Source organism: Butyrivibrio sp. INlla18, assembly GCF_900103635.1.
In the GTDB taxonomy this organism is placed as follows: domain Bacteria; phylum Bacillota; class Clostridia; order Lachnospirales; family Lachnospiraceae; genus Butyrivibrio.
Map to the genome: position 1 here is coordinate 1 of NZ_FMXK01000009.1, position 170,994 is coordinate 170,994.

The window sequence follows — 170,994 nt, forward strand, 5'->3', positions numbered from 1 at the left end:
TCATCTGTGGTAGTACTTAACACTCCTCCACCATCTCCATAAAATGTAGTATCCAAGTAGAGTTCTGATGTCATCGGAGTCTTGGGAATAGCATTTTCCATTCCTCCTAGTCCTCCGCTAAAAAGAGCGGCACCTGCACCAGCACAATAATCTCCCATATATTCACTTTCGCCTTGAAGTATTTCATAGAAATTCTCACATCTAAGTAAGAGTCTATGAGCTCTAAACGACGTCAGATTCATAGTATTAAGAGCCACATCCGTTTTTGTCAGTAGCTCGGTAAAATCCTCATCCAGATATGCGCCACCTTGTTTTGCGATGGCATAACTTGCTTCTCCACTTGAAGCATCCTGAACCTTTTCAATATTAGCACCTATTTGATCTGCCCAATCAAGAAGAGTTCCTTTTAATGTTTCATATTCCTCGATTGTTAAATCCAGCACAGTCTTATCCAAATAAAGCTCAACTGTTGAATCCGCCATAGATACTTCTTCGTTTCTACTTACTTCTACCTCAGAACTGTTCCCCATTTTCTTCTCTCCTTTTTTAGCGTTTATCGATAGTTTACTTGAAGTCCATCACTTTTTTCGACCAAGTGACTGCCAACGTCACTGCTAATGAAATAGCCAATGCTGCTATTAGCAAAATTTTAATTTTCGTTTTTATTTTCATATCTATCCACACTTTGTCCTTCTCGCAACCATACAATCGCATATCCATTTTGGTATGAATAGGCACGTTGAAACTGTGGCTTAAGGAACCAGGTATTATCTGTACGAATATAGCCCCATAAATCTCCAACCATTACTGGTGCTACTCCATCTACTGAAAAATTAGATATGCAGTCATATTGGCATGGAACCACTATTTTGTTCTCTTCATCTATGAAGCCATACTTTCCATTCTCATCTTCAATATAAGCATATCCATTGGCAAATAATCCCATATCCTTATAGCTTGGTGGAATAACCTCTTTTCCTTCTTCATCAATAGCCCCATACAATCCAGTATTGTAATCTTGTACTCTAGCTAATCTTTCCTCAAACATATTAGTCATTTCATAGGAACCATCATATCTATATAAGTTCTCTGAAACTATATTTCCTTTTAAATCGATAATTCTAGCTTCTCCATTCTCTTGTTCCTGTGCCAGTGCTAATCCATGACTAAAGTTTCCTATGCTATAAAATCGAGGTTCTATAATATATTTCCCGCTTTTATCTATAACTCCGTACTTTATGTTTTCATCCATCACAACCGCTACATCATCACTAGAAAAAGCTTGAACCTGCAAAAATCTAGGTTCAATTACTATTTCGCCATCAATACTCATAAAGCCATATTTTTCATTTTCTATATCGCGTATTGCAATAAGTCCTTCACAATCCCCAAATATGGGATTTGCTGTTATTTCATAGCTACTATTAAAATTCTCAACAGTTGCTACTTCAGTCATATTTGAATCTAGAATCTGAAGATTGTTTCCTTCAATGCATATAAAGTAATCCTTTCCCTCAAATACCCACTTTTTGACATCGCCCCTTCTAAAAACGCGATTACCTAGTACTCTAAATTTTTGATCAAGAAAAAAAACTTCATTATCTTCAAATGTCGCGCCATTATAATATTCAACCATGGCTATACCATTAGCATCAAAGCCATGCAGAAATGCCCCATCTCCATATGACTCATTGGCTATTTTTTTATTCATGTCGATATAGTAGTAGCCACTAATCTTTGCCCATTGAGAAACCATTTTTCCTTTAATAAAATTGGCTATCAAAACTATAAATAATATCCCAACTAATAATATTATTACTTTATTTTTTTTCATCTTATTTACTCTGAGCCCCCCACAATGCTGCAATTTCATTTTTTTCATCTGTTTTTATCTCAGGAATATGTCCAGATAAATTTTTATTATTAGATAGTCTTGTATATGCATCCTGTATCATATCTAACCGCCTAGACAAATCCTTGGCACCAACTATTCCAGGATCTTCGACATCATAACCTCCAATTATCAATTTCTTGCATATTGCCTTATCAACTTTATCCATTTCTTTTTCTTCCGGAAGTTTTTTAATTTCATTTAGCATCGCATTTGTAAACGTATCATCCCATTCTCCAACACGATAAAGTCCATGTTTTTCAACGTTTGCTTCATCTGCGTTTTCAACTAATACATTTTTTACTGCATCATAATTTGAAGATACCTTTTTTAAATCCTCAAAAGCATCCAAATACTCCGGTGCCACAAATCCTGTATGCAATGTGGCATATTTAGTAGTTTCACCATCCGAAGTTTCTATTACACAGCCGCCTCCTGATCCAGTATACTTTACCCAGTAATAGATCTTCTCATCATTATGCGCCTTTTCAACTCCGTTATATGATAAATACTTATAGACGTCATAGACCACATTTGACGCAGACTGATAATATGCTTTGACATCTGCTCCAGTCATTTTTTCTGTTCCATCTGAAGCATATGTATAGTTCATATCTGTCATCTTTTTTACACCAAGATCTATGTATTTTTTGTACATGCTGTCCGAAAAATCATCATTATTTATCACATTAGCAGCATCATAATAATAATCCACTATTTTGCCACCTATAGACGTATTTCCCATAAAATATCCCGTAAAGATATTAAAAAATAATCCCTGTGATGATCTAAGCATTTGATCCGCAAATTCACGCTGTTTTCTCTCTGCTCTCATTACTTCTGCTGACATATCTGAGTCTAATCCATATTCAGATATATTATTGGGTCCGGTATAATAAGATGCCTCCATGGAAAAGGTAAAAGTATCTCCAACCTGATCCCAGCAATAACCATTCCTAGTCATCGCCTTATATCCTTCAAGATCCAGCTTCAATCCTTCACCTTCAGAATATGATAAATCATCAATGCTATATAAATATCTAAAATGATCCTCAGAACCTGAAAGGTATGATGGTATCGTATCCTCAACATAACAGGATAAATGATTAAACATATCATATACAATCATGTCCTTTTTATAGTTTCTGTAAACCATACCATAGCCAGCACTTTTCCTATCCTCTACACATGCCTTATGATTACTATCCACAACATATTGAAAAGCTCCAAATCTAAGTGCGTCCATCACTCTTACTGGTCTTCTGCTTGAAAGAGCTGCATTCATCTGAAGTTTATATTCTTCAGGATGTCCACATAGCACAGAATGCCCATCTTTATCAACATCCACATACATAGTTTTCATAAGGTAATTGGAGATTGCATTCCAACATTTTATTTCCCCACCCTTTGATTCCATAATGAAAGTCGAATAATAATCTGTGGCTTCTCCTCTAAGAACTGAGCGAAATAATGCCATTCCAATCCCACCATTTTTATATATCTTATCTTCAGTTATGATAGCTTCAGACATTTCCACTATCTCTTTCAGCGTAACATCACTATTAGCCAATGCTCTATTTAGTTCTTCATCTGTTATTCCCATCTCATGGAGTTCAGCTACTAAAACTCTGTGCAATAAAGTATTTGTTCCAACTGCCTTGTATTCAGGATATTCATATGTTCTCGTATAATCATAAATGCTGTTATAGCTTATTAAGCAATCAAATCCTTCACAGGCATACACATTTAGAAGATTCACCCCATTTACATATTTGACAAAAGACTCGTAAAGAGTATCCAATCTTCCTTTTTTATCACAATCATCCTGTATATCGCTACATTCAGATGATATATCTATTTCACCAATTTCAAGTTCAGATAATATTTCCTGAACAGTATCTTTTTCGCCTTCTATATCATTGAAACAGCTAACTGCATCTTCAGTTGCAGAACACAGCTCTCCTCCGCCATTTCCATAATATGTATTGATCAGTACTAGTTCACTACATAGTGGTGCTTGAGAGACAGCATTTAAAGAACCCATCTCAGCCGCCGAATAGATAGTTTCATCGCCACAATACTCACTACATCCTTCAAGTATCTCATAAAAATTCTCACATCTAAGCAAAAGTCTGTGAGCCTTGTATGAAGCTAAGCTCATCGTTTTGATCATACCATCAGTCTTTGTAAGAAGTTGTTCTAGTCGTTCTTCACAGAAAACGTTATTTCCTTTCTGTATAGCGTAGCTTGCTTCTCCACCAGTTGAATCATAAATTACTTGTACATTTAGCCCTACTTTCTCTAACCAAGTAAATAATGTATCTTTTAATTTTTCATATTCCTCAATTGTTAGATCCAGAACTGTTTTATCTAAATAAATCTCAAGCTCATCTCCCGAATCTAGAGCTTTTTCATTTCTGCTAATATCTATATCCGTGCTTGTCCCCATCTATATACTCTTTCCTTAACTAGATTTATCCTACCTCAACCGAATTAGATGAAATAGAATTAAGCTCATCATCAATATTTTTGAATGTTAATTGATATGAACTCAACAGTCCGCTATTAGTATCATAGAAAGCCAGCGCTGATCTTAAATATGCTGCAATTGTATTTGCTGCAAACAAAAAGCTGTCTCCTGATACACCAATCCAGTTATTAGCCATAGTAATATTGTTACTGACAAAAAGGTCATGCTGCGCTGTAGCATCTTTAGAAAGCTCAACGTATTCACGCTCTACCATACCAACCTTATCAGTATATATAAATGTTGCTTCAACATTAGATTTATCCATACCTTTTCTCCTTTCGCCTCAATCAGCCTTCTTGCTCTGCTTCCCAGGCTGCCTGCTCTTCTTCATATTGTGCTAGTAATTCTTGAAGTTCTTCTAAAACCTGCACTATCTTGTCATTTATAGATCTTATCGATGGTTCTATATGTTCATTAAGCGCTTTCATCTTCGCACCAAAATCCGGCTGTGGAATTTTTACTGAAAATGAGTAATCCACATTTAAGGTGTCTAGATCATCTGTAAGCGTCATATTATTCATTGCCATTTTTCCCAATGTCTCTGCTGCACGAGCCAGCCTGTTTATATCTCTGTTAATTTTTGCTATATCAGCACTTCTATCTTGCGCCATTCTCTTCTCCTTATTTCAGCGGCGGCCAAGCCGCCGCCTAAACCTTTTACATAATATTGATACTGATATCAACATCCCCAACAAGTGAGTTATCGATTGCTTTACCTGTTCTAGAAGCTTCGATCAGAGCATCTCCAACGTTTCTGATCTTAGCTGGATACATTCCCATAAGTTCTCTTGCAGTTTGATAACTTGCCATGAGTGCAGGGTTTGCAGATCCAGCAAGTGAGATCTTTACCTGATTTGTCATGATGTCATCAAGTTCTCCAAGCAAAGTTTCAAGGTTTGCTGAAAGATCTATGTATTCATTTCCCTGTGATTCCAGGTTACCAGTGTCATAACTAATAGTTCTTAATTCTGTCATGTCTTATTCTCCTTTTTCTTACTGTCAAATCTTAAGCGCAGTGTATACGTCTTCAGCTACGCCATTGTCTCCTGCCCCGTATAGTTCTACTGATTCCTGTGAAATATCACGAAGCTGCATTGCGTAATTGATCATCTGATACATAGTATCTGCAAGAGCCTGATATGATCCTTCGAACTGTTCAGAAGCTCCACCGAGCCAGTCAGCAACTACAAGATCTTTTAGTTCTACTAAGTTGTTATTCCAAATAGTAAACTGTTCCTTTGCCTGATCCAGATTATCAATAGCTACCATCATTACTGGGCTATCAACACCCTTTGCGTTTTCGTTTGTTGCGTCAAAACCTACCATACGTTTCTTCTCCTTTTATATTATTTATTGAAAAGGCTTATTGCCTGTTTCAAACACTTTTTTCATGGAAGACAGTTCTTATCTTGTAAAGGGTACTATTTTCCATAAGATAAGCTTCTCCCACTTCAAGTTTTTTCTTAAATGCTCTTAAAATAGGCGCTGATACATCAAATACATGCTGTTCAGTTATGTTTTCAAACGCCATTGAGCATTTCTCATCTCTTACTAATCTCAAGAACTCACTTATTCCTGGAGTACCCACGGTAACCTCACAATCAAGTATGAGAATAAATATCTTTTCATTCTTGTACTTACTAAAGAGCTTCTTGTAGATAGCAAGTGCTTCTCTCTGCATTGAAAGATTCTGGTAATAATCGGAAGAATTAAGAATAATAAACTTAAATGCTTCTTTATCCTTTTCTTCGCCTTTCTTTCCATAGCTGTTTTCAACATCTTCATAAATATGTACCAGAGTCTCATTGAATTCTGTCTCGTCTGTGGTATATAGCTTCACAGAGCCAAACTCAGAAAGAGCCTTACACTCTTCTTTGAATCCATCGAGAATATAGATATCTACTGGAGCTTTTTCTTTATGAGCATCTACATAGTTCACCAGATAATTTACAAACGATTTCTTTCCTGAATGTCTTCTTCCAGCAATAACCATTGAGATATGTTCCATAAGATCAACACAAACCGGTTTGATGGTCTTGAAGCTGATTCCAAATGGAACCTGATATTTCTCAGTTCCATCTACTAACATGGAGTTCATGATCTCTTCAGTAACAATTTCTGGAACCTCAGGAATTGCCATATCACCAAAGTTCTTATATTTCTCGTTGATATCAGCGATCATCTTCCTTATGAGTTCAATTCGTTCTATTTCTTTTTCTGCATCAAAGGCAAGATATGTCTGAGCTTCAAAATATTCTCTATCAACCTTATAGACCATACGGCCAGGTAGATCATCAGGACGAAGTTTACAATGATCGAATATGTAACCAAACTCAGACTGATCGTTTACTGGAAATGCAAATCTATTCTGGAAGTAAGAAAGGAGTCTAAGTCCAAAGGATGATGCCTGCGGACTAGTGAGAATAAATACCACTCCCATAGCTGCGCCCTCTCTAAGGCATTCAGTAAGCTGATCAATATACTCAGTGCACATTCCTTTAAATGAGCTATAGTTATCAATGATGATCACTTCCTGTGGGAACTCTCTATATCCTGCTTCCCTATATGATGCAAAAGAACTAAGTCCCAGCTCTGAGAGTTTTTCTTTTCTCTTATCAATGTCTTCTTTTATTAACTTGAAAAGATTCTTTAACTTCTCATCATCGCTTGGCTTAACCACACCTGCCACGTGCTTCAATCCGCCATAATTTGAAAGGAATCCTGCGCCGTAATCCATGATGTATATTCTGGCTTCTTCAGGTGTATACCTCTCCGCAAGGCCTCTTATGATCACCTGTAACAGATTGGTCTTTCCATTTTGTGAGGCACCAATGATCAGTACGTTTCCTTCAGTTATATTAAGTGACAATACTCCCTGCGCCTGTCTTGAAGGATCATCATAAACTCCAAGTGGAACAGTCACATCACTTACTTCATCTACAACAGCCTCAGTATCATATGGAATAACTTCTTCAAGAGCAGGTAAGCAGATAGGGCTTATCTTCTCAATATTTTCTTCCTTGCAGTAATCTCCAATATACTGAATAAGAGCTTCTAACTGAGTTTCGCCGCCTTCCTCTTTCTCAGGCTTTTGCTGATAGATGATCTCTCTTTTACCAGAAAGATCTACCTTGCATATGTCAAAAGATTTGGACTGGTCAACATTTTTGATAGTAGCTGTTTCACCACTATACGCCGACTGGAATAGTTCAAATAGCTCATTGTTGCCAACCTGAAGATATGCTCTACCAGGCTCTTTTATCTCAGATGCAAGTGGAGATTTGAGCACTTCATTACTATCTGTCTTGTCCTGAACCTTCAAACAGATCTTGAATTTAGAGTTACTCCATATCTGATCATTTACTACACCTGCAGGCTTCTGTGTCGCCAAGATCAAATGAACGCCAAGGCTTCGACCTATTCTCGCGGTACTTATGAGCTCTTTCATAAATTCCGGCTGGTCTGTCTTGAGCTCAGCAAACTCATCCACAATAAGTATCAAATGAGGTAATGGCGTTTTGGCCACTCCATCTCTAAATAGCTTGATATAGTCATCAATTCTGTTAACTTCATACTGAGCAAATAGGAGCTGTCTTTTTACAAGTTCTGCATGTATTGAAGCTAAAGACCTGTCAATCTGCTTGCCGTCTATGTTTGTGATCGCACCATTTAAATGAGGCAGATTCTTGAACTGATTTGCCATTCCACCACCCTTAAAGTCAATAAGCACAAAGCCAAGTTCATAAGGATGGAAAAGAGTTGCTAACGTAATGATAAAAGTCTGAAGAAGTTCACTCTTACCAGAACCTGTAGTACCAGCAACCAGTCCATGAGGTCCGTGGAACTTTTCATGAATATCAAGAGACATTGTCTTGCCACTTGCAAGAACGCCAATAGGCGCCGCCATACTCTCCCAGATCTTACTTTCCTTCCAGCGCTTTCCAAGGTCCAGATCATATGCACTCATGATATTCATAAGTTCATACAGTGAAATGTGCTTGGTAAGTGAGCTTTCAAGACTAACCTCATCTATAAATACTGGAGCTAGCTTAAGCGCTGCATTAGCTACTCTTGCTTGTGGTTCATGGATATAATCAAAATGCTGTTCATTCATTCCATCATGAATATCCTGAACTGTTCCAACATTTTCGTTGTTATCAAGATAGATTCGCTGATCTACCGCATAGTGAAGCATTTCCTCATATTCTTCAAAAAACACAAAGGTAAATCCTAAGCTTCTTGCTCTCTCAACGTACTTAAGTATTGGATGACCTTTTATATCATCAGATCTATAAACAAAAACCACATAGTCAGGAGTAAAAGGAGACGCTCCATTTAACTCTCTAGCAGAAAGCTCCGAGTACAAGAATTGTAGTGCATGCTTTTTGGATTCTTCATCGTACATGAAGTATCTTAAGTTTCCATCATCGCTTTCCATGTTTGGAATCCATCTTGCCCACGAAAAGAGCTCTCTATCTTCTTCTGACATGATCATGTACATCTTTACATCCTGATAAAAATGCTGCCCTGCTATACTGATCATCAGATTCTTGGCAAATTGATAAAGCTTATTTCTTGATCCCAATACGCCAATAGCATTAACCTTTGAAAGAGCTAGCTGAATTGGCATATTGTCCAGATACATGTACTTCTTTTGCATCTCTTCAGGATATTCCTGAAGATTGTCACCTGGATCTATTGTGTCCTGCTCTCTATACTGAATCTGGTTGTATGCTTTCCTTCTGCCAGTTCCAATCCACACATTTAAGTAGTCCGCATGTTCTCTTTTCTTTTCAAAAAGCCTTGCATCAAAGTTTTCTATGAACTGTAGGATAATTTCCAATGATGGCATCATCTTCCCGCAGATATTCACTTCTTCTTTTTGAAGCTTTTGTATTTCCTCTTCTTTTCTATCAATATAGGCGTTGTAGTTATTTATTCTGTCTATCTTCTGCTGCCGTAAGTTCTTTTTACCAGAAAAATAGGAAACTATGGACATGATGATGCTCATTCCCATGCTGGCTCCAAAGTAGATCATGTACATTCCATTAGAGCCCATCATGCTTCTAACGCCCACCATGATCACAAGCATTACAACCATTGGAATAATACTGGTGATCAGATTTGTATTTGCATCCACAGGCACTTGCTGAGGAGGAATAACGTTTACCTGCGTATCTGGAACAACATATATCTGTCTTGGATTTCTAATAAACTGAGGATACTCAAAGTGATTGCAAGGAATATCCGTTACTTTAGCCTCCAATGATGTCCTTATTCCTGCATTGGTAGAAGTATAAAAACATTTATCTTTTATATAGAAAATTGCACCATGGATCTCTATGAAATCTCCCTGGTTTGCTATAGCCTGTTCCTGCCTGACAGCGTGTCCATTGATTTCTATCCCATTAACAAAATCCCTCAGGTTTATCCTGTAGGACTCTCCATCACTAGTAACTACTACTCTGCCATTTTGAGAGCCATTACCTGGTGTAAAAATGTGACAATCTTCCGTATTACCTATAACTACAGACCTGTCATCCGGAATACTGATGCAATAATTGTAATTGTCCTGAGCTGTCTCATAGTCTACAGAAAAGTCTATGTAAAGAAGCTCAATTCCTGTATCTACGAACTTAATTACAATTCTCTCGCCAACATTCAAGTAGCACAGTTTGTCATCAACAGACTTTCCTGTTGTTATATTTACTTCATCGCTACAAAAAGCTACATACTGATCATCACGTTTTTCTATGTCCACTCTAAATTCATGAGCAAATGCTTTCTTTGAAAATCTCACGTGACAATTCTTGTCAGTACCAATACTAAGGGCTGAAATGTTCTCTTTTAGCTTTATTTCCTTATAGATGTTATTTCCGTAAATTGTGATCTTATAATTCATTCTGCATCATCCTCTGGAATATATGATCTTTGATCCCTGATGGAGCTTGTACTCTTCAAGTGTTGTATCACCCCTTAGTAGAGCTACCGGATTTTCACTTCTTAAATAGCAATCAGATGGATCATTCAATCTAATTCCCAAGTTCAAGCCTCTATTTAAGCCATATATCAGCTCATTTGCGGATATACCCAAAGGTATCTCTATATCAAATTCTTCATTTAATTTGGGAATCGAAAAAACTACTATTATTTTTTCCTTCATTTTTCTGCTCCAATGATCGTATACTTGCTTAACCCTGCACTTTTATGGAAGGTACTTTTCTAATTGACCGCTTTTAACAAAGTAAACTTCTAACTTATCGTTATAGGAATAAATAGCGTCTCCAATATCTTCTAAACTGTAAGCCAAATCCGTATCAGCAATAATTACTTGTTCAAGATCACTAAATTTACTGAGTAACATTCCAATATCCGAAGGATTTAAACAAGATTGCGTGTAATCCATTATCAGTACCTTATTAGTCACGTACCCATCCATACTTAAAAAGCCACTAATATCCGCATCCATCAATATATATGCATACTGAAGTTCACAGGAATCTTCTCGTTTTAATTGGTGCAAATAATTATCTATGTTGTAATACCTACATTCCTTATTAAGAAACATCATCCCAAATTCACCACTGGGTTCATATGTTGCAAAACATATATCCTCGATATTAGAAAAGTAATCAGGATTTTCTAAAACATACGCATTATGTTTATTTACGATGTCACATACAGCTTTATAACCTTTCTCAGAAGTATCACAATTAATATCAATCTCTATTGATTTATCTGTTTCTCTGTAACTCTGTATTTTTATTTCTCGGTGACTCAGTAACCCTATTTGTTCAACCCACTCTTTGTGTGATGATTTAATGTTAAATTTATTTACATACATTATCTGTGAACATCCCATAATGCAGATAAGCGATGAAATGATCATAAGGTTAAATATTTTTATTATTTTTTTCATATACACTAATTTACATATTCTTTAAGTTCATTAAGAGACTTTTGATATACTTTCACTGACGGAACATTACTCGTAATAACTTTATAAATATCTGCAATTTCTCCGTGATCGTGTTTATAATCTATAATCACTTTTTTTAATCCATGTATTCTGCCAACAAAAGAATATGCTTCTGAACTAATTTGTCCACTATTTGAATCTGTCAAAACTAATGCTGGTACATTTAACTCTAAATCTGAATTATTCATTGCTTTTATAATTTCATATATGTCAACGTAGCAATATTCTAACTTAGGAGTATCTAAATTCACATCAACTGAGAATAATGGATCCGCATTGCTATAACACATAAGTGTCAAACCACTTGGATGAATTGCCTCGAATGAAATCTTATAGCCTGAAGGGAAATAATCAGGATTCTGCTCTACAAATCTGTTATGAATATCCACTATTTCAGACAATGATTCGTACCCTCCTTTATAAGAGTCGCACTCAATATAGAGCTTTATCTCATTATCAGAAATATAAGACGAATCTAAATGAAGTCCATCTTTTCCATTGATATTTAGTTCTTTATTCCATTGTCTATAATCCATAGATAAATCCACATATATAGCACGGCATAAACATATAAAAGCAACCACAACCAACACGCTTACTACTAGCTTTTTCATATGCAATATTTTTCTCTATCCTCAATTTAATTTGGCATTTTCACATACTCATATCCTGACTTTAAATAAACTTCTACCCCCGGAGCATATTCCTGAATCGCTTCATATGCCTCGGAATATTCACCATGATAATAACTATAATCAAGGACCACTTTTTCTAAGCCTTTCATTTGTTGTACGACTGAATATGATTGTTTTACCAACGTCCCAGCATTACCATCAGTCAATACAAGTACCGGCACTTCAAACATTGCATCAGAATAGCTGAAATCATCTAGAATTTCATATATATTTGCGGAGCAATATCCCATTTTCAAACCATCTATCTTTGTTACATCATTCTCCAAAGGCGGAACATTACTAAATATCATATAAGACTTTCCGCTTGGCCTTTGTACCACAAAACTAATCTCGTAATTATCTGGAAAATAGTCTGGTTTTTGTTCCACAAACTTATTATGTGTATTAACTATTTCATTTAAGGATTCATATCCATCATGAGTGTTCTCTAAAGTAATATACACATCTATCCCATCATCAGATAACTTCATCCAATCAAAATCAAGCCCATCACGCTTTTTAATATTTAATTCTTTTTGCCACTCTCTATAAACTCTGTGCAAATCCACATATACGATTCGGCTAATGCAAATTATTGCAAATACCAATAGTATTACTACTCTAATAATGATTTTCTTTTTTTTCATTTTTTCCCTTTCTTAATGAACAGTTGTATTAGTAATACTAGAAAAAGGCCTATTTCCTGGATGCTTAGAGACATATTCGACATACTCATCATAATCGACATATGCTTTTTCTCCCCATGTAGAGATTTCAACCATCCTTTTCAATTCACCATTGTTATCATAGTTTTCATAGATGGCAGTAACTGTAACGTAATGACTATCCGCAGTATAAGTATCAATATATGTTCCAGTAGCAGCATCGTATTTTTTTATACTCAGTTTTTCTATATCCTTTTCATCCACAAACCCCAAGTCTTTTCCTGTTTCTAAAACAATACCATTTAAATTATCATGAAACGCCCATATAACTGGTATATCATTAGATAATTGCTTTTTTATATTTACATAATCCTTTTCATAATCTTGCGTAAGATCCCAATGGCTACTTACTTCCACGCTGTTTTCCGCTTTTATGCACATTCCCTCAACATAATTACACATCTGTACAGGCAATGCTCCTGTTGGACCTATAACAGCAAATGACCTTAGCGCTGAAGCACATCCTTCCGAATACGAATCAAGGTCCATATCTTCACATAAAAAGAATCCATTCGCTAATTTTTTATAATCTTCTTCTGATATATTGTATTGACCTGTCAGGTATAAATACTGATTGACTGCCGCTACAACACCACAACCATTTTCATTTAGCCTATTATCAAGAACATGCAATAAACCATCGCCTGTTGGGAATTTCCCCTGATCACCACCATAACGAATTGTCTGAACGCCATTACTATCCGTTTCAATGACTTTAACGAAATAATTATTGTTTATTCCGATACGTTCTCCACGTGCAGATTTATTAATTGATACCATTTCTGCTAACGTCACAGTTCCCTTAGAAAGAGTTGCATCTATGTCCTCATCAGTAATTCCAAGCCCATGTAGTTCTGCTCTATGTGCTCTCTCAAGAGATACACTCTGTATATTAGCTTTATATCCTGAATAATCGTAGTTTCTGGTATAGCTTGCCATAAATGGAGATTCACATATGCTTCCAAACTTCTCAGATGCCATTGTATTAAGTTTGTTTACTCCATTAACATATTTAACAAAAGAGCTAAAAAGAATTTCTAACCTTTCCTTCTTATCACAATCATCTTGTATTGCAGCGCACTCTCCTGATACATCTATCTCTCCAATTTCCAAAGATGATAAATAATCGAGAACTGTATTGTTCTCTTCTGAAATTATCGAAAAAAGCCCAATTGCACTTTCTGTAGTTGAGCCGATTGCTCCTCCATCCTGACCATAATAGGTATCTTCAAGGTAGAGTTCTGTAGTCAATGGTGCTTGTGCAGTTCCCTGCATTGCAGAATAGAACCCAACTGTTGCAAACACATCTCCGCAATATTCTTCCAAGCCTTCTAATATCTCATAGAAATTCTCACAACGAAGTAATAAGTTATTTGCGCAATACGATACCTGTTCCATAGTTTCTATAGCGATAATTGTTTTATCCAATAAATCTGCATAGATGTTATTAAGGTAAAAATGATCACAACTTGAAAATGCTTTTGTTGTAAGTCCGTTTGATGCATCTTCTACCTTTGTTATATTGGTTTGAATTATATCCTTCCAAGCTAGCAAAGTATCTTTTAACGTAATATACTCATCAATAGTTAGATTCAATACCCTTTTGTCCAAGTAAATGACACATTCTGAATTGCCTGTTGTTATCCCCGTTCTTTGGATGTTGTCTGAAACATTTGTCCCCATATATACTAATAATCCTTACTCAAAAATAATTCTGAATGTAATATCAGCTATCTTTAACTCATCCCCTGCATGAATCTGATGCATATTGTTAGGTTCAAGCTTTTCTCCATTGAGCCATGTGCCATTTGTACTGCCAAGGTCAGAAATCTGGATGCATTCTGGAGTCTTTTGGATCACGCAGTGTCTTCTACTAATAGCGCCGCTGATGTTTACTATACCGTTGCATTCATCGCTCTTACCGATCACAAATTCATCTGCTGCATCAACAAATTTAAAATGACCAAGGCCGCCTTCATATTCCAAGATAATCTTGTTTACCTCTTGTTCATCCCTGCTTTCTTCTTCATTAAAAAATAAAGGTTCAATGAGAATATCAATTAGCTTCTCTATTTCACTTTTTCTTTCTATGCCAGCATTTGAATCAAGTGCCACATCAAGGCATTCTTTAATCTGGGACAATTCAGGGCATTCTCCCAGAGCCAGAACAACGTCATTTACAAATTTAAGAAGCTCTTCTTCCCAATATGCCAATGCAGCTCTTTGGTCTTCAAAGACTCTTGGAATCAAGATGAATTTAACGGTCTTTTTTTCTAAATCCAAATAGATATGTTCTTTTCTTAGGTCTATAAATGTCAGTTCCCAAAATGGACTGTCTTTTACAAGTTTTATAACCCTTCCCAAATCTTGCAAAAGAGACATCAACATATATGTTGGTACTTCACCTTCCAACGTCTTATAACTACTTAAGCTATTAGTATTAAAAACGATTCTTTCTTTTCCATTCTTAGAGATCATTCTGGCTTCAAGCAAAAGCTCATCTCTAGCCTCTATCAGTGTTTTTACAGCTAGCCCAAGATATTTCTCATCACCATCAAACGTATATGCAATATGGGTTTGAAACTGTTCCGTTACCATGCCATTTCCTCAATACTTATTTCCTGTACTCAAATTCTTCGTCAGCAAGCTTAATCATATCTCCATCATTTAGAAGTCTGGTCTCATTTTTAGACAACTTGCTGTTATTAACGAATGTGCCATTAGTTGAACCAAGGTCTTCGATATATGTTCCATCTGGCATGACATTTATAGCCGCATGTTGTCTGCTAATAGCTCCATTTTTCTTGATGCTGTAATCAACATGAACAGAATCCTTTCCTATAACAAAACGCTTCTTGTTGATGATCACATTTTCACCAAACTGTTTTCTGTATAAAGAGCCATATACACCAGCCACATCACTTCCTACTCCAGGTGCAAGAACAGATGTCTCATCTGACGCACCAGCATTTAATACACTAGTTTCATCGTTATTTGAAATCATAGAGCCAGTATTTGCTACATTTACCTGAGTTCTTCTATTTTCAAAGGTTTCAGGCGTAATAAGCTTTTCTTTTTCTTCCTTTTGCTGTTTCTTTCTTTCCTTAAAGGATGGTTTTTTAGGTCCTTTATCAGAGCTTTTTTTCATGATCAGTATCATCATCACAAGTACAACAGCCACAATGCATACCAATAAGATCACCACTACAGTCAGCCATGCTGGTACCTTTTCCACTACTACTGGAAGCTGTTCCTCGGTTGATACCGCTACTGTACTTGCCATAGCCGCAGCATTTCTTGCCTTCTCTTCAATTGAAATCTTGTCATATTCGATTCCAAGACCATCTAACACTCTGACAATAGAATTGGCGCTAACTGAGTAATAATATGTTCCTTCCGTTCTGAGATTATTTATACCGATCATCTCTCCATCAGGATTTACAAGTGGCCCTCCATTATTGTTTGCTGAAATTGCAGCGTTATGCTCGATCCACTCAGCTTTTTCTGTCTTTACAATATTAGAGATCTTTCCTGAAGTTCTATTTACTCTTTCATTTGCATAGTAAACATCATTAGTTCCGTAAACTATTGCATCTGGAAAGCCAAAAGCATACACATCTTCAATACCTGATAGTCCTTTACCATTTTCAGAGTAAAGAATTGTCATGGGCTCTCTTTTATTTAATGGCTGAGAAATCGTAAATACGCCTAAATCAAGTTCCTCACTACTATTTAGCAAGGTGGCGCTAAATACCATGTCATTCTCAACTACTACTTCATAACTTAGGTCAACGTCTTCCCTCTTATCCTTGGCTACTCCCAAAGCTTTAAGCGCAGAATTTTTAAGGTCTTTATCCGGAGTAATTGCTTCCATACTGGTCAGTACATACTCTGTTCCGTCTTTTTTACCGATCAGAGTACCTGCTGCCCCCTTTATAATGTGATGTTTCTTTTCATCATCAATATAGACTGCGTTGATCTGTACTACGCTGCTCTTTACATCTTCAAGTCTTTCCTCTAAGCTCTTTGGTTCTTCTATGATCTCCACACTACTTTCATATGCAGATGACGCTTCTATACCGGAATCTGTCGCATGAACTATGCTTGAATTAAAAACAACCCCTAAACAGAATGTCAGCAAAGCCATTATTACTGGCGCTTTTGATTTCTTCATAGCTTAAAATCTCCCCAATCAGATTAGTATTAACAAACATTAAAAATTATAAGATAATATTACGTTTTCTGCAATATATTTAACACTTATAAACGCACTTTTGTTGCGCTTTGCAGCTTTTTATAACAAAAAAGAACTCCCATTTGTTAAGGGAGTTCTTAAGAATTTTAAATAAATTTGTATTATTTGATTTAAGCTGTCTCAGCCTTCATTCCTGTATAAAGCTGATAATATCGCTGTTTCTTGGCAATGAGCTCGTCGTGAGTGCCCTGTTCTACGATGCGGCCCTGCTCAAGAACGATGATGCAGTCACTATTGCGAACAGTTGAAAGTCTGTGAGCAATTACGAAGGTTGTTCTGCCTTTCATGAGTTTGTCCATACCATCCTGAACAATCTTCTCAGTACGTGTATCAATTGAGGATGTAGCTTCGTCGAGGATCAGTACTGGAGGATCTGCAATAGCTGCTCTTGCAATGGCAAGGAGCTGTCTCTGGCCCTGTGAAAGGTTTGCTCCATCTCCTGTGAGCATTGTGTCGTATCCATCAGGAAGACGCTTGATAAAGCTATGTGCATTAGCAAGCTTTGCTGCTGCAATTACTTCTTCATCTGTAGCATCAAGCTTTCCGTATCTGATATTCTCTTTTACTGTACCAGTAAAGAGATGTGTATCCTGAAGTACTATACCAAGAGAGCGACGAAGGTCTGCCTTCTTGATCTTGTTGATATTGATGTTATCGTATCTGATCTTACCATCCTGAATATCATAGAATCTGTTGATAAGGTTTGTGATGGTAGTCTTGCCGGCACCTGTAGATCCTACAAAAGCAATCTTCTGACCTGGCTCAGCGTGAAGAACGATATCATGAAGTACCATCTTTTCATCTGTATAGCCAAAGTCTACGCCGTTAAATGTAACATCACCTTCCATTGGCTGGTATGTTGTAGTATCTGTAGCCTTGTGATAATGCTTCCAAGCCCAGTGCCCTGTATGATGGTCTGCTTCTACTATCTGGCCATCTTTTTCCTCTGCATCTACAAGGAGTACATAACCTTCATCTGTCTCTGGCTTCTCATCAAGGAGTCTAAAGATTCTCTCAGCACCAGCAAGAGCCATGATGATGGAGTTGAACTGCATGCTGACCTGGTTGATAGGCATACTGAAGTTCTTGTTAAATGTAAGAAAACTTGCTAAAGCTCCAACAGTTAAACCATTTTCCACATCCTGAACCTGATTTATCTCTTTATTAAGATAATTGTTAAGTATCATGAATGTAGCAAATGCACCTACTGACACGCCAACTGCTGAACTATCAAAGATAGCAATGGCGCCGCCGATCATAGCGCATAATACGTAGCTTGTATTACCAAGCTGAGCATTGATAGGTCCAAGAGCTCCTGAAAATCCATTAGCTTTAAATGCACTCTCATAGAGCTGCTGATTAAGTTCATCAAATTTTTCAATGGCTTCCTGCTCGTGATTAAATACTTTGATGACCTTCTGCCCAGACATCATCTCTTCTATATAACCGTTGAGGGAGCCTAAGTTCTTTTGCTGTGCTACGAAGTTCTTACCAGAAGCTTTTGTAGCCTTGGCTGAGCAAAACAGCATAACAGCAACCATGATAAGAGTTACGATAGTAAGCGGAATACTAAGGACAAACATTGAGATCAGTACGCTGACTATGGTGATAGCACTACTCAAAAGCTGAGGAATACTCTGGCTGATCATCTGTCTCAAGGTATCGATATCGTTGGTATAAACTGACATGATGTCGCCGTGGGCGTTTGTGTCAAAGTACTTGATAGGAAGGCTCTCCATGTGCTCAAAGAGCTCTTCACGAAGTCTTCTAAGTGTACCCTGGTTGATATACACCATGACCTTAGCCTGGACAAATGCAGCAATTACGCCAAGTGCATAGAAACATGCAACCCTTTTGATAGCTCCAAGTAGTGGTCCAAAGTCCTTGCTGCCATTGTCGATCATTGGCTGAATATATGAATCGATAAGTTCTCTTGTGAAAAGAGTTCCCTGCACGCTTGAAAATACTGTAACAAGGATACACACGAGAATAGTTATCATATGGATAGGATAGAACTTAAACACATATCCCATTATTCTTTTGAAAAGTGCACCAGGATTATTGATCTTTGGTCTTGGCATGCCTCGACCTGGTCTTGCGCCTGGTCCTTTGATCTGTTTATTATCTGCCATATTCTTCACCTCATCCTACTGAATCAAAGTCTGCGTCACCACTTACACCTGTCTGTGACTCATAAACTTCTCTGTAAATATCGTTAGTCTTAAGGAGCTCATCATGAGATCCAAATCCATTGACCTTACCATCATCCATGACGATTATCCTATCGCAGCTCTGAACTGAGCTGATTCTCTGAGCAATGATGAGTTTGGTAGTACCAGGAATCTCCTCTGCAAAGGCTTTTCTGATCTTGGCATCTGTTGCTGTATCTACAGCGCTTGTGGAGTCATCAAGGATCAAGATCTTTGGCTTTTTCAAAAGAGCTCTGGCAATACAAAGTCTCTGTCTCTGTCCGCCAGATACATTAGCTCCGCCCTGCTCGATCTCTGTATTATAGCCAAGAGGCATTCTGTCGATGAACTCATCTGCGCACGCCATCTGGCAAGCTCTCTTGCACTCTTCATCAGTAGCATCCTTGTTGCCCCATCTGAGGTTATCAAAGATAGTTCCGGAGAAAAGGACATTCTTTTGAAGAACAACTGAAACCTGATCTCTTAAGGTCTCAAGGTCGTAGTCTCGTACATCTATTCCGCCAACCTTTACGCTACCTTCTGTGACATCATAGAGTCTGCTGATAAGGTTAACCAGGGATGACTTAGCAGAACCTGTTCCGCCGATGATACCTATAGTCTCGCCAGCATGTATATCAAGATTTATGTCTTTTAACACAGGCTCCTCAGAAGTCTTGTTATAAGCAAAGCTTACATGGTCAAAAGAAATGCTTCCGTTTGGAACCTCTGTGATAGCATTTTCCTTATTGGTGATATCTGCCTTTTCTTCAATAACTTCTGCAATACGCTTAGCACTAGCTGATGCCATTGTGATCATTACAAAGATCATACCCAGCATCATGAGGTTCATGAGGATTGTCATGCAGTATGTCAGAAGTCCCATGAGATTACCAGTAGTAAGTGTATTCTGGACGATCATGCGTGCTCCAAGGTAACTGATAAGGAGAATGCAGGTATAGATAGTTCCTGACATTACAGGACTTATATATACAAGGTTCATCTCTGCCTTTACGAACATGTTGTAAATATTTAGAGCAGCTTTTTTGAACTTGTCATTCTCATAGTCCTCACGAACATATGCCTTTACTACTCTAATGGCTGATACGTTTTCCTGAACACTCTCATTGAGGGCATCATACTTCTCAAATACCTGCTTGAAGTACTTGGTAGCCTTGTTCATGATATACATCATAAACATAAAGAGAATAAGCACTGCCACAAGGTATATAGAAGCAAGCTGCGCATTTATGATAAAGGCTGCGATCATGGCAATGATGAGTGATGATGGAGCTCTCATAGCCATTCTAAGGATCATCATATATGCATTCTGAATGTTGGTAACATCTGTTGTAAGTCTTGTTACAAGTCCAGATGTTGAAAACTTATCTATATTTGAAAATGAGAAAGTCTGAATGTTATCAAACATTGCCTTTCTCAAATTTCTGGCAAATCCGGTAGATGCCTTGGAACCAAAATATGCTCCTCCAAGTCCTGCTAAAAGACCTAAGATAGCAATTCCAAGCATCAAAAGGCCGTTCTGAACAATAACAGCCATATTTCCCTTATTGATACCAAGGTCCACTATTCTAGCCATGAGGATAGGTATTACCATTTCACAGATAACCTCTCCTACCATGCACAGTGGAGTCAGTATCGAAGGAAGCTTAAATTCCTTTAATTCTTTTAGTAATGTTTTAACCATAAAAACTTCAACTCCTGTTTATTTATTTAAAGCATCCATATTATCAATGACTTTATCTAGTAGCTCGCGAAGCTTTTTTACCTCTTCTTCTGTCATACCGTTTACCAGGTAGGAATCCGTATTTTTCCTTCTCTCCCTACTCATTGCAACATATTCAGCGCCCTTATTGGTAAGGGTAATATTGCGGTATTTCCTGTTGTCAGGATCCACAACTACTTTGATCATCTCTTTTTCTTCGAGCCTTTTTATCAGACCAATAGTTGTGGGATGCTTGATATGAAGTGCCTCTGAAATGTCCTTCTGAGTCACTTTCTTGTCCATATTTTCTCCAAGATATGTCACAACCATAAGCTGAGAGAATGTCATGTCGTCATCTTTTAACTGTCTGTTAAAAATAGCTACAAAAGATTCATGGATCAGTTTGAACTTAAAGCCAACTGGCTCATGATCTCTGTCTCTAAAAAAATGTCTATTATCTTCTGTGCACATCACCTAGCCTCACCTTCTTTCTATGCCCAAGCTATCAAAAGATAAAATCGCCATAAACATGTAGCAAGCTACGTATAATATCATACGTAGCTTGCTACATGTTGTCAATATGAAGAAAAAATTATTTACAATCTTTTTATAAAAGCGGTTTTACATGGCTTTTTTCATGGAATTTACGTATTCTCCAATATATTTTGGAGCGTCTTTTCCATGCTTTTCAAGTATCTTGATGATGGCTGAACCAACGATAGCGCCATCTGAAATTGAAGACATCTTGGCAGCCTGCTCAGGAGTTGAGATACCAAATCCAATAGCACATGGAACGTCGGTATTCTCTCGGATCACCTTTACGATACTAGAAAGGTCTGTTGTGATCTCTGATCTTGTTCCTGTTACCCCAAGGCTTGATACAAGGTAGATAAAGCCCTTTGCCTCTTTTGCTATCATTGCTATTCTACCTGCTGATGTAGGTGCAATGAGAGAAATAAGGTCTACTCCGTACTTATCACAGATTCCGTCGAATTCCTCTTTTTCCTCAAAAGGAAGGTCAGGTAAAATGATGCCGTCTATCTGTGCTTCTTTGCAGTTTGTCATGAAGCGCTCAGCACCATATGAAAATACTACGTTTGCGTAGGTCATAAATACTAATGGAATAGTAACTTCTTTTCTCAGCTCTTTTACCATGTCAAAGATCTTGTCTGTGGTAACGCCGCCCTTAAGGGCACGTAGATTTGCTCCCTGAATAACTGGGCCCTCTGCTGTTGGATCAGAAAAAGGAATTCCAAGCTCCACAAGGTCTGCGCCGTTATCTGCTGCTGCCTTAACAGCCTTCACAGTAGTCTCAAGGTCAGGATCACCACAAGTTATAAAAGCAACAAATGCCTTACCATTTTCAAAAGCCTTAGAAATATTACTCATTGATATCCTCCCCTCTGTAACGCGCGATCGCTGCGCAGTCCTTGTCTCCTCTTCCGGAAACAGTCACAACTATTATCTTGTCCTTGTCCATGGTCTTTGCAAGCTTCATAGCATAAGCAATTGCATGGGATGACTCGATCGCAGGGATGATTCCCTCTGTTCTAGACAGGTATTCAAAAGCATCTACTGCTTCATCATCAGTTACAGGCACGTACTCTGCTCTTCCAATATCATGAAGATAAGCATGCTCTGGTCCAACACCTGGATAATCAAGTCCAGCAGAAATTGAGTAAACTGGGGCAATCTGTCCGTACTCATCCTGGCAAAAATATGACTTCATTCCGTGGAAGATACCAATCTTACCAGTGTTTACTGTAGCTGCTGTCTCAAAGGTATCGATTCCTCTACCTGCTGCCTCGCAGCCAATGAGCTTAACATCTTTGTCATCAATGAAATGATAGAAGGTTCCGATTGCATTTGAGCCACCGCCAACACAGGCAAGTACAGCATCTGGAAGTCTTCCTTCTTTTTCAAGGATCTGCTCTTTGATCTCCTTAGAGATAACAGCCTGAAAATCTCTAACTATTGTAGGGAAAGGATGTGGTCCCATTACAGAGCCTAGGCAGTAGTGAGTATCGTCAATTCTTGAAGTCCACTCTCTCATTGCCTCTGATACAGCATCCTTAAGAGTTGCTGTTCCGCTTGTCACAGGAACAACCTCTGCTCCTAGAAGTCTCATCTTGTAAACGTTAAGTGCCTGTCTCTTGGTATCCTCTTCTCCCATGAAGACCACGCACTCCATACCCATAAGAGCTGCTGCCGTAGCAGTTGCTACGCCGTGCTGACCTGCGCCTGTCTCAGCAATGAGCCTTGTCTTACCCATTTTCTTGGCAAGAAGCGCCTGACCCAGCACGTTATTTATCTTGTGAGCTCCTGTGTGGTTTAAGTCTTCTCTTTTAAGATAGATCTTGGCGCCGCCAAGGTCCTTTGTCATCTTCTCTGCATAATAAAGGCGTGAAGGTCTGCCTGCATACTCATTTAGTAGATCCGCAAGTTCCATGTTGAATTCCGGATCATTCTTGTAGTGATCATAAGCTTTCTCAAGCTCAATAACAGCATTCATCAGTGTCTCTGGTATGTACTGTCCACCGTGAACACCAAATCTTCCCTTAGTGTTAGTCATAATCTTCACTCCTCATACTTTTTTATCAGTACTCAGGTCCCTGACTTGCGATCTGTGCATCGATAAGTCTTACGTTTGCCACAAAACTTCCCATTTTAGAGGCATCCTTGTGACCATCTGTCTCGATTCCTGAGCTTATATCTACTGCAAATGGCTTTACTTCTGCGATTGCGTCTTTTACGTTCTCAGGTGAAAGACCTCCTGCTAAAAAGAATGGTCTTGTCATACCTTCTAAAAGTTCCCAGTTAAAGCCTTCTCCCTCCCCCATTCCTGCATCTAGTAAAATGTGATCTGCAGGACTTAGGTTTGCTTCGTCGATATCCTCCTGACCTTTCACTATAAAGGCCTTCATAATAGGCTTATCTGTCATTTCCCTAAGGTGAGAGATGTATTTATCATTTTCACTTCCGTGGAGCTGAGCCATGTCGATGATTCCTTCATTTAAAAGCTCAGCCACGAAATCAATATCTGCATCTACAAACACTCCTACTGTCTGAATATCCGTTGATAACTCTGCACGGAGCCTCATGGCAGTGTCCTTTCCTACGTAGCGGCTGCTCTTTTTCCAAAAAACAAATCCCACGTAGTCTGGCTTAAAAATGTTTGCTGCGGAAATATCTGATGATGTTGATAATCCGCAAAGTTTAATCTTTGTCATAACTTAAATCTTAATTCCTTTTAATTCCTTTAATTTTTGCTCCTTGTCCCTGGCTCTCATAAGTGTCTCTCCAACAAGCACAGCGTTTACTCCCGCTTCTCTAAGGCTCTTTACATCAGATGCCTCTTTGATCCCGCTCTCTGAAACATAGATCACATTGTCCGGGATGAGGCTTCTAAGTCTCTTGCTATTTTCTGTATCCACAGAAAAATCCTTTAAGTTTCTGTTGTTAACACCGATTATCCTTGCTCCAGCATCTAGCGCCATCTGAATCTCTTTTTCATCATGAGCTTCTACAAGAGCTGACAGGCCAAGTCCATCGCAGATACTTATATACCTTTTTATCTCTTCTTTTGTCAATATGGAGCAGATCAAAAGAACTGCGGATGCCCCGAGAATACTGGCTTCGTAGATCATGTACTCATCCACCACGAAATCTTTTCTAAGGCAGGGTATATTAACAAGAGAACTTATCTCGGAGAGGTATTCATCTTTTCCAAGAAACCACTTAGGTTCTGTAAGAACTGAGATAGCATCTGCTCCAGCCTTCTCATACTCAAGGGCTATATCAAGCCATGGGAAGTCTTCTGCAATTATGCCCTTTGAGGGAGAGGCCTTTTTGCATTCGCAGATAAAAGAGCTATCCTCTCCCTTAAGTGCTTCTTCAAAAGGAAAGCCTTCTTTTTGAAACATTGCAGCTTCAAATCTAAGGGCTTCAATGCTCTTTATCTCTTTATTCTTTTGAACTCTTATCCTAGCGTAATCTGCAATTTCATCAAGAATCGTCATACTGCCTTTTCCTCTTGCATACCTCTGTTACTAACTTCAATGACCTTATTTAATGTCTCAAGAGCTTTGCCTGAATCGATGAGCTCTGCTGCAAGCTTGACACCATCTGCAAAGGTATCAGCCTTACCGCCTATATAAAGAGATGCACCTGCATTAAGGAGAACTGCCTCTCTCTTTGGTCCTTTTTCGCCCTTAAGGATTGAAAGTGTGATCTGAGCGTTCTCTTCTGGAGTTCCACCCTTAAGCTCGTCCTTTGAGCATGTCTTAAAGCCAAAGTCCTCAGGAGTGATCTCGTAGGTCTTGTACCATCCGTCTCTGATCTCACAGATAGTAGTTGGGCAGCTCATTGAGATCTCATCAAGCTTGTCCTGACCAAATACCACCATTCCTCTCTGAACACCAAGGCTTACAAGAACCTGTGCAAGGGGCTCAACAAGATAACCATCGTATACCCCCAGAAGTTGCATCTTTGGTGAACCAGGATTTGTAAGAGGTCCTAAGATGTTGAACACTGTTCTAAAGCCAAGCTCTCTTCTGATGGCACCTACGTACTTCATTGAAGTGTGATACTTCTGAGCAAAGAAGAAGCACATTCCAGCCTCTTTTAACAGTTCAACGCACTTGTCCGGGGACTGATCAATGTTAACCCCAAGAGCTTCAAGACAATCAGCTGTTCCGCACTTGGATGAAGCTGCTCTGTTTCCGTGCTTGGCAACCTTCATGCCACCAGCTGCAGCCACAAGAGCTGATGTTGTTGAGATATTAAAGCTTCCTGCGTTATCTCCGCCTGTTCCTACGATCTCAAAGATATCCATTCCAGTGTCTACCTTAGTTGCATGATCTCTCATAGCTGCGGCGCAGCCAGCGATCTCTTCAGTAGTCTCAGCTCTTGCACTCTTAGTAGAAAGAGCTGACAAAAACGCAGCATTCTGAGTTGGAGTTGTCTCGCCGCTCATGATCTCATTCATTACTGCATAGGCCTCATCATAAGTAAGGTCTTCCTTGTTTACGATTTTTACGATTGCTTCTTTGATCATTGTTCCATTCTCCTTTTCCCAAAATTAAGTTGGTAAAAAAATAAAGCATCTCGACAATTCTCTGTCTGGATGCTTCACATAAAAAGTCCTCGACAGATATTGTCTCTGTCAAGGACGAATGAGTTTTAAACTTAATCCGCGGTGCCACCTTGAATTCACGTAGTACGTGCGCTTTACAGGATACCAACATATCCCTGACTACTAACGGGAGTCTGCCGTCATGGAATACTCACTAAATATGTTAAGATCAGCTTTGACCATGCCCTCCGCGGTCCATTTGATAGTTTGTTTCACGTCTGGTTCTCAGCATCCCAAACTCTCTGTGGTGGCATTGCTACCGTTATCTCCGCTTCATCGGTTTAAACTATTAACTTGTTAGATTGAATTCTACGCCCCCACTAAAAAATTGTCAATAAAAAATATTTTTTCACTTCTAGTTTCCATAGCCGATATGATAAAATTTAGATAGCAAAAAAACTATATCTTATATGGGAAAAAAGGGGATTTTTTTATGGCAACAAATGTCAAAGAGTGGAAACTCGGGGATCCTATGATCAACGAGAACGACTACTGGCAGGACCCTAATTATGTGGCAGAGGATCCTGAAAAAGAAAAGCTGGTCCTTAAGTTGGCAACCATGATAACGGACCGCTACGTCAAAAAACTTACTGGTAAGATCAATAACAGAGATCCAGAATATTGGATGCTTGATATGATCCTTACCAAAGAGCAGGTCAAGTTCTTGATAAATTTCAAGAAGACCCGCGTTCCTTATTCTATTCCAGAGCTTGCACAGATGAATAACATGTCCGAAGAAGAAACAACCAAGATGGTTGAGCGTCTTCGCTGGATCGGTATTATTGAGCAAAATAGGGCAAAGACTGAGGATAAGCATCTTCAGTATGAGCTTCCTATCTTCGTTCCTGGCTCAGCAGAGTTTATGATGATGCAGGAAAAGCTTACTGAGGAGTTCCCTCAGCTTGCTACATTCTTTAACCTCATGACTCAGCTCCCACTTGCAGGTATCACTCAGATGGTTCCTCCAGGAGGCGCCGGAGTCGGAATGCACGTTATTCCTGTAGAAAAAGCTATCGAACTTGAGAATCAGTCTGTTCCAGTTGAGCATCTCTCAAGATGGATCGACATGTATGATAAATTTGGAATTTCAGAATGTTCATGCCGTAAACAGCAGGCAATGCGCGGTGAAGGAAGTGGTGAGATCCGCGGCGAGTACTGTATCGGTATGGGCGATATGGCTGAATACATGGATGATCGTGGAATCGGTCATTATGTTTCCAAAGAAGAAGTATATGAAATATTAAAGAGAGCTGAGCGTCACGGCTACGTTCACCAGATCACAAACATTGACGGCGAGGGCAAGATCGTTGCTATCTGTAACTGCGCTCCTGGCGTTTGTAACGCTCTTCGTACATCACAGCTTTATAACACTCCTAACCTCTCTGCATCAGCATATCGTGCTCATGTAGAAAAAGATAAGTGTGTTGCCTGTGGTAAGTGCGTTGAGGTCTGTCCTGTTGGCGCAGCTAAACTTGGCCAAAAGCTCTGTAAAAAAGACGGAAGCGAAGTTAAATATCCAAAGACTCAGCTTCCTGACAATAAAAAGTGGGGACCAGATAAGTGGAACTACAACTACAGAGATGACGCCAAGATCAACTGTTACGAAACAGGTACTGCTCCATGTAAAACAGCCTGCCCTGTACACCTTTCAGTTCAGGGTTATATCAAGATGGCTGCAGAAGGCAGATATGAAGATGCATTAAAGCTCATTAAACAAGACAATCCATTCCCAATGATCTGCGGCGCTGTATGTAACAGACGTTGTGAGGATGCCTGTACAAGAGGAACAATCGATCAGCCTCTTGCTATCGATGAGATCAAGAAGTTCATTGCATCTTTGGACCTTAAGAAAAGCGAAAGATACATTCCTCTTTGTGAAAAGCACGACGGCGGTTTCTGGAGCGATGACTATAAAGTTGCTGTTATCGGCGGAGGTCCTGCTGGTCTTTCTGCTGCCTTTTTCCTTAGAGAGAACGGCTATCCAGTAACTGTTTTTGAAAAAGAAAAAAGACCTGGCGGAATGCTGATGAATGGTATTCCAAGCTATCGTCTTGAAAAAGATATAATCGAAGCCGAGATCGATGTCATCAAGCAGATGGGCGTTGAGATCAAGTGCGGCATAGACGTAGGAAAAGACGTTACTATTGAGCAGCTTAGAAATGAAGGTTACAAGGCATTCTTTGTTGCTATCGGAATGCAGGGCGGACGTCTTGCAGGTGTTCCTGGCGAAGATGCAGCCGGCGTTCAGACAGGTGTAGATTTCCTTCGTACTATTAACCAAGATCACTCAGTTAAGCTAAATGGCGATACTGTTGTTGTTGGCGGCGGTAACGTTGCAATCGACGTAGCAAGAACTGCTGTAAGAGCCGGTGCTTCTAAGGTCACAATGCTGTGTCTTGAAAGTGAAAAAGAAATGCCTGCTGCAAGAGATGAAGTTGAAGAAGCTTTAGAAGAAGGCATTGAAGTTAAGAATGGCTGGGGACCAAAGGAAGTCGTTACAGAAAATGGTCACGTAAAGAGCGTTATCTTCAAAAGATGCACAAGCGTATTTGACAGCGAGCACAGATTTGCTCCAGTTTATGACGAAAACGATACTATAGAGATTCCTTGTGAGAATCTCCTTCTCTCAATCGGTCAGTCAGTTCAGTGGGGAGACATTCTTAAAGGAACCAAGGTTGAGCTTAATAGAAACGGCACAGCCAAGGCTGATCCACTTACAAGACAGACTGCAGAGCCTGATATCTTTGTAGGCGGCGATGTATTTACCGGTGCAAAATTTGCAATCGATGCCATCGCTGGTGGCCGAGAAGGCTTCGTTTCTATCAACCGCTTCGTGCACAAAGGAAACAGACTAGATCTCGCCAGAGACAGACGTGAATTTATTGAGCTTGATAAGGATGACATCCAGGTTGAGAGCTTTGATAATGCCAAGAGACAGATTCCTGGCAAAAAAGCCGGTATTGCCAAAGATACCTTTGTAGACCTTAGACTTACCCTTACAGAAGAACAGGTTAAGGCAGAAGCTTCAAGATGTCTTGGCTGCGGTGCTACAACTGTTGATGAAAACAGATGTATCGGATGTGGTCTTTGCACTACCAAGTGTGAATTTGACGCTATCCACTTATCTCGTGACATTCCAGAAGCAAGCACAATGTATAGAGCTGAAGATAAGATGAAGGCCGTCGGTCCATATGCAGTTAAACGTGCTGGAAAGATACTTATCAACAAGATCACTGGCGACAAGAAATAATTCTTTTTGTGAATACTAATAAAGGCTTGATCCCTTAAAACAGGATCAAGCCTTTTTCTTTATAAGATTACTTATTCATAAATGTTCTTACATTGATTCCATTAACTTCGATGTGATCATCAACCTCGATCACAAGGCACTGTCTGCCATCAATGATCTTGGATTCTACAAGATCAGTTCTGTCTGGCTTAACCTTGATGACTACGTCAGGAGTCTCGATGTCGAACTTCTTGGTGTTTGCAATGTTGCTAGCAAGAAGTGGGAAGTCCTCATCTCCTGCGCACTTTGTATAATTCTCTTCAAAATAGCCAAGTCGTTCTTCTGAAACGCCACTATCATGAAGGAGCTGCTTAACATCATCTTTTTTAAGCTCAAGTGGCTCTGAATCTCCTTCGTGATTTTCGATCATCTCATTAAGATTATCATGGATATTTCTCATGATATCGTAGTCAGCATCCTCACCGATAGTATTCTGAACTACCGCATCAAAAAGATCTCTTTGCTCTGGAGCAGAGATAGGTGCTCTTCCGCCAAACATAGCCTCAACAAACTCAGGCTGAAGGTCATCAGGCTTCTTGGTAAAATAGAGCATGTTGTGGATGTCTGTATCTCTTTCTATAAATGCTGGGAAAAGAAATCCCTTAGTAGGTCCGTCTACTATCCAGTCACGATATCTGTCTTCAATTACATTCTTGGTCTCATTGTAACCAAGACCTGCCTTGGAGAGCTTAACAGGACAGATACTACAAAGAATATAGTCGTAGATCTTGTCTGAAGCATCTTCCATCTCGATACCATCACTTGTAACGCCAGGGATATCATAGACTGCGTGAACTAAGATAATATAGTAGTTCTCGCCATTTACATAATTGGCTATGATCTTGTCGTAGCACTCATCCACAAGCTCGTCATCCTCAAGCTTGGAATTACGCAAGGTCAAAAGAAAGTCCTGAGTCCCTCCTGGCTGTTCCTGTTCAAGAGGAAACTCAAGACTGATCAGATTCTTGCCAAATGTTCCGGCTAAAGTATGCTGAAATATATCCAGATATTTGTACATCTCCTCATCTGGGAGCTGTCCGAAAGCCTTTCTAAATGTTAGTTTCTTGTTCTTTTCATGATCCACGTAGCAACCACAGATGTGATCGATAGTGCATCTGTCTGGTGTAAACTGTTTCTTGATCTCTAATGTTTCTGCCTTATTCATAATCTAGTATTATTTTCCTTTTTCAATAAATTTTTGGCACATATCCTCAGCGAACTGCACTGGATATAGCTGTACCATTACGGAATCAATAAGATCTCCTATTGTCATCCTAAAAGCTATTTTAACAAATTTATCGTAAGTAGTATCAAACATTTTTTCAAAAACTTTAATACTTTCTACGTCGATCTGATTAACTATAGGAGTACTGATATCTGTAGCAATTCCAAGCATGGAAGAAAGAGATGTGGCACTGGTTCCCATCATCTGATTCATAGCTTCAGAAGCAGCAGAAAGATGCAGCTCAGTGATCTCTCCAGCTGTATTTGTTCCATCTCCGCCCATCATCAGATCTGTCATAACCTTCACATCATGTTCCTTGAGCACAAGTACGTTATTGCCCTCAAGTCCTTTTACATAATGTATCTGCACGAAAATACAGGTCTTTTCATAATCATCAAGAGCTTCACTTCTCTTAATGATCTTGACGTTAGGAGTTGTTATATCAACCTTACGATTAACCATCATGCTAAGTGTGGTTGCGGAATTACCCATACTGATATTAGCTATTTCACCAAGGATATCAACCTGATCATTTGTTAAGATAATCTCTTCCAAGTTACGCACCTCCACCAAATTTAGTGATAAACCATATATATATTGTAATTTATTATAGATTACATTGTAAAGATGATTTACGTTATTACCGCAAGGTTTATTCTTTTTTAAGAATATAATGATGTCATTAATCGTTAGAATTAGTATAATAAAAGAGAGCATTTTTGAACGCTTATGAATTTCTATGATTATTATTCTTTTTGCAATTTGATTATTTTTGATTTTTTGTGATTGCCTTTGATTGAGTTTGATGTTATCATCTATAAGCTAATAAAAAAATATAAAAGAGGCAAGTATGCTTACAAAAGAACGACGTGATCTGATAGTTTCATATATTAATGAAAATAATGCAGTTACTGTTGCGCAGCTTATGGAGCAATTTGATGCTTCCGCAGCCACTATACGCAGAGATCTTTCAGTCCTCCACGATGAAAAAAGAATTCTTAAGGTTTTTGGCGGCGCAACTTCTTTAAGTTCTACTGATGTCAACACTATTGAGCCCACAGTATCAGCCAAGGCTTCTCTTAATATTGAGGAAAAAGAAGCAATCAGCAGATATGCTGCTTCTCTCATAAACGATGACGACTTTGTATATATTGACTCTGGTACTACAACTTTGGAGATGATCAAATACATCGACAATGCCAAAGCCAAGTACATCACTAACGGTATCGTTCATGCCAAGAAGCTTCTTGAAAAGAACTTAAATACCATGATCATTGGTGGCAGATGCAAATTTGCTACTGAGGCTATCATTGGTCCTGACTGTATCGAGGGAATCAGTAAATATCATTTCACCAAAGCTTTTATGGGAACTAACGGCATCTCTTTAACCGCAGGCTTTACTACTCCCGATGTAGATGAAGCCCTTGTTAAAGCAGAAGCCGTCAAGCATGCTTACATCTCTTATATTCTTGCAGACCACAGCAAATTTGGACTGGTTAGTTCTGTAACTTTTGCTGATATTACTAAATGCTGCATCATAACTGACAAAGAGCCCAAGGCAAGTTATGGCAGCAAGACAATAATTAAGGTCGTATAAAAAGGAGGAAAGCAATGATTTACACCGTTACCTTTAATCCTGCAATCGATTATGTGGTACGAATGAGCGATGAGCTGCTCCCAGGAATGACCAACCGCTCCGATTCCGAAGAATGCTACTTTGGTGGCAAAGGAATAAATGTTTCTACCATCTTAAAGAACCTTGGACTTGATAATACAGCCCTTGGATTTGTTGCAGGCTTTACAGGCGATGCCATCGAGAAAAGCGTAAGTGAAAGAGGCATCAAAGCTGATTTCATCAAGTTAAAAGATGGTATTTCAAGAATCAATGTCAAGATCAAAGGTCAGGCAGAGACTGAGATAAATGCTCAGGGTCCTATGATTCCAGAAGAGGATCAAAAAAAGCTCTTTGACAAGATAAACACATTAAAAGATGGCGACATCCTTATCCTCGCAGGAAGTATTCCTAATTCTCTTCCAAGCGATGTATATGAAAAGATCATCGCCCTCGTAAATGACAGAAAGATCGAGGTTGTTGTGGATGCTACAAAGGATCTTTTGAAAAACGTCCTTAAATATCATCCATTCTTGATAAAGCCAAACAATCACGAACTTGGTGAGATGTTTGGAACCGTCTTAAAGACAGACGAAGAGATTGAGACACACGCCAAGAAGCTTCAGGAGCTTGGTGCTAGAAACGTCCTCATCTCAATGGCTGGAGACGGAGCAATGCTTATTACTGAAACAGGCGAGAAATACAGAGTAGGTGTACCAAAGGGTAAAGTTAAAAACTCAGTAGGCGCAGGCGATTCAATGGTTGCCGGATTCGTAGCTGGATACCTCCAGACAGGTAGCTATGAAGAGGCACTCAAGATGGGTACTGCCGCAGGAAGCGCAACAGCTTTCTCAGATGACCTGGCAACAGGTGAAGCAATCAACGAACTGTACAAGAACCTATAAGGTAAAGGAGGGTCTATGAAAATCACAGATTTACTAAAAAAAGAAGGCATAAGCCTTAACTGCAACGCAAATGATCAGATTTCAGCTATTGATGCTCTCGTAGAGCTTCACTCAAAGGTAGGCAATCTTTCAGACGCAGCAGAATACAAAAAAGCTATCCTTGAACGTGAAAGTAAGGGCTCAACAGCTATCGGAATGGGAATTGCAGTTCCTCATGCCAAGTCAGCATCAGTTGCTAAGGCTGGTCTTACTGCTATCACTATTCCAGGTGGTATTGATTACAAGTCACTTGATGGCAACCCAAGTAATCTTTTCTTCATGATTGCAGCTCCTGATACAGCAGCTGACACACATCTTGAAGTTTTATCCAAGCTCATGACTCTTCTTATGGATTCTACTTTTGCTAAGAAGCTTGTAGAAGCTAAGACAGCAGATGAATTCCTTAAGATCATCGATGATAAGGAAGCAGAAAAAGATAAAGAAAACGCAACAAAGAATGCTGCTTCTGCTCCAGCAAAAGCAAATACTGCTAAAAAGCTTGTTGGCGTAACAGCTTGTCCTACAGGTATCGCTCATACATTTATGGCAGCTGAAGCTCTTGAACTTAAGGCAAAAGAGCTCGGCATCGATATCAAGGTCGAAAAAGACGGATCAGGCGGAGCAAAGGATGTTCTTACAGCTTCTGAGATTGCTGATGCTGATGCTGTTATCGTAGCTTGCGACAAGAACATCGACATGAGCAGATTTGATGGTAAGCCAGTTATCATCACATCTACCAAAGAAGCTATCCACACTCCTGAAAAGCTCCTTGAGAGAGCTTCAGCAGGAAATGTTACAGTATATCATCACACAGGAACTGTTACAAAGAAATATGAATCATCAGGAAATGAGAGCCTTGGCAGAAAGTTCTACAAACACCTTATGAACGGTGTATCACATATGCTTCCATTCGTTATCGGTGGCGGTATCATGATTGCTCTTGCATTCCTTATTGATACTATCTGCGGATACGGTGCAGACGGTGGGTATGACTTTGGTAACATGCTTCCACTTTCATCCTTCTTTAAGTATGTGGGAGGACTTGCAATGGGACTTATGGTTCCAGTTCTTGCAGGATATATCGCTGAGTCAATAGCTGACAGACCTGGCCTTGCAGTAGGTTTTACAGGTGGTCTCCTTGCTTCTAGCGGTAATGCAGCCCTTTTTGTAAATGACAAGCCTGCATTCACATGGGTTCCAAGATTCTTGGGCGAAGGCGCTCCTCTTGATGGCTTTAACAATTTCATCGGAACATTTGCATTCACCAATGGTGGTGCTACTGTTTCTGGATTCCTTGGTGGTATCGCAGCTGGTTTCCTTGCAGGTGCAATTGTCCTTTTCCTCAAGAAGATCACAGCCGGTTTCCCTAAGAGCTTAGAAGGAATCAAGCCTACACTCATCTATCCATTATGTGGTGTATTTATCATGGGCGTAGCAATGTGCTTCATCCTTAACCCAGTCATCGGACTTATCAACACAGGTCTTTCGATCATGCTTACAGCACTTAGTAACGCTGGCCTTCTTGCACTCCTTGGACTTATCCTTGGTGCTATGATGGCTATCGATATGGGTGGCCCAATCAACAAGGCTGCTTACGTATTTGGTACTGGTATGCTTGATACAGCTGCTGTCCTTGTTGCTCAGGGCGCACAGATTACAGATCCAGAAGTACAGGCTTGCTACATTGCAATGGCAGCTATCATGGTAGGTGGTATGGTTCCTCCAGTAGGTATCGCTATCGCTTGTAAGGTATTCCCTAATAAGTTTACTGAGTCAGAGCGTGCTTCATGGCTTTCCAACATCGTAATGGGAAGCTCATTCATCACAGAAGGTGCTATTCCATTTGCTGCTGCAGATCCTCTCCATGTAATTCCTTGTACCCTCGTTGGTTCAGGTGTTGCTGGTCTTCTCTCAGCACTCTTTAGTTGCACACTTATGGCTCCTCACGGTGGAATCTTCGTATTCGCTACAGTAGGTCATCCACTTCTTTACATCGTGGCTTGGCTTGTTGGTTCCATCATTACAGCAGTTATGCTCGGCTTCATCAAAAAGCCTGCAAATAAATAATTAACATAATCTCCCCGAGGGACAAATATCCCTCGGGAATTCCAAAAAGAAAGAGGTATTAAAAATGGTTTCACAGGTAGTTAAAGTAACAAACGAACAGGGAATGCACATGCGCCCAGCTAGTCTTTTTTCACAGACAGTAACTCCATTCACAAGTGATGTTAAGATCGTATTCAACGGAACATCTTTTGACGCAAAGAGCGTTATGATGCTCATGAGTGCTTGCATCAAGTGTGGTGCTGAGATTGAGATCCAGTGTGATGGACCAGATGAGCAGGAAGCTCTTAAAAAGGCTGTTGAGCTTGTTGAAAGTGGACTTGGTGACTAATTGGAGGTACACATGTTTAAAGGCATTGCAGCTTCTCGCGGAATCGGTATCGGAAGTGTCTGCGTGATCAAAGAACACGATCTATCTTACGAGGCCAAAAAAATAGAAGATACCGCCGCTGAAAAAGATCGCTTTAATAATGCAATTGAAAAGTTCAAAAAAGAAACTTCAGAGATGGCTGAAGATATCAGAAAGAGAATTGGTCCCAAGGAAGCTGAAATCCTTGAGGGCCACCTTGTTATGATATCTGATCCTACAATGTCTGGTGAGATGAGCAAGATGATAGATGCTGGTCAGTGCGCAGAATCAGCTGTTGAAGCTGTATGCGACATGTTTATCGGCATGTTCTCCAAGATGGATGATGACATGATGCGCCAGAGAGCTTCAGATATCAGCGATGTCAAGGTTAGCATCTTAAAGATTCTCCTTGGAATCGAAGATGTTGATATCAGCAAGGTTGCACCTGGTACTATCCTTGTAGCTAGAGATCTCACTCCTTCTATGACATCTCAGATCAACAAAGAAAACGTAGTTGGAATTATCACAGAGGTTGGAGGCAAGACTTCACACTCTGCTATCTTGGCAAGAGCACTTGAGATTCCTGCTGTTTTATCTGTTCCAGATGCAACTGAGATCGTCAAAGATAAAGAAACAGCTATCGTTGATGGTACAGAAGGAATCGTATTTGTTAATCCAGATGGTGATGTTCTTTCTCAGTACATTAGAAAGCGCGAAGAATTTATCCGCAAACAGTCTGAGCTAAAAGGATTCTATGGTCAGGAAACAAAGACCAAGGACGGCAAGAGTCTTGAACTCTTCTGCAACATTGGTACTCCAAAGGATGCCAAGAAAGCCATTGAATGTGATGGCGAAGGTATTGGTCTTTTCCGTTCAGAATTTCTTTTCATGGATAATAATCATCTTCCTACTGAAGATGAACAGTTTGCAGCTTACAAAGAAGTAGCTGAGACAATGGGCGGTAAGGCTGTCATCATCAGAACACTCGATATCGGCGGTGACAAGGATATTCCTTATCTCAACATGAAAAAGGAAGAAAACCCATTCCTTGGATACAGAGCTGTCAGATATTGCCTTGGTAACAAGGACAGTTATATGATCCAGCTCCGTGCTATTGTTAGAGCAAGCGCTTTTGGTAAGATCAAGATCATGATTCCTCTTGTAACCTGCGTAGATGAGCTTAGAGCAGTCAAAGAGCTTGTTGAAGAGATCAAAAAAGATTTCGATGCTAATAATATCGCCTATGACAAGGACATCGAAGTTGGATGTATGATAGAGACTCCTGCAGCATCTCTTATCGCTGATATTTTGGCGAAAGAGGCTGATTTCTTCTCTATTGGTACAAATGACCTCACCCAGTATACAATGAGCGTAGATAGAGGAAATTCTGATGTTGCTTACTTATATTCTACTTTCCAGCCTTCAGTTCTTAGATCTATCAAGAATATCATTGAATGTGGTAATAAGGCAGGAATACCTGTAGGAATGTGCGGAGAGGCAGCTGCGGATCCACTTATGATCCCACTTCTCATCTCCTTTGGTCTTACAGAATTTAGCGTTAACCCAGTTCTTGTTCTTACAGCAAGATGTATCATCTCAAAGTGGAGTCAAGAAGAAGCTGATGAGCTTACAAATAAGATCATGGCTCTTGATAACGAAAAGGACATCGTAAAGGCTTTAAAAGAAGCTTCAAAGGACTGATAAATAAAGATATTAAAATACCCCGGTATGATGATCATACCGGGGTCATTTGTTGTATGTGAAATTAGTGCATATTCTGAAGTAATTCTATTGCTGTCTTGGGACGTTCCTGAGCTGTGTAGCCGTAGCTATTATATTTATCAAGAAGTCTTGCACGCATTTCTTCAGGATGATTATATAATTGATCCATTATCCTATCAAAGGCTTGTTTCCACTCGCCCATATGGCCTACCTCCATACTAACTCAACTACAGTAGCGGGATTAATCTTATCGTTTATTCCCTATTATTTCAACAACAAATTGCACAAAAAACTGTGAAAAAACTGTGTCTTTGAAAGTAAAAATCAAACCTTTAAAGGTATTTTGAATCAAATTACTGGATCTTTTTTGCAGTAGCTCTGATAACACCAAATACGCCTACAGCAGTGAAAATATAAAGAAGAACCAGTGATCCGATGAACTGTCCTGTAGCATCACTATATTTGATAACCTCTGGTGTATAAAGGAAAGCTTCAAAGAATGAAATGTGTTCATCTGAATATACCTTGAACACTTCTATAGCCCACTCAATTCTCTCTGCAACATATACCATAAGTATCATGATAATAGATGAAATAATAAGTCCCTTGTTGCTCATATTCTTGGCAAGAAGCTCATATCCCTTAAGTGTTGTAAATCCCATTACAAGTCCGCCTGCAACAGCAACGTAGCCAAGCTGACCGATGAGAACAATAACAAGAACACCAAGAAGTGAACCAAGAAGTGCACCTACAATACCAAGTCCAACATTCTCGTTTGCCTTGCGTTGCTCGATCTGAGCGTTAACAGTTGTTGTAGCTGCCTGAAGACAGTCAGGACATGTCTGGTAGATCTTGCCTCCGATATTATAAGGCGCGATATCCTGTCTTGCTACTCCGCAGTACTCACAAACATCTTCGTAACCATACTGCTTGAGCTTCTCTGTAACTGAGTTGATAGCATCTACGATATTCTTGGTCAAAGCGTTCTTCATAGCGCCCTTAACTGACACTACAAGTCTATTTCCTTCCATTACAGCATTCTTAACTGCATCTGAGCCATCTGTAAGCTCTTTTAACACTTCTGCTGTAGGAAGCATTCCGTTAGCACGAACTGAAAAGCTAAGCTGATATGTAATAGTGTTGATAGCAAGTGTAACGTGATAACCGTTTGCTACTCCTGTAAGTGATTCAGCCTCTTCACTATAAAATAACCCTGTTACCTGTGAAAGCTCCTGGAAATAAGCTATTGTATTAGCATCCATCATAATAAATCTTTCTCCTTTTTACTTCTCTTTTGAAAAAACTCCTATGGAAGAATATCGTAATACTGTTTTATAGTCAATACTGTTTTCTTACAAAAAAACGCAAAAAAAGGTTCGGTAATTTTCCATTACCGAACCTTAGATATTATAGCCTATGTATTAAACAATACCCTGAGCCTTCATAGCCTCTGCAACCTTGAGGAAGCCTGCGATGTTAGCACCAGCAACATAGTTGCCTTCGCAGCCATACTTCTTGGCAGCATCATCAATGTTGTGATAGATGTTAACCATGATCTGCTTGAGCTTAGCGTCAACTTCTTCGAATGTCCATGAAAGTCTCTCGCTGTTCTGGCTCATCTCAAGAGCTGATGTTGCAACACCACCTGCATTTGAAGCCTTACCACAAACGAAGAGTACGTTGTTCTTCTGGAAGTATTCTGTAGCTTCGATAGATGTAGGCATGTTAGCACCTTCACATACAGCCTGAACACCGTTAGCAACGAGCTGCTTAGCATCGTCAAGAAGAAGTTCATTCTGAGTTGCGCATGGAAGAGCTACATCACACTTGATGCTCCATACGCCCTTACCTTCGTGGTACTCAGCAGACTTTCTGTTTGCTGCATACTCTGTAAGACGAGCTCTCTTAACTTCCTTAACTTCTTTAAGAAGTGCAACATCGATTCCTTCTGGATCATAAATCCAACCTGTAGAATCAGAACATGTAACAACCTTAGCACCGAGCTGCTGAGCCTTCTCTATAGCGTAGATAGCAACGTTACCAGCACCAGAAACAACTACTGTCTTGCCCTTGATGTCAGAACCGTTACACTTTAAAAGCTCCTCTGTAAGGTATAAAAGTCCATATCCTGTAGCCTGTGTACGAGCAAGTGAACCGCCGTATGTAAGACCCTTACCTGTAAGTACGCCTTCATATACGTCTTTGATTCTCTTGTACTGTCCGTACATATATCCGATCTCACGTCCGCCAACACCGATATCACCGGCTGGAACGTCTGTGTCTGCACCAATGTGTCTGTAAAGCTCTGTCATGAAGCTCTGGCAGAATGCCATTACTTCTCTGTCTGACTTGCCCTTAGGATCAAAGTCAGAACCACCCTTACCACCACCGATTGGAAGGCTTGTAAGTGAATTCTTGAAGATCTGCTCGAAACCAAGGAACTTGATAATACCAAGGTTTACTGAAGGATGGAAACGAAGTCCTCCCTTGTAAGGTCCGATAGCTGAGTTGAACTGTACACGGAAACCATTGTTAACCTGTACCTGTCCCTTGTCATCTACCCAAGGTACTCTGAAAAGAATCTGTCTTTCAGGAGTTACAAGTCTCTCTAAAAGAGCATCCTTACGGTACTCTTCTTCATTTGCCTCAATAACAACACGAAGTGACTCAAGCACCTCTTTTACTGCCTGATGGAACTCAGGCTGAGCTGGGTTTTTCTCTACAACATAGTTGTAGATCTCATCAACGTATGACATTTTTCATTCTCCTTCCTGTGCATAGCACATAGCAAATATATATATTTGCATAATAAACATCTTGATATACAAAAAGAGCGTAGAAAACCAAAGGTCTCCACGCCCCATTGCGCAAACACTGTCTGAAAAGCATTATACACTTTACTATTTTAAAGCGCAAGAGTATTTTTTGATAATTACTATTTTATGTATCAATCAGAGTTTTCTTCTGAATCATCGTGATTTTCTTCATTATCACCATTATCAGTGTTTTCTTCCTGATTCTCCTCTGCAGGTGGAGCCTCTTCTGTCTGATTGTTGTCAGTATTCTCTTCAGGTGCAGGCTGCTGCTCCTGTGGAGCTTCCTCCTTTGGCTTGGTAACCCATCTATAGAAGAACGCATGATGACCTATCATGTAATACTCACTGATTCCATAGTAATCTGCCCAGTACTGAGTCATAAAGAACAGATAATCACCAACTCTGGCTCCATCCAAAACTTCCTGTGCTGCCCTTATACAAGTTGAATTAGGACCATTAGAAATAATAAGTTCAACCTTACCTGAACGATAAGAAGCAAACTGCATATTCTGAGTAATAACGCCAATAATGGTATTAGGGAAAGCTGAACTCTTAACTCTGTTCATGATAACAGATCCAACACCGAGCTTACCTGTATATGACTCTCCATCAGCTTCTGCCTGTATAGTTGCAGCAAGCCATGTAAGCTCATCTGCAGATGCTGAATATGATCCAGAAGTATCTTCCTTGGTAAGTGCAAGTCTCTCTGCAATCTGCTGAGCGAGAGCTGCGTTTGCTGCAGCTGTCTGAGATTCCAATGATTTCATCTTGGCATCTAACTGCTGTAGCTGCTGATCATAGTTTGCAAGTTTATTCTTTTCAGAAGAAAGATTACTATTGGTAGTATTAAGCTGTCCCTTGACCTGATCAGTAAGGCCTGCAAGTTCATCATGCTTTTCATCGAGCTCTTCCTGATACTTATCAAGTTCTGCTTCTTTTTCTTCTACAACTGCCTTCTTGGACTCGATCTCCTTTTGAAGAGCCTGATACTCCCCAATCTTTTTTTGATCATAATCGACAACAGCATTCAAATATTCAAATACGGTTAGGAATTCCTGAATAGATCCCGATTCCAAGAGAATGCGGATAAGCCCTTGGGTTCCGCCTTTTTCATAGGTAGTCTGAATACGCTTTTTTAAAGCTTCGTACCTTTCCTTCTCTTGCTTTTGGGCTTCCTGAAGCTCGGAATTGAGCTTGACAATCTCTGATGAGACTTCAGCCATAGCAGCTTCTGCTTCTGAAATCTCACCATTGAGTGTATTTAACTTACTATTGTATCCATTGATAGTAGTCTGAAGAGCATTACTCTGACTTTGAAGATTAGAAACATTGCTCTGAGTCTGCGCCTTCTCACCTTCCAAGTTCTTTATTGCTTCCTGAGTTTCTTTGGTCTGTTTCTCAAGATTTGAAATGGTCTGCTGAGTTTCTTCTTCCTTTTGCCTCATGTTAGCAATGGTCTCATCAAGTTCGTCAGCGTAGCTGTCAAAAGAAAAAATATTCACAAATAAAAGAGAGAATAATAAAATCCCCGCGATTACTTTTCTTCGCATATTTCAGTAGTCTCTGTTCCTTCCGGTGTATCACTGGTATCTGTTTCTTCCTGAATAGGCGCCTCTGATGCTACAACCTCTTCCTGCATAGGAGCTTCAGGTATGGCAGATACTATCTCAAGATCATTTTCCCCTGGGAAAACTATATTATTGGTCTGTCTGATGAAATCCATCATATTGAGCATTTTAAGTGACTCAGAATGAGGCATTTCAGGACATTCGATCCATTTTTCAGCAATTGCTCTAACACAAGCCTCTACTTCGTACTCGTAACCAGTCTTCTGCTTTGGCCTCTTGTAATATGCAATCTTCTTGTGCTCGGAATCATATACTGTGATTCCTTCGAAATTGTTGATATTATCTACTACAATGTAGCCTTTGCTACCGTAGATAACTCCGCTTCTATCACTAACGGATAACGCTGAAGCATTCAAAACAGCCATCTTGCCGTTTCTATATCTAAGTGTGATACTGTCGTGAAGATCCATTCCAAGGTCATTAAAAGAGCACATAGATACAATATCTGTTACATCATTTCCAAATACCATGGATGCAAAGTTAAGAACATATACTCCAAGATCAAGTAATGCTCCACCACCAAGCTCTGGCTTGTTGATCCTGTCTTTGGCTGAAATATTGTAGCCCAGATTAGCTGTAAGCATTGTAGGCTCGCCGATGACGTTGCTAGCTAAAACCTCCATGAGCTTGTTTCTCATTGGCATATATCTGGTCCACATAGCTTCTGTAACCAAAAGATTTTGCTGCTCAGCATAATCAAATACTGCCTTAGCCTGCTTCTCATTGAGCATGAAGGCTTTCTCACACAGAACATGCTTACCAGCAGAAAGAGCCAGCATAACATTCCTATAGTGCTCTGAATGAGGTGTTGCAACATATATAAGATCAATCTTAGGATCACCTACAAGCTCTTCATATGAGCCGTAAGCTTTCTTGATTCCAAATTTTGAAGCAAATTTATCAGCACTTTCCTTGGTCCTGGATCCTACTGCATAGCAGGCAACTCCGCGTGTATTCTTGAGAGTAAGAGCCATAACCTCAGCAATCTTACCAGTTCCCATAATTGCTACTCTGAATTTTCCAAACATGAAAGTTACCTCCCTATAAACTAATATCAGTCTCCTAGGAATTCTGACTTAATGTATCCTGTACTTCCATTATACTCTACTTTTGCCCAACCATTTGAATACTGTTCAACAACGTTTACTGTTGAACCTGAGTAGATCATAGCAAGAACATCAGAATCTGTGCTCTGTTCCTTACGAAGTCTAACTGAGTCATTGACCTTCATCTTGCCAGTCTTGGCTGATGTATCCTTAGTAGCATTGCTGTCTGTAGTTGTCTTATCATCCTTAGTAGCTTCTGAATCTGTTCCAGCCTCTACTACCTGTTCATCAATAACTTCGAAGTACTCTGTCTTAACGTAAGCAACTCCGCCCTTGTACTCGATCTTGCTCCAACCATTTGCAAGAGCCTCAAGCTGCTTGAATTCCTGTCCCTTTGTAGTCTTATCAAGGATATCTGCAGTTTCAGAATCTGAGCTTCTGATATTAACTACATCTGTAGCTCTGATAGTATGAACTGTTACAGTCTCTTTCTGTTCCTCTGTTGTAGCCTCTGCAGCAACTACTTCCTCTTCACTTGAAGCTTCTGAGCTAGCTTCTGAACTAGCGAGCGCTTCACCAACAGAAACCTGCAGTCCTGCTCTCATCTTAGTAAGGAACTCTGCAAGCTCCTCATCTGCATTTACCATCTCATTGTAGCTAGTAGCTACTCTGTTATTTAAGTCAATGACATCTTCCTGAACGCTGATAGTCTTGATGTACTCTAGTTCATTCTCATCAGCGATATCACCATTGATGTAAAGGCCTTCATCATTAGTACAGATATAAAGAGTCTCAAGTCCAGGTACTGGCTTACTGTAATCATAGAACTTAACTTCGTTGTACACATATGCAATGTAGCTTCCTGCTACAGGACCTGGCTTGGTATATACTACGATATTCTCATAATCCTCAATGTACTCAGCAGTTGCAACAGCCTTTAATACTTCTGTCTCTTCAAGACCAACATAGATTCTGGAAAGAGTATCTGAATCTCCATTAGCCATTGCTGTGTAATATGTCTCTATGATTGCATTAACATCAGGATATGCATTCTCTTCTAATGCCACATCTGGGATCTCATAGGTTGCTGCTGCATCTGCATCACTAGGAGTCTGAGCCATCTCTGCAGCTCTGTGATTAGCACTGAGTGCGATCACAATTGTAAGACCAACAGCAATGATAAGCATTGCCGGCATTAAAAGTCTTTTATTATCACCAAGTATGGCAAATATATCTTTCTTTTCATTTCTCCAAGAAATTGGATTCTTCTTTTTTTTCATTATTCAAACCTCGAAATACAAAGTGTAGTAATCATATAAATATGCACAAGTAAATATAGTGCAACATTTAGATTTTAAGCCATATAGTCCATATAGTCAAATTTGTGAACATCCTATGAAGCCAGTCCCTTATTGAACTCACCGTCTTCGTTATGCTATTATAGACAAGGTATTTCGCACCCGTAGTCTAATGGATAGAACGGAGGCCTCCGACGCCTTTAATGCAGGTTCGATTCCTGTCGGGTGCATTTTTACACTATTGACATATCAGATTGCATCTGATATGTTGAAATCAGAAAAAAACATCTTGAGAACGAACAGATGTGGGATCTTAGATTAACTGATCTCCTGTTGAATCCAAGATGTTTTTTCTATTTTCCACATAGATTTCAATGAAAGAGCTCCATCCCCTTTTGAAACCACCTGAACAGTTACGTAGTTCCCATCAGGTGCTTCAATGTTTATAATCGCTCTTTTTCCACCACCTTTTGTTTTTTCAATCTTTTCTACAACGCCTTCATTTAAATGCGAAAGTGCAAATGCGATATCATTTTCATTCATTGGTAAATCGCCTTCTCTTTTAGGCTTCAAATGTTCGTTATAAGCATGTCTCAGATCATTTGGTTCAATCTGAAAAAAATAAGAACTCGTATCAATACTATTATCAATAGCTCTTATTTGATTTGATATATTACTACCAACTCTCATAACTCCAACCGATTGCATTTTGGAGACATCTGCATCTTGGGCATATATGATACTATTTATCTTGATCACCAATTCATCAAAAGAACGGATTATTACGTTTTCACCATTACTGGCAGCTTCTGCCCTCTTCTTATGAAAGCTTTTCCCAGAATGAAGATAATCATCAAGATCACTATCCTTCAAAAATACATTTTCAGCACCATCATCACTTCCGTTAATAACTTCCACCCATTCCTCGTTCATTACATGTGTTTCCATTATCAAAGTATTCTAACAGTGTTATTTTCAGCTTCATACAGATACACACTATCACTTAGCACATCTCCTCCACCTACGACCATTGAGTTTACTTCCTTGACCATTGAATAAAGAAAATCCCTCTTTCCTTCCTCTTCAAAATAAGGCATAACTATTGCTTCATGTATGGAGGCAGGAAGTACAATGAAGTCTCCTCCAAGTTTCTCAGAAATCATCTCAGAAACACCTGGATAAAGAAATACACCAGCGCCGTTTGTCCTGGCTTCATTAGAGATAACGTACATATCAAGCTGACTTAAAAAAGGCGCAAGTTCCTTGCCTTTATCACCAAGGGTCTCTAGGATATGTTCGATTGTAAATGGCTGTGCATTAGGGGCATTCTCATAGATATTTTCCCAAAGCTCTTCCTCAGAAACTTCCCAATTTTTCAGGTGTTCTTTTTTGACAACAATGACTCCAGGTCCAAGGAATTCATCATCAACATTAACAAGGGGCACAAGCGCTAGGTCCTCAAACATGACAAAAGGTACATCTTCAAGATATTTTCTGTTTTTATCAAAGTTGACCACTTTGAAGAATAGTTTTCCACAAATCTTGGAAAAATCCTCATAAAAATTCACGTCAACTGAGCCCTCTGGTGCATGTTTGCGATAAAACTCCAAGATATTTCTGATTATCTTCATAAGAACTATTCCATTCTTGTAGTCCTTATAATACTGATCAAGATAGATCGTTGGTGCTATATTCTCGCCCTTTTTCTTGATATGAATAGCGTGGCAAATAATGCCGTTATTCTTAAGAACTTCCTTATAACTAACCTCCACATTATCTCCTAGTACATCAGCAATTTCTGCCACGATAATATTTCCAAATTCTTTAATATCCATTTACTAAATAAACCTTTCATTTCCATTTGTATTTCTTATTTTTGAGCACAAAAAAGACAATAGGAAAACGCATTTCGCGTTTAACTATTGTCTTACGTTTAGTTTCTATATTCAGTATTACTGATTAAACTCTTGAGAGATACTCACCTGTTCTAGTATCGATCTTGATAACATCACCTTCGTTAACGAAGAGAGGCACTGATACGCTAGCACCTGTCTCAACAGTAGCAGGCTTTGTAGCACCTGTAGCTGTATCGCCCTTGAAACCAGGCTCTGTCTCTGTGATTGTAAGTTCTACGAACATTGGAGGCTCAACTGCGAATACGCTTCCGTTGTAAGACATAACCTTACAAACCTCGTTCTCCTTAACGAACTTAAGAGAATCACCGATCTGATCTGATGTAAGTCCGATCTGCTCATAAGTCTCTGAATCCATGAAGTTGAAGATGTCACCATCCTGATAGAGATACTGCATATCCTTCTTGTCGATTCTTGCTGCAGGGAACTTCTCAGTAGGACGGAAAGTTGTCTCTTTAACACCGCCGTTGATGATATCCTTGAGCTTTGTTCTTACGAAAGCAGCGCCCTTACCAGGCTTAACATGCTGGAATTCAATAATCTGACATACGTTGCCATCGATTTCGATGGTTACACCATTTCTGAAATCACTTGCAGAAATCATAAAAATCCTCCTAAAATAACGGCAACGGCATTCAGACGTCCGTTCGCCAAATATTATCACATCAAACAACTAACTTAGTTTAAACTATCGCTTAATTTTTTTCAACTATTTTTTGTAATAATCTTAATAATCTAGTGGCACTTTCCCAAAATCCATATCTGATGCGTAGTAATAGCTAGTATAGCCTGTCTGATTGTAGCAGGTGTTCTGCCAAGCAACACTTACGCGGTACATGATGTCGTCCATTGGTGTGTAGAGCTTGTGCTCAGTGATATCTGTGTTGGTATATATACGAAGAGCTGAACTATCCTCAAGACGCAGTACTATCTCTTCTCTGAAATCTCCAAAGAGGTCTGCCACAAGGCAAGGATTACCCTTGGTTCCGTTATTGGTGAGAGTATTCTCTGGAGCGAGCATTACTCCGTGAGTAATGTCATTGATAACGCCTCTGTGCTCGCCGCCAAGGTAGTCTGCTCCGTCTATGAGCTGAGTTGTAAGGTCTGCTGCCCATCGAATAGCCTGATTGGTAGAAGGAGCCTTAAGCTCTAGCTTTTGCCCCTTGCAGGAATAAACATCATTTACCCAGCACTGAAGACCTCTAACATAAGGATCTATATCTCCTATCATGCATCTACCAAGGTCTGATTCAGCATAAACTCCAAATTTACCAGTATCTTTACCAGTCTTATCGATTCCTCTTATAACTACGCCAGTTCTAGCATCTCTAAGGGCATAGCCATAAGGAGCTGCCTTAGCGCCTTCAAATACGTTAAATATCTGGAAGCCTTCTCTATCTGGGTCAATATGAGCCACGTGCATTGAATCACCGTGTCCCATCTTGGCATAGGTTCCATCAGGAAGATAATCATAGCTTGAATACAGAACGCTGCCATCGTGGTCGATGCAGGCTGCACCATAGATGATCTCCTGTTTGCCATCTTCGTCAACATCAGCTACAGCAAGGGAATGATTGCCCTGGCCAGCCAAAATGCCATAAACAGGGTCACTTCCAACGCCGCCATGTGGATTATCATCAAAAGGATTGCTCATTGGCACGTGTCCGCTATCCACAAGCCACAGTGGAATAAACCTTGTACCATCGAAATTGTAGGCAGCAAGAGTAGTTCTGGTATAGTAACCTCTGCACATGATAAGGCTAGGGTGCTGGCCATCAAGGTAAGCAACACCAGCAAGAAATCTGTCGACTCTGTTGCAGGGCTCTATCCTCTTCATGGCGTAGTCACCCCACATAAGGCCATCATCGCCTCTTGGTACAGGATAATCTATTGTGCAGAGCTCTCTTCCGCCACCTGAGAACATGGTAAGGTACTCAGGTCCTTCATATATGAAGCCCTCAAACTTATCAAGCTCGTTTCTAGGGCTCTTTTCCTTGGCAAATACATTGATGAAGTACTCTACAAGCTCTTCTGCGTTCTTACGACTTAGAGGATAGCTGTATTTAACAGGGATTCCAAAGCACTCTTCCAGGGTAGCAGGCCAGTGACCAGTCTTAACCTCCGGATGCTCTGTCCAATACATGAAAAGAGCTATCATATGCTTTCTGTAATCCTCAGCTGAGCATACATAGTTATTGGTATGGGCAATCCCCTTTGATACATCTTTTTTAGGAAGAGTGATAAATTTAGTAGATATCTCTTTTCCTGATTCATCGTATCTTGTGATCTTGGTGCCAGGAGCTGTCTTGACTGCCATCTCAGCCTTGCCATCCCCATCAAAATCATAGACCATGAACTGAGTGTAGTGCGCACCAGCTCTGATGTTAGGCCCCATATCAAGTCTCCAGAGGATCTGACCGGATAGTCTGTAGCAATCAATTATGCATCTGCCGGTATAGCCCTTAATTGACACGTCCTGTGAATTTGTAGGGTCCCATTTAACGATGTATTCATACTCTCCATCGCCGTCCACATCGCCAACACTCATATCATTTAGAGTATATTCGAAGCTCTCACCAGCAGGTGTCACGCCGCCCTCAGGCTTTTTTACAGGAATATCGATATAGTTCTTGCCGCTTGTAAAGGCAGTAACCTCAGCGCTCTTTCCTTCTGCAAAAAGAGCCTTCATGCACTGACAGTTACTTTTGTAATGCTCTTTTAAGATTTCTGGAATCACCACTTCTACGCAGTATTTAGAGGTTTCTGCTCCCTCTTTATCCAGATAATTTGTTGAGTCATTTACGTTCGCTATAAGGTCCCCATCCCTGTATACGTTAAAAGAAACACCAGTTAAGCCTGTATCATTATGTCCAAAGGCCTCTCGTTTAAATAGTCTCCAGGATAAAAAGATTCCTGTGTTAGTCTTTACTGCTATAAGTCCTCTGCTTAGGTTTTCTCTCTGTTCCATACATCTCCCTTTTGGTGCCTTAGTCACCAATTATTTCCTTTAATCTCTTCGCAACAAAACCTGCATACACAAAAGCGCCCTCAAATTTAAGATGTGCATTATCTTCTTTCCCCAAAAGGGCACTTTCAAACATATCCTTATCAAGGTTCATGTATATTCCCTTGCAGGCTTCTTCCCCAATCTTCGTGTTGTACTCAGCGGTCTCTTTGCCCAGGTCAATGAGATCAAGATTCATCTCTTTTGCAAGCTCTATCATCATGTCCCTATATTCAGGAAAAGAGATCCTGCATACCTTATTGTCATCAAAATCTTTCATTGCTATGGCTGTCACAAGGACTGGCACAGCTCCTTTAGAAAGAATGTCCCCAACATATTCTTTCTTTAGCTTTTCCTTGTACTCAGAAGGAGAAAGATATCGTTCTTCCTTTTCCTTGTAGGCATCATTGTGAGCTGACTGAATAAGAACGTAGTCGCCATTTGAAACGTCTTTTATCAGGTCTTTCCATCTGCCCTCATCTGAAAAGCTCTTTAAACTCCTGCCTGCCATGGCTCTGTTATCAATAATGACCCTAGAAGTCTCATAAGAAACAGCGTTGTCAAAGGTAGAACCTTCTGAATGCCTGATACATACATCTAATGCATCAAAGTATTTGTAAAGCTCTGCTCCCCAGCCGCACTGCGGAGCATCACTTAATTTGTAGGTCTGAACCGTGGAATCTCCGGCCAAGAAAATCTTTGTCTTTTTCATCTTCATCCTCCTAGTTAAAGCTCTCTGGAAGGTCATCTCTTACAAATTCAAGTGCCACAATGGTGTTCAGGCACCACTGGGCAAAGACATTTGTAGATACCCATGGAATCTCTTTTAGCACCTCCTGATTACCAGCAAGAGGCACATCTACTGCCTTGATAGCACCATCTTTAAGTTCAGTCTTAAGGCTATCCTTAAGAATCTCCCAGACCTTTTTGCCAAGGTCTTGGTCCTTGTTGTAGTAAGCACCGTAAGCTATGACACCTGCTGCCATAAACGGATATGCAAAGCTTCTATCACCTATACGTCCGCCTGAGAGCTTATTTTGTGTCTCATTATCAAGTGGATAGAATGTTCCATAGTAAGCAAGCATCTCGTTCCACTTAGGATCATCCATAAGATCTGTCATCTCAAGCCAGGTCTGCTCTGATCCCTGACAGATAGAAAGATGACTTCCTCCTGTTGCTCTATCTCCAATATACCTCAAATGGCTTGTCTTTGGGTCATACTCAAAGTCTGTTCCTGAAAGAAGGCGTAGTGGAGTCTCTTTCAAGTCTTCAATACCAGTCTTAATCTTCTCAAGATATCTGTTATCTTTGTTTATCTCCCACTGTGTGAGCCAGTTGGAAACGTAACTACTCCAGTCTGGGCCAGTTCTAGCATGTGTAGGATAGACCATTTCTTTTTTATCAAAGAAAAATCTAAGGGGATCAGTCTCAATCGTAGAAAAATCCGCATCCTTTACTTCATCAAATATGTCCCTAAGTCTAAAGTCACCAGTTAAGAAATACATCATCCTGTTGTGGCCAGCCATGGCGATCCTAGGCTCTTTGCATGGGCATCCCCAGTGACGGACATTGTGTCTTGAGCCAAGGCCCTGGTACTTACCAAAGTGATAGATATCAACCTCAGAGCAGTGCCTTGTCATAGCTTCGCATATGTTAAAGACATCTTCTCTCTGGGTCCTGAGGAAATAAAACCAAAGCCAGAAGGTTGGCACAAGCTCAGTGTTCTGCCAAGCGTATCCCCCCATATCATAACGCCAGGAGTGTCTTTCCTTATCGTAAGTATGCATGAAATCGCCATAGTCAAACATTCCATACCATTTTCTTACTTCTACTTCGCTCTTATAGAATTCAAATGCGCTCTCAAGCTGGTCTTCAAGCCAGTTCTCGGCTTCACTATCTCTTTTAACAAGGCTCCAATAGCCAAATGCACGCAGGTCATGATAATACTCTGGTGAAGCTATATAAAGAGCTTTCTTCTGAATGCTCTCACAGAAATCCGAAAGCTCAGTATCAGCTGGGATCACCTTCTCGTTAAAGCGAACCGCAAATTCAGAGGTATTGGCAATTCCGTAGGCACTAGCGCCAAATACGTCAAAGCCCTCGTAGTAAGTCTGTGAATAACCTGTATTTTCGTAGTGTCTAAAGTCCATGGCATCTGCATCTGGAGTCACAAGCCAAATGGTTCCTGTAGCCATGTTCTTAGACAGGTTCTTTACTGATAATGTTGAAGGGTATTTCTGCCAGAAGTCCTTGAGACCTAGCATTACGCTTCCTTCATCAGAGCCAAAAGAAATAACGCCAGGAGCTCTGTGTCCATGAAGTCCGTCGATAAGACATACATTTTCTTTGGCAGTTCTTTTCCTGATAGCAAAGTGTTCTGAGCTGTCCTGATAGAGTCTATATTCATCCCACACAGGCATCATCTTGGAAGCATCGATAGCGTTCCTGCCCTCTTCGCTCTCTGGATCAAGTACTATCTTCTCCCCCATTATCTGTTTGTGATAAATCTCATCAGATACCCTAGGATGCCAGCAAAGGAGCATTGCTCCAGCTTCTGAAAAGGTTCCATTATCTGAAAGTGCCTTAAAATGCCTGTTGTACTGCTCTCCACTTACAGGTACGTCAAAAGAAATTCCGACTCCCTTTATATAATCTTTTGATTCATCTATATCCAAGAAGAATGTGTGTGTAAATCTAAATTCTGGGCAGTCTTTGTAGATTTCCATATAGATTGTAAATGGAAGCCTCTTTTCATCTTTGACTTCAGTGCTCATATGGATTCCAGTGAACTTAACGACAACTCTAACTTCTCCTTCTTCCACTATCTCTGCACTATTAACGATTCCCTTATACGAGTGAACTTCTTTGTTATATTCACCCTTCCGATTCTCAATTAGAGCATCACATCTGGCAGACTCTATATATTTCTTTCCCTTAAAAAGAGCCTCTTTAAAGAGCTTATCTCCACCTCTACACACGAGCACAGAGACAGATCCCGCTTCTATACGGAATCCGTCCTGCCCCATGTCAGAAACCTCGATCTTACCTTTGCCATAATTGATTTCCTGATTCAAAACCGGATCAATAACAGCTTTTTTGCCCATAGCTTCCGCATCTGCAGTATGAGCAGCCCACTTGATACTTCCGTCAGGCCAATAAGCTGTAACCCTTGACTGAACTGGAACCTGTCCATTTTCACCCCTCAGGGTAAAAGAGATCTTATCTCCATGAAGTTTTCCTTTTTCCCACATACTTCCAAATGTTGTATAGCCCTTTGAAGATCTGTTTTCTAATCTTTTTACTTCCATCTCTTTTTCCCTTCATTAAACACCCAAGCCGCCGCAGACTTGCGACGGCTCAGTGTCTAAATTATTTAAGTTTCTATTATTTTACCTGTGCATTTACTTCATCAATGATCTGCTGATATCCACGATCAAGAACATCCTGCCAAGCTGCCTTGAGCTCGTCCTCATTGATCTCGCCGCAGATGTACTGTGTACGAGCCTGTGAGATCTTGTCATCAAGGTCCTTACCCTGTGAAGCATATGTAGCTGAGTTGATAAGGTATGGAAGAGCTGGGTTAAGAACTGCGTACTTCTCAGCATCTTCCTTTACATCAGCCTCTTTGATCTGACGCTCTGTCTTTTCCTCTGTAAGGTCTGACTCTGTTCCAGGAATGTAAGCAACAAGCTGGTTAAGTCCGTTGTAGTTAGCCTTAAGAGCATCATCAGATGCATCAAGACGAACTACGTTGCCGTTCTCGTTGATCTCGTATGTAACACCCTCAAGACCATAGTTTGTAAGGATAAGCATCTCCTCATCACACATCTTGTCGAGAAGTGTAAGAGCTGCTTCGATCTTCTCTGGTGTGTCGCAAGTTGAAGCTGAAAGTGTGAAGTATCCGTTGTAACCTGATGTTGCCATTGTCTTGCCATTGATGTTGCTAAGAAGGTTCATTGAAGCAAACTGTGAAGGATCTGTAACTGAAGGAATCTCGTTGTTTACGAAGTAATCCCAGATACGTCTTCCGCCATCAAGAACGTCTACATATACACCGTTCTCACCGTTCTTGCATCCATCTGACCATGTATCTGTTGTGCGTGAAGCCCAGTCTGAAGGCATAAGTCCTTCTTCGTAGCACTTCTTGAACCAGTTAAGAGCCTCAAGGTACTCATCCTGCTGCCATACTGGAATAAGCTTTCCGTCTTTCTCTGCCCATCCGTTTCCGCATCCAAACCATGTCTGCATGATATCGAAAGGACCTGTGTAAGATGTCATCTCAAGACCGATTGTATCATTCTTGCCGTTTCCATCTGGATCACCATATGTGAACTGGTAAAGCATGTTATAAACATCATCGATTGTCTTAGGCTCTGCAAGACCAAGTGCATCAGCCCAGTCCTGACGATATGAAAGACCATAACGACCAAGTACACGTGCTCTGTAGATACCGATCTGCTTGCCATCTACTGTAAGAGACTCTGCTACTCCTGGGTTCTGCTGTGAAAGGTTAGGATACTTTGTAGAATCCTTAAGGTACTCTGTAAGGTCAACGAAAGCGCCCTGCTTAGCAGCTGTTACAACTGTACCTGTTACAGCGCCGTTCCATGTCATGATCATTGGCATAGACTTAGGATCCTGCATAGCAAGTGTTGCTTTCTCTTCAAGTACATCACTCTGTACCCACTGGATCTCAACGTCAACGCCTGTATGTTCCTCAAGCTGCTGCATAACCTGCTCAGCGTAGTCACCTGTGTTAGATGCGCCTGAGTTAAAGTCGATTGCCATAAATGTTACAGGTGGTAACTCTACAGGTGCATCAGAAGCTGTGTCTGCCCCCGCATTGTCAGCTGTCTGTGTTGATGCTGTAGAATCTGTTCCTGTTGTCTGTGTGTTTGAACCACACGCTACTACCCCAAGTACCATAGAAGCACTTAGTAATGTTGCTAATAACTTCTTTTTCATAGAAATCCTCCTTCATTGGATGAAAAATATATACAAATCTTCCTTCTTTTCTTGTTTAAAAAGGAAGTTCTGCTCTCGCTTCGCTCGCCAGAACGAACATCGCTTCTAGGCTCGAAAGGACCTCGCCAAGAGCTCAGTTCAGCCTTTAACAGCGCCCACCATAACACCCTTCGTAAAGAACTTCTGCACGAATGGGTATACTACAAGGATAGGTACAGTCGCAATAAGTGTTGTTGCCATCTTAACTGCCTTATCTGGTGGCGCACCATTCTGGTCGTAATAGTCCATCATGATGTCACTAATAGCACTTGCCTTAAGAACGATATTTCTCAGCATGATCTGTACTGTGTATTTGCTAGGAGTCTGAAGATAGATCATAGCGTTGAAATAATCGTTCCAATAGCCTACTGCATAGAAAAGAGAAATTGAAGCAAGTACTGGTTTGGAAAGTGGAAGTATGATAGTAAGGAATGTTCTAAACTCACTTGCTCCATCCATATATGCTGCTTCCTCAAGTTCCATAGGAAGCTCCTGGAAAAAGTTCTTTATGATGATCATATTGAATGGGCTGATGGCTCCGATAAGGATCAGTGCCCAGTATGAATCATAAAGGCCATAGGCTCTAAGTACCATGAATGTTGGAATCATACCACCTGAGAAAAGCATTGTTACGATTACCATGTTAAGGAAAAAGTTTCTTCCCTTAAAATGTCTTTTGGAAAGTGGATAAGCGAATGTAGTTGAAAGAACCATGTTCACTATTGTTCCACAAAGTGTAAGAATAAATGAGTTCTTAAGTCCCAATAATATGTTTCCGTTGTTAATAGAATATTTGTATGCGTTAAGAGACCATACTCTTGGAATGATGAAGAATGCTCTCTCCGTCAACTCTCTGTCTGTAGCAAATGAACCTGCTGCAATGTAGAGGAATGGAAGAAGTGTGATAATTCCAACGCATCCCATAAGTGTATAGATGATAACGTCTGTAATTCTATATCCAAGGCTCATCTTTACGCCGCGGGAATCTCTTTTAATGATCTTTGTTTTAGCCACGTTTTCTTCCTCCTTCCTTAATAGATTCCTGACTCACCAGCTTTTTTAGCTGTCCAGTTAGCGCCAAGTACCATGATCATTCCGACGATGGACTTAAACATACCAGCTGCTGTTGAGAATGAATACTGTGCGTTTTGAATACCTCTTGTGTAGATGAAGGTATCAAATACTTCTGCGTAAGCTACGTTAAGGTCGTTTCTCATTAGGAAGATCTGCTCATAGCCTGTATTAAGAATTGAACCAACTCTAAGGATCAACATGATGATCACTGTACTCTTGATCGCAGGAAGTGTGATATGCCACATCATCTGCCATCTTCCAGCACCGTCTACTCTAGCTGCCTCATACATTTCCTGGTCAACACCAGCAAGGGCTGCCAGATAAATGATGGTTCCATAACCAGTTTCTTTCCAAATGTCCTGACCAACGATCAATCCCCAGAAGTGCTTGGCACTTGAAAGAATAGGGATTGCTGATCCGCCCATCATCTTAATGAGCATATTTATAAGACCGTCATTTGTATTAAAGAGCTGATATGAAAGTGAAGCTACGATAACCCATGATACAAAGTGAGGGATATAAATAAATGTCTGAACAAGTCTCTTGTACCAGCTGTGTCTGATCTCATTAAGTAAAAGAGATAAGATAATTGGAGCTGGGAAATACAAAACCAACTGTGTTAATGAAATACCAAGTGTATTTCTAAGTAATATCAGGAAATCCTGATTTGAAAAGAACTGTTTAAAGTTATCAAATCCTACCCATGGACTTCCCCATATTCCCTGGAATGGGGAATAGTTTTTAAAAGCGATTACGAGACCTGCCATTGGCACATATCGGAACATGATGAAATACAAAAGTCCCGGAAGTAGCATCAGATATAATCCCTTGTGACGCCACACGTATGCCAGTAGCTTTCGATCTTTACTACTATTCATACCTACCTCCTAAAAGCGTTTTTAGTAATTGTGTCTTTAAATTTATCAAGCTGTTCGCTTTGTATGTGCAAATTATATGAATGCTCATCTCATAACGTCTATAATCAATTTCTTGCATAATAAAAAACACCCGATTTCTCGGATGTTTTTAGAAGTAATCAACAAAATGATTATACCTGTTCTGCCCTGGATACCTGTCTGAATTTACCAGGAGTAGTTCCTACCATCTTGTTAAAGAATCTGATAAAGTTCTGTGCGTTTGTATAACTAAGTTTCTCTGCTATTGCTCCAACTGTCATATCCGAATTTGTCAAAAGATCTTTTGCAATCTTTAACTTATACTGCTCCACATACTCTGTGAAGGTCATGTTCTTTTCTTCCTTTAAGACTCGCCAGATATAGCTTGTATGATAGCTAAGTATCTCTGAACATTCATTAAGAGTAATGTTTCCAGCCTTTGATTCAACCAGCTGTTCAATAGCAGCCATTATTGTTCCTGACTGATTCTCAATGAGCTGATTCTGCTTGTAGATCACAGGATCTATCATATTGAACTTAATATACTTTCTGACTCTGTTAAGATCATGGTAATCAATGATAACAGGATAGATATCTTTAACTTCTTCTCTAAATACATCCATTCCCAGACCAGAGTTCTGAGCTTCCATAACTATGGAATTAACCAGCTGAAGTAGTATTGGTATTGTGTTATCACGTGTTATTTTTTGACCTATGAGATTAGCAAAGATCTCATCTATTATGCTATAAGCTGATTCTTTATCACCAAGTCTTAAGGCTCTTTGAAGGTCCTGTTCCTTTTCTTCATCGTATTTAACTAAAGCAAGTCCTGAATCTTCACTGTAGTAGCTTACAAAGCTTCCTGTGTCTATCTTGCCATGTTGTATAGCCTGAGCACTTTCTGTGTAAGCTTCATTTATCTGATAGATGTCAGTGTAGGGCCTACTGATACCTATTCCAATGTTCATACCATATTTGTTGTAGATATACTGCCTTATGTAATTGTAGTTCTTTAGCATGATCTCTTTGAACTCATCAGTATCCCTGGTTTCCACAAAGGCGACAACAGATCTTGAGTAATACACCATTGGAAGAAAGTACTTCTTGGTATTAACACTCTTTTTGAGCTCTTCTATTATCTCTGTACAAATCCTCTTTTCCTCATCAGCAGAGATAACATTGTCTTCATTTATCATCTTTAGAACAAGTGTTATTATCAGGAAGTTCTCTGGAATCTTGTCTGTTAATGATAGCCTGTAAATATATTGATCTATCTCCTCTTTGGTAAGCTCATTTCTGTAAAGTCTCATAGCAAAAAGGTTTGTGGTGTGTTCAATAAGTGCTTCATTTTTGTTATCAAGTCTCTTAACGCTATTTGTCAAATACTTTAGCTCATCCTCTCCAGGAAGGAGCTGCTCTGCATTCTCCTTGGCAATCTCTGATGCCGCAGCGTGGATTGGCTTGTATATGCTATAGAAAACAATGATCGATATCAGTAAAAGAAGAAGCACTACGATCACAAAACCAAGCACCTGATATGTATTAGTAAATATCTCAAGGCCCTCATTGTAATAGGAAACATAGAGCTGAAGTCCCGCCACAGAATAGGTACTTCTGCTGACATAAACTTTTTTGCCTTTTCCTAAATTAAGAATGTGGCTGGTCTCATCTGATTCGTCTAGTTTGTACCGGTCAATAAGCTTAACTAGTTCATCATCTGTTGAAAAGATAACCTCTCCATCAGCAGAGTAAAGAACTGCATTCTGGTTCTTTTGAAGCTGCTTTTTGAGATCAGTTGTTATCTGATTCATATTCACATTTATGACAAATAGTGCATAGGGTGTAACCTCTGAGTAAGGCACAAACAGTATCAGATCAAGACCACTAATAGGAACTGTCATCCTGTAGTTTCTTGAATTCTTGTCAGGAGCTTCGCTATCTATATATATCCATAAGTTCTTGGTGTAAGTCTCTATATATGTGTCATAGATATTCATGATCTCGTCAAGGTTAAGTACCTCATCTGTCGAATATCTTCCCCTACTACCAAGAACTGTTCCAGTCTTAAAGTTTATAAGCGTATAAGCAGAAACATAATCGGAAACTATATTATTACCAGAAAGGGTGTCCGCAGCATCAGTTATGGCGCTGACCTGATCATAATCTACATCGTTTTCAACGATATATTTGACCTCATCATTTGTCTGAGTAGCCAGATAATACTTATAAAGCGTAACAAAAGTATTTTCCAAACTAGTCATGATATTATCAGTATCCTTAGAAAGTTCCGAAGCCCTAAGTTCCATATTTCTTTCTATATAACTGCGCACAAAAATAGTGCCAAAGGACACCACTGTCACAATAAGAAACAGTGTTATCGCAATTAGCACTCTATACTTATACCTCATATTCTTAATAATTTTCAACACCATAATCCCCCAAAAATGATATTTGCTAGGATTATAGCATTATTTGTTTTACATTTTTATTAAAATATTGACCTAAATCTGTACATAATTGTACAAATTTTATGTCACCCACTCCGTTTCCATTTTTCACTTTATTAACGGGAAGCCTTGATGAAGTCCATGGCTTCGAGGTAGCCCTCAAGACCGTGTCCGTAGATCTGTTTGTCACAGGCTGGTGCTGTTACTGAGATCTTGCGGAAGTCTTCGCGGGACTGGATGTCTGAGATGTGGACTTCTACTTTGGTGATGTTCTCGATGCTCTTAAGGGCGTCGTGGATTGCGTAGCTGTAGTGTGTATAAGCTCCAGGATTGATGACTATGCCTTCTGTACCATCACTGTAGGCCTCTTGGATCCTGTCGATTATGGCTCCTTCGTGGTTGGACTGGAAAAGAACTACTTCATCGCCGTCTTTTTTGGCTTTTTCGCTAATAAGATTGCAAAGGTAGTTATAATCCTGATTGCCGTATACTGCCTTTTCCCTTATTCCAAGAAAGTTTAAGTTTGGTCCGTTAATTACAAGTATCTTCATCTCTTATCCTCTTTTTAGATCCAGGTTACTGTAAGGTTTCTGTACTCAGCAATCATAGGAGCAAGCTGGCGAAATCCTACATTTCCACCTGTCAAAAGATTTCCATAGGTCATACCATCATCGACAAATTCAAATATCTGAAGGTCATTTACAAAAAATAATACTTTGTTTTTGGTCTTGAGAACAGTTATCTTGTACCACTGTGCATCTTCTGATGCATCAGGAATAGGATCTGCTCCCTGACATACCAGGTGAAAACCGTAGCTCTTCCTTAAGTTACAAGTATGAAAGGCTCTCTCATCTGGCTCTTTTCTTCTAAAATATGAAACATGGAAAGCATTGATGTCGCCTGAATGGTACTGTCTGTACTCACCAGTACGTTTCTCAAGTCCCTCATCAAAGATATTTCCTGCTCCATTTCTTGCCTTAGCTGCAAAAAACATCATGGCAAGTCCAGGCTCTTTTACCGGCCTGAACTCCCACTCAATCTTAACATCTGAAGGAAAAGACACTGGACACCACAAAACAAAGTTGGCTTTCTGACCTTCCTTAGCTGAAAGCTCATTTTCAAGTCGCATGGCTCCGTTCTCAAAAGAGATCTTGGCTTTTCCTTCCAAAATGAAATCTTTTATATCTTCCTGTGAAGAAAGCCTATTTTCATAGATTATTTTTGACATTGTAATCCCCCAATAACACTATCAAAGTTTAGCAATATCTACGAGTTCAAGACCTTCTTCTGTTCCTTCTGTTTCCAAGCTTGTTACAAGAGCTCTTGCTGTATCAAGGGCTGTGATAACGTTAACACCTGTCTCAATTGCAGTTCTGCGGATAAGGAATCCATCACGGCTCTTATCTCTTCCCTGAGTAGGTGTATCGATAACAAGGTCAATCTTGTGACCAAGAATAAGGTCGATAACTGTAGGTGACTCCTGGCTGATACGGTTGATCTTTCTAGCTTTCACGCCGTTCTCATTGAGTGTATCAGCTGTAGAACGAGTTGCATAGATGATATATCCAAGCTTTTCGTATCTGCGTGCGATATCGATGATCTCGCCCTTATCAGAGTCTTTTACTGTAATGATCATCTGTTTATATTTAGGGAGCTTCACTCCTGCTCCAACGAAAGCCTTATAAAGAGCTTCATTGAAGTTCTTGCTGATACCAAGACACTCACCTGTACTCTTCATCTCAGGTCCAAGGCTGATCTCAGCTCCTCTGATCTTCTCAAATGAGAATACTGGCATCTTGATAGCCACATATCCAGCTTCTGGCTGAAGTCCAGGCTTGTAACCAAGGTCTTTGAGCTTCTTGCCCATCATAACCTCTGCAGCAAGGTCAACGATCGGAATACCTGTTACCTTACTGATATAAGGTACTGTACGGGATGATCTTGGGTTTGCCTCGATGATGTAAACCTCATCTCCTACAGCGATGAACTGTACATTGATAAGTCCGATTACATGAAGCGCCTTAGCAAGTCTTCTTGTATACTCAGCAATTGTCTCTTTTACCTTATCAGAAAGAGACTGTGCAGGATATACGGAGATTGAATCTCCTGAGTGGATACCTGATCTCTCGATATGCTCCATGATACCTGGGATCACGATGTCCTCGCCATCACATACGGCATCAACTTCTGTCTCAATACCCTGAAGATACTTATCTACAAGGATTGGGTGATCCTGGGCATATCTGTTGATGATATTCATGAACTCTTCGATCTCAGCATCTGAAAGAGCTATCTGCATTCCCTGTCCGCCAAGTACGTATGAAGGACGAACAAGTACAGGATAACCAAGTCTGTTGGCAACTTCCTTGGCTTCTTCTGCTGTATAAACTGTAGCACCCTGAGCACGCTTGATCTGTGTCTCTTCAAGGATCTGGTCAAAGATCTCTCTATCTTCGGCAGCATCTACATCCTTTGCATCTGTACCGTAGATCTTGACGCCCATCTTCATAAGGTCCTGAGTGAGCTTGATAGCAGTCTGTCCACCAAACTGAACTACTGCTCCGTCTGGCTTCTCAAGACGAACGATGTTCTCAACATCCTCTGGTGTAAGTGGCTCAAAGTAGAGCTTATCTGCAATATCAAAGTCTGTTGATACAGTCTCTGGGTTGTTGTTAATGATGATAGTCTCAAATCCGGCCTTCTTGAATGCCCATGTTGCATGAACTGAGCAGTAGTCGAACTCGATACCCTGTCCGATCCTGATAGGACCTGAACCAAGTACAAGGATCTTTTTCTTGCCGCTGTTTGCACTAAGTGCGGCTTCATCCTCTGAGTCTTTGCCGTTATATACTGAGTAGTAATATGGTGTTGCAGCCTCAAACTCAGCAGCACAGGTATCTACGATCTTGAAAGTAGCATGAATATTGTATTCATCCCTGAGCTCTTTTAACACATCCTGTGTGAATCTTGTGAGTCTTGAGATAACTGCATCTGGATACTCTAATCTCTTAGCCTCAAGAAGTGTCTCGTAAGAGATGATCTTCTTGGCATCCTCTAATGTACCAGCCTTGCCTTCGCTGTTCTTTTCACCGATCCTAAGGAGTTTGAGCTCCATCTTTACAAGTGTATGAAGCTTGTCGATGAACCAGTGATCGATCATTGTGATGTCATGGATCTGATCATGGCTGATTCCTCTTCTAAGTGCTTCAGCGATAACCCAGATTCTCTGGTCATCAACAATCTTAAGTCTCTCTAAAAGATCTTCATCATCAAGTTCAGAGAAGTCGTAGCTTGTAAGGCAGTCAACGTGCTGCTCAAGAGAGCGGATTGCCTTCATCATTGCGCCTTCGAAGTTAGTGCAGATACTCATAACTTCACCGGTTGCCTTCATCTGAGTTGTAAGAGTTCTCTTAGCTGTGATGAACTTATCGAAAGGAAGTCTTGGGAACTTAACTACGCAGTAATCAAGTGTTGGCTCGAAGCTTGCGTAGGTCTTTCCTGTAATTGCATTCTTGATCTCATCAAGTGTATAACCAAGTGCGATCTTGGCTGCAACCTTGGCGATAGGATAACCTGTTGCCTTAGAAGCAAGAGCTGATGAGCGGCTAACTCTAGGGTTAACCTCGATTACGCAGTACTCAAAGCTTGTTGGGTGAAGAGCGAACTGTACGTTACATCCACCTGTGATCTGAAGCTCATCAATGATGTTAAGAGCTGCGCTTCTGAGCATCTGGTATTCCTTGTCAGAAAGAGTCTGAGAAGGAGCAACTACTATTGAATCACCTGTATGAACACCTACAGGATCGATATTTTCCATGTTGCAGACTGTGATGCAGTTTCCTGCACTGTCTCGCATTACTTCGTACTCGATTTCCTTCCAACCAGAGATACAACGCTCTACCAGTACCTCGTTGGCACGTGAAAGTCTAAGACCATTCTCAAGGATTTCTTCACATTCAGTCTGGTTATAAGCGATACCACCACCTGATCCACCGAGTGTGAAAGCTGGTCTAAGTACTACAGGGTAGCCGATCTTGTTTGCAAAAGCTACACCGTCATCTACATTATGTACTACCAATGAAGCTGCGCAAGGCTCACCAATCTTTTCCATGGTGTCCTTGAATTCCTGTCTATCCTCAGCCTTTCTGATAGTCTCAGCTGTTGTTCCAAGGAGTTTAACTCCGTGAGATTTAAGGAAGCCTGACTCATCAAGCTCCATACCAAGGTTAAGTCCAGCCTGTCCTCCAAGAGTTGGAAGGATTGAATCTGGCTTTTCCTTTTCGATTATCTGCTCAAGAACTTTTACTGTAAGAGGCTCGATATAAACCTCATCAGCAATGTCCTTATCAGTCATGATAGTAGCTGGGTTTGAGTTTACAAGTACTACTTCTATTCCTTCTTCTTTGAGGGAACGGCAGGCCTGTGTTCCAGCGTAGTCAAATTCTGCGGCCTGTCCAATTACTATAGGACCGGAACCGATGACCAGTACCTTTTTTACATCCTTATTCTTTGGCATCAGTTCTTTCCTCCTTCTTTGATCATCTCTATAAATCTATCAAACAGATAGCTTGAATCCTGTGGTCCAGGGCATGCTTCTGGATGGAACTGCACTGTGAAGATGTTCTTGCCTACATATGCAAGACCTTCGTTTGTTCCGTCGTTTACATTTATGAATGCTGGCTCAGCAACATTCTTATCAAGCTTATCCATGTCTACTACGTATCCGTGGTTCTGGGATGAGATATACACTCTGCCAGTAGCAAGGTCTTTTACTGGATGATTACCACCTCTGTGGCCGTACTTCATCTTGAAGGTATCAGCACCAGTTGCAAGTGCCATGAGCTGATGTCCAAGGCAGATTGCAAAGATTGGCTTGTTTGAATCGTAGAGCTTCTTGATCTCAACTATGATATCCTTGCACTCCTTGGGATCTCCAGGGCCGTTTGAAAGCATGATTCCATCTGGATTATCCTTAAGGATCTCTTCTGCTGATGTATTTGAAGGATATACTGTTACGTCGCATCCTCTAGCAGCAAGGGAATCTGCAATGTTTTTCTTTGCACCGAAGTCTAAAAGAGCTACCTTAAAGCCTTTACCGTTAAGCTCCTTAACGATTGCTGGCTTTTTCTCTTTCTTGGAGCTGTCGCCCTTTCTTGATGCTTCGTAGTCTTCTTTATTAAAGACTGCGCTTCCTGAAAGAGGTCCATTCTCGCTAAGGTCTGCAACACCTTTTACAAGATACTTTTCTTTGCAGGAAACCTTTGAAACTACATCTCCAGTTGTATAAGCTTCAAGCTTAGCCTTGATATCTTCGTATTTGATGTTCTCATTAGTTGTTATATATCCGTTCATTGTGCCCTTTTCTCTAAGGATTCTTACAAGGGCTCTTGTATCTATTCCTTCAATTCCAGGAATCTCATACTTTTCAAGGAATTCCTGAATTGACATATCACATCTAAAGTTAGAAGGAATATGAGAAAGCTCGCGGACGATAACCGCGTCTACCCAGATTCTCTCTGACTCCATATCTTCTACGCACACACCGTAGTTACCGATAAGAGGATATGTCATGCAGACTGCCTGGCCTGCATAAGATGGGTCTGTAAATACCTCTGTATATCCAGCCATTGATGTGTTAAAAACGATCTCACTAACAACATCTTTGTCTGCACCTATATGTTTTCCCTCAAAGACGGTTCCATCTTCTAAGATTAAGAAAGCTTTCATTTATTTCCTCCGTATTATTTCTATGATTAAGAGAAGTATCTTACTCCAGATTCAAAGATCTTGAGATCCTGTTCTCCGTAGATGTTAACTGCTACGCCGTTACCTCTTCTCTCTGAGTGAGCCATCTTACCAAGGCATCTTCCATCAGGTGAAAGGATACCTTCAACAGCTCTGTATGATCCGTTGATGTTCCACTCATCATCCATTGTAATATTGCCATCAAGGTCGCAGTACTGTGTTGCAATCTGTCCATTTGCAAAGAGCTTATCAAGAACATCCTCTGGAGCAACGAATCTTCCTTCACCATGTGAAGCAGGGTTTGTGTATACTCCGCCAAGCTCAGCCTCTGCAAGCCATGGAGAGTTATTTGATACCACCTTGATAGTTGCCATCTTGGAGATGTGTCTACCAATAGTATTGAATGTAAGTGTAGGTGAATCTGGTGTCTGGCCTGTGATCTTGCCATTAGGAACAAGTCCCAGCTTGATCATAGCTTGGAATCCGTTACAGATACCAAGTGCAAGGCCATCTCTATTCTGTAAGAGGTCTTCTACAGCTTCTTTTATCTCTGCATTCTGGAATGCAGTTGCAAAGAACTTAGCACTTCCATCAGGTTCGTCACCAGCTGAGAATCCACCTGGGAACATGATGATCTGTGCATTCTTAATTGCTTTCTTAAACTCTGCTACAGACTCTTCGATGTCTGCTGCATTTCTGTTTCTGAAGATTCTGATCTCAGCATTTGCTCCAGCTCTTTCAAAGGCCTGAGCACTGTCGTATTCGCAGTTTGTTCCTGGGAATACTGGGATGAATACTGTTGGCCTTGCAACCTTATTCTTGCATACGTAAATGCTATCTGCTTTGAAAAGACCTGTATCTACCTTATCTTTTTCTGCATTAACTGTTGAAGGGAATACCTTCTCGAGCTTGTTCTTCCAACTATCAAGCGCCTCTTTTTCTGACATTGAAGCGCCTGCAAGTGTGAAGGTACCATCAGCTGTTACTGTACCAACCTCTCTAGCACCTGCTACCTTGAGGGCATCTGCTAGGCTGCCTGCTGGAACCTCAGCAATGATGTCTGCGATATCGTTCTTGAAGAACTCTTCTGCCTTAAGGCTGTCACTAAATGCAACTCCAAGGCCGTTACCGAATGCCATCTTGCTTGCTGCTGCAGCAATTCCGTATGCATCCTCAGCGTATGCTGATACGATCTTGCCGTTTCTCATGAGCTCTGTGATCTGGCTATAGAGCTCCATAGCCTTGTCATAATCAGGAAGATCATAGCTATCTCTTGGAAGCTTGAACTGTACAAGCTTGTTGCCTGCAGCCTTGAGTTCAGGTGTGATCACATCTGAAAGCTTAGCAACATCTACAGCAAAAGATACAAGTGTAGGTGGTACGTTTATCTCATTGAAAGATCCTGACATAGAGTCTTTTCCACCGATCGATGCAATTCCGAAGCGAAGCTGTGCTTCAAATGCTCCGAGAAGTGCTGTGAATGGCTGGCTCCAACGCTGTGGATCTTCTGTCATTCTCTTGAAGTACTCCTGGAATGTGAAGTGGAGGTTCTTGTAATCACCACCGCTTGCAACGATTCTTGATACAGACTCTGTTACAGCATAAGCTGCTCCGTGATATGGGCTCCAGCTTGAAAGATATGGATCAAAGCCATAGCTCATCATAGTAACTGTATCTGTCTTTCCAGAAAGAACTGGCAATTTAGCGATCATTGTCTGTGTCTCAGAGAGCTGATACTTTCCACCGTAAGGCATGAGAACTGAGCCTGCTCCGATTGAGGAGTCAAACATCTCAACAAGACCTTTCTGTGAGCATACGTTCAGGTCTGAAAGTGTCTCTTTGAAGGCTGCCTTTACGTCTCCCTTTGAAAGTGCCTCTTTTACCTTGCTAGAAGCAACCTGCTCAAGGTAGTTGTCTGACTTAGAAGGAATCTCAACCTTTACTGAAGTCTCCTGATGAGCTCCGTTTGTATCAAGGAAAGCTCTCTTGATATTAACGATCTTCTTGCCTCTCCAGTTGAGAACAAGGCGAGGCTCCTCAGTAACTACTGCAACTTCTACAGCCTCGAGGTTCTCCTCAGCTGCGTATGAAAGGAACTGCTTAACATCCTTAGGCGCAACAACAACTGCCATTCTCTCCTGTGATTCTGAGATTGCAAGCTCTGTTCCATCAAGTCCTGCGTACTTCTTTGGTACAAGGTCAAGGTTGATATCAAGACCTGGTGCAAGCTCACCGATTGCTACTGAAACTCCGCCTGCTCCGAAGTCATTACATTTCTTGATAAGTTCACTAACTTCAGGTCTTCTAAAAAGTCTTTGAAGCTTTCTCTCTGTAGGAGCGTTACCCTTCTGAACCTCTGCACCGCAGCTTGTAAGTGATTTTGAATCATGAGCCTTTGATGAACCTGTTGCTCCGCCGCAGCCATCTCTACCTGTTCTTCCGCCCAGGAGGATAATGATATCTCCTGGATCAGCGCTTTCTCTGATAACGTGCTCCTGTGGAGCTGCGCCCATTACTGCACCGATCTCCATTCTCTTAGCTACATAACCTGGGTGATATACCTCTTTTACATAACCAGTTGCAAGACCGATCTGGTTACCATATGAAGAATATCCAGAAGCAGCGCCTCTAACGAGCTTCTTCTGTGAAAGCTTGCCCTTCATTGTCTCTGCTACAGGAACTGTAGGATCAGCTGCACCAGTTACGCGCATAGCCTGATATACATAACCTCTTCCTGAAAGTGGATCTCTGATTGCTCCACCAAGGCAAGTAGCAGCGCCGCCAAATGGCTCGATCTCTGTTGGGTGGTTGTGTGTCTCGTTCTTGAAGAATACAAGCCAGTTCTCAGTCTTAACACCATTGCCGTAATCTACATCTACAGGAACTACAACTGTGCAGGCATTGTTCTCTTCAGACTCTTCCATATCTGTAAGCTTGCCATCTTTTTTGAGCTTCTTCATACCCATAAGGGCAATATCCATAAGAGAAATGAACTTCTCTTTCTTTTTATCCTCTGACTGATAAAGAGCATCTCTAGCTGAGAGGTACTCGTTGTATGCATTCTCAATAGGAGCTTTGTAATCGCCTTCGCCGAACTCTACATTCTTGAGCTCTGTTCCGAAGGTTGTATGACGGCAGTGATCTGACCAGTATGTATCAAGAACTCTGATTTCTGTCATAGAAGGATCTCTCTTCTCATCTCCTGAGAAGTACTCTTGGATCCACTTGAAGTCATTGAATGTCATAGCAAGTCCGAGTGACTCATAGAGGCTCTTAAGCTCTGCTTCTGACATGTTAATGAAACCATCAAAGATCTTTACATCTTCTGGATCATCATAGTTTGTTACAAGTGTTTCTGGCTTGTTCTCAGCAGCGATCCTAGAATCAACTGGGTTCATTGTATAGTCTTTGATCTTGGAAAGGTCTTCTTCTGAGACATCTCCCATGATCATATATGTAACAGCAGTTTTGATAACTGGCTCCTCGTCACCTTTAATAAAGCGAACACACTGCTCAGCAGAATCAGCTCTCTGATCGAACTGTCCTGGAAGAGCTTCTATGCTAAAAACATGTGCACCCTGAGGGATCTCGATGTTTTCTCTATAGAGAATATCTACAGGAGGCTCTGAAAAAACTGTAGTGCATGCTTTTTCAAAAACGTCTTCTGAAACATTTTCTACATCATAGCGAATGAATATTCTGACGTCACTTACACTTTTTACGCCAAGGTAGCCTGAGATCTCAGACTTAAGTTCCTTTGCCTTGCCAGCAAAAGGGGCTTTCTTTTCAACATAGATTCGTTTTACACTGCTCATAATAACTCCTCATTTCTGATAATTTGTGATTTGTATTTAAAATAAAGAGTGCTCTTATACAAGCACTCTTTATTAATACTAACTATTTGATTCTTCGGGCACTAATCCCTCTAATACGAACATTAATTCTCTATCAATGGCCTCTTCTGTAATACCAATAGTATTAGAAGTAATCTTGAGACCTTCCACAACATACATAAGATTACGAGCACATCCAACAGGATTCTCGCAATAGAATTCACCACTGTCAATTCCATTTTCAATAAGCTTTTCAACTATTCTAACAGCTGTATCAAATTTTTCTTTAAGGGGATTTTCTTTTGCCGATACTTTATTAACGGAAAAATATTCATATGTAGCGACAGTGAGATTATTCTTTTTTCTGAGAATTTCTTTTTTCTGCTCTTTCAGGAAAAGAGCTAACATATCGCCAGCGGAAGCATTACCGGAAAGAGCTGCTCCAACTGCCTCTTCGTCGTCCTCGTGGACATCCGCGGATAGAACTTCTAGGAATATTTCGGATGTACTGGAAAAATAAAGATAAAGACCCCCGCGACTGATGTCACAGGCATCTACAATGTCCTTCATGGTAACATCCTTGAAGCCTTTTTCAGAAAAAACTTCCCTGGCTTTGTCAAGGATATACTGTTTCTTTTTCTCTGACTTCTCTCCCATTAATTCTCTTCCCCAAACCAACAGTAATCAAGGAAGTTCTGCCTCATGTTCCTTGGCAGAACACGTTCAAATCAGACCAGGTAACCCCTCGTCAGACTTTCACAGCCCACATTTTCAAAAGTTCATCCATTTTGTTAACTACCATGTATAATACTCCATTATATACACCCTCTGCCCAAACTGTTCCTTTGGTCATTCCTGAGAGGATATACTTGGAAAGAATACCAGCAAGGTCATCCATATCTTTGATCTCTGCGTTCTGGATGAAAAGAATCTCATCCTTTGCGTTAGCAAGACGGTTCCTTGTGTATACATAGACATAATTACGATCTAGCAGATTAGTACTCTGCGCTGCCTTTACAAAGGCAAGAAGATTGGAATCATAAATAGGAAAAGGCATAGATTTAAGGTCACTATTGGAATAGCTCTGAGCAACTTCATGCTTGGCATTTTCCTTGAGCCAATGAAGATGTGGCATCAATTTATCAACTTCTGGACGATACCTGGAAACAATATCTTCTATACTGTTCTCATTGAAAGTACGATCGTTCTCCATCATAAAAGACACTCTCCTTTCCCAATTCCTCACCAATTATAACAAGGCTGTCATAAAAAGTACAGACTAATTTTGTGATAACAAAATTTTCCTATTGAGGGTAAAAATGTACAAAATTTACTAGGGGGGATTCGAGTTTTTGCTTGGCTTGCTACTACTCTATCAGAAGAAAAGTTCTAGTAGGCCCTGCGCAGGCGCACTGCTTCGCAGCTTCGGGGTTGACCAGTCTTTTCCTTCTGATAAAGAGTAGTTAAGCCGAGCAAGGGATAAGTGAGCGTCTATGCCGCTACAGAATTGGGTACCGTTACCTGCATCGCGGCTCATGGTGTCTATGCAGGTAATGTTTTTCTCCGCAAGTCTTCCTCAGCCCTCTATTCTTTACCTGCATCTACGCTTTGAGTTAACTTGCAGGTATCTTTTCTCTCCGCATATCTTTCTCAGCCCTGCATTTCTTACCTGCATTTACTCTTTGAATTAACTTGCAGGTAACTTTTCTCTCCGCAAATCTTTCTCAGCCCTCTATTTCTTACCTGCATTTACGTCCTGAGTTAGCTTGCAGGTAACTTTTCTCCCAGCAAGCTCTTCTCGTCCCTCTAAATCGTGGCGGCGTAGACGCTCACTAATGCCTTGCCACGCTTAGCTACTTTATATAATAAAGAAAAGACTAGTCACACCCCGAAGCTGCGAAGCAGTGCGCCTGCGCAGGGTTGACCAGTCTTTTCTTTATTATAAAGTAGTATTAAGCGGGGCAAAATGCCCTCGTTCTCACGCCTCTGATGATACGATAAGCTTCATCTTGCCGCTAAATACAGCCTTGCCGTATCCCACAGGAAGAATGAAGTGATCACCAAGCTTTATAGGATGGCTTCCAAGAAGTCCATCACCTTCAATTACTGATACCAAGATGTAGTGATCTGTCACATCAATCTCAAGCTCAGATGTGACGTTTACTCTTGATACATTGTAGTATTCACAGCTATTAAGAAGTCTGATGCCCTGGTTTTCATCTGTATCATGCACGATTGCTGCTGATACATCTGTTGCAGGAACTGTAATGACGTCTTTGCACTTATCTACGTGAAGCTCACGCTTAGCGCCATTCCAAAGCCTGTCATAGTCGTAAAGTCTGTAAGTGATATCACTGTTCTGCTGTGTTTCAAGGACAACAACTCCGCCCTTTATAGCATGAACTGTGCCAGGATCGATCTGAATGAAATCACCCTTAGAGATCTTAACTTCTCTGATAAGGTCATCCCACTTGCCCTGATCCATCATATCGCAGAGTTCCTGTCTTGTAGATGCGTTGTGTCCTACAACAAGACTTGCATCCTCATCACAGTCAAGTACATACCAGCACTCCATCTTGCCAAGAGAACCATTCTCATGCTCTGCAGCATACTTGTCATCTGGATGAACCTGAATGCTAAGATCTGACTTAGCATCGATTATCTTGGTAAGAAGTGGAAATCTGTCATGATGAGTTCCAAAGAGCTCATTATGGCTATCATATAATTCATCAAGTCCCAATCCTCTATATGGACCACTCTTAACTACAGCTGCACCGCCTTTAAGAGCTGAAATTCCCCAGCACTCTCCAATATCGTCGCCTTCTACATCATATCCAAAGACTTCTCTAAGCTTAGTTCCGCCCCAGATATTATGAGTAAAATGAGGATCAAGGAAAATAGGTTCTTTAAAACTATTATTAATAGAAAGATTTGCTCCGTTTGTCTCCATAACCTTTTTAAACCAGAAGCCAGATTCCTTGATAGTACGCTTAAGACTTGGATAATCTACATAAACAAGTCCAAATCTCTTAGTATATCCATCAGCCCACTCAAAGTTGTCGCAGTAGCTCCAATGGAAATATCCCATGATAGAAGCACCTTCATCTGCTGCCCTCTGAAGTTCACTGATATACTGATCAAGGAATGCTATTCTGCTGCCGTCATGAATGCCTCCGTCAGGAGCCACAATGTCGCAATCAGCCATACCGTTTTCTGTAATAAGGATATCTTTGCCATATCTCTCATAGAGGAACTTAGGTCCCCAATAAAGTGCACTTGGAGTAACAGGCCATGTCATAGCAGTCTGATTGTAGCCTCTGTCTCTGTCAGCATAAACAATCTCGCCATTTTCTCCAGCACTTATTGGATATCCGTTGTAAATATTCTGTCCAATAAAGTCTATAGGCTGATTGATCAGCTCAAGATCTTCCTTGGTAATCTCAAATAAGTCATCCTTAAAGAACTCAATTCCATCCTCTGGATATCTACCAAAGATAACAGGATCAAGGAACCATGTAACATTCCATGCCCAATTGCCCTTATCCTCATCAAAGCCAAAGTATCTCTTCTTGGCTGCCTCAATATCAGCTGCTGAATTAGTATTTGGATAAGCTACGCCGCATGTTGGAGCATATCCGATCTTGGCATTTGGAGCAAGTCTCCTAAGTGCCTTAACAGCAAGGCCATGAGCCTTCAAGAGATTATGTGCTGCAAAAAGAGTATCCTTAAGTGGAAGCTTCTTGCCAGGAGCATGATATCCTCTTACATAGCCAAGACCAATCGTGCACTGAGGTTCATTAAATGTAATGAAATCATCACAAAGATCTGCGAAGTTCTCACCTACTACCTCAGCATATCTCTCAAACCACTTTGAGCTCTCTGGGTTAACCCATCCACCTTTTTCTTCGAGCGCAAGTGGATATTCCCAGTGGAAAAGAGTCATAAAAGGTCTGATACCATTTTCTTTCATGCAGATAAGCATATCTCTGTACAGATCAACAGCCTTCTGATTAACTTCACCGATTCCATCAGGAATAAGTCTGCTCCAGCTGATAGAAAATCTGTAAGCCTTAACGCCCATCATGCGCATGATAGCAAAGTCTTCTTTGTATCTATGGATCATGTCACAGGCAACATCTGCATTTGAACCATCTACAATGGTTCCTTTCTTGACAAAATCATCCCAGATATTGAGTCCTGCGCCGTCATTTGCATCTCTTCCTTCAATCTGGTAAGAGCTGGTAGCAACTCCCCATATAAAGTCATTTCTGAACATAGCTTTTCTTCCAATCTAATAATTATTTGGTTATGATGACTGATACCAGGTTAAATGGCACTGCCTTTCCATTCTTGTCATCTATAACTTCGATCTCGAGTTTATGAGGTCCCTTATCTCCATGCAAAAAGAGCTGTTTGATATCAAGGAGGTCTCCCCATGTTTCATCGAATGCTGCATCTATAATAGTTTTTTCTGCCTCGTTGCCATCAACTGTAGCTGAGGCAATAGGAGCAGGACGTTTCATAGTCTTGTCATACTGGATAGCGATTCCAGTGCATTCGTTCTCTCCATCAAATTCAAAAACTATCTTATCATTTTGTTTTGAACCAAGCCACCCATTTTTAAAACAATCTGTGACATCCTTCTGAACTGAAGTATCTTTAACAAATCCTTTAAGCTCAGGCTCAAAGACTCTACCATCTATTCTTTTTGCTGATTCAAATGAATTGACTGTAAGCGGAGGAAGCTCCTTCTCACGGCCATCCCCAGCTAAGAGCTCATCTCTTTTTCCCTTGTATTCTTCATATAAAGAGCCAAAAAGATTAGCTAATACCCTACTAAGTAGGTCATGTCCTGTGTCATTTGGATGAAGTCCATCAGGAGAAAGAGTCTGAATATCATCAATCTTGCCTGATAGGATATCCTCATATATAGCCCCATGCATTGATGCTGCGGGAATGCCGTAGTATCTGGCAACCTTGGAATGTATCCTCTCAGCTGTCTTGCCATCCTGGTAAAAGAAATTAAATAATGAAGCTACAGCTGGTCTAACGTCGCTATAAAGAAGCTTTCTGATGAGCCCTTCGTAGCTTTCATAAAAATATTCATTGCACTCGTCATTAACAGAAAACTCAACAAGCACAAGATCGGGATTATGCGCAAGTACGTCTCTGTCACATCTTGCAGCACCAAAGGCTGAAGTTGTTCCGCCGATACCTGCATTTACATAGGTAATGTCTGCTTCCTTAAATGTCTCTTTAAACCACTCATATGTCTTGTAGGCATAGCAAGTTGTGGGCATAGAAGAAAGGCTTCCCTGGGTGATAGATCCCCCAAGGAAGCATATGGTAGCTTTTTCGCCTTCTTCAAGCTTTCTAAAGAGCTTAGAAAGCCTTGTTATGTCACCATGATTTGCTATAGCCTTTGTTTTATCAAATGCTATCATAGTTTTTCCTTATCTGATTCCGAGTTCTGTATCACTCTCACGTACTACAGAGTGCTCTTTGATGTAGTCGATAATGTCGTCAAGTCTTGTGAATGCAAGTGCAACGTAGCTATCAGCAGCGCCGTAGTAGATTGCAATCTTGCCAGTCTCACTGTCGTGAAGTGTTGCGCATGGGAATACTACGTTAGGAACGAATCCTCTCTCCTCATACCACTCTTCTGGAGTTAAGATGAAGTTCTCGCAACGATACTTAACCTTTGAAGGATTGTCGATATCAAGGATTGCACCACCGATAGAATAAACAAATCCGTTACATGTGCTGCTTACACCGTGATAGAACATAAGCCAGCCTTCGCTTGTCTCGATAGGAGCAGCGCCGCCACCGATCTTAACTGACTCCCACCACTCTGGAGAACGCTCCATAACGTGTCTGTGGTGTCCCCAGTACTCCATATCTGGGCTCTCAGAAAGGAAGATATCACCGAATGGTGTATGTCCGCTATCTGAAGGTCTTGAAAGAAGCATATACTTGCCATTAATCTTTCTTGGGAAAAGAACTGCATTTCTATTAAATGGAATGAATGGGTTCTCAAGTCTTGTGAATGTCTTGAAGTCCTGTGTCTTAGCCATTCCGATAGAAGCTCCGTAGAAATCCTGGCACCAGATGATATAGTATGTATCCTCAACCTTTACAAGTCTTGGATCATAAGCATATCTTGGCATGAAAGGATTGCCCTCTTTGTCGATGAAAGGAATCTTCTCAGTCTCAAACTCCCAGTGAATAGCATCTTCACTGTGTCCAAGATAAATGTAAGGAATTCCGTTTGTCTGCTCTCCTCTGAATACGCCGATAAACTTTCCTTCATATGGCATTACAGCACTGTTAAAGATTCTAGCAACGCCAGGAACTGGGTTTCTTCCGATAATAGGGTTCTCTTTGTATCTCCAAACAGGTGCTCCCTCGAATTTCTCTGGGCCTTCCTGCCATGGAATGTTCTTTAATGGTTCACTGATCATCTTATACTTAGACATTTTTTCATTCTCCTTTTCATTTACCTAAAAGTTCAAGATTTTTTGAAATAAGCTCGCATCTCTGCTTAACACAATCTGGGCTTCTGCCTGGATCCTTTGGTGTGTTGAATACATAATCCACGAGCTTATCGATCGTTGTTGTAGCTACGTGAAGTCTTGTATCTGATGAAGCATAGTAGATGAATACTTCATTCTTTTCATTAACAATGGCACCGTTTGTGAATACTACGTTGCTAACGTCTCCCACTCTCTCGCCCTGTCTTGGTCCGATCAAAAGACCTGATGGTTCTGCGATAACCTTAGAAGGATCCTTAAGGTCTGTTGCAAATGCGTAGATAACATATCGTAGCCCCGCTGCTGTATTTCTAACGCCGTGAGCAATGTGGATCCATCCCTTTTCAGTCTTGATAGGAACTGCACCTGCGCCGTTCTTGGCTTCTGTGATCTGATGATATCTACGGATTGATGTCATCTTCTCTTCATCGATAACTGCGTGCTCGATATCATCGCAAAGACCAAATCCGATACCGCTTCCGCTTCCAGTCTCGATAAAGTCATCCATAGGTCTTGTATAGAAAGCATACTTGCCATCTACAAACTCAGGATGAAGAACTACATTTCTCTGCTGTGGAGAACGCTTTGTTACGAGGTTTGGAAGTCTCTCCCAGGTCTTAAGGTCTTTTGTTCTAACGATACCAGCCTCAGCTACTGCAGCTGAAAGATCGGCGTTCTTTGTATCTTTTGACTCAGAACAGAATACACCGTAAATATAGCCATCTTCGTGCTGAGTAAGTCTCATATCATATACGTTTGTCTCATTTGCTACTGTATCAGGAAGTACAACTGGATAATCCCAGAATCTGAAACCTTCTGTTCCGTTGTCACTTTCTGCAACTGCAAAGAAAGATTTTCTGTCAGCACCTTCTACTCTTGCTACAAGATAATACTTGCCGTTTAAATAGATAGCACCTGAATTCATGACTGCGTTAATGCCAAGTCTCTCCATGAAGTATGGATTTGTTTCTTCATTGAGGTCATATCTCCAGAAAAGTGGAGCATGCTCTCTTGTAAGAACAGGATTCTCATATCTGTCATAGATTCCGTTGTAAAAGTCACTCTTTTTGTTTGGTCTTTTAATGAGTTCTTCCTGACTTTTTAAAAGCTCGTTATACTTTGGGTGTATCATCTTTCATTCTCCAATCTTTTAATAATCTCAAAGCACATTCTTATTTTATTAGTTAATTTTTATTAGTCAATAATTTAGCTAACTTTTTACTTAACTTTCTACTTAATAAACAAAAAGAGCATCTTGACTTTGGTAAATTTACCCATTGCAAGATGCTCGCTAAATACCCTATTTAGTTAAATTATTTTTTAGCTTAAATTTCTTTTACACTTTCTCTTTCTATAAGATAGCCCTCTACAATGCTAAGTCCTCTTCTGTATCTTTCGCCATGAAGTGTATGAAGGATGCGCTTAAGTGTTCTGCGAACCATTTCCTCCATATCTACCTTATAAGTAGTGATACCGATCTCAGCGCCGTTTGTGTAAACGAAGTCATCATAGCCTACTACTGAGATATCCTCTGGAACACTAAGCCCCTTACCTTTTAGATACTGGATAAACTTGCTTGCTGTAAGGTCGCAGTTGCAAACAAAGGCTGTTGGGAGCTTTCCCTTTGGCCACTTAACATTTTTCTCAATATCCATGACCTTATTGTCTGAATCACGGTCATCAAGCACCCAAGCCGGATTCACCTTGATTCCGTGTTCCATAAGTGCTCTCTCGTAGCCAAGGTATCTGTCTGTGATAGATGGTGTGGTCAGCAGCGTTCCAACATATCCTATGTCCTTATGTCCCTTGTCAAAAAGATAATTTGTTAAAATGTAAGCACCATAAAAGCTTCCGGATATGACTGAATCTTTTTTGTGCTGCCTGTCTGTAAAGTCCATATAAAATGTTGGTGTAGCAAGCTTCTCATCAAGCATATTGAGATAGTCTTCATGAAGAGTTCCCATTATAACTATGGCATCTACATTGCCATCTCCAATGAGCTTTGGATAGATGAGCTTTTCCTCTTCTTCAAGGCTTAATACCTCCAACATGGTAAAAGAGCCGAGTTTACCAGCTTTTGCTGAAAAGATCTGATACATGTGTCCATAGAAGGAGTCGATATTTCCCAGATATCTCGCCCCAATAAGGACTCCTATCTTGAAGCTATCTGATTTGTTTGTAAAGGATTTCTGATAGCCCCTCTCTTCCGCCAGATCAATGATCTTCTGGCGCATTTCTTCGCTTACACCCTTTTGGCCAGACAATGCTTTGGATACTGTTACAGTACTAATCCCCAGGGCATCAGCAATGTCCGACATTGTAATTTTCTTTGGCATTGTATATCTCCTCTAACAATTATTATCCAAGATCAATCTTTTGCTACAAGATAGATAAGTTCAGACTTAAAGTCTCCGTGAAGGGAAGGCAGCACAAGTCCAACCTTTCTGATGGTAGCCCCCAAAGCTTCCACATCAGTTCCTTCTATCCTATATATCTTTTTATCATCAAGCCCCTTAACCTTAAGGATTCTATTAGTCGTGTTTGGTTTCGCCATAACCTGAACATAGGTTATAAGAGCTTTTTTCTTGTCCTTACTGATAACTCCATAGGCGTCAAATTCATGATTTCTCTGATATGACGCGTAGCGGTAGTAATCTCCAGTTCTTACAAGCTCATTGTACTTGTGATAATCTGCAACCTGCCTTGGAATATCATCCCTGTCTTCCTGAGGAATCTTGGTGATATCAAGTTCATATCCAAAGGTTCCAGCAAGAGCCACGTCGCCTCTTGTCTTAAATGGTGTCGTTCTTCCAACTGTATGATTAGGGCAGTCAGATACATGTGCCCCCATAGTACTAAGAGGAAAAATAAGGCTTGTGCCTTCCTGTATCTTGAGTCTCTCGATAGCATCAGTATCATCTGAGCACCAGATCTGCGGACTGTAGTAGAGCATACCCGCATCAAATCTGGCTCCGCCCCCAGAACAGTTCTCAAGCAAAAGATCTGGGAAGTCCGTAACTAATCTCTCCATGAGGTCATATACTGCAAGAACGTATCTGTGACTTAGCTCTCCCTGACTATCCGCTGAAAGCCCCAAAGATCCAAGGTCACATAATTGCCTATTCATATCCCACTTAAGATACTCGATATTTGCTGAGCTCAGGATATCTTTTATTCTACTATATACATAATCTGATACTTCTTTTCTTGTAATATCAAGGACGTACTGATTTCTGCTCCTGCAAGGCTCTCTATCTGAAGTCTTGATAGCCCAGTCAGGATGCTCATCATAGAGTTTTGAAACTGGTGATATCATCTCTGGCTCCATCCAGATACCAAACTTAAGGCCCATGGCATTTACGTCATCTACCAGCTTCTTAAGTCCGCCCTTAAGCTTTTTCTCGTTGACATACCAGTCTCCAAGGCTTGAATTGTCGTCATTTCTTTCTCCAAACCAGCCATCGTCCATGACTAGCATCTCTATGCCGCTTTTCTTTGCCTCTTTTGCAATGGCAAGAAGCTTTTCATTATCAAAATCAAAGTAAGTTGCTTCCCAGTTGTTAATAAGGATTGGTCTTTCTTTATCCTTGTACTTGCTTCTAATAAGGTGATTTCTATATAGGTCATGGAAGGTTCTTCTCATCCTTCCAAGTCCTTCTACCGAGTAGACCATAGCTACTTCTGGAGCCTGGAACTCTTCTCCTGCTCCCAGCTTCCATCTAAAGTTCTTTTGACAAATGCCCATGTAGAGTCTCAAGCTGTCAAACTGTGATCTGCACACTCCAGCTTCAAAATTACCTGAGTAGATAAAAGAAAAACCGTAGACCTTACCTGTATCCTCTGAATCACCATTTTCCACAAGGGCCATAAATGGCTGAAACTGGTGTGAGGACTCGCCTCTAAAGGACTCAATAGAGGTATCACCATAACCAATCTCTCTAAAGTCCATAGCTCTTTCTCTAGCCCATGATCCGTGAAGTGTAAGAAGCTCATAGCCTTCATTGTCCATATCCATTGTCATAGACATAACTTTATCTAGCATAATTGGCGCATCAGAAGTATTTACAAACCTAATAGACCTTGTAATGGCATCAATTCCTTCAAATACGCTGTATGAAAGAACTGCCTTTAAGCCTGTCGCCTTGTCTACCATTGTGATGTCCAATGTCATGGAATCAGCTTCCAATCCAAATGTAGCTGGAAGGCCTTCTAATTTCTTTTTACCTTTATAAATATTGTGAGATTCATAGCTAAAAGATACACTGCTGTGTCCGTTTACGTCAGTTATCTCTATGCTACTTTTCCTGTAATCTCCAACATTATTTGTAGAATATTCAAATGGGAATCTGTCGAGAAAAGAACTTCTATCACGCATGACACTTGAAGGTATGCCATACTGATCAACTAATTTCAAAAGATATGATGCATCCGATATTTCTAACTTGTCTCCATAATAGAGATGAGTAAGGAACCCCTCGTCGTAAAGTGCACCTATGCAGTAGCTGGTATTCTCCGTCTCAATGACAAAGATCTTGCTCTGCTCAATATACCTGATATTCATAAGAAAACCCCTGCTTTTTAGTCTAGTCAAATATAATTAACTTAATTTTAACTTTTATTAGCTAAAAAGCAAGGGGGAAATATTTATTATTTACATCATTTAGAAAAAGAAAATACGAAAGGCTATGAGAGCGATAATACTTATCAAAAATAATACTCCAACTAGCACATACGCTATCTTTACTGCCACGTTTACTACTTTATAAGCTCCGTATCCTTCATCCTTTTTGATCAAAAGATATATGATATAAGGAATAGTTCCAAAAAAGCTTATAAGAGCAAATACAGTTATAGTTAATGGGAAAAGTACTATGGAAGTAACTCTTACTGATTCCTTTTGGTTCTCAAACCACATAATAAAGAACACATACAAAAAGCCCATCATAAATCCCGCAATTCCACTTAACGGAATATTTGCAAGGCTTGCAAGAGTTATAGGATTACCTGCCATATCCCCCATGTGATTGAATGGATCTAGGATTTCAATGGTTGAAAGTAGCATTCCCATCATCCCTACCATAAGGGGAAGCCTGAACCTCTGAGCAAGTGGCACCTTCCTCTTTACTGCGTTATCCTTGTTTATCTTCTGCCAATACTGCTGCTGTGCCTTTCTGTCGAACTTTACAACAGTGTCCTGTTTATTTTCTTTAGTCTTGTTTTTGGAAACGCCTTTATTTCCATTCTTTATAAGCCTAAATAGTTCTTCTTCTGATCCTTCGGTAAAAGAATTTCTTTTAACACTATAAACATAATCCCCAGCCTGAAGAAAAATAAACTCGTCTGTCTTCTGAATCTTGCCTATCTCAGTGATATTATTTGAAACATCCTTAAATACGCCTTCCTCGCCTTTTATCACTTCTCTGATCTGGTCATTATCTATAGTAACTTCGCTGGTAGCACCGTTTCTTGCGTACATTGAAGCGTCAAGATTGTTCTTACCTTTGGCCTTACTGTTTATCTCTTTGGCGATTTCATTATTGAACGTAAAAACAATTTTATTCATAATCTTCTCCCTGAATTTTTCCAACTTAGATACTTTACCTTTATAGACAAATGAATTCAAGGTTATGTTGCAAATTCATGTTATAATATAAGCATAACTTATGGAGGTGAATTTCATGATAAGTAATATGGAATATTACAAAGTCTTTTACTATGTTGGAAAGTGGGGAAGCATCACTGATGCAGCCAAAGAGCTGAATATATCACAGCCTGCCGTGAGCCAGTCCATACACCAGCTAGAAAAGGGCCTTGACTGCACTCTCTTTCAGAGAACTGCAAGAGGTATGAAGCTTACAAGTGAAGGAAACCTCCTTTATAGATATGTCAAAAGAGGCTACGAACAGATAGACCTTGGTGAGCAGCGCCTTGGACAGCTCCTCCATCTTGATGCCGGAGAAGTCAGGATCGGAGCCAGTGACATGACTCTTAGATTCTTTCTTTTACCATATCTTGAGAAATTCCATGAGCTATATCCAGGCATTAAGGTTACTGTTACAAACGGTCCTACACCTGAGACTTTGCAGTACCTGTCTGATGATAGGATCGATTTTGGCGTAGTTTCAACTCCTTTTGAAAATCTTCAGGGATTTAAGACAACTTCTGTTTCAGAAATTGAAGATACCTTTGTTGCAGGCAGAAAGTTCATTCAGTACAAGAACAGAATGCTTGATTTTGCTGATCTAAAAAAGGTCCCTATGATAACCCTTGAGGGCAGGACCAGTACCAGAGATTATATGGAAGCTTTTTTAGCAAAAGAAAATGTCGAGATTCATCCTGAGTTTGAGCTTGCAACCAGCGACATGATCGTTCAGTTTGCCCTTCGTAATCTGGGAGTTGGCTGCGTTGTTAAGGACTTTGCAAAAGAGTATCTCGACAGCGGTATATTATTTGAACTAAGATTCAACAAGATGATTCCTAAACGTCAGATGTGCGTAGTTACTGACGAATCCAGGCCACTTCCAATTGCTGCTGCAAATCTACTTGAACTTATAAATAAGGACATTTTTTAAGCCCCTCACGCAGGGGCTTTGCCTACGCAGGGGGCTTAAAGGGCTTATCAACTAACTTATTCGTTAATTGTAAACTGGCTTATGAGACTGTTAAGACTTGCTGACTGCTCTGAAAGTTCCTGAGATACAGCACTTGATTCTTCAGCAGTTGCTGAGTTGTTCTGTACAACATTAGATATCATCTCGATACCCTTATCGATCTCATCCATGCTATGTGCCTGTTCTTCTGCAAGATCACCTGTCTTAATGATCATATCCGTGATCTCTTCTACGCTATGTTGCATTGCATCAAGAGCTTCTGTTGTCTCAGCTACAACTGAGTTACCATTCTTGATCTCTTCCATTGTATCTGCAATGAGCTGATGTGTATTCTGAGCTGCTTCACTTGACTGATCTGCAAGCTTACCGATCTGATCAGCAACAACTGCAAATCCTTTTCCTGTTTCACCTGCTCTTGCTGCCTCGATAGAAGCATTAAGTGCAAGAAGTGAAGTCTGGCTGGCAATTTCTTCGATAGTATTTGTAACCTGCTCGATCTCTGCTGATGCCTCAGTGATCCTTGTCATGGCGTCTGTAACAAGATGCATCTTTCTAGCACTTACTTCTGCATTATCCCTTACTTCATTAGCCATGCTTCTACTCTTCTCAGCTACTTCAGCAAGCTGTTTAGTCTGCTCTGTTACTGAGTTAACTGATGCTGTAAGTTCTTCTACTGCTGCAGCCTGATCCGTTGTTCCTTCAGCAAGATCAGTTGATCCCTGTGACATATTTGCAGCACCCTGTGATACCTGTGAAGAAGAATTCTTAACTTCAAGAAGAGTGCTACTTAAGTTATCTGAAATATCTGAAAGAGCCTTTCTGATGGCTTCATAATCACCAATATAAAGATCTGCATTTTTTGATCCCGAAGAGAAGTCACCACCTGACATACGTTTCAGGGTCTCATCAATATCTCTTACGATATCAGCGATAGCATTGGTTGATCCCTTGATATCCTTTGCAAGCTTTCCGAGCTCATCTTCAGAATCTGTTTCAATTTCAATCTCAAGCTTACCTTTGGACATGTCATCAGCAGCTGCTGAGATTGCTTCGATAGGTCCAAGGATACTCTTTGTAAGTGCTGCTCTAGCCTTTGCTGAATAAAGAAGAGCATAGATAACAACTACAAGTGAAATGATAGTCATGAAGATAACGCTTCCAAGAGCCATAATGTAAGCTTTCTTGGCCTGAGCCTTAGCCTCAAGACCGATAGCCTTAAAGTCTTTTACTACTACTTTAATAGCTTCATTCATGGTTCCTACATAATAGGTATATATCTCATCGTGGGATGCTCCGCTGTTCATCATCTGTATCAGCGTATCATCTGCCGAATCTATATCTTTTAAGTGCTGACGAGCTGTGCTCAAGTCTCCGCTATAAACTTTACTAAGTTCATCAAGACCATCATTCATTTCCTGTATCTTTTCAACAGCACCATCGATCTGTTCCTGTCTGTCAGAATCTTCTGTTGCTGACATAGCCCAGAGATAGTACTTTGCAAGAGCCTGAATTGTAATTCTGATCTCGCCCTGCTGAGAGTTCTGCTCATAATAGATAGCATAGATATTTCTCAAATTGAAAAGAGCTACTATATCGATCAGGATAATGACAATAAAGATAAGTACCAGATTCATTCTGAACTTTCCGAATACCTTTTTGAATTTCTCAGATACAGGTAAGCTCTTGAAACCTCCCTTATCAAATTCGTTGGTTTTCTCAACTGTATTTGCCATATGGACCTCCTAATTCAACACCTATCCACCATGTGTGTTATACCGACAAGTTATATATTTAATTTTATTGCTTTTATTTAAAAAAATACACAGAAATGCGCAAATTTATATAACTTTTCGGATAATAAGTAAAACTTATGGCTCATATAATAAATATCGATTTTACTTATATTGTTTTTGATTGTAATATAGTCATGCAACAAAGATTGCAAAATGTTTTTTAAAAAAGTGAGGATAGAAAAGTATGGTTAAAGCAGTAGTAGGCGCTAATTGGGGCGACGAAGGAAAAGGAAAGATTACCGATACTCTTGCAGATCAGGCTGACGTAGTTATCCGTTTTCAGGGAGGCGCCAATGCTGGTCACACAATTGTAAATGATTATGGCAAATTTGCACTTCACACAATGCCATCTGGTGTCTTCCATCAGAACATCATGAACATCATTGGTAATGGAGTCGCATTTGATATTACTAAATTTATGAAGGAACTTAATGAGGTTACATCTAAGGGTGTTCCAATGCCACAGATCATGATCTCAGACAGAGTTCAGGTTATGATGCCTTATCACGTTCTCTTCGATACTCTTGAAGAGGCAAGACTTGCTGGTAAGTCATTTGGTTCAACAAAGTCAGGAATTGCTCCTTTCTATTCAGATAAGTTTGCCAAGATTGGTTGGCAGATCAATGAGTTCTTCCAGGACGATGAAGTTATCAAAGAAAAGATTGCAAGAATCGCTGAGATCAAGGACGTTATCCTTGTTAATCTTTATCACGCAGCACCTATCGATCAGGAAGCTCTTTTCAACCAGATCGTAGATTGGCGTGAGCAGGTAAAGCCTTACGTTGGAAACGTATCTCTTTATCTTGATAATGCTATTAAGGAAGGCAAGACTATCCTCCTTGAAGGTCAGCTTGGAACAATGAAGGATCCAGATCACGGTATCTATCCTATGGTTACTTCATCATCTCCTCTTGCAGCTTATGGTGCAATTGGTGCTGGTATCCCTCCTTATGAGATCAAGCAGATCGTAACTGTATCTAAGGCTTACTCTTCAGCAGTAGGTGCTGGTGCATTCGTATCAGAGCTCTTTGGAGACGAAGCAGAAGAACTTAGAAGACGTGGTGGTGACGGCGGTGAGTACGGAGCTACAACAGGAAGACCTAGACGTGTAGGCTGGTATGACTGCGTAGCAAGTAAGTACGGTTGCAGACTTCAGGGCACAACTGATGTTGCTTTCACAGTACTTGACGTACTTGGTTACCTTGATGAGATTCCAGTTTGCGTAGGATACGACATCGACGGCGAAGTTACTACAGAGTTCCCTGTAACTCACCTTCTTGAGAAAGCTAAGCCTGTATTCAAGACTCTTCCAGGTTGGAAATGCGACATCCGTGGCATCAAGAACTACGAAGACCTTCCAGAGAAGTGCCGCAACTACATTGAGTTCATCGAGGAACAGATTGGCTACCCTATCACAATGGTAAGTAACGGTCCTGCAAGAACAGACATCATCTACAGAAAGAGCAAGTTTAGTAAGTAATTACATAAAATCTAGTCATTCGGCATGCCTTTTAGTTTGATTAAGCTTTTAGGCATGCCTTTTTCTTGCCTTATTCCTGTTTTTTCTTGTCTCTTTCCTGCCCCGGCATGCATTTCTTCTATTTTTGAGCAAAAGGCATGCCATTTGCTTGCCTTTGCTTCATTTCCAGCATGCCTTTTTAAGATTCTTGCAGATATGACATGCCGTATTCTTGTTTTTTCTTAATTTCCGGCATGCCTTTCCTTTAAATCACAAATTTATGCATGCTTCCGCTGTCCAATCAGTTTAAAGTCATTTACATGACTAATACAAGTGGATAAAGCCAGCCTCAAAAATTCTTCATACAGCCTTCATTTTGCTAGCAAACTCTCTTATACTATATTAAGGGGGGAATAAAAAATGAGAAAAAGAATCTTTGGAATAATCGAAACTTCTGAAGAAAATGACAAGATTAGTTCTATCTATGATGCAGTAATGCTTCTCGCAATTATTATCAGTATTGTTCCACTTGCTTTCAAAAAGAGCTTTGCAATATTCCAATATACAGACATCGTCACTACCGTGCTATTTATCGTAGACTATGTCTTAAGGTTAATCACTGCCGACTACAAACTAAAAGATCATTCTGCTATTTCTTTCGTAAAATACCCCTTTACTCCTTGGGCTATAATAGATCTCGTTTCAATCCTTCCTACAATTTCTGCCATTAATAGTGGATTTAAACTATTCAGGTTATTCCGCATCTTCCGTACCTTTAGAGTTTTTCGAGTATTCAAAGCTTTTAGGTATTCAAAAAGCATTACCATAATAGCAAAAGTCATAAACAACTCAAAAGAGGCATTACTTGCGGTTTGTACTCTTGCAATTGGATATATCTTAGTTTCAGCATTAGTCATCTTTAGCGTTGAAGGTGATTCATTTAATTCATTCTTTGATGCAGTGTACTGGGCAACGGTATCACTTACTACTGTCGGTTACGGAGATATTTATCCAGTAACTACCGCTGGCCGAGTGATTACAATGATATCTTCAATGTTTGGTATTGCTGTTGTAGCACTTCCAGCAGGAATCATTACCGCCAGATATTTAGAAGCACTGACAGAAGAAAAGAATAATAAAGCCAATAATACTAATCCTTAAACTGCTTAACTACAAAATAACTGCCATATAATATTAGTCAACCCCGGAGCCGCTTTGCGGTGCGCCTGCGCAGGGTTTACTAATATTATATGGCAGTTATCGTAGTTATTTAGCAGTTTATGGATTACACTTCTTGCAAGGTACGTACCCCTGCTCTATCAAATCTTCCCTTGATCCTTCGTAATATAACTTGTTCTTTTCTTTCATATCCTTAACACTATTACAGGATGGATAATGAAACTTCTTGGTATTCTTGTTTGCGATATATGCTGTAGTCTCTGAAGATACCGGAGCTGAACGCTCCACCTGAGTATCATTGTCTGGTGCTGTTACTTGAAAATCATCCGCCGAAACTGATTTTGAATAATTCTCATCCAGCTTGTTACTTCCATCTTTATAGTTAATGACTACACCAGGCTGGACATTATAGCAATATACATTAAAAAAGATTCCTTTTCCCTTATCTTCTACTGAATATGCCTCTATCTGTACCCCAGAGCAAAGAAGATTATTTCCTTCAAAGACAGGCGTCACACGGTACATTACATGATTACCAGTACTCTTAATGTACTCTGCCACCTTATTTTCATATGGAAGCATTCCTTCCACATTCATATATCTGGTGCCGGTGATAAGATTCTTTTCATTAGCATTCTCGCCGGTAAGCTGATAGCCTATCATGTGACATCTGTTGTACAAATACGGTGGATCTGAATCCACAAGTCCTGGATACTTATTTTGTTTCCAGCCTGTAGGCTTGACCATTCCAATAGAGCCACGTTCCTCAGTTGGCATCAGGTCTTTTCCTATACAAGCTGTTGCAGTAGTACATCTTCCAAGTTTGTCCAGAGCTCCATAGCTCTCAAAAGAACTATCCGTAATCTCATCGCTAGAAAACTGGGGCTTATTATCATTTATAGCTACTGACGGTGCACCACTGTACTCGGGAATCCCGCTTTCAGCTCTACTATCCACTCTGTACGAACATACTAGAATTATAGTAGAAATGATCATAAACAATATAAATGCAATCCTTGTTTTCTTCATATCTCCTGCCTTTCTAGTATTGTCATCGTTACAATATGAATGATAACCCCAAATGACAAATCTTTAAACAAAATCCATATTAAAAAAACATAAAAATACCTGCTCCATCATTGAAGCAGGTACATACTCACTCTTCCACTATGCACTCTCTTGTATTCATGCTCCTTGGTACCACATGAACATTTGAATACTCGCAATGTGCGTGCCTTATATAGATTCCATAGGTAGGTACATCACCCATGGCACTGTTCTCCGGATAATCCGTTACATTCTCATGAACTTCAGGTAAAAGATTTATCTCTTCCTTGTCATCTCTATAAGTAACATCAAATCCATTTATCTTGATGCTACCAAGATCTTTTCCTAGACAATCTGATGCTTCTATCTTCTTTTTAACTGTCTCAGACAATGACTCTTTTGCCAAAAGCTCTTCCTTCTGCTCTTTAGTCATCCTGTACCCGGTGATAATTGATGGAACCTCAGCGTTAACAGCTTTGATATTCTCAATCACGACGCCATCAATTGATCCGCCATAAAACTTATCTTCTTCGCATCCATCTTCATATCCAAACTTGTTTCTTTTGCAAAGGCAGATAAAAAGTGGGCATGCCACGTTATCCATGGTGATATTGCGGACAGTTACGTTTCTGACATTACTTCCATCGGCGGATTCAATGGCAATTCCAGAGCAAGAGCCAGGATAAATATCCAGGAAGAAATGGCAGTTCTCACAAGTTATATCTTCTATATCATAGAAAGTCTCTGTTCCAATCTTAAATGCATTGGCAACAGTAAGCACTGTACAGTCAGAAAAATAAACCCTCTTGGTGCTACGAAGCTTGCCTTCACCGGCAACGTTAAGGCCATCATGTTCATGACCACGTGGAGCCTTAACTACAAGACCATCGTCCGCTGTAGAAATGAAGCAGTGAGTTACATCAACATCCTCACTTCCCATAACATCGATTCCGTCAGTGTTGGCCACATGCCTGTTTCCGTTGATCACAATATTCGAAACCTTTACGTTGTCGCATCCATCAATGCAGAGATTCCAGTCCATGGATGCTTCAAGGATGATATTTTCTATGACAACATTCTTACATCCATTTGCCCAGAGCATATACATAGGCCTCTTTATCTTGGGCTGACCATTTCCATACTTGTCCTCGGCGTAACGGATACGACTCCTGATAGCATATCTCATAGTATCAATAGGATATCCCATTGGATCATACAGATATGGTGGCTGCTTTATCTTTTCTAGAGGAGTTAATAGAGGCTTCTTAAGAGGAAGATAAACAAAGTATTCGCCATTTCCGTATATTCTTCCACCACCAGTTACTCTTACATTCTTAGCATTATCAAGGATAACAAAGGCGTCTACAAAGTTATCGTGGTTCTTAGATGCAACTAGAGCGCTATCTCCGGTAATCCAAAGCGTTGTATTATCATAGATTCTAACAGTACCAGATATGTACCATCCGCCATCAACTAGAACCACTCCACCACCAGCTTCTCTCGCAGCTTCTGCAGCCTTATTCACAGCTTCCGTACACACAGTCATACTATCTGCAACTGCTCCAAAGTCTCTAATATCAAATACCTTAGATGTTCTCTTATCAGGTAATCCCTGCTGCCTTATATATTGTCCATATGGTATTCCCTTATAGTAATCACCATCATATATTATTCCATTATCCAGTAATGTAGCTTTGTCAAACATATATTAACTCCTATGCTTCTTTCAGTTTCTTACACTATTTAGATACTATAATACTACAAAACCTGCTTTACTATTACTAGTAAAGCAGGTTTTTGTAATCTCATTAATGCCTTTTAATTCTTGGATATGATCTTATAAAAATCCTTTTCTGATTAAACACTTCATGAACGAGAATCGTCTCTGCCATAATCTCATACACAAGTGTATATCCTTTATAATAGATTTCTCTGTAACTATCAGTTCCTAATTCAGGTATTACTCTTCCTTTCTTACAGTTGCCACATAATTTCCTAGCTGTATCTATCAACTGGTTAATAAATGAATCTGCGTCGTCCGGATTTGCTTCCTGGGCTATCGTGTCCCAGATTTCATCCAAATCGTCAAGTGCATCAGGAGACCACGCAAGTTCATAACGCAGCATACTTCCTTCTCTTCTCCTTAAAATGTTCTTCTAATTCGGAATCCTTTATTATCCCTTCTTCCTGGCATCTCTTTTTACTATGTTCTAATCTTGATATCATAAAAAGTCTTCCAAGTATCTCATTTGAATCCATATCATCAGACATACAATTTACTCTATCAAGCATGAGTTCTTTATCTGTACTCATATTTTTCTCCTATTCTGGCCCCCGCCATAGAACATACTACAAAGGTATTATATCATTTTCTCTCCAATAATGTTGCAATAAAAAAGAGACCATTTATGGTCTCTTCAGACTGTAGACAAAGTGGTCTTGAGAGCATAGCTCTCAAGACCATTTTTCTTTTTTGCGAGTGTTTTATTGATAATAAAGGATAGAAACGGCCCCTATCAGGCCATTTCTAACTGCCATTCATGTTTGATTCTTGCAAGTTTTTTCAGATTCATACACGCAAAGGTAAGCGCGACCTTCATTTCCATCCGCGCCTTGCCATACATCTGTGTATATCTGAATCCGTGGTTCTCTTTGGCTGTTCCAAAGATTCTCTCTATTGTTTCTTTCCTGTGTGAATAGAGATCCTTCATTCCTTCTGTGTATCTTATATCCTCACATTCTTCCATGTAATCTTCCCAGATATGACGAGTTATAAGCTTTACATGGTTCTTACTGAGTGTGCACTGCTCGAGATATGGACAGCTTTCACAGACCTTTCCGCAGCTCTTGTATTCCCGGTATCCATCACGATTTGTTGTTGAATACTCCAGTACCTGATCATTAGGGCATACATAACAGTCATTGTATTCGTCGTATGCGTACTCAGATTTCTTAAAGAATCCCTTCTTTGTCATTGGACGCTTGTATGGGAGAAGTGGTTTGATGCCATCATCTATGAGGAGTTTTGCTATGGCCGGTGTCTTATAGCCTGCGTCTGCAACGATAGTTTCAACACCGATATCCTTGATCTTATCGTATAGCCCTTTGAATGTACGGCTGTCATGCTCATTGCCTGGATTAACTGTATAATCGAGGATCCATCCATTCTTATCACAGGCAGTCTCGATACCGTATGCGAATACATTCTTGTGCTCACCCTTGTGGAACCATCCACTATCAGGATCGGTAGTACTGCATTTTACCTTCTTGGTATCCTTGGGAGTATCGTCTGTATAATCACTGAAATCATCATGCCCGCCTGTGCCTTTATCATTATCATCATCTTTATCTTTAAAAGCTTTCTTGCCGTGTTCAGCTCTGTCTTCGTTTATCTCTTTCTTGAGCATTTCTTCGTAGAACAGTGCTTCCTGTTTAGCCAGCTTATGCTGCATCTTACGATTGTTAGCTCTGGCTTTTACATGAGTAGCATCTACAAATACAGCAGTAGGATCAACAAGCTTGAAGCGGTAGCAGTCTTCGAGAATACGCTGGAATATCTGCTCAAAGAGATCAGTATCTTTAAACCGTCTTGTATAGTTCTTTCCAAATGTTGAGAAGTGTGGGACGGGCTCGTTAAGTTCCAGGCCCAGGAACCATCTGTATGCAACATTGACTTCGATTTCTTTGATAGTCTGCCTCATGCTGCGGATTCCGTATAGATACTGGATGAAGGGGATTTTAATAAGAGTGACAGGATCCATGCTGGGCCTGCCCATGTCTGAAGAATACTTATCTTCAACAAGGTCATATATGAATGACCAGTCTATGGCTTTATCAATAAGCCTGAGCATGTGATCCTGAGGTACCAGGTCATCCATGCTCACAAACTGCATCTGCTCACGTTTTCTTTCGGTATTAGAAGTCATCATAAAGGCTATCCCCATCCCCAACTTTGATACATCTATTATACCATAAAAAGTGCCTCAATCCCAGATAAATACTGGGTTTTTGTCACTTTTACAAAGAAAAATCCACGGCGTATGCCGTGGACTTTGTCTACAGTCTGAAGAGACCATTTATGGTCTCTTTAAATCAGATATCAATACCTAACCCCAAGTCCCTCAAGTTCTTCTTTTACCTGGTCATAGTCCTTGTAAACTATGCCCTTCCAGCCAAGGTTCTTGGCGGCCTCGATGTTTACTGGTGTGTCATCGATGAATACTGTCTTTGCAGGAGTTAAGTTGTAGCGCTCTTCAAGAATGTGATAGATTTCAGGACCTGGCTTAACTACGTGGTCTCTAAAGCTTAGGATTCCTCCGTCTGTCTCTTCAAGAAATGCCATAGCTTCTGGGCATCCCTCAAGGGCTTGTCTAGAGAAGTTTGAAAGATAAAGGACTTTGTAGCCTGCTGCCTTTAATGCCTTGATCCAAGGAATAGTTCTATCTCTCTTAGCGATGATACCATCGATATTCTTGAAAGCATCTTCAAGTATGTCTTTTATCTCTGGATCATTTTCCACAAATCTAGCAATGATCTCATCGTTTGTTAAGTTACCCTTGTCGTACTCAACCCAGTCATCGCTGTCTACAGTTGCTTTGGCTATCCTGTCTATCATGGCATCGTCGTGACCTTTTTTCCTAAGGAAGTCCTTCCAAGCAAAATCTGTAAGAACATTTCCTATATCAAATACGACTGTATCGATCTCGCCATCAGGAATAACGTTTCCAAATTTGTCGTGCTGCTTGTTACTACTCATGGCATCAAGAGATGCAACGGTGTGTCTACCTGTGATAGCACCAACAGCCCAGATAAGGAGCCATAACAAAATTGGTACTGCTACAGTTGCGGCCACGCATCCAAAGAAAAGATCCTTGGTAGCAGGTGAGCCAATAAGTGCCAGCACTAAAAGTGCTACATACATTCCAACAAGTATCACTATCCCAATGATAGCAAGAATTCTCTTATATAATGGTGTCTTAGTCTGATTCATAATCTCATCCTTTTTGTCATGTTTTCTATATTAACTCGTAAATCATACAATAAAGGCTACCTTTATGCAATTACAATTCATGAGCGGAATTTAGTAAAATATTTAAAATTTGCTATACAATTAAACCAATTCCGCTTGCGGTATTAAGCCGAATATGAAATAATCTATATTGCGTAAATGCAAAAGCTAATCTGTAACCTAGAAAGGAAAAACTATGCTACACATTAAATCATTAGACGAAGGTTTGGAAGTTTTCAAGGCACTTGGATCAGACATTAGAGTAGAAATCATCAAGATTCTTCTAAATGAGAGTGGCATGAATATGAATGAACTTGCTAGTCGCCTCAATATCACCAACGGCGCTCTGACAAGTCATATCAAAAAGCTTGAAGAAAGCGGGATAGTTAAGGTTTCTTCGGAATCAGCTGGTCACGGTAATCAAAAAGTCTGCTCAGTAAATCTGGATAAGATCCTCATTGATATTCAGAACAAGCCAAAGGAAGACAACGTTTATACCACAAATATCAAGGTTGGATTATTCTCAGATTATTCAGTATTCCCTACATGCGGACTTGCTTCTACCAAAAAGCTTATTGGAGAGCTTGATGATACCAGATACTTTGCTCATCCCGACCGCTATGAAGCTGATATTCTCTGGTTCACAAAAGGGTATGTAGAATACGCTGTTCCTAATTTTGTTCCATTTAATCAAAAGATTGATGAGATCAGTATCTCAGCTGAGCTCAGTTCAGAAGCACCTGGCATCAACAATGTTTGGCCATCTGACATATATTTTTACTTAAATGATACTCCTCTTGGAACATGGACATCTCCTGGAGATTTCGGAGACGTCAAAGGCTTCTTTACCCCTGACTGGTGGTTCCACAACTGGAATCAATACGGGCTGTTAAAGACTCTTGTAGTTAACCACGATGGCTCTTTTATCGATGGAATCAAGATCTCAGACGTAACTATTGACAGATTCAAGCTCACATCCAAGAGTCCAATAAAGTTAAAGCTCGAAGTTCCTGAAACTGCTGACCATGTTGGCGGCCTTACGATCTTTGGTAAAGGCTTTGGTAATTACAATCAGGACATTAACGTCAAAATGAGATATAGTCAGCTTGACTAATTAAATATTAAAACAATGAGTCCCTTGCGAGCATTCGCAGGGGATTTTGTGTATAATGAGTTAAAGTAAATGCACAAAGGATAATCACAATGCAAAAGCAACTAACTATCGGTATCCTCGCACATGTAGATGCAGGTAAGACAACTCTTTCTGAAGGTCTTTTGTACCTTTCTGGTGCCCTCAGAAAACTAGGAAGGGTTGATCACAGGGATACTTTTTTAGATACATACGAACTTGAAAGAACCCGCGGAATTACTATCTTTTCCAAGCAGGCTCTTTTTGAATATGAAAATACTCACTTTACACTCCTTGATACCCCTGGGCATTCTGACTTCTCTCCTGAGATGGAGCGAACTCTTCAGGTCCTTGACGCTGCCATACTTCTTATCAGCGCATCTGACAAAGTAACCGCCCAGGCCAAGATCTTGTGGAAGCTTCTATCTCACTATCACGTTCCAACCTTCATATTTGTTAACAAGATGGATCAGGACGGAGCTGACAAGGCTCTTTTGTTAAAAGACATCAGAGAAAACCTCAGCTCTCACTGCGTCCCTTTTGAAGATGGGTTTGATTCTGATGAGGTTCAGGAAGAGCTTGCTGTCTGCGATGACAAGCTTCTTACAGCCTTTCTTGATGGTCAGAAGGTAACAAAAGACAATGTTAAGACCCTTATAGCAGATTGCAAGTGCTATCCAGTTCTCTTTGGCTCTGCTCTTAAGATGGACGGGGTAAAAGAGCTATTATCTGTCATCAAGGATTACGCTCCCGATAGTAAATATGACGAAACAGCGCCTTTTGCTGCAAGAGTATTCAAGATCAGCAGAGACGCAAACGGAAACAGATTGACCCACATTAAGATAACATCAGGTAAATTAAGGGTCAGAGACCTTATAGATGATGAAAAGATCGATCAGATAAGACTTTATTCTGGTGAGAAATTCGAGATGGTGCAGGAAGCCGTTGCTGGTACCGTCTGTGCTATAGCAGGACTATCTGATTCTAAGGCAGGCGACGGACTTGGCAAGCTCAAAAATGACACCACAGCTGAGATCCTGCAGCCTATTCTTTCTTCAACTTTGATACTTCCTGAGGACGCAGACCCTGTAGTGGTCTACAGAAAGCTCAAAGCTCTTGAAGAGGAAGAGCCTATGCTTCAGGTGTCTCTCAAGGAAGGAAGCGGCATCATCGAAGTTAAGATAATGGGTGAAGTGCAAAAAGAGATCCTTAAGCACCTTATAAAGACTCGCTTTGATCTGGACGTAGACTTTGGTCCAGGTCACATTGTATATAAAGAAACCATCGCTGGACCTGTAGAAGGCGTTGGTCATTTCGAACCTCTTAGACACTACGCAGAAGTACATATTCTTCTTGAGCCAGCAGAGCCCGGAAGTGGAATGTCTTTTGCCTGCGACGTAAGTACAGATGACCTGTCACTGAACTGGCAGAGGCTCATATTAACTCACCTTCAGGAAAAGAAACATCTCGGAGTCCTTACAGGTTCTGAGCTTACCGACGTCAAGATAACACTCATCGGCGGACGCTCCCATGAAAAGCACACAGAAGGTGGAGATTTCAGACAAGCCACTTATAGAGCTGTAAGACAAGGTCTCATGGAAGCAGATTCCATCCTCCTTGAGCCAGTGTACGAATATAGGATCGAGCTTCCAAAGGAGTCTGTTGGTAGAGCTCTTACCGACATTCAGAGAATGCATGGAACTGTCGGTCTTCCAGATATTGTCGGGGATAAAAATGTCCTTAGTGGCACGATACCTGCGGCAAGCCTTGGTTCCTATGCTCAGGAGCTCTCCTCTTTTACCCATGGAGAAGGCCATATCACTACGACACTAAAAGGCTACCAGCCATGCCACAACACAGAGGAAGTACTATCTGAAATAGGCTATGATCCTGACCTTGATACTGGCAATCCATCCTCATCAGTCTTCTGCTCTCACGGAGTTGGAACCATCATTCCTTGGGATGAAGTCAGAAGTCACATGCACGTAGATACTGGCTGGAGTCCAGAAACAGCTCACACCTACAAGACTGACCTAACTGACAACATAGATATGGAGGCTCTAAAGAAGATCCAGGCTAGGCAAAAAAACAAAGCGCCTGAAAACAGGTCTTTTGACGAGATAGAAAGAGAACTTCAAGCCACAGAAAAAGAGCTTAAGAATATATTCGAAAGTACTTATGGAACAATAAAGCCAAGATACGTTGAGAAAAGCACCACCTACACCTCTGCAAATGAAGCAGATAAGCCAGAAGTCGATAACAGAGACTACGCTCTTGAAGAAGCCAAAAAAGAAAAGCATCAAAATACTGGCTCAGTAGATGATTCAGTCCATAAAGAATATCTCCTTGTTGACGGCTACAATGTCATCTATGCTTCAGACGACCTAAAGTCTCTTGCTCAGAGGGATTTAAAGGCTGCAAGAGATTCCCTCATTGATACTCTGATCAACTTCCAGGGCTTTAGAAGAGAACAGGTAATCCTCGTCTTTGATGCCTACAAGGTTCCAGGAGGCACAGAGCACATGGAAGATCATTCAGGGCTTATCGTTATCTATACAAAAGAAGCTGAGACTGCAGATCAGTACATAGAAAAAGCCGCCCACGAAATAGGCAAAAAATATAAGGTTACTGTTGCCACTTCAGATGCCATAGAGCAGGTGATAGTCCTTAGTAGCGGAGCCTTTAGACTATCTGCCAGAGACTTCTGGGATGAGATCAAAAGAACCAGTGAAATGATCTCAGACAAAATTCGAAATCACAATACAAAATAGTGAAAATTTTATAAAATTTCATATACACTTTCTGTTCATTACAGAGTATCATATAGGTACATAATTCTTTTTTCACGGAGGAGAAAACTAAATAATGAACAGAAAGTCAGGCTCTAAATTCAACGCTCGTATGTCAGTCATTCTTCTGGTAGTGACTATTCCTCTCATCCTTGCCTTAATTGGTGGCATGTTCTACAGTAGCTATCATTTAACAGCTCTTGAAAAAAATGATGAGGAGCTCTACTTCAACATGTTGTACAAGATCAGTAATGACCTTGTAAAAGCCGACAGAGACTTTTATCAGGCTATGCTTGGGGGCACAGAGTATATCGCCTATAAGCCTTATGCTGACGAGACTCTTCTTAAGGAGTATCTTGATACTTACACCACAAACTCTCAGCAGACATTAGATGGTGTTAAGGCTGCAGCTGAGCTTGCGTCCAAGAACAACTATCTCTACAACGAGATGAAGTCAGAATCAGGTAACACTTTCTCTTCTCTTTATTCAGATTTCCAAACAATATTTGCAAAATGGCAAACAGACTACGATTTTTCTACAAACTCAGGTAACTCAAAGGCTTTTTCTCTTGACTTTGAAGAAGCAAGAAACTGTCTCGATGAAATGGGTCAGATTGTGGAAGCTTGGGCTATTCAAGAAAAGACAGCCAATCAAAAGTCTGTTGCAACCAGCATAACTATAGGAATGATCGTATTTGCATTCGTATCAGTACTACTCCTTGCAATTACTATCATCATGATCTTTAACATTGTTAAGAGCTTAAAGGCCATCAACGAATCTGTAGACAGGATCGCAACAGGCGACTTTGTAACTAAGATCAAAGCAGGTAGCATGGTAACAGACTTTAACGAAATATGCACAAAGCTTGAGTCCATGAGACATGATCTTAGAAACGCTCTGGTAAAAGTAATAAACCATGCAGATTCAGTTAATTCAAAGGCTGAGCTTGCCAAGAACAGCATCTCTAATTCACAGACTACAACAGCTGATATCAGTTCTGTTGTTAACGACCTTGCTTCTGGAGCAACCTCAATGGCTGAAGATGTTCAGAGCACATCAAGTGTAACTGTCAACATGGGAACAGCTGTTGATAACGTCCGCGATTCAGCAAATGCTAACCTTAGACGTGGTTCAATGGTCTACACTGAATCAGAAAAGGTTAAAGAACAGCTTGAACAGATCAAGCTCCAGGATCAGACCAATGATGAGATGGCAACTCAGGTTGCTGATTCAGTAAATGAGACAGCAAACGTAGTAGCTCAGATCTCATCTGCTGCTGAGTCTATCATCTCGATTGCAAACCAGACTAATCTCCTTGCCCTTAACGCTTCTATTGAAGCTGCAAGAGCAGGTGAAGCAGGAAGAGGTTTTGCAGTAGTTGCTGATAACATCAAGAACCTTGCAGGTAACACAAACTCACTTGCTGGTGAGATCACTAACATGCTTGCAACTATTACAGATTATTCAAATACTAACAAGGAACTTACTGAGAATATCAAGACTGCTATCTCCAATCAGACCTTCGCTCTTGAAGAGATGAGCGAATCCTTCGATCAGATGCTTGCTCTGTTAAAAGAGACAGAAACTGGAAATAAGCAGATCGTAGAACTTGTAGAGACTATGAACACAGATAAGGATAACATCCTTAACTCTGTTGAATCTCTTTCAAGTATTTCAGAAGAAAATGCAGCATCAACGCAGCAGACAAGCGCTTCTCTCATGCAGCTTGACAGCAACATGGAATCTGTTGTTCAGCAGGCCGTAGACCTTCAGAAGATTGCAGAAGAGCTTACTGCTAACGTTAAATACTTCAAAGTTGAACTCCCTCAGGAGCAAAACGCTTTATAATGCCTCAGGTATTATGAGATGCCTTGGTAGTCCTCCAGACATGATAGGCATCAATTCACCACATATAAGGGGTCTTGCATAGTGCTCAAAGCTCTGTGTGAGGCCTCTTTTATCGTCTGTTATCCACTCAACCGGAACTTTCTTTTCATAGTTGGCGATAGCGTGGATATCGTATGTATCATAGATGCAGATATATGGGTAATCTGCAGTATTTTCCATCATTCTCTTCATGATGACCATCTTGCCGGTCTTTTTCTCACTAGCAGCTATGACAGCCTGAACACCGCACTGGTATGCCTCTTTCACATCTGTAAGTGAAGAAGCATGGGAAGCTGCTCTCTGCAGTGTGCTAAGCTCAACTGTTCGGGTACGAAGTCCCAGCTCATTTGTAAGCTTGTCAGCTAAAACTCTTGATGCTGCGCTCATCTGCTTGTGTCCAAATGTATCTGTTTCTACATTTCCATTTAGCTCACAGACATATCTTCCATCTGCTAGCTTAATACCCTCTGAAATGACAATTAAAGCCGGTTTATGGGCCTTAGAAAGTTCTTTTGCATAATTCATGAAATCGTCCATATCAAATGGGATTTCGGGCAAATAAATGGCATCAGGTCCTGAACAGTCATCTGAAGCGCAAAGTGAAGCTGCTGCCGCAAGCCAACCTGCATTTCTACCCATGATCTCCACAATGACTATAGCTGGATTTCTTGGATCAGAAGCCTGATTGTCTCTTATAAGCTCTTTTACGCTGGTTGCTATATACTTAGCAGATGAGCCAAATCCAGGACAATGGTCCGTGATAGGAAGATCGTTATCAATTGTTTTTGGAATACCTATAAACTGTTTGTCATATCCATGACTAGAAGAATAATCTGATAGTTTCATAATGGTGTCCATAGAATCGTTGCCACCAATATAGAAAAAAGAATCGATATTATACTTGTCTAATATCTCAAAGATCTGTTCGTATGCTGAATTATCTACTGAAGCTTCTGGAAGCTTGTATCTGCAAGTACCAAGAACTGAAGCTGGTGTTCTCTTAAGCAGTTCCACATTGGTGGGATCACTTAAGTATTTATCCAGATCAATAAACTCTCCGTGTAATAGTCCCTCGATACCATGAATCATACCAAAGACCTTGTTTGCACCAAGCTCTTTAGCTTTGACATAAGCTCCTGCTACTGAAGCATTAATTGCCGCTGTTGGTCCTCCCGACTGACCAATAATGACATTATTCATTAGATTCCTCCAAAAGTTGTATTTGTAGCCCGCCCAAAAACATACAAATACTCCACGCATAATAATAGCCCATGTCAGATGATTCTGTACATGGGCTATATTACCAAATATTAAGCTTGTGTTGTCATAACAGACATATAATATGAATAAAGATTCTTGTAAGTGGTCTTATCATAGTGAAGTCCGTCTGACGCATTAAATCCGTTCTGCTGCAAGAATGTGTATCCATCGATCCACTGAATTCTAGGATCAAGCTCATTCTTGAGTTTGGAGTTAAAACTTTCGATCTGATCATTTGTTACTCTTGCTGAAGAACCAACAGGTGTAACTGCAGCATAGTAAACTGTAATTCCTGCTTCTGTCCAAGCATCAATATTGCTATTAACAAGCTTGATATACTTAGAAGCATTACCAAGATCATTAACACCAAAGTTAATGACCATTACTGTTCCATTTCCAGCTGTCTCTGAGATCTCAGAAAGAGCTGTATTCTTGAACCAGTTATATCCCTCTCCAACCTTGGCTACATAAGCCTTGTCTGTAGAACCTACAGCCATCTTGAGCTGAACTGTTCTGGAATCTCCTACAAAGAGATAAGGAACTCCTGGTAATCCCTCTGTAAAAAAGTCTCCCATAACAAATCCAAGGTTTTCATTATAAGAAATTTCATACCATCCGTTGTCTGTTGCTCCAATGACCTGTACTGCGCTTCCCCAGCTAAGTTTGCCGATCTTGTCATAATCTGTACCTGCGCCTGCTCTAACATTTACTGTATCGCTGGCATACATAGTAACGGGTGTCTCGTAATCTGTAATTGAATAAGGTGCTGTTTCTACTTCCTTTCCTGCGTTAGCAACCTCAAGGTCTAAATTGTTATCTACGAGTACCTGTTCATTAGATACAGTTTCAGTTACTTCTGAGATATTCTCTGAAGCAATTACCTTCTGATCCGCTGTTACTCCTGCGCAAACAACTGCAGCAAACATTCCTGCAAAGGCCAATAAAGCGATAAAATTTTTTCTTTTAATCTTACGCATGAATGAGATTTTACAATAACAGTAAAATCTTGTCAAACTATCGACTTGTTTTCTTAGGAATAATGATCTCAACTGTAGTCCCCACCCCAGGCGTAGACGATATTCTCATCTCCGCATTCTCGACAATCTTAAGTCTGTTCCTAACATTTCTGATTCCGATCCGTTTGTTATCGTTCACAACTTCTTTTTCATATTCATTAACATCAAATCCAACACCATCATCAGAAATCTTGATTCTGATGTATCCATACCCCTCTTCAGTACTGATCCTGATATTTCCAAATTCATCCAATCCTTTGGCACATACACCATGATTGACTGCATTTTCTACAATTGGCTGTATAGTAAGAGCTGGTATATCAAAATCTGTAGCCTTGATATCATATTCAACCTTGAATCTATTTGGGAATCTTGCTTCTTCGATGGCTAAGTAATCTTTTGTATGTTGCAGTTCCTCAATAAAAGGAATTGGTTCCTCTGTTTCGATGGAGCTTACATTTTCTTTAAGGTAATCCGCAAGACTTTCTAATATCTCTTTTGCCTTATTTATATCTTTGTCACAAAGATTACTAATGGCACTTAAGGTGTTATACAAAAAGTGAGGCTTGATCTGGGAAATAGCAATCCTCATTCGCATATCCTCAAGTTCCTGATTTTGCTTTTCAATGTATCCCCTCTGCTCCATCATTGTCTTGGCATTATCTTCAAGGGCCTGACCAAACATGATAAGAGATACGATTATGATAGCGATATTTGAAAGTGAAAAGCCGTAGATAAAGAGCTGCACTATAGATGCCAATATCGGAAGTGTTATAAACAACAAGATAGCATTGCATCTCTTTTTGTTGATCTGATCTCTTTTGATCCAAACATAAGCCCCAACGCCTATTGATTCAACTAGAACAATTATTGTCCAGATAATAAATCCAGGTCCGCGCTGATATAGGTTAGTTTCTGGATTGATGGTATAAACAAAGCCATACATCTGAGCTATTGCTAGGTAAAGTTCAGCTACAGAGCCAAGTCCTCCCATGTAGAACATAACTCTTATACTTCTTTTTTCAGGCTGAATGGACAATATAACGTAAGCCGTCAGAAATACTGGCAAAATAGCATTACATACAAATGACATGTAATTAGAAAAATTCAAAATAGCATAGGCAAGAGATCCTGGATTTCCTCTAAAAAACCAAGCTGCGGAATCAAAAAATAAAAGTACACTGACAGTAAGTTCAAGCTCCGCAAGAGCTCTATACTGCTCCTTGATCACAGTTCTTCCTATAAAAAGATATATTGCTGATATTACAGCAAAGATACTTCCCCAAAGTTCTAAACAAGTGTATACATACTTTAGTTCCAGCACTGTAGCACCTCCGTTATAGCCTCCTATAGTTGCCTGGCGTTACATTCTTACCCCACTTAAATATACTCCCTCTATTATAACTCATTTTTAACGGAATATCATTAAAGCAAAAAAGCTCCAGCGTTTATTCGCTGGAGCTAAAACTATATTCTTATCCTACTTCCATGCCATCGATCTGAGCAGTGTAAAGGTGATAATAATCGCCCTTCTTGGCCATGAGTTCTTCATGACTTCCGCATTCAGTAATACCACCCTTATCAATGTACATGATCTTGTCACACTTTGTGATAGTTGAAAGTCTGTGAGCTATGATAAAGCTTGTTCTACCCTCAAGCATTGCATCAAGACCTTTCTGAAGTGCTCTTTCAGTCTGAACATCGATACTTGATGTGGCTTCATCAAGAACTAGGATCGCAGGATCAGATAAAAGAGTTCTCGCAAAGGATATAAGCTGCTTTTGTCCCTGAGAAAGAAGCGCGCCTCTTTCCTTAACCTCTGTGTTATATCTCTTTGGCATGAACTTGATGAAATCATCGGCACATACAGCCTTGCTGGCTCTTCTAACCTCTGCCTCTGTGGCATCAAGTTTACCATATCTGATATTGTCGCCAATAGTTCCTGAGAAAATGAAGCTATCCTGTAGCATTATTCCCATCTGTGATCTAAGGGAATTAAGCGTAACCTTGGAGATGTCTTGTCCATCAATAAGGATTCTTCCGCTCTGGACATCATAAAATCTTGAAATAAGGCTTACGATAGTACTCTTTCCTGCTCCTGTTGGTCCAACAAGAGCCACACTCTCACCAGGCTTTACGCTAAATGATACGTCATGCAGTACTTCTTTTCCCTTCTCATAGGAAAAAGATACGTTTTCAAAAGTTACCTCTCCAACAAGCTTGCCAATTGGCCTTGCATCTGGCGCATCATCAATAGTTACAGGCTCATCCATGGTCTCAAAGATTCTCTCAAGATAAGCCATGTTGTTGATAAAGTTGTTAAAGATATTTCCAAGGTTCATGATTGGCTGCCAGAATCTTGAAGCATAGCTTGATATAGCTACGATAACACCAAGAGATTCATTGCCCTGTGAGAATACAAGGAGCGCAAACATGAAGATCGCAGCCCTTACAAGAACTGATATAGTATCGATACCAGGCCATACCATGGTACTGTAGCTTACAGCCTTCATCCAGGTCTTTCTGCAGTTGCTAGAAAGAGTCTTGAAAATATCAGCGTTTTCTTCTTCTCTTGCAAATATCTGAGTAATTCTTGCTCCAACAATGTTCTCCTGAAGGTAAGCATTGAGGTTTGAGTTTTTGTTTGAAACCGCCTGCCAAGCCTTTCTTTGCTTGTTCTTGATCCAGAACATAAACACCATGAGGATTGGTACACCAGCTAGAACCACAAGACTTAGTTTTACATCTACCGCAAGCATGAAAACAATGATAAATACAAGGTTTATGATCTCAAGGATAACATTTATGAGACCGTTACTTAGCATATCTGATACAGAGTTTACGTAGTTAACTACTCTTACCAGAATCTTGCCGTGTGGTCTGTCGTCATAGTACTGAAATGGAAGCTTCTGGAGATGCTCAAAGAGATCTCCTCTTATCTGGTAAATGATATCCTGGCTGACATTTACCATAATATGTGAACGGATGGTTGTCATGATAACGCTCACAATGTAAAAGGCTGTCGCTGCAATTACCAACCTAAACAGCATATCTCTATCCTGATTTGGAACTGCGATATCAAGCGCTCTCTGAACGATCATAGGGCTCACAAGAGCTGCCGCACCACCAAGAGCAGAAAAGAAAAGAGCTGCTCCCATCTTTCCTGCATGTTTCTTAATATAACCAGAAGCCCTAAGTAAATGTTTTATGTCAAAAGGCTCTTCTAGTATTTCATCTTCTTTATATGTATTCCTACGTGGCATTTTAGTGTCCTTTCTATCAACCTACCTGAAGCTTAACAAGTTCTGCGTAGTAGCCGCCTTTTTTGATCAGTTCCTCATGAGTTCCGCGCTCTGTGATCTCGCCGTGCTGCATAATAAGGATCTGGTCCGCATCCTTTGTGGTTGAGATACGCTGCGCGATGATAATCTTTGTACATTCAAAATCAAGGTGCCTCAAGCTGTCCTGAATCTCTTTTTCCGTTTCAAGATCCACAGCTGATGTTGTATCATCAAGTATCAAAATCGAAGGTCTGACTGCCAGCGCTCTTGCAAGAGATATTCTCTGCTTCTGTCCGCCGGAGAGGCCCACACCTCTTTCACCAACGATAGTCTCATATCCTTCTGGCATCTTGGCAATAAAGTCAGATGCTGCAGAATACTTGGCAAATCTCACAACCTCTTCTCTACTGATCTCGCTGTCACCATAGGCAATGTTACCGTCGATAGTATCTGAATAAAGAAGTACGTCCTGAGTTGCAAGACCTATGTTCTTTCTGAGCTGATGAAGCTTTAACTTATTGACATTGACTCCGTCTATGAGTACTTCGCCGCTTGTTGGCTCATAGAATCTAGGAATAAGGTGTATAAGCGATGTCTTGCCACATCCAGTCTCGCCCATGATAGCAATAGTCTGTCCCTTCTTGACGCTAAAAGAAATATGCTCAAGAACAGGCAGGTCGCTGTCTGCATATTGAAATGAAACGTCCTTAAACTCGATATTTCCTTCAAATCTTTCAGGCTTGTCTATTGCATCCTTGGCATCTACGATCTCAGGCTCCGAGTAATATATCTCCATAACCTTGGCAGATGCTGCAGAAAATCTCTGGAATTCATTCATTACGTTACCAAGCTGTCTCATAGGGTTTGCAATAGCCCAGATAAGACCTGAGAACGCCACATATTCTCCAAGGGAAATCTTGCCTTCTATTAGGAAAAGACCTCCCACAAGAATGAGGATAACTGACAGGCAGTTAGCAAGTGTTTCAACATAAGGATAGAACTTAAGCCAGGTAAAAGCTGTCTTTTTATTGGTATCTCTGTAGTCCTTGTTACACTCATCGAACTTTTCTATCTCATAGCTTTCTCTTGCAAATGCCTTGACTACTCTATTACCTGCAATGTTTTCCTGCGCTACTGTGTTCATATATGCAAGCTTCTCACGAAGAAGAGCGTGCATAGGAGCTACAAGGAGCTTGAACACATAGATGATAAAGAAGATAAGAGGAGCAACTATCAAAAGGCTCACAGCAAGCTTCCAATCCATGATCATAAAATAGATTGCAGTTGCAGACACCAAAGATATGGCCTCTATCACCATTCTGATAACCCAAGCAACCATATGTCTTACAGCATCAAGGTCACCAGTAACTCTAGTCATAAGGTCACCTGTCCTATAAGTGCTGTAAAACTTCATATCCTGTCTCTGAATCTTGTCATATAGGAAATTTCTAACTTTGAAAAGAACTGCCTGTGACACATACTCATATCCCATGCAGTCAAAATAGACGATGATACATCTAAGGATTGTCAGACCTACCATCAAACAAAGGAGTCTTATAAACTCATCTGGGTGGTTAGCCAGATTTTCTTTTGCCCCATCTCCTGAAAGGAACCTGTTAACGATCTGCCCAGAAAAAAAAGGCACAGTCAGCTGTAAGATGTTATAAACAACTGTGCCAAACATAGCAAGGACATACAGCGCTCTGTAGCCCTTCATGTTGTCCCAAAGCCACTGGATCCTGGTCCTTGGATACTTCCACTTCTCATTATTCTTTTTCATAATAGTCTTCACCCCTATAGCCGTGATGTTGTTTTTAGCTATATTTCGATTCTATTATTCATATTTCCATTCTTCAAGCACGTTTATTGCACTTTTCTGCCCATTTTTTGTCATTAATAAATTATCAGGCTTCTTTCTTAATACTTTTATTATAATTTCGTCAATAGACGCCATGCTATAATTGTTGTGAGGTGATGTTTATGGATTTTAATTTCGTTAGACGTCTTATAGCATTTGCATATACACTATTGCTTCTTTTGTTTATTGGTCTAGGCTTTTGCTATACCAACGAAACCAATGACTATTTTCGCGAAAATTCCATGCTCTTCAATGATTACTGGAAGGTTGATGGAAAGATCATCACATTCCCATATAGCAATAACAATGAATTTACTATAAGCAACACCCTGCCTCTTGTATATGGCGACCAGCTACTGATAATAAGGTGTTATTATGAAGACTTTACTGCAATAATAAATGGTGAAGAAATCGTTGAATCAAGGCCGACAACACTCTTTGGAATATCTACGAATGTTGGTAAAAAAGAAATCTGGATCCCCCTCCTCAATGATTATACAAATAAAGAGGTGTCTGTCAGGATTAAGATGCAATCTTCTATCTATGGTTCTGAATTAACTGAAGCTTTCATTACTACCAGATCTGCATATGGAATCAGTCAGCTAAAGAAAAACGTTCCTTCTGTTGTTTTGTTTGTTTTGTTTACTGTTACCGGAATTATAGAGCTCTTTATCTCTGCTTACTTCATTGTCAAAAGAGCCAGCCTTATCAGGAAACTTACGTTTGAAGCCTTGTTTTATGCAGGATGTTTTTCTATTATTTCTGCCCAATGGATCATAAATGAAACAAGACTTCCATTTATTATATTTGGCTACATGACTGGATTTTCAGTATTAAATATAATCTCATTCCTGTTAATGCCGCTTCTTTTCTTTGAACTAACCAGGGCACTTTTTTACCGTGTTGGTAAGATTGATAATGCTATAGACTGTATCCTGGCTCTCTCTATTGCTGTCTCTTGCCTGCTGGCTGTAAAAGGAGTCATAGACTGGGGAGATCTTGTTTATATTGCCCATGCAATCGATGCGATTGTAATGATATTAGTAGGCTATTACTCATACGCCAGCATTAGGAAGGAAAAGAAATTCTGTTCAAGAACCGGAATTGCTCTTGCAAATGGCATATTTATGGTAATTGCGGGAATTGCTCTTATTCAATATATTGACAACGTTGATTATAACTATATTCTGCTGATAATAGTTGGTCTTATGATCTTTATCATGGTTCAGGTAGGCCTCATATATAGAAGAATAGGTCTAAATGTCAAAGAAGAAAAAGAATTTGCTCAAGCCAAGATATTTGCCTTTACCGATGAGCTTACTAAGCTCTCAAACAGAAGACATTTTTACAAAATCATCGACGATTATGAAAAAGACAAACTTCCTGCCAATCTTACTTTTATAGCGATAGATGTAAACAGGCTAAAGTATTATAACGATACCTATGGTCATGAAGCTGGAGATGAACTTTTGCTTGGAACAGCCGAATGTCTAAGGAACGCCTTCTCATCATCTTCTACTGCTATGATCAGCAGAATGGGTGGAGACGAATTTGCTGTGCTACTGATTGCATCTCCTGCCGAATTAAAAAACAGACTTAGCGCACTAAGACTAAGTCTAAAGAAATGGAAGGGAAAATATATTGACGGTATAAGTGTAGCCATCGGATACGCAGTCTCATCTGACTACCCAGACGAATCTATAGATGAACTTTCAAAAATAGCGGACAAAGAAATGTATAATGACAAGCTTCAATTCTATAAGTCTTCTGGTCTCGAGAGAAGAAGCTCTTCAAAATCAGATTAACAGTAATTTGATTGACACTGCCGAATGCCCTTGCTATAATATCATTCGTGACTAATTTAAGTCAGATGCTGTTGTAGCACAGTCGGTAGTGCGTCGCATTGGTAGTGCGGAGGTCACGGGTTCGATTCCCGTCAGCAGCTCTTTTTAAAAAACAGCAATCACGCGCTTTGCATGATTGCTGTTTTTGTTTTACCTCAATTTAGTAACTACCTGCTTTCAGACTTTTTCTGTTTTATAACATACACACGAATTGTTTATCGTCATTTAATACTATTTTAATAGCAATTATCATAGAAATATGTTTATAATACAAAAAATATAAACCTCATGATTGCTTTGCAAAGGAGGGCTGGTTATGAGTATTAATGGAATTGGCGGCGGAATGCAACAGGCATATCCGGTACAGCAAACTCAGAAGCAACAGGTAGCTGTAGCTCCTAAGATTGAAGATGAAGCTCAGTCTACTCTTCTCGATACAGAAGGTCAGAAAGAACGTCTCGAGAAAATGAAGATGGAAGCTCAGAAACATGCTCAAGAGCAGACAAAGGAGCAGATGGATCTCTCTGAGAGATCTTCAGCAGCTATGGGATTTGGCAACAAGATTCAGATGGAACTTATGAAATAAGAGGTTCAAGATAACTGAATAGAATAAAATACCCGGTTAGAAGGCTGTACATATTACAGTTTTCTAACCGGGTTTTTAATTAATGGCTACTATATTAGCTATTTTCGCTGGCACTATCGATAAGTTCAGATGCGCTCTTTGCTGCTTTTCTAAGTGCATAATCTGTAGGATTGTTGAAAGCGTCTCTGATATTAAGAACTCTGTCACCTGTCTCGCTCATTGATACAATGTTTGCTCGAAGCTGAGTATCAAGCTCATTGTTCTGAACATACTGGATGTACTCGCAGAGAGTTTCAAGGTCATCATCTCCGCCAAGTGCAATTATAAATACCATATAAAGAACAAAGAGTCCAATGATGATCGCTGCAAATAAAAGGTTCTTAGTGATTGCTAAAATGATTCCTGAAATGCAGATTACAGTAAATCCGATATCAAAAAGAACTTTGCTCTTAATCTCAGACTTAACAGTTCTTAAAAGGAATCTCTTACTATCCTGCACGAAGTATGTAATAAGGTCATAAAGCATGTCCTTATCCTCTTCTTCATAGCAACCGATCTGGTAAGTTACGATAAGCTTAGCTGCGTTCTCGTAAGCCTTGTTTACAATATTCTTGTAGATAAATGTAAAATTCTTAACAACTGGAATCATCTCTAAGATTGAAGCAGCAGCCATAGCACCACTAGCCATCTTGTAGAGAATAAGTCCGCAAGTACGGCTCTTTGATCTCATCCCCTTTGAACCATACTTCTTTAATCTCTCTAATCCCTCAGCAACAGGATCAGCAGAAATCTCTTTTCCCACAAGTGCTCTGCATACCATAAGGTCTGATGCGTAATAGTACATGTTCTGTCTTGGTGTGCTAAGCACAAAATACAGGAAAAATCCGATCACTCCAATTGACATAAATGGGAAAATCTGTGCCTTAAGTCCTATGATGTACATGAGCACGAATACAAGCTCTACTGACATCAAAATCAGAGTTTTCTTTCTGAACTGCCCCTTAATATCCTTTGCTAACTTTTTTCTTTCTTCCATTCCTCACTCTCTCCTTGTCAAAAGAATATTTTCTCCCCCGTTAAGAAAATATTACAACGCATTAAAACAAATTGTAACATATTCCTTTGCAAGATATAAGCCCATATTTTATCAATATTTGAGCAATTATTATTCAAGTTCTAAATGAGTCTTGGTCCAAGTGTTATGCGGAAGTCACCTTTTTTGGGAGGGGGCGGCTTTGGGCTTTTTTGAGGGCGGCTTTTGGCTTTTGGGGTGGCGGTTTTTGGCTTTTGGGAGCCTTTTTTAGCCGTTTTTTTGAATTTTTCTTGTTTAGGCTAAACTTTTCAATTTTTGATGCCCCTGTTTTCGTGAGTACCTTAGCCGAAATGGTTAATCCTTGTAGTTTTCGGCTAAATATAAACTTGAAAAATATTTGTGGCGAAGAAATCTTTTTAGCCTAAAAGCATGATATTCTATCATGTAGGCTAAAAATAACCTTCTATCTTGTTTCATTTCATACTTATCTTCATTTGATCACCTATACACTGCGCAGTAGATTTTATCAGTTTCCAAACTACTAACAGCTCTGTTGCTACCTTTAATCTCAACTTTAACGCATCGATTTCCATTCATGCGTATGAAAGCAACTTTTTTCTCAGGATTCTCACGTTCTGCAGTATTCTGTCTTTCATCTGAATTCATGTAGATAGCCCATACTGTTAATCCATTTGTGTAGGGCAGATATTCGGCAACTTTACTTTTCAAAAAAGAAGATAACATCTCGTCTTCCTTATATTCTAGTGATGCCACTCTATCGTAGTCATCTCCATTACTTACGCTCTCTCTAGATACATGCATGATCATCTTTTGTATGAAGCCCTCCCAAGCTTAATTGGATTACTGTTAAGGCTTACCCATTTAACAGCCATTTCTTCCAGTAACTCAACTGGCTCTTTGTCACAACAGCCTTTACTATTATCTATTTCAAGCGCGGCATTTCTTACCTTCTCAATATCTGCTTCTTCCAAAGGTGTTCCCATGGATAAATATTTTTCAAGTGCCTTTACCATTTTGCTATATGAACTATCCCAGTTTATACCACCATTTCTAAGTGTTTCGTCGGCTACTCTTCCGGTAACTCTGATCACTTCTCCCTGAACGTTTTTGCATTTTCCTGATCCAGGAACAAGATAATCCCAGAGTGCATCATGAATTTCCCCAACAGGAAGCGACATATCTACAGTTATCGAAGATACGCCATCGTGCTTGATAATAGGTTTTGCAGGCACAACATCAAATATCTCATAGAATTTATCCATTTCCGCATCGCTAGCCTCAAAGGAATAATCAGGATAGTTAGCCTTAGCAAGTTCATGCCTATCCCCTATCTTACGGATATATTCTCTGGCTTTTTCCCATTCTTCTGTAGGAATTCCTTCTTTTCCACCACATGCATCGATCAAGATCTTAGCAATCTCCGACTTATTTTTCTCTCCAGGTTCTAATCTCCTTATCATGTAAAGAAGCGGAGTTAAATTATCATACACAGGAAGGGTATGGTGTTTTGGATCAGCTCCATTATCCAGAAGAAGTTTTACAATATCAATCTTTCCAGAATCTGCAGCATCAAATAGCGGTGTCTCCCCTTCATAATCTGTAGCCTGAACATCAGCACCATGTCCGATCAAAAACTTACATATCTCATAGTTTCCCATTCTAGCATGTTTGCAAAGTGGTGTTCCATAAGTATTTGGAGCATTGACATCTGCACCTCGTTCCACCAACCACTCTACAATTTCTAATGGAAGATTCGTCTCATGAAGAGCAGTATACTTATAGCCACCAGCATATGTTGCATCAAGCTCACACTCTGATAAGATTGCTTTACATTTCTCTATATCTTCATTCGTCCATGGTTCATTTGATTTCCCGTAGCATAAATCCGAAAATTCATCAGGTATTATCTTTTTTAGATTTGCCATATTCTTTCCCTCTATAATTTCAAAAAAGACCTCCGTATAAGCGGAGGCCTTCCATACAATTCATTTCCAACCTATTACTCTGTCATGCGAGTGTCCGTTTCATCATGATACATAGGGATATAGATATCAACTTCCTGTATCAGATCATCATCCAAGACATCTTTTTCATATGGTGACTCTGATGTAACCCACAAATGAATAATTACATTTCCTTTTGAAAAGCATGATATATTCAGATAGCTATTAAAAAATTCATCACATTCCCAAATAAAGCCAGCTTTTTCAAGCTTTTCCTTAGCATTCTTGTACTTTTCACCACAATGAATGCCTAAAATATGATGACCAGAACTGCCAGACTTTAATCTAATGTATGTCCTAAACACCTTGCCTTCAGCCTGAACATAAGCGCCTTCGCATTCTATTCCATCGTCAAATTCAACGAAAGGGCCTTCCATAGGATCTACTATATCTTGCATTTCTCCCATTAGCTCAAAGGCCATATCGCTATTTTGGTTCACATGATCAATAGTAGCAAGATCTTCCTCAGTAAGCTCTGAATAAGTTACACTCTTGTGATCATAGACACTTTTTTTCTCTTTTTTATGACCAAATATGCCCTTTCCATCTTCATTTGAAGAGCATGAACATAATACAAGTGCTATAACTAACAACGTACAAAAATAAAATATATTTCTCTTATGTTGTTTCATATAGTTCCTCTTGTCAATCAGTCAGACATCAATGTTTCCATCAGATACTGATATACTTCCTGGTTGCAATCCTGCCACTTCTTGCAGATGTTACGGGCAATTTCTTCTGTTGGTACAGCAAGCTTGATCTCTACGATGCTCTGACCATTCTCATTGGCAATAAGCTGAGCTGTGTATTCATTCTCAGCAGTCTTGGTGTAATCGCCGAGAATTGAACCTTCGTCTCTGAGCTTCATGCTGTTTTCTCTAAGGTACTCATCTATCTGAGTCTTGATCGCTGGATTGATCCTGTTACCAAAGAACTTAAGTGTCTCTTCACCTTCAGAAGTCATCTCGAGGTATGTTCTGCTGACCATAGACTTTTCGATGATAAGACCTGAAGAAACCATTTCCGCAAATACTTCCTGAAGTGTAAGGAAGTTAGTGTACTCGTTTTCTAATATAAAATCGTAAATCTGTGACTTGCTAAGAGGCGCATCACAGCGCTTTAGCATGTACAGAACTATCATCTTATACAAAGTAAGATACTTTGAACTCAATTTAACTTATCTCCTAAAACTAAACTTAAATCTTTTCTTTTACTGCTGCAGAGATCACATCTGCTACTCTTGGATCAAAAGCTGCTGGAAGAATGTTCTCATCATTTAGCTCATCATCTGGAACAAGTCCTGCAAGAGCAACTGCTGCTGCAAGCTTCATCTCCTCTGTGATCTGCTTGGCACCGCCTTCAAGGGCTCCTCTAAAGATACCAGGGAATACAAGAACGTTGTTGACCTGGTTAGGGAAGTCTGATCTACCAGTACCGATAACTCTGATTCCAGCCTCTTTTGCCACATCTGGCATGATCTCTGGAACTGGGTTGGCCATAGCAAACATTATAGCATCTTTGTTCATCTGCTGCGCCATCTCTTTTGTTACGATATTAGGAGCTGAAACTCCTACGAAGATATCTGCACCTTTGAGTGCATCTGCAAGTGTACCTGTCTTCTGCTCTGGATTTGTAACATCCATCATCTTTTCCTGCATCCAGTTAAGGTCCTTAGATGCCTTTGAAAGAATGCCTGACTTGTCGCACATTGTCACGTTCTTGAATCCATAGCTTAAGAGAAGCTTTGTGATAGCAATACCAGCACTTCCTGCGCCGTTTACTACTACCTTACATGTCTCTTTATCCTTGCCTACTACCTTAAGTCCATTGATAACACCAGCAAGAACTACGATAGCTGTACCGTGCTGGTCATCGTGGAATACTGGGATATCCAGCATCTCTTTTAACCTCTCTTCAATCTCAAAGCATCTAGGAGCTGAGATATCCTCAAGGTTGATGCCACCAAAGCCAGGTGCAAGGTATTTAACTGCCTTGATGATCTCTTCTGTATCCTGAGTATCAAGACAGATAGGAACAGCATTAACTCCGCCAAACTCTTTAAAAAGCACCGCTTTGCCTTCCATAACAGGCATTGCTGCGTAAGGTCCAATGTTTCCAAGTCCAAGAACTGCGCTACCATCTGAAACCACTGCAATAGTGTTTGATTTGATAGTGTATTTGTAAGCAAGGCTCTTATCCTCGGCAATGAGCTTACAAGGCTCAGCTACACCTGGCGTGTAAGCGATAGCAAGGTCTTCTTTTGACTTTACTTCTGCTTTGGATCTGATTTCCAGCTTACCATTCCATTCTTCGTGCATCTTAAGTGCTTTTTCTGCGTTTGTCATAATAATGCTCCTCCTAGTTATGTTACGGGTCACTTAAAAGGTTTTCCCGACTATATCGTATGCAAAAGATACAACTTCATCTCGTCTGTCTGTATCTATGTACTTAAAGACGTTATATATCTTTTTGTGGTTGCCACCAACAGTCTCAAGTCCAAGAGCAAGTCCAAGTGCTGCCACTTCTTCGGGCGCATCAACCTGTCTTGAAAGCATAAGAGCATCAATATGACCATTTTTGACCATCTTGGTATAAGCATACGCAAAGGCCGCTGCCTGAACAGCTTCGCCTGATGAGGATGAATAGCCAATCTCACTAAGGATTATGGACCTGACATTACCATTCGTATCAAGCATAGACTCTTTTTGCATATAGTTGGTCAAAACTTCAATGTTCTCCATTGTGATACATGGAGTTGATTCTGTGTGATTAACGTATTTGGAAGCCTTCCAGAAGGCTGTGTTCTCATTTGGGAATGAGTACGGATGCGCCGCAAGTCCCCAATCAATGTTGCCGTATTCTGAAATGGATGATGAAAAGATATCTATAACATCCTTGGCATCATAGTCGCCAGTCTTCTCAGTGTTGTAGGTCCATCTCTGGTCTATAGGAATATATACCTTAGCGCCTGCATTCTGACTCTTGATCGCATTGTAAAAGACTCTGAATGCTCTGGTAAAAGCTGTTGTATATGTACCAACATCTGTCTTAGCCATGTAGTTATACTCTCTGCGGGCATTGACCTCATTGGCAATGATCCACATGCTGACATTACCATGACCTGAGCCTGAGTACCTGTTAGCTAGGAAACTTCCGATAGCAGCAAGGGCCTTAACACCACTCTCATTTGTAGCATTGAACATGTAATAAGGAGCAGTGGATCCGCTTCTTGCATCTGGATGTGTGATCTCTGGGAAGGCAGATGTGCTGGCGTTATTGAGGATAATAGCTGCAACATCGATTCCCATTGAATTGAGCCTCTTAAAGAGGTTGTCGTAGTCATTTATGATCTGAGCGTTGAAGTGATAGGTCACTCCGCCATATGAATACTCGATTCCTCCTGATGTCACCAAGATATGTGACAGAGGAATGTTGTAAGCTGCGTATTCACATCCAAGATCCTGAAGTTCATTTAATCTAAGCGGATATGGCAAAAGTCCCTTGATAGAATCATGGCTCATGCCAGCATAGTTGTAACCTGCGCATGCTCCAGGATTAGTAATATATTTTGGATGAGAGATTGTTACGTACTGATCATCCTTTTTAACTGCTACCGCAAACTTGGAAAAGAGCTTGGAACTTGCACTGCCCTTATTAAGACTTACGGTAAAAGATGTATCGTCACCCTTATAGATCTTGTCGATTGGCTCTTTGTCTGTTATGCCGTCTTCATAGGTAGCCATTTCGAAAAGATAATAGTACTTGTCATCACTTGCAGGGATGCCTTCAGAAGTAACGCTGACCTTAACGTTAGTAGAATCAACAATATTGCAACTGGTGATATTGGCAAACTCTGCTGTATTCTCAGGAGTCATCTCCACTGTGGCTGGTCTGTCAGATAAAGCCTTGGAGACTCTCTGTCCATCTGATGTGATCTTCTGGACAATGCTCTCATCAACATAAACTACTCCGCTAATAGTCTCGCTCTCTACGGAAGCTTCATTAACTGATTCCTCAGCCAGCTCTGCTCCTCCATTATTGGAGCCTATAAAGAGCCACACGATCATCGCTACTACAAAAAGAGATGCTATCGCAGCTACTATACCTGTCAGTATCACTATTCTTTTATTCTGGCGGGCTTTCCTACCTGTGTGCACTCTGCGTCTTCTCTTTTTCATGTAACTCCTGTTCAATCAATCAACTATCTTTATTTCTCTCTTTTAACTTCTTCATGTGATCACGGATCTTGACTTCGTATCCGTTTCCTGAAGGTCTGTAAAACTCTTTGCCATTAAGTTCATAAGGCAAATACTGCTGCTCAACATAATTGTCCGGATAATCATGAGCATATTTGTAACCAATTCCATGTCCAAGCTTACTTGCTGACTTGTAATGTGCATCCTGAAGATGCGCAGGAATTGGAAGATTTCCTGTTTCTCTAACCATTGCCATAGCCTCATCTATTGCTACAATTGCAGCGTTACTCTTAGGCGCAGATGCAATGTAGCTTGCAGCCTGTGAAAGAGTGATCCTAGCCTCTGGCATTCCAAGTCTCTCAACTGCAAGGGAAGCTGCAACTGCAACCTGAAGTGCCTGAGGATCAGCGTTACCTACATCCTCTGAAGCACAGACCATCATACGCCTAACTATAAACTTGGGATCTTCGCCGGCGTTTAACATCCTAGCAAGGTAGTAAACTGCTGCGTCAGGATCTGATCCCCTCATACTCTTGATAAAAGCAGAAATCGTATCGTAGTGATTGTCGCCATCTTTGTCATATCTGGCAACTTTCTTTTGGATACACTCCTCAGCCACCTCTTTGGTGATGTGAATAAGTCCATCTGAGCTGCGCTTTGTTGTCAAAATGCCAAGTTCAAGGGCATTAAGCGCATGTCTAGCATCGCCGTCAGCAAGGTCTGCAAGAAAATCTGATGCATCATCCTCAATGACTGCGTTATAAGCGCCCATACCACGTTCCTTGTCTGTGACTGCTCTGTGTAAAAGAGTCTTGATGTCATCAGAAGTCAGTGGCTTAAGTTCGAAAATAACTGACCTGGAAATAAGAGCCCCATTTACTTCAAAATACGGATTCTCTGTTGTGGCTCCAATCAGAATAACTGTGCCATCCTCAACAAATGGTAGCAGATAGTCCTGCTGTCCCTTGTTGAATCTATGTATCTCGTCGATGAAAAGAATTGTCTTTTTGCCATACATTCCGAGGCTGTCCTTAGCTTTACTTACAACCTCTTCCATGTCTTTTTTGCCTGCGACAGTGGCATTTATCTGAGTAAACTCTGCCTTGGTAGTTCCTGCTATAACCTTGGCAAGAGTGGTCTTACCTGTTCCAGGTGGTCCATACAAGATGATGGAGCTTAACTTGTCTGCGGAAATTGCACGATAAAGAAGCTTGTCTTTGGCAATGATGTGCTGCTGTCCAACAACCTCGTCAAGAGTCCTTGGACGCATCCTTGCGGCAAGCGGTGATTCCTTTTCCATTGTGTTATTTCTCATATATTCAAACAAGTCCATAACTACTTAATCTTACTATTTTTGCCCCTAAAAATAAAGCAAAAATCTATAATAATTGTTACCCTTTACGGGAATGTATTTCACTGAAGTATTTCCTTACATTTACGGGTAAGAGTATTTAACACTCTCTTTTTATCAAGAGTCCAAAGTGGCTCTACCAGGAGCTTTCTGGGGCCATCTCCTGTCATCCTATGAATAACAGTCGTTTCTGGTAAAAGAGCTATGCACTCAGCTACAAGATCCGTGTATTCCTCCATATCCATGAAGTAAAACTCTTCGGTAGCTTCCCCTTTTATGCCTATGCTTTGTTCTGATGGGGCTTTTTCCTTCCATCTCAGGTAATCCTGATACATAGCTGTTCCCTTTAGGATCTGAAGATTCTGAAGCTTGATGCCATCAAGGGCAGGATCAAGAGATGCCAGATATTTAACAGTTTCAAGCATATCCTCTTTTGTTTCACAAGGAAGCCCTAATATCACATGAACAACAACTGTTATTCCTGCCTCTTTAAGCTCTTTATATGCTTTTTCAAACACCTTAAGATCATAGCCTCTGTGAAATCTTCTAGCACTTTCTTCATGGATTGTCTGAAGTCCAAGCTCTATCCACACAGGTTTTATCTGATTTAGCTCTTTTAACATAGACAGTACGTCAGAATCTATACAGTCCGGGCGCGTACCAAGTGACAAGATCACTATGTCATCTCGATTTATGACCTTGGTATACAACTCTTTTAACCTGTTGATATCGCCATAGGTGTTGGAAAAGGACTGAAAATATGCAATAAAGTGCTTGGCGTCAGTCTTAGCCGAAATAAGTTTCTTGGCATCTTCTATCTGTTTATCTATGCCACCTGCAGTCACCTGTGCAGCAAAATCTCCGGATCCACCTTCAGAGCAGAAGGTACAACCACCTGTAAGGGGCGTTCCATCTGACATAAGAATAGAGCCATCTCTGTTAGGGCAGGTGCAACCTGATGACAGAGACAGCCTATATATTTTTTCACCATATTTGTTTTTGAGAAATGTTGATAATTTCTGGTACATATTTGATCCAATTCTTTTACTGTTTACGCTGTTTTTACTATGTTACGAACCCAGACTCCGCTTCGGATGAACAAGAATCCAATGAGGCACTTTAATATCTCAGTTAATGAAACAAGCATAAATACTGTAACAACAGGAAGCGTCGTATATCTTGCAAGGATAAATGCTGTTGGAACAGAAACTGCCCAAGCAAAGCAACTGTCGAAAACAAAGGTAACAGCGGTCTTGCCACCTGATCTCATAATAAAATAACTTACGTTTGCAAAAGAGTTGATAGGCATACAAAGGGCCACGATCCAGATGCATCTTGTGGCAAGGTGCCTAATCTCCGGCTCAGTGTTGTATATCTGAGGTATGATAGGTGCAAACAGCGCAAGAAGGGAACCCATAACAAGTGTGCTAGCAAAGCTAAGAGCCGCCATTCTCCAGGCTGTTCTACGGGCTGATACAAGCTTATCGGCACCAAGTTCCTGTCCTACTATGATTCCTGATGAGTTACCAATTGATAAAAAGACCTCATTAAAGATCTGAGATACTGTTCCACTGATGTTCATAGCTGCAATAACTGCAATTCCACGAACTGAATACTGTTGAAGAAGTGTTGCCTGAGCAAGACTCCACAAAAACTCGTTGCAAAGTAGTGGCAGTGACTTGAACATTATGGTCTTAGCTAGGCTCCATGGAACATATAATGATCTGAATACGCCCTGGAAGAATAGGTATTTGGAGCCTTTTTTGTGGGCTCCTACCATTACGATCATGAGCTCTGTAAATCTTGAAATAACAGTAGCTATGGCAGCTCCCAAAACGCCCATCTTAGGAAACCCTAAGAGACCAAAAATGAGAAGTCCGTTGAATATAAAGTTAACTACCATTGCGATCATGCCAGCTGCCATTGGAAGCGTGGTCTTACCTGATTCACGCATGGCACTTGAATAAACCTGCGTCAAGCTAAATGGAATAAGTCCGATCAGCATGATATCAAGGTATGACATGCCATAGCCAAGTGTGGCTATTCTGTCAGCCTCTATTGTTTCTTTTGAAATGTAAAGGGATATCAGATTCTCTTTTGCAAGGAACAAAAGAATAATGGCTCCAGTGCAGATAGTAGCCGCAGTCATAAGCTTGAATCTTATGGAATAGCGGACTCCATCCATATCTCCTTTACCAAAGAACTGTGTACTGAAGATTCCAGCGCCAGCAAGAGATCCCCAAATACAAAGATAAAAGATAAAAAGTATCTGATTGACAATGGCAACGGCGGACATAGGAAGGGTTCCCACCTGACCAACCATGACATTATCAAGAAGTCCAACGATGTTAGACAAAGTATTCTGTATGATCATTGGAAGCACAATGGTAGCTGCGCGCCTATAAAAATCGCCATCACCAATAAGACACTCCTTAAGAGTGAACTTATGCCTTATTGCTTCCTCTCTATTACTTGTTTCAAATGTAGATATCATTTTTCCAACTTTCTATAATTAACGATTACGATTCCGAGTGATACTAAAAGCAGTGAAATTAGGCTAAGAACTGAAAATGCTTCCTGACCTTCTCCCAGGAAAAGAGCTGATAAAACAACTCCCATGATAGGATTTACAAAGCCAAGAACAGACACTTTGCTGACTGGATTGTACTTAAGAAGGACTCCCCAAAGTGTGTATGCACCTGCAGAAATAAAGCCCATATAAATAAGATTAAGGTAACAGCCGCTACTATAAAATATGAGCTTGCCACCTGACAATAAACCTATTACAAATAGTACTGCTCCGCCAAGTGCAAACTGATAACCACTGAGTATTACAGGGTTCTCATATTTGGAAAAGATCTTGATGCAACATCCAGATACTGCATAAAAGAATGCTGCGCAGAGCATTGCTCCCTCACCCTTAAATGTAATAGGTGCTCCGCTTGTGATAGCTCCCATTCCACCAAAGAACATGATTATTCCTGCAAATCCAAGAGCACAACCAATGAGTTTTTTGACAGAAGGCTTCTCTAATCTGAACAAGAAAATTGCAAACATTGGCGCAAAGAAGTTTCCTGAAGCATTTATTATAGAGCCCTTTACACCTGATGTATTAGCAAGTGACATGAAAAAGAAATAGTACTGTCCAATGGTCTGAAATAGTGAAAGGATTGCAATATACTTCCATGAGCTTTTCTGTGGTATCAGGGCTTTCTTGGAAATAAGGCTTCCAAATACAACTGTCATAACTCCTGCGAGCATAAATCTTGCACCAGCAAGCATAAGTCTTGAAGCAGTGTCAGAAGCATCTATCTTGAATACTTCGTAAGCTATCTTAATGGCTGGAGAAGCGCTTCCCCAGAGAACACAGCAAAAGATAGCTGTGATAACCATAATAGGTGTTATTGTCCAAATACTTTTTGAATTCTGTGTGTTTGTCATGTTGTCCTCATCTCATAATATATTTAGCAGTACTCTCCAAACTCACAGCCTACGTTCTCACAGGTTATTTCATCAATAAGTTTTCCTCTGTGATATAGTTTAACGGTTCCTTTTCCATTTCCACCATTCCACAGTCTGTTATGGAGTTTCTTGCCATTTGGTGCTTCGTAGTTAACTAGAAGCATATCTTTCTTCTGACAAGTTATATCAGTTACCATTCGATTTGTCCATGTCTTTTGCTCAACATGCCAAATAATTGCTACATCTGTTTCAGAACAATCAAATTTAGTTCTAGTAAAGGTCCAAAACTTGGAGAAATTAAACTCATAAGGCTTTCCTTCGTACCAAAAAGCCGAAAGAAGCTTTCTATTAAGTGCAATTGGTCCAACCTTTGGTCTGCCACCGCCTATGTCAAAGACGCTGTCATGGAGCTGTCTTCCAAGGACTCTACTAGTGAGGTTGCAGGATGAAAGCCAAACCCATGGTGACGTGAAATCCTTACCCCAGTTCTTGTCAGCATAGCCATAGCTTGTCTCTGGCTTTACCAGATATTTTTGTCCATCAAGGAATATCTCGCCTTCATACTCAGTCTTCATGCCCTCTGCATGCCAGAACATTTCAAAAGCCTGAAGTTTTCTAAAAAGCTTTCCTGCGCCATAACCCACGTTAAAGGCAACTTTTTTGCTGATCTTAAGATCCCATGAAATCTCGCCAGCGCCGCTCATATACTCAGGATGCTTTTGTGCATCCTCTTCTGAAAGCACTACTTTTCCACAAGTTCTAGCCTCTGTGATATAGTTATCCCCCACTTTTACAGAGTAAGGCACACCCATGTTAACTTCTATCTCATTCCATCCATAGAAGTTATGGATCTGTTTGGCTCCTTCGCCCCAGCATCCTGCCTTTATCATAAGATAAGAAGGCTTTATTTTCTTTTCCTTATTTTCTGGAAGTTGCCCAAAGACTGGCTTGTCACCACCAAGCTCAGGATTACACAAAAAGAACTCTATAAAGAATGGCTTCTCCTGGCCTGTTTCTGCATTGTGGGCAGTAAAAGAATGCCACCACCAATCGTAACCCTGCCTAGCTTGGCCACCAAATAGCTGGCACTGATTACGCGTGATATCTGATTTATTGAACATAAATTTTCCCTCTCATAAAAATCGTTTGTATTTATATTATTCTTTAGAATTTATCTCCTTGTATATTTCAAGGCTATCTTCTGTGACCTTACACAGATAAAAGATTATCTCTACGCCTGCTGCCTTTGCTTCATAAAAAGCCTTGGCAAAATCCGGATCTGTAGCTTCATTTGGCCTTACTTCTGTAATGCCTTCTCCTTGAATAACAAATGCTACACAAGTGTTATATCCTTTTTTTACAGCATCAGTAAGTTCTCTAAGGTGCTTGGCTCCGCGCTCGGTGGGTGCATCTGGAAAATATCCAATGCCATCAATGAAGAGCGTACACCCCTTTACTTCCATGAGATAGCGAACTTCTGCTTTTTCCATATAGAAATCAATTCTTGAATTGCCAAACTTATACTCTGGCTGGACTTTGTCATACTCTCCCTGGCTTAAAAGCCACTCTTTTACCACCTTGTTAGGGGCCTGGGAATCTATATTGATGATCCTGCCATCCTTCTTAACTGCAACTAGATCATAAGGAGTCTTCCTCTCAGGATTATCAGCCTTTTCAAGATACACTGTGCATCCAGGAATCAATAGTTCCTTACATCTTCCAGTATTCTTTACATGAACAACAAGCTCATTGCCATCAACTTCTACATTGGCAATGAATCTGTTGGGTCTTGATATGAACTTAGCTTTAACAATGTTTTTGTACTTCATAAAGATAGTTTAAAGTATGTGGAAGGTTTATTCAAACCGTTCGGTTGGTGCTATCATTTTATGGATTGTATTTTTTTACCAATATGTTATTATGTTCTTACAAAGGTGCCACCGATAGACGGTTGGCTCCAACATTAGTTACAAATCAAAAAAGACCGGTAACTTTGCTAGAGTTGTGGCGGTCTTTTTTGATGCTCAAAATTACTTCTTTAGACTTATGTAAATACTGTAGATCGTAACACCTATACTTATAAGCGTTACTACAATACTCGCACAAGTGATAGCTTCTTCTAGCAACAATTCTGCTCCCGTCAATATTTCTCATCAGCATCCCTCCAAATGAATAAGAGAGTTCTCAGATAAAAATCTGGCAAAGAGCCAACCGCCTACCGTAAATGGTAGCACATTGATATTTTAGCAAACATCCGTTCGAATATCAATGATTCTTTTTACATGTTTTCTTGCTTTGCATAATGTTAAAAGACATGTATTTTCATTTGACGCGCGTCAAATATATTTATATAATTGTTGTAGAACTATTTGACGCACGTCAAATAGATTTGCATAGTGAGGTTTTTTATTATGGCAAAGATAATCAAAGAAAAGCAAGACCTATCATACCTTCAGTGGTCACATGTCAGAAGTTCCAGCGGCACAGCTGGCACCTTTTTGAAAGCCACTTCTTCTTTTGATGGAGAAAAGAAATATTATAAGCTCTCAAATTTTGATCCGGTAAAAGGGGTTATTGGTCACGAATGCATCAATGAAATAATAGTTGATAGACTACTTGATCTTTTTGAAATTGAACATCTCTCATATGAGCTAATAAATGCTGAAATAGAGATAGAAGGAAAGACCTATAACACGTATCTATGCGCTTCAACAGACTTCAAAAAATCCGGTGAGAGCAAGATAGCTCTTGATGACTATTACAGAACAAACGCCGAGCCTTCAGAATCTCACTATGATTTCTGCAAACGCATGGGATGGCAGAAATACATAGACACCATGATTGCTATTGATTTCATCATACTTAATAGGGACAGGCACGGTGCTAATATCGAAGTTCTTAGAAACGCAAGAGCACATACACTTCGAATTGCCCCTCTCTTCGACCATGGCGTATCTCTTCTTTATTCATGCTATACAGAAAAAGATGTCGACAAATTCGACGTACTTGCAGATAAGCCTTGTAACAATTTCATCGGAAGTTACTCATGTACAGAGAATCTCTCTCTTCTAGATACTAAAAACAAACCTCTGACCATCAAGTTAAAAAAGTCAGACAAAGCAAAAATTTTTGATGGACTAAGCGGAATTATTTCGGATAACTACATTGATAAGATCTGGGAAATAATCTACGAAAGGTACAAAATATATGAGAAGCTATGAAATACTAGATGAAGCTAATTTCATAAACATTGGCGTCCTTTTGTACTATGAAAAGGCCAAAGAATTCATCATAGAACTAAGCGACAACCTTGATGAATGGACTGCTCCTCTTCTATTTACAAGTTATGTCAAAAAAGGAATCTTCACAATTCCAAGAGATATCAGTCTTTTGTGGGTTAAAGAAAGAGTTATTCCAAGTGGAAGACAGAACATCGGATCAATACTATCAAATCATAAATTAAAAGCCTATGACGAGATGAAGCTTTTAGAGCTAGCTGAGGGTCGTTGTTCTCAGGATAGCATGTTTATCAGAAAAATTGACGATCTGCCTGAGTTTGTTCTTGATAGGCAAAAGAAAAATCTTATTGATTGTACTCCTCTGGATAGTGGAAACATTCTTTGCTTTTTTGCAGATAATAGTATAAAAAAAATCGAATTGAAAGCCTTTTCCAATGACTCAAAAATAGAAAAGGTAATAAAAAACAAAGCACTATTTAATTCCTGCAAAATTGGAACAGGAGGTTACAGCGTAACTTTCAATGATTCCATCGATATTCCATCATGGGAGCTCTACAAAAAAGGAATCACGATTCCTCTTTCATATCAGGATTTCCTTACCTTTGCAGACAGGAACCTCTTTGACACCAGCGAAAGCTGCCATGAGCTTGAATGCTCAAGACAAAACATCACATATCTCAATAAACAGGGATTACTGAATCCTGTGAAAGAAAATGTAAAAGGAAATCTGTATTTAAAGGGAGACGTAATAAAAACCAGGTGGTGACACAGTCACTACCTGGTTTTCTTATTTCATCCCAAAACTCAAAGCACTTTCAAGCCTTTATAATCAACTATTCCGCCTATATTCTTGGCATTCTTATATCCAAGCATTTTCATCTTATCCACTGCTCTTCTAGCCCTATTTCCACTATGACAATAGACAAAGATCATTGTGTCATGGTCTGGAATCTTGTCCTCAATTTCAAGAATGTCATCAACAGGGATATTGATACTTCCTGAAATATGACCTGTTTTGTATTCTTCATTGGTTCTGACATCGAGAAGAACTGCATCTGGAGTAGTTTCAAATTTCTTAAGATTCTCATTTATGTCTGTATGTTTGAATAAACTTGTTAAGCCTTTTAATATGTTACCCATTTGTCTTCCTCCTGATTAAATTCTTTATAAAAAGAAGAATGCCAAGTACAGCAAGATAAAATACTCCACTGATCAGAATCTTTACAAATAGAGCCATCAGCTGGTTAGAAAACGCTGGAATATACCCATAAAAAGCTACATACATTGCTATTCCAGAAAGTATAAATGGAATAGAATTTATAATATTTCTACCAATGTTCGCTTCTTTGAAAACGCTTATAGACTGAACCACACATACTACAATCTCTGCTACTAGTGTTCCAATAGCAGCACCTATAGAAGCATATTTCGGAATTAATAGCACGTTTAGCACTAAATTAACTGCCGCTCCAGAAAAAAGAGATGCAACAAACAACTTATCCTTTTTTCTTGGCAAAAGATATTGTGTCCTAATAACATTGGCAAATGCCAAAAAGATACAACTTGGAAGAACAACATTAAACAGTATGATACATTTTTCAAACCCCTCTCCATAAAACAAAGGTACAAAAATGTCTGACACTGTCATAATCCCAACACAAATTGAAGTAGAAACAAACATCGCAAATATGATGGATTTCTCAAATATCGACTCTGCTTCTTGGGCTTTTTCATCCTTGGAAATGATGTTAGACATCCTCGGAAGCATCACTGTTCCCAATGCTGTAATAAGCGCCAATGGGACATTTATTATTTTTTCGCAGCTATGGTAATAGCCAACTTCAATCTCAGATGCTAATGAACCAAGCATAATCTTATCCATGGTTTTATATATGCTCACTGCTATTGTTGGTAAAAATAATACCAGATTAGGTTTTATATGCTTTTTTATTCCATCAAGCGTTGGCCTTATGTATTTTATTCTTTTAAAGACAACCGGAAGCGCAACTAAATTACTAAAAAAGAAACCAATACAATAGATAAGTGCATATTTCCATGTATCTTCTGCATTTTTAACAACAATAAAAATAGCCAGAGTAGTGAAAATTTTCGTGATCAAATCCCTAACTGTAGTAACCTTAAACTCTTCTAGTCCGTATAATGCCCAAGTCAGATCAATGCAGCCAGTAAAGACCATTATGATAAAAATACATGCTATCCCCTTATTTGATGCAATAGTCATGACATAGATTACATATATAAACGTAATTATTATGCCCATAAATATTTGGAATCCATATATTTCGCAGAAAGCCCGTGACAGTTTTTCTTTATCATCTTTAACATAGGCTACAGTCCTATTTCCATAATTCTGTAGCCCAAGTTTTATGAACATATAGAAGTAAAATGCTATTGAATAGTTATATGAATACTTTCCAAGCCCTTCTGCATGTAATATGCGAGATAGGTATGGCAATGTTATAAGCGGAATAATTATTCCGCTTAACTGATATATCGCATTAAATATAAAGTTTCTTTTTACACTCACTTTTTGCGCCATTATATACCAGATTCCAAATCCCACTGATTTCCTAATATCTCATCAAATTCCTCTGGAACATGTTTAAACAATCCACTTCCAGTTGAAAAGGTCATTTCACCAAAATATATCTTTCCATTAACATTATACAGATCCACCCTTACGTGTGAAAAACCTTCAGAAAGCTTCTCTGCTATTTCAATCATTTTTGAATAATTAGCAGGTTTTTCAATCTGCTTAGTAATAGGTGTAAAATCCGCTCTGTAATATGGCAACAGATTAAAATTCTTATCAAATATGCCCAATTTCGCATTTGTATGAATAGGATAGGTGTCTATCATTACATATAAACAATAAACCTTTCCTCCAAAGCAAAAAAATTTATAATCAGGCAAATCACCTTTGCCATCCTCTAAAAGGTTTTTCTCGATGTATATCTGTGGTCTAATGTCTTTGTATTGCATTTCAAATGAATTATATGCAAAGTTCTGCTTCAGCCAACTATTAGCTTTATCTTTAATATCATCAAAGCTAATTTCTTTTTTATCATCAACTACAACATTCAACCCACTACCATGATTTGCTTTGATAACAAAACTGTCTGGCAAAGAATCATAGTCTATATCATCGGCAGAACTATATGCTTTACCAATGGTAGGAATAAGATATTCTCCTCCTATTTTTTCTTCCACCCAGCTTCTAACTGCCACCTTATCCGACAATCTTGATATCATCGGATCGTTCCTATTAATCTTACTCCACTGAATCTTCTCTGTATAAGTTCTTGGATTTTTCAGGTTGCATTTTTTTCCCATTATTTTTTTGTACTTATAACTAACATACATACCCCAACACTTCTTGGGCATGTGCTTTTTTATTTTGATAAACACTTCTCTTTTTATAGCCATTTTTCCAAATCCCCTTTGTTCTGGAGAAAATTCCTTCTCGCCTTTTCCTCTCAAAACGTATAAATAACGGAAATGATATATCCAAAAGAAAAATATTCTGAACCATTGTATTGGTAAAAATCATCTCCATACCAACTTTAGCCTGTATTTTTCTACTGATTCGTATTCATAATTAATTTTTTTATTGTATAGTGCGTTTGATAAAAGAATCAAAAACAAATTCTGTGATAGGAAAAAGAAGTTATTCTCCATAATTCCATAAATTGAATACATACACAGAATCATCACAAGGAAATTGTGTCCACTGTTTTTTAAAATAAACATAGTTTTAATGAAAACTACAGAAAAAAGAATAAATACCAATATTCCATATCTTATAAGTATAGAAGCATAGGCATTATCAAGCCAAAAATGAAGGACTCTGCCAGTTCCTGGTTTTTTTACTATCATTTTGACTTCCTGACCCAGCATTTTTATTCCATAATATTTTATTACTTTATGGCACAACGAAAACCTATGAGAAAGAAAATCGTCAAATTTAGCAAGCACATGAATTTTCTTCACATTAGTTACTGATAATAAGACACTCATAATATTTGCAATAATCGCTATGCTTATATAAATGTCACTCAAAAAACTTAGCTTCACACCTAAAATTGCCAAGAAATAGTAAATTGTTATTAGCACAGCAAAAATAATCAAAGCATAACAAGCCGTCTTTGAATTTGCCGTATTATAGATAAAATAAGATGCCCAGATAACCACTAAAAGATCTAATATATTAAACTTTTTTCTCCTCAGATAACATCTACACACGACCAAAAGGAAAATTCTAATTCCTAACTGATTGGGATGTGTGAAACCATATGAATGTCTTAAAATATTGCCTCTGTAAAATGTGTATTCTTCAATGAAGCCAAAATAGAAAAGATAAAAAATCCAAAACACCATCAACAGCTGGACATAATATGCAACTTTGACAGCCTTTTCAAAATCTATATCGCGTGTAGCTACTATAAAGAGCCATGTAGACATCATAATATTATGATGTGACTGCAATGTTACTATAGCAATTAATCCTGTAGCAATAACAACAATAGCAAGTTCTTTTAGCTCATACTTTTGAAAAAACACTATCTGTATCAAAAGCATAGCCAAAACAACATAAGCAAAAGTATCATTAAGCTGGCTTGTTTCCCAGCCAAAGATTTTTTCTATTTTCGAATTAAAAATAACCTCTGACCCAAACCAAAATGCCAGTATCAGATATATGAAATTATGACCTATCCTACTTTTATTCTCCATATCTACCACTTATAGTTAATTCGTAAAGATCACTAATATCACTAAAGTACTTCTCCTCAGTGAAATAACTCATAGCCTTTTTCTTAGCATTATCCCCTAATTTTGCCATTACTTTTACATTATCGATAAGATATTGCATCTTCTCGCAAAGATCTTTACTATCACCATTTTTGTATAATAAACCATTTTGCAAGTTATCAACCAATTCCGGATTTGCTCCACTATCACTTGCAATCACGCACAACCCAGCAGCCATGTATTCTGCCGTAGTTCTGCCAAATCCTTCGTCACTTGAGCACATCAGTCCACAATGATAATCAGGAAGCTCCTCTATTACATTTTTCCTATATCCCATAAACCTTATAGTATTTTCTAACTTGTACTCTTTAACAAGTGTCTTTAGATCACGAATAAGCTGCGCATCTCCATCCCCATAAAAATCCACTATCACTTTATCTTTATTATTCAAATCCTTAACAGCACCAATTACTTCTTCATGACCTTTCCTAGGGATAAATCCACTTGTCATAACAAACTTCACTACTTCATCTTCAAAGTCTGCTTGAGTATTAACGGAAGGAAACGAGACTCCATTATATATCCTAACAATTTTATTTTGGTCTAATCCCCATTCTATCCATTTTTTTCTAACATACTCTGAAACCGCAATAAACTTTGTCGCATGACTATTCATATAATGAATATGGTTTTTCCTCAATATAACTCTATCTCTTCCTGGCTCTCTTAAATGCCAGATCAAAGGAATTCCATATCTTTTAGCCAATTCCGCACCAATGTCAATTCTTGATGAATTACAATGAATCAAATCAAAAGAATGTGAATTCATGATTTTGCGAATCTTTGTGCATGTAATCAAATTTCCTGCATCATGCTGAAATTTCTTAAATACACATCGCAATATATTTCTTATTCCAGTCTTTTTTCCATGATACTCCATGAAATAGTAATACGGTAATTTGACCACTTTACATCCTATTTCACTATAGAAAGAAATATCCACCATGCTTGAAGGCACCATTATTACGACATTATGTCCTTTTTGAATCAATCCTCTAACAAGCGTCTTCCCAGAAAAGGCAGCTCCATATTTAGTATCTCTCTCTACAATGAATAATATGTTCATCCACAAACTCTCTCAAATTCCATAAAATCATAACGTCAAATACATCCAGATATTTCTCTTAGAACGTTTTATTCCATACTTCAAAAAAACAGAGACTCTTTTTATTTTTCCATAATCATAAAAATCCTTTAATGAAATTATCATTTCTCTGTCACGTTCATGTAAAAAGTCAACACAAGATAATTCAATCGCCTGTCTAACAAATCTTTCTGTCCTGTCCTTTGATTTCTTCACTTGTTGTCCCATAAATAGATTTTTTACATAGTCTAAGTAATTATCTTTTTTTGCGCCAACTTCGTTATTTAAATGTTGTCTGTACTTAATAAGCGCTTTATCAACATATACGATTCTTCCAGTAGCAGAAGCAACGCAGACCAACCACCAATCATGATGAAACAAACTGCTAGTATTCTCAAGCCTTAACGTTTGTTTTGCAAGACTGTTATTAAATAAGCATGTACAACCAGCGGCAATATTTTCAGAAATAACCTGATTAAGTTTTGTTCTCCTTGGATTTATGTTGCAATAACTCATGAAAGAATCTGAAATTACGTGCAAGTCAGAGTCAACGACTATCATATCTGAAAACAGCAATACTGGTGCATGATTCTCATTCTCTTTTTTAGCAATCTGCATCATTATTTCTATTTTGTCTGAGTTCCAGACATCGTCTTGATCTGCAAACATGTACCAATCAGCTTGCACCATGCTTAGCATATACATAAAGTTATTATTTGCAGAGTGTTGAAAAGTTTTCCCTTCAATAACCTTTATTTTGTCAGGAAATTCTCTTTCATATTCTCCAATAATTTTCTCTGTTGAATCGCTCGAACCATCATCATGAATATATAAGCAATAGTCATCATAGTTTTGGTGCATGATTGACTCTATAGCTTGACATATATATTTTTCCCCATTGTATGTAGCCATCAAAACAGCAAGCATATATTTACGCTCCACTCTTACCAAAAGCTTTTTTTAAAGCTTCCAGATAACCATACTTATTCTTTTCATCTGGCTCTATATAGCATCCTTCTGCCCATTCATTCCACGCATTCAAAAAGATATATTCTTTTTTGTATTCATTTTTCACTTTGTCTATTAAACATGTCATATTCTTTTCAAATTTTTGTGGCGTACTTCCATAGATTATGCGAGCTTCATATTTTGTTCTAGCTGTATTATCCCAATTAACAAATGCACCTGGATAATAAGAAGGACTTACTTTTCGATCAAGTATTTTTTCCCATATTAGATCATATTTGATTCTGTTTAATAAAAAGCCCCCCATCCTTTTGGGCCATTTCTTTTTAAAAAATAAACGAAGTATCCTTTTAGCGCCATTACAGTAACAAATAACATTTAAAGGAAAAAGATTTACAAATTCTTTTATCGCACCATGTATCGGATAATATTTCGTGCTCCTTATCGTAAAACCAGGCTCATACATTATATTTCCATCCAGGTTATCATCTATTCTCTTAAACCTGTTGGCTGCACAATAATCCGTTCCCTGTGCCATAATGAAAAGATCCTTGAAGCCTGCTTCTTTCGCCATTTTTCTCCAACATTTTATCATCTCGCTAAATTGAGGCACCAGTTCAGGTCTATACACTATAATCAATGGTTTTTCAGCTATCCTTATATACCTTTCATCTTTAAAAAAATCTAAAAGATACAAAAAATGCTTTTTCCACTCAGTTTCACCACCATATTTTTGCTCAATGAGGATATCTGTATTTCCTTTCGCACCATTCCACTTTCTTGTCCAAGACTCATTTGCCCACGATAAACAAAAATGAATATTTAGAGATTTATCATCAAGAAATTGTTCCAATGGCTTTTCCATTAACAGTTTTCCATTAAACCAATAGTGATAGAAGCAAAAGCCATAAACCCCATACTTTTTAGCTAGTTCTATTTGCCATAACCAAGTATCTTTATTTAACAAATTATAGTAGTTTTCATTCAACGGAATATGCGGCTGATAATGGCCTTCATACAATGGTCTAGCTTTTCTTGTATTGGTCCATTCTGTGAACCCTTCTCCCCACCAATTGTCATTCTCCTTAAATCTATGAAATTGTGGCAAATAAAAGGCTATTACCTTAGGATTATTAGTATCCATCAACGTTTTTCCATTCATCTGATTATTTCAACATCACCATGTTTTTCTCTATCACTTATAGGAGGTAATTCCATATAATTCTGGCCATAAATTTGTTTTACATACTCTTCAGCTTTTTCATATAAAGGTATTTCACAACCAGAAAACTGATGCATTTTCCCTTTACCTATCATTTCCTTTGGAATCAACTCTCTTTTTCTATATCGTCCACTGTATACACACACAACTTTTGAGTTCTCATAATCATATTTGCAGCAAAGCTCATTATACTTTTTGACAAGTTTATCCTCATCTAACCTATCTATGATTGGAGATATCAAATGCCCGTATTTAATAACAACTCTCTCGATAAAAGGCCTATGTCTCCTATTTTTCATATATTCAATCTTCTGAAGGTATTTTATCCTCTTAAGTTTTAAAACAGTGAAAATGAACATGATACGATAGAAATGAATCATCCTCAATAAGCCATTATTAGGAGTACCATCAATCGGAAAAACATCTATATACAAATATGGAAATAGCTCATTCCACTCACTATCTCCTCTGCTACATCTAACTGTAGTATCCATAAATCTGGAAAAAAGTAACTCTTTATCAAATTTTGCCGAAATACCTTTATCAAATAACTTATTTGATTCTTCACTAATTAGTATTTCATAATCTTTCCTTGGAATAGCTATATCCATATCATCATCCCAAGGAATAAAGCCATCGTGCCTAATCGCACCCAAAGCAGTTCCGCCGCAACCATAATAACGTATCTTTTTCTTGTCACAAAAATCTGCCAAAATTCCATATAACCTTAATAATTCATTTTGGAGATCATCTAATTTATTTTCATTTGTATTATCCATAACCAATTAACCACTCAATCACTTCGTTTTTAACTGCTCTGCCACAGGAATTGGGACATAATCTTCTGTTCCTTCATCACAATAGTTACACGCTACGAGATATTTCCTTTGATTGAGCTCATAAATCTCTTTTCTTATTTCTTTTCGTGATCTTTCTTTTGTAAAATCAACATAATCCCCCTCAACATCTGGAATACCTAATTTCGTACCAAATGCTGCTCGTGGACAAAAATACAATTTTCCATCATGTAAATTTCTACAAATTTCTCCACAATGTCTAAATTGTCTTCTTAGCTCGTTTTTATTTCTGCCTCTAAAATGAAGATCACCAGGATCAAACCAATTCTTTTCATCTGATCCTCGTACTATACAATTTATACCGTTCTGATTGCAAAGTTCTTTGATACTGTCTCTATTTCTAGATAATTCACCATAATCACTTATCTGTATTATCAATTTTGGATTCTGCAAAGTTTCCAATATATCCTGTTTTGGAATAATAGTTCCATTAGTCACTATTTCTACTGTTCTTACTTTAGGACAATCAATTGCGTGTTGAACAACCTCTTTTAAATTTGAGTATAAAAAAGGCTCTCCTCCCAAGATTCTGAAAATCTGTATAGCATCTACAGAATCAAATAATCTGTCCATATATTTCAAAGTTTTGTCCAGTTCAAAATCCACTGGTTTTTCAAAATATGGCATCATGAAAACACAATGTTTACATCTTAAATTACATTTCTGTGTGACAGGTAACTCTACATGATACAAATAAAGATAACCAAATATTTTATATAAAATTTTGCAAAAAAACTGGTATATTGGGAAAAGTCTAGCCCTTAAAGCTACTCTCTTCACCCCACTATGCTTTCCTTTTTCTGCAAAAAAGTAAATTAATTTTAATAATCTTTCTCGCACTGTTTTCCCCTTTGAATCAATACTCACTACTATGCTAATTATAATCTATATATAGTTGTTTGTCATAGAAAAAGCGCAGATTTGGTATAATCTGCGCTGAGTTCCCTTTCATCTCAATCATTCAATTTACTTTATGGAGTAACTTCTCTTGTACGCTCTTCACCTGGTCCAATGGATAGCCACAGAAGTCAGAGATTTCTTCAGGACTCTTTCCTCGCACCAGCATATCTGTTATCTTCTCGACATCTCTTGCTTCTTTTCCCTGCTCATATTCATCTTTCATCATCTCTTTAAGAGTCATATCTATCAAGCCTCAATTCCGTTATCTGCAAGAAGTTTTCTTAATCTAGCAATTTCTTCTTTTGTTTCAGCAAGTTCCTCTTGCATCTCCGACATTCTTCTCTTCTGACTTGCCTCATCACGAAGATAATCCTCACGTTCTCTAGCTATCTTTAATATATTTATATCAGTATTGGAAAGATACATTGATTCTACAGTTGAAGTCATATAATCATTTTTCTTAGCAACCATCTTAAGTTCCTCCCACGTTTTAGATTTAAAAAGTCTTACCCAATCCGTAACTCCGTAGAGCTCATCTATCTCAGTAGCAAGCTCTTCATGTTTTAATTCTATCACTTTGAGATTAAATCTGTCAGTATAAAGATAGTTATCTTTTTCATTTCTCATCTGATATGTAGCGCAAAATTCAGGATGGTCTTCGAACAATGTAAAATCAATAAAGCTAATCTGATAAGCAGGTTTTACTTTCTCATATTTTTCGCCGTGATTAAGATTATCAAAGGAGCGGCATAAATATAGTAATGGTCTGCATTTCCAATTTTCATGATTTCTTAACTGCATTTCTATATCAATTATTGTGTTGTCATTCATAGTAACCAAAATATCCATTCGGTATTCTTTGTCCGTAATACTTACTCCCGGCACAACTTCATTTGTTATTTCTAAATTAACTATAGTATTTGGATCGATATGCAATATAGAGCTGATCAATCCTTTTAGAGCATATTTGTTTTGCTGAAAAACAATTCTAAACATATAGTCATTAGTCATACCTACCGTTATTGGTCCTGTAGCATTTAGATAATTCTTTCCTGTATATTCGTTAATGATAGTTTCTTGTTGCATAGTATTCCTTTCAAGGCGATTATTGTAGACATTACCGCAAAAGATACAGTGAGAACGGGACTCGCCACGTAAAAAAGGGCAAAGAAAGACGTGCACAGATATTCAGCATCACCTAGTGACCCTGTCAGTGCAAAAGGAGTTTGGGGACTCTCCTGTATCTTTTACGTATGGAAGATATGATGGATGCAAGATGTAATTCCTACTACAGCAAATTAGACATGCTGCCTGCACCATCATCGCGCTCAAAATGAGCAGATAATGAAGTCTATGTTTATTAGCCTTGTAGAGATTATCATACATAAAAAGGTAAGTAAATACTTATTAAGCAATCTTAAGAATATCTACTGCAAATCTTAAGAAAGTCATAAGAAGTATGCGCAATCTCGTTTTTTCATTTACGCCGGGATATTTATAAGACATTTCTGCAAAAGATACAGTGAGAATTAGACTCTGCCCAGAAAAAGGGTGAGGAAAGATGAGCACAACTATGGAACACCAGCGTGTCCACATAGGTGCAATTAGGAGTTTTACGGCTCTCCTGTATCCTTTGCATATGGTAGATACAAATGATGCACGAAGTATTACTTACTACAGCAAATTAGACATGCTGTAAGCATCATTCATAATGGTAGAACTTTTGAGAAGATCCATTGATGGGTCTTCCGGAAAATATAAAGTGAAACTTCGAGCCAGTTTTTGCTTTAATCTTCCCATTCTTTTGCAAGTTCATATCTTGCAATCTCAAGGGCTTGCCTTGCTTGGGGATTTCGTGACTGAAAAGCAAACAGCTTTTCAAGATATCCTTGACGTTTTGCTATTTCACGACTCTTTGGGTATACCAGTTCAAACATAAGTGCAATATGTCCCATCAGATGGTCAACTGGTGTTTTCCTAACTTCACGTGTAACAGTCTGATGGTTTCTGATCTGCGCCAGAACCTCAGGTGATACTGATGAGTTATACAAAATCTCCTCAGTAGTGTTATAGATATCCGTAAAAGGAGTCTCAACATTCACGCGAAGTATATCCACTTTGTCCGCATCACGGAGGATATTACAGATAGAAAGTGTTTTCTCGTCCAAGCCATCCTGCACACGAAACTTGTTGTGATTTCTGATGGCAATCTCAAGAATATTGTCCCACTCTCTAGTATCCAGAAATTCTTTGATCATTTTGTTATCTTTAAAAAGAATATCAGCTCCAAACTCTGCATGGTCAACAGATTCTATATCCATAAAGGTATTATAGATTCGGACCTGCTCGAATCTCCCGATATCGTGCAGCATTCCGGAAAGCCACGCAAGTTCTATGAAGTCAATAGCCTCAGGATCAGTAGCATCTCCTACGATCGAAGTAGCGATCTCTCTACATATCTCGCTTACTCTGTAGGTATGATCAATCTTGAGTGCTATCTTAGGATCTTCTGGATTATATTTTTGGGTATACCCAGCAAAAACTTCCTTCACACGAAGTTCATCAAAGTTGATCATTTCTCTGCTATTCCCTTCAGTTATAACAAATTTAAGCCTATGAACTAAATCGTACAGAGATGGCCATTCTCTATACTATTCAGATTATATTGCAAAGACAGTAGGAAACGAAATCCTTTTCATAACCAACCGTTAAAAATTTATCATACCGATAATTTATTGTAAAGTGTAAATATAAAATTTTTATAAACTTTCTGCAACCAAATTTCGCAATCACAATTTTGCCTCTGTAACTATTTTTCTTTTCCGCACAGATACTGCATTTATTTCACACAATTCACACAACTGAATATTAAAATAAAGATGTAACTCAATAAATTAATAATCTATCCGATATATATATTGAAGTTGTGATCAGGGAGATAGATATGGATTTTAATTTTCTAGCTGCAGCCAATGGAATAACAAGTAAATATCTGAATCAGCTTCAGCCATCTAATGCCACTGATGCTTTGGGAAATAGTGATGACTTAAAAGGCAAGTTTGGTGAGAAGTTCGATCAGGCTTATGACGAAATGCAGGCCGCAAGACTATTAAATGCCAGCATGAGACAAAGTTATGAAGCTGCACATCAAAATGATTTATATGCCCACGCCAGCAGGCTTGGATATTCAATAGACAATAGAGTAATAGATATGCTTCACTTAGAGATTTCAGACAAGATGAACGCACAGATAAATGAAGCAATGAATAACGCAATACAGAACATATGAGAACAGCCATCGTCTGAAGTGACAATGGCTGTTTTTTTGCTTTATAGTTTTGCACATTCGTAACTTTCTAAAGAATGTCCCAATAGTTCAACTATTCTTAGCTCGTCCACAGCGTCGTAAACTGCGTTGTGGATCTCTTTATATCTGGCATCACCAGTAAGCATTCTCATGATAGGCTCAACTCCATAATTGCTCTTAAGCCTTCCAGTCTTGCAACAAAGTGCCGACTCAGGAATTGCCCTGTTATACTGCTTGTATGCTGCAAGTCTCATGATATCAAGCCACTCAAAATGCTGAAGTTCAGGGAGATGTCCGTAGTCAAACTTGGCATTGTATGCCAGGATCTTTTTTACATTATTATGTAAAAGAAATTTCTCAAGATCAGCAATTGCCACATCCCTGTTACCAGAAATTCCCTTAACACCTCTGTAATTCATAACATTTGAATAGATACCGCCCACATAACACTCAGGCTCAAAAATGTAGTATCTCTTATCTACACATTTAAAGCTCTGTGCGTCAGCTATGGCAACTCCCAAAGACATAACAGCGTCATGCCAGTTAGTCTCTGTATCTATCACTGCTATTCTATCTGCATTGCATGATGTAAAAGAGGTGCTTTCTTTTACTACAGTCTTCTTTTCCCGAAGCTTTTCCTGAGCAGACTGGTTCTTTATCATGTTCAAAAAATCTAGAGAACTGTTCATACTAACCTTACTTCAAAAATCCGATATCACTGATGATAGGAAGCTCTTTTGCCTTGCCCTGAAGTGACCATACGATAGCGATGATCTTGATGACAAAGAGTACAAGACATGCAATACCAGTAACAAGCCATCCAAGTATAGGAATGATACATGGTATGAAGCATAAAAGAAGCGCTATATCATATCTTATAGCATTCTTGGCATGGAATCTTGTATATGGTGTGTTAACAAGAAGAGCTATTATGATACCAAAAATCTCAAAGAGATAGCAAGCTGCACCAAAGAGCTTGTTATCAGCGATATCGTTAGCATCAAACTCGTTTGTGTGGTCCTTAGGATCGTTATAAACTATAGGCTGCTGATATGGAGCCTGCTGAGCGTTCACAAATACTGGTGCACCCTGCTGAACGTTCTGCTGTGGTGCCTGCTGCGTAACTGGCTGAGCTGACTGTGGTGCCTGCTGCTCTGCTGACTTGATCTCAACTCCGCAATTAGTGCAAAAGATCACACTATCTTCAACCTGATTTCCGCAATTCTGACATACTTTCATTTCATTTACCCTCCTAGAAAAAACTAGTACTCCGGACCGTAACAAATCCAAAGTACTAGTAAATTTTACATTTTATAACATTTAATTGCAATACTTATGAAGAGTATTTCTAACTGCATCTGTACCTGCAATAAGCTCCATGAAATAGCCAAGGATCTTATCTGTAAGACCTGCTGCCTCAAGGTCTGTTCCAAAGATGCTTGCATCCTTTAAAAGTGGCATTACAAGCTCTTTTACCTTGGCTGCATCGCTCTCACCAAGCTTGATGTCCTTAACAAATCCCTGTGCCTTCTCAAGCATTGGGTCTGGGCTTGGCTCAAATGCGTTGCCCTTGTCATCAAGTCCCATAAGATAGCGAAGCCATCCAGCGTGTACAAGTGGAATGAGCTTAAGGTCGCTGACATTGAGCTTATCAGAAGCAAGATAAGCTTTGATAGTCTCACCAAATCTGATTCCAAGCTTCTGTGATGTGTCACAGGCAATTCTCTGTGGTGTATCAGGCATGAACTTGTTAGGAATTCTAACGTTAACTACTGTGTCGATGAACTCCTTAGGGCTGATAACTCCAGGATCTGTAACAACAGGAAGTCCCTCAACATAGCCAATTGTCTTAACAAGGCTTACAAGGTCCTCATCCTTCATCTCTTCTGAGATCTTGTCATAGCCAAGGAGGCATCCGTATACAGCAAGTGCTGTATGAAGAGGATTAAGGCATGTGCAAACCTTCATTCTCTCTACCTTGTCTACTGTCTCTTTGTCTGTGAAGATAACGCCAACCTTCTCAAGAGCTGGTCTTCCGTTAGGGAACTTGTCCTCGATAACGAGATATTCGCTCTCTTCAGCATTAACGAATGGTGCAACCCAAGTCTTCTTGGAAGTTACAACTGCTTCAAGCTCTTCAACACCATCACCAGCAAGAATCTCGTTTACTGAATCGTCTGGTCTAGGTGTGATCTTGTCGATCATTGACCAAGGGAATGAAACCTTGCTCTCATCCTCAATGTAGCTTACAAAGCCAGCATCTGCCTTACCGTTTTCTACCCACTTTTTAGCAAAAGCACTAACGGCGTCATGAAGCTTATCACCGTTGTGTGAGCAGTTATCTGTGCTGACCATAGCGATTGCCTTAGCACCTGCTACATATCTCTCATGTAAAAGAGCTACTACCTTACCGATATAGCTCTGAGGCTTTGCTGGTCCGTTTACAAAATCATCTGCAACTGCTGGAAGGATCTCTCCTGCTGGATTAACAAGGCTATAGCCCTTCTCTGTGATCGTAAATGTACACATCTTAAGAGAATCTGCTCTAAAGATCTCTTTTAATCTCTCAAATTCCTTGTCATCGTTTGAATCAAGGATGCAAGACTCTGCAATACTTCCGATAACGTTCTTCTCAACAGAACCATCTGCCTTAAGAGTTACCAGGATAGAAAGATTATCATGAGGACGATACATCTTTTCGATGATCTCATAATCAAATCCCTCAACTACTGTAAGTCCCTTATCATTAAGCCCTTCAGCAAGCATTCTCTGAGCGAGATTAGCCTGGAATGCTCTAAAAATGTTACCTGCACCAAAGTGTACCCACTCAGGATTAGCAACTGTCTCATTAATCATCTTGTCTCTATCAAATGTTGGAAGAGCATATCCCTTCTCTTTCCAAGAATTGTCTGTCTTTATGCTATTATCACAAAGTTTCATACTTATTCTCCTTCTTTATCTTCTTAAGATATCAGATTCCTCTCTCGTGGCTTTTCTTGATAGCTTCCCAGAGTCCGTTGATGTATGTTGCACCAAGTGCTCTGTCGTAGAGGCCATAACCTGGCATTGCAACTTCACCCCAGATCATTCTGCCGTGGTCAGGACGGATTGGTCCGTTAAAGCCTGTCTCGTAGAGAGCCTTAACGATCTCGTACATATCAAATGTTCCATCCTCTGAAAGATGGGCTGACTCCTCAAAGTTTGTAGGAGAAATGAACTTAAGGTTACGAACGTGTGCAAAGTGGATTCTGCCCTCAAGTGCTCTGATCATGTGTGGAAGATCGTTCTCAAGGCTTGTTCCATAAGAACCTGAGCAGAATGTAACACCGTTGTGTACGTCATCTACAGCCTTCATAAGCTTTAAGATGTTCTTTTCATTGTTGATGATTCTTGGAAGGCCAAATACTGACCAAGCAGGATCATCAGGATGAATAGCCATCTTGATATCATATTTGTTACAAACAGGCATGATAGCCTTAAGGAAATAAACAATGTTCTCAAAGAGCTTGTCTTCATCAACATCCTTATAGATCTCGAAGAGCTCTTTTACGTGAGCCATTCTCTCTGGCTCCCAACCTGGCATTACTGTACCGTTCATCTCACCTGAGATAGACTCAAACATCTTCTCTGGGTTGATCGCATCGATAGCTTCCTGTGTATAAGCAAGAACAGTAGAACCATCCTCTCTCTTTCTGGCAAGCTCAGATCTTGTCCAGTCAAATACAGGCATGAAGTTGTAGCATACCATGTGAATGTCTTCTTTACCAAGGTTCTCAAGTGTCTTGATGTAGTTGTCAATATGAAGGTCTCTATCTGCTGTAGCAGCCTTGATAGCATCTGATACGTTAACTGACTCGATACCTGCAATGTGCATGCCCTCAGCTTCTACTTCTCTCTTAAGAGCCTTGATCTCGTCCTGCTCCCAGAGCTCACCAGCCTGCTTGTTGTAAAGAGTTGTGATAACTCCCTTTACACCAGGAATCTGTCTGATCTGCCAAAGCTTAACAGTATCATAGTCTGTGCCATACCAGCGAAGTGTCATTTCCATAATTTTGTACTCTCCTATTAAAAATGTCCTATTGTTTGATAATTCTTTTTTTGATATACCTACAATAGTTTTTTTCGTATAAAAAGAGAATGGAATAAATTGTTTCCAAGATTGCAAAAATTGTTACTAATGGTAAGATAAACTTATGAAAAGCAAATTAAGATCATCCTTCAACACAAGACAATACATGGTTTCATCGGACTTTGAGGTGTTCTTTTATCAGGACAAAAACTTCAAGACCTTAAGTCCACATGCCCACGATTATTACGAGTGCTATCTCTTCATCGAGGGCGATGTTACTATGGAAATCTTTAATCCAAATGGAGATTCTTCTCATTATGAGATGTCACCTGGAGATCTGATGCTAGTGCCTCCGGGAATCTATCACCATGCCCTGATGCATACCTCAGATAAGGACTACAAGCGCTTTGTCTTCTGGATCAGCAAGGACTGCTGCGAGAAGCTTACGCAGGAGTCCGTAGACTACATGTATCTTATCCAGAAAGCTGAAGCCTTCAAAAGATACATCTATCACCTGACACCTGCTTCTTTCCACCTTGTTGAATCAAAGTTCCTTAGATTATTAGAAGAAATATCAGGTGACAGGTACGGAAGTGGCGCCATAAGGCATCTTTGTCTCTGCGACCTTATCCTTACCATTAACAGGATAATCTACGAAGATGACCACCAAAAGTCTGGAAGCGAGGAGCTTACTCTTTTCCAGAATATTCTGTCCTACGTTGAGACCAATCTTGAGGACACTCTTTCCCTTGATGATATAGCAAGGCAGTTCTTTGTAAGCAAGTACTACATTGCCCATCTGTTCAAGGATACACTTGGGGTCTCTCTTCATCAGTACATAATAAAAAAGCGTCTCGAAGAATGTCGAAACGCCATAACAGCCGGTTCCAGCATCACAACAACCTATGAAAAGTTTGGATTTAGGGATTACTCCAGCTTTTTTAAAGCCTTTAAAAAGGAATATGGAATGTCACCAAAAGAGTTCCAGAATTTGTCAGCATTAAAGGTTATTTCATCCAGCCAAAATATTGCAATTAAGGATACAAAATAAGATAATAGAGTAATCATATCCAATTAGGAGGCTCTTTATGTCAGACACAATCACACTTACAATTCCAAGACAAAAGAATATCGCGCTTATTGCCCATGATGGCAAAAAGGCTGAGCTTATAAAATGGTGCCAGGACAATGCAGAGACACTTAAAAAGCACTTCCTCTGCGGCACAGGAACAACAGCCAGAATGATCACAGATGCAACAGACCTTCCTGTTCGCGGCTACAACTCAGGACCACTTGGTGGTGACCAGCAGATCGGAGCCAAGATCGTAGAAGGCAAGATAGATCTTGTAGTATTCTTCTCAGATCCACTTACAGCTGCTCCTCACGATCCTGACGTTAAGGCCCTTATGAGAATTGCTCAGGTTTATGACATTCCATTTGCCAATAATAAGGCAACTGCTGATTTCCTTCTTCACTCCAGCTACATGGATGAAGAGTATGATCACGAGATCATCAACTTCAAGCAGAACATCGCTCAGAGAGCAGAAACACTTCCAAATAAATAATTCGTCAGACCAAAAAAGACTTGGGAATAATCTTCCCAAGTCTTTTAATCTATATGAACAAGATCACTTGATCTCAACATCTCCAAGGCTGCAGTTTACCATGATAGTTCCTTCGGTGCCTGTCTGAACATAGGAGCTACTGCTACTATTTTTGCCTATCTTCATGGATCCAAGGGATGCGTTAGCTGAAATTGAATACTTATCAAGGTCTTTTTCCATGTCAATCTCAACATCCCCTAAAGACGCATCAATATCAACACTCTTGGCATCGCAGCTATAGATCTTAACATTTCCAAGTGCTGCATCTATATCAATATCTTCAGAAACAAGGCGCTGAGCCTCAAAGTTTCCAAGATTATCATTTATGTGGATCTTCTTAGCATCAAGTTTTTGAAGAGTTACTTCACCGCAAGCAAGGTTCAGACTAAAATCATCAAGCTTTATGTCCTTTGGTAAAACAATAGTCATCTCGTTATTTTGATTATATTTAGCATTTTTGACTTTAGTATTAGGCTGCTTGATAGTAAGTATCTTGCTGCCCTTATCGTAAGTAACAGTAGGTTTAAGTCTCTCGGAACCATGATAGGTTATTGATGGTTCGCTCCCCTCTTCAATCTCTACATCCATAAGAGCAGCTTCAATGTTGATCTTCTGGACATCAGCGCCGTACTCATAATCTGCATCAACCTTTTTGTCATTGCCACCCATGTGCACATGATAGCCATAGGCGATCGCAGCAAGTGTCAGTACCACAAGAACTAAAGAATAGACGTGTTTCATAATATTCCTCCTTACTTCTTAAGAAAGATCTCAGTAAGTGGCTTACGTAAAATGCCTGCTATAGGCCAGATAAGCCATGTTGAACCCCAGTTAAATGATGTAAAGCTAAGGATAAGGTAAATAGCAAGTACTGTCTTCCAATAGTCCTTCATAAGGATCTCAGCAGCACGGCTAACATACTCTTTCTTTACCTTCTTGACTGGCTCGTAGTTGCCAGCAACTGTCTTGGTATCATTAAGTGAAAGGAGCTTGTCAAAAGCTGCGTCCTTAGCACCTGAGAACATGATAAAGAATACACCGATACCAGCTCCGATGAAGATAAGTGCTGGAGCAAAGCCTTCAGTAATGATGCTAAATGATGAGCCAAGAATTGTATCTAAAATGATCACTGGAAGGAAGCTGATGCTGCAAAGCACGATTCCAAGTGTTCTAAGAACAAGCTTGTAAGACTGGCTATCTTCCTTTTCTCTTGCAAGGTACTCAGCTGTTGAATAGCTGATAGTGCAGAGCTCTTTGTCCAAGAACTTCCAATCACGCATAAGGAATGATGCGATCATGAAGAGGCTGATGCCTGCTGCTATGCAGATAAAGAGTAAGATAACACCGATAAGTTCGATTGCTTCGATTCCTACTGCATCACCGATTGAACCGAAGATGATAGGTCCGATAGGTGAAAAGATGCAGAGCAGGATTCCAAGTGAATTGAAGAATCTGCGGCGTGCTGAATCAGCAATATAATTGTCACATTCATTCTGACTGATAAGTCTTCTGTCAGTTGTCTCCATCTCAGAAACCACGTTGTTGATTCCAAGGCTCTCAGAGATCTCATCAAGATTTCCAAACTCTGAAATTACAATGGCGATTGCCTCGTTCTCAGGCTTGCCCTCAGCTATCAGCTCTGTAAACTTATCTTCCATCATTGAGTAGAGCTCATCCTTTGCTTTCTTAACTTCAAGAGTATTTGGAAGATTAGCAAACATTGTCTCAAGATAATTCTTAATTGTTTCCATAATCACTGTTCTCCTCTAATAAAATGTTCGACGACTTCTTTCGTCAGGTGCCATTCCTGGCATTTTTCCTCATAATACTTTTTGCCGAGTTCTGTAATCTTGTAGTAGGTTCTCTTCTTGCCATTCTCTGCACTCTGTGAATAGGATTCAACGTATCCGTTCTTTTCCATTCTGGTGAATGCAGAATAAAGAGTTGTCTCTTTGATAATATATTTATCCTCCGAAAGTGCCCTTATCTTCTTGGATATATCATATCCATATGAAGGCTCATCAAGGAGTATAAATAATATGATCGTGTCATTGTATCCGCGAATTACATCGCTGCTGATCTCAATCATTCATGGATCACTCCCTTTCTTTATATTCAATTGATTGGTTTCAATATAATATACTTCATCTGTAGTACTACGTTTATCATACTACGTCAGTCGTACTATATCTGATGAAGTAAATATACTACGGCTGTCATAGTATGTCAATAACTTTTTCAAAAATTTTTTTACCAAATTTTGATAACGTTCAAAAGCCGCATAAAATAAGGGCTTACAGCCATCTTATTGGTTGTAAGCCCTTTGAATTTTCATTTATTTAGTTAAAAGAAATTTAGAATCCGAGGTTGTCATTTACTAAGATCACATGAATACGATCTGCATGACGTGAGAATCTTGTAATAAGGAACTGGCAGCAGATCGTGTCTGGAGATTTGCAGTTCATGCAAGAACCAGTCTTGGCACATGGAGTATTAAGTCCAAATCTCTGAGCATTTATAGGTGCTGCTACGTTTCTTGCTCTCTTCATAGCTGCGTCAACGTCAGGACAAACCTTGTTCATACCAACGATAGCAACTACATGCTTTGGTCCCTGAGCAATTGCTGATACTCTGTTAGCGTTGCCATCAATGTTGACCATTACGCCATCTTCAGTGATGGCATTGGCACTTGTAAGGAAGTAATCAGCGTCATAAGCTGCAAGCATTGCTGCTCTCTTATCCTCTGCCTTATCTCTATCGATAAAGTTATAGTTTCCGTTCTTGAGAGCATCTACAAGTCCAATCTCGTGAGCCGACATTGCGCCGCCCATAGTAACTGATGAAGACTCTGGAATGATCTCAAGAGCAATCTTAAGAGCTTCCTCCTTATTAGCTGCGTAGTAACCCTTCATGTTTCTTGACTCAATTCCTTTGATAACCTGCTGTGCCAGCAGCTGGTTACGTTTAACAATATTTTCGTTCATAGAAACCTCCTCTAAGCATGCACATTTCAAATGTTTTTATAATTATACATTCAAATTAGATAGTGCACAATCTTTATTTAGAAAAGGTCCATCCGATAGTCTCTGTGAACGCTCTTGTTATTGCATCTGATGGCTGACCAAAAGCTCCAAGTATCAGAGCTACAGCCGCAAATAAAGGAATCATTATAAGTACTGCAATGATAGGCCATGAAAGGGGAGTATTAAGCGCTTCCTCAAGAGCTGTTCCTATGCCTTCCTGATCAAGTACAGGTCTTTGTGCCATAACTATCTTCCATTCATGTATCTTTTCGATGATGACTCTCGCAGTTATCATGATCCAGCACGCAGGGAGAATGTATATATATTGAAAAAATGCTGTGGGCGCAACTTCATATGATGGCTGAAGCTGTATCGTTAGCACCATAAGAACTATATCGCCTATGTACATAGCTGACATGGCTAAGATAGCGACCATTGGTGCCATTTTTTTCATTGGAATATATTCAAGAATGATGTACCCCAAAATACTCAAGCAAAGAAATGTCACCACAGTAGGGAGAGTATCAATATTCACAGGAGAATACGGTATTGCACCAGTTCTTTCACCGGTAAAATACCAAGTCACTCCGTCAGTCAAAAACAGAATTCCCGATAATTCCAATGCTGTTCCCAAAACAAATACCAGAAGATCTATCCTTTTTTCTCCCCTTAATCCTTTGTTAAATGACTCTGTGATCAGAAAAGTCATCTCAAAGATCACGAAGCAAAGTGGTATTCCTATGAGAAATACGCAAAGCAAAAAAAGCTCCGTTTCTCTTGTCATGATCCTATACATATCTTCAAATGAAGCATAAAAGATTACATTGCCAATAGTAAAAGAAAGCATTAAAAATGTAATAATGGGTAGTCTAAAGATTTTTATCTGTTCACATTCTTTTTCCAAAGTCTCTTTTCTCCTATATAAAACAAAATGTTCATATAAATCAAAACACATAGGGAAAATTATATGTTGCAGAATAAAAAAATGCAAAAGAAAAGAGCGCCTGTATGAGGCGCCCCCTTGATTTATTTATTAATACTGAGGTACTATGGCATGTACCTGATAGTAATAGATCATGCCGTCATAGAGGTCTGCAGGTGCCATCTCTATTCTGTAAGCAGAATGGTATATATAATATAATCCTGTAAAACCTTCTCCTACAGTTCCCATAGATACAGGTGAATGTACAAGGTCATAGAGCTTTTTATCTTTTTCAGGTGAAAGAGATCCAAAATCAAGATAAAAATTTTTATCTTTCATATACTTTGCCTGATATGCGATAGGATCAGCTGTTGTGACATAATAGTCTTTTCTCTGATACTCTTCAGACACAATGCTGAGCACACTGATATTGGCCTTACCCTTAAAGAAATCTGTTCCAAGGCTGTAGTAATCATCTCCATACTTTTCCTTGAGGATTCCGCCCATAGTGACAGGCATCATAGGGCTCTGAGGTAATTTACCAATATGACCATCATGGGCAGCAAGCATTACTTTGCCGCTTCCAAGCTTCTTTTCAAGTTCAAGAATCCATGTGACATTATCAGCCATAGCCTTATCTCTATATGCATACATATCAAGGTCTTCAGCAAAAACATAGCCTACCGTTGATTCAATGTTTTCAGTTATTTTGATAGCGCAGATAGTATCAAAATCCTGCTGGGAATCATTTAAAGCTTCTACTGCTTTTCTGATCTCAGAAAGCTCAGCCCCAATCTTGGTCGCATCTTCTTCTGTTATCTTTTCTGTTCTTTCTTCATCTACAAAATAATCAAGGCTTGTCATATCAATGCCAGTAATACCACTTGCTTCCATATATTTCTTAAGGAACTCTACGCCCTTTCCAGGATTCTGCATATCAAAGCCATAGAATCTAAGGCTCTTTTCCTTTGGAACTGACAAGTTGTACTCTCTCATCCAGTCAAGGATCCTGGCCATTTCTACTGTATGATAGATTTTAAAGCTCATGTTGTTTACGATATCTCTTGCATTTCCTTCGCCGCCCTGAATGAATTCATTAGCTTCAAGGCAGTCAGCAAAGTCTGCTTCAAGAGCAAAGGCTGTAAAACCATTTTCTTCTACGAGCTTTTTAAACATCTCAAGCTTAAGTGTCTGAAACTCTGAGCTTCCGTGAGTTGCTTCGCCAACGCCCACGATCTGTACATTTTCAGGTATCTTTATATCATCAAATTTCTGTGCACTAGCCACAACCTCTTTTACCTTGTGACTAGCAAGGACTGTCTTGTAATTAAGAGCTATGACTGCTGCCAGAGACCCAACTAAAACTATTGTAAGTATGATTGCAAGAATTACCTTGCAGATTTTCTTAAGCACTTTCATTTCATGCTTCCTTTCCATAAACGATGTTGTAATACTGCCTGGATGTGATGTTATAAACAAGTGTGTATACTCCGAGGAATATAAGGCTCACAACTATGATCGCGAGATTAAAGGTAAGTGTATCCACATAGAGGATCATTCCCAAAAAGAGCCTTATGATCTTACTTGCGACTAACATATGGATGATAGCTGTTGTCACAGGTAAAAAGAACATGAGCATTACCTGACTCTTAATTGCGCCCTTAGCTTCCTTGTCGGAAAGACCTGCATTTGACAGGATCTCAAATCTCTTTTTATCTTCAAAGCCTTCTGACATCTGCTTGTAGAAGATGATCATTACTGTTGCAATGAGGAAAAGAGCTGCAAGGAATATCCCAACAAAGAAGATCCCGCCGTAGATACTGTAAAAAGAGCTTCTTTCGTCTTCCTTATAAGTTACACTGGCTTCAAATGGAGCCTTTAAGATAGTATCTTTCACTATGCCGATCTGCTCATAGCTTGTATCCTTTGGCACATTAAAGCCAACATAAACCTGCTCAAATCCAACAAGGCTTTCTGGATTCTGAGAAAGAAGCTTTTCCTTTTCTGCATTATCTGCAATAACTATTATCTCTTCATCAAAAAGAGACATTGATGGGTCGAATACTTCTTCAAGACATTTAGATGAGATCTTCTTTTTGATCTTATAATCTGAACCGTATATATTGAAATTCTCACCGGCCTTTACCTTGGCACCTGCACTGTATCTAAGGATCTCTCCGGCACCCAAAGTCTCTTTTTCTCCGGTGTAGAGATTATATTCATCAAGGGTTATGACATATAAAACTCTCATAGAAGTAAAGTCGTAGTTACCCTTTGTATAGCACTCAAAGCTTCCATCTGGAGAAACAACGCAGATATCCATGAAATATTCTCTGACAACTCTGTCAGAATCCCTTAACCCTGCCTCTTCTGCCGCTTTTGTGACAACTGCGTCATATTCATCAAGGGTAGCATCTCCATCATTTATATCACGTACTACCACATCTCTTCTAAACATAGAGTTGATATTCTGCTCACCTAGCATAAAAAGAGCTGTTGAGCAAACCAAAAGAAGAATAACTCCGGTAGATAAGATACAGATAGATGCAAGACCTGCTGCGTTGTGCTTCATTCTGTACATCAGATTTGAAACACTGATAAAATGCTTTGTTTTGTAATAGTAATTTTTGTTTTTCTTGAGCATCTTAAGTACAAAGATGCTGCCTGCAATGAAAAGAGCGTAGGTTGCGATAGTTACAAGTATCATTGCCTTAAAGAGATTTCCAAGAGCAACAAATGTATTGTCTGTAGAAAGAGCCATCTTGTAACCAACTAAAAGAGCTATGGCTCCGATGATCAAAAGAACTACCTTTACCTTGGGCTCCTTTTCACCTATGTTATCGCTCTTTAAAAGCTCTATTGGATTGCCAAGCCTTACTGTAAGAAGGTTGTGGATAAGACAAATTCCAAAAACAACTGCAAAAAAGATCACAGTAAGCATTGTTCCTCTAAGTGAAAAATCCATTCCTCTTACAAATGGCTGTTTGATGATCCTGTAGATCCAAAGAACCATGAGCTTATTCATGAATGCTCCGGCTACTACGCCTAGAACTATTGATGAAGCGCTTATTATAAGACTCTCAAGAGCCATTACTGTTGAGACGTTTTTTCTGCTAAGTCCTAAAATGCCATATAATCCAATCTCTTTTTTGTAGCCCTTCATTACGAACTGATTGCCGTAAAATAGGAAGATCACTGCAAAGATTCCAACTACAATAGAACCGATAGAAACAAACCGAACGATGTAATTGGCTCCCTTAAATGCAGCTACGCCATCTCTCATGATGTACTTGCTATCAATAAGAGATACCAATATATGAAACACCATTACTGTAAAGGCACTTGCAAGTATGTAAGGAAGCACTGCCTTTTTGTTATTCTTAAGCCCTGTAAGAGCAAGGTTTCCCAGAAGATTATGATTCACTGTCCTCTCCTCCCCTCATGAGTACTGTAACTGACTCGCAGATCTTATCAAGCATCTCGCTTCTGCTCATCTGTCCTCTGTAGATCTGGTGGAATACTTCGCCGTCTCTGATGAACATTACTCTATCTGCGTAGCTTGCAGCTACATTACTATGAGTAACCATAAGGATTGTCTGACCACTCTTGTGAATGTCTCTAAGCTGGTGCATAAGATTTGTAGCAGCCTTAGAATCAAGCGCTCCTGTAGGCTCGTCAGCAAGAAGTATCTGAGGATTTGTGATAAGCGCTCTTGCTACTGCTGTTCTCTGCTTCTGACCACCGGATACTTCATAGGGATACTTGTGTAAAAGCTGCTCAATTCCCAGCTCTTTTACCAGGGGAGCAACCTTAGCATCCATTGTCTTGTAATCTTCACCAGCAAGAACCAGCGGAAGCTTGATATTATCTTCGATAGTGAAATTATCAAGAAGGTTGAAATCCTGGAAGATGAACCCCAGATTGTTACGTCTCATGATGGCTCTCTCGCCGTCCTTAAGCGCTGAGAAATCCTTACCATCTACAAGAACCTTACCTGCTGTTGGCACATCAAGACTTGCAAGGATATTTAAAAGAGTTGTCTTACCACTTCCTGACTCACCCATGATCGCAACGAACTCGCCTCTCTCAACACTAAAGTGCACATCCTTAAGTGCTGTAACTGAATTTGTTCCCATTCTTGTCTTATATACTTTTTTAACGTGATTAACTTCTAATACTGACATCTTTCATTCCTCCGAATTTGTTTTCTATGTGATCTCATGGGCTTTCGCTCATGCTTTCGTCTCTTGACAATAACAAGGATAACAAAAAAGGAAATGCCTTGCCTTTTTAATAGCTTACATTTCCTTTTAGTAATCTTACATTTTTGTAAGGTTCCCTATATTAACTTTTTCCTTACACACTGTGATCACAACGTCTGTTCCCTTGGAGACCTCTGATTCTATGCGGATCTTGTGGCCCAGCTTGTCGCAAACTCCCTTACAAAGGTAAAGACCTATGCCACTGGCCTTCATATCCATCCTGCCGTTGTAACCTGTGTAACCTTTCTCAAATACCCTTGGAAGATCCTCACTACTTATGCCAACTCCGGTATCTCTTACGACTATCTCGGTATCAGCTGATGTTTCGCCCTCTTCTGGGATTCTGGTAAATATCTTGATACCGCCTTCCTTGGTGTACTTAAGGGCATTGGAAAGAGCCTGCTCAAGTACAAAGGATAGCCACTTCTCATCTGTAAGTATGGTGATATCTAGGTTTTCAAGTTCAACTGACAGATGCTTGTGAATGAAGATTGTGGAATACTTTTTGACTACCTGCTTTACAAGAGGCTCAAGACTTGTCTTTTCAAGCAGCATATCCCCTGACATGCCTTCAAATCTAAGGTAGTTAAGAGCCGTTTCCACATAATTCTCAATCTTAAAGAGCTCTCTTTTGCAATCTCCCATATCTGGCTCTTCGTCTGCAAGTAGGAGTTTCATGGCTGCAATTGGAGTCTTTATCTGATGAGCCCACAGGGCAAAAAAGTCTTCTTTTTCCCTGATAGCTTCCCACTTTGCGCTGTCATCATCTGTCTCTTTTACTGGCTCATTGTTACTAGAAGCCTTGATGGCACGATTATTCAATATGCATGCCACCGCTGTCACCATCAGGATAAAAGAGATTCCATAGAAGATAAAGTCTGCTGCCATGCGGTATAGCACGCATACTGCAGTAAATATCAGCAAAAGAATTGCATTACATATTATGTAAATTCTATTGTTTTCAAAAAAGCTCTTATTCCCCAACGATGTACCCCAGTCCTCTCTTAGTAGCTATGAAATCCTCTGCGCCGGCAGCTTCAAGCTTTTTGCGGATTCTGGTAACATTAACTGTAAGAGTATTGTCATCCACAAATTCATCTGCTCCCCAGAGTTTTTCCATGATGCTCTCTCTTGAAACTACTTTTCCAGCCTGCTCCATCAGAGTCTTTAATATAAGGTACTCGTTCTTGGTAAGCTCAAGCTTCTCATCCCCCACGGACGCTGATGTATCATCAAGGTTTAACTTCACGTTCTTTACTTCTAGCTCATGAACTGAGATGCTCTCGCCATAGCTCCTTCTAAGTATTGCCTGGAGCTTGGCTGTTAGCACCTGCAGGTCGAAGGGCTTGGATATAAAATCGTCTGCCCCCATGTTCATGGCCATTACGATATTCATATTCTCATCAGCTGATGACACGAATACTATAGGCACCTGGGACAGCTTCCTGATCTCTCCGCACCAGTAAAATCCGTTATAAGCAGGGAGCTTTAAGTCCATCAGAACAATATCTGGCTTAAACTCATTAAACTCTTCAATGATATTCTGAAAGTCCTGAGCCACCTTTGTCTTCATCTGCCAGGTCTCAAGGTGTTTTGAGACCTGAGTAGCTATTACTTCATCATCCTCAACAATAAATACTTTTCGCATATTTTTCTCTCTGTTACTCTGTATAGTCAATATTCATGGGCTCTGCCCACTTATACAGATTAACATTTTTTAGCCGATAGTACAAAGCTCTCCTCTTCTGATGTAGCCAATTTTCTCATAGCAGGCATTAGATGCAACGTAATCAGCATCTGTATAGAGCATTGGTGTAAGTCCCTCTGCTTCTGCAAGGCGGGATACTTTACTTACAAGATTCTCTGCGTAGTGACCACGTCTTTGCTCAGGCTTTGTATACACAAGGCTGATACATCCAAGACCATCATCTACCCTATATTTGCAGCTTGCTACATTTTCCCCTCTATCATTTTTCCAGAAAAAGATCTTGCCGCTTTCAATATCAGCCTTGGCTGACTCTCTGTAGAACGTCCTGTCTCTTTGATCAAGCTTAAGCTCATTGTGAAAAGCCTCTATGAAATCCACAAGCTCATCCTCGTCAGCTTCTGTAAGCTTGTATACGCTTCCCTTTGCTGCTATAGAAGGCTCTTTTACCTTAGGACAGTCATAGGCAAACATATTGGTCTTGACGGTGAGGTGCAAGAGTGTATCCTTTGTCTTATTTATAAAGAACTCTGCAAGCTTGTACTTGACGTTAAAACTGTGCTTGCCATCTAAAAGTCCATTTTCTGCAACTACCTTGTAGGCATTCTCAAGCTCTTTTTCTGTGATATCATCTGGAGTCCAGATCCATACAGGAAATGGGGCGCATGAGAAACATATGATAAGCCTCTCGTGGTCTGAAAGGATCAGATCACACTTACCCTTAAGTATCCTGCTCAAAACAAAGAATGTGTATCTATCGGTCTCTATTAACTTGTAATCTCTCTCATCTACGAAATTATCCATAACTGTCCTCCTTTTACTCTTTGATCCTGGTAAAGTACTGTTTATCATCCTCATGATGAATATAAGCGCCGTTCTTTTGCTGAACTTTGAGACTGGCTGGGTTATCTTTGTTTACTGACATGTATACTTCATGAATGCTCATCTGTCTAGCCTTAGCAAGGGCCATAGCTAAGCCTTTTGTAGCATAGCCTTTATTTCTGTACTTTGGAGACATGCAGTAGCCAATGTGTCCTGGGCCTTCACGTAAGAAATCATTTAGGTAGTGACGGAGGTTGAATACACCAACATAGTTTCCTTCATCTGATAAAACATAGGTTGTATCTGGAACAAAGCCCTCTGGCAAATCTTTTCCCATAGACCAGTTACGCTTTTTCTCAATCCATCCCAGAAACTGATCGTAATCATAGCCATATACGTTGTTGATATAGCCATTCTCGTTTTCAGGAAAAGTCATATAAAGCTCGTATGTCTTCCTGTAATCTGAATCCTGCACTCTAATAAGTTCCATTGTTACTCCTCCTACTTGTCACTCAATTTCTGAAAAATTATTAGTAGTAAGCATAATTGACAGACAATAATGTGTCAACACTAAAAATTACAAATGCAATGCCAAACATCAAAAATGTCATATTTACAAAAAAATACAGAGCATCTACAATTATGGCTTGATAGGGAAATATTAAGTTTTTTGTTTGGAGAAAAATATGAGTTTATCGATAATCTTGCAGCAGATGGGTGTTATCTGCCTCTTAGTTTCTATTGGAATATTACTTGAGAAAAATGGCACAGTTGATGGGATTACCTCTAAGAAGGTATCTGCAATCGTAGTTGATATCTGTAATCCTGCGCTTATCATGGCATCAATCCTTGGAGGAAATATAACAGCTACGCATAAGGACCTCTTATATGCAGCAGGTCTTGGAGTGGCATTCTATGCGGTACTTGTAGTTATTGGCTTCGTGTTACCAGTTCTTTTACATGTACAGACTGACAAGCGCAAGTTCTACAACCTTATGTGTGTCTACACTAACACAGGCTTTCTGGGAATTCCTGTTGCCAAGGCAATCCTTCCACCAAACGCTATCCTGTACGTCATAGTTATCAACATCTTTTACAGCTTACTATTCTACACCCACGGCGTAACAGTCCTTGGAAGCGGCTCTGATAGTGCTGAGGAAAAGAGTAGTTCTCTTAAAAGTATCATCACTCCAGGAACCATCATGGCAGTACTTAGCCTTGTGGTATTTTGGTTTAACGTAACGCTTCCACCTATACTTGCTAACACTATCGAGTATGTAGGAAATTCCACTGTATTTCTTTCTATGCTTCTTCTTGGGGTATCAATCGCTAGATCAAGCTTTATGAGTTCATTGAAGGAGTGGAGGATCTGGGTATTCATAGTACTTAGAATGATCATCCTTCCTATAATCGTTGTGATCATCATGAAAGGCATGTCTTTTGACAAGACAGCAATCCTTGGCATGTGCCTTATGGCAGCAGTTCCTGTTGGAAATCTTCCAATGATCCAGGCTGAGAAAAAAGGCATGGACACAAGCGTCCTGGCATCTGCAATTGCAGTCACAACAGTAGTTTCTGTTGTGACTATAACCGTCTTAATAGCGGTTGCAACTGCTGTTCTCTAATTAATTTACTCCTACTTTAAGCCATTTTCCTTTGAAATAATAAATGATAAATACTATTGAGCTTACTGACCATGTCAGTGGATAAGCCCAGAATATCACGTTTACTACAGGAATAAGGCGCACGATTATAGTGATGTAGGTTATTCTAAGAAGACACCAGCTAGATAACATTACTATCATCGGTACTGTTGTCTTACCTGCTCCTCTGTATATGCCAGCAAGGCAGTGGCTAAGGGCAAGTAGGCAGTAGAAAAAGCTCTCTGTCCTTGCCTGGGTTGTTCCTATTGCAAGAACCTCTGCTTCACTTGAGAACATGCGAAGGAGTATAGGTGAAAAAGCAAATACTATTACTCCTATGATCTCTGCACATGAGATGCCTATGGCACTTCCAATAACAGCTCCCTTCTTAACTCTCTTAACCTCACCTGCTCCAAGGTTCTGGCTTACAAAGGTTGTAAGAGCCATGCACATGCATGTGATAGGTAAAAAGACAAATCCTTCAAGCTTAAAATAACTTCCGCAGCCTGCCATTGCCACAGAACCAAAAGCATTGATGTTTGACTGCACAACTACGTTTCCGATAGCAATAACGCTATTTTGTATTCCAGTTGGAAAGCCTATCCTCAGCTCTTTTGCCAAGGTAACTCTATCCATCCTAAGCTGCCTCAAATAGATCCTGTGAGGGCCATCCACCATAGTGAGCTTAGTAAAAGCTAGAACTGCGCTGACAAACTGAGCTATAACTGTTGCAAGAGCTGCACCTCCTATGCCAAACCCCAAGAACTTTACAAAGGCAATATCAAGTATAGTATTAAGGACTGTGCTGACGATCAGGTAGTACAGAGGTCTTTTGGAATCTCCCATTGCCTGAAATACGCCGCAGCATGCACTGTAAAGGATATTACCAAGACCGCCTAAAAAGTATATCTTGAAATACAGAACTGAACTTGGCATTACGTCTGCTGGCGTGCCCATCCACTTTAGAAGCGTTGGCGTAAAGAAATATCCCCAAACTGTCATTACTAATCCCATGACAATAGCAAAGGCAATTCCAGTATGAGCCGCTATCTTAACGCCATCATTGTCGCCTGCTCCATATCTTTTACCGATGATAACGCTATTGCCCATGAACAGACCATTTATAAAGCCTACCATCAAAAATATAAGGCTACCGGTAGTACTAACGGCAGCCAGTGCTTCTTTTCCCAGAACATTTCCTACAACAACTGAGTCCACAACGTTGTAAAGCTGCTGCAGGAGCTGTCCGAAGAAAAGCGGTATTGCAAATAGTATTAAATTTTTAGTGATCGAACCTTTAGTCATAGCATCATCATACTAGCAGAATAAAGTAAAAATCACAATGCAATTTTCATTGAGACTACTCCGTCATTACATCCAATCTCCTCAAATTCCATGCGCTTATACAATTCATAAGCAGTTTTCATTACATCTGGTCTTGTAGTAAATGTTACTAACTCATAACCTAGCGTACGTGCCTGTTCTAGCATTGAATTGAGTAGAATCCTTGCATAACCTTTTCCTCGGTATTCTGGTTTTATGAACAAACGCTTGGCTTCACATTTCGTTTCATCTATCTTCTTAATAGCTATACAACCAGCAGGTTCATCGTCCTCATATCCAACAAGTATTGCTCCATCTTTATAAAAACCTTTTAGATCCGCCACTTCTTTATCAAAAGAAACAAAGCATCCTTCGGCTCCTTTAATTTGAGAATACTCAGTAAATAAGCTTTTGATAACTGCATAATCATCTGATATTTTTACTTTAATCATAAAATTCTCCCCCATCCGGTCTTTTAGTTAGATACAGTACATATGTATCGTTAAAAACAATTCGGTCTCCAGCCTCTAGCACCGAATTTCTAAGTTTCTCAAAGAACTCAGTTCGTAGCGGTTCTGAAAGCACTATATGATCGCAATGGGTTCCACAAAATGACACATACTCATCAGCAGTAAATACGCGCTGACCTTTAAAATCGTGACGTGTAACCTCAGTATAGCCATACTCAGAAGCAGCTGTATATCGGAACTTTCCGTGCATATAAGGAATATCTGGCTTGTAGTAACGATCGTACAAGGCTTGGATCTTCGCATACAGCAACTCATTGCTTGATTTATACTCTGAGCTGGTAATCAGCATAGCAAGCGTTCCACCTGGTTTTAGAAGATCGAATGTTTTTGTATATGCCACTGTCTCAGGTATCCACTGAATTGTAGCAGCCGAATAGATCATATCAAACTTCATATCACCAAAATCATGTGTAATAAAATCATCATTCACAATGTTGAAGTTTGATAGCTTCCCGTACTTCTCTTTCATCTTACGATAAAGATGTTCTCCAAGTTCGATTGCATGGTACTCACAGCCAGTTCGAAGCACAGGCTCCGTAGCTTGTCCCGTTCCTGGACCGATTTCCAAAACACGTTTACCTGGGCCAATTTGGGCTTCTTCGATCAGATAGTTAAAAAGCTCTTTACTATATCTTGGACGAAATTTATCGAACTGCTCAGGGATAGTATCGAATACTCGTCTAAACTCGTCCTGTTCAAGTTCTTTGATATCTTCCTCAGTTAACCTATTGAGCTTTCTGTCCTTAACTTTGTAGATTGTTCCTACAGTATCTACCTTGCCTCCTTTGATAAAAAAGGCACTCATATCCTCCATGGCGTAAACTGTGCGGTCCTCTGACATCCTAAGTGTCTGCTCATAGCGCCATTTTTCTTCTAGGTCATGGTGACAGCTAACTGTGATGTTAGTGAATCCTATTCCATCGAACGCTTCCATTGATTCAAAGAAATCCACCGTCTTACGGGCCATATTCATAGAGCCAGCACTAACGCCAAATATAGCGGCATGGCAATCAGTCAAGGTATCATAGCAGCCTTTTTCACGAATAAGATCAAGCTGCTCCTCACAGGCTCCGCCACCCATCAGAAAAATACAATCCGCATTTTCCACAAGCTCTTTTGCATTACCCGGTTCTGTGCGCTTATCGATCACGCAGTGCTTTTCAAACGGTAAGCCCTGCTCTACAAACATCTCATACATGCCATCACAGTCATCATCATTTTGCTCATAATCTAGCGGACACGCTGTGATAAACACGATGCTTCTCCTATTCTTAAGTTCTGTTCTAAGACGCTCAGCAATCTCCTTTGAGAAATGATGCTCTGGAAAGCCGCTAAATACCGCCAACAATTCTTTTCTCATACTAGTCCTTCCCCTTGTGGTTATGATGTCTTTTATATTCTGTACTTTTCCAGATTCACCTTTCCATCGATGATCTCAACACCTTCACTTTCAAGTATCTGAGCCTGTTTCCACGCTCCACCAAAAGCATATTCTCCAGCAAGTTCTCCTTTGGAATTGACTACGCGGTGGCATGGTATGGTGCTCGGATCTGGATTTTTATGAAGTGCATTTCCAACTGCTCTGGCCATCTTTCTATCTCCAGCCAGCTCAGCTACATCAGCGTACGTAGCGACTTTTCCTTTTTGAATTTTCTTTACTGCCTCATATATCCTTTTTGTAGGAGAATCTGTAACAAGATCATAGCTCTCGGCAATCATTCTTTTTATGACATCATCAGGAATTGAACCATCTAGAATCACTGTATTCCAATGTTCCTTATTCTGATGATATCCTGGAAGCACTGATTTATATGTTCTTCTCCATAAATCTCGCCATTCTGGATCAACTTTAAGATTTAAATTGATATATCCATCTTTCTCATAGGTCCATAAAAAGGCCTTCTTAGTTCTTTTCACACGAACAAGTTGCCAATTTTGTTCACGAAATGGCGCTTCCTGATATGTATCTGGAAATGATAAGCCGTAGCTAAGTGCTTCTTCTCTTGTTTTCATATAATTCTCCTTGGAAAGGACCTAGAACTGCTATTATGTGCTCCTATGCAGTTTATATCATTGTATATATCATACTCAATTTCATTAGATAAAAAAAGAACCCTAGGTACAATAACCTGGGGTTCTGTAATCTGCAATAGCAGATATTCTCATCTCTTTGAGAACTATTAATGAAGTGAAAATACCGTATTTTAGGCATTTCTCCTTCAAGTTGCTGTTTACCTGCTGCGTACGGTAAAAAGCTCAGGGCTACTGTATGCGGCTGGTGGCAACAAATCTACCTTCTAAATACACCGTACGTTGTCATAATTATCTGTTCACAAGAACTAATTTCTGAAATTTACATAGTTAAATATTTTCACTTTATACCACAATACCTCAATCTCATTTTGTCCTCTCCTATTTTTGACTTTCATTTTTCATCTGCTGAAAGTATATACTAGCAGCGTTCATTATATCTAACTGTGCACTTTGGTATTGCTGCTGTTGAATAATATTATCCGATAACCCTTTGGGAATATATGGTTTCTGTATAGTCTCCCAGGTGACTTTTTCTTTATATCCCAATGATTTCGCCATAACATCAAGGAGTTTATCCCCTTCCGTTTTAATCTTTGAAAGTTCCATTTCATTTGGATTCTCTACACACAATCTATCATAATAAATCTTCCACTGATTTAATACAGATTGATCATCACTAAAAACAACCTCAATAATGTTCAATGCCTTAACACTTTCTGTAGACCAGCCCAAACCTCTACTTATCATTAGTGTTTTAAAAATCTCCATCTTATCAGAGCGCTTCTTTCTCCTGTCTTGTAAAATCTGGCCAACAACTACTGCAACAACCGGGGAAACTATTATTGCAATTATATTAATTATGTCTATTGTTCGCATATGCCACTCCTCATTTCATAGTATTTTTCATTTTAAAATCCATGTTCCCTGTTTCTTAGATCCAAGTCTTTCAATAGCATCATCCTCTATCAGCTGCTTCATCAACATCTGTACTGATCTTCGTGACTTCCCCATAATATTTGCCAATTCTTCTTGTGTTATGGTTGGATTCTCCTTAATCAGGAGCAATAAATAGTCTCTATCAGATAAAGTACCTCTTTGCGCTTTAACTTGCGCTTTATTTTGCGCTTTATCATAAGCATAATTCAAGTTCCATAGAGTAAGAAAGAAATTATAGCCATCAGTATAAAACTCTGGCTTTAAATTATCTGTATATCTTTCTTCAGATTCATAGGCATCAAGTATCTTCTTAAATCCACTTCCTCTTCTCTCCATCAAACGTAAGCGTCCAAAAACATCGGCCAGTATCGGATTTCTAAGCTTAGAAGGGACATGTCTCAAATCTAGTAATTGAACCTCAGAACCATCATACATTCCTCCTGGATTAGTAATAACCATTCGATCATCATAAATATCAATCTGGCTATGAGCTCCTGTCTGCAAATAACTTCTATGAATTAGTGCATTAACTAATCCTTCTTCTACTGCACGTTCTGGATAATCCGGCAATTCTACCCTTTTATCTTTGTCTTTTCTCCATCCTTTGTGAGAGTTTTTTCTAACAAAATCCATTGCATTATCAAAGAGTGATAATAAACTACCAGTAATTTCCAGATCATCCAGAGCATCTTGAACAGAACCCGCTTTATCTAAGCCATTCCATCTTGTACAAAACATTCTTGAATGATGAATATTCCATTGGTCAGCAAACAAAACACCTGCATTTGTCATTTGTCCATCTTCTTGCATCAATCCAAAGCTAATAAGATTTTCTTCAAAATCGTGATTACCAGACAATACATCAAGATATCTTTTCTTGAACGCTTCAAACGTCAGCTTATCACGAGTTATGTCAGAAACCATAGCGTCATATGACGTTCCTGTGCTTTTTATAATGAATTCAGTTAGCTCAAATCCTGTAATCTCCTTCTTTACACTTCCTGTACGGTAATAATATCTTCCATGGAGATTTAAAGGTAATCGCGATTTTTTTACCTCAACCTGAATATACTTCTTTTTATCTTTTGACTTGAGATTCACATCACAAGTTATCCCAAATGCTGCAGTAATTTTATTTGGAATATCCTCTAATAGCTTCTTTTGTACCTTTGAATCTAATCCAATAACGTTGCCATTATCATCAACTCCTATGTAGAGAGTCCCACCCTGGGCATTGGCATAGCCACAGATCCACTCTAGATACTTATCCTGCCATGACTCTTTCCATTCAACCACCTGATTTTCGTCATCTTCAATTATTTTGTCTATATCTCGCATAGCCTCGTCCTTAGTTTTTTATTTACAATATCATTGTTGCGCTTTAAATTCAACCCTAAAGCGCAAAATGTAATATCATTATTGCGCTTTACTAGCCAACTACTTAACAACATAAGGACATAACAAAAACACCCCAAGACAGTTGTCCTGAGGTGTAATAAGTCGTATTTGATTGTCCAAAGACGTAGTACGTTGTGAAACGATTATCTCTTTGAGAACTTTTTCGCTGCCTTAAGTGCCTTGTTTTGGGCATTTCTAGGGCGAGTTGCTGTTTACCTGCTGCGTACGGTAGAAAGCTCAGGGCTACTGTATGCGGTTGACGGCAACTTTACTATTCTTTTCTGGTAAACCAGCCAGGAACTTTGTGTGACAATCTCACAAGACTACCATCTTTATAAATCGCGAATCTCCTTAAATCCTCAGTGTTATCATATACCGCCACAAGATTACAAAGCGGAAGCACTTTCCAAAAAGCTTCTAATGACGCAGTATATCTTCTTTCTATGTCTGACTCGGCTACACCATGTCCGCCATGAGATACTCTTTTTGCAACACGCTCCTTGGCAATATCAACACTATCTAATCCAATATAGTGCAGTTCAATTAAATAGCCACATTCTTTCGACTTTTGAATATTTCTGATTACAGAATTTCCACATAAAGTTGTTTCTTGATTAAAGCTCACCCCTGCTTCGATATAGGAATTAAGAAGTATTACTGCTCTTTTTCCAGCCTTAAAAACATCAGATATATTCTTCCAGTCGCCATTGGATTCCCTAAGTATTTCATCAGCGTTTACTCTGTTTTCACATTTAAGATCAGGGTCCAACTGATACAATGTAGATTTTCCGGCGCCATTGACTCCTGCAACTATAGTAAACTTTTTCATCTACTCAAAAAAGATTCCTTTCAACAACTTCTTTTTGCCTTCTTTGTAGCAAAAAATCTCCTACCATCTCGTAGAAATCTTTTTCTTCATCAGTCTCGCTTTCAAGAACTAGCTGCAATGTATCCTTAGGATTCAGTTTTGCAATTTCCTTATATATATCACTATATTTTTTTACGTCGCACATATAATCACCTCGTAAACCAATACAATAACTCAAAAAGAGAGTTCACGCATGAACTCTCTTTTACCATGGGCATCTAAAGATTCCATAGCGCATCCACTACATAACTCGCTCATTTATAAGGCTGTGCATCACCCATATAAAAATAGAATAGCCAAGCTCCGCGCTCGGCTAGGTCCCAAGTGTTACTCGCACCTGACAACTCTGTTAATGATATAATAGCATATTTATAGGCTTTTTCAAGTATTACACTTTTGTCAAAAAAATCGACAGAAGTCTCATCAAGCTCTCCTAAGCTAAGAATATTGCTAATATGCTCGCTTACCGTAGCATGCTTAATATCAAAGATTTGCATTGACCAGTTTTAAAAACTTCTTATCATTCATTTGCTCATTAGTTACATAATCCCCATCACAGAACAGTGCATATGTGGTAATTGGTGTTGGAGCATTCTGAGCTTGATCTCTGGTCTCTATTCTGATCGCTCTAAACGGTATTCCATTGTTCTTAGCAGTCTCTTCCAAAACAGGCACATACTTGGCATTAAATGGGCACTGATTCGTGTAATAAAGTACGTATCCTTTTTCATCGATACGAGGATGCTTTGCACATTCCTTGAAGCATGGCGTTTCACCACTTTTTTCAAAGGACAGATACCACAGCTGGATTCCATTATCGGCTTGATCACAAACTTGAAAGCCTTTGAATGCTAGAAACTTTGGATCAGAAAGGAATGGCTTTTTCTTAGCAGCAGATAATATGCAAATTCCCTTCTTCCCCTTTCCCTTACTGTCCTTTATGCACTCATTAAGAAGATCACTTGAATAGCCATGCCCCTTTAAAGAGCCTGAAACCCACAGACAATCGATATACATATATTCCGGTGCATTTATCGGATTCCACGCATACTCTGCCGGGATATATTCAATAAAGCATTTACCGCGTTCGACACTCTTTAAGAAAACAAGCCCTTCATCAAATCTGTCAGCAAGCCAGGCTTTCTTGGATGAAACCTGTATATCTTTATTGTTTGATATAGCACAACAGATGTGTTCTTCTTCAAGATTATCCTGGGATACTCTTATATACTCCATCTTCAGCTCTCCTTTCTAATAGGATGTCTGATAACCGTCTTAAGCTTCTCTGGCACCACTTTCCTTGCATCGCTAAGGTAAATCTCATGGTGCAATCTATTTTCTGTGATATCTAAAACATATCCCTGCTCTTCCGCGAACTTATGCATCAATTCCACTGTTGCAGGCTCGTCATCATAGGCACCAACATGCATACACTGGACACAAAGTCCCTCATCGTAAGAGAAGAATTCCACCTTGGAAAAATCTTCCTTTTTCTTGACTGTAGCTTCTGCAATAGCCCAATCAAAATCTTCCTTTGTCGCAAAATCCGGCAAACGTATTACAGATATCCAGTTAAAATCAGTTTTACGAGCATAATCTATTCCCTCTACTCCGTTCTGCCACCAAAAGCCTTCTAATGGAGGTACTACATAATCAAAATAGCCCTCGATTTGATGACTGCCTTTTTTACTCATCTTGATAGTGAATGCGATCGCATATAAAAGACCTATAGCCTGCTTATACTCTCCGCCCTCTTCATTGGGATCACCAACGCCTCTCACGGCAATATAGTTCATCTTCGGAACCGTCACTATGGAAGGCGTGTCATTAGGCATGTAGAATTCTTTGTACTCCTTCTTGTAATCGAATGCCATGTCTTTATTCCTCCTTGTAAATCGTCGCCATTTTCTGTACCATCTTTGAAATCTGCCTCCTGGCTTCTACCGGTTCAAGCACTTCTGCTTTATCTCCAAAGGTCATTATCCATGTGATCAAATTATCTGAGTCCGTGTAATCCGCAGTAAACATAAGTCTACCATCCTCTGTTTCCGTAAAACAATTTGGTCCGAATTCCTCCACCAGGCGCCACTTTACATCCTTTGAAAACAGCGCTTTTACCTTGATTCCACCAGGAAATATCTTTTCTGTAGACAGATCAGGTAATGGAGCGTTTCTGCAGACAAATCCTTTATCCGTTTCAACCACTTTATCCATGCGGTTTAATTTAAATAGACGATAATCTTTGCGCTTTTGACACCATCCATAGACATACCAGCTGCTCCACTTAAACACTACATAATATGGCTCAATAGTTCGTTTTCCTTCTCCCGCCTGAGCATAATAGTGGAAGGTCAAAAGATGCCTGTTTTCTATCGCATCCTGAATAGTAGATATCTTTGGAGCCAGCGATGTCTTGTACCAAGAAGACAGGTCGATAAGGACAGAATCCCTACCGCTGATAAACTCCGAAGAACCTGCCTGGAGCTTCTCCATAAGCTGCCCATAATATCCGCTTCCACTAACACTATCAAGGCTTCGTAGTCCCGCCAGGATCATCTGCATGTCACGGGATGTCAAAAGAGTCCTATCCATCTTATAGCCATCCATGATGCTTATACCGCCTCCAACTCCCTGGGTCGTTTTGATTGGTATTCCTGCCTTACAAAGAGTATCAATATCTCTGTTTATTGTTCTTCTAGACACCTCGAAATGCTCAGCCAGCTCCGGAGCTGTCGTCACCTCTTTTTGCAAAAGAATTGATAGTATGCCGATCAGTCTGTCTATCTTCATTTGATCACCTTCTATAATTATCATACAAGCACAAACATGTCATCTATATGTCATGTTTATATTCTACACTATTTTTGACAACAAAAAACCCACAACCAGATGGTTGTGGGTTTCTGAAATCTGCAACTGCAGATATTCTCATCTCTTTGAGAACTTTTTCAATGTCCTAAGTGCTGTGTTTGTGGCATTTCTAGAACGAGTTGCTGTTTACCTGCTGCGTACGGTAGAAAGCTCAGGGCTACTGTATGCGGCTGGTGGCAACTTGAATAACTGCGATCAAAAATAATACTCTGATTTTTCTTTCTACTCATTAAATCTTTGTCTGTCTTTTGTAGGATTATCTTCCGATTGAACTAAGTCGCTGCGCGACGGCCTGCCAAGGCTGTGGCGCGGCGTTTTTACTTTTAAGAAAGGCGGTAGATAGTGTCTCCTAAAAGGAGTATTGTTTAAGTTACCACACCAAAACAAAACCACTACTTCCGCCTATGAAAAGATTAACATTTTCTGTATTTCTTCACAACTCTTTACTGCTGAGAGTTCGCCCTCCTCCGGAAGAATGTTTTTTATTACTGAAAATATTTAATTCTGGAGGATTTTTTATGAATAACGAAATTAGAAAGCAACTCAAAGAGGAGTGCTTTATCAGAAACTTATCACCTCGGACCTGCAGTATATATGAGTATCATATCAGCAAGTTTATCGCATGGAATGATTGCGAAAACATTGATGAACTGACCATTTACAATGCCCGCGACTATATCCTGGAGAAACGTAAGGATGGTAAAACTACGGGATATTGCAATGGTATTAATTCTGCGCTCACATTCTTTTATAAACATATACTCCATCAACCATGGAACTATGACATTGTTCCACGCATGAAGCTTGAATGGACTCTCCCCCAAGTCTTAACCCGCTCTGAAATAGAAAAGCTTGTGGACACTGCCAAAAATACCCGAAACAAAGCAATCATTGCATTGATCTATTCGTCTGGATTAAGGGTAGGTGAGGTTGTAAAGCTCGCTCCTGGTGACATATATATGTCTACTATGCAGATTCATGTCCGCAACAGTAAAAATCATGGTGATCATTGGAGCATTCTTTCAGAACGGACGCTTGAACTTCTAAAGCAATACTGGCGTGAATGCCCGGAGGAAAGAGACACTCTATTTGTTACTCTTCGCAAGCCCCATAAGCCTTTAAAAACTGGCGGTATCGAGATCATGTTAAAAAAAATTGGAGCAGAGGCCGGGATTGATGTGCATCCTCATATCCTGCGCCATTCTTTTGCTACCCATCTTATAGAAAACGAAACGCCTAGAGAGTATGTGCAGACACTGTTAGGACACAAATCTGCTTCTTCCACTGCCATTTACGTTCATGTGACAAATAAAGCAATTATGGGTGTCAAGAGTCCATTTGATCTTCCAATAGAGGAAGATACTTCAAAAGACAATGAGGACAATGGGGATGAATAACGTGACCATACAGGATGTATTTGAGCAGTTCCTGCCAATGGTCGCTGACAGATCGTTTTCTGATGAACAGTTCAGAGCAATTCAATGTATAAGATCCTGCCGCACTGCTGAAATGGGTGCGCATGTAAGTGAGTGTGAATCCTGTCATTCAAAGTTTATACATTACAACTCCTGCAAAAACAGGCACTGCCCTATGTGCCAGGCAATGGAGGTGGATGAGTGGATAGACTTAAGGCGTGAAGATGTACTGGATGCGCCATACTTCCATACTGTATTTACTGTCCCGGGACTTTTGTATCCTCTGATCTATGCCAATCAGAAGCTTCTTTATGATGCGCTTTACCATGCAACTAATAAAACTCTGTCAGAGCTTTCCAAAGATACCAAGCACTTTGGCGCAAAGATAGGCTACATCTGTATTCTTCATACATGGGGATCCAAACTTAACTATCATCCGCATATTCATACGATAGTTCTGGGTGGTGGGCTTGATAGCAAGAATCATTGGAAGGACAAAGGAAATAAATTCTTCCTACCAGTTAAGGTTATGTCTGCTGTCTTCAAAAGATACTATCTGGAAGAACTTAAATACCTTTATGAGTACGAGAAGCTGTCTTATACTGGTGGCGCTGAAAAGCTAAGGAATACCTATGAGTTCAAAAGTCTTCTTGATAAGCTCTACGCTATGGATTGGGTTGTATATTCCAAGCGGACATTCAAAGGAGCACAGGAAGTATTTAAATACCTTGGGAAATATACTCACAGGATTGCTATAAGCAACAGTAGAATTCTGAGTATAGATTCTGAGAATGTAACCTTCGCAGCAAAGGACTACCGTGTAGATGGCAAGTATAGGCCTATGACAATCTCAGGAGAAAAGTTTGTATCACGATTTCTTCTGCACATACTTCCTAAAGGATTTGTGAGAATACGCTACTATGGGCTACTTGCCTGTAGATGTAAAGCGCAGAAAATGACTCTATGCAGGAATCTTCTTGGATGTGAACAGTATCTTTCCAAACTCAGAGGTAAGACAACTGCTGAAAAGATCAAGATTCTTTATAACCATGACATTTGCAAATGTTCCAAGTGTGGTGAACCTCTCATCACTTTTCGCATGGACGGCAGATATATGCTTTGTTGAGTAAGTGAATCTCATATCGATAGACAAGCCTTTTCACGAAGGCTTATTTTGCGTGGAATAAAGACTGTATTTGAGAATGGCTGATGTCTTTTAGCCGGAAACAATGATAAGATTTGTATAAATGGTGGCAGATTGAAATTCCACAGCCACCCGGACGCGACTTAGTTCACTCTGATGAAAATCGGTCTGAAGCCCAAACAAAAGGACAGATTTAGGATATATGAAGTCTGTTTTTTTGTTTGGTCTTACACCGATTGTTCACGTTACTAAATAACTTACGTTCTTATCAACAAATTCATTATGTTTTTGTACCAGCTCATTAAATTGAACGAACTGATTTTCACTCTTATCACATCTCAATACTATTTCAATATAGTCATCAGCCTCTCTATAGGTATCAACCTTTAATCCTTTTTCACTTAATATGCCAATTTCATCTATCCATTCTTCGTAGGATGAATTGATAGTATTCTTATTAAAAAAACTAACACAACCTGTGCATATTATTACTATTAGAAACAATATAAGTACATTTTTCTTGCCGCTTCCCATATGGTACCGTTTTCCCCTATCCTCAATTTAATTATTTAAAAAACATAGAAAATTATAAAATAATATTACGTTTTCCGCAATATTTTTAATGCTTATAAATGTACTTTTGTTGCACTTTTACAGCTTTTTATAATAAAAAGAACTCCCATTTGTTAAGGGAGTTCTTAAGGATTTTAAACAAATATGTATTATTTGAATTATGCTGTCTCAATCTTCATTCCTGTGTAAAGCTGAAGCTGTTAAGAAAGCTATCGGCTGATCTTCTCTTCGCAGAGCTTTAATGAGATTACAACCCCCGTTTCCTATTGGAAACGGGGTATTTTTCGTGTATTAGCTTACTGCTGTTGCAGTTCTAACAAAGCAATCAGTAAACTGCTTTGTCTTATCTGCCTTGATATATTCGCAAACAGGACAGTTTTCAATCTCCTGTTCAAAGGCTATATTTTCATTCTCATCATACTTGTTGCAGACCAAAACGCAGTTGCTTGACTTATAGCCCATATCCTTAATCAGAGCCTTAGTCTTTAGGTACGAATATTCATCTTGTAAAAGCGTTAATATTACATTCTCATTTTCATGAACCATGAATGATTCTTTGGATATAATCTCTTTGGGCATTTCTACAACTATATAGTCGTAAATATTCTTATCTCGTATACCATAAGCAATATCAAGCAAAACATCTAGTGAGATTTGCCATGAAGATAAAAGACCATCTATTTGAGGAACGTAGTCAAATCCCTTATTTTCTAAACTACTTAGTAAGTAATCACAAGAAACGGATACTGATCTAGTAAGTAGTCTTATAATATCTTCAGATAAACGCTTCTCTTCCTGAATAACAAATGAAAAGTTTTGAATATTCTCAGTATTGATATATAGAACCTTTCTTCCCATCTCAAAAAGAGCTCTAGAAACGCCAACTGCAGTTGTAGTCTTTCCACTTCCACCACATGCTGACAGAACTTTTATTATCTTGGTCTCCTTAAGTTTACTTCCATCATTTCTTATAAACTCAAGTGGAATAGCCCGCATTACAGCCTGTGCTCCACCATACTTGTATATAGTTGTATCACTGGCATCATTCTTTTCAGTAATTACAAATGTCTTATCTGCTTTTATTTTTTCTGCATAACCAAGACACTTTTCATCAATGATAAGAATACTCACCTTATGCTCACTATTAGAATACTCAGTCAAAAATCTTATATCAGAAATAACAGATATCTTCATCTTTCGAGATAATCCAGTAACTAAAGCTCCTTCAATTATGCCAACATACTCTTCATCCAAAGAGATAAATAACAGTTCCATATATTTTAACTTCTCTTTTCTTCAAAGGTTTTAACGATTGTATATCTATATAAGAAATACAGTATCATGATTAAGTAAAGCATCATTAAGCTTGCAGTAGTTTTCTTAACGTCACCTTGGAAAGCTATCACAACTGTTACCACTGAATAAACGGCCTGTAATAATATCAAGAGAATCCAAATAATTCCTACCCTGAAATAAAAAGATTCATTTTCATTCACAAACATTGCTATCATAGTCATTCCAATAATATCCAAAGCCTGTTGCAAAACCATAACTCCAAAACTCACCTGCAATACCGCATCTGGATTAGCAAGAGCACAAATCACTGATGACACAGCATCGGCCGTGCAAAGCCAAGCCAGATATCTAAAAGTTCTGTGTGCCTTAGGCAGGTATTCTTCTGCATCAATTCTGGACACGATCAGTTCTGAGTTTTCCTTTATTCCCACATATTTGTCATTAACATAATCAGCACTTTTCTTTGCAAATATAGCTCTAACTACTGCCAAAAGCGCAAATAACAAAGTAAGATTAACAGGCACAAATAAATTGATAATTCTAAGAAGCAATACAGTAGCTGCAACTAACATATAAACAAGTAATGGTCTGTCTTTTTTCATGTTTATTTTCCCCTTTAAGCCTTTTTTCAATTATCTCAAAGCATTAACACCGCTATTCCAGCCTTCAAAAACGGTTACTCCAGGTACAGCATCAACAGTACTATCTTGCTTAACTGATTCATAGTCTGTATTAATAGTGTCCAAGTAATCATATAGCTGAGAATAACTTGTATTTTCATCAATTACATATCCGCCAGTTACTAGATTTTTCATATCCGTTTTCTGGTCATCTGTAAACTCAGTATGGGAATCTATCTCTTGCTTAATAGCATAAGCTGTATCTGCGTCCCAGCCACATAGTGCTGCCAATCCGTGCATTCCATCAGTTCCAGGAGAAGTCATTATTTCTTTATAGGTATTCGTATATCCTGGCGTATACAATCCCACATTAGCAGTAGCATATGTTGTAGTCTCCCCATTTTGAGTAACTACACACTTACCAACAGACCCGGCAAGCTTTGCATAATCATTGGCCTCTGCCATGTCTTTCGCCTCCTGCACACCATTGGATGCAAGTAAAGTATATGTATCAAACACAAGATTCGATCCTGAACTATATATACTTGACGCTTTCTTTTGTCTATCCTTCCAATCATCATCAAAACTACAGTTATTGTAATAATAGTCCAATGTTGTAGACGCAGATTTATCTACAAGGGTTTTGACATTATCTGATGAAAAACCATCCTTTGTTTTAATGAGCCCACCAACAATAGCTGGTCCCTCTGGTCCTATGGCAGAACTAGCTAAAATAGCTGTATCTTCAACTATGCTTTCAATCATCTTGCCTTGTTCCTTGTAAGCATTTTCTACAGCTGCATCATCAGAACATTCTGCCAATGCCGCAGAAACAGCGTCATACCCCACTTCAAAAGTCACATCCATACTAAATGTTTCTGGATTCGCAAAAAGTCCAGCTGGATGGTAGTGTCCATAATTTTCCATATAATTTTGACTGGACATTTCAAAATGAAGGGATCCATTATCATAATCCATTCCAGTAATCGTATACTTTCTTTCAGGTGCTGTAAAATCATCATACCAAGCAGTATCAGAATCTATCTTCTCTGTAATACCTATATATGCATCATAAAGAAGTAAATTTTTCCTATAGTTTTCATATAAAGCATTAGCTGCGTAAGTATTATTAGTAGACATAGCGTCCACATATTCAGCAGAAGATTTAACTACTACCTGATATCCACCAGTTTTAAGAGCACTCAATACTTCATCTGAATGTAAACTCATAAATACAGCATTCATTTCATCAATGTAATTCTTATATCCATCATCAGAAAACTGGTGATTTCCAGCTTTGTACTCTGTATGAACCAATCCCATCTGGTATGTAGCCACATAGTACCAACAATTCTGAGCTTTATCTGCCAGGCTATGTCCATAGCTGTTATATCCATTTAATGAATCTCCTGATAAAACACACTTAAACAACGCTATTTCCTTATTGTCATTCTGTTCAAGATGCTGCTCTGCTGCCATAGACTCCACAGCTGCAGTAAGCGATGCAAGCGAAAAAGAACTCTTAGTTGTAGCAGCCTCTATCTCCTCATCGGTTATACCCATCTCATGAAGTTCTGCTCTAAGTGCCCTTTGTAAGACAGTATTTTGCTCAGTTCCTTTATAATCTGGATATGTATATGTTCTTGTAAAATCAAACATATATCTTTGCTGAGCGATGTCCCCAAAACTATCAGTTGCTGAAGTATTGAGAGCATTTACGCCTAAAACATACTTAACAAATGAATCATATAAAGTGTCAAGCCTATCTTTTTTGTCACAATCATCCTGAATAGCTTCACATTCTGCTGAAACATCAATTTGTCCAATCTCAAGTGATGACAGATAACTTTCCACTGTATTCTTCAAGCTGGCTATATTTGTAAACTGAAGTACTGCGTCATCTGTGGTAGTACTTAACACTCCTCCACCATCTCCATAAAATGTAGTATCCAAGTAGAGTTCTGATGTCATCGGAGTCTTGGGAATAGCATTTTCCATTCCTCCTAGTCCTCCGCTAAAAAGAGCGGCACCTGCACCAGCACAATAATCTCCCATATATTCACTTTCGCCTTGAAGTATTTCATAGAAATTCTCACATCTAAGTAAGAGTCTATGAGCTCTAAACGACGTCAGATTCATAGTATTAAGAGCCACATCCGTTTTTGTCAGTAGCTCGGTAAA

145 protein-coding genes and 2 tRNA genes are annotated in these 170,994 nt (G+C 39.6%); 24 read left to right on the forward strand and 123 right to left on the reverse strand.

Features of this window, described 5'->3' with window-relative positions; genetic code table 11:
• From BLS24_RS07365 to trpD, 23 genes are all read right to left on the reverse strand, one after another.
• Positions 1–530: hypothetical protein (locus tag BLS24_RS07365; RefSeq protein ID WP_143015149.1), on the reverse strand; the 530-nt coding region annotated here is incomplete at its 3' end.
• A 119-nt stretch (positions 531–649) separates the two neighbouring features.
• Positions 650–1,882, reverse strand: a complete 1,233-nt coding sequence (locus tag BLS24_RS07370; protein WP_091757606.1) for a WG repeat-containing protein — start codon at positions 1,880–1,882, stop codon at positions 650–652.
• Positions 1,836–4,340 (reverse strand): hypothetical protein, encoded by a 2,505-nt coding sequence (locus BLS24_RS07375; RefSeq protein WP_091757609.1) that lies wholly within the window; start codon positions 4,338–4,340, stop codon positions 1,836–1,838. The genes BLS24_RS07370 and BLS24_RS07375 overlap by 47 nt, the downstream gene beginning before the upstream one ends.
• 25 nt (positions 4,341–4,365) lie before the next feature.
• The gene (locus tag BLS24_RS07380; protein WP_091757611.1) at positions 4,366–4,686 is read right to left on the reverse strand and encodes a hypothetical protein; all 321 of its coding nucleotides are present in this window, start codon (positions 4,684–4,686) and stop codon (positions 4,366–4,368) included.
• 22 nt (positions 4,687–4,708) lie between these two features.
• Positions 4,709–5,032, reverse strand: a complete 324-nt coding sequence (locus tag BLS24_RS07385; RefSeq protein ID WP_091757613.1) for a hypothetical protein — start codon at positions 5,030–5,032, stop codon at positions 4,709–4,711.
• 46 nt (positions 5,033–5,078) lie between these two features.
• On the reverse strand, positions 5,079–5,396 hold the full coding sequence (locus BLS24_RS07390) for a hypothetical protein (protein ID WP_091757615.1): 318 nt from the start codon (positions 5,394–5,396) through the stop codon (positions 5,079–5,081).
• A 24-nt stretch (positions 5,397–5,420) separates the two neighbouring features.
• The gene (locus BLS24_RS07395; RefSeq protein ID WP_091757617.1) at positions 5,421–5,747 is read right to left on the reverse strand and encodes a hypothetical protein; all 327 of its coding nucleotides are present in this window, start codon (positions 5,745–5,747) and stop codon (positions 5,421–5,423) included.
• A gap of 49 nt (positions 5,748–5,796) precedes the next feature.
• Entirely contained in the window at positions 5,797–10,323 is a 4,527-nt protein-coding gene (gene essC / locus BLS24_RS07400; RefSeq protein WP_091757619.1) for a type VII secretion protein EssC, read from the reverse strand.
• Positions 10,324–10,329: 6 nt separating this feature from the next.
• Positions 10,330–10,584: a hypothetical protein gene (locus BLS24_RS07405; protein ID WP_091757621.1), complete on the reverse strand. Its 255-nt coding sequence runs from the start codon at positions 10,582–10,584 to the stop codon at positions 10,330–10,332.
• Positions 10,585–10,626: 42 nt separating this feature from the next.
• The gene (locus BLS24_RS07410; protein ID WP_091757623.1) at positions 10,627–11,265 is read right to left on the reverse strand and encodes a hypothetical protein; all 639 of its coding nucleotides are present in this window, start codon (positions 11,263–11,265) and stop codon (positions 10,627–10,629) included.
• A gap of 80 nt (positions 11,266–11,345) precedes the next feature.
• A complete protein-coding gene (locus tag BLS24_RS07415; RefSeq protein ID WP_091757625.1) occupies positions 11,346–12,014 on the reverse strand; it encodes a hypothetical protein in 669 nt (222 codons plus the stop codon).
• A gap of 26 nt (positions 12,015–12,040) precedes the next feature.
• Positions 12,041–12,721: a hypothetical protein gene (locus BLS24_RS07420; RefSeq protein ID WP_091757627.1), complete on the reverse strand. Its 681-nt coding sequence runs from the start codon at positions 12,719–12,721 to the stop codon at positions 12,041–12,043.
• Positions 12,722–12,733: 12 nt separating this feature from the next.
• Positions 12,734–14,482 (reverse strand): hypothetical protein, encoded by a 1,749-nt coding sequence (locus BLS24_RS07425; protein ID WP_143015150.1) that lies wholly within the window; start codon positions 14,480–14,482, stop codon positions 12,734–12,736.
• Between the two features lie 15 nt (positions 14,483–14,497).
• Complete coding sequence (locus BLS24_RS07430; RefSeq protein WP_091757631.1) at positions 14,498–15,397, reverse strand: FHA domain-containing protein; 900 nt, start codon at positions 15,395–15,397, stop codon at positions 14,498–14,500.
• 16 nt (positions 15,398–15,413) lie between these two features.
• Positions 15,414–16,973: an FHA domain-containing protein gene (locus tag BLS24_RS07435; protein WP_091757632.1), complete on the reverse strand. Its 1,560-nt coding sequence runs from the start codon at positions 16,971–16,973 to the stop codon at positions 15,414–15,416.
• 191 nt (positions 16,974–17,164) lie between these two features.
• Positions 17,165–19,186, reverse strand: a complete 2,022-nt coding sequence (locus BLS24_RS07440; RefSeq protein ID WP_091757634.1) for an ABC transporter ATP-binding protein — start codon at positions 19,184–19,186, stop codon at positions 17,165–17,167.
• A 10-nt stretch (positions 19,187–19,196) separates the two neighbouring features.
• On the reverse strand, positions 19,197–20,945 hold the full coding sequence (locus tag BLS24_RS07445) for an ABC transporter ATP-binding protein (RefSeq protein ID WP_091757636.1): 1,749 nt from the start codon (positions 20,943–20,945) through the stop codon (positions 19,197–19,199).
• Positions 20,946–20,963: 18 nt separating this feature from the next.
• The gene (locus BLS24_RS07450; protein WP_091757638.1) at positions 20,964–21,434 is read right to left on the reverse strand and encodes a MarR family winged helix-turn-helix transcriptional regulator; all 471 of its coding nucleotides are present in this window, start codon (positions 21,432–21,434) and stop codon (positions 20,964–20,966) included.
• Between the two features lie 150 nt (positions 21,435–21,584).
• Positions 21,585–22,352 carry a tryptophan synthase subunit alpha gene (trpA, locus tag BLS24_RS07455; RefSeq protein WP_091757641.1) on the reverse strand — a complete coding sequence of 256 codons (768 nt, stop codon included), beginning with the start codon at positions 22,350–22,352 and terminating at the stop codon, positions 21,585–21,587.
• Entirely contained in the window at positions 22,345–23,535 is a 1,191-nt protein-coding gene (trpB, locus tag BLS24_RS07460; RefSeq protein WP_091757643.1) for a tryptophan synthase subunit beta, read from the reverse strand. Before trpB ends, trpA begins: the two co-directional genes overlap by 8 nt.
• 25 nt (positions 23,536–23,560) lie before the next feature.
• On the reverse strand, positions 23,561–24,193 hold the full coding sequence (locus tag BLS24_RS07465; RefSeq protein ID WP_091757645.1) for a phosphoribosylanthranilate isomerase: 633 nt from the start codon (positions 24,191–24,193) through the stop codon (positions 23,561–23,563).
• A gap of 3 nt (positions 24,194–24,196) precedes the next feature.
• Positions 24,197–24,982: an indole-3-glycerol phosphate synthase TrpC gene (gene trpC, locus BLS24_RS07470; protein ID WP_091757647.1), complete on the reverse strand. Its 786-nt coding sequence runs from the start codon at positions 24,980–24,982 to the stop codon at positions 24,197–24,199.
• Positions 24,979–26,019 carry an anthranilate phosphoribosyltransferase gene (trpD, locus tag BLS24_RS07475; RefSeq protein WP_091757649.1) on the reverse strand — a complete coding sequence of 347 codons (1,041 nt, stop codon included), beginning with the start codon at positions 26,017–26,019 and terminating at the stop codon, positions 24,979–24,981. The genes trpC and trpD overlap by 4 nt, the downstream gene beginning before the upstream one ends.
• Positions 26,020–26,569: 550 nt before the next feature.
• On the opposite strand from trpD, the gene BLS24_RS07480 reads away from it, so the two are divergent.
• Positions 26,570–29,347: an FAD-dependent oxidoreductase gene (locus tag BLS24_RS07480; RefSeq protein ID WP_091757867.1), complete on the forward strand. Its 2,778-nt coding sequence runs from the start codon at positions 26,570–26,572 to the stop codon at positions 29,345–29,347.
• Positions 29,348–29,414: 67 nt separating this feature from the next.
• Here BLS24_RS07480 and BLS24_RS07485 read toward each other — a convergent pair whose 3' ends face one another.
• Both BLS24_RS07485 and fliY read right to left on the reverse strand, forming a co-directional pair.
• Complete coding sequence (locus BLS24_RS07485; protein ID WP_091757651.1) at positions 29,415–30,551, reverse strand: DUF4317 domain-containing protein; 1,137 nt, start codon at positions 30,549–30,551, stop codon at positions 29,415–29,417.
• A 9-nt stretch (positions 30,552–30,560) separates the two neighbouring features.
• Positions 30,561–31,166: a flagellar motor switch phosphatase FliY gene (gene fliY / locus BLS24_RS07490; protein ID WP_091757653.1), complete on the reverse strand. Its 606-nt coding sequence runs from the start codon at positions 31,164–31,166 to the stop codon at positions 30,561–30,563.
• Positions 31,167–31,461: 295 nt separating this feature from the next.
• Here fliY and BLS24_RS07495 point away from each other — a divergent pair, with 295 nt between their 5' ends.
• The 5 genes from BLS24_RS07495 to ptsP all read left to right on the forward strand — a co-directional run bounded on the left by BLS24_RS07495 (position 31,462) and on the right by ptsP (position 37,281).
• Entirely contained in the window at positions 31,462–32,208 is a 747-nt protein-coding gene (locus tag BLS24_RS07495) for a DeoR/GlpR family DNA-binding transcription regulator (RefSeq protein ID WP_091757655.1), read from the forward strand.
• A 14-nt stretch (positions 32,209–32,222) separates the two neighbouring features.
• Complete coding sequence (gene pfkB, locus BLS24_RS07500) at positions 32,223–33,128, forward strand: 1-phosphofructokinase (RefSeq protein ID WP_091757657.1); 906 nt, start codon at positions 32,223–32,225, stop codon at positions 33,126–33,128.
• 15 nt (positions 33,129–33,143) lie between these two features.
• Positions 33,144–35,234, forward strand: a complete 2,091-nt coding sequence (locus tag BLS24_RS07505; RefSeq protein ID WP_091757659.1) for a PTS fructose transporter subunit IIABC — start codon at positions 33,144–33,146, stop codon at positions 35,232–35,234.
• A gap of 64 nt (positions 35,235–35,298) precedes the next feature.
• Entirely contained in the window at positions 35,299–35,562 is a 264-nt protein-coding gene (locus BLS24_RS07510) for an HPr family phosphocarrier protein (RefSeq protein WP_091757661.1), read from the forward strand.
• A 12-nt stretch (positions 35,563–35,574) separates the two neighbouring features.
• Positions 35,575–37,281, forward strand: coding sequence for a phosphoenolpyruvate--protein phosphotransferase (ptsP, locus tag BLS24_RS07515; protein WP_091757663.1), 1,707 nt, complete (start codon positions 35,575–35,577; stop codon positions 37,279–37,281).
• A 64-nt stretch (positions 37,282–37,345) separates the two neighbouring features.
• Here ptsP and BLS24_RS15230 read toward each other — a convergent pair whose 3' ends face one another.
• From BLS24_RS15230 to BLS24_RS07540, 6 genes are all read right to left on the reverse strand, one after another.
• Complete coding sequence (locus BLS24_RS15230; RefSeq protein WP_176764367.1) at positions 37,346–37,504, reverse strand: hypothetical protein; 159 nt, start codon at positions 37,502–37,504, stop codon at positions 37,346–37,348.
• Between the two features lie 151 nt (positions 37,505–37,655).
• Positions 37,656–38,567, reverse strand: coding sequence for a hypothetical protein (locus BLS24_RS07520; protein ID WP_091757666.1), 912 nt, complete (start codon positions 38,565–38,567; stop codon positions 37,656–37,658).
• Between the two features lie 156 nt (positions 38,568–38,723).
• Positions 38,724–40,058 (reverse strand): NADP-specific glutamate dehydrogenase, encoded by a 1,335-nt coding sequence (gene gdhA, locus BLS24_RS07525; protein WP_091757668.1) that lies wholly within the window; start codon positions 40,056–40,058, stop codon positions 38,724–38,726.
• Between the two features lie 191 nt (positions 40,059–40,249).
• Positions 40,250–41,668: a cell wall hydrolase gene (locus BLS24_RS07530; RefSeq protein ID WP_091757670.1), complete on the reverse strand. Its 1,419-nt coding sequence runs from the start codon at positions 41,666–41,668 to the stop codon at positions 40,250–40,252.
• A complete protein-coding gene (locus BLS24_RS07535) occupies positions 41,653–42,774 on the reverse strand; it encodes a Gfo/Idh/MocA family protein (protein ID WP_091757672.1) in 1,122 nt (373 codons plus the stop codon). Before BLS24_RS07535 ends, BLS24_RS07530 begins: the two co-directional genes overlap by 16 nt.
• A gap of 26 nt (positions 42,775–42,800) precedes the next feature.
• Entirely contained in the window at positions 42,801–44,072 is a 1,272-nt protein-coding gene (locus BLS24_RS07540) for an SH3 domain-containing protein (RefSeq protein WP_091757674.1), read from the reverse strand.
• A gap of 176 nt (positions 44,073–44,248) precedes the next feature.
• Between BLS24_RS07540 and BLS24_RS07545 the strand changes: the two genes are divergently transcribed.
• Positions 44,249–44,320, forward strand: a tRNA-Arg gene (locus BLS24_RS07545).
• 88 nt (positions 44,321–44,408) lie between these two features.
• Here BLS24_RS07545 and BLS24_RS07550 read toward each other — a convergent pair.
• From BLS24_RS07550 to BLS24_RS07665, 24 genes are all read right to left on the reverse strand, one after another.
• Positions 44,409–45,023, reverse strand: coding sequence for a hypothetical protein (locus BLS24_RS07550; protein ID WP_091757676.1), 615 nt, complete (start codon positions 45,021–45,023; stop codon positions 44,409–44,411).
• 17 nt (positions 45,024–45,040) lie between these two features.
• Positions 45,041–45,925, reverse strand: a complete 885-nt coding sequence (locus BLS24_RS07555) for a DUF5688 family protein (RefSeq protein WP_091757678.1) — start codon at positions 45,923–45,925, stop codon at positions 45,041–45,043.
• 124 nt (positions 45,926–46,049) lie between these two features.
• On the reverse strand, positions 46,050–46,607 hold the full coding sequence (gene efp, locus BLS24_RS07560) for an elongation factor P (protein WP_091757680.1): 558 nt from the start codon (positions 46,605–46,607) through the stop codon (positions 46,050–46,052).
• A gap of 123 nt (positions 46,608–46,730) precedes the next feature.
• Complete coding sequence (locus BLS24_RS07565) at positions 46,731–48,971, reverse strand: rhamnogalacturonan lyase (protein ID WP_091757682.1); 2,241 nt, start codon at positions 48,969–48,971, stop codon at positions 46,731–46,733.
• Between the two features lie 19 nt (positions 48,972–48,990).
• Positions 48,991–49,719: a rhamnogalacturonan acetylesterase gene (locus BLS24_RS07570; RefSeq protein WP_091757684.1), complete on the reverse strand. Its 729-nt coding sequence runs from the start codon at positions 49,717–49,719 to the stop codon at positions 48,991–48,993.
• A gap of 10 nt (positions 49,720–49,729) precedes the next feature.
• Complete coding sequence (locus tag BLS24_RS07575) at positions 49,730–52,315, reverse strand: exo-rhamnogalacturonan lyase family protein (RefSeq protein WP_091757686.1); 2,586 nt, start codon at positions 52,313–52,315, stop codon at positions 49,730–49,732.
• 76 nt (positions 52,316–52,391) lie between these two features.
• Positions 52,392–53,972 carry an extracellular solute-binding protein gene (locus BLS24_RS07580; protein ID WP_091757688.1) on the reverse strand — a complete coding sequence of 527 codons (1,581 nt, stop codon included), beginning with the start codon at positions 53,970–53,972 and terminating at the stop codon, positions 52,392–52,394.
• A gap of 138 nt (positions 53,973–54,110) precedes the next feature.
• Positions 54,111–55,025 carry a carbohydrate ABC transporter permease gene (locus BLS24_RS07585; RefSeq protein ID WP_242872253.1) on the reverse strand — a complete coding sequence of 305 codons (915 nt, stop codon included), beginning with the start codon at positions 55,023–55,025 and terminating at the stop codon, positions 54,111–54,113.
• 17 nt (positions 55,026–55,042) lie between these two features.
• Positions 55,043–55,963, reverse strand: a complete 921-nt coding sequence (locus BLS24_RS07590) for an ABC transporter permease (protein WP_091757690.1) — start codon at positions 55,961–55,963, stop codon at positions 55,043–55,045.
• Positions 55,964–56,133: 170 nt separating this feature from the next.
• On the reverse strand, positions 56,134–58,287 hold the full coding sequence (locus BLS24_RS07595) for a helix-turn-helix transcriptional regulator (protein WP_176764368.1): 2,154 nt from the start codon (positions 58,285–58,287) through the stop codon (positions 56,134–56,136).
• A gap of 257 nt (positions 58,288–58,544) precedes the next feature.
• Complete coding sequence (locus BLS24_RS07600; RefSeq protein ID WP_091757694.1) at positions 58,545–58,979, reverse strand: type II 3-dehydroquinate dehydratase; 435 nt, start codon at positions 58,977–58,979, stop codon at positions 58,545–58,547.
• A 14-nt stretch (positions 58,980–58,993) separates the two neighbouring features.
• Positions 58,994–59,656 (reverse strand): DUF1961 family protein, encoded by a 663-nt coding sequence (locus tag BLS24_RS07605; protein ID WP_091757696.1) that lies wholly within the window; start codon positions 59,654–59,656, stop codon positions 58,994–58,996.
• A gap of 21 nt (positions 59,657–59,677) precedes the next feature.
• The gene (gene carB, locus BLS24_RS07610) at positions 59,678–62,944 is read right to left on the reverse strand and encodes a carbamoyl-phosphate synthase large subunit (protein ID WP_091757698.1); all 3,267 of its coding nucleotides are present in this window, start codon (positions 62,942–62,944) and stop codon (positions 59,678–59,680) included.
• Positions 62,944–64,155 (reverse strand): carbamoyl phosphate synthase small subunit, encoded by a 1,212-nt coding sequence (locus tag BLS24_RS07615; RefSeq protein ID WP_091757700.1) that lies wholly within the window; start codon positions 64,153–64,155, stop codon positions 62,944–62,946. The genes carB and BLS24_RS07615 overlap by 1 nt, the downstream gene beginning before the upstream one ends.
• A 26-nt stretch (positions 64,156–64,181) precedes the next feature.
• A complete protein-coding gene (locus tag BLS24_RS07620; protein ID WP_091757701.1) occupies positions 64,182–67,988 on the reverse strand; it encodes a phosphoribosylformylglycinamidine synthase in 3,807 nt (1,268 codons plus the stop codon).
• A 78-nt stretch (positions 67,989–68,066) separates the two neighbouring features.
• Positions 68,067–68,663 carry a TetR/AcrR family transcriptional regulator gene (locus BLS24_RS07625; RefSeq protein WP_091757702.1) on the reverse strand — a complete coding sequence of 199 codons (597 nt, stop codon included), beginning with the start codon at positions 68,661–68,663 and terminating at the stop codon, positions 68,067–68,069.
• Positions 68,664–68,754: 91 nt separating this feature from the next.
• Positions 68,755–69,222, reverse strand: coding sequence for a hypothetical protein (locus BLS24_RS07630; protein ID WP_091757704.1), 468 nt, complete (start codon positions 69,220–69,222; stop codon positions 68,755–68,757).
• Positions 69,223–69,984: 762 nt separating this feature from the next.
• Positions 69,985–72,282: a mannose-6-phosphate isomerase, class I gene (gene manA, locus BLS24_RS07635; RefSeq protein WP_091757706.1), complete on the reverse strand. Its 2,298-nt coding sequence runs from the start codon at positions 72,280–72,282 to the stop codon at positions 69,985–69,987.
• A 22-nt stretch (positions 72,283–72,304) separates the two neighbouring features.
• Positions 72,305–73,450 (reverse strand): SGNH/GDSL hydrolase family protein, encoded by a 1,146-nt coding sequence (locus tag BLS24_RS07640; RefSeq protein WP_091757708.1) that lies wholly within the window; start codon positions 73,448–73,450, stop codon positions 72,305–72,307.
• 9 nt (positions 73,451–73,459) lie between these two features.
• Entirely contained in the window at positions 73,460–74,482 is a 1,023-nt protein-coding gene (locus BLS24_RS07645; protein ID WP_091757710.1) for a glycoside hydrolase family 130 protein, read from the reverse strand.
• 16 nt (positions 74,483–74,498) lie between these two features.
• Positions 74,499–75,668 carry a glycoside hydrolase family 130 protein gene (locus BLS24_RS07650; RefSeq protein WP_091757712.1) on the reverse strand — a complete coding sequence of 390 codons (1,170 nt, stop codon included), beginning with the start codon at positions 75,666–75,668 and terminating at the stop codon, positions 74,499–74,501.
• A gap of 193 nt (positions 75,669–75,861) precedes the next feature.
• Positions 75,862–76,872, reverse strand: a complete 1,011-nt coding sequence (locus tag BLS24_RS07655) for a LacI family DNA-binding transcriptional regulator (protein WP_091757714.1) — start codon at positions 76,870–76,872, stop codon at positions 75,862–75,864.
• A gap of 32 nt (positions 76,873–76,904) precedes the next feature.
• The gene (locus BLS24_RS07660; protein ID WP_091757716.1) at positions 76,905–79,097 is read right to left on the reverse strand and encodes an alpha-galactosidase; all 2,193 of its coding nucleotides are present in this window, start codon (positions 79,095–79,097) and stop codon (positions 76,905–76,907) included.
• A gap of 99 nt (positions 79,098–79,196) precedes the next feature.
• Positions 79,197–80,099: a hypothetical protein gene (locus tag BLS24_RS07665; RefSeq protein WP_091757718.1), complete on the reverse strand. Its 903-nt coding sequence runs from the start codon at positions 80,097–80,099 to the stop codon at positions 79,197–79,199.
• Positions 80,100–80,214: 115 nt separating this feature from the next.
• Between BLS24_RS07665 and BLS24_RS07670 the strand changes: the two genes are divergently transcribed.
• Positions 80,215–81,108 carry a LysR family transcriptional regulator gene (locus BLS24_RS07670; RefSeq protein ID WP_091757720.1) on the forward strand — a complete coding sequence of 298 codons (894 nt, stop codon included), beginning with the start codon at positions 80,215–80,217 and terminating at the stop codon, positions 81,106–81,108.
• Positions 81,109–81,164: 56 nt separating this feature from the next.
• Here the strand turns inward: BLS24_RS07670 and BLS24_RS07675 are convergent, their stop codons facing one another.
• A complete protein-coding gene (locus tag BLS24_RS07675; protein WP_091757722.1) occupies positions 81,165–82,880 on the reverse strand; it encodes a methyl-accepting chemotaxis protein in 1,716 nt (571 codons plus the stop codon).
• Between the two features lie 244 nt (positions 82,881–83,124).
• Between BLS24_RS07675 and BLS24_RS07680 the strand changes: the two genes are divergently transcribed.
• Both BLS24_RS07680 and BLS24_RS07685 read left to right on the forward strand, forming a co-directional pair.
• Positions 83,125–84,420, forward strand: a complete 1,296-nt coding sequence (locus BLS24_RS07680; RefSeq protein WP_091757723.1) for an adenylosuccinate synthase — start codon at positions 83,125–83,127, stop codon at positions 84,418–84,420.
• A 399-nt stretch (positions 84,421–84,819) separates the two neighbouring features.
• Entirely contained in the window at positions 84,820–85,560 is a 741-nt protein-coding gene (locus tag BLS24_RS07685; RefSeq protein ID WP_091757725.1) for an ion transporter, read from the forward strand.
• 117 nt (positions 85,561–85,677) lie between these two features.
• Here the strand turns inward: BLS24_RS07685 and BLS24_RS07690 are convergent, their stop codons facing one another.
• From BLS24_RS07690 to BLS24_RS07715, 6 genes are all read right to left on the reverse strand, one after another.
• Positions 85,678–86,607 (reverse strand): DNA/RNA non-specific endonuclease, encoded by a 930-nt coding sequence (locus BLS24_RS07690; RefSeq protein WP_091757728.1) that lies wholly within the window; start codon positions 86,605–86,607, stop codon positions 85,678–85,680.
• A 127-nt stretch (positions 86,608–86,734) separates the two neighbouring features.
• Positions 86,735–88,330, reverse strand: coding sequence for a glycoside hydrolase family 28 protein (locus BLS24_RS07695; RefSeq protein ID WP_091757730.1), 1,596 nt, complete (start codon positions 88,328–88,330; stop codon positions 86,735–86,737).
• Between the two features lie 103 nt (positions 88,331–88,433).
• A complete protein-coding gene (locus BLS24_RS07700; RefSeq protein WP_091757732.1) occupies positions 88,434–88,751 on the reverse strand; it encodes a type II toxin-antitoxin system RelE/ParE family toxin in 318 nt (105 codons plus the stop codon).
• Positions 88,738–88,938 carry a hypothetical protein gene (locus BLS24_RS07705; RefSeq protein ID WP_091757735.1) on the reverse strand — a complete coding sequence of 67 codons (201 nt, stop codon included), beginning with the start codon at positions 88,936–88,938 and terminating at the stop codon, positions 88,738–88,740. Before BLS24_RS07705 ends, BLS24_RS07700 begins: the two co-directional genes overlap by 14 nt.
• Positions 88,939–89,141: 203 nt before the next feature.
• Entirely contained in the window at positions 89,142–90,554 is a 1,413-nt protein-coding gene (locus tag BLS24_RS07710; RefSeq protein WP_143015151.1) for an IS1182 family transposase, read from the reverse strand.
• Positions 90,555–90,724: 170 nt separating this feature from the next.
• Entirely contained in the window at positions 90,725–91,615 is an 891-nt protein-coding gene (locus BLS24_RS07715; RefSeq protein WP_091757737.1) for an HAD family hydrolase, read from the reverse strand.
• Between the two features lie 214 nt (positions 91,616–91,829).
• On the opposite strand from BLS24_RS07715, the gene BLS24_RS07720 reads away from it, so the two are divergent.
• From BLS24_RS07720 to BLS24_RS07730, 3 genes are all read left to right on the forward strand, one after another.
• Entirely contained in the window at positions 91,830–92,747 is a 918-nt protein-coding gene (locus tag BLS24_RS07720) for an ArsR/SmtB family transcription factor (RefSeq protein ID WP_091757739.1), read from the forward strand.
• Positions 92,748–92,836: 89 nt separating this feature from the next.
• Complete coding sequence (locus tag BLS24_RS07725) at positions 92,837–95,533, forward strand: translation factor GTPase family protein (protein WP_091757741.1); 2,697 nt, start codon at positions 92,837–92,839, stop codon at positions 95,531–95,533.
• A gap of 94 nt (positions 95,534–95,627) precedes the next feature.
• Positions 95,628–97,400 (forward strand): methyl-accepting chemotaxis protein, encoded by a 1,773-nt coding sequence (locus tag BLS24_RS07730; protein ID WP_091757743.1) that lies wholly within the window; start codon positions 95,628–95,630, stop codon positions 97,398–97,400.
• On the opposite strand, the gene BLS24_RS07735 is transcribed toward BLS24_RS07730, so the two are convergent.
• From BLS24_RS07735 to BLS24_RS07755, 5 genes are all read right to left on the reverse strand, one after another.
• A complete protein-coding gene (locus BLS24_RS07735; RefSeq protein WP_091757745.1) occupies positions 97,395–98,639 on the reverse strand; it encodes a 6-phosphofructokinase in 1,245 nt (414 codons plus the stop codon). The genes BLS24_RS07730 and BLS24_RS07735 overlap by 6 nt on opposite strands.
• A gap of 110 nt (positions 98,640–98,749) precedes the next feature.
• Positions 98,750–99,676: an SGNH/GDSL hydrolase family protein gene (locus BLS24_RS07740; protein ID WP_143015152.1), complete on the reverse strand. Its 927-nt coding sequence runs from the start codon at positions 99,674–99,676 to the stop codon at positions 98,750–98,752.
• A gap of 37 nt (positions 99,677–99,713) precedes the next feature.
• Entirely contained in the window at positions 99,714–101,039 is a 1,326-nt protein-coding gene (locus BLS24_RS07745; RefSeq protein ID WP_091757749.1) for a sensor histidine kinase, read from the reverse strand.
• Between the two features lie 151 nt (positions 101,040–101,190).
• Entirely contained in the window at positions 101,191–102,978 is a 1,788-nt protein-coding gene (locus BLS24_RS07750) for an ABC transporter ATP-binding protein (RefSeq protein ID WP_091757752.1), read from the reverse strand.
• 16 nt (positions 102,979–102,994) lie between these two features.
• Positions 102,995–104,776, reverse strand: a complete 1,782-nt coding sequence (locus BLS24_RS07755) for an ABC transporter ATP-binding protein (protein ID WP_091757754.1) — start codon at positions 104,774–104,776, stop codon at positions 102,995–102,997.
• A 200-nt stretch (positions 104,777–104,976) separates the two neighbouring features.
• Between BLS24_RS07755 and BLS24_RS07760 the strand changes: the two genes are divergently transcribed.
• The 3 genes from BLS24_RS07760 to BLS24_RS07770 all read left to right on the forward strand — a co-directional run bounded on the left by BLS24_RS07760 (position 104,977) and on the right by BLS24_RS07770 (position 107,284).
• The gene (locus BLS24_RS07760; protein WP_176764369.1) at positions 104,977–106,659 is read left to right on the forward strand and encodes a GGDEF domain-containing protein; all 1,683 of its coding nucleotides are present in this window, start codon (positions 104,977–104,979) and stop codon (positions 106,657–106,659) included.
• A gap of 67 nt (positions 106,660–106,726) precedes the next feature.
• Positions 106,727–106,799: transfer RNA gene (locus BLS24_RS07765), tRNA-Thr, on the forward strand.
• Positions 106,800–107,014: 215 nt separating this feature from the next.
• Positions 107,015–107,284: a hypothetical protein gene (locus BLS24_RS07770; protein ID WP_071176643.1), complete on the forward strand. Its 270-nt coding sequence runs from the start codon at positions 107,015–107,017 to the stop codon at positions 107,282–107,284.
• Between the two features lie 94 nt (positions 107,285–107,378).
• Here BLS24_RS07770 and BLS24_RS07775 read toward each other — a convergent pair whose 3' ends face one another.
• From BLS24_RS07775 to sfsA, 13 genes are all read right to left on the reverse strand, one after another.
• Entirely contained in the window at positions 107,379–108,320 is a 942-nt protein-coding gene (locus BLS24_RS07775; protein ID WP_091757758.1) for a hypothetical protein, read from the reverse strand.
• Positions 108,321–108,815: 495 nt separating this feature from the next.
• Positions 108,816–109,145 (reverse strand): hypothetical protein, encoded by a 330-nt coding sequence (locus tag BLS24_RS07785; protein ID WP_091757762.1) that lies wholly within the window; start codon positions 109,143–109,145, stop codon positions 108,816–108,818.
• A complete protein-coding gene (locus BLS24_RS07790; protein WP_091757764.1) occupies positions 109,142–110,263 on the reverse strand; it encodes an ankyrin repeat domain-containing protein in 1,122 nt (373 codons plus the stop codon). The genes BLS24_RS07785 and BLS24_RS07790 overlap by 4 nt, the downstream gene beginning before the upstream one ends.
• Positions 110,264–110,337: 74 nt before the next feature.
• Positions 110,338–110,973, reverse strand: a complete 636-nt coding sequence (locus BLS24_RS07795) for a hypothetical protein (RefSeq protein WP_091757766.1) — start codon at positions 110,971–110,973, stop codon at positions 110,338–110,340.
• Between the two features lie 17 nt (positions 110,974–110,990).
• Complete coding sequence (locus BLS24_RS07800; RefSeq protein ID WP_091757768.1) at positions 110,991–111,512, reverse strand: DUF4364 family protein; 522 nt, start codon at positions 111,510–111,512, stop codon at positions 110,991–110,993.
• 25 nt (positions 111,513–111,537) lie between these two features.
• Positions 111,538–112,686 (reverse strand): NAD(P)-dependent malic enzyme, encoded by a 1,149-nt coding sequence (locus BLS24_RS07805; RefSeq protein WP_071176650.1) that lies wholly within the window; start codon positions 112,684–112,686, stop codon positions 111,538–111,540.
• A 33-nt stretch (positions 112,687–112,719) separates the two neighbouring features.
• Positions 112,720–114,519, reverse strand: coding sequence for a DUF5722 domain-containing protein (locus BLS24_RS07810; RefSeq protein WP_091757770.1), 1,800 nt, complete (start codon positions 114,517–114,519; stop codon positions 112,720–112,722).
• Positions 114,520–114,538: 19 nt separating this feature from the next.
• The gene (locus tag BLS24_RS07815) at positions 114,539–115,870 is read right to left on the reverse strand and encodes a replication-associated recombination protein A (RefSeq protein WP_091757772.1); all 1,332 of its coding nucleotides are present in this window, start codon (positions 115,868–115,870) and stop codon (positions 114,539–114,541) included.
• 80 nt (positions 115,871–115,950) lie between these two features.
• Positions 115,951–116,916, reverse strand: a complete 966-nt coding sequence (locus BLS24_RS07820) for a tRNA modification radical SAM protein MnmL/YtqA (protein ID WP_091757774.1) — start codon at positions 116,914–116,916, stop codon at positions 115,951–115,953.
• Positions 116,917–116,939: 23 nt separating this feature from the next.
• Positions 116,940–118,382 carry an MATE family efflux transporter gene (locus BLS24_RS07825; RefSeq protein WP_091757776.1) on the reverse strand — a complete coding sequence of 481 codons (1,443 nt, stop codon included), beginning with the start codon at positions 118,380–118,382 and terminating at the stop codon, positions 116,940–116,942.
• Positions 118,379–119,329, reverse strand: coding sequence for a DMT family transporter (locus tag BLS24_RS07830; protein WP_091757778.1), 951 nt, complete (start codon positions 119,327–119,329; stop codon positions 118,379–118,381). The genes BLS24_RS07825 and BLS24_RS07830 overlap by 4 nt, the downstream gene beginning before the upstream one ends.
• A gap of 23 nt (positions 119,330–119,352) precedes the next feature.
• Positions 119,353–120,471: a hypothetical protein gene (locus tag BLS24_RS07835; protein WP_091757780.1), complete on the reverse strand. Its 1,119-nt coding sequence runs from the start codon at positions 120,469–120,471 to the stop codon at positions 119,353–119,355.
• Between the two features lie 36 nt (positions 120,472–120,507).
• Entirely contained in the window at positions 120,508–121,179 is a 672-nt protein-coding gene (gene sfsA, locus BLS24_RS07840) for a DNA/RNA nuclease SfsA (RefSeq protein ID WP_091757782.1), read from the reverse strand.
• Positions 121,180–121,761: 582 nt separating this feature from the next.
• On the opposite strand from sfsA, the gene BLS24_RS07845 reads away from it, so the two are divergent.
• Together BLS24_RS07845 and BLS24_RS07850 are read left to right on the forward strand one after the other, a co-directional pair.
• A complete protein-coding gene (locus BLS24_RS07845) occupies positions 121,762–122,571 on the forward strand; it encodes a hypothetical protein (RefSeq protein ID WP_091757784.1) in 810 nt (269 codons plus the stop codon).
• Entirely contained in the window at positions 122,558–123,355 is a 798-nt protein-coding gene (locus BLS24_RS07850; RefSeq protein WP_091757786.1) for a hypothetical protein, read from the forward strand. Before BLS24_RS07845 ends, BLS24_RS07850 begins: the two co-directional genes overlap by 14 nt.
• A 38-nt stretch (positions 123,356–123,393) precedes the next feature.
• Here BLS24_RS07850 and BLS24_RS07855 read toward each other — a convergent pair whose 3' ends face one another.
• From BLS24_RS07855 to BLS24_RS07910, 12 genes are all read right to left on the reverse strand, one after another.
• Positions 123,394–123,729 (reverse strand): rhodanese-like domain-containing protein, encoded by a 336-nt coding sequence (locus BLS24_RS07855; protein ID WP_091757788.1) that lies wholly within the window; start codon positions 123,727–123,729, stop codon positions 123,394–123,396.
• Positions 123,722–125,173 carry a flippase gene (locus tag BLS24_RS07860; RefSeq protein WP_143015153.1) on the reverse strand — a complete coding sequence of 484 codons (1,452 nt, stop codon included), beginning with the start codon at positions 125,171–125,173 and terminating at the stop codon, positions 123,722–123,724. Before BLS24_RS07860 ends, BLS24_RS07855 begins: the two co-directional genes overlap by 8 nt.
• On the reverse strand, positions 125,149–126,036 hold the full coding sequence (locus tag BLS24_RS07865) for an ATP-grasp fold amidoligase family protein (protein ID WP_091757793.1): 888 nt from the start codon (positions 126,034–126,036) through the stop codon (positions 125,149–125,151). Before BLS24_RS07865 ends, BLS24_RS07860 begins: the two co-directional genes overlap by 25 nt.
• Before the next feature lie 120 nt (positions 126,037–126,156).
• Positions 126,157–127,341, reverse strand: coding sequence for a hypothetical protein (locus BLS24_RS07870; RefSeq protein WP_091757795.1), 1,185 nt, complete (start codon positions 127,339–127,341; stop codon positions 126,157–126,159).
• Positions 127,331–128,485, reverse strand: a complete 1,155-nt coding sequence (locus tag BLS24_RS07875) for a glycosyltransferase family 4 protein (protein ID WP_091757797.1) — start codon at positions 128,483–128,485, stop codon at positions 127,331–127,333. Before BLS24_RS07875 ends, BLS24_RS07870 begins: the two co-directional genes overlap by 11 nt.
• 27 nt (positions 128,486–128,512) lie before the next feature.
• Positions 128,513–129,430 (reverse strand): glycosyltransferase family 2 protein, encoded by a 918-nt coding sequence (locus tag BLS24_RS07880; RefSeq protein WP_091757798.1) that lies wholly within the window; start codon positions 129,428–129,430, stop codon positions 128,513–128,515.
• 4 nt (positions 129,431–129,434) lie between these two features.
• Positions 129,435–130,613 carry a glycosyltransferase WbsX family protein gene (locus tag BLS24_RS07885; RefSeq protein ID WP_091757870.1) on the reverse strand — a complete coding sequence of 393 codons (1,179 nt, stop codon included), beginning with the start codon at positions 130,611–130,613 and terminating at the stop codon, positions 129,435–129,437.
• A 14-nt stretch (positions 130,614–130,627) separates the two neighbouring features.
• Positions 130,628–131,470 carry a LicD family protein gene (locus BLS24_RS07890; RefSeq protein WP_091757799.1) on the reverse strand — a complete coding sequence of 281 codons (843 nt, stop codon included), beginning with the start codon at positions 131,468–131,470 and terminating at the stop codon, positions 130,628–130,630.
• A gap of 18 nt (positions 131,471–131,488) precedes the next feature.
• The gene (locus BLS24_RS07895) at positions 131,489–132,388 is read right to left on the reverse strand and encodes a radical SAM protein (protein WP_091757800.1); all 900 of its coding nucleotides are present in this window, start codon (positions 132,386–132,388) and stop codon (positions 131,489–131,491) included.
• A gap of 121 nt (positions 132,389–132,509) precedes the next feature.
• Complete coding sequence (locus tag BLS24_RS07900) at positions 132,510–132,689, reverse strand: hypothetical protein (protein WP_091757801.1); 180 nt, start codon at positions 132,687–132,689, stop codon at positions 132,510–132,512.
• Positions 132,690–132,694: 5 nt separating this feature from the next.
• Positions 132,695–133,534 (reverse strand): Rpn family recombination-promoting nuclease/putative transposase, encoded by an 840-nt coding sequence (locus tag BLS24_RS07905; protein ID WP_091757802.1) that lies wholly within the window; start codon positions 133,532–133,534, stop codon positions 132,695–132,697.
• A 701-nt stretch (positions 133,535–134,235) separates the two neighbouring features.
• On the reverse strand, positions 134,236–135,024 hold the full coding sequence (locus BLS24_RS07910) for an HD domain-containing protein (protein WP_091757803.1): 789 nt from the start codon (positions 135,022–135,024) through the stop codon (positions 134,236–134,238).
• A gap of 368 nt (positions 135,025–135,392) precedes the next feature.
• Between BLS24_RS07910 and BLS24_RS07915 the strand changes: the two genes are divergently transcribed.
• Complete coding sequence (locus tag BLS24_RS07915; RefSeq protein WP_091757804.1) at positions 135,393–135,737, forward strand: hypothetical protein; 345 nt, start codon at positions 135,393–135,395, stop codon at positions 135,735–135,737.
• Between the two features lie 41 nt (positions 135,738–135,778).
• Here the strand turns inward: BLS24_RS07915 and BLS24_RS07920 are convergent, their stop codons facing one another.
• The 4 genes from BLS24_RS07920 to uxuA all read right to left on the reverse strand — a co-directional run bounded on the left by BLS24_RS07920 (position 135,779) and on the right by uxuA (position 139,803).
• A complete protein-coding gene (locus tag BLS24_RS07920; RefSeq protein ID WP_242872254.1) occupies positions 135,779–136,444 on the reverse strand; it encodes a 3'-5' exonuclease family protein in 666 nt (221 codons plus the stop codon).
• Between the two features lie 7 nt (positions 136,445–136,451).
• Positions 136,452–136,994 (reverse strand): DUF4870 domain-containing protein, encoded by a 543-nt coding sequence (locus tag BLS24_RS07925; RefSeq protein ID WP_091757805.1) that lies wholly within the window; start codon positions 136,992–136,994, stop codon positions 136,452–136,454.
• 81 nt (positions 136,995–137,075) lie between these two features.
• Positions 137,076–138,695: a mannitol dehydrogenase family protein gene (locus BLS24_RS07930; protein ID WP_091757806.1), complete on the reverse strand. Its 1,620-nt coding sequence runs from the start codon at positions 138,693–138,695 to the stop codon at positions 137,076–137,078.
• A 31-nt stretch (positions 138,696–138,726) separates the two neighbouring features.
• Positions 138,727–139,803: a mannonate dehydratase gene (gene uxuA / locus BLS24_RS07935; RefSeq protein WP_091757807.1), complete on the reverse strand. Its 1,077-nt coding sequence runs from the start codon at positions 139,801–139,803 to the stop codon at positions 138,727–138,729.
• A 145-nt stretch (positions 139,804–139,948) separates the two neighbouring features.
• On the opposite strand from uxuA, the gene BLS24_RS07940 reads away from it, so the two are divergent.
• The gene (locus BLS24_RS07940; RefSeq protein ID WP_091757808.1) at positions 139,949–140,875 is read left to right on the forward strand and encodes a helix-turn-helix domain-containing protein; all 927 of its coding nucleotides are present in this window, start codon (positions 139,949–139,951) and stop codon (positions 140,873–140,875) included.
• A 37-nt stretch (positions 140,876–140,912) separates the two neighbouring features.
• Positions 140,913–141,389 carry a methylglyoxal synthase gene (locus BLS24_RS07945; RefSeq protein WP_071176674.1) on the forward strand — a complete coding sequence of 159 codons (477 nt, stop codon included), beginning with the start codon at positions 140,913–140,915 and terminating at the stop codon, positions 141,387–141,389.
• Between the two features lie 63 nt (positions 141,390–141,452).
• On the opposite strand, the gene BLS24_RS07950 is transcribed toward BLS24_RS07945, so the two are convergent.
• The 12 genes from BLS24_RS07950 to BLS24_RS08005 all read right to left on the reverse strand — a co-directional run bounded on the left by BLS24_RS07950 (position 141,453) and on the right by BLS24_RS08005 (position 152,652).
• Complete coding sequence (locus tag BLS24_RS07950; protein WP_091757810.1) at positions 141,453–142,169, reverse strand: DUF4097 family beta strand repeat-containing protein; 717 nt, start codon at positions 142,167–142,169, stop codon at positions 141,453–141,455.
• Positions 142,170–142,180: 11 nt separating this feature from the next.
• The gene (locus tag BLS24_RS07955) at positions 142,181–143,179 is read right to left on the reverse strand and encodes a permease prefix domain 1-containing protein (protein WP_091757812.1); all 999 of its coding nucleotides are present in this window, start codon (positions 143,177–143,179) and stop codon (positions 142,181–142,183) included.
• A 2-nt stretch (positions 143,180–143,181) separates the two neighbouring features.
• Positions 143,182–143,517 carry a PadR family transcriptional regulator gene (locus BLS24_RS07960; protein WP_071176677.1) on the reverse strand — a complete coding sequence of 112 codons (336 nt, stop codon included), beginning with the start codon at positions 143,515–143,517 and terminating at the stop codon, positions 143,182–143,184.
• 265 nt (positions 143,518–143,782) lie between these two features.
• Complete coding sequence (locus BLS24_RS07965; protein WP_091757815.1) at positions 143,783–144,412, reverse strand: lactate utilization protein; 630 nt, start codon at positions 144,410–144,412, stop codon at positions 143,783–143,785.
• 73 nt (positions 144,413–144,485) lie between these two features.
• Positions 144,486–145,355 carry a DUF6688 domain-containing protein gene (locus tag BLS24_RS07970; protein ID WP_091757817.1) on the reverse strand — a complete coding sequence of 290 codons (870 nt, stop codon included), beginning with the start codon at positions 145,353–145,355 and terminating at the stop codon, positions 144,486–144,488.
• 129 nt (positions 145,356–145,484) lie between these two features.
• Complete coding sequence (locus BLS24_RS07975; protein WP_176764370.1) at positions 145,485–146,792, reverse strand: erythromycin esterase family protein; 1,308 nt, start codon at positions 146,790–146,792, stop codon at positions 145,485–145,487.
• 1 nt (position 146,793) lies between these two features.
• On the reverse strand, positions 146,794–148,797 hold the full coding sequence (locus tag BLS24_RS07980) for an FtsX-like permease family protein (protein ID WP_091757821.1): 2,004 nt from the start codon (positions 148,795–148,797) through the stop codon (positions 146,794–146,796).
• Positions 148,787–149,557, reverse strand: coding sequence for an ABC transporter ATP-binding protein (locus BLS24_RS07985; RefSeq protein ID WP_091757823.1), 771 nt, complete (start codon positions 149,555–149,557; stop codon positions 148,787–148,789). The genes BLS24_RS07980 and BLS24_RS07985 overlap by 11 nt, the downstream gene beginning before the upstream one ends.
• Positions 149,558–149,692: 135 nt before the next feature.
• Complete coding sequence (locus BLS24_RS07990) at positions 149,693–150,619, reverse strand: sensor histidine kinase (protein WP_242872255.1); 927 nt, start codon at positions 150,617–150,619, stop codon at positions 149,693–149,695.
• Positions 150,609–151,283 (reverse strand): response regulator transcription factor, encoded by a 675-nt coding sequence (locus BLS24_RS07995; RefSeq protein ID WP_091757825.1) that lies wholly within the window; start codon positions 151,281–151,283, stop codon positions 150,609–150,611. Before BLS24_RS07995 ends, BLS24_RS07990 begins: the two co-directional genes overlap by 11 nt.
• Positions 151,284–151,352: 69 nt before the next feature.
• The gene (locus BLS24_RS08000) at positions 151,353–152,144 is read right to left on the reverse strand and encodes a GNAT family N-acetyltransferase (RefSeq protein ID WP_176764371.1); all 792 of its coding nucleotides are present in this window, start codon (positions 152,142–152,144) and stop codon (positions 151,353–151,355) included.
• 13 nt (positions 152,145–152,157) lie between these two features.
• Positions 152,158–152,652, reverse strand: a complete 495-nt coding sequence (locus tag BLS24_RS08005; protein WP_091757829.1) for a GNAT family N-acetyltransferase — start codon at positions 152,650–152,652, stop codon at positions 152,158–152,160.
• 196 nt (positions 152,653–152,848) lie between these two features.
• Here BLS24_RS08005 and BLS24_RS08010 point away from each other — a divergent pair, with 196 nt between their 5' ends.
• The gene (locus BLS24_RS08010) at positions 152,849–153,787 is read left to right on the forward strand and encodes an AEC family transporter (RefSeq protein WP_091757830.1); all 939 of its coding nucleotides are present in this window, start codon (positions 152,849–152,851) and stop codon (positions 153,785–153,787) included.
• Here BLS24_RS08010 and BLS24_RS08015 read toward each other — a convergent pair whose 3' ends face one another.
• The 11 genes from BLS24_RS08015 to BLS24_RS08070 form a co-directional block, all read right to left on the reverse strand.
• The gene (locus tag BLS24_RS08015) at positions 153,788–155,110 is read right to left on the reverse strand and encodes an MATE family efflux transporter (protein WP_091757832.1); all 1,323 of its coding nucleotides are present in this window, start codon (positions 155,108–155,110) and stop codon (positions 153,788–153,790) included.
• Positions 155,111–155,142: 32 nt separating this feature from the next.
• Positions 155,143–155,580: a GNAT family N-acetyltransferase gene (locus BLS24_RS08020; RefSeq protein WP_176764372.1), complete on the reverse strand. Its 438-nt coding sequence runs from the start codon at positions 155,578–155,580 to the stop codon at positions 155,143–155,145.
• Positions 155,573–157,018, reverse strand: coding sequence for a methyltransferase domain-containing protein (locus BLS24_RS15235; RefSeq protein WP_176764373.1), 1,446 nt, complete (start codon positions 157,016–157,018; stop codon positions 155,573–155,575). The genes BLS24_RS08020 and BLS24_RS15235 overlap by 8 nt, the downstream gene beginning before the upstream one ends.
• A 32-nt stretch (positions 157,019–157,050) precedes the next feature.
• The gene (locus BLS24_RS08030) at positions 157,051–157,671 is read right to left on the reverse strand and encodes a methylated-DNA--[protein]-cysteine S-methyltransferase (RefSeq protein WP_091757836.1); all 621 of its coding nucleotides are present in this window, start codon (positions 157,669–157,671) and stop codon (positions 157,051–157,053) included.
• A 399-nt stretch (positions 157,672–158,070) separates the two neighbouring features.
• Complete coding sequence (locus BLS24_RS08035) at positions 158,071–158,568, reverse strand: DUF6680 family protein (RefSeq protein WP_013280047.1); 498 nt, start codon at positions 158,566–158,568, stop codon at positions 158,071–158,073.
• A 27-nt stretch (positions 158,569–158,595) separates the two neighbouring features.
• Positions 158,596–159,966 (reverse strand): ATP-binding protein, encoded by a 1,371-nt coding sequence (locus tag BLS24_RS08040; protein WP_091757839.1) that lies wholly within the window; start codon positions 159,964–159,966, stop codon positions 158,596–158,598.
• 331 nt (positions 159,967–160,297) lie between these two features.
• A complete protein-coding gene (locus BLS24_RS08045) occupies positions 160,298–160,855 on the reverse strand; it encodes an ATPase (RefSeq protein WP_091757841.1) in 558 nt (185 codons plus the stop codon).
• A 4-nt stretch (positions 160,856–160,859) separates the two neighbouring features.
• Entirely contained in the window at positions 160,860–161,039 is a 180-nt protein-coding gene (locus tag BLS24_RS08050; RefSeq protein WP_091757843.1) for a hypothetical protein, read from the reverse strand.
• Positions 161,040–161,377: 338 nt separating this feature from the next.
• Positions 161,378–162,130, reverse strand: a complete 753-nt coding sequence (locus tag BLS24_RS08060; RefSeq protein ID WP_091757849.1) for a GNAT family N-acetyltransferase — start codon at positions 162,128–162,130, stop codon at positions 161,378–161,380.
• 2 nt (positions 162,131–162,132) lie between these two features.
• On the reverse strand, positions 162,133–162,768 hold the full coding sequence (locus tag BLS24_RS08065; protein ID WP_091757851.1) for a GyrI-like domain-containing protein: 636 nt from the start codon (positions 162,766–162,768) through the stop codon (positions 162,133–162,135).
• A gap of 4 nt (positions 162,769–162,772) precedes the next feature.
• Entirely contained in the window at positions 162,773–163,684 is a 912-nt protein-coding gene (locus BLS24_RS08070) for a helix-turn-helix transcriptional regulator (RefSeq protein ID WP_091757853.1), read from the reverse strand.
• 599 nt (positions 163,685–164,283) lie between these two features.
• Here BLS24_RS08070 and BLS24_RS08075 point away from each other — a divergent pair.
• On the forward strand, positions 164,284–165,162 hold the full coding sequence (locus tag BLS24_RS08075; protein WP_026515158.1) for a tyrosine-type recombinase/integrase: 879 nt from the start codon (positions 164,284–164,286) through the stop codon (positions 165,160–165,162).
• Positions 165,155–166,306, forward strand: coding sequence for an IS91 family transposase (locus BLS24_RS08080; RefSeq protein WP_091757857.1), 1,152 nt, complete (start codon positions 165,155–165,157; stop codon positions 166,304–166,306). The genes BLS24_RS08075 and BLS24_RS08080 overlap by 8 nt, the downstream gene beginning before the upstream one ends.
• 258 nt (positions 166,307–166,564) lie before the next feature.
• On the opposite strand, the gene BLS24_RS08085 is transcribed toward BLS24_RS08080, so the two are convergent.
• From BLS24_RS08085 to BLS24_RS15240, 4 genes are all read right to left on the reverse strand, one after another.
• Positions 166,565–166,858, reverse strand: coding sequence for a hypothetical protein (locus BLS24_RS08085; protein WP_091757859.1), 294 nt, complete (start codon positions 166,856–166,858; stop codon positions 166,565–166,567).
• A 330-nt stretch (positions 166,859–167,188) separates the two neighbouring features.
• Positions 167,189–168,172, reverse strand: coding sequence for an AAA family ATPase (locus tag BLS24_RS08090; RefSeq protein WP_091757861.1), 984 nt, complete (start codon positions 168,170–168,172; stop codon positions 167,189–167,191).
• Positions 168,173–168,177: 5 nt separating this feature from the next.
• Positions 168,178–168,795 carry a hypothetical protein gene (locus BLS24_RS08095; protein ID WP_091757863.1) on the reverse strand — a complete coding sequence of 206 codons (618 nt, stop codon included), beginning with the start codon at positions 168,793–168,795 and terminating at the stop codon, positions 168,178–168,180.
• 30 nt (positions 168,796–168,825) lie between these two features.
• On the reverse strand, positions 168,826–170,994 hold a 2,169-nt coding region (locus tag BLS24_RS15240), incomplete at its 5' end, for a hypothetical protein (RefSeq protein ID WP_176764375.1).

Excerpts from the sequence above, each read along its gene's own strand:
- BLS24_RS07370 (WP_091757606.1), bottom strand. The coding sequence starts at position 1,882 with ATGAAAAAAATGAAATTGCAGCATTGTGGGGGGCTCAGAGTAAATAAG.
- BLS24_RS07375 (WP_091757609.1), bottom strand. The coding sequence starts at position 4,340 with ATGGGGACAAGCACGGATATAGATATTAGCAGAAATGAAAAAGCTCTA.
- BLS24_RS07380 (WP_091757611.1), bottom strand. The coding sequence starts at position 4,686 with ATGGATAAATCTAATGTTGAAGCAACATTTATATATACTGATAAGGTT.
- BLS24_RS07385 (WP_091757613.1), bottom strand. The coding sequence starts at position 5,032 with ATGGCGCAAGATAGAAGTGCTGATATAGCAAAAATTAACAGAGATATA.
- BLS24_RS07390 (WP_091757615.1), bottom strand. The coding sequence starts at position 5,396 with ATGACAGAATTAAGAACTATTAGTTATGACACTGGTAACCTGGAATCA.
- BLS24_RS07395 (WP_091757617.1), bottom strand. The coding sequence starts at position 5,747 with ATGGTAGGTTTTGACGCAACAAACGAAAACGCAAAGGGTGTTGATAGC.
- essC (WP_091757619.1), bottom strand. The coding sequence starts at position 10,323 with ATGAATTATAAGATCACAATTTACGGAAATAACATCTATAAGGAAATA.
- BLS24_RS07405 (WP_091757621.1), bottom strand. The coding sequence starts at position 10,584 with ATGAAGGAAAAAATAATAGTAGTTTTTTCGATTCCCAAATTAAATGAA.
- BLS24_RS07410 (WP_091757623.1), bottom strand. The coding sequence starts at position 11,265 with ATGTATGTAAATAAATTTAACATTAAATCATCACACAAAGAGTGGGTT.
- BLS24_RS07415 (WP_091757625.1), bottom strand. The coding sequence starts at position 12,014 with ATGAAAAAGCTAGTAGTAAGCGTGTTGGTTGTGGTTGCTTTTATATGT.
- BLS24_RS07420 (WP_091757627.1), bottom strand. The coding sequence starts at position 12,721 with ATGAAAAAAAAGAAAATCATTATTAGAGTAGTAATACTATTGGTATTT.
- BLS24_RS07425 (WP_143015150.1), bottom strand. The coding sequence starts at position 14,482 with ATGGGGACAAATGTTTCAGACAACATCCAAAGAACGGGGATAACAACA.
- BLS24_RS07430 (WP_091757631.1), bottom strand. The coding sequence starts at position 15,397 with ATGGTAACGGAACAGTTTCAAACCCATATTGCATATACGTTTGATGGT.
- BLS24_RS07435 (WP_091757632.1), bottom strand. The coding sequence starts at position 16,973 with ATGAAGAAATCAAAAGCGCCAGTAATAATGGCTTTGCTGACATTCTGT.
- BLS24_RS07440 (WP_091757634.1), bottom strand. The coding sequence starts at position 19,186 with ATGGCAGATAATAAACAGATCAAAGGACCAGGCGCAAGACCAGGTCGA.
- BLS24_RS07445 (WP_091757636.1), bottom strand. The coding sequence starts at position 20,945 with ATGGTTAAAACATTACTAAAAGAATTAAAGGAATTTAAGCTTCCTTCG.
- BLS24_RS07450 (WP_091757638.1), bottom strand. The coding sequence starts at position 21,434 with ATGTGCACAGAAGATAATAGACATTTTTTTAGAGACAGAGATCATGAG.
- trpA (WP_091757641.1), bottom strand. The coding sequence starts at position 22,352 with ATGAGTAATATTTCTAAGGCTTTTGAAAATGGTAAGGCATTTGTTGCT.
- trpB (WP_091757643.1), bottom strand. The coding sequence starts at position 23,535 with ATGACTAACACTAAGGGAAGATTTGGTGTTCACGGTGGACAGTACATA.
- BLS24_RS07465 (WP_091757645.1), bottom strand. The coding sequence starts at position 24,193 with ATGACAAAGATTAAACTTTGCGGATTATCAACATCATCAGATATTTCC.
- trpC (WP_091757647.1), bottom strand. The coding sequence starts at position 24,982 with ATGACGATTCTTGATGAAATTGCAGATTACGCTAGGATAAGAGTTCAA.
- trpD (WP_091757649.1), bottom strand. The coding sequence starts at position 26,019 with ATGATCAAAGAAGCAATCGTAAAAATCGTAAACAAGGAAGACCTTACT.
- BLS24_RS07480 (WP_091757867.1), top strand. The coding sequence starts at position 26,570 with ATGATCAACGAGAACGACTACTGGCAGGACCCTAATTATGTGGCAGAG.
- BLS24_RS07485 (WP_091757651.1), bottom strand. The coding sequence starts at position 30,551 with ATGAATAAGGCAGAAACATTAGAGATCAAGAAACAGTTTACACCAGAC.
- BLS24_RS07495 (WP_091757655.1), top strand. The coding sequence starts at position 31,462 with ATGCTTACAAAAGAACGACGTGATCTGATAGTTTCATATATTAATGAA.
- pfkB (WP_091757657.1), top strand. The coding sequence starts at position 32,223 with ATGATTTACACCGTTACCTTTAATCCTGCAATCGATTATGTGGTACGA.
- BLS24_RS07505 (WP_091757659.1), top strand. The coding sequence starts at position 33,144 with ATGAAAATCACAGATTTACTAAAAAAAGAAGGCATAAGCCTTAACTGC.
- BLS24_RS07510 (WP_091757661.1), top strand. The coding sequence starts at position 35,299 with ATGGTTTCACAGGTAGTTAAAGTAACAAACGAACAGGGAATGCACATG.
- ptsP (WP_091757663.1), top strand. The coding sequence starts at position 35,575 with ATGTTTAAAGGCATTGCAGCTTCTCGCGGAATCGGTATCGGAAGTGTC.
- BLS24_RS15230 (WP_176764367.1), bottom strand. The coding sequence starts at position 37,504 with ATGGGCGAGTGGAAACAAGCCTTTGATAGGATAATGGATCAATTATAT.
- BLS24_RS07520 (WP_091757666.1), bottom strand. The coding sequence starts at position 38,567 with ATGATGGATGCTAATACAATAGCTTATTTCCAGGAGCTTTCACAGGTA.
- gdhA (WP_091757668.1), bottom strand. The coding sequence starts at position 40,058 with ATGTCATACGTTGATGAGATCTACAACTATGTTGTAGAGAAAAACCCA.
- BLS24_RS07530 (WP_091757670.1), bottom strand. The coding sequence starts at position 41,668 with ATGCGAAGAAAAGTAATCGCGGGGATTTTATTATTCTCTCTTTTATTT.
- BLS24_RS07535 (WP_091757672.1), bottom strand. The coding sequence starts at position 42,774 with ATGTTTGGAAAATTCAGAGTAGCAATTATGGGAACTGGTAAGATTGCT.
- BLS24_RS07540 (WP_091757674.1), bottom strand. The coding sequence starts at position 44,072 with ATGAAAAAAAAGAAGAATCCAATTTCTTGGAGAAATGAAAAGAAAGAT.
- BLS24_RS07550 (WP_091757676.1), bottom strand. The coding sequence starts at position 45,023 with ATGAACGAGGAATGGGTGGAAGTTATTAACGGAAGTGATGATGGTGCT.
- BLS24_RS07555 (WP_091757678.1), bottom strand. The coding sequence starts at position 45,925 with ATGGATATTAAAGAATTTGGAAATATTATCGTGGCAGAAATTGCTGAT.
- efp (WP_091757680.1), bottom strand. The coding sequence starts at position 46,607 with ATGATTTCTGCAAGTGATTTCAGAAATGGTGTAACCATCGAAATCGAT.
- BLS24_RS07565 (WP_091757682.1), bottom strand. The coding sequence starts at position 48,971 with ATGGAACAGAGAGAAAACCTAAGCAGAGGACTTATAGCAGTAAAGACT.
- BLS24_RS07570 (WP_091757684.1), bottom strand. The coding sequence starts at position 49,719 with ATGAAAAAGACAAAGATTTTCTTGGCCGGAGATTCCACGGTTCAGACC.
- BLS24_RS07575 (WP_091757686.1), bottom strand. The coding sequence starts at position 52,315 with ATGGAAGTAAAAAGATTAGAAAACAGATCTTCAAAGGGCTATACAACA.
- BLS24_RS07580 (WP_091757688.1), bottom strand. The coding sequence starts at position 53,972 with ATGAAAAAGAAGTTATTAGCAACATTACTAAGTGCTTCTATGGTACTT.
- BLS24_RS07590 (WP_091757690.1), bottom strand. The coding sequence starts at position 55,963 with ATGAATAGTAGTAAAGATCGAAAGCTACTGGCATACGTGTGGCGTCAC.
- BLS24_RS07595 (WP_176764368.1), bottom strand. The coding sequence starts at position 58,287 with ATGGAACTTAGGGCTTCGGAACTTTCTAAGGATACTGATAATATCATG.
- BLS24_RS07600 (WP_091757694.1), bottom strand. The coding sequence starts at position 58,979 with ATGAAGATACTTGTAATTAACGGACCAAACTTAAACTTTCTTGGAATA.
- BLS24_RS07605 (WP_091757696.1), bottom strand. The coding sequence starts at position 59,656 with ATGTCAAAAATAATCTATGAAAATAGGCTTTCTTCACAGGAAGATATA.
- carB (WP_091757698.1), bottom strand. The coding sequence starts at position 62,944 with ATGCCAAAGAATAAGGATGTAAAAAAGGTACTGGTCATCGGTTCCGGT.
- BLS24_RS07615 (WP_091757700.1), bottom strand. The coding sequence starts at position 64,155 with ATGAAAGCTTTCTTAATCTTAGAAGATGGAACCGTCTTTGAGGGAAAA.
- BLS24_RS07620 (WP_091757701.1), bottom strand. The coding sequence starts at position 67,988 with ATGAGCAGTGTAAAACGAATCTATGTTGAAAAGAAAGCCCCTTTTGCT.
- BLS24_RS07625 (WP_091757702.1), bottom strand. The coding sequence starts at position 68,663 with ATGGGAGAGAAGTCAGAGAAAAAGAAACAGTATATCCTTGACAAAGCC.
- BLS24_RS07630 (WP_091757704.1), bottom strand. The coding sequence starts at position 69,222 with ATGATGGAGAACGATCGTACTTTCAATGAGAACAGTATAGAAGATATT.
- manA (WP_091757706.1), bottom strand. The coding sequence starts at position 72,282 with ATGTTCAGAAATGACTTTATATGGGGAGTTGCTACCAGCTCTTACCAG.
- BLS24_RS07640 (WP_091757708.1), bottom strand. The coding sequence starts at position 73,450 with ATGATAGCATTTGATAAAACAAAGGCTATAGCAAATCATGGTGACATA.
- BLS24_RS07645 (WP_091757710.1), bottom strand. The coding sequence starts at position 74,482 with ATGTCTAAGTATAAGATGATCAGTGAACCATTAAAGAACATTCCATGG.
- BLS24_RS07650 (WP_091757712.1), bottom strand. The coding sequence starts at position 75,668 with ATGATACACCCAAAGTATAACGAGCTTTTAAAAAGTCAGGAAGAACTC.
- BLS24_RS07655 (WP_091757714.1), bottom strand. The coding sequence starts at position 76,872 with ATGCCAAAGAAAATTACAATGTCGGACATTGCTGATGCCCTGGGGATT.
- BLS24_RS07660 (WP_091757716.1), bottom strand. The coding sequence starts at position 79,097 with ATGAATATCAGGTATATTGAGCAGAGCAAGATCTTTGTCATTGAGACG.
- BLS24_RS07665 (WP_091757718.1), bottom strand. The coding sequence starts at position 80,099 with ATGAATAAAATTGTTTTTACGTTCAATAATGAAATCGCCAAAGAGATA.
- BLS24_RS07670 (WP_091757720.1), top strand. The coding sequence starts at position 80,215 with ATGATAAGTAATATGGAATATTACAAAGTCTTTTACTATGTTGGAAAG.
- BLS24_RS07675 (WP_091757722.1), bottom strand. The coding sequence starts at position 82,880 with ATGGCAAATACAGTTGAGAAAACCAACGAATTTGATAAGGGAGGTTTC.
- BLS24_RS07680 (WP_091757723.1), top strand. The coding sequence starts at position 83,125 with ATGGTTAAAGCAGTAGTAGGCGCTAATTGGGGCGACGAAGGAAAAGGA.
- BLS24_RS07685 (WP_091757725.1), top strand. The coding sequence starts at position 84,820 with ATGAGAAAAAGAATCTTTGGAATAATCGAAACTTCTGAAGAAAATGAC.
- BLS24_RS07690 (WP_091757728.1), bottom strand. The coding sequence starts at position 86,607 with ATGAAGAAAACAAGGATTGCATTTATATTGTTTATGATCATTTCTACT.
- BLS24_RS07695 (WP_091757730.1), bottom strand. The coding sequence starts at position 88,330 with ATGTTTGACAAAGCTACATTACTGGATAATGGAATAATATATGATGGT.
- BLS24_RS07700 (WP_091757732.1), bottom strand. The coding sequence starts at position 88,751 with ATGCTGCGTTATGAACTTGCGTGGTCTCCTGATGCACTTGACGATTTG.
- BLS24_RS07705 (WP_091757735.1), bottom strand. The coding sequence starts at position 88,938 with ATGAGTACAGATAAAGAACTCATGCTTGATAGAGTAAATTGTATGTCT.
- BLS24_RS07710 (WP_143015151.1), bottom strand. The coding sequence starts at position 90,554 with ATGATGACTTCTAATACCGAAAGAAAACGTGAGCAGATGCAGTTTGTG.
- BLS24_RS07715 (WP_091757737.1), bottom strand. The coding sequence starts at position 91,615 with ATGAATCAGACTAAGACACCATTATATAAGAGAATTCTTGCTATCATT.
- BLS24_RS07720 (WP_091757739.1), top strand. The coding sequence starts at position 91,830 with ATGCTACACATTAAATCATTAGACGAAGGTTTGGAAGTTTTCAAGGCA.
- BLS24_RS07725 (WP_091757741.1), top strand. The coding sequence starts at position 92,837 with ATGCAAAAGCAACTAACTATCGGTATCCTCGCACATGTAGATGCAGGT.
- BLS24_RS07730 (WP_091757743.1), top strand. The coding sequence starts at position 95,628 with ATGAACAGAAAGTCAGGCTCTAAATTCAACGCTCGTATGTCAGTCATT.
- BLS24_RS07735 (WP_091757745.1), bottom strand. The coding sequence starts at position 98,639 with ATGAATAATGTCATTATTGGTCAGTCGGGAGGACCAACAGCGGCAATT.
- BLS24_RS07740 (WP_143015152.1), bottom strand. The coding sequence starts at position 99,676 with ATGCGTAAGATTAAAAGAAAAAATTTTATCGCTTTATTGGCCTTTGCA.
- BLS24_RS07750 (WP_091757752.1), bottom strand. The coding sequence starts at position 102,978 with ATGCCACGTAGGAATACATATAAAGAAGATGAAATACTAGAAGAGCCT.
- BLS24_RS07755 (WP_091757754.1), bottom strand. The coding sequence starts at position 104,776 with ATGAAAAAGAATAATGAGAAGTGGAAGTATCCAAGGACCAGGATCCAG.
- BLS24_RS07760 (WP_176764369.1), top strand. The coding sequence starts at position 104,977 with ATGGATTTTAATTTCGTTAGACGTCTTATAGCATTTGCATATACACTA.
- BLS24_RS07770 (WP_071176643.1), top strand. The coding sequence starts at position 107,015 with ATGAGTATTAATGGAATTGGCGGCGGAATGCAACAGGCATATCCGGTA.
- BLS24_RS07775 (WP_091757758.1), bottom strand. The coding sequence starts at position 108,320 with ATGGAAGAAAGAAAAAAGTTAGCAAAGGATATTAAGGGGCAGTTCAGA.
- BLS24_RS07785 (WP_091757762.1), bottom strand. The coding sequence starts at position 109,145 with ATGATCATGCATGTATCTAGAGAGAGCGTAAGTAATGGAGATGACTAC.
- BLS24_RS07790 (WP_091757764.1), bottom strand. The coding sequence starts at position 110,263 with ATGGCAAATCTAAAAAAGATAATACCTGATGAATTTTCGGATTTATGC.
- BLS24_RS07795 (WP_091757766.1), bottom strand. The coding sequence starts at position 110,973 with ATGAAACAACATAAGAGAAATATATTTTATTTTTGTACGTTGTTAGTT.
- BLS24_RS07805 (WP_071176650.1), bottom strand. The coding sequence starts at position 112,686 with ATGACAAACGCAGAAAAAGCACTTAAGATGCACGAAGAATGGAATGGT.
- BLS24_RS07810 (WP_091757770.1), bottom strand. The coding sequence starts at position 114,519 with ATGAAAAAGAGAAGACGCAGAGTGCACACAGGTAGGAAAGCCCGCCAG.
- BLS24_RS07815 (WP_091757772.1), bottom strand. The coding sequence starts at position 115,870 with ATGGACTTGTTTGAATATATGAGAAATAACACAATGGAAAAGGAATCA.
- BLS24_RS07820 (WP_091757774.1), bottom strand. The coding sequence starts at position 116,916 with ATGTACCAGAAATTATCAACATTTCTCAAAAACAAATATGGTGAAAAA.
- BLS24_RS07825 (WP_091757776.1), bottom strand. The coding sequence starts at position 118,382 with ATGATATCTACATTTGAAACAAGTAATAGAGAGGAAGCAATAAGGCAT.
- BLS24_RS07830 (WP_091757778.1), bottom strand. The coding sequence starts at position 119,329 with ATGACAAACACACAGAATTCAAAAAGTATTTGGACAATAACACCTATT.
- BLS24_RS07835 (WP_091757780.1), bottom strand. The coding sequence starts at position 120,471 with ATGTTCAATAAATCAGATATCACGCGTAATCAGTGCCAGCTATTTGGT.
- sfsA (WP_091757782.1), bottom strand. The coding sequence starts at position 121,179 with ATGAAGTACAAAAACATTGTTAAAGCTAAGTTCATATCAAGACCCAAC.
- BLS24_RS07845 (WP_091757784.1), top strand. The coding sequence starts at position 121,762 with ATGGCAAAGATAATCAAAGAAAAGCAAGACCTATCATACCTTCAGTGG.
- BLS24_RS07850 (WP_091757786.1), top strand. The coding sequence starts at position 122,558 with ATGAGAAGCTATGAAATACTAGATGAAGCTAATTTCATAAACATTGGC.
- BLS24_RS07855 (WP_091757788.1), bottom strand. The coding sequence starts at position 123,729 with ATGGGTAACATATTAAAAGGCTTAACAAGTTTATTCAAACATACAGAC.
- BLS24_RS07865 (WP_091757793.1), bottom strand. The coding sequence starts at position 126,036 with ATGGCTATAAAAAGAGAAGTGTTTATCAAAATAAAAAAGCACATGCCC.
- BLS24_RS07870 (WP_091757795.1), bottom strand. The coding sequence starts at position 127,341 with ATGGAGAATAAAAGTAGGATAGGTCATAATTTCATATATCTGATACTG.
- BLS24_RS07875 (WP_091757797.1), bottom strand. The coding sequence starts at position 128,485 with ATGAACATATTATTCATTGTAGAGAGAGATACTAAATATGGAGCTGCC.
- BLS24_RS07880 (WP_091757798.1), bottom strand. The coding sequence starts at position 129,430 with ATGCTTGCTGTTTTGATGGCTACATACAATGGGGAAAAATATATATGT.
- BLS24_RS07885 (WP_091757870.1), bottom strand. The coding sequence starts at position 130,613 with ATGGATACTAATAATCCTAAGGTAATAGCCTTTTATTTGCCACAATTT.
- BLS24_RS07890 (WP_091757799.1), bottom strand. The coding sequence starts at position 131,470 with ATGGATAATACAAATGAAAATAAATTAGATGATCTCCAAAATGAATTA.
- BLS24_RS07900 (WP_091757801.1), bottom strand. The coding sequence starts at position 132,689 with ATGACTCTTAAAGAGATGATGAAAGATGAATATGAGCAGGGAAAAGAA.
- BLS24_RS07905 (WP_091757802.1), bottom strand. The coding sequence starts at position 133,534 with ATGCAACAAGAAACTATCATTAACGAATATACAGGAAAGAATTATCTA.
- BLS24_RS07910 (WP_091757803.1), bottom strand. The coding sequence starts at position 135,024 with ATGATCAACTTTGATGAACTTCGTGTGAAGGAAGTTTTTGCTGGGTAT.
- BLS24_RS07915 (WP_091757804.1), top strand. The coding sequence starts at position 135,393 with ATGGATTTTAATTTTCTAGCTGCAGCCAATGGAATAACAAGTAAATAT.
- BLS24_RS07920 (WP_242872254.1), bottom strand. The coding sequence starts at position 136,444 with ATGAACAGTTCTCTAGATTTTTTGAACATGATAAAGAACCAGTCTGCT.
- BLS24_RS07925 (WP_091757805.1), bottom strand. The coding sequence starts at position 136,994 with ATGAAAGTATGTCAGAATTGCGGAAATCAGGTTGAAGATAGTGTGATC.
- BLS24_RS07930 (WP_091757806.1), bottom strand. The coding sequence starts at position 138,695 with ATGAAACTTTGTGATAATAGCATAAAGACAGACAATTCTTGGAAAGAG.
- uxuA (WP_091757807.1), bottom strand. The coding sequence starts at position 139,803 with ATGGAAATGACACTTCGCTGGTATGGCACAGACTATGATACTGTTAAG.
- BLS24_RS07940 (WP_091757808.1), top strand. The coding sequence starts at position 139,949 with ATGAAAAGCAAATTAAGATCATCCTTCAACACAAGACAATACATGGTT.
- BLS24_RS07945 (WP_071176674.1), top strand. The coding sequence starts at position 140,913 with ATGTCAGACACAATCACACTTACAATTCCAAGACAAAAGAATATCGCG.
- BLS24_RS07950 (WP_091757810.1), bottom strand. The coding sequence starts at position 142,169 with ATGAAACACGTCTATTCTTTAGTTCTTGTGGTACTGACACTTGCTGCG.
- BLS24_RS07955 (WP_091757812.1), bottom strand. The coding sequence starts at position 143,179 with ATGGAAACAATTAAGAATTATCTTGAGACAATGTTTGCTAATCTTCCA.
- BLS24_RS07960 (WP_071176677.1), bottom strand. The coding sequence starts at position 143,517 with ATGATTGAGATCAGCAGCGATGTAATTCGCGGATACAATGACACGATC.
- BLS24_RS07965 (WP_091757815.1), bottom strand. The coding sequence starts at position 144,412 with ATGAACGAAAATATTGTTAAACGTAACCAGCTGCTGGCACAGCAGGTT.
- BLS24_RS07975 (WP_176764370.1), bottom strand. The coding sequence starts at position 146,792 with ATGAAAGTGCTTAAGAAAATCTGCAAGGTAATTCTTGCAATCATACTT.
- BLS24_RS07985 (WP_091757823.1), bottom strand. The coding sequence starts at position 149,557 with ATGTCAGTATTAGAAGTTAATCACGTTAAAAAAGTATATAAGACAAGA.
- BLS24_RS07995 (WP_091757825.1), bottom strand. The coding sequence starts at position 151,283 with ATGCGAAAAGTATTTATTGTTGAGGATGATGAAGTAATAGCTACTCAG.
- BLS24_RS08000 (WP_176764371.1), bottom strand. The coding sequence starts at position 152,144 with ATGGATAATTTCGTAGATGAGAGAGATTACAAGTTAATAGAGACCGAT.
- BLS24_RS08005 (WP_091757829.1), bottom strand. The coding sequence starts at position 152,652 with ATGGAACTTATTAGAGTGCAGGATTCAGATTACAGGAAGACATACGAG.
- BLS24_RS08010 (WP_091757830.1), top strand. The coding sequence starts at position 152,849 with ATGAGTTTATCGATAATCTTGCAGCAGATGGGTGTTATCTGCCTCTTA.
- BLS24_RS08015 (WP_091757832.1), bottom strand. The coding sequence starts at position 155,110 with ATGACTAAAGGTTCGATCACTAAAAATTTAATACTATTTGCAATACCG.
- BLS24_RS08020 (WP_176764372.1), bottom strand. The coding sequence starts at position 155,580 with ATGATTAAAGTAAAAATATCAGATGATTATGCAGTTATCAAAAGCTTA.
- BLS24_RS15235 (WP_176764373.1), bottom strand. The coding sequence starts at position 157,018 with ATGAGAAAAGAATTGTTGGCGGTATTTAGCGGCTTTCCAGAGCATCAT.
- BLS24_RS08030 (WP_091757836.1), bottom strand. The coding sequence starts at position 157,671 with ATGAAAACAAGAGAAGAAGCACTTAGCTACGGCTTATCATTTCCAGAT.
- BLS24_RS08035 (WP_013280047.1), bottom strand. The coding sequence starts at position 158,568 with ATGCGAACAATAGACATAATTAATATAATTGCAATAATAGTTTCCCCG.
- BLS24_RS08040 (WP_091757839.1), bottom strand. The coding sequence starts at position 159,966 with ATGCGAGATATAGACAAAATAATTGAAGATGACGAAAATCAGGTGGTT.
- BLS24_RS08045 (WP_091757841.1), bottom strand. The coding sequence starts at position 160,855 with ATGAAAAAGTTTACTATAGTTGCAGGAGTCAATGGCGCCGGAAAATCT.
- BLS24_RS08050 (WP_091757843.1), bottom strand. The coding sequence starts at position 161,039 with ATGTGCGACGTAAAAAAATATAGTGATATATATAAGGAAATTGCAAAA.
- BLS24_RS08060 (WP_091757849.1), bottom strand. The coding sequence starts at position 162,130 with ATGGAGTATATAAGAGTATCCCAGGATAATCTTGAAGAAGAACACATC.
- BLS24_RS08065 (WP_091757851.1), bottom strand. The coding sequence starts at position 162,768 with ATGGCATTCGATTACAAGAAGGAGTACAAAGAATTCTACATGCCTAAT.
- BLS24_RS08070 (WP_091757853.1), bottom strand. The coding sequence starts at position 163,684 with ATGAAGATAGACAGACTGATCGGCATACTATCAATTCTTTTGCAAAAA.
- BLS24_RS08075 (WP_026515158.1), top strand. The coding sequence starts at position 164,284 with ATGAATAACGAAATTAGAAAGCAACTCAAAGAGGAGTGCTTTATCAGA.
- BLS24_RS08080 (WP_091757857.1), top strand. The coding sequence starts at position 165,155 with ATGAATAACGTGACCATACAGGATGTATTTGAGCAGTTCCTGCCAATG.
- BLS24_RS08085 (WP_091757859.1), bottom strand. The coding sequence starts at position 166,858 with ATGGGAAGCGGCAAGAAAAATGTACTTATATTGTTTCTAATAGTAATA.
- BLS24_RS08090 (WP_091757861.1), bottom strand. The coding sequence starts at position 168,172 with ATGGAACTGTTATTTATCTCTTTGGATGAAGAGTATGTTGGCATAATT.
- BLS24_RS08095 (WP_091757863.1), bottom strand. The coding sequence starts at position 168,795 with ATGAAAAAAGACAGACCATTACTTGTTTATATGTTAGTTGCAGCTACT.